This window comes from Pseudomonas azotoformans, from assembly GCF_001579805.1.
Lineage (GTDB): Bacteria > Pseudomonadota > Gammaproteobacteria > Pseudomonadales > Pseudomonadaceae > Aquipseudomonas > Aquipseudomonas azotoformans_A.
Map to the genome: position 1 here is coordinate 516,921 of NZ_CP014546.1, position 230,686 is coordinate 747,606.

208 protein-coding genes and 7 pseudogenes (2 of these 215 only partly in view) are annotated in these 230,686 nt (G+C 59.2%); 114 read left to right on the top strand and 101 right to left on the bottom strand.

Annotated features, from left to right (window positions below; genetic code table 11):
* From AYR47_RS02435 to AYR47_RS02480, 10 genes are all read left to right on the top strand, one after another.
* Nucleotides 1-698: the 3' portion of a DUF5983 family protein gene (locus tag AYR47_RS02435; RefSeq protein WP_061434143.1), read on the top strand. 67 nt of this gene lie to the left of the window's left edge; 698 of the gene's 765 nt are visible here — the last part of the coding sequence; the start codon falls outside the window, past its left edge; the stop codon is at nt 696-698.
* Between the two features lie 110 nt (nt 699-808).
* Nucleotides 809-1,351 carry a PFGI-1 class ICE element type IV pilus protein PilL2 gene (gene pilL2 / locus AYR47_RS02440; protein WP_061434145.1) on the top strand — a complete coding sequence of 181 codons (543 nt, stop codon included), beginning with the start codon at nt 809-811 and terminating at the stop codon, nt 1,349-1,351.
* Entirely contained in the window at nt 1,348-2,019 is a 672-nt protein-coding gene (locus tag AYR47_RS02445) for a hypothetical protein (protein ID WP_061434146.1), read from the top strand. The genes pilL2 and AYR47_RS02445 overlap by 4 nt, the downstream gene beginning before the upstream one ends.
* A 9-nt stretch (nt 2,020-2,028) precedes the next feature.
* On the top strand, nt 2,029-2,748 hold the full coding sequence (locus AYR47_RS02450; RefSeq protein ID WP_061434148.1) for a TIGR03759 family integrating conjugative element protein: 720 nt from the start codon (nt 2,029-2,031) through the stop codon (nt 2,746-2,748).
* Complete coding sequence (locus AYR47_RS02455) at nt 2,730-3,278, top strand: hypothetical protein (protein WP_061434150.1); 549 nt, start codon at nt 2,730-2,732, stop codon at nt 3,276-3,278. The genes AYR47_RS02450 and AYR47_RS02455 overlap by 19 nt, the downstream gene beginning before the upstream one ends.
* On the top strand, nt 3,275-3,790 hold the full coding sequence (locus tag AYR47_RS02460; RefSeq protein ID WP_061434152.1) for an integrating conjugative element protein: 516 nt from the start codon (nt 3,275-3,277) through the stop codon (nt 3,788-3,790). Before AYR47_RS02455 ends, AYR47_RS02460 begins: the two co-directional genes overlap by 4 nt.
* 9 nt (nt 3,791-3,799) lie before the next feature.
* Entirely contained in the window at nt 3,800-5,905 is a 2,106-nt protein-coding gene (traD, locus tag AYR47_RS02465; protein ID WP_061434154.1) for a type IV conjugative transfer system coupling protein TraD, read from the top strand.
* Between the two features lie 90 nt (nt 5,906-5,995).
* Nucleotides 5,996-6,727, top strand: coding sequence for a TIGR03747 family integrating conjugative element membrane protein (locus tag AYR47_RS02470; protein WP_061434156.1), 732 nt, complete (start codon nt 5,996-5,998; stop codon nt 6,725-6,727).
* A gap of 423 nt (nt 6,728-7,150) precedes the next feature.
* Entirely contained in the window at nt 7,151-7,420 is a 270-nt protein-coding gene (locus AYR47_RS02475; RefSeq protein ID WP_061434158.1) for a hypothetical protein, read from the top strand.
* Between the two features lie 126 nt (nt 7,421-7,546).
* A complete protein-coding gene (locus AYR47_RS02480) occupies nt 7,547-8,641 on the top strand; it encodes a DUF2971 domain-containing protein (protein ID WP_061434160.1) in 1,095 nt (364 codons plus the stop codon).
* 35 nt (nt 8,642-8,676) lie between these two features.
* Here AYR47_RS02480 and AYR47_RS32875 read toward each other — a convergent pair.
* Nucleotides 8,677-8,931 (bottom strand): annotated as a pseudogene (locus tag AYR47_RS32875) (IS630 family transposase); the annotation flags it as partial.
* A gap of 166 nt (nt 8,932-9,097) precedes the next feature.
* Nucleotides 9,098-10,852, bottom strand: coding sequence for a hypothetical protein (locus AYR47_RS02485; protein ID WP_082781562.1), 1,755 nt, complete (start codon nt 10,850-10,852; stop codon nt 9,098-9,100).
* A 136-nt stretch (nt 10,853-10,988) separates the two neighbouring features.
* Between AYR47_RS02485 and AYR47_RS31735 the strand changes: the two genes are divergently transcribed.
* The 10 genes and pseudogenes from AYR47_RS31735 to AYR47_RS02535 all read left to right on the top strand — a co-directional run bounded on the left by AYR47_RS31735 (nt 10,989) and on the right by AYR47_RS02535 (nt 21,123).
* On the top strand, nt 10,989-11,321 hold the full coding sequence (locus AYR47_RS31735; RefSeq protein ID WP_082781459.1) for an integrative conjugative element protein, RAQPRD family: 333 nt from the start codon (nt 10,989-10,991) through the stop codon (nt 11,319-11,321).
* Entirely contained in the window at nt 11,318-11,557 is a 240-nt protein-coding gene (locus tag AYR47_RS02495) for a TIGR03758 family integrating conjugative element protein (protein WP_061434166.1), read from the top strand. Before AYR47_RS31735 ends, AYR47_RS02495 begins: the two co-directional genes overlap by 4 nt.
* Before the next feature lie 17 nt (nt 11,558-11,574).
* Nucleotides 11,575-11,947 (top strand): annotated as a pseudogene (locus AYR47_RS02500) (TIGR03745 family integrating conjugative element membrane protein).
* Nucleotides 11,948-11,954: 7 nt separating this feature from the next.
* Nucleotides 11,955-12,368, top strand: coding sequence for a TIGR03750 family conjugal transfer protein (locus AYR47_RS02505; protein ID WP_061434169.1), 414 nt, complete (start codon nt 11,955-11,957; stop codon nt 12,366-12,368).
* On the top strand, nt 12,365-13,006 hold the full coding sequence (locus AYR47_RS02510; RefSeq protein WP_061434171.1) for a PFL_4703 family integrating conjugative element protein: 642 nt from the start codon (nt 12,365-12,367) through the stop codon (nt 13,004-13,006). The genes AYR47_RS02505 and AYR47_RS02510 overlap by 4 nt, the downstream gene beginning before the upstream one ends.
* Nucleotides 13,003-13,815 carry a TIGR03749 family integrating conjugative element protein gene (locus AYR47_RS02515; protein WP_061434173.1) on the top strand — a complete coding sequence of 271 codons (813 nt, stop codon included), beginning with the start codon at nt 13,003-13,005 and terminating at the stop codon, nt 13,813-13,815. The genes AYR47_RS02510 and AYR47_RS02515 overlap by 4 nt, the downstream gene beginning before the upstream one ends.
* Nucleotides 13,805-15,323, top strand: a pseudogene (locus tag AYR47_RS02520) (TIGR03752 family integrating conjugative element protein). The gene AYR47_RS02515 and the pseudogene AYR47_RS02520 overlap by 11 nt, the downstream one beginning before the upstream one ends.
* The gene (locus tag AYR47_RS02525; RefSeq protein WP_061434175.1) at nt 15,286-15,702 is read left to right on the top strand and encodes a TIGR03751 family conjugal transfer lipoprotein; all 417 of its coding nucleotides are present in this window, start codon (nt 15,286-15,288) and stop codon (nt 15,700-15,702) included. Before AYR47_RS02520 ends, AYR47_RS02525 begins: the two are co-directional and overlap by 38 nt.
* A complete protein-coding gene (locus AYR47_RS02530) occupies nt 15,702-18,452 on the top strand; it encodes a conjugative transfer ATPase (protein ID WP_061434177.1) in 2,751 nt (916 codons plus the stop codon). Before AYR47_RS02525 ends, AYR47_RS02530 begins: the two co-directional genes overlap by 1 nt.
* A 478-nt stretch (nt 18,453-18,930) precedes the next feature.
* Nucleotides 18,931-21,123, top strand: coding sequence for a hypothetical protein (locus AYR47_RS02535; RefSeq protein WP_156487771.1), 2,193 nt, complete (start codon nt 18,931-18,933; stop codon nt 21,121-21,123).
* A 253-nt stretch (nt 21,124-21,376) separates the two neighbouring features.
* On the opposite strand, the gene AYR47_RS31740 is transcribed toward AYR47_RS02535, so the two are convergent.
* Complete coding sequence (locus AYR47_RS31740; RefSeq protein WP_082781460.1) at nt 21,377-21,628, bottom strand: LasR-specific antiactivator QslA; 252 nt, start codon at nt 21,626-21,628, stop codon at nt 21,377-21,379.
* 169 nt (nt 21,629-21,797) lie between these two features.
* On the opposite strand from AYR47_RS31740, the gene AYR47_RS02540 reads away from it, so the two are divergent.
* The 5 genes from AYR47_RS02540 to AYR47_RS02560 all read left to right on the top strand — a co-directional run bounded on the left by AYR47_RS02540 (nt 21,798) and on the right by AYR47_RS02560 (nt 26,357).
* Nucleotides 21,798-22,052 carry a helix-turn-helix domain-containing protein gene (locus AYR47_RS02540; protein ID WP_061434181.1) on the top strand — a complete coding sequence of 85 codons (255 nt, stop codon included), beginning with the start codon at nt 21,798-21,800 and terminating at the stop codon, nt 22,050-22,052.
* 108 nt (nt 22,053-22,160) lie between these two features.
* A complete protein-coding gene (locus tag AYR47_RS02545; RefSeq protein WP_061434183.1) occupies nt 22,161-23,117 on the top strand; it encodes a TIGR03756 family integrating conjugative element protein in 957 nt (318 codons plus the stop codon).
* Entirely contained in the window at nt 23,114-24,496 is a 1,383-nt protein-coding gene (locus tag AYR47_RS02550; protein ID WP_061434185.1) for an integrating conjugative element protein, read from the top strand. The genes AYR47_RS02545 and AYR47_RS02550 overlap by 4 nt, the downstream gene beginning before the upstream one ends.
* 3 nt (nt 24,497-24,499) lie before the next feature.
* Nucleotides 24,500-24,808, top strand: a complete 309-nt coding sequence (locus AYR47_RS02555) for a hypothetical protein (RefSeq protein WP_061434187.1) — start codon at nt 24,500-24,502, stop codon at nt 24,806-24,808.
* A 10-nt stretch (nt 24,809-24,818) separates the two neighbouring features.
* Entirely contained in the window at nt 24,819-26,357 is a 1,539-nt protein-coding gene (locus AYR47_RS02560) for a conjugal transfer protein TraG N-terminal domain-containing protein (protein WP_061434188.1), read from the top strand.
* Here the strand turns inward: AYR47_RS02560 and AYR47_RS02565 are convergent.
* A complete protein-coding gene (locus AYR47_RS02565; RefSeq protein ID WP_061434190.1) occupies nt 26,350-26,757 on the bottom strand; it encodes a DUF3742 family protein in 408 nt (135 codons plus the stop codon). The genes AYR47_RS02560 and AYR47_RS02565 overlap by 8 nt on opposite strands.
* A 456-nt stretch (nt 26,758-27,213) precedes the next feature.
* Here AYR47_RS02565 and AYR47_RS02570 point away from each other — a divergent pair, with 456 nt between their 5' ends.
* Together AYR47_RS02570 and AYR47_RS02575 are read left to right on the top strand one after the other, a co-directional pair.
* On the top strand, nt 27,214-27,543 hold the full coding sequence (locus AYR47_RS02570; protein WP_061434192.1) for a hypothetical protein: 330 nt from the start codon (nt 27,214-27,216) through the stop codon (nt 27,541-27,543).
* Nucleotides 27,544-27,673: 130 nt separating this feature from the next.
* On the top strand, nt 27,674-28,636 hold the full coding sequence (locus AYR47_RS02575) for an ArdC family protein (protein WP_061434193.1): 963 nt from the start codon (nt 27,674-27,676) through the stop codon (nt 28,634-28,636).
* A 131-nt stretch (nt 28,637-28,767) separates the two neighbouring features.
* Here the strand turns inward: AYR47_RS02575 and AYR47_RS02580 are convergent, their stop codons facing one another.
* Complete coding sequence (locus AYR47_RS02580) at nt 28,768-28,965, bottom strand: DUF7740 domain-containing protein (RefSeq protein WP_061449399.1); 198 nt, start codon at nt 28,963-28,965, stop codon at nt 28,768-28,770.
* Between the two features lie 221 nt (nt 28,966-29,186).
* Between AYR47_RS02580 and mobH the strand changes: the two genes are divergently transcribed.
* A complete protein-coding gene (gene mobH / locus AYR47_RS02585) occupies nt 29,187-30,911 on the top strand; it encodes a MobH family relaxase (protein WP_061434195.1) in 1,725 nt (574 codons plus the stop codon).
* A gap of 158 nt (nt 30,912-31,069) precedes the next feature.
* Here mobH and AYR47_RS02590 read toward each other — a convergent pair whose 3' ends face one another.
* The 5 genes from AYR47_RS02590 to AYR47_RS02615 all read right to left on the bottom strand — a co-directional run bounded on the left by AYR47_RS02590 (nt 31,070) and on the right by AYR47_RS02615 (nt 41,382).
* Nucleotides 31,070-32,887 carry a DUF262 domain-containing protein gene (locus tag AYR47_RS02590; protein ID WP_082781461.1) on the bottom strand — a complete coding sequence of 606 codons (1,818 nt, stop codon included), beginning with the start codon at nt 32,885-32,887 and terminating at the stop codon, nt 31,070-31,072.
* A 217-nt stretch (nt 32,888-33,104) separates the two neighbouring features.
* Complete coding sequence (locus AYR47_RS02595; RefSeq protein WP_061434198.1) at nt 33,105-33,932, bottom strand: restriction endonuclease; 828 nt, start codon at nt 33,930-33,932, stop codon at nt 33,105-33,107.
* A 502-nt stretch (nt 33,933-34,434) separates the two neighbouring features.
* Nucleotides 34,435-36,999 (bottom strand): protein NO VEIN domain-containing protein, encoded by a 2,565-nt coding sequence (locus AYR47_RS02600; RefSeq protein WP_156487772.1) that lies wholly within the window; start codon nt 36,997-36,999, stop codon nt 34,435-34,437.
* Between the two features lie 88 nt (nt 37,000-37,087).
* Nucleotides 37,088-39,856 carry a sacsin N-terminal ATP-binding-like domain-containing protein gene (locus tag AYR47_RS02605; RefSeq protein WP_061434202.1) on the bottom strand — a complete coding sequence of 923 codons (2,769 nt, stop codon included), beginning with the start codon at nt 39,854-39,856 and terminating at the stop codon, nt 37,088-37,090.
* 908 nt (nt 39,857-40,764) lie between these two features.
* The gene (locus AYR47_RS02615; RefSeq protein ID WP_156487773.1) at nt 40,765-41,382 is read right to left on the bottom strand and encodes a hypothetical protein; all 618 of its coding nucleotides are present in this window, start codon (nt 41,380-41,382) and stop codon (nt 40,765-40,767) included.
* An 83-nt stretch (nt 41,383-41,465) separates the two neighbouring features.
* Here AYR47_RS02615 and AYR47_RS02620 point away from each other — a divergent pair, with 83 nt between their 5' ends.
* Together AYR47_RS02620 and AYR47_RS02625 are read left to right on the top strand one after the other, a co-directional pair.
* Nucleotides 41,466-43,289, top strand: a complete 1,824-nt coding sequence (locus AYR47_RS02620) for an ATP-binding protein (protein ID WP_082781462.1) — start codon at nt 41,466-41,468, stop codon at nt 43,287-43,289.
* Nucleotides 43,286-43,768: a hypothetical protein gene (locus AYR47_RS02625; protein WP_156487774.1), complete on the top strand. Its 483-nt coding sequence runs from the start codon at nt 43,286-43,288 to the stop codon at nt 43,766-43,768. The genes AYR47_RS02620 and AYR47_RS02625 overlap by 4 nt, the downstream gene beginning before the upstream one ends.
* Before the next feature lie 191 nt (nt 43,769-43,959).
* Here AYR47_RS02625 and dndE read toward each other — a convergent pair whose 3' ends face one another.
* From dndE to dndB, 4 genes are read right to left on the bottom strand one after another with little or no spacing between them, the layout of a single operon-like run.
* Nucleotides 43,960-44,331 (bottom strand): DNA sulfur modification protein DndE, encoded by a 372-nt coding sequence (gene dndE, locus AYR47_RS31745; protein ID WP_082781463.1) that lies wholly within the window; start codon nt 44,329-44,331, stop codon nt 43,960-43,962.
* Nucleotides 44,328-46,313 carry a DNA sulfur modification protein DndD gene (gene dndD / locus AYR47_RS02630; RefSeq protein WP_061434212.1) on the bottom strand — a complete coding sequence of 662 codons (1,986 nt, stop codon included), beginning with the start codon at nt 46,311-46,313 and terminating at the stop codon, nt 44,328-44,330. The genes dndE and dndD overlap by 4 nt, the downstream gene beginning before the upstream one ends.
* 2 nt (nt 46,314-46,315) lie before the next feature.
* Entirely contained in the window at nt 46,316-47,806 is a 1,491-nt protein-coding gene (dndC, locus tag AYR47_RS02635; RefSeq protein WP_061434214.1) for a DNA phosphorothioation system sulfurtransferase DndC, read from the bottom strand.
* 28 nt (nt 47,807-47,834) lie between these two features.
* On the bottom strand, nt 47,835-48,935 hold the full coding sequence (gene dndB / locus AYR47_RS02640) for a DNA sulfur modification protein DndB (RefSeq protein ID WP_061434216.1): 1,101 nt from the start codon (nt 48,933-48,935) through the stop codon (nt 47,835-47,837).
* A 1,039-nt stretch (nt 48,936-49,974) separates the two neighbouring features.
* Here dndB and AYR47_RS02645 point away from each other — a divergent pair.
* Entirely contained in the window at nt 49,975-50,226 is a 252-nt protein-coding gene (locus tag AYR47_RS02645) for a DUF6124 family protein (protein ID WP_061434217.1), read from the top strand.
* Between the two features lie 43 nt (nt 50,227-50,269).
* Here the strand turns inward: AYR47_RS02645 and AYR47_RS02650 are convergent, their stop codons facing one another.
* The 3 genes from AYR47_RS02650 to AYR47_RS02660 form a co-directional block, all read right to left on the bottom strand.
* Nucleotides 50,270-52,678, bottom strand: coding sequence for a TonB-dependent siderophore receptor (locus AYR47_RS02650; protein ID WP_061434219.1), 2,409 nt, complete (start codon nt 52,676-52,678; stop codon nt 50,270-50,272).
* Nucleotides 52,679-52,787: 109 nt separating this feature from the next.
* Entirely contained in the window at nt 52,788-53,756 is a 969-nt protein-coding gene (locus AYR47_RS02655) for a DUF4880 domain-containing protein (RefSeq protein WP_061434221.1), read from the bottom strand.
* Nucleotides 53,753-54,262 carry a sigma-70 family RNA polymerase sigma factor gene (locus AYR47_RS02660; protein WP_061434224.1) on the bottom strand — a complete coding sequence of 170 codons (510 nt, stop codon included), beginning with the start codon at nt 54,260-54,262 and terminating at the stop codon, nt 53,753-53,755. Before AYR47_RS02660 ends, AYR47_RS02655 begins: the two co-directional genes overlap by 4 nt.
* Nucleotides 54,263-54,428: 166 nt before the next feature.
* On the opposite strand from AYR47_RS02660, the gene AYR47_RS02665 reads away from it, so the two are divergent.
* Both AYR47_RS02665 and AYR47_RS02670 read left to right on the top strand, forming a co-directional pair.
* Nucleotides 54,429-55,454, top strand: coding sequence for a hypothetical protein (locus AYR47_RS02665; protein WP_061434226.1), 1,026 nt, complete (start codon nt 54,429-54,431; stop codon nt 55,452-55,454).
* Between the two features lie 124 nt (nt 55,455-55,578).
* Nucleotides 55,579-57,012: an ArnT family glycosyltransferase gene (locus AYR47_RS02670; RefSeq protein WP_061434228.1), complete on the top strand. Its 1,434-nt coding sequence runs from the start codon at nt 55,579-55,581 to the stop codon at nt 57,010-57,012.
* Nucleotides 57,013-57,027: 15 nt separating this feature from the next.
* On the opposite strand, the gene AYR47_RS02675 is transcribed toward AYR47_RS02670, so the two are convergent.
* Nucleotides 57,028-57,516: a TIGR00645 family protein gene (locus AYR47_RS02675; RefSeq protein ID WP_005791582.1), complete on the bottom strand. Its 489-nt coding sequence runs from the start codon at nt 57,514-57,516 to the stop codon at nt 57,028-57,030.
* A gap of 165 nt (nt 57,517-57,681) precedes the next feature.
* Here AYR47_RS02675 and AYR47_RS02680 point away from each other — a divergent pair, with 165 nt between their 5' ends.
* Nucleotides 57,682-59,505 carry a hypothetical protein gene (locus AYR47_RS02680; RefSeq protein ID WP_082781464.1) on the top strand — a complete coding sequence of 608 codons (1,824 nt, stop codon included), beginning with the start codon at nt 57,682-57,684 and terminating at the stop codon, nt 59,503-59,505.
* A 3-nt stretch (nt 59,506-59,508) separates the two neighbouring features.
* On the opposite strand, the gene AYR47_RS02685 is transcribed toward AYR47_RS02680, so the two are convergent.
* Together AYR47_RS02685 and AYR47_RS02690 are read right to left on the bottom strand one after the other, a co-directional pair.
* Nucleotides 59,509-59,817, bottom strand: coding sequence for a PA4575 family protein (locus tag AYR47_RS02685; protein WP_033901571.1), 309 nt, complete (start codon nt 59,815-59,817; stop codon nt 59,509-59,511).
* A 177-nt stretch (nt 59,818-59,994) separates the two neighbouring features.
* A complete protein-coding gene (locus tag AYR47_RS02690; protein ID WP_010206665.1) occupies nt 59,995-62,433 on the bottom strand; it encodes a Lon protease family protein in 2,439 nt (812 codons plus the stop codon).
* A 267-nt stretch (nt 62,434-62,700) separates the two neighbouring features.
* Between AYR47_RS02690 and AYR47_RS02695 the strand changes: the two genes are divergently transcribed.
* The 4 genes from AYR47_RS02695 (at nt 62,701) to AYR47_RS02710 (ending at nt 66,290) form a co-directional block, all read left to right on the top strand.
* Entirely contained in the window at nt 62,701-63,189 is a 489-nt protein-coding gene (locus tag AYR47_RS02695) for a DUF3015 domain-containing protein (RefSeq protein ID WP_016973832.1), read from the top strand.
* 93 nt (nt 63,190-63,282) lie between these two features.
* Entirely contained in the window at nt 63,283-65,136 is a 1,854-nt protein-coding gene (locus AYR47_RS02700; RefSeq protein ID WP_061434230.1) for an Lnb N-terminal periplasmic domain-containing protein, read from the top strand.
* Nucleotides 65,137-65,374: 238 nt separating this feature from the next.
* On the top strand, nt 65,375-65,731 hold the full coding sequence (locus AYR47_RS02705) for a hypothetical protein (protein WP_033901569.1): 357 nt from the start codon (nt 65,375-65,377) through the stop codon (nt 65,729-65,731).
* Between the two features lie 70 nt (nt 65,732-65,801).
* Nucleotides 65,802-66,290, top strand: a complete 489-nt coding sequence (locus AYR47_RS02710) for a GreA/GreB family elongation factor (RefSeq protein ID WP_038847624.1) — start codon at nt 65,802-65,804, stop codon at nt 66,288-66,290.
* Here the strand turns inward: AYR47_RS02710 and gdhA are convergent.
* Both gdhA and ettA read right to left on the bottom strand, forming a co-directional pair.
* Nucleotides 66,287-67,624: an NADP-specific glutamate dehydrogenase gene (gdhA, locus tag AYR47_RS02715; RefSeq protein ID WP_061434232.1), complete on the bottom strand. Its 1,338-nt coding sequence runs from the start codon at nt 67,622-67,624 to the stop codon at nt 66,287-66,289. The two genes, AYR47_RS02710 and gdhA, sit on opposite strands and share 4 nt — an antisense overlap.
* Nucleotides 67,625-67,870: 246 nt before the next feature.
* The gene (gene ettA, locus AYR47_RS02720) at nt 67,871-69,535 is read right to left on the bottom strand and encodes an energy-dependent translational throttle protein EttA (RefSeq protein WP_033901566.1); all 1,665 of its coding nucleotides are present in this window, start codon (nt 69,533-69,535) and stop codon (nt 67,871-67,873) included.
* A 159-nt stretch (nt 69,536-69,694) separates the two neighbouring features.
* Between ettA and AYR47_RS02725 the strand changes: the two genes are divergently transcribed.
* The 3 genes from AYR47_RS02725 (at nt 69,695) to glyA (ending at nt 75,776) form a co-directional block, all read left to right on the top strand.
* Nucleotides 69,695-70,306 (top strand): LysE family translocator, encoded by a 612-nt coding sequence (locus tag AYR47_RS02725; RefSeq protein WP_061434234.1) that lies wholly within the window; start codon nt 69,695-69,697, stop codon nt 70,304-70,306.
* A gap of 116 nt (nt 70,307-70,422) precedes the next feature.
* On the top strand, nt 70,423-74,274 hold the full coding sequence (locus tag AYR47_RS02730) for a sensor domain-containing protein (RefSeq protein ID WP_061434237.1): 3,852 nt from the start codon (nt 70,423-70,425) through the stop codon (nt 74,272-74,274).
* A 248-nt stretch (nt 74,275-74,522) separates the two neighbouring features.
* Nucleotides 74,523-75,776, top strand: coding sequence for a serine hydroxymethyltransferase (glyA, locus tag AYR47_RS02735; RefSeq protein ID WP_017737423.1), 1,254 nt, complete (start codon nt 74,523-74,525; stop codon nt 75,774-75,776).
* A gap of 45 nt (nt 75,777-75,821) precedes the next feature.
* Here glyA and yjiA read toward each other — a convergent pair whose 3' ends face one another.
* The 3 genes from yjiA to AYR47_RS02750 form a co-directional block, all read right to left on the bottom strand.
* Complete coding sequence (gene yjiA / locus AYR47_RS02740) at nt 75,822-76,781, bottom strand: GTPase (protein ID WP_033901563.1); 960 nt, start codon at nt 76,779-76,781, stop codon at nt 75,822-75,824.
* A 78-nt stretch (nt 76,782-76,859) separates the two neighbouring features.
* Nucleotides 76,860-77,057, bottom strand: a complete 198-nt coding sequence (locus AYR47_RS02745; protein WP_033901562.1) for a YbdD/YjiX family protein — start codon at nt 77,055-77,057, stop codon at nt 76,860-76,862.
* 15 nt (nt 77,058-77,072) lie between these two features.
* Complete coding sequence (locus AYR47_RS02750) at nt 77,073-79,139, bottom strand: carbon starvation CstA family protein (protein ID WP_061434240.1); 2,067 nt, start codon at nt 79,137-79,139, stop codon at nt 77,073-77,075.
* Between the two features lie 174 nt (nt 79,140-79,313).
* Between AYR47_RS02750 and AYR47_RS02755 the strand changes: the two genes are divergently transcribed.
* Nucleotides 79,314-79,679, top strand: a complete 366-nt coding sequence (locus tag AYR47_RS02755) for a PilZ domain-containing protein (protein ID WP_033901560.1) — start codon at nt 79,314-79,316, stop codon at nt 79,677-79,679.
* On the opposite strand, the gene radA is transcribed toward AYR47_RS02755, so the two are convergent.
* From radA to katB, 3 genes are read right to left on the bottom strand one after another with little or no spacing between them, the layout of a single operon-like run.
* The gene (gene radA / locus AYR47_RS02760) at nt 79,668-81,035 is read right to left on the bottom strand and encodes a DNA repair protein RadA (RefSeq protein WP_016976768.1); all 1,368 of its coding nucleotides are present in this window, start codon (nt 81,033-81,035) and stop codon (nt 79,668-79,670) included. The two genes, AYR47_RS02755 and radA, sit on opposite strands and share 12 nt — an antisense overlap.
* Nucleotides 81,036-81,070: 35 nt before the next feature.
* Nucleotides 81,071-81,610 carry an ankyrin repeat domain-containing protein gene (locus tag AYR47_RS02765; protein WP_061434241.1) on the bottom strand — a complete coding sequence of 180 codons (540 nt, stop codon included), beginning with the start codon at nt 81,608-81,610 and terminating at the stop codon, nt 81,071-81,073.
* Between the two features lie 58 nt (nt 81,611-81,668).
* Nucleotides 81,669-83,210: a catalase KatB gene (gene katB, locus AYR47_RS02770; protein WP_061434243.1), complete on the bottom strand. Its 1,542-nt coding sequence runs from the start codon at nt 83,208-83,210 to the stop codon at nt 81,669-81,671.
* 287 nt (nt 83,211-83,497) lie between these two features.
* Between katB and mscL the strand changes: the two genes are divergently transcribed.
* The gene (gene mscL / locus AYR47_RS02775; protein WP_010206685.1) at nt 83,498-83,917 is read left to right on the top strand and encodes a large-conductance mechanosensitive channel protein MscL; all 420 of its coding nucleotides are present in this window, start codon (nt 83,498-83,500) and stop codon (nt 83,915-83,917) included.
* 45 nt (nt 83,918-83,962) lie between these two features.
* Here the strand turns inward: mscL and AYR47_RS02780 are convergent, their stop codons facing one another.
* Entirely contained in the window at nt 83,963-84,739 is a 777-nt protein-coding gene (locus AYR47_RS02780) for a ferredoxin--NADP reductase (RefSeq protein WP_033901557.1), read from the bottom strand.
* Between the two features lie 382 nt (nt 84,740-85,121).
* On the opposite strand from AYR47_RS02780, the gene AYR47_RS02785 reads away from it, so the two are divergent.
* The gene (locus tag AYR47_RS02785) at nt 85,122-85,832 is read left to right on the top strand and encodes a helix-turn-helix transcriptional regulator (RefSeq protein ID WP_033897873.1); all 711 of its coding nucleotides are present in this window, start codon (nt 85,122-85,124) and stop codon (nt 85,830-85,832) included.
* Between the two features lie 159 nt (nt 85,833-85,991).
* The gene (locus tag AYR47_RS02790) at nt 85,992-87,116 is read left to right on the top strand and encodes a methyltransferase (RefSeq protein WP_061434245.1); all 1,125 of its coding nucleotides are present in this window, start codon (nt 85,992-85,994) and stop codon (nt 87,114-87,116) included.
* A 78-nt stretch (nt 87,117-87,194) separates the two neighbouring features.
* Here the strand turns inward: AYR47_RS02790 and AYR47_RS31750 are convergent, their stop codons facing one another.
* The 3 genes from AYR47_RS31750 to AYR47_RS02800 are packed head-to-tail and all read right to left on the bottom strand — an operon-like array spanning nt 87,195 to nt 89,826.
* Entirely contained in the window at nt 87,195-87,362 is a 168-nt protein-coding gene (locus AYR47_RS31750) for a DUF2474 domain-containing protein (protein WP_010206690.1), read from the bottom strand.
* Nucleotides 87,363-87,374: 12 nt separating this feature from the next.
* A complete protein-coding gene (cydB, locus tag AYR47_RS02795; protein WP_015885994.1) occupies nt 87,375-88,382 on the bottom strand; it encodes a cytochrome d ubiquinol oxidase subunit II in 1,008 nt (335 codons plus the stop codon).
* Nucleotide 88,383: 1 nt separating this feature from the next.
* Entirely contained in the window at nt 88,384-89,826 is a 1,443-nt protein-coding gene (locus tag AYR47_RS02800; RefSeq protein ID WP_033897875.1) for a cytochrome ubiquinol oxidase subunit I, read from the bottom strand.
* A gap of 318 nt (nt 89,827-90,144) precedes the next feature.
* Between AYR47_RS02800 and AYR47_RS02805 the strand changes: the two genes are divergently transcribed.
* Complete coding sequence (locus AYR47_RS02805) at nt 90,145-91,386, top strand: MFS transporter (RefSeq protein ID WP_061434247.1); 1,242 nt, start codon at nt 90,145-90,147, stop codon at nt 91,384-91,386.
* Here the strand turns inward: AYR47_RS02805 and AYR47_RS02810 are convergent.
* The 4 genes from AYR47_RS02810 to AYR47_RS02825 form a co-directional block, all read right to left on the bottom strand.
* Nucleotides 91,383-93,566 carry a xanthine dehydrogenase family protein molybdopterin-binding subunit gene (locus tag AYR47_RS02810; protein ID WP_061434249.1) on the bottom strand — a complete coding sequence of 728 codons (2,184 nt, stop codon included), beginning with the start codon at nt 93,564-93,566 and terminating at the stop codon, nt 91,383-91,385. The two genes, AYR47_RS02805 and AYR47_RS02810, sit on opposite strands and share 4 nt — an antisense overlap.
* Nucleotides 93,563-94,552 (bottom strand): FAD binding domain-containing protein, encoded by a 990-nt coding sequence (locus AYR47_RS02815; protein WP_061434251.1) that lies wholly within the window; start codon nt 94,550-94,552, stop codon nt 93,563-93,565. The genes AYR47_RS02810 and AYR47_RS02815 overlap by 4 nt, the downstream gene beginning before the upstream one ends.
* Entirely contained in the window at nt 94,549-95,055 is a 507-nt protein-coding gene (locus AYR47_RS02820; protein WP_061434253.1) for a (2Fe-2S)-binding protein, read from the bottom strand. Before AYR47_RS02820 ends, AYR47_RS02815 begins: the two co-directional genes overlap by 4 nt.
* A 95-nt stretch (nt 95,056-95,150) precedes the next feature.
* Nucleotides 95,151-95,597, bottom strand: coding sequence for a DUF4879 domain-containing protein (locus AYR47_RS02825; protein ID WP_061434254.1), 447 nt, complete (start codon nt 95,595-95,597; stop codon nt 95,151-95,153).
* Between the two features lie 173 nt (nt 95,598-95,770).
* On the opposite strand from AYR47_RS02825, the gene AYR47_RS02830 reads away from it, so the two are divergent.
* Together AYR47_RS02830 and trmA are read left to right on the top strand one after the other, a co-directional pair.
* The gene (locus AYR47_RS02830) at nt 95,771-97,066 is read left to right on the top strand and encodes an NCS2 family permease (RefSeq protein ID WP_033897883.1); all 1,296 of its coding nucleotides are present in this window, start codon (nt 95,771-95,773) and stop codon (nt 97,064-97,066) included.
* Nucleotides 97,063-98,142: a tRNA (uridine(54)-C5)-methyltransferase TrmA gene (gene trmA / locus AYR47_RS02835; protein ID WP_038847591.1), complete on the top strand. Its 1,080-nt coding sequence runs from the start codon at nt 97,063-97,065 to the stop codon at nt 98,140-98,142. The genes AYR47_RS02830 and trmA overlap by 4 nt, the downstream gene beginning before the upstream one ends.
* On the opposite strand, the gene AYR47_RS02840 is transcribed toward trmA, so the two are convergent.
* The 9 genes from AYR47_RS02840 to AYR47_RS02880 all read right to left on the bottom strand — a co-directional run bounded on the left by AYR47_RS02840 (nt 98,125) and on the right by AYR47_RS02880 (nt 108,777).
* Nucleotides 98,125-98,592: a DUF2442 domain-containing protein gene (locus AYR47_RS02840; RefSeq protein ID WP_061434255.1), complete on the bottom strand. Its 468-nt coding sequence runs from the start codon at nt 98,590-98,592 to the stop codon at nt 98,125-98,127. The two genes, trmA and AYR47_RS02840, sit on opposite strands and share 18 nt — an antisense overlap.
* Entirely contained in the window at nt 98,589-99,017 is a 429-nt protein-coding gene (locus tag AYR47_RS02845) for a DUF4160 domain-containing protein (protein WP_061434256.1), read from the bottom strand. The genes AYR47_RS02840 and AYR47_RS02845 overlap by 4 nt, the downstream gene beginning before the upstream one ends.
* Nucleotides 99,018-99,151: 134 nt before the next feature.
* Nucleotides 99,152-100,468 carry a TolC family outer membrane protein gene (locus AYR47_RS02850; protein WP_061434257.1) on the bottom strand — a complete coding sequence of 439 codons (1,317 nt, stop codon included), beginning with the start codon at nt 100,466-100,468 and terminating at the stop codon, nt 99,152-99,154.
* On the bottom strand, nt 100,465-101,790 hold the full coding sequence (locus AYR47_RS02855) for an HlyD family type I secretion periplasmic adaptor subunit (protein ID WP_061434259.1): 1,326 nt from the start codon (nt 101,788-101,790) through the stop codon (nt 100,465-100,467). The genes AYR47_RS02850 and AYR47_RS02855 overlap by 4 nt, the downstream gene beginning before the upstream one ends.
* A complete protein-coding gene (locus AYR47_RS02860) occupies nt 101,787-103,523 on the bottom strand; it encodes a type I secretion system permease/ATPase (RefSeq protein WP_061434261.1) in 1,737 nt (578 codons plus the stop codon). The genes AYR47_RS02855 and AYR47_RS02860 overlap by 4 nt, the downstream gene beginning before the upstream one ends.
* A gap of 161 nt (nt 103,524-103,684) precedes the next feature.
* Nucleotides 103,685-104,305: a heme acquisition protein HasA gene (locus tag AYR47_RS02865; protein ID WP_033897897.1), complete on the bottom strand. Its 621-nt coding sequence runs from the start codon at nt 104,303-104,305 to the stop codon at nt 103,685-103,687.
* An 81-nt stretch (nt 104,306-104,386) separates the two neighbouring features.
* The gene (locus AYR47_RS02870) at nt 104,387-107,044 is read right to left on the bottom strand and encodes a TonB-dependent receptor (RefSeq protein ID WP_061434263.1); all 2,658 of its coding nucleotides are present in this window, start codon (nt 107,042-107,044) and stop codon (nt 104,387-104,389) included.
* Nucleotides 107,045-107,193: 149 nt separating this feature from the next.
* Entirely contained in the window at nt 107,194-108,192 is a 999-nt protein-coding gene (locus AYR47_RS02875) for a FecR family protein (protein ID WP_061434265.1), read from the bottom strand.
* 63 nt (nt 108,193-108,255) lie between these two features.
* On the bottom strand, nt 108,256-108,777 hold the full coding sequence (locus AYR47_RS02880) for an RNA polymerase sigma factor (RefSeq protein WP_028618031.1): 522 nt from the start codon (nt 108,775-108,777) through the stop codon (nt 108,256-108,258).
* Nucleotides 108,778-108,984: 207 nt separating this feature from the next.
* Between AYR47_RS02880 and aroQ the strand changes: the two genes are divergently transcribed.
* A complete protein-coding gene (gene aroQ / locus AYR47_RS02885; RefSeq protein ID WP_061434266.1) occupies nt 108,985-109,434 on the top strand; it encodes a type II 3-dehydroquinate dehydratase in 450 nt (149 codons plus the stop codon).
* Entirely contained in the window at nt 109,431-110,291 is an 861-nt protein-coding gene (locus tag AYR47_RS02890; protein WP_061434267.1) for a shikimate dehydrogenase, read from the top strand. The genes aroQ and AYR47_RS02890 overlap by 4 nt, the downstream gene beginning before the upstream one ends.
* Here AYR47_RS02890 and AYR47_RS02895 read toward each other — a convergent pair.
* Entirely contained in the window at nt 110,276-110,917 is a 642-nt protein-coding gene (locus AYR47_RS02895; RefSeq protein WP_033897904.1) for a TetR/AcrR family transcriptional regulator, read from the bottom strand. The genes AYR47_RS02890 and AYR47_RS02895 overlap by 16 nt on opposite strands.
* Nucleotides 110,918-110,995: 78 nt before the next feature.
* Nucleotides 110,996-112,897, bottom strand: coding sequence for a 3-dehydroshikimate dehydratase QuiC (gene quiC, locus AYR47_RS02900; RefSeq protein ID WP_061434268.1), 1,902 nt, complete (start codon nt 112,895-112,897; stop codon nt 110,996-110,998).
* Nucleotides 112,898-113,107: 210 nt separating this feature from the next.
* Here quiC and AYR47_RS02905 point away from each other — a divergent pair.
* Nucleotides 113,108-114,441: pseudogene (locus AYR47_RS02905) on the top strand (MFS transporter).
* Between the two features lie 2 nt (nt 114,442-114,443).
* Here AYR47_RS02905 and AYR47_RS02910 read toward each other — a convergent pair.
* A complete protein-coding gene (locus tag AYR47_RS02910) occupies nt 114,444-115,322 on the bottom strand; it encodes a DMT family transporter (RefSeq protein ID WP_033897907.1) in 879 nt (292 codons plus the stop codon).
* A 178-nt stretch (nt 115,323-115,500) separates the two neighbouring features.
* On the opposite strand from AYR47_RS02910, the gene AYR47_RS02915 reads away from it, so the two are divergent.
* The 3 genes and pseudogenes from AYR47_RS02915 to AYR47_RS02925 all read left to right on the top strand — a co-directional run bounded on the left by AYR47_RS02915 (nt 115,501) and on the right by AYR47_RS02925 (nt 117,937).
* Nucleotides 115,501-115,917, top strand: a complete 417-nt coding sequence (locus AYR47_RS02915) for a lipoprotein (RefSeq protein WP_061434269.1) — start codon at nt 115,501-115,503, stop codon at nt 115,915-115,917.
* A gap of 155 nt (nt 115,918-116,072) precedes the next feature.
* Nucleotides 116,073-116,960, top strand: coding sequence for a KPN_02809 family neutral zinc metallopeptidase (ypfJ, locus tag AYR47_RS02920; RefSeq protein WP_038847567.1), 888 nt, complete (start codon nt 116,073-116,075; stop codon nt 116,958-116,960).
* A pseudogene (locus AYR47_RS02925) lies at nt 116,961-117,937 on the top strand (alpha/beta hydrolase).
* A gap of 79 nt (nt 117,938-118,016) precedes the next feature.
* Here AYR47_RS02925 and AYR47_RS02930 read toward each other — a convergent pair.
* The 3 genes from AYR47_RS02930 to AYR47_RS02940 are packed head-to-tail and all read right to left on the bottom strand — an operon-like array spanning nt 118,017 to nt 120,078.
* A complete protein-coding gene (locus AYR47_RS02930; RefSeq protein WP_038847561.1) occupies nt 118,017-118,604 on the bottom strand; it encodes an HAD family hydrolase in 588 nt (195 codons plus the stop codon).
* On the bottom strand, nt 118,601-119,470 hold the full coding sequence (gene tesB / locus AYR47_RS02935) for an acyl-CoA thioesterase II (RefSeq protein WP_016976734.1): 870 nt from the start codon (nt 119,468-119,470) through the stop codon (nt 118,601-118,603). The genes AYR47_RS02930 and tesB overlap by 4 nt, the downstream gene beginning before the upstream one ends.
* Nucleotides 119,471-119,508: 38 nt before the next feature.
* Complete coding sequence (locus tag AYR47_RS02940; RefSeq protein ID WP_061434271.1) at nt 119,509-120,078, bottom strand: GNAT family N-acetyltransferase; 570 nt, start codon at nt 120,076-120,078, stop codon at nt 119,509-119,511.
* A gap of 75 nt (nt 120,079-120,153) precedes the next feature.
* On the opposite strand from AYR47_RS02940, the gene AYR47_RS02945 reads away from it, so the two are divergent.
* The 3 genes from AYR47_RS02945 (at nt 120,154) to AYR47_RS02955 (ending at nt 125,933) form a co-directional block, all read left to right on the top strand.
* The gene (locus AYR47_RS02945; protein ID WP_061434273.1) at nt 120,154-121,074 is read left to right on the top strand and encodes a histone deacetylase family protein; all 921 of its coding nucleotides are present in this window, start codon (nt 120,154-120,156) and stop codon (nt 121,072-121,074) included.
* A gap of 229 nt (nt 121,075-121,303) precedes the next feature.
* The gene (locus AYR47_RS02950) at nt 121,304-124,627 is read left to right on the top strand and encodes a type III effector HrpK domain-containing protein (protein ID WP_061434275.1); all 3,324 of its coding nucleotides are present in this window, start codon (nt 121,304-121,306) and stop codon (nt 124,625-124,627) included.
* A gap of 73 nt (nt 124,628-124,700) precedes the next feature.
* Entirely contained in the window at nt 124,701-125,933 is a 1,233-nt protein-coding gene (locus AYR47_RS02955) for a TIGR03862 family flavoprotein (protein ID WP_061434277.1), read from the top strand.
* 63 nt (nt 125,934-125,996) lie between these two features.
* Here the strand turns inward: AYR47_RS02955 and AYR47_RS02960 are convergent, their stop codons facing one another.
* Both AYR47_RS02960 and yedA read right to left on the bottom strand, forming a co-directional pair.
* Nucleotides 125,997-127,331, bottom strand: coding sequence for a DEAD/DEAH box helicase (locus AYR47_RS02960; RefSeq protein WP_061434278.1), 1,335 nt, complete (start codon nt 127,329-127,331; stop codon nt 125,997-125,999).
* 48 nt (nt 127,332-127,379) lie between these two features.
* Nucleotides 127,380-128,276 (bottom strand): drug/metabolite exporter YedA, encoded by an 897-nt coding sequence (gene yedA / locus AYR47_RS02965; protein WP_033896507.1) that lies wholly within the window; start codon nt 128,274-128,276, stop codon nt 127,380-127,382.
* A 160-nt stretch (nt 128,277-128,436) separates the two neighbouring features.
* Here yedA and AYR47_RS02970 point away from each other — a divergent pair, with 160 nt between their 5' ends.
* Together AYR47_RS02970 and AYR47_RS02975 are read left to right on the top strand one after the other, a co-directional pair.
* Nucleotides 128,437-128,892 carry an Lrp/AsnC family transcriptional regulator gene (locus AYR47_RS02970; RefSeq protein ID WP_033896506.1) on the top strand — a complete coding sequence of 152 codons (456 nt, stop codon included), beginning with the start codon at nt 128,437-128,439 and terminating at the stop codon, nt 128,890-128,892.
* On the top strand, nt 128,882-129,586 hold the full coding sequence (locus AYR47_RS02975) for a cyclase family protein (RefSeq protein ID WP_061434280.1): 705 nt from the start codon (nt 128,882-128,884) through the stop codon (nt 129,584-129,586). The genes AYR47_RS02970 and AYR47_RS02975 overlap by 11 nt, the downstream gene beginning before the upstream one ends.
* Before the next feature lie 258 nt (nt 129,587-129,844).
* Here AYR47_RS02975 and AYR47_RS02980 read toward each other — a convergent pair whose 3' ends face one another.
* The 3 genes from AYR47_RS02980 to AYR47_RS02995 form a co-directional block, all read right to left on the bottom strand.
* Nucleotides 129,845-130,096 carry an acyl carrier protein gene (locus tag AYR47_RS02980; RefSeq protein WP_033896504.1) on the bottom strand — a complete coding sequence of 84 codons (252 nt, stop codon included), beginning with the start codon at nt 130,094-130,096 and terminating at the stop codon, nt 129,845-129,847.
* Between the two features lie 148 nt (nt 130,097-130,244).
* Nucleotides 130,245-131,407, bottom strand: a protein-coding gene (locus AYR47_RS02985; protein ID WP_156487775.1) for an IS3 family transposase whose coding sequence is annotated in 2 segments (ribosomal slippage) — nt 130,245-131,152 and nt 131,152-131,407 — 1,164 coding nt in all. Because the reading frame shifts where the segments join, the coding sequence is not laid out codon by codon here.
* Between the two features lie 51 nt (nt 131,408-131,458).
* Nucleotides 131,459-131,890: a hypothetical protein gene (locus AYR47_RS02995; protein ID WP_237142529.1), complete on the bottom strand. Its 432-nt coding sequence runs from the start codon at nt 131,888-131,890 to the stop codon at nt 131,459-131,461.
* A 480-nt stretch (nt 131,891-132,370) separates the two neighbouring features.
* Between AYR47_RS02995 and AYR47_RS03000 the strand changes: the two genes are divergently transcribed.
* Complete coding sequence (locus AYR47_RS03000) at nt 132,371-132,667, top strand: DUF6124 family protein (RefSeq protein WP_061434282.1); 297 nt, start codon at nt 132,371-132,373, stop codon at nt 132,665-132,667.
* Nucleotides 132,668-132,859: 192 nt separating this feature from the next.
* Here the strand turns inward: AYR47_RS03000 and AYR47_RS03005 are convergent, their stop codons facing one another.
* The 3 genes from AYR47_RS03005 to AYR47_RS03015 all read right to left on the bottom strand — a co-directional run bounded on the left by AYR47_RS03005 (nt 132,860) and on the right by AYR47_RS03015 (nt 134,828).
* A complete protein-coding gene (locus AYR47_RS03005; RefSeq protein ID WP_016978615.1) occupies nt 132,860-133,471 on the bottom strand; it encodes a 3'-5' exonuclease in 612 nt (203 codons plus the stop codon).
* Between the two features lie 25 nt (nt 133,472-133,496).
* Nucleotides 133,497-133,973: a LabA-like NYN domain-containing protein gene (locus AYR47_RS03010; RefSeq protein ID WP_033896500.1), complete on the bottom strand. Its 477-nt coding sequence runs from the start codon at nt 133,971-133,973 to the stop codon at nt 133,497-133,499.
* A gap of 117 nt (nt 133,974-134,090) precedes the next feature.
* Nucleotides 134,091-134,828: a DUF2076 domain-containing protein gene (locus tag AYR47_RS03015; RefSeq protein WP_061434284.1), complete on the bottom strand. Its 738-nt coding sequence runs from the start codon at nt 134,826-134,828 to the stop codon at nt 134,091-134,093.
* 176 nt (nt 134,829-135,004) lie between these two features.
* Between AYR47_RS03015 and AYR47_RS03020 the strand changes: the two genes are divergently transcribed.
* Both AYR47_RS03020 and AYR47_RS03025 read left to right on the top strand, forming a co-directional pair.
* The gene (locus tag AYR47_RS03020) at nt 135,005-135,664 is read left to right on the top strand and encodes a YciC family protein (RefSeq protein WP_061449402.1); all 660 of its coding nucleotides are present in this window, start codon (nt 135,005-135,007) and stop codon (nt 135,662-135,664) included.
* A gap of 40 nt (nt 135,665-135,704) precedes the next feature.
* A complete protein-coding gene (locus AYR47_RS03025) occupies nt 135,705-136,793 on the top strand; it encodes an endonuclease/exonuclease/phosphatase family protein (protein WP_061434286.1) in 1,089 nt (362 codons plus the stop codon).
* On the opposite strand, the gene hrpB is transcribed toward AYR47_RS03025, so the two are convergent.
* On the bottom strand, nt 136,794-139,301 hold the full coding sequence (gene hrpB / locus AYR47_RS03030) for an ATP-dependent helicase HrpB (protein ID WP_061434288.1): 2,508 nt from the start codon (nt 139,299-139,301) through the stop codon (nt 136,794-136,796).
* Nucleotides 139,302-139,411: 110 nt separating this feature from the next.
* Between hrpB and AYR47_RS03035 the strand changes: the two genes are divergently transcribed.
* The gene (locus AYR47_RS03035) at nt 139,412-139,831 is read left to right on the top strand and encodes a hypothetical protein (RefSeq protein ID WP_010206751.1); all 420 of its coding nucleotides are present in this window, start codon (nt 139,412-139,414) and stop codon (nt 139,829-139,831) included.
* 15 nt (nt 139,832-139,846) lie between these two features.
* Entirely contained in the window at nt 139,847-140,740 is an 894-nt protein-coding gene (locus tag AYR47_RS03040; RefSeq protein WP_033896460.1) for a cation diffusion facilitator family transporter, read from the top strand.
* Here AYR47_RS03040 and AYR47_RS03045 read toward each other — a convergent pair.
* Nucleotides 140,737-141,813 (bottom strand): DUF6515 family protein, encoded by a 1,077-nt coding sequence (locus AYR47_RS03045; protein ID WP_061434290.1) that lies wholly within the window; start codon nt 141,811-141,813, stop codon nt 140,737-140,739. The genes AYR47_RS03040 and AYR47_RS03045 overlap by 4 nt on opposite strands.
* Nucleotides 141,814-142,210: 397 nt before the next feature.
* Here AYR47_RS03045 and AYR47_RS03050 point away from each other — a divergent pair, with 397 nt between their 5' ends.
* Both AYR47_RS03050 and AYR47_RS03055 read left to right on the top strand, forming a co-directional pair.
* On the top strand, nt 142,211-142,690 hold the full coding sequence (locus AYR47_RS03050; RefSeq protein WP_003194418.1) for an Lrp/AsnC family transcriptional regulator: 480 nt from the start codon (nt 142,211-142,213) through the stop codon (nt 142,688-142,690).
* A gap of 90 nt (nt 142,691-142,780) precedes the next feature.
* Nucleotides 142,781-142,990, top strand: coding sequence for a DUF2788 domain-containing protein (locus AYR47_RS03055; RefSeq protein WP_025999909.1), 210 nt, complete (start codon nt 142,781-142,783; stop codon nt 142,988-142,990).
* Here the strand turns inward: AYR47_RS03055 and AYR47_RS03060 are convergent.
* The 4 genes from AYR47_RS03060 to AYR47_RS03075 form a co-directional block, all read right to left on the bottom strand.
* On the bottom strand, nt 142,985-143,620 hold the full coding sequence (locus tag AYR47_RS03060) for a pseudouridine synthase (protein ID WP_033896458.1): 636 nt from the start codon (nt 143,618-143,620) through the stop codon (nt 142,985-142,987). The two genes, AYR47_RS03055 and AYR47_RS03060, sit on opposite strands and share 6 nt — an antisense overlap.
* A 71-nt stretch (nt 143,621-143,691) precedes the next feature.
* Nucleotides 143,692-145,164: an AMP nucleosidase gene (gene amn, locus AYR47_RS03065; RefSeq protein ID WP_162240105.1), complete on the bottom strand. Its 1,473-nt coding sequence runs from the start codon at nt 145,162-145,164 to the stop codon at nt 143,692-143,694.
* Between the two features lie 66 nt (nt 145,165-145,230).
* A complete protein-coding gene (locus tag AYR47_RS03070; RefSeq protein ID WP_061434292.1) occupies nt 145,231-146,877 on the bottom strand; it encodes an acyl-CoA dehydrogenase family protein in 1,647 nt (548 codons plus the stop codon).
* Nucleotides 146,878-146,945: 68 nt separating this feature from the next.
* On the bottom strand, nt 146,946-149,336 hold the full coding sequence (locus AYR47_RS03075; protein WP_061434294.1) for a hybrid sensor histidine kinase/response regulator: 2,391 nt from the start codon (nt 149,334-149,336) through the stop codon (nt 146,946-146,948).
* Between the two features lie 276 nt (nt 149,337-149,612).
* Here AYR47_RS03075 and AYR47_RS03080 point away from each other — a divergent pair, with 276 nt between their 5' ends.
* From AYR47_RS03080 to AYR47_RS03095, 4 genes are all read left to right on the top strand, one after another.
* Nucleotides 149,613-150,410: a hydroxymethylpyrimidine/phosphomethylpyrimidine kinase gene (locus AYR47_RS03080; protein WP_061434296.1), complete on the top strand. Its 798-nt coding sequence runs from the start codon at nt 149,613-149,615 to the stop codon at nt 150,408-150,410.
* 18 nt (nt 150,411-150,428) lie between these two features.
* Nucleotides 150,429-151,052, top strand: a complete 624-nt coding sequence (gene thiE / locus AYR47_RS03085) for a thiamine phosphate synthase (RefSeq protein WP_033896453.1) — start codon at nt 150,429-150,431, stop codon at nt 151,050-151,052.
* Between the two features lie 17 nt (nt 151,053-151,069).
* Complete coding sequence (gene hemL, locus AYR47_RS03090) at nt 151,070-152,353, top strand: glutamate-1-semialdehyde 2,1-aminomutase (RefSeq protein ID WP_033896452.1); 1,284 nt, start codon at nt 151,070-151,072, stop codon at nt 152,351-152,353.
* A gap of 225 nt (nt 152,354-152,578) precedes the next feature.
* Complete coding sequence (locus AYR47_RS03095; protein WP_033896451.1) at nt 152,579-153,133, top strand: tetratricopeptide repeat protein; 555 nt, start codon at nt 152,579-152,581, stop codon at nt 153,131-153,133.
* Between the two features lie 8 nt (nt 153,134-153,141).
* Here the strand turns inward: AYR47_RS03095 and AYR47_RS03100 are convergent, their stop codons facing one another.
* Nucleotides 153,142-153,468, bottom strand: coding sequence for a DUF1820 family protein (locus tag AYR47_RS03100; protein WP_003194436.1), 327 nt, complete (start codon nt 153,466-153,468; stop codon nt 153,142-153,144).
* A 131-nt stretch (nt 153,469-153,599) separates the two neighbouring features.
* On the opposite strand from AYR47_RS03100, the gene miaB reads away from it, so the two are divergent.
* From miaB to lnt, 5 genes are all read left to right on the top strand, one after another.
* Nucleotides 153,600-154,928, top strand: a complete 1,329-nt coding sequence (gene miaB, locus AYR47_RS03105; RefSeq protein ID WP_033896450.1) for a tRNA (N6-isopentenyl adenosine(37)-C2)-methylthiotransferase MiaB — start codon at nt 153,600-153,602, stop codon at nt 154,926-154,928.
* A 113-nt stretch (nt 154,929-155,041) separates the two neighbouring features.
* Nucleotides 155,042-156,046, top strand: a complete 1,005-nt coding sequence (locus tag AYR47_RS03110; RefSeq protein ID WP_061434298.1) for a PhoH family protein — start codon at nt 155,042-155,044, stop codon at nt 156,044-156,046.
* Complete coding sequence (gene ybeY, locus AYR47_RS03115; RefSeq protein ID WP_010206771.1) at nt 156,039-156,497, top strand: rRNA maturation RNase YbeY; 459 nt, start codon at nt 156,039-156,041, stop codon at nt 156,495-156,497. The genes AYR47_RS03110 and ybeY overlap by 8 nt, the downstream gene beginning before the upstream one ends.
* 41 nt (nt 156,498-156,538) lie before the next feature.
* Nucleotides 156,539-157,378: an HlyC/CorC family transporter gene (locus tag AYR47_RS03120; RefSeq protein WP_010206772.1), complete on the top strand. Its 840-nt coding sequence runs from the start codon at nt 156,539-156,541 to the stop codon at nt 157,376-157,378.
* 8 nt (nt 157,379-157,386) lie between these two features.
* A complete protein-coding gene (gene lnt / locus AYR47_RS03125) occupies nt 157,387-158,910 on the top strand; it encodes an apolipoprotein N-acyltransferase (protein ID WP_033896448.1) in 1,524 nt (507 codons plus the stop codon).
* 14 nt (nt 158,911-158,924) lie between these two features.
* On the opposite strand, the gene AYR47_RS03130 is transcribed toward lnt, so the two are convergent.
* Both AYR47_RS03130 and AYR47_RS03135 read right to left on the bottom strand, forming a co-directional pair.
* Nucleotides 158,925-159,686, bottom strand: a complete 762-nt coding sequence (locus AYR47_RS03130) for a YdcF family protein (RefSeq protein WP_033896447.1) — start codon at nt 159,684-159,686, stop codon at nt 158,925-158,927.
* Nucleotides 159,687-159,800: 114 nt separating this feature from the next.
* Complete coding sequence (locus AYR47_RS03135; RefSeq protein ID WP_033896446.1) at nt 159,801-160,118, bottom strand: hypothetical protein; 318 nt, start codon at nt 160,116-160,118, stop codon at nt 159,801-159,803.
* A gap of 261 nt (nt 160,119-160,379) precedes the next feature.
* On the opposite strand from AYR47_RS03135, the gene leuS reads away from it, so the two are divergent.
* The 5 genes from leuS to AYR47_RS03160 all read left to right on the top strand — a co-directional run bounded on the left by leuS (nt 160,380) and on the right by AYR47_RS03160 (nt 166,393).
* On the top strand, nt 160,380-162,986 hold the full coding sequence (gene leuS, locus AYR47_RS03140; RefSeq protein ID WP_061434300.1) for a leucine--tRNA ligase: 2,607 nt from the start codon (nt 160,380-160,382) through the stop codon (nt 162,984-162,986).
* Between the two features lie 88 nt (nt 162,987-163,074).
* A complete protein-coding gene (locus AYR47_RS03145; protein ID WP_033896444.1) occupies nt 163,075-163,680 on the top strand; it encodes an LPS-assembly lipoprotein LptE in 606 nt (201 codons plus the stop codon).
* A 39-nt stretch (nt 163,681-163,719) separates the two neighbouring features.
* Complete coding sequence (gene holA, locus AYR47_RS03150) at nt 163,720-164,757, top strand: DNA polymerase III subunit delta (protein ID WP_033896443.1); 1,038 nt, start codon at nt 163,720-163,722, stop codon at nt 164,755-164,757.
* A gap of 84 nt (nt 164,758-164,841) precedes the next feature.
* Complete coding sequence (gene arfA / locus AYR47_RS03155) at nt 164,842-165,006, top strand: alternative ribosome rescue factor ArfA (protein WP_003176285.1); 165 nt, start codon at nt 164,842-164,844, stop codon at nt 165,004-165,006.
* 61 nt (nt 165,007-165,067) lie between these two features.
* Nucleotides 165,068-166,393: a lytic murein transglycosylase gene (locus AYR47_RS03160; protein ID WP_033896442.1), complete on the top strand. Its 1,326-nt coding sequence runs from the start codon at nt 165,068-165,070 to the stop codon at nt 166,391-166,393.
* Between the two features lie 43 nt (nt 166,394-166,436).
* Here AYR47_RS03160 and AYR47_RS03165 read toward each other — a convergent pair whose 3' ends face one another.
* The 13 genes from AYR47_RS03165 to AYR47_RS03225 form a co-directional block, all read right to left on the bottom strand.
* Complete coding sequence (locus AYR47_RS03165; RefSeq protein ID WP_033896441.1) at nt 166,437-167,354, bottom strand: S66 peptidase family protein; 918 nt, start codon at nt 167,352-167,354, stop codon at nt 166,437-166,439.
* A gap of 155 nt (nt 167,355-167,509) precedes the next feature.
* Nucleotides 167,510-168,511, bottom strand: a complete 1,002-nt coding sequence (gene lipA, locus AYR47_RS03170; RefSeq protein ID WP_017735632.1) for a lipoyl synthase — start codon at nt 168,509-168,511, stop codon at nt 167,510-167,512.
* Between the two features lie 26 nt (nt 168,512-168,537).
* Nucleotides 168,538-169,185 (bottom strand): lipoyl(octanoyl) transferase LipB, encoded by a 648-nt coding sequence (gene lipB, locus AYR47_RS03175; RefSeq protein ID WP_033896440.1) that lies wholly within the window; start codon nt 169,183-169,185, stop codon nt 168,538-168,540.
* Nucleotides 169,185-169,460: a DUF493 domain-containing protein gene (locus AYR47_RS03180; protein WP_010206784.1), complete on the bottom strand. Its 276-nt coding sequence runs from the start codon at nt 169,458-169,460 to the stop codon at nt 169,185-169,187. The genes lipB and AYR47_RS03180 overlap by 1 nt, the downstream gene beginning before the upstream one ends.
* 84 nt (nt 169,461-169,544) lie before the next feature.
* On the bottom strand, nt 169,545-170,702 hold the full coding sequence (locus tag AYR47_RS03185) for a D-alanyl-D-alanine carboxypeptidase family protein (protein WP_033896439.1): 1,158 nt from the start codon (nt 170,700-170,702) through the stop codon (nt 169,545-169,547).
* A gap of 180 nt (nt 170,703-170,882) precedes the next feature.
* Nucleotides 170,883-171,881 (bottom strand): septal ring lytic transglycosylase RlpA family protein, encoded by a 999-nt coding sequence (locus AYR47_RS03190; protein ID WP_033896438.1) that lies wholly within the window; start codon nt 171,879-171,881, stop codon nt 170,883-170,885.
* Nucleotides 171,881-172,891: a lytic murein transglycosylase B gene (mltB, locus tag AYR47_RS03195; RefSeq protein ID WP_010206788.1), complete on the bottom strand. Its 1,011-nt coding sequence runs from the start codon at nt 172,889-172,891 to the stop codon at nt 171,881-171,883. Before mltB ends, AYR47_RS03190 begins: the two co-directional genes overlap by 1 nt.
* A gap of 17 nt (nt 172,892-172,908) precedes the next feature.
* The gene (rodA, locus tag AYR47_RS03200; RefSeq protein WP_017735626.1) at nt 172,909-174,012 is read right to left on the bottom strand and encodes a rod shape-determining protein RodA; all 1,104 of its coding nucleotides are present in this window, start codon (nt 174,010-174,012) and stop codon (nt 172,909-172,911) included.
* Nucleotides 174,013-174,043: 31 nt separating this feature from the next.
* A complete protein-coding gene (mrdA, locus tag AYR47_RS03205) occupies nt 174,044-175,942 on the bottom strand; it encodes a penicillin-binding protein 2 (protein WP_033896437.1) in 1,899 nt (632 codons plus the stop codon).
* 15 nt (nt 175,943-175,957) lie between these two features.
* On the bottom strand, nt 175,958-176,425 hold the full coding sequence (gene rlmH, locus AYR47_RS03210) for a 23S rRNA (pseudouridine(1915)-N(3))-methyltransferase RlmH (protein WP_003176297.1): 468 nt from the start codon (nt 176,423-176,425) through the stop codon (nt 175,958-175,960).
* Between the two features lie 9 nt (nt 176,426-176,434).
* On the bottom strand, nt 176,435-176,929 hold the full coding sequence (rsfS, locus tag AYR47_RS03215; RefSeq protein ID WP_003237041.1) for a ribosome silencing factor: 495 nt from the start codon (nt 176,927-176,929) through the stop codon (nt 176,435-176,437).
* 69 nt (nt 176,930-176,998) lie between these two features.
* Nucleotides 176,999-177,643: a nicotinate-nucleotide adenylyltransferase gene (nadD, locus tag AYR47_RS03220; protein ID WP_033896435.1), complete on the bottom strand. Its 645-nt coding sequence runs from the start codon at nt 177,641-177,643 to the stop codon at nt 176,999-177,001.
* Entirely contained in the window at nt 177,643-178,908 is a 1,266-nt protein-coding gene (locus AYR47_RS03225) for a glutamate-5-semialdehyde dehydrogenase (RefSeq protein WP_033896434.1), read from the bottom strand. The genes nadD and AYR47_RS03225 overlap by 1 nt, the downstream gene beginning before the upstream one ends.
* 175 nt (nt 178,909-179,083) lie before the next feature.
* Here AYR47_RS03225 and AYR47_RS03230 point away from each other — a divergent pair, with 175 nt between their 5' ends.
* Both AYR47_RS03230 and AYR47_RS03235 read left to right on the top strand, forming a co-directional pair.
* Entirely contained in the window at nt 179,084-179,767 is a 684-nt protein-coding gene (locus AYR47_RS03230) for a DNA-3-methyladenine glycosylase (protein ID WP_033896433.1), read from the top strand.
* 16 nt (nt 179,768-179,783) lie between these two features.
* A complete protein-coding gene (locus AYR47_RS03235) occupies nt 179,784-181,100 on the top strand; it encodes a bifunctional DedA family/phosphatase PAP2 family protein (protein WP_061434302.1) in 1,317 nt (438 codons plus the stop codon).
* On the opposite strand, the gene AYR47_RS03240 is transcribed toward AYR47_RS03235, so the two are convergent.
* The 3 genes from AYR47_RS03240 to AYR47_RS03250 are packed head-to-tail and all read right to left on the bottom strand — an operon-like array spanning nt 181,094 to nt 182,775.
* Complete coding sequence (locus AYR47_RS03240) at nt 181,094-181,687, bottom strand: LON peptidase substrate-binding domain-containing protein (RefSeq protein ID WP_038847489.1); 594 nt, start codon at nt 181,685-181,687, stop codon at nt 181,094-181,096. The genes AYR47_RS03235 and AYR47_RS03240 overlap by 7 nt on opposite strands.
* A 21-nt stretch (nt 181,688-181,708) precedes the next feature.
* The gene (locus tag AYR47_RS03245) at nt 181,709-182,425 is read right to left on the bottom strand and encodes an LrgB family protein (protein WP_061434303.1); all 717 of its coding nucleotides are present in this window, start codon (nt 182,423-182,425) and stop codon (nt 181,709-181,711) included.
* Complete coding sequence (locus AYR47_RS03250; RefSeq protein WP_016978575.1) at nt 182,422-182,775, bottom strand: CidA/LrgA family protein; 354 nt, start codon at nt 182,773-182,775, stop codon at nt 182,422-182,424. Before AYR47_RS03250 ends, AYR47_RS03245 begins: the two co-directional genes overlap by 4 nt.
* A 177-nt stretch (nt 182,776-182,952) precedes the next feature.
* Between AYR47_RS03250 and AYR47_RS03255 the strand changes: the two genes are divergently transcribed.
* From AYR47_RS03255 to AYR47_RS03265, 3 genes are all read left to right on the top strand, one after another.
* On the top strand, nt 182,953-183,408 hold the full coding sequence (locus AYR47_RS03255; RefSeq protein WP_010206803.1) for a MaoC family dehydratase: 456 nt from the start codon (nt 182,953-182,955) through the stop codon (nt 183,406-183,408).
* Nucleotides 183,409-183,513: 105 nt separating this feature from the next.
* Complete coding sequence (locus AYR47_RS03260; protein WP_061434305.1) at nt 183,514-185,232, top strand: C13 family peptidase; 1,719 nt, start codon at nt 183,514-183,516, stop codon at nt 185,230-185,232.
* Nucleotides 185,233-185,261: 29 nt separating this feature from the next.
* Entirely contained in the window at nt 185,262-185,903 is a 642-nt protein-coding gene (locus tag AYR47_RS03265; protein WP_033896428.1) for an oxidoreductase, read from the top strand.
* Between the two features lie 52 nt (nt 185,904-185,955).
* On the opposite strand, the gene AYR47_RS03270 is transcribed toward AYR47_RS03265, so the two are convergent.
* The 4 genes from AYR47_RS03270 to AYR47_RS03285 are packed head-to-tail and all read right to left on the bottom strand — an operon-like array spanning nt 185,956 to nt 190,164.
* Nucleotides 185,956-186,240 (bottom strand): YceK/YidQ family lipoprotein, encoded by a 285-nt coding sequence (locus AYR47_RS03270; protein WP_028618085.1) that lies wholly within the window; start codon nt 186,238-186,240, stop codon nt 185,956-185,958.
* Nucleotides 186,233-186,862 (bottom strand): flavin prenyltransferase UbiX, encoded by a 630-nt coding sequence (ubiX, locus tag AYR47_RS03275; protein WP_028618086.1) that lies wholly within the window; start codon nt 186,860-186,862, stop codon nt 186,233-186,235. The genes AYR47_RS03270 and ubiX overlap by 8 nt, the downstream gene beginning before the upstream one ends.
* Nucleotides 186,859-188,208 (bottom strand): UDP-N-acetylmuramate:L-alanyl-gamma-D-glutamyl-meso-diaminopimelate ligase, encoded by a 1,350-nt coding sequence (gene mpl / locus AYR47_RS03280; protein ID WP_061434307.1) that lies wholly within the window; start codon nt 188,206-188,208, stop codon nt 186,859-186,861. The genes ubiX and mpl overlap by 4 nt, the downstream gene beginning before the upstream one ends.
* Nucleotides 188,209-188,265: 57 nt before the next feature.
* Nucleotides 188,266-190,164, bottom strand: coding sequence for a sigma-54-dependent Fis family transcriptional regulator (locus tag AYR47_RS03285; protein WP_061434309.1), 1,899 nt, complete (start codon nt 190,162-190,164; stop codon nt 188,266-188,268).
* 273 nt (nt 190,165-190,437) lie between these two features.
* On the opposite strand from AYR47_RS03285, the gene exaC reads away from it, so the two are divergent.
* From exaC to AYR47_RS03340, 10 genes are all read left to right on the top strand, one after another.
* Nucleotides 190,438-191,958: an acetaldehyde dehydrogenase ExaC gene (exaC, locus tag AYR47_RS03290; RefSeq protein ID WP_033896425.1), complete on the top strand. Its 1,521-nt coding sequence runs from the start codon at nt 190,438-190,440 to the stop codon at nt 191,956-191,958.
* Nucleotides 191,959-192,166: 208 nt separating this feature from the next.
* Nucleotides 192,167-193,600: an ethanolamine permease gene (gene eat / locus AYR47_RS03295; protein ID WP_016978565.1), complete on the top strand. Its 1,434-nt coding sequence runs from the start codon at nt 192,167-192,169 to the stop codon at nt 193,598-193,600.
* Between the two features lie 52 nt (nt 193,601-193,652).
* The gene (locus AYR47_RS03300) at nt 193,653-195,047 is read left to right on the top strand and encodes an ethanolamine ammonia-lyase subunit EutB (protein WP_061434311.1); all 1,395 of its coding nucleotides are present in this window, start codon (nt 193,653-193,655) and stop codon (nt 195,045-195,047) included.
* A complete protein-coding gene (eutC, locus tag AYR47_RS03305; RefSeq protein ID WP_033896422.1) occupies nt 195,044-195,877 on the top strand; it encodes an ethanolamine ammonia-lyase subunit EutC in 834 nt (277 codons plus the stop codon). Before AYR47_RS03300 ends, eutC begins: the two co-directional genes overlap by 4 nt.
* Nucleotides 195,878-195,969: 92 nt before the next feature.
* On the top strand, nt 195,970-196,428 hold the full coding sequence (locus AYR47_RS03310; RefSeq protein WP_016978562.1) for a GNAT family N-acetyltransferase: 459 nt from the start codon (nt 195,970-195,972) through the stop codon (nt 196,426-196,428).
* Nucleotides 196,429-196,676: 248 nt separating this feature from the next.
* The gene (locus tag AYR47_RS03315) at nt 196,677-197,333 is read left to right on the top strand and encodes a DedA family protein (protein WP_033898377.1); all 657 of its coding nucleotides are present in this window, start codon (nt 196,677-196,679) and stop codon (nt 197,331-197,333) included.
* A 6-nt stretch (nt 197,334-197,339) separates the two neighbouring features.
* Nucleotides 197,340-198,155 carry a zinc-dependent peptidase gene (locus AYR47_RS03320; protein ID WP_033898376.1) on the top strand — a complete coding sequence of 272 codons (816 nt, stop codon included), beginning with the start codon at nt 197,340-197,342 and terminating at the stop codon, nt 198,153-198,155.
* Between the two features lie 109 nt (nt 198,156-198,264).
* Nucleotides 198,265-198,792 (top strand): inorganic diphosphatase, encoded by a 528-nt coding sequence (gene ppa, locus AYR47_RS03325; protein ID WP_003219382.1) that lies wholly within the window; start codon nt 198,265-198,267, stop codon nt 198,790-198,792.
* A gap of 214 nt (nt 198,793-199,006) precedes the next feature.
* The gene (locus AYR47_RS03330) at nt 199,007-199,783 is read left to right on the top strand and encodes a LexA family transcriptional regulator (RefSeq protein WP_033898375.1); all 777 of its coding nucleotides are present in this window, start codon (nt 199,007-199,009) and stop codon (nt 199,781-199,783) included.
* A 521-nt stretch (nt 199,784-200,304) separates the two neighbouring features.
* Complete coding sequence (locus AYR47_RS03340; protein WP_061434313.1) at nt 200,305-201,375, top strand: Abi family protein; 1,071 nt, start codon at nt 200,305-200,307, stop codon at nt 201,373-201,375.
* Between the two features lie 177 nt (nt 201,376-201,552).
* On the opposite strand, the gene AYR47_RS32880 is transcribed toward AYR47_RS03340, so the two are convergent.
* Nucleotides 201,553-201,783, bottom strand: coding sequence for a hypothetical protein (locus AYR47_RS32880; RefSeq protein WP_033897935.1), 231 nt, complete (start codon nt 201,781-201,783; stop codon nt 201,553-201,555).
* Nucleotides 201,784-202,285: 502 nt separating this feature from the next.
* Between AYR47_RS32880 and AYR47_RS03350 the strand changes: the two genes are divergently transcribed.
* The 7 genes from AYR47_RS03350 to ycaC all read left to right on the top strand — a co-directional run bounded on the left by AYR47_RS03350 (nt 202,286) and on the right by ycaC (nt 210,094).
* Nucleotides 202,286-203,620, top strand: a complete 1,335-nt coding sequence (locus AYR47_RS03350; RefSeq protein WP_237142530.1) for an amino acid permease — start codon at nt 202,286-202,288, stop codon at nt 203,618-203,620.
* A complete protein-coding gene (locus AYR47_RS03355) occupies nt 203,613-204,875 on the top strand; it encodes an aspartate aminotransferase family protein (protein WP_237142531.1) in 1,263 nt (420 codons plus the stop codon). Before AYR47_RS03350 ends, AYR47_RS03355 begins: the two co-directional genes overlap by 8 nt.
* 74 nt (nt 204,876-204,949) lie before the next feature.
* A complete protein-coding gene (locus AYR47_RS03360; RefSeq protein WP_061434314.1) occupies nt 204,950-205,678 on the top strand; it encodes a TetR/AcrR family transcriptional regulator C-terminal domain-containing protein in 729 nt (242 codons plus the stop codon).
* Between the two features lie 118 nt (nt 205,679-205,796).
* Nucleotides 205,797-207,794, top strand: a complete 1,998-nt coding sequence (locus AYR47_RS03365) for an acetoacetate--CoA ligase (protein ID WP_061434316.1) — start codon at nt 205,797-205,799, stop codon at nt 207,792-207,794.
* On the top strand, nt 207,791-208,969 hold the full coding sequence (locus AYR47_RS03370; RefSeq protein ID WP_033897942.1) for a thiolase domain-containing protein: 1,179 nt from the start codon (nt 207,791-207,793) through the stop codon (nt 208,967-208,969). Before AYR47_RS03365 ends, AYR47_RS03370 begins: the two co-directional genes overlap by 4 nt.
* 1 nt (nt 208,970) lies before the next feature.
* The gene (locus tag AYR47_RS03375; RefSeq protein ID WP_033897943.1) at nt 208,971-209,351 is read left to right on the top strand and encodes a Zn-ribbon domain-containing OB-fold protein; all 381 of its coding nucleotides are present in this window, start codon (nt 208,971-208,973) and stop codon (nt 209,349-209,351) included.
* A 110-nt stretch (nt 209,352-209,461) separates the two neighbouring features.
* A complete protein-coding gene (gene ycaC, locus AYR47_RS03380; protein WP_016978556.1) occupies nt 209,462-210,094 on the top strand; it encodes an isochorismate family cysteine hydrolase YcaC in 633 nt (210 codons plus the stop codon).
* 96 nt (nt 210,095-210,190) lie between these two features.
* Here the strand turns inward: ycaC and AYR47_RS03385 are convergent.
* Nucleotides 210,191-211,353 (bottom strand): IS3 family transposase gene (locus AYR47_RS03385; protein WP_156487775.1). Its coding sequence is split into 2 segments (ribosomal slippage): nt 210,191-211,098 and nt 211,098-211,353, totalling 1,164 coding nucleotides; the frame shifts between segments, so codons are not numbered across the junction.
* Nucleotides 211,354-211,481: 128 nt separating this feature from the next.
* On the opposite strand from AYR47_RS03385, the gene AYR47_RS03395 reads away from it, so the two are divergent.
* Nucleotides 211,482-212,048, top strand: a complete 567-nt coding sequence (locus AYR47_RS03395; protein ID WP_033897944.1) for a hypothetical protein — start codon at nt 211,482-211,484, stop codon at nt 212,046-212,048.
* Nucleotides 212,049-212,077: 29 nt separating this feature from the next.
* Nucleotides 212,078-212,512, top strand: coding sequence for a hypothetical protein (locus AYR47_RS03400; protein WP_061434319.1), 435 nt, complete (start codon nt 212,078-212,080; stop codon nt 212,510-212,512).
* Between the two features lie 15 nt (nt 212,513-212,527).
* Here AYR47_RS03400 and AYR47_RS03405 read toward each other — a convergent pair whose 3' ends face one another.
* Nucleotides 212,528-213,559 (bottom strand): PDDEXK nuclease domain-containing protein, encoded by a 1,032-nt coding sequence (locus tag AYR47_RS03405; RefSeq protein ID WP_033897946.1) that lies wholly within the window; start codon nt 213,557-213,559, stop codon nt 212,528-212,530.
* Nucleotides 213,560-213,746: 187 nt separating this feature from the next.
* Here AYR47_RS03405 and AYR47_RS03410 point away from each other — a divergent pair, with 187 nt between their 5' ends.
* From AYR47_RS03410 to AYR47_RS03450, 10 genes and pseudogenes are all read left to right on the top strand, one after another.
* Complete coding sequence (locus AYR47_RS03410; protein ID WP_033897947.1) at nt 213,747-214,391, top strand: NAD(P)H-dependent oxidoreductase; 645 nt, start codon at nt 213,747-213,749, stop codon at nt 214,389-214,391.
* Nucleotides 214,330-214,698: a MerR family transcriptional regulator gene (locus AYR47_RS03415; protein ID WP_033897948.1), complete on the top strand. Its 369-nt coding sequence runs from the start codon at nt 214,330-214,332 to the stop codon at nt 214,696-214,698. Before AYR47_RS03410 ends, AYR47_RS03415 begins: the two co-directional genes overlap by 62 nt.
* A 70-nt stretch (nt 214,699-214,768) precedes the next feature.
* Nucleotides 214,769-215,278 (top strand): RNA polymerase sigma factor, encoded by a 510-nt coding sequence (locus AYR47_RS03420; protein ID WP_051421997.1) that lies wholly within the window; start codon nt 214,769-214,771, stop codon nt 215,276-215,278.
* A complete protein-coding gene (locus AYR47_RS03425; RefSeq protein ID WP_033897949.1) occupies nt 215,275-216,207 on the top strand; it encodes a FecR family protein in 933 nt (310 codons plus the stop codon). The genes AYR47_RS03420 and AYR47_RS03425 overlap by 4 nt, the downstream gene beginning before the upstream one ends.
* A 157-nt stretch (nt 216,208-216,364) precedes the next feature.
* Nucleotides 216,365-217,024: pseudogene (locus AYR47_RS32885) on the top strand (TonB-dependent receptor plug domain-containing protein); the annotation flags it as partial.
* Between the two features lie 343 nt (nt 217,025-217,367).
* Entirely contained in the window at nt 217,368-218,741 is a 1,374-nt protein-coding gene (locus tag AYR47_RS32890) for a TonB-dependent siderophore receptor (RefSeq protein WP_237142532.1), read from the top strand.
* A gap of 183 nt (nt 218,742-218,924) precedes the next feature.
* Nucleotides 218,925-219,167 (top strand): exodeoxyribonuclease VII small subunit, encoded by a 243-nt coding sequence (locus AYR47_RS03435; protein WP_003176346.1) that lies wholly within the window; start codon nt 218,925-218,927, stop codon nt 219,165-219,167.
* Nucleotides 219,164-220,051, top strand: coding sequence for a (2E,6E)-farnesyl diphosphate synthase (gene ispA, locus AYR47_RS03440; protein ID WP_016978549.1), 888 nt, complete (start codon nt 219,164-219,166; stop codon nt 220,049-220,051). Before AYR47_RS03435 ends, ispA begins: the two co-directional genes overlap by 4 nt.
* A gap of 110 nt (nt 220,052-220,161) precedes the next feature.
* Nucleotides 220,162-222,060: a 1-deoxy-D-xylulose-5-phosphate synthase gene (dxs, locus tag AYR47_RS03445; RefSeq protein WP_061434321.1), complete on the top strand. Its 1,899-nt coding sequence runs from the start codon at nt 220,162-220,164 to the stop codon at nt 222,058-222,060.
* A 45-nt stretch (nt 222,061-222,105) separates the two neighbouring features.
* Nucleotides 222,106-224,002: pseudogene (locus tag AYR47_RS03450) on the top strand (TonB-dependent receptor domain-containing protein).
* On the opposite strand, the gene AYR47_RS03455 reads toward AYR47_RS03450, so the two are convergent.
* From AYR47_RS03455 to ribD, 10 genes are all read right to left on the bottom strand, one after another.
* Entirely contained in the window at nt 223,999-224,784 is a 786-nt protein-coding gene (locus tag AYR47_RS03455; RefSeq protein WP_033897955.1) for a cobalamin-binding protein, read from the bottom strand. The pseudogene AYR47_RS03450 and the gene AYR47_RS03455 overlap by 4 nt on opposite strands.
* Complete coding sequence (locus AYR47_RS03460; protein ID WP_033897956.1) at nt 224,781-225,200, bottom strand: nuclear FMR1 interacting 1 family protein; 420 nt, start codon at nt 225,198-225,200, stop codon at nt 224,781-224,783. The genes AYR47_RS03455 and AYR47_RS03460 overlap by 4 nt, the downstream gene beginning before the upstream one ends.
* Nucleotides 225,197-225,814, bottom strand: coding sequence for a GTP cyclohydrolase II (ribA, locus tag AYR47_RS03465; RefSeq protein WP_016978544.1), 618 nt, complete (start codon nt 225,812-225,814; stop codon nt 225,197-225,199). Before ribA ends, AYR47_RS03460 begins: the two co-directional genes overlap by 4 nt.
* A gap of 129 nt (nt 225,815-225,943) precedes the next feature.
* Nucleotides 225,944-226,663, bottom strand: a complete 720-nt coding sequence (locus tag AYR47_RS03470; protein ID WP_061434323.1) for a substrate-binding periplasmic protein — start codon at nt 226,661-226,663, stop codon at nt 225,944-225,946.
* A 66-nt stretch (nt 226,664-226,729) separates the two neighbouring features.
* Nucleotides 226,730-227,695 carry a thiamine-phosphate kinase gene (gene thiL, locus AYR47_RS03475; protein ID WP_061434325.1) on the bottom strand — a complete coding sequence of 322 codons (966 nt, stop codon included), beginning with the start codon at nt 227,693-227,695 and terminating at the stop codon, nt 226,730-226,732.
* Between the two features lie 18 nt (nt 227,696-227,713).
* Nucleotides 227,714-228,214, bottom strand: coding sequence for a transcription antitermination factor NusB (gene nusB, locus AYR47_RS03480; RefSeq protein ID WP_010206836.1), 501 nt, complete (start codon nt 228,212-228,214; stop codon nt 227,714-227,716).
* Nucleotides 228,211-228,687 (bottom strand): 6,7-dimethyl-8-ribityllumazine synthase, encoded by a 477-nt coding sequence (gene ribH / locus AYR47_RS03485; protein ID WP_003176356.1) that lies wholly within the window; start codon nt 228,685-228,687, stop codon nt 228,211-228,213. Before ribH ends, nusB begins: the two co-directional genes overlap by 4 nt.
* A gap of 90 nt (nt 228,688-228,777) precedes the next feature.
* Nucleotides 228,778-229,869, bottom strand: coding sequence for a bifunctional 3,4-dihydroxy-2-butanone-4-phosphate synthase/GTP cyclohydrolase II (gene ribBA, locus AYR47_RS03490; RefSeq protein WP_033897960.1), 1,092 nt, complete (start codon nt 229,867-229,869; stop codon nt 228,778-228,780).
* Nucleotides 229,870-229,884: 15 nt separating this feature from the next.
* Complete coding sequence (locus AYR47_RS03495; RefSeq protein WP_061434327.1) at nt 229,885-230,547, bottom strand: riboflavin synthase; 663 nt, start codon at nt 230,545-230,547, stop codon at nt 229,885-229,887.
* A gap of 48 nt (nt 230,548-230,595) precedes the next feature.
* A protein-coding gene (ribD, locus tag AYR47_RS03500; protein ID WP_033897962.1) for a bifunctional diaminohydroxyphosphoribosylaminopyrimidine deaminase/5-amino-6-(5-phosphoribosylamino)uracil reductase RibD crosses the window boundary here: on the bottom strand, nt 230,596-230,686 show its 3' end. It continues 1,046 nt past the right edge of the window; only the last 91 of its 1,137 coding nucleotides appear in the window; its start codon lies beyond the right edge, outside the window; its stop codon occupies nt 230,596-230,598.

A 230,686-nucleotide genomic window follows, 5' to 3' on the forward strand; every position in this document is an offset into this window, starting at 1 on the left:
TTGCTCGCGGTTACGACAACCTTCATATCGAACGGCTGCTACTGATCACCTACGAAAACGACTGCCCTCCCTGCTTTCGACCCGTGCACGACTCACAAGCCCATCTGCCCGACATTGAGCTGCAACTATTCGCCTGTCTGTTCAATGACGATTTCGCCTTGATCAGCGAAGGCCAATCCATTCCGGATGATTTGGATGAACGCTGCCAGTCCACCGGGCTGGTGCGCCAAATGATTTACGCCGTGATTGGCGAGGTGCTCAACGAGCGGCATCACGTCGGCGACCTGTACTCCCAGAAAGAAGCCCAAGCCATGGTCCATCGCTTGAGCTTCGAAACGGGACACTACAGTCGAGCCTGGGAGATCAGTACCGCACACCTTCCTGAAGGAGCGATGTTCTATCTGGAAGGGTGGGCCAGTGACTCCGTTCCGAGGCAAACCGGCCTTTTGTTTGAGCTGTTCGCGTTGCCGGATTGCTGCGGCATCGGTTGCAAGCTGATCGGCACGCCATGGACGGACGAGAACTTGCTGAACATTGAGGGCAAACGTTATTCAAGCTTGAGACAAGAGCAACTCGATGCAGGCACACCGGAAGTCCTAGTCAACGTACTGTATCTGGCGGCATTGGCGGATGTGCGATTGTTGATCTTCGACCCCGACGCTGCCGTCTTGAATGGACTCGCCATTTTTGATGAATAACGACATGAAGTGTTGTGCTTTAAAGCGACCTACCCTGAGTCAACTTTCTCACTGAATCACTCCTTCACCTCATGTCAGGTTCTGCACTGAATCTGACATGAGGTATTTCCATGGAGCGTTTTTTCACGCCTGTCTGCCTGCTGGGTTTGTTGAGCGCCTGCACCGCGCAAATCCCCAACCCTTTGCCAACCAATCCAGAGATCGGCATTGGTTCCAATCGGGCCCAGCACTCGAGGGGCACAGCCGAAGAAAGCCATCCGGTAGAACTCCGCTATGGCCGCTATACGCTGGTCAGCACCGAGCCCACCACGGAACAACACGATCTTCTTGCCCAAATCATCGACGTGAGTATCCCGTCCAACCTGAATCCATCGGTACAGGAGGCGATGCACTACGTGCTGCAGCGTTCGGGTTATGCGCTTTGCCCTGATACTGCGTCGGTGAAGGTGCTGTTTACCCGCCCCCTGCCAGCGGCCCATTACCGGCTTGGTCCAATCCCTTTGCGCCGCGCGCTACAAGTGCTGGCTGGCCCCGCCTGGCAACTCACGACCGATGAAGTCAGCCGTTCGGTCTGCTTCGAACAGCAGAAAACGGATGCCGGTGTCGCGCCGATCACACCCGTCTTGCCCCATCAATTGGAGGCGCGGCCATGAAAGCCTCAACGTTTCAAACCCTCATTGTCGGCTTACTTTGCCTCGCGGTCGCCGGGCTGAGCGGTGGTTTGTATAACCAGTATCAGCGCGTGGCAGAACTACAGAGCACGAACACGCAATACCGACAAACCCTGGACACCCTGCAACGTGATTCAAACGCCCTCAAGGACGCCCAGGAGAAGCAGCAGTACGCGCTGAAAGACCTGAAGCAGATGGTCGATACTGGTGAGCAACAGGCCAATACCCTCGATCCGATGCTGGATCAGTGGGCGCAAGAGATACAGGAACTGCGCGACGGTGTGGCGGCCAGTGCCACCGTGGCAGACCTGACAGTGCTACGCGCACGTCTTGAACAGGTCGAGCAGCAGTTCCTGGACCTCAAGACCCAGCCATCACCCCCACCGCCGACGCCTTCAGCGCCCAAACCGAAACAGACCGCTCGCCCAAAATCCGTCCCGCTCTCGCCACCGTTCTCGGTATTGGGTGTCGAGTCCCGCAGTGGTGAGCGCTTTTTAGCGGTCGCACCTCCCGGCAGTCGCGCTCTCATGGATGTTCGGCTGCTGCATAGCGGCGAGCAGGTCGGAACTTGGCAACTGAAAGTGCTGGAGCCGAACTCAGCCATCTTCACGGTGGCCGCTCAACCAGATCAGACCGTGCACCTCCCTTGAGAGGCGATCATGAACAGAGCGCTACTGCCCACCGTTGTCTGTCTGGTTTCGTTACTGATCACGAGTGCTGCGAAGGGTAACCCCATCACGGCACAGTCACAGACCCAGGACACCCAGCCCGCTCCGCTGGGACGATCTCACTCTGAACAGGCGGCGAGCTGGGGCCTGACCGAGCAGGAGTGGACGCGCTTCGAACAGATCCAAGCCGGCCCACGCGGTTTCTGGAGCCCGAACCTCGATCCGTTGACCGCACTTGGAGTCGAGGCCCAGACCGACCAAGAGCGCCAGCGCTATGCCCAATTGCAGGTAGCGCTGGAAGCCAAACGCGCCGAACGCGAGTTGGCCTACCAAAACGCTTACACGGCGGCCTGGGCCGAGCTGTTTCCCGGGCTGCTGCCGATCCAGGGCATGGCATCTTCGCCCCCTACCAGCTCAGCGGTCGCGCCGCGCCCAGCCCTGTTTGTGGAGGACCACTGCCCAGCGTGCACCGCCGAAGCGCAGCGTCTGCAAAGCAGTGACACGGCGTTCGATCTCTACCTGGTGGGCAGCCAAGGCGAGGATGAACGCGTCCGTCGTTGGGCTCGGCAAACAAACATCGCTCCGGCCAAGGTGCAACGCCGGCAAATCACCTTGAACCATGACCGTGGTCGCTGGTTCAGCCTGGGTGCCCCAGGACCATTGCCCGCCACATTCCAACAGGTGAATGGACAATGGCAACGCCTCGACTGAGTGGTATTGCGCTCCTGCTGACGATGCTCGCCGTCCAGGCTGACGAACTTCCGCCTCCGGCCTACCAACTGGCGGCGCATGACGCCGATATCCCTTCTACGGTGCTGTTCGCGATTGCTCTGCAGGAGAGTGGTACCCGCGTCCGTGGTCGACTGCTGCCCTGGCCTTGGACGCTGAATATTGCCGGTAGCCCTTACCGCTTCGCCACTCGCCAGGCCGCCTGTCACGCCTTGCTTCAGGCGCTCACCCGGCATGACGCCAAGCGGGTCGATGTCGGTCTTGGGCAAACCAACCTGGGTTACCACGGGCAACGTTTTTCCAGCCCCTGCGAAGCCCTCGATCCCTACCGCAATCTCGCCGTGACCGCCGCGCTGCTGCAGGAGCATCACGTCGCCACCGGTGATTGGGTCTTGGCTGCCGGGCGCTATCACCGTCCGGCAGGAGGCGCGCCGGCCGCGCGTTACCGCGCCGGCTTTTCCCGGCAACTCGAACGGTTGCTGGTTTCCTTCGAACAAGGCACACCACCATGAAGCGAATATCCCTTACCTGCTATCTCATCCTGCTCTTGGCACCTTTCGCCCAGCCGGAACTGACCGTAGCCGGGGATCAGCCTAGCGACTTCACTCGGCCCCATTTTCAAGTTTCCAGGCCGCTAATAAACAACAAGACCCAGTCTGATCGAGCCATGCATGCGGACCTGTCCACGTTTGCCGATGAAACCTGGATACTGCCCGTCCGTAGCACCCACTTGAGCCCCGGCCAGATCACGCACCGCGCCTTGAACATGCCGGGCTTGCGGCCATTTTTCCTGGTCGGTGACGATCCTCACTCGCTGGTTTGGTTGCGTCAACGCGCGACTGAACTGCAGGAAATGGGCGCGGCCGGTCTAGCGGTTGAAGTAACCAATACCGAAGCTTTGGCCCGAATTCGAGCAGCCGCTCCGGGCATCACCATCCTGCCGGTCAATGGCAACGACATCGCCACCCGCCTGCAGATCGAGCACTACCCCGTCTTGATCACCGCCACCTCACTGGAACAGTGAGTCCAGGTCATGGACGAGCATGCGATGGAGTCCAAGCTCCGGCCAGCGGTGGAGCTGTACACCGTAGCGATCTGCATCGCCGCCGCGGTGTTGTGCGTGTACTCGCCCTGGGCTGTGGCCCTGTCACCCGAGATCGGTCTGGTTGCAGCGCTGGCCTATGCCCTGTTCGGCCTGATCCGGCTGCGACAAGCCTGGGAGGTGCTGCGCTATCGGCGCAATATCCGTCGGCTGCCCCGCTACGAGCTGACCAGTCGGCAGATTCCGGTCAGCCGCAAGCGTCTGTTCATGGGTCGCGGCTTTCGCTGGACCCGTCTACACACCCAGCGCTTGGTCGAGGCCCAGGATCCGGCGGTCGCCCACTATGTCGACCAACCGACCAGCTACCGTCTGGCCCGTGGACTCGAACGGCGCCTGGAGCATGCACCGTTTCCACTCTCGATACTGGTCCGTGTCACCGCCTGGGACAGTGCGTTCAATCCGTTGCGCCCTTTGCCCCCGGTAGGTGGCTCGCCACTATTGCATGGGGTCGAGCCCGATGAAACGGAAGTCAGTCTGCCGCTGGGCGAACGGGTCGGACACACCCTGGTGCTGGGCACTACCCGTGTCGGCAAGACGCGACTCGCCGAGGTGTACATCACCCAGGACATTCACCGCGTCGAACATGAAGTGGTGATCGTCTTCGATCCGAAGGGTGATGCCGACCTGCTCAAACGCATGTACGTCGAAGCCAAGCGAGCCGGGCGGGAGAAGGAGTTCTATGTCTTCCATCTGGGCTGGCCGGAGATCTCCGCCCGCTACAACGCCGTAGGGCGTTTCGGGCGTATCTCGGAAGTGGCGTCGCGCATCGCCGGGCAGCTCAGCGGTGAAGGCAACTCCGCGGCCTTCCGTGAGTTCGCCTGGCGTTTCGTCAACATCATCGCCCGGGCTTTGATCGAGTTGGGCCGGCGTCCGGACTACCTGCAGATCCAGCGACATGTAGTCAATATCGACGCGCTGTTCATCGAATACGCCCAGCAGTTTTTCGCCAAGACCGATCCGAAAGCCTGGGAAGTGATCGTCCAACTGGAAAGCAAACTCACTGAGAAGAACATTCCGCGGCATATGGTGGGACGCGAAAAACGGGTGGTGGCCATCGAGCAGTACCTGGCGCTGAAACGGGTATTCGATCCGGTGCTGGATGGACTGCGCTCGGCAGTGCGTTACGACCGAACCTACTTCGACAAAATCGTCGCCTCGCTGCTGCCATTGCTGGAGAAACTCACCACCGGCAAGACCGCCCAGTTACTGGCCCCTAACTACACCGATCTGGATGACCCGCGGCCGATCTTCGACTGGATGCAGATCATCCGAAAACGCGGCATCGTCTATGTCGGCCTGGATGCACTGACCGACGCCGAGGTGGCCGCCGCCGTGGGCAACTCCATGTTCGCCGACTTGGTCTCGGTCGCGGGGCACATCTACAAACATGGCATTGACCATGGCCTGCCCGCATCGGGCAGCAGCAGTGACAAGCTGCCGATCAACCTGCACGCCGATGAGTTCAACGAGTTGATGGGTGATGAATTCATCCCGCTGATCAACAAGGGGGGCGGCGCCGGTATCCAGGTAACCGCCTACACCCAGACCCTCAGCGATATCGAAGCGCGCATTGGCAATCGCGCCAAGGCCGGCCAGGTCATCGGCAACTTCAATACCCTGCAGATGCTCCGTGTGCGCGAAACCGCCACTGCGGAGCTGCTCACCCAGCAGTTGCCCAAGGTCAACGTGCTGACCAGGACCCTGGTGTCGGGTGCCACCGACACCTCCGATCCTGAGGCCAATACGGACTTCACCTCGTCCTCACAGGACCGCGTCAGCAGCACCAGTGTGCCGCTGATCGAGCCTGCGCACATCGTCAGTTTGCCCAAGGGGCAAATGTTCTCCTTCCAGACCGGTGGTCAGCTCTGGAAAGTCCGCATGCCCTTACCAAAGCCCTCGAAGGACGACGCCATGCCCAAGGATCTGCAGGAACTCACCCAGCGAATGCGAGCGACCTACAACAAGCAGGCGGGCCAATGGTGGACTGCCAGTGGGGGCGGCCCAACCACAAACTTCGATTGGGATCAGGTGGGGTAGTCCGCACCCGCGGTAGGTTTCGATTCGACAGAAAAAGATCCAGAATGCGTCGTGTCGACGCCAACATTGCAACGCGCAATGGAGTGAACGATGGCGACCTCCATACAGAATACGCCGCCACAGCCGATCCAACACCCAGGACTGATTGTCTCAACGATCACCCTGGTGTTACGTATCATTGGCTTGCTGATTGCCTCGCTGATGTTCTCGATCCTGATGGAGTTTGCAGGCTTGCTACTATTCTGGGGCGATCAAGGTTGGCGACACAGCCAGGCCATGCTAACCAGTGAGTTAGGTTGGCTCAGCGAACACTTCAAATCCTCATTACTCATCCAACATCCCGGGCAAACGATTGTCCAGGCGCTGGATTTTCTCAATCAGTGGTCGTTGGTCAACACTGGTTTTGCTGGTTTTGCCCAGCAAGCGCGTGTGTCGAGCAATGACAACAGTTTCTGGGGCTGGATCAACTCGCTCTACGTGAGCATCGAGGATTTTGTGTTGGCAGCGGTGTATGTCAGCTTCACCTTCGTCGTGCGCCTGACCATTCTGGTTTTGTCGACACCCTTGTTTCTGATGGCCGTGCTAACGGGTTTGGTCGATGGTTTGATGCGCCGCGATCTACGGAAATTTGGAGCAGGACGAGAGAGCAGCTTTGTCTATCATCGCGCTAAACGAGCAGTGATACCCCTGTTGATTGTACCCTGGGTCATCTACCTGTCCCTGCCTTTTTCAGTCAATCCAATGGCCATTTTTTTGCCCTGTTCAGCAATGGCGTTGATAACAACGGCTATCACAGCAACGACGTTCAAAAAATACATCTAATGTTCTGTGTCAGATAAATCGCTCTCTTTAGCTCAATCCATGCTCAGCTCACCATTAACAGGAACAAAGAGACTAAATAAATCCGCTGAGTTACTCCCACCAACCTTAGCTAAAAACCAATGATCCTCGCACTATTGTAGGTGCTCGCCTATCTGACCAAGTGACTGCAACAATACTATTAATTTTTATCAACCAATTTGGAAGCTTATTTTGTAGATAACCAGGGTGCCCACGCACCTATTACCTAGACCAAAGTAATTAGCTTGGATTTTTTAGCATTCTAGAATCATCATCTTGACCACGAGCATGAATTAATGCCATAGTTTTCTGAAAGTGCGATACAGTTATTGGCACAGAATCGCCTACTAAATTGAAGGCTTTTTTGAGTATTAGTAATAATTTGGGTGAGGTCATGGAGGTACCGTGAGGAATCAGAGCCGAAGAATTGAAATCTATCTTAAAGACGGATTCTTTGTTGATGTCATCAAGGCGCGAGATATTGGGACTGTTTTAAGGGCTCTTGAAGGACGTACGAAGCCTTCAGAGGTCAAGTTCGAAATAGGAGGCGAGCTCTTGGAGGGGGAGTACTTAGAAGTTACTTCCTTTGCAATCGTGCCTCTGGATGAAAGGCGTCAACAATTCTTCAATGAGGGTCAAATTCTTTTGCTTCACAAAGGAATTAATCTTTTTTGATTTTTTGTTAGTGCTTTTCATCCTCCATAAATCCTTGCAAAGATCTCTAAAGCTAAAGCGCACGTGCCGTTCGGCTTTTTATATAAATAAACACAAAGCATTCAATATTAACCGCCCGGAGTAATTATGCCTATTTTCAAATACTACAGACCTAATGCTTACTTTGAAAAAGCCGTTCGCTATAACGAGATCTACTTTGCTGCCAATCATGAACTGAACGATCCCAATGATCTCAAGGCATCATATTATTTTGAGGACGACATAGAACTTTGGAAATATCTTCTCTCGTCTGAACCAATTAGTCCCGCATGGAATATTCTTCTTCATCTGTCATGCAACGATGAAGAACTGATACTAAGACTGAATGAAATTTTTAAAGACGTGAAGATTGACTCTTTGACTGGATCGGTACGCGAAGCGGTCAAAATTAAGGAGGTTGAGTTACTCGAATTGTTTGAGCGTTCAATTATCGAGCACTCAGCACCTCCTGACTCCGGCGTAGCAGAAAGCGCATCAAAAAAAGACCGCGCCAGATTGTGTATTCTTATATTGACCGAACTTATAGCTCGGGCAATCAATCATCAATTCTATAGTGTTTCGTTCTCAAAAAACGCCCTCGATTCGATGATGTGGGCTCATTACGCTGATGGATTCAAAGGTTGCGTGGTGATATATGGCGGCCTAGACGGGCCTGAAATCAAACTTCGACACCATCTTATGTCCGATACATATGAGGCTTACCCGCTGCGCGAAGTTAAATATATTGACTCGGACAAGCTAATACCTATTCTAGAGTGCGCAACTAAAGGCAAAGCCAAGGTGGAGGAAGCCTTTCTTCAGAAGAACTCATTCTGGAAGTATGAAGGCGAACTGAGAATGTTTACTACCCAAGAGGGAGAAACTCATTATATGGCCGCGAGCGATATTAAGCTTAAAAGTCCTAGACAAAGAATCATGCATCACGGCACGAACTTCATCACAGGGATTATTTTCGGGCCACGAATCGAAGAATCTTATCAGCGCTACATTGAAGCGACTATCGCGGGCAATAGGGAATACGCTGACGAGAAACTCGGGTTCTTCTCATTCAACACCGTATTAGAACCACATGGTAAGGTGAAGGTAAGCGCTGCGACCAAGATCATTGATCGAAATCTTGGCAGGAGAGTTTACCAAGGAGAAGAAATGCAGAAGTTGTTGGCTGATCTCCGTATAACTTAACGCGAGTGTGGTGTTTCAGAAGCGCCACTGAAAAATCACTTGCCCAGCGCTCGTACTGCATGAACGACTGAGGCGAGGATGTCATCGACCCTCTTATGCCACCTGAATAGCTTTTCTGCTTGTAAGTTTTCAGGTAATGCTCAATCGATATTTCTAGATTCTTGAAGCCAATGTGCACTTGTCGCTTGATACATTTCTCGCTCAACGTTGAGAAAAAAACGCTCGACCAAACTCAACCAAGAGACAGAGGTCGGTGTGAAGTCAATGTTGTAGCGTGGAGGTGGCCCCAGAATGCAGCGATTTACATTTCCCGTTTCGTGAAACCCAGTGCAATGCGCGCAAGCATTTAGTGCGCGCAGGCCCCTAATTCAATATAACCACCGCCCCTTCATTTATAACAGACTACTTCACCGAAACTTACGTCCGAAAAACCATAGAGATGAGCGTTACGCAGCATCACCCTCTTTCCAAGATTCGACCCAGTGGGCCATTAATTGCCGAAAATCCGTTGATAACACCATCCAAGACAAAGTCGAGCGCCCGTCCGTATCCTTGATGCATACTCGCAGTATCAAAACCTTGAGCCTGCATTTTATTGAGACTCTCTCCCACCGAATCATGGGCATCCGCAATGCGGAGGTCGTTAGCAACGAAGAGCATAGCAATCCCCGTATTTCTAGCATTCCAGCCTTCTGGATCCTCATCGCACTTGAATGCATCCGATGCCTCTCCCTGCGCGTCCAAGCGCTCTACGATATTCAGCAAGACCTCCAAGAGTTTCAAGCTTGCAAGATTGGCGATCTTTGCTTTGGGAACCCCGGCAACCTGAAGGACTTGCCTAAGAAAACCATTGGGTAGCTTCTGCCAAATCTCATGAATGGATTTACACCTCGCCAAGAAAGCCTGCTGGGTCATGTTTAACGGTGAGACTTGAGCTAGTTTTGCAAGTTGCGGATAGTGCAGCCAGCCATTGTTCTCTACCTCTTCGCGCGAGAAGCCGACTAACTCGACAGGCGACTTCTGAATGCCCAGGATAGCCCCCAACCGGGATAGGCTTTCCCCCAGAGACAGCAACTGGACTAGGAGTCGGTCCGTCTTGGAAACGATGTGTTCTTCGGTGTGGTCGAACTGAGCCACCCTGACAGGATCTAGCGAATAGGTGTGTGCGTGCAATATTTCACGATCTGGCTTGCCTTTATACAACTCCCTCACTGACACCCTGATCATGTTCCGGCCGACTCTACGGCAGTCCGTGAAATGCCATTGGCCTAAATATGACGGACTGCAATACCAGTGACCATATAGATTGACCGGAGTGCTGTCATAAAAGCTGCTCTGCTCATAGCGCTCGAGAAAACAGTCGTCGAGATAAACGCTTGTACCATCTACCATCCCATTGGCGATTTGACGCGTGACAGCTACGGGTACGCCCGGCCAATTTAGCCCTTCTGCAGTCTGCCCTGGGCAGAGCACGCATGAAACCGATTCGACCGTTGCCCAAACTTGCAACAGCAAATCGCCACCGTCTTCCCGAAGATCAACATCGAACCAATCCTCTGGCTCGCCAAAGGTAATAGACTTTTCCCCATGCATCATGGCGCGTAATTGTGGAGAGTCTTGTAGCAGAGACTGATAATAGAACTGTCGAACACCACGTGCTCCTCGTAGCCACAGGTACTTTCGCAGGTATTCGTTAGACATGAACCAACGGATATTTCGGGATGCCTTGTAATGATACTGACCCGAGACCTCGCCCTCAGCAACGGCAAACTCCGGCAGCCCCAAATCGTCGTAAATCATTTTCTGCTGTTCATTACCAATGCAACGCGGGGTGAGACCCAGCGCCATCCAAACCTTCTCAGCGAGGCTGTATGTGTAGAAGGAACTATTACTCCAGGAGGCGACAATGTAGTCATATCCACACACATCAGGATTGAAATCCCGCTGGCTGCCTTTTTCACGCACGTCTGGAACACCGTAAGCTACAACCCCTTGGTCGCTATGGAGAAGAGGTTGCGCTCCCTCTCCAGTGTCAGGAACGACCGCCATCAACATGTGTACCGTCTCGCTGTTCGGCCCGTAATCGGTTTCCGTGAAACTGCTCACTTCTACCTTCAGCATCGGATCCGTGCCAACAGGCTCTAGAAGATCGCGCAACCGCTGCGGCAGTAATTCGGCTGGAATTGGAAACGTTCCTACGTAATCAAACATCATCCCTTCTCCTTGATTATCGCAAACAGCCTATCAGCCCACTCCATGAAAAAGCGACTGATCACGCCTCAGGTTTCTTACGGAACAATTCGATCTTTGATTTGATTCTGCTACCAGCTCCATATGGGACAGCATCATGCCGACTACCGTCTTTCGCTCCTTACTACTCTCGCTGGCTATCGTTCACGGCACCAGCGATGCCACCTCGGCTCATGAGCAGGATCAACTTAGCCTTTTCCAGCGGCAACTCGATACCATCGAACGCCTTGCAACGCAAGCTGAGGCAGCCAGCAGACCTGAGCCCAACGAGCGTTATCGCTTCGACTATCCCCGTCTGATTCAGGACCTCCAACGCATTCGTCAAGGCGTTCAGGGCTATCTATCCCCCTCTCGCGCTCAGCCCCGAGATCCCAGTGAATTAGTCGGCGATTACCGCCTCGACGCGCCGCCCACGGAGCCGTCGCCATGAGCATGACGGACGCGCAGACCGCTGCCTTCCAAAACGCCTCCGGCTTTTCGGCACAGAGCAGTTCGACGTTGTGGCTTTCCCTTGTTCTCGTTCTCGCTTTGCTTTGGTGCACCTGGGTGATGTGGACAGCTTACCGGGGATGGGCCACCGGCAGTGTGCGCTTCGGCGCGTTTGGCGGCAGCACCGCGCGCGTGCTGCTCGCCTTGCTAGTTCTGATGTTCTTCACCCTGTCCTAACACCGGAGATCACCATCATGCTCAAGTGCCTTGCCCCCCTGAAAAACAACCTGCGTGATCGTGCCAGCCAGCGCTTGATCGGCCCTGCTGTTGGTACTTGGTCCAAGCCTGGCTTTTGCCGAACTCCCGACCATGGAAGCCCCTTCGCGCGGTGAAGGATCTGGATTGATCGAGACGATCAAAAACTACGCCTACGACGGCGGCATCCTGCTCGGTCTGCTGATCGCCCTGCTCGCTTTTCTCGGTGTGGCTTGGCATTCCCTGACCGTCTATGCCGACGTGCAAAACCAGCGTAAGACCTGGAAGGATCTCGGCGCGGTGGTCGGTATCGGTGCCCTGTTGGTGGTGATCATCATCTGGTTCCTGACCAAGGCCGCCGCGATTTTGTGAGGTTGGCATGAACGATACTATCGAACGTCTTGCCGACGGCACCTTGGTCTTTCTGCCGGAGCGACTCAATCGCGATCCTGCCGTATTACGCGGTTTGACCAATGATGAGATGTGGGTGGCGCTCGGTGCCGGCGCACTCGTCGGCCTGGTGCTGGGTGTTCCTCTGGCGATCGCCACCGCCTCCATTGCCGTGGCGCCAACCAGCATGATCGCTGGCATGGCACTGGTGTTATTGGCCGGCGGCACGCTACTGCGTCGGGCCAAACGGGCCCGGCCCGAAACCTGGTTGTACCGCAAACTCGAATGGGTACTCGCCAGCCGTTGGCGCCTAGGTCGCGGCAGTTTGATCCTGCACTCCGGCGCCTGGACGGTTCGCCGTTCGCGTCGACTGCGCCCTGCTCTGTCCCGGTGGCAGCCATGAGCCGATTTCGGAACAAGGTGGATGCCCAACAGGCCCATATCTTCAGCCTGCGTCTGGCGGTAATGATCCTGGCCCTGGTTTGTGCCGGACTCTGGTATGGCTGGCGCTCAGCACCGACCGATCTGACCGTGCATGTCCCCCCGGATCTGCGCTCGGGCAGCACGCGCAAGTGGTGGGATATACCCTCAGAGAATGTCTATGCCTTTGCCCTGTACATCTTCGGTCAGCTCAACCGCTGGCCCTCGGATGGCGAGCAGGATTATCGCCGCGCCATCTATGGTTTGCAGTCCTACCTGACACCCTCCTGCAAGGCGTTCCTTGATGGCGACTACGAGTACCGTAAGGCCGCCGGCGAACTGCGCCAGCGGGTGCGTGGCGTCTACGAAATTCTGGGTCGAGGCTACAGCGAAGATCCGGAACTCCGGGTCAAGCAACTCGACCGCGACAGCTGGCTGGTCAAGCTCGACCTCAACGCCGATGAGTATTACGCCGCCGAACCGGTGAAACGGGTGGTGGTGCGTTATCCATTGCGCGTGGTGCGTTTTGATCTGGACCCCGAACGCAATAAGTGGGGGCTGGCACTCGATTGTTATCAGGGCACGCCGCAAAAAATCTCCCTGCCTGGAGGTGCGCCATGAAGCGGATGTCTACCCTGGGACTCACCGTTGCACTGATGTTATGGGGAGCTGTAGCGCAGGCCATCGAGCTGATGCACTGGGAACGCCTCCCCCTCGCGGTCCCGCTGGTGATCAATCAGGAACGAGTGGTCTTTATCGATGAGGCTGTTCGCGTCGGTGTGCCCTCAACCCTGACCGGCAAGCTGCGTGTGCAATCAACCGGCGGCACGCTGTACCTGCGCGCGTCGGAAGCCATTGCACCGACCCGACTGCAGCTGCAATCAGTCACGACGGGCGAGATCATCCTGCTGGATATCGCGGCCACGCCCGGCGATCAACCGCTGGAGCCCGTGCGTATTCTCAAGAATGCTCAGGTGCAAGCTACCGAGGCTGAATCCAACACCGTCCCGGTTCCAGAACGTACACCGATCCCGGTCGCGTTGACGCGCTACGCCGCGCAAAGCCTGTACGCGCCGCTGCGCACCATGGAGTCCCTGCCCGGTGTACGCCGCGTCCCGCTCAAGGTGCGCACCGAACTGCCGACCCTGCTGCCCACCGAAAACGTGTCCAGCACGCCCATCGCCGCCTGGCGACTCGGTGATTACTGGGTGACGGCGGTGAAGTTGCGCAATCGTGGTCCAGAGACTCTGCAACTCGATCCACGTCGGCTTCAGGCTAAGCTGTTCGCCGCGGCCTTCCAGCATGCTTTCCTCGGGCCTGTCGGCGGCGCTGAAGACACCACGATTGCCTACCTCGTCACCCGCGGTGCCGGCCTCGAACACGCCGTGCTGCTTCCGCCCGTAGCGCGAGGTGCTGGCGATGAAGGCTAACGCATTGCTCAAATGGCTGGTACCGGCTGCGCTGCTGGCCGTTGTGTTGATCATCCTAAAAAGCTGGGTCGCGGGTGGCAGCACGCCCTCTCCAGAGAACCCAGTTGATCAGGGCAATATTCAGTTATCCGCCGAGCAAGCTAAGTCGCTCGGCATTGCTGGCGATACGCCTCGCGACACGGTCGCCACCCTGGTCGGCCAGGTGAAGGCCATGCGCAGTGACATGCTCGGTTTGAAGAAACACAATGACTCATTACAGACGGAAAACAACCGCCTTCGCGAGCGGGAAAACAGTGTCGATTCGCGTATCCAGACGGCGCTTGGCAGCGTAACCCAGCAGGTCGACGAAGGCCGCCGCCAAGCCAACGAGGCCCGGTTCAAAGCTGAACAAGACAGTCGTCAGGCTCGCGGTCTGCTGACGCAATTGCAGGACCAGTTGTCGGGGCTGACCGGCAAAGGCAAGGATATGCCAATCGGATTGGGGCTTGAACCAAGCGACAGTGCCCAGTTCGAAGGGCGGCACTCTGCCAATGATGCGCTGCAGTGGATTGAGCCCTCGGATGCTCCGCCCACCGACGCCCGAGGCAAAACCAAGACCTCCTCCGCACTGAATCTGCCTACCGCTTTCAACTCACTGGAAGGCTTGAAAGATAACGCGATTGATCGCAGCCAGAAACAGCTACGTGCAGTCACCAAGGGTGAGCGTGACCTGACGCGATCCGTTGATCGTACCGAAGGCGTGAAGCCGGTCTACACGATCCCCGAAAACGCCACGCTGATGGGCTCGGTCGCCATGACCGCGCTGATCGGCCGAGTCCCGGTGGACGGCACCGTGAATGATCCCTATCCCTTCAAGGTGCTGATCGGCCCCGAGAACCTGACTGCCAACGGCATCGACCTGCCAGACGTCGCGGGTGCCGTGATGAGCGGCACGGCGTCCGGTGACTGGACCCTGTCTTGCGTACGCGGACAGGTCGAGTCAATCACCTTTGTGTTTACCGATGGCACCATCCGCACGGTGCCTCAGCCGAAGGCGGTCGCCAGCCGCACTGCCTCCACCACCCAGAGCTCAAGCAGCGACAAGATCCGTGGTGGACTCGGTTACCTGTCCGATCCGTATGGCATTCCTTGCATTGCCGGCGAGCGCCGCTCGAACGCTCAGCAATACCTCGGCAGCCAGAGCCTGATCACTGCCGCCGGCGCCGGTGTCGCCGCCCTGCTCGGGGATGAGCGGAACAACAGCAGCGTGATCAGTTCAGGCGGCAGTACCCTCGGGGTCACCAGTAGCAGTGGCAACAGCGCGCTGAATTCAATCCTCAGTGGTGGGGTCAGCGACATCCGCGAGTGGGTCAACAAACTCTATGGCGAGGCCTTTGCTGCCGTGTACGTGCCACCGGCCCGCCCAAGTCGCACTACACCTCGACCATGAGATCACCATCGACTACGAGCCCAAGGGCCGGAGTGTTCGCCATGAAAAAGACCATGCTTCTCTGCCTGACCTGGATTAGCTTGCTCTGCTGGGTCCTGACGGGGTGTTCCACCGACAAGGACACGCTTTTGCCCCATGGCGAGCAAACCATGCTGGACATCTGGAACGGTGCCGGTTCGCAAGGCACTCAGCAGCAACTGCTGGATGCTCGGCAGCAGTTACGGCGTCCGCTGGTCCAGGCAGATTTCTCCGCCTCACTCCAAGAACCGTATACGCGCACAGCGACGAACGAGATCCGTAACCTGTTCCCGCGCCTGCCCAATCCCGATCTGGTGCTGTACGTGTATCCGCACCTAAGCGGTACCGAGCAGGCACCGGTCCCGGGCTACTCCACCGTTTTTCCGTTTTACCAACGCGTGCAGTACGCATTGCCGGGTGAACGTCAGGAAGACTTGTAGTGCGTACCGGCGATTCGGGGAACCGAACTCCTGCGTGGAAAGCTTGGCGCAATCCATTGCGCCCTCGCGCGGCCTTGGCTGATGAAGCCGCAATGTACGCGCACAACCCCAGTTTCACCGATCACCTGCCTTGGGTCGAATACCTCGACACCGAACAGTGTTTTCTGCTCGATGACAATCGCTCGGTGGGTGCACTGTTCGAGTTGCTGCCCATCGGCACTGAAGGGCGCGAACCCGATTGGTTGATGGCGGCCCGCGACGCCCTCGAAGATGCCCTGCAGGATAGCTTTGACGAGCTGGATCAAGCGCCTTGGGTAGCGCAGTTTTTCTGCCAGGACGACAACGACTTCACCCCCTACCTGACCCGGTTCACCGACTATATCCAAGATAGGGCACGAGGCACGGTCTTCACCGAGGCATATTTGGAGCTCAGCCGCCATCATCTGAAGGCCATCGCCAAACCCGGTGGCCTGTTCGAAGATAAGGTGGTCACGCGCCTACCCTGGCGTGGCAACAACCGCCGGGTACGCATGGTGGTCTATCGCTGGCTTGAGTCTAACGCTGAGGAGATGGGACTCACCCCGGTGCAATCCCTGCAACAGGCTTGCGAACGTATCCGTGCTTCGTTGCAGGCGTGCGGGGTGCACTCAACGCGAGTCGATGGCCGAGGTCTGTATGCCTGGTTATTGCCCTGGTTCAATCCGGCACCCAGGCTCACTGATGAAGCGCCCGAGGAGTTCTATCGCCGCGTGGCCTATCCGGAGTCGGGCGAAGACGAGTCGCTGGAGCTGCCCTTCGATCATGACTTCGCCGAGCGGCTGTTCTTCAATGAGCCGTGTTCGGATGTCCAACGCGGACTCTGGTACTTCGACGGCCAACCCCATCGCGTCATGGTGGTGGACAAGCTGCGCCGGGCACCGTCGATTGGTCAACTCACCGGAGAAACCCGTAAGGGCGACGCAGTCAATGCCCTGTTCGACCAGTTACCTGAAGGCACGGTGATGAGTCTGACCTTGGTGGTAAAACCGCAGGATGTGCTCGAAGACCAGTTAAACCGATTGGATCGCAAAGCCATCGGTGAAAACCTGGCCTCGACCCAGACCCGTCAGGATGTCGAAGAGGCTCGCGCGATCATCGGCCGCCAGCACAAGCTGTACCGAGGCACACTGGCGTTTTACGTACGCGGTCACGATGAACAGCAATTGCACCAGAGCTCGGTCAGACTTGCCAACGCGCTGTTGGGCGCAGGGCTGCAACCGGTGCGCGAAGGCGATGAAGTCGCCGCCTGCAACAGTTACCTGCGTTGGTTGCCGATGGCTTACAACCCGGCCCGCGACACACGAAACTGGTACACCCGCCTGATGTTTGCCCAGCACCTGGCGAATCTGGTTCCGGTCTGGGGCCGCAGCACCGGCACCGGCCACCCGGGCATCACCCTGTTCAACCGTGGTGGCTCGCTGTTAAGTTTTGATCCTTTGTCCCGTCTAGACCGGGCCATGAACGGCCATCTGCTGTTGTTCGGCCCCACCGGCGCCGGCAAGTCGGCCACCCTGGTCACCCTGCTGATGCAGGTCATGGCCGTGTACCGCCCTCGCTTATTTATCGTCGAAGCCGGCAATTCGTTTGGTTTGCAGGGTGACTACTTCGCGACACAGGGCCTGTCGGTCAACAAGGTCCAATTGAAACCTGGCGCCTCGGTCAGTCTCGCTCCGTTCGCCGAAGCCTGGCGCCTGGTCGAGCAGCCGGATCAGGTGGCGAGTCTGTCGATCGATGAGCTGGACGATGAGTCGGTAGCCAGTCGCGAGGACCAGCGCGATGTTCTCGGCGAACTGGAAATCACTGCCCGTCTGATGATCACCGGCGGCGAGGCCAAAGAAGAAGCGCGCCTGAGTCGAGCCGATCGCAGCTTGATCCGCGAGTGCATTCTCGATGCGGCGCAGACCTGCGTCGCCGCGAGCCGTCAGGTGCTGAGCCGCGACGTGCGCGACGCCTTGCTGCGCGTTGCCTCCGACCCGCACTTGCCGGAGAAACGTCGTGAGCGTGCCCAGGAAATGGGCGAGTCCATCGACCTGTTTTGCCAAGGTTTCGAGGGTGCACTGTTCGATCGCGAGGGTACGCCTTGGCCCGAGAGCGATGTGACCATTGTCGACCTGGCCACTTACGCGCGCGAAGGCTACGAGGCACAGATGTCCATCAGCTACATCAGCTTGATGAACACCGTGAACAACCTCGCCGAGCGCGATCAGTATTTGGGGCGGCCGATCATCATGGTCACCGATGAGGGCCATATCATCACCAAAAACCCGCTGCTGGCGCCCTTTGTGGTCAAGGGCACAAAGATGTGGCGCAAACTTGGCGCCTGGTTCTGGCTCGCCACGCAAAACCTCGCCGACTTTCCCACTGCCGCGCAGACCATGCTCAACATGATCGAATGGTGGATTTGTTTGAACATGCCGCCGGCGGAAATCGAAGAAATTGCTCGCTTCAAGAAGCTTTCGCCGGCACAGAAAGACCTGTTGCTCTCCGCCAGCAAGGAACCGGGTAAATACACCGAAGGAGTCGTGCTGTCGAAGAAGCTCGAAACGCTGTTTCGGGCCGTACCGCCTAGTCTTTATCTCGCCTTGGCCATGACGGAGCCCGAGGAAAAAGCCGAGCGCTGGATCTTAATGCAGAAATACAAATGCTCAGAACTGGAAGCAGTTTATCGCGTTGCCAAAAACATGGACACGAAGCGAGAGCTCAATATGTAACTTTCACCCTATACAGTTTTAACGCCCAGCTATTATAACAACAGAGAACCAGAGCCACCTTATAAATAAATTCCATCTACCAATCATCTAGCTAATCACACTTAAAAACTGAAACCACCTAATAATCAAGCGAAACAAAAAATCAACTTAGATAAGAAATACGCATCATCCTGCCTTATATTCCCACACCAGCAACACAACCGACAAAATTGACACAAGCAAAACAACAAGCAAAAGAAAAACTTTAAGCCACATACATTAAGCCAATACTTTCAAATAAATTATATACCAACACAAACTAGCACCCAACTACCACTTCTGGCTTCGAACTCTCGATTAATTCAAGGCAATTCAGAGATCATTCTGACGATGTTATGGTCTGGATCTACGTTCCCACATGAAGGTTGTTGGACTTGCGCTCTGGAGGCTTTTGACATTAACTCAGTAGAGATACAGAGAAAAGGAAAAATTGCTCACCATGGGCCATCATACTTGCATAAGCCTCAGTCAAATTGTGACCGCGATCAAAGGCCGCGACGATTGGCTGCAGATCCTCCAAGGCTATCGCAATACAGACCGCATGCCTAAGGCTAATGGGAAAGCGCATCAAGAGCTAGCCAAGACAATCCAGACTGAGTCCGCTCGCGGTCGTTCTGGAGCAGCCATTGCTGCGGCACGAGTCGGCACCTTCCTCGATTCTAAAGCATTTCTACGCAATGCCAGACATATTGGTAGTTTCCGTGCTTCAAGGCTCTACTTCCAATCAAATCCACTATCTAAAGTTGTACATTCGCTTTTAACAGACGCCGAAGCCTTAAAAATATCAATATCTGATCGCGAATACTTACAGTCGGTGAAAAACCTTCTAACATTAAGTATTGAAGCCAGCAACCTTCGAACCTCTCTTCTTAGCAAGCTCCGACTTCATCGAAACACCATCCTAAAATCTTGTTTAGTTTACGTTGATCGAAAATTTAGACCTTCAGTCTACGACCAGCAAACGGAAGAAGAAGCTCTGACCGAACACTTTAGCCATCCAAAGCAAATTTCCAGGGAAGAATATGCTGAAGCACTTTCTTTAGTAACAGCCATGCTTCATGCGGTTGTAGGCCTAAGCCAAAGCATGACAATTTCTATAGACGAGACACTGATCCGAAACGGATACTGCGAACACGTGTTACGTAACGCAAACAAACTCATAAAACTTCGCGAGGCGGAGCTACTTCTAGACTGCTTTCCCTATCGCGCAATCACTACTACAGACGGGGTACTTGTTGAAGCATTTGAGGACACGTTCGAACCTTCGGTCAGTCTCGGCTACATACAAATGGAGCAGCAGTTACGCATACGGCACCAAGATGCAGAAGAGGCAACTGAAAAAGTCTTTGGTCTAAGTGATCTCGCGAGAGACTTTTACCGCAAAGTAGGCTCACAGTTCATTTCACGCAAACGAAAACCGATCGACCGATATGTACTGGAAGTTCCATTGGCCCCGCCTTTTCTAAACCTGATCAAAAATCCCAACTGGTACCGAGAGGAGTACATGTATTTGCTCGGAATGGCCAATGACGCTTTTAATACCATCGAATGGGTTGAAAATGCGACGGTAGTCGAGGACATCACCGTCCGCGACCTTATGGTGGTCCAACGACTGTTCTCCCTCTTGGCAAAAGTTTTTTTCCACGCACTCGATCGCTTAGACGACAATGGAAATGCATTAGATATGCGGTCTCGAATACCTGTATACAAAGAGTTAAAACTCCTTGAGACTTTAGCAATCATCTTCAATGATAAAACGAAGGCGAAGCGAGTTCTAAAGCTTTTGAGCTATGACCCTAATCAAAATAAATATTTCGACTTACAATATACACCCCTGCTCAAACTTGGTTCTTATTACTTGTTTCCTATGGGTGTATTTTCTTCGTCAGACTTGGTACGTGGAGTCATGTACAATGCAAACACCAGACTTCTTCCCGTAGATGGTTCCGATCCGATGCAAGATGCTTTGGAGACAGCACTACGGCGGCGGGGCTTTCTAGTTGCCACAAACATCAAACGAAAATCGAACGGGACAGAACTTGAGATAGACATTCTTGCCATGGCTAATGGGCACCTCTTCGTCTTCGAATGCAAGAATGCATTTCACCCCTGCAACATGCACGAACTAAGGGGAAGTTACGACCATATCGTTAAGGCAGGGAAGCAGCTTTCTCGATCAGCTAGTTGGTTTTCCGACCCAATCGAACAGAGACAAATTTTTAGACAACTAGGTTGGCCAACCCACACAACTGACTCAATAGGCACCTGCATTGCAACCGCCAACCGCCTCTTCAACGGTCACCTTGTTGATGGCCATCCGGTTCGACAAGCACACGAAATCCTCAACTTTCTGAATGAAGGTAAACTCCGTACGACAGAGAGAGATTACCGTCTCTGGCTTTCGTCCACTTTCTGCCCCACTGATTTACACGATTATTTGGGTAATGCTGGCTACGTGGCTGACATTTTCGCTTGCATGGAACCAACCATTTATAGCCATAACTTTGGTGAAAAAATTAACCTGCAGCTTCGTTTGTTTGGACTCAATCAGCTCAAGCTACAAACGCTGCTACAAAATCAATACTCTCCCTTTGAATCCATTGAAGAAACAACACCTATGGAAAATGATTAAAGAGGGCTTTTCGCAAGAAATATTAGACCCATACTCTCTTACGCGTCATTGGGCGGCCAACTTCACCTGATCATCCGATTGCAACCTAGAGATTGCATCTCAAGGGGTATCATCACTTGACGTGCGGACGTACAGCAATGCTGTAGCCTCGTCGTCCGATGTTGCGTCAATCTGAATACGCAGAACCTGGTCACACTAAATAGTCGTAATTCAGCACCATTCTCATGGATGCTGCGAGGCACGAAATGGTGACTTAAGGCCTACAGAGCCGCTGCTGAATTCTCAACAAGAATCCGGCCTCAAACGCATCTTGGCAGTCACCGGCAGGGAAGGTTTTGCGGGTTTGCGCCAGTTCCCACCACAGTGGAATCTCACCGGGCGTATCAAGCCAAGCCTGAGCGCATTGCACGCCACGTTCGATCATCGGGGCAAATTCGCTGCCCCAAGGCGTCAGAAGACTTGGGCAACCATCCGCCGCCGGAATTGAAATGTAGTTTTCGTCCATACACACCCTAAATGTCTGATTGATTGTTAGGCGTGGAATCCAGCCATGAAAAGCTTAACGACACCAAATGAACGCTCGATAACAGGCCTGAACACAAAATGGCCTAGATCAATGCCAATGTAGACTATATCCCGTGGATTGAGAGTCCCTCAAGGCGCAATTTGCGCGCATGACTCAAGACTACGAACAGCTTCGTCTGCAGCTGGCGGAAAACATCCGCTTGATGAGACGCGTGAAAAACCTGACCCAAGAGCAACTGGCGCTCATGGCCGAGGTGGATCGCACCTACGTCAGTCAGATCGAACGATGCACGGGCAATCCGTCGCTGTTGGTCCTGTGCAAACTCGCCAATATTCTCGAAATCACCACGGATCAGCTACTTGCAGAACCCGAGACCCTGCGCAGCGCCCTTCACGTCAAATAATAGTCTCACGCCTCACAAAGTCGACACACCCACCTTCATTTTTTCCACTGACAGTCTTTAGTCCGTAACCGAACCTGACCCGGCCTTTTACCTTATTGAGCCTGGATCATGCCTGTTGCCTGCTCGTTAATCACGCCCCCAAAGCTACGGCCCTTGGCGCTGAGCATCCTGCTGGCGTGCGGCCCAAGCATGGCGCTGGATACCGGCAGCATCACCTCCTCCGTGCTTTCGCCAAACTGTCTCGACTACAGGGTCGTCGGCATTTGTTTCTGGCTCCTCTGCACGCCCTTCGGCTGCACAGTCAAAACCTCGACCAAGGTTCGTCATTTCATTCCTGAGCTGGTGGTCTCGAGCTACGCCACCACCGGCAATAACCCCTGGACCGAGATGGCTGCCCTCTCCGCTCCCATCAGCGGTGCGGAAGGTGGCGGCAACCTGATCACCCCGAACACCCACCGCGACAACCTGCCCCGCTTCAAGAACGTCGACGGTATCGGCCACCCCGGTGGCTGGGCCGCCACGCAACTGGCTTCGCATTCCGGCTACGCCTGCACCAGTGCCGCTACCGCACTCATGCCCTACTATCTGAGCATCTTGGACTCGCTGGCCTGGCGCCAGGGCATCCCGGAAAGTGTCTACCCCGAATCGCTCATGCCGGGGATCCGTGAAATTGGTCGTCAGGCCTCAGGAAACATGTGGGGCAGCGTCTATCCCCGGCAGGGCTTTCTGGTCCAGCCCGACGATTTCAAGGCGGCCGCCGTCATGGCGCAACGGGCCGGCGATGTGATGACCCGCAACTGGCAGCCGCATGTGTACTTACCCCTCACGCCCGCCAAACGCGACGGCTACTGGCCGCCTGGCCCGATCATTGAGAACGACGCTTCGACTCACAAATGGCAATTGCTCTCCCCCCAGGTTCAGCCTACGTGCGCCGTCTTCCCCAGCGATCCGGTACAGAGCGCGGATGGAGGATACGCCTGGTCGCTGTGGCGTCCCTATAGCTGCTGCAAGCGTGAGGGACAGACCTTCCTGTTCAGCATCGACTTCGAAGGCGGTGCTTCATGAGCCGGCTTCGCGCGCGACCTTGGTTGGGCACGATGAGTCTGGTGTTCTACGGACTGCTCGCCGTGGCCGCTCATGCCCATGCCGCCGAGGGCGATTACCGCCTGGGCACTCAAGGCGAAGTACTCGACGACCGAGTGATGTACACCATTGGTGGCGGCTCGGCAGTCGGCTCTCCGAGTTCGCTCTACCGACCCAGTGGTCTCGGTGTCGGCGGGTCATGGCGAGCGAACATGATGTGCGGAAACATGAGCCTCACCAACACCCTGCAAAACCAACTGAACGGCGTCACCGAAGGTTTCCAGCAGATCATGGGCAGCATCGTGCAGAACGCGACCCAGGCGGTGATGTCGCTGCCGGCGTTGATCATCCAGCGCGCCAACCCCGGCCTCTATGAATTGTTGAGCAACGGGGTGATGCAGGGGCGTATCGACTTCGATCGTTCCAAACTGACCTGCCAAGCCATGGCCGAGAAGATGGCGGACAAGGTCGGGCAAGCCGGCTGGGGCGCGCTGGCCAAAAATCAGGAGATGCAGGGCAATCTGGCGCAAGCCGGCGGTGATGCGGTGGCTGCGGTGAAAAACACCGAGACCCATAACGGCAACAATGGGGTGTCCTGGGTCGGCGGTTCGAAGGCTGGTGGTGATGGGCAGACGCCCATTCGGGTGACCGCCGACGTAGTGCGCGCGGGCTACAACCTGCTGCATAATCGGTCGGTGGATGACGGTGCGTCGATCAGTAGCAACGACTGCCTGGGTGGGGCTATCTGCCAGACTTGGGCCTCGCCGCAAGAGGAGTCCGAATGGGCCGTTCGCGTGTTGGGCGAGAGCGAAGTCTCGACCTGCGACAGCTGCGAAACCCTGCGTGCAACCGCGGGCAGCGGATTGACGCCGCTGATCCAGGAGGCCTACAGCGAACGTCTCAAGGCCCTGCAAGGGCTGTTGTCCGGTTCACTGTCGCCTACCCCTGACAATCTGGCCAAAGCCTCAAGCCCAATGCTGCCGGTGACCCGTGGCGTGATCGAAGCCCTACGCGACGATCCTGACCAGGATCTGCTCGCGCGACGCCTGGCCAGCGAGACGGCCCTGTCCAGTGTACTCGACAAGGCACTGCTGCTACTGCGCACGCTGCTGGCAGGCAGTCACGAACCGAACATCGCCTCCGCCGAGCCGGCCCAAACCGCCTTGACGAAAAACATCGACGCTCTGGAGCGCGAAATACGCCTGCTGCAGACCGAACTGCAGGTCCGGCAGATGCTGGCCACCAACACCGCCAGCCTGGTGCTCGACCGCCATGCCGGTGGCGCTGATGCTTCGCGGACCGTTGAGCAAGGCGACCCGGAGCCCGGCCGACTCAATGATGCTGACGCCAAACGCAAGTAAGCCATGAAACGCTCACCGCTATTCACTCTGCTTTCAGGTCTGGGGATTGCCGCGGTGATGGTCCTGACCGCCGCACTGGTCGCCTGGATCGGCCGTACTGCGCTGGGTAGTTTCGAGGCATGGCAACAGGCAATCGAATCCGTACGACCTTATCTGCGGTGGTGGCGTGCCCTGCTCTACGGCGCCCTCTTTGCGCTCTGGTGGGATCTGCTTCGGCGCTACCGACATCGACCACAGGATCGGCTGCGCGTGTGGCGCATCGGGGCATTAGGGCTCGTGCTTTTTACCTGCGTCGAACTCACCCGACTGTGAGGTCACCGTCATGCTCATGAGCACCAACAGCTACCTGGAGTTTTACCTCTCCCTGCTGGCCTGGATCATCAACAACGGCCTCTGGAGCGTCCTGTCCGACACTGGATTGTTCGCCGCCCCCTTTGGCGCAATCATTTTGCAAGAATGGTTGTCGGCCCGTCAGCAAGGCGCGGATGAAGGTAACAAGGGACTGCTCTCAGTGCCTCGAATCGAGAACCGGCTCTGGCTGGCCTACATCGTCGTCTTGTTCGGCTGCGCACCGGTCTTTCCGTTGAGCCTCTCATCAATGACGTTCGATGATGTGGCGAGCCAGCGCTGCGGCGTGAGTGTGGCCCAACCGACGGAAACCGCCTGGGGGACGACCTTCAATACTATCGGCGAACGCTCCGCCAACGTGCCGATCTGGTGGTTTCTGGTGCATGCCTTGAGCAAAGGTGTGACCGCGGCGGCCACCGCCTCCATTCCTTGCGCACCGGATATCCGGAAAATGCGCATGGAGATCGACAGTTCGCGCATCGATAGCCAGGTACTGCTGCAGGAAGTCGCCGACTTCACCCGCGACTGCTATGGCTATTCCCGTTCTCGGCTGTTCACCAACCGCCCGCAGTTGGACAAGGCACAAAGTCACGACGCAGCGTGGATTGGTTCAAGCTATTTTCTCGACACGCCCGGCTACTACGACACGGATCGTTCACGCACACCGCGAGTCAGCTGGCCGTATGACGAAAGCCGTGATGTCTCCTTGCCGCAGCTAGAGAACGGCGCGGGCTACCCCACCTGCAAGCAGTGGTGGAGTGATAGCGGTGTTGGGTTGCGCGACCGCTTGATCCAGCAGGTCGATCCCTCGCTGCTGACACAACTGAAAGGTTGGTTGACTAGCCGTTCGAACAACGAGATCGAGGATGCCACCCTGCGTGAGTTGGTCAGCCCGCGCCAGCAATCGATGTCCATGTCGCCCGGACAGGTGTACCAGGACTATGGCTCCAGTGCTCGAGGCGGCTCGATCAATCAGGGGCTCAATAACCTGGCCACCAATACCGGGTTGGCCCTCGGCTCCTTCAGCAACTTCCCGGCGATGAATGCGGTACGCGCTGCCCTGCCCATGGTGCAGGCCTTCCTGATCATGGGCGTCATCGTCAGCCTGCCGCTGATTCTGTTGGTCAGTACCTACCAGTTGAAGACCGTTATGACGGTGACGTTCGCACTGTTCACGTTGCACATGCTGAGTTTCTGGTGGGAGTTAGCCCGCTGGGTCGACTCCAGCATGCTCGACACTTTGTACAACCAAGTTTCGGCTTCCAATCAAGTGCTGTTATCGCTGCCCACATCCGGGTTTATGGATGGGACTGTCACCGCGCAGGTGATCGAGTATGTGATGGGGGCGATGTTCTTGGTGCTGCCTGGACTGTTTTTGGTCGCCATGAGCTGGGCTGGCTACTCAATCGGCAACAGCCTTGAGGGGATGCTAGGTGGTGCAAGCAAAGCCGCGCATGGTGCAGCGGGCAAAGGAACGGATCAGTTGATGGGTGCTACGAAGAAGCTTACCTGACGTTATCAGATGATTTGAAATGACCTATGTAATGGCCATTGTCATCGTAGTTGCCAAGATAGGAGTTAGCCCCAAGGTAGTCAGGACCTGGATTGCCCTCTTCAAAATCCGTGTCGATGACAGCCTTGGACTGCAGAAGGGCAATCACAGCGATCACCACCACAACAGAAGCGACCAGCCAGAAACAGATAAAGAGCAGCCCTCCGATCATTGCCAGTTTGGCAATCAGAAAGCTCCCGCGAACAAGTAATTTACCCGCGGGCAATCCTGCCGTCACCGCACGCTCAGCCACACGGGACTCAAACGCTTTCAAATTGCGATACCCGCGCTTTATCGACATGCCACAGGTATATGCCCAGCGGTGGGCACGTGAATTCTGAACAGGGTTTTGAGTCGGCATGGTCTCGCCCTCTACTGAGCGTTTTCATGGTTGAGACAGGAGTAACAGCCTACTACTGAAAACGGTCCGTGCCTGACCGCTTATCAGTTTGCCCAGCCGAAAAATCTTCACTGGAAGACAGAAGACAAGCCCCGTGAAACAGCGTCTCTACAGTCGTTGACCCATACAAATCGTCCGGCTAAATACAAGGTACGGATCGCTGTTATCGACAGCACCCCGCCCAGGTAGCCAGAACCTTAAAGGCTACGTCACTTCGATGATGGCTCTCCCCAAGTGCGATTAGCGTTCGGTAGCTCGCACGGTGACCGTTTCTACGGTGATGAACGCCTACTGCTCTCTTGAGCGCCTTTCGAGCTCTGCTCGTCAGGAAAATCTTCTTGATTTTCTTCAACCCACTGCGGGGAAATCTTTTCCGGCACGGGACAGGTTTCTTCGCGCTTTCAACGGAGACATACCATGCCCGACTCACTTACACCGGAAACACTGAACAGCCTTCGGTTGCCCATCGTGTTCACCCCTGGCGCGTGGCAACGCGCAGTCCTGCTCAAGCAATCCGATCACGCTGAGAAGCTGCAGGTCGATCGGTTGAGCCACGTATTGCGCGCAGCCTTCGAAGCCCACCTGGCCTATCCACACAAGCCTTACGTGCTGTTCGAGGTAATCCACATTGAACCAACCGATTACTTAGACCACGGCCCGTTGCTGCAATTGAGCCTGAGCCTGCTCCAAGAACCAGATCAGCCTAGCGCCTTGCTGATAGCGCTTGCAGGAGAACACCAGCGCTAAGCGCAATTGACAGTGCCCACCTCCACATTCGGACGCCATGCAAGACCTGCATCGATCCAGCACATCACCCAACCGGGGAACCCTCCCCGACGGGCGCGGCGTTCCTCCGCTTTCTCTCGAGGAAATTGCCATGCGCGATATCTACCAAGACGTGACAGACAAGATCGTTAAAGCTTTGGACCAAGGCGTTACCCCCTGGATCAAACCCTGGTCCTCAAGTGGCTCAGTTGACGTCAGTCATCATCAACCCTTCCCCATCAATGCCATCACGCGTCGTCCCTACTCGGGCATCAATTTACCGTTGCTCTGGGCCGAGGCCAGGTTGCAGGGGTTCACTCAAGATCGGTGGCTGACCTTCAATCAAGCCAAAAAAGCCGGCTGGCACATCCGTAAGGGTGAGCACAGCGCCCTGGCAGTCCTCTACAAGCCGATGGAACGCGAGGAACAGACCGAGTCAGGCCAACCCGTACTCGATGAAAACGGTCAACCCAAGGTCGCTCACTTTGGCATTGTTAGGACACATTTTCTGTTCAACATCGAGCAAACGGAGGGGCTCGAAATGCTCGATGACACCCTGCTCGAGACGGAACAGAGTGATCCCTTCCAGCCCAACAGCGCCGCGGAAAATCTGCTGTTAAGTTCAGGTGCACGCATCGTTCATCGGCCTGCCAACGAAGCCTTTTACCACCCGATCAGAGATATCATCCAACTGCCGACAAAGGCACAATTTCACGATGAAAGCGGGTACTACGCCACGGCACTGCATGAGCTGACGCACTGGACCGGGCATCACGCTCGGTTGCAGCGCGAAGGCGTGACGTCAGCCTGTCCGTTCGGCTCACCAGGCTACGCGTTTGAGGAGTTGATCGCCGAAATGGGTGCTGCTTTTTTATGTGCTTATGCCGGCATTCAGGGAGAGCTGCGGCACGAGGGCTATATCGACTCCTGGCTCAGTCTACTCAAGACAGATAAACGCGCGATCTTTCGGGCCAGTGGCCAGGCCCGTAGCGCCTCGGAATATGTCCTCAATCTGAAGCAGCAACTGAAGCGAGCGGTCTTGGATGACTCACTCTGCTTGAACGATGGAGTTTGATCGTTACCTCACCGCTGTAATCGCATCACAGGGCCCAACGCGAGTTGGGCCTTTTTTTCTGAGCCCAGAAAAACTTCAGGCCGCGGACCACTCACGCAAAGTACAAGAGAGAGACGCACAACCGCAGCCTGTCATTCCGAATCCAGGTTCTGCGCCAGAAAATCCACCAGTTCGAGCGGACTACGGCTATCGATTACCTTGTAGATCAGATCACGCTTACTGCGTGGCAACTTCTTGACCAGGCTCTTCGCCGAGGCTCTGACGGCTTCGTCTGTCCCATGGATACGTGCCGCAAGCAGCAGAACCAGCGTGGCGTCTGTCAGATTCATGGCAAGCCCCGAGAAAATTCGCACCGCAGTGTACCGACTCATGTCTTTTCCATACCAGCCCTCCAACAAAACGATGTCTAGCCGTATCAATATTCCGATTGCCGCACAAAAGGACACGCACCAAAAGGATGGGTAAGGGTTGGAAGGGAATGGGGAGTCAAGGGTAAGAGCCCTATCCGAAAAGGCTAAAAGGCCACTGACCCAGCCACTTGGAGGTCACGATGCTCGGCCTGTTTCGCCACAAAAGGCAGAAGCCCCCTCCGCCACCGACCGTCAACGTCGCCGAAGGTTACCTGTCCATCGAGTCAGCCCATACCCTCTTAGCAGTGGAGCACCGCCGCCAGCTGCTCGATCGCATCTGGCAGTACACCGCCCTCTCCCACGCACAGTTCATCCAGCTCTATTTAAATCCGATCCATCGCTACGCCGAACAGGTCCAGCAACTCCCGGCCAGCGAGACGCACCACCATGCGTATCTCGGTGGCATGCTCGACCATGGCCTGGAGCTGGTCGCTTGCAGTTTGAAACTGCGTCAGTCGTATCTACTTCCCACGGGCGCCGCGCCCGAAGACCAAGCCGCCCAGACCGACGCTTGGTCTGCGGGCATCGCCTATGGGGCCCTGCTGCATGACATCGGCAAGATCGCCGTGGACCTGCAGGTCGAACGCCAAGATGGCGGTGTTTGGCATCCTTGGCAGGGCCCCCTGGATCAGCCCTACCGTTTTCGTTACATCAAGGGTCGTGACTACCACCTGCACGGCGCCGCCGCAGGCCTGCTCTACACCCAAATTCTCGACCGCCCAATCCTCGATTGGCTCAGTGAATTTCCGCCACTATGGGCCAGTCTGCTGTATGTCCTGGCGGGCCAGTACGAACGTGCCGGCGTGCTCGGTGAGTTGGTGATGCAGGCCGACCGTGTTTCCACCGCACAGAACATCGGTGGTAACCCGAGCAAGGCGCTGCAAGCGCCGATTCATTCGCTGCAACATCACTTGATCAGCGGACTGCGTCATCTGGTTCAACACGAGCTAAAACTCAACCAGCCAGGTGCCGCGGGTTGGCTGACCCAGGACGCCCTCTGGCTCGTGAGCAAGACGGTCACGGACAAGCTGCGAGCCTATCTGCTGTCGCAAGCGATTGAGGGCATTCCCTCCTCCAACATTGCGGTGTTCGACGAACTCCAATCGCATGGATTGGTTGAGTCCACACCGGAAGGCAAAGCCATCTGGACTGCGCTAGTAGCACAGGGAGACTGGCAGCAGACCTTTACCTTTCTGCGCCTTCAACCGGCGTTGATCTGGGGGAACGAAGACCGACCCGCGGCTTTCAGCGGAACAGTGAGCGTAGCAGTCGATGACCACCCAACTGACGCTCCGGTATCACCACCAGCGCCCAAGGCAGGCGGAGCAGGATCGCATCAAAGCCAATCGCAGCGAGATCCCATGGCGATGGAAGATGCTGACTACCTCGGAACGCTGCTGGATATGTTCGAAATGGGAGAACCCGAGCCGAGTGAAACGCCGTCAGAAAATGTTCTCGAAGTCTCAAGCCCACTGTCGGATGACCCAGGCCAGGTCTTCCTGAATTGGGTCAAGGAAGGCATCCAGAATCACAAGCTGATCATCAATGACAGCAAGGCCAAAATCCACACGGTATGTGGCGGCGTATTTCTGGTGACGCCTGGTCTCTTCCAACGTTATGTCCAGGAGTTTCCCGGTGTCTCACAGGGTGCCAGTCAAAAGATTGAAGAATGGCGCTGGGTACAGAGGCAGTTCGAGAAACTGAAGATCCACAGAAAGCGAGACAACAGCTTGAATATCTGGACCTGCCAAGTTCAAGGTCCTCGGAGAAAAGCCAAACTCAAAGGTTACCTACTCGAAGATTGCAAGATTTTCTTCGAATTACTGCCCCCAGAAAACCCTCACCTCATACTTGAGGGAAATTGATATCACAAAAATTTTTCGGCGTATTCTGCATAAAATATCACAGGGACGTGCATATCTCCTGAGAATAGCCGCCTTCACACAGTATGTTTTTTATAGTTAATAAAACTCACAAAGCGAGATAGAAACCCCACCATAAAAATCTTGATGGGGCTATATATCTATGCAATAAATATTGCCGACGCCATACTCAGCAGACGGTCTTTATACGCATCTAGCTGAGTGATACCCCAATCATCATACTGGGCAACAAAACGATTTAGATGGAGAGAGGAACGCCCATACATCGCTTTCTTTTCTGCGTACGGGTCGTTCCCTGAATCAGAATTAGGCGCCGGATCTAATAACGTAAGGTTTCCAATACCATTTTTAAACCCCTCCAAATCTTCACACCTATTATCAGCTTGCGCATTCCGGGGATATATATGTTCAATTGAAGTCGCCATAAAATCGTATATCCTATTACCCTCTATGCAGCGTGGCGTTCCTGTAGCCCCCTGCTCAAACCACTCATAATAGCTTTCAATTGTTGCAAGTAAATATTTAATCGGTTTATTACCACTAGACCTTGCCTGATAAGTCAATGAGGACAAACCATCACGAAAATTATTAATGGGCGCACGCTCATTTAAGAGAGCATTAAGATTAGTTCTAAGCGAATCCAAATTATAAGCTAACCCCTCTGTTCTAATCGCGCGCGACTCCGCATAATAGAGACTCTTAAGCGGAGTTACGTGCTCACCACAAATCACCTTAAATCTAAAAAAACCCCGCTCAAGCATCAATACTATATCCCGAAACTCCGTATGCCCCAAGTTGCTTCCCGCTAAAAGCAGAGGAACGCAAAGAGTATGTCCAAGATCAACTACAAGAGTCTTAAGCCTGGCCCTTTCCCACGGTGTAACTGGTCGCTGCTCCGAAAACAACCACTCACCTTCTATAATTTTCCTACATAATAGAACATCATTATAAATACTTCTCATTGCTTTAAGTATTTCAATGGCGTGATCAGCGGTGACTCGACCGTAGTCCACTTCAGGAAAAAAATGTGCAAAGAAATCGTCGGCCAAAGCTGAGTTTCTAGCTCTAGAAAATGCGTGTGATTCATAAATCCAATGTAGGTAATTAAAGGTGACACTTGGCTCATCCGAAAGGATATCGTCCCACATACTCTCCACTTCATCTTGCTCAGCATCAAAATCTTCGAGAAGTTCGAGAACCCTAGCCCTTAGCAAGTCACCATCAGTTAAGGAAACACCTCGGTCATTAATAACCTGAAAGAGCCTATACGCATCTCCTCGACTTTCAGTCACCATATGCAAAACTGAAAAATCCGAGAGTAGAACATTTTGCAGTCTCTCTAAGATATCTAACTTACCCTCAACCAGCTCAGACGTCGCAACTAAGTCAGTCACATAACGTCGTAGCCGCGCAAAGGCCCCGACCAGCTTATTGTGCGAATTCCTTGACGGCCTTAACCCTCCGTTCGCTAGCATTGATCTAAAAAAAGGCTCGTCATTTTTAGATAATGTTAGGACGTTAACGCGTCTAATCTCCCTATTTACCTCCTGCGAGTACTCAATAAAACATCTTTTTAATCGCGACCGTCTCAAATCAATTCGTTCACGATACTCATCACCTGCGACATTTAAAGAGTTATATAAATTCTGGTAGTGCTCACAAAGCGCCGCGGCCAATAAAGTTAGCGTAGTAACTCTCTGCTGTCCATCAACCAACTCAAACTTTGACTCATTCGCCACACCTTGCATTTGCCGTCGAACACTCAGCACACCACCGAAAAAATGCTCTCGCGATCTACCATCTATTTCTCGAATATCAAAACAAGCAGTTAAATCATCAAGAAAGTCAGTAATTGCCTCATCACCCCACGCATACCCGCGCTGATACTTCGGAACAACAAATACTGAGCGACCATCAAATATTGCACCAAACTCTGCATGCGTTGGATTGATCTGCACCTTTTCAACTCCCTTCCTTAGTTTATGAAAAAAAACACTAAAATTCTTGCAATATACTTCCTAGCTTAGCGGACTACTCGACACCATCTAGAACAACTTACGATTTAGCAAGGACCGCCACAACAATCTAAAGATCAAAAAGAAAACTGAGTGCCACCCGATTTATCGGTTGAGCCAAAGTGGCTATCCAGTTTACAGCCCGACGAAAGTATTAGAGCTAAATTTGATTTTCGTTCCCCAGCGCCAGATCAAGCGCATAAGAAGGAATTGACAGCGTTTCCACCTGCACACCAAATCCCTTTTCTATCATCAGATCAACAATGGAACATCCATCGACCAGAATGATGGGAACAGCACCTCTCTTAATGGATGCAGCAACAGCTCCTTCAGAAAATGATGCCGTGGTGAAAAAAATACCCTGCTCGAAATCGCCCTGCGCAGCGCCTCGAAATTTATCTATTTCCGGCCTTTGAATATTTCCTCTCGTCCAACGCTTGCACTGAAATGCAACATTCAGATTTGCAAGACCGACCTTGAGCTTACCATACCCGTCAATCCCGCCATCACCGGAGACCTTCGTCACTTTAGTATCGTGAAATCCGTACACATCTAATAGTCGCTTAGCAAAAAGCTCAAAACCAGCTGGCGACATGCGCTTGAGGTCTCCTAAAATCTTTCTTTTCAGCTCTGATACGTATTTTGAATGTAAGCTTTGTAGCTCAAGAAGGCTCAAAGCGTGAGGCTGTTTTACCGACACCTGCCTCTCAATGGACGTTGTGATACGATGCTTAGGTGGTTGCTGGATAATTTTATTTAATGGCTCGTAGCGGCTTTCTCCCACAAGTCTAAAGTGCTTAGTTGGAGCAGCGCTTGGGAAGTCTAGCCCCTCGCAGTGGCGGCGAATTTGACTTCTAACTACCTGTCCTGGATTGTCAGCATGGAACTCGTAGAGTCTAGCTTCAATGATCGCACGGTAGGCTTCATCGGCGCTCATTGGAGAATTATGAGAGCTCATAACTTGTTTTATCGCTTCAGTAATGGTCATACACGAGACTCAAGCATACGCACACTGTAGTGCGAGGATATTTATTTGCTAAGGGGCGCCAAATAGTGCTCCTGACCATGCTCACGATTCGAAGCTACTATTTTGCCACCAGCATGTCCAGAGCATCCCGACGCCAACTCGGTTGACAATGCCTGCTCGCGAGGCGTACTCAAGCACCAAGCATCACTCGCCATCACTCGCTATCACTCAGAAACTATTCAATTAACCCCATGCACCTGCGCGCGACTCATGCAAGCACCTTGAAATTCTCTGTCGCGGAAATATCCAGTGGCCGGTGATCTTTCATTCGATCATAAGGCCCTCGAAGCGCTTGGTACGCTCCCATGCACCGACATATGAAATGGCGTTTGGTAAAAACAACCTGAACCAAAAAGGGGCAAGCGCCAAGCAGGAATGTACCGGTCGAATCGTCGAAGAGTTGGTGGCGTTCAAAGAGTTTGAGTACCAACGATCTACGCCAGCGCTAACCGCGACCATTGCTTCATTCGGGAATAACAACTGGATCAAACTCATAAATTACACTCCCTCTTCCAACCGCTCGAAACGCGCCTACTCCCTTGATCGAGAAGGGATTGGCAAGGAGTGTAGGAACCATTCGCGCAGGATCGCTTACATTGGCAATGTATAGAATCCGGTAACGATGCTCCCTGTCAGCACGGTAGCGTTGCGCGGCAAAGATTTCGGTAGGCCCCAGCTCAAACCTCAGCGGGTTTCCAGTACTAGCTTTAACCTCGTAGTAGTACGTGCGGCTCCTAGTAGCGACAATGAAGTCGTACCCCAAACTGTCCGAACCGCCGCTAGTGTTTAGTACCGCATCGCGATAGCGGGATACCCATATACTTTCATCTACTGACTCGAGTTTGTGCCGGCGGCGTAGCCATTCCCGGGCCCAAAGTTCTCCCATTAAACCAACCGCGAGTTTCTGCTCATCAGACATGCGCGTCTCGGGTATCTTGGGCAGACCCATGTTTCCACCGCCACCTCCCGTTGTTCCGCCCGACCTATAAAAATCCATCGTTTGCAGCGTCGCCTCTTTCGATGAAACGCGATTCAGCGCTGGAGCTTGGGCCACAGCCGCAACGACTGCGGCAGCGATGTCGATATACCCATCCGAGATCGCTGACATGGTCACGCCATCAAACTCAACCTGCACACGCCGATGCTGCTGTTCGAGCCGAATATTCTTCGCCCGTTCTTCGTTGCTGGCTATGCTATCCACGGACAGCCCCCAATAAGCTAAATCCGTACTAGCGACTTTTCCCATAGGCCAGATACCGCCCAGGGATAACCAGTGCACGATCTGATCGTCGTCGAGTAAGCGAAAGTCCAGCCAACCACTGTCTCGCGCGTGCGCTATGCAGCTGTCGCGCGCTTTGTCTGGACTGCTCCAAACATCTCGCACCAGAGGTGTCGAAACTAATCCGAAAGCACGAACCCACGCTGATAAAATCGGCGCGTACTTGATCAAAAAACTGCGTAAATTTTCTCCGTTGGAGCTCCTACATTCATTTAGTGTAAGGCTCAATGGCATATCCGGAGCATCAACAGGTAACTCTCCATCAATCCAACTAGCTATTTGTGCATTCATTACCTCTGCGGGTAGCTCGTCATACGTTGTGAACCACGTCGGCTGTGGCGCAATGGCAAGTATCCCTTCCCTCGCTGCAACATATGCTCCCAGCGTCTCTTTCCTGTCGAATGTTCTGGCGGCGCGCTCTCGCAGACGCTCAACGGCGCTAGACTGTTGCAAGCGCAAATGACGCGTCCAGACGTCACGATGCCTATGCTCGTTACTGACGAGTTTGTAACGGTTTCCAAGGCTAGAAATGGCTGTATTGAGTTGGCAGATCGGAAGCAAGAATTCCGCCTTCAGATCAGACAAATCGGCTAGATGAATCATTCGCGCCTCAAGGCTCGCTAGTGGCATCCCAAGTTCGAGGGCCAACGCTTCAAATACTGTGCGCAAGTCCTCATCCTGGGGCTCACTCTGTGTCGAAAGTTCCTGCAAACGCGCCGTAGTTAGCGCCGATCCTTTGCAAGCAGAAAGCGGGATCGCAAGATCGAGCATTCCGATCAGGTCACCACTTGCCAGGAGGCGCGTTTGACGGATTAAATCCGGTTCTACACCTAGAACAGTCGCCAAAATTGAGTCATTGGGTGCTTCTTGGCCCTCATCCCGCAACGCCACTGCGAGACGCAACAAAGCTGCATCAAGGCCGTGCGCCAAATCGCGCGCCCCCAGAGCAAGCGCCAACTGCGCCGACGCTCCCGCAATATGCTCTAATGTCAAAGTCCCCTGCTCAACTTGGATTATCAGTACGGGTCCAGCGGCTCGATTGAGAACAAGTGAACCACGCAGTGACAAAGGCATGGCTACCCATCCGTTACCATGTGCGATTTGAATCCTCTGCCCGCTAACCACCTCCAACGACAGCGCCGTGCGTCGAATCCGCCCAAGCGTTCTTTGTGTTGACTGCATGAACACACTGCTCTTGTGTTCGGCAACACAGACAAGAAATTCTACGAACCATGGCCCAATGATTTCGCTCAGAAGGCGACTTGGGGTACTGTCATCAAACTTGGTGCCATCGACGTAGACTTCGGCGGGCTCGTCAGAAATACGCCGAAATCTTCCCGGCACACTGGCGTTCACCCAACCCCATGCAGCCGCGGTGTCCCCAGGCACGAAATCGAAAATAGGCTCTTCTACCTCCTCCAGCAGCTGCTTTTTTACACCATCATGCTCATCATCGAAGTAAGGCACGATGTGTTCTTCGTTCGTCCTGGTGAAGACTCGAATTTCGTTGCCTGCTAACACCGGTACAGAAGTGCCCGCCTCAGGCGTACCTTTCTTGCGCGCGTTGATCCATAGATGTCTAAACCACTCCTGGAATCGTCGTACGTCCCGAATATCTGAGATCCCCCCGGACACTGATTCGATAAGTACGAGCAATGCTCGCCCAGCGTGCAGCTCATTATTGAACACCCCTAATTTCGCCTGACGTTGAAGCCATTCGAGCGATAGGGAGTCAATCTCCGCCGCCACTTGATGCGCCACGAACTCTACGAAGCGTGGAGGTCGTTCCTCCTCGCTGTTGAAGTACCATGCAGCTGACGGCTTAACAAACCGTAACTTACCTCCCGGCCCGAATCACCGGTAACCACTCAGCACCAGTCAGAAAAGCGTAAAGCGGCGTCGATATGCGATGTGTCTCTACTACGCCGGTGTCCGCCCGTACGGCACGGAAGCTAAGGTGTTCTTCACCAAACGCTTGCATAGCAATTGCAATCTGAACGGCATAGTCCCTCCGGACTTCGGCTGGGAAAAACTCACATTCACTCTGACCAGGAATACGCCAAGGCCGCAGTTCTGCCCGGTATTGGCGCGAGAAATACATTCGGGAGCAGTCCTGCGTTATTTGCGCCAGCCAGTGGGAGCGCAACGCTTCGGTAAATCTGGACAACTCGCGCGTAACGATTACTGGTAAACCAGCGGGATAGCCAATGGGTCCTGAGGTGATGGTCTCACCGCCAATGGGTCGCAGGCAATCAACCACTCCGCTGGCTTTGAGAAACCGAACCCAATCGGATTGAGCCCCATAACGAATTGGCCATGCAACGAATTCAAGTAGCAGACGCGCCATGGAAACCTTCATGTCGTCAGAATCATCGGCAGTGATCTGCAACAACGCTTGCAACTTGCTGCCATTCGGCACATCCCACCCAGCGCCGAACATTGCTGTTTTGGCGTCAACCCAGCCGTTAGCTGTAGGCACAAAGAAATCAGCCGAGCGCGTTTCCTTGTCTGAAAGTGACCGGCCACTGCTCCATAACCGAAAGGCCCATTCGAGCGCCTGTTCACGTGCTCGGTCGGGACCGGATGAGCGAGTCACTCCAGCAAGTGTACGAAGTACGTCGCGGGTGTCGTACTCCCGGACCAGCTTGCCGGCGATGAGGAATGAGCGACCAGACCGATAGCCGCCATCATCCTTCAACCAGGGTATATCCCGGCTCAACAATGCGAACCCTTTACGCAACGTTGCGGGGAGTTGCTCTAAGGGCAAGGATCGCTTACTAGCGTCATCGTCGACATCAGCATCGACCGCCAGCACCGGCGCGAAATAGACATCCGCTGCCCTCCGACTACGGCCGGAACTATTGCTCACAGGCAGTTCACTGCTAATTAAGTCGCCACTTACGCTGAGCAGAAACTTCTTACCGTAAAGTTTCGGAGCATGCCCCGCCATTACTGTAGACACTTCATCATAGAAGTCGGCCCACCACTCCGGAGTAGCGGTCTGCTCATGCATTTTAACCGCAATGGTCTCGACCCAGTGTGCGACAACAGTGGCGGGCGGTTTGAAGTCTACATGTCTAAGTCGTACATAAAACTGATCCAGTGCTGCTCTCTGAGCCACCGTAAGTGAATCGACTAAAACCCGCCCGCCACCGATCTCGCAAACAGACTTGGTGGATAGGCATGCGTTGCGCGGAGCTACCCAAGAATAGGTATCCTTGGGCGATGCCCAAGAAATCGTGTCGTCTTGCCCACGTACAGGGAGAAACTCTCGATTGAGAATGCCTTGACCGTCGTCGCCCATGCCGTCCTTCAACACAGTTTGATACGCTTCGTCCCAGCACAAAAGACTTACGACCGCACTTGGCGCCTGGGACCATCCACTCCTGACCAAAAAGTCTATTAGTTGGCAACTCAACCAGGCGGACGACCGCATAAAGAGATCGTTTAGACCAATCGACAGATCGACAGATCGACGATCCATTTTCGTGTAAAAGTTGGCGTTGATATACCCGGCGAACGGTGCTTTGCCTTCCGATCCGAGCGGCAGAAAGCAATACAGTCTTCCTGACTCCAAGGGCGTACCTAGCGGGACGGCTATACTGATCCGAGCGGTACCATCCCAGTCCCTCCAACTCTCTGGTATCTCGCTTTTCTCAAGACTAGCTTGCAACGCCTGACCGAACAGCGTGTCATCGATGTCCCAATGAGCCGCGACAAACTCCCTTTTGCCGAGGCGCAGCTGAGCCACAGTAATTGGGGAGTTCCCCTTATGAGCCTTAGGATCTAGTGTCCAAGTCGCCTCCACTGACCGCTCCAACACAAAAGGCTCGTCCATTCCAGAATCGAGAGAAATACGTCCGACCCGATCCAGAAACAGGTTAAGCGGTGTAGTAAGGCTCATCAGCACTTCAAGCTGTGTTCGCACGGTTTGGAGTGCCTCTGGTGATTTCAGAGGTAAGCGGACAACGGTGGCAAAGCCAGCTTCGGCAAATCGCGTGACGTTGACACCAGGTTCAGTGGGAACAGGTACATGCCAGCAAGGCAGGTTACTTGCCATCTCTTGAGCGACTTCGTCCGATTGGACATCCACGTGAGCACGCAGGTCATCGATTGTTGCGAAGCGGAAGCAAAATCCATCGAAGGTGCTGCTTCCACCTTCGCCTTGAACTGAATAGATTTCAGGCCAACTACAAATCTGCAAAACACTTCGAAACCCGAGTCCTTTATTGCCAATTCCCACATTGACCGGTTTGCTACTCAGAGCAATGTTGGTGATCGCCTTTAAGTTTTTACTGGCGAAGCCTGCGCCGCGATTCGCAACGTAAAGGCATCCTTGGCCTTCCGTGGCGTCCAGCACTATGGCGATCTCACCATCTGTGCGTGATGGCGCGTGCGCGTCATGGGCGTTCTGGATAAGCTCAACTAAAAAACGGTTACCGTAGTCGTCCGAGACAAACTGTGACATGTTCCGAACGCTCTGATACAGGCTAGGATCGCTGCGTGCATTCAGGTAGTTCGAGATACGTTGATGCATTAGCTTAGCGATTGACTTCGCAGGAGAGAATTCCTGATCGTCAGCGGGCACTTCAAGTCCTAAAGCCATACAGCACGTTCCTCCTTGTCTTTTGCACCGCACAACGGTCTATTGAACCGTACCCACTTTCCATTCTCAGCCCATCGAGTATCGCATACGCTGCACCTGAACAATGGCCGCTCACGATATTTGAAGACGCGCGCTCGTATTTCTTCCCAAGCCTTGCAGACGCCGGAGTTCCTATTTGGAGCATCTTTGGTTGAACAGTGCGGACAATGAGCCGTCCACAGAAAATCTCAGCACTCCGGTTAGCCGTAGTATTCTTGTCAATATTGCGCGAACGCTGTGGATATCTGGATCAGTTTCAAGTCAGTAGATTTAAACTCGATCTTGCACTTCAACGCGTGAACCAACTGCAAGGCTTTCATGCCTACAAACGAACAACAACCGAACGGCAGGATAAACCAAGACCTTGAATCAATGGCGCATTGGCCCTGCACCAACAAATAGGACTGGTGCGGCGACACCACTAACATTTGGGCTCAGAGAAAATGGCATCACCAATGCTGCTACTCAGGACCTAAGCGCCACATGATCGGAAAAGCCGAACGCCGAACTGTTTATCAAGACTCTGAGTATTGATTATTAGCCACACAAGAAAATTGAGAGACTGCTATTTCATTCGAGCACGATAGACGGCGCATTGTTATTAGCTCCGACGCATACTCTTCAAATTTTAATCCAGATGTTAGCTAAAATTTAAAAAACTCATCTAACCTGGATGTACCGAATTGCTAGTTACTCAGACAGCGCTTAAATACTGAATACGAATGTAAGAAACACTCTAGAGGAAGATAACGTACGTGCTCACGCCCCAGCAAGCCACACCCATCATATATCTCTCTAATATTTTAGCTTACCATTGTACGCAGCGCATTCAAACTAGATGACTCCAGACAAACTGGCGCCCTGTAGAATTAGCGAGAATACTTACTAGAAAGGTTCACCTTGCTAGACGCTAGCTCTGTCAACGCCTGGACCCTTAACCCCTTAATATTTTTAACATCAACGTCGTAATTCAAAACAACCTCATTCTTGAGACGTGCAGCCTCGCCTGTATTTTGCTCTTTTTCTGCAAAATATAGTCGTTTCCGAATTTCGATTGCAGCTTGATGGTAGTTATCCAATGCCTTGGCTGCATTGTCCTCACCTTGTGCCTCAAGCAAAAAAATTCCTCGCTTAATAGATCTATGCTCTAAAAGAACCGTGTCAGACGCATTATTCACCTGTACAGAAATATCAGAGACTATAGAAACAAGCTGCAAATCGTCCCGAAATTTTTTGTAGCTTAACGAATGATAGAGGCCAAACGCATCAGAGAAACTAAAAAAACACTCCATCACGTCATACAAAGCCTCAACCTCTCGCTCAATGAGCTTTTCATTGAGAACTTGTGACGCATGCCTTTTAAAAAATATATAGCTCAACCCCGCGGCAATTGCCGGCACCACGACGGAGCAAATAAGAGTTACATAATCAAACCAGTCATGATCGGTCGCCATCTCGGTTATTTGTTTCATTTCTTCAAAAGTCATACCCCCTCCCAAAAAAAATATTAAAACCATTAAATACCTAAACAGAATTGTACTATGACCGATCATCCCAGAGCTAGCCGCTCATGAAAACCACAAAAATATTGCACCCCCTAACAAAATATAGTAGGAATACAGCAATTTTTCTACCCGTGGAGGGAACCATTTTGAAATCACCTGACCACATCTCAGTGGGATTTGATGCTGTCCGTCTCTGCGAAGCTATAGCCAAAATCGGCTATGAACCTTATACCGCGATCATGGATCTAGTGGACAACTCAGTGACTGCAGGGGCGAAGGAGATCAAAGTAACTCTCGGCTTGCATGAAGGGAAAACATTAAAATCAAAAAACGGTGTCGCATATTACCAAATTGTAGACAACGGCAAAGGGATGAATGAAGACGAAATAGTTAATGCATTTAAGATCGGCTCTGACAGGAACTATTCTGAAAACAGTCTATCAAAATATGGCATGGGCCTGAAATCGGCCGGACTATCATTAGGTACAAGCATTTCGATATTCAGCAAAAAAAATAAATCCCTATCATACAAATACACCTTTGACCTCGAAGTCATCAAAAAAATTAACGAAATCTCTGTCGTACGCACTCAATTGACTGATGAAGAAGTCGAGCAAGCAAATATTCTTTTAAGTGGGAAGTCCGGCACTGTAGTGACCATCTCCGGATGCGAAAACATAAACCAGTCATCGCCGAACTTAACAATAACGAAATTACGGGAGCGCCTAGGCGTTGTCTACAGTAACTTTTTAAGTCGTCCAAAGCCACCTCTATCTATTCTATTCAGAGTAGTCAAGAACAACGAAGATACTGACTTTGAAGAAGCGACTCCAAAAGATCTTCTTTTTTTGGAAGAAGCCAAAAAGAATACTGACTGGAACCCAAAAACTTATGATTTCGCCACTCCATATCTGGTACTCGATGAACTCTGGGACGCTTTCAAAGACAAGAATGATGAGCCATTATCAAAAATTAGAATTCAAGCAGTTGCTTTTCCACAAGCAGTCTTAGCGGATACGAAGTCTCCTTTAAGTCCCGAAAGCAAAGAAAAAATTCGGGCTTATCGAATATCTAGAGAAAACAGCGGATTCTTCATCTACCGTAACGGTAGGCTCATCCGCTGGGGTGATAGCCTTGGTAGGCCCAACGGTAAACCTCTTATCGGAAAAGATGATATCAACCTTAGGTTTAGGTTTGAGATCCTCACTGAACACGACGACATATTGCACGTAGACGTCTCAAAACAGCGCCTGGAAATTGACGACGAAATTTTAGGTAGTTTGGAAATCGTGGTATCGCAAGCGATCCGAACTGCGAAACAGATTCGACAGGCCTGCCAGGAAAAACTAAAGGTTCGCCACACAGAAGGCGAGTCCTTCAACCAAACAGTCATCGACGTCACTGAGGATGATCCGCAAGAGCTCTCTAAAGGATCTCCAAGCAGAACGACTCTGGAACGTCAAAACAAATTAAATCAAGAGGCACAGAAGAAGCTTCAAGAGATCAAGTCAAAAAAAGGAAGTAACGATACCAATGATAGCGAGCCTGTCGCCACGGACAGCAGTCTATTCAAAAAAATCAGGTATGAGGAAAATTTCCCTCCGCGGCAGCTTTGGAAAACTTTTTTCGACTCACTACATGGCGCTTTTATCATTGTAAATAAGTCACACCCATTCTTCGAAGAGTTCATCAGCCGTTTTGAAAACGGCACACCTGAGCGCCTTACAATTGAAGCTTTGATGTTTTCCGCAGGAGTCGCCGAAAACAATGTTTTCAACTACGAGCATGATATCGATACCACCAAACTAGAAAATGCCTTCAGAAGATTCCACAGGAATATTGATAGCTTTTTAGCTGATTGGGCTTACGAAAATCAAGGTGACGAGTGATAGTACATTGTGGAACGGTGTGGGGGCGAAGGGGCGGATCGTACCTCTATGCAATTTTCACGACAGATCACGCTTACATTGGTGAAACTGGAAACATGCCAACTGCGAGATGGGGGTCACACCTAGGAAAAACTGACAGTTCATTTATGGAAAAGCTGAAGAAGGAGCTTGACTACCATGAACTCCCCATGTACGAGGACGACATTATTTACATAGGCTTACACTGCAAAGTTATTGATGACGAAATTGAAAGCAAAAGAAAGTTTGCTCGACTTGCAATTGAAGATGAAATACATAAACAATTTATGTTAAATACAAACTCTTTTGGCTCATTCAAAAAACTACTTTCACGTCCAACAAAGCGATCAGCCAGAGTCACATTAAATTTTGATGTTGAATCATTCGCCAAGTACGCAACAAAGGTCATCATTGAAGAATACAACAAATATGATGTCAACCTTGTTAGTTCAACAAAATAAATTGCAGCCCAACTGGACAAGGAACAGCTGTCATTGAACGCATAGACATACCTTCTCTGATCAACAGCGCACCAAAGCTGGGATGACAAGGACCACTAAATAGCTAGCCCCAGTCCCGGATCGCGAAAGCGCAATCCGGGTCGACTAAGCCGAGAACCTATTATAAAAGAGACTTGCATTACTATCGCGACTTATTCGACTAACTTCTTAACTGATTCAGCGAGATATTCATCATCTTTTCCTGCGAGATAAGAGAGACCTCGATGCAAGTGACTAATGCAAACTTTCTTGAGGCTCTCAGAGTTAGCAATACAACCATCCTGCTGCAGACGATACAGTAAAAGATTAAGATAGAGGTTTTCATGCCCACCCGTAAAAACTCTCCAGTCTATTTCAACCCCACCATTAAAACTGAATTCCTCGTCTGGAGGAACTGATGCTTCAGCGAGTGATAAACAAAGCGCATGCCGACAAATAGAGTTGTAGTGTTCCATGCCTGTCTTACGCTTCAGAGTTGATAGTTGTATCTTGGCAGCAGCAGTCAGACGAATACGATCAATCATTGAATATCACCCAAATTTAGCTGATGAGCTTTTACAGTAGCTACGCTGCGGCGCTCTTCATCATCGAAACACAGTTCATATTCGCGACTCATGTGCTCCTCTAGTGCTGTATGCACACTCCCCTCAACTTCTTCATCCGTAGAAAGCACTAAAACCTGATGAGAAATTTTAGCAAAGAAATTATGAATCAAAGCTTCACGATGACTTCGGTCCAGGCGTGCCAACGGAGTATCTACCACTACCGGGAAGCGTCCTTTACGCTCTCTGATCAATGCACTTAACACAGCGATCGCAAGAATTTGTCGCTCACCTGCTGACAAACGCTCCATCGGCAATGTATAACCATTTACATCCTCAATGGATACTGCATAAGTTTGTGGCTCGACTAATACTCGAGCGATTAAATTGCGCTTACGTAGTAACTTTTTGAATTCGGTAGTTATCATTTCCGACAGCCATTTAGCCTTTGAAGCTAGTAAACGGTCCCGGAAGAGATTTAGTGCTACCTTAGCGCGGTCAGCCGCTTGCAGAGTGATAAGCTGAAAAGCGCCATCCTTAAGCTCGGCACGAGCACGCGCCATCGCGGCGTTATAACGAACCTCGAAATGAGCTTGTTTACCACGCAATTCGTCAAGTTCGCGACTCTGCGCCTGCACTTTCAGCTCCGCATTCGAAACTGCTAAAGAGTGTTTCTGCATGGACTCGAAGACAGCACCGAGCTGCTCGTACGCTGGTATCTGATCCACTGCTTGCAGTGCTTTCTCCATAGCCTGTTTTGTTACTGCGAGGGCTTCCTGCACATCCTTAAAACGCTGCTTGGCTATCTGTAAGCTCGTCTCTAGTTCAGTAGGATCGCCCTGATGCAAGAAAACTGGCGAATGATGCTCGGTCGATCGTAGCCCCTGGATATCTGCCGCGAGTAATTGTGCTACCACTGGCTGCGCTCTAGGAGCTGCATGAGTTAACAACTCCAGAATTCGCTGGTCGCGGCTGGCAAACTCTTTAATTAGCATATGAGCGTGCCGAGCATGTTGATCTTTCTGCCACTGCAGTTTGTAGTCGATCCAGAGAGGCCCCAACCATGCAAGCGGCAGTAACGGATCCTCTAGGACCTCAACAAAAGCAGCACGCGCTTGCAGGTGCTGTTGCTGACAAAATTCGACACGAGCGCGCAGCTCTGCAGCCTGCTGGTACGCTTGCAAGCCACTTCGCTGCGCCTCAACAGAGAAGCGCTCCAACTTACGCTGTACGTCGTCTAGTTCGGTTCTAGCTTGCCCCTGATTCTGCAACAATATTTCGATACGACGCTCTAGTTCTCTGAGCTGCAGTTCGTATTCATCTGCCTGCTGCTGATCGCCACTGGCCGCGCGGGTTGAATTCTTTTTGCCGCTGCGACGCTCCAGCGCCTTGAGATCTCCGGCTAAAGCATCGATACCCCCAACCCCCAAAAAAACCTCGGTCGCACGGCGTAACAACTCTGGAAGCCGCTCAGGATTTGCCAAGGCCTCGATTTTTTCACCATCGAACAGGAACAGGTGTACAAGCTCCACCGGCAAGATGCCGTTGATGAAGTCATCCCAATTTTCAGCTAGTAAACGATCTTCAAAATCACCAGCAAATACACGGAATTGCTCTCTGCACCCTTTCGCCCTAGCGGACCATTCACGGCGAATCGTAAGTATCTGGGTATAATCCGCCACTTCTATGCCAAGCTGCATCTCGATTAGCGCAGGACCTGTAGCATCATTACGCTGCAGTCCACTAATGAGCTGCTCATATTCAGATCGGCGAGCTATGTTTATGGCCTTATAACCATATAAGCCAACCTGCAGTGCAGTAAGCAGCGTGGTTTTGCCACTACCATTTAGAGCCTTGATTAAAATGACGGGGCGTTTAGCCTGCACGCTAAGATCGAAAGTTTGCCGCTCGCGAAATGGACCAAGGTTCTCAATGGAAATCTGGTTAATAGTTAACTTGGCCATGTTTATTTTTCTTCCGCCTCTACTGCTACTAGAGGAATTAGCTCTAGCTCGTCGGGAGCGCTAGGTTCTTCCTGAGCGTCATCTCGATTACTCTTTGCAAAATCCAAAGCTTCGAACTCGGTACGGAACGCGTTAGCTTTAAGGACATCGTCCAACCGATCCAAATGCCGAGAGCGCTTTTGGGTCTGCATAGATTGGAACTGCGCTGCCAACAAATTACGCGTTAGCTGATAAAGATTGTCGCCCGCCTCTGGGTCGAGCTCATTAGTGACTTCACGTAGCAAGGCCAAATCTTCAGCCTCCAGGGGTACCGGCTCCATCGAGCGACCAGGATATTCCTCCTGAAAAACGAGCTCGTATATCCCGGGAACTAAGTCTTCGATTTCCCCCTTTTCCTCAACCCAGATACGCCGTATAGCATCTAGCTCATCGATAGATATCAATTCAATCTGAACATGCCCAGGGACCTTGGCATCGCGCACTGCGCGCTGGGTACGCAATAATTCCTCAAGCAATTTAGCGCGATAGCTCTGTAGATACGGGCCGTGGATGAGCTCAGCAGTTTCCCCATTACCCATCAACTTCACACGACCATTCATCCGTTTGAAGTCACGAACGCCCCAGTCCTGCACACTTAGGTAATTGTTTCGAAAGTCCAGAATCGGCTGCATCCATGACTTTTGGTCATCATTTTGAATCATGGCTTGCATTGATTTATCTTGCGAAACCATGGTGCAGACGTAGCAGCCAAAGCGGCTATCGCCACAGCTTGGAGTAGATTTGTCGACCACAACAGGGCACTCAGCATCAGGAGTGGCGCCTTTGTAAATGCTAAACAAATTCTGGTTATCGACACCCCAAGGGTTGTCATGAGTGAGGACATACATCCAGACGTCATCACTGGTCCACGTTTCGATAGGCAGATAAACCCAAACACGCGAAAGCTTAGGGTCTCGGTTACGACTCAAACGATCACGCGTGCTCCCACTATAATTGTCCATCACTTTGTCACGCGCTTGGCTCTCTCCACGACGCTGACCGAGCACCAGAATGGCCTCGTTGTTGGCTTCGGAAAGCTCTTGGATAAACTTAGTAGAGGCACTGATCTTCAAGCGATCTGTGCACCACCGGAAGCGGTTACGCGGAGCAGGATAGCCTTTGCCTATGAGATTGACCCAAAAGCGGTGCTCAAGGCTAGGGGTAAGTCTGTGAGGGCGAATGGGGAGCTGCTGCCGCTCCGCTGCCTCCTTCATATGTTGGAGTGATGATGCGACCCAAGCGGCAATAACTGGGTTCTCTACCAGTGTGTCAGTACTGATGACGTGTATATCCTTGGTGCGCTGCTCGACGGGCATCGCCGCAACTGCTTTCCAAATAAGCTGCAGGGAAGCCGTTGAGTCCTTACCGCCGCTGTATCCAACGATCCATGGTATAGAGTCGGAGCGGTAGAGCGTCTGAATTTCTTCGATGATAGTTTCGGGAGGCGTGCTCATAGTTTTTTCCGGTGTGTAACGTGCAGCTTTACTGGCGGGCACTAGTAAACGCGCTTTCGATGACCTGCTCTTCAGGAGTCAGAGGAAGCCCGAGCGAGAGTTTGATTTGATTGCATGTCAGGGTGATGTTCTGACTATTCTTTGCCATCCGACCGCCAATCATTGCACGACCTTCCCATGTGGCTATGTTAGTACGCGACCAGTCAATTTCACGTAGTTTTCTCAGCAAGAACTGGAGGTCGGGTTGCCCTGCATTAGTTTTGTAAATGAACTTGCCTACACGCCCCAATGCATGCAGCACGATGGAATGCGAATGAATGAAGTCCTGTCGAACCTCTCCGGCCGTCATACGACCTTCACGCACGTATATCCACTCGGGAATCTGGTCCCCAATGACCTCCCAGAAATCTTGGCACTTCTTTGATGCCACAGAGAAATCTTCAAGCTCCCGCTCGCTTAGCATTTCCAAAATTGCAAAATGAAGAGCACTGAGGGTAAATAGCTTTCGCGAACGCTTAGACAGCGAAGATCGCTCCGCTTCAATCAAGTTTCTGAAGACTCGCGACGTAAGCCCCAGGTGCTTCGCCACGCTAGCTGCCGCATTGCGGTGATCGTAAAGCACGCTTAGCGAAGGCGAGGGCTTAACCGCATGACGATTAAGATCGGCGAACATTTGCTGGCAACGCTCCAGCCCGCGGTCATGGAAAAAAACCACGGCAATTGTCTCATCACCAAGCTCAGGTCGCTCCCCAATAGCTAACTCAATTGCCGCGCGTCGATGTTGCCCATCATTGACGATAAACTTAGCGTCCATATCGACAGTCAACGTGCCCATTCGAAAATGGTTAGTATCGTCATTCCCCACAGGCGCGAAGCTGACCTTGCCGTCTATAGACGCGGTGATGGCCGAGAATGTGTAGCTATCTGAATTGGAGGTGATGTACCTGGCGAGCTCAGGAATGCGCGAACGATTGATTGACCTCTGCGCCCTCAATTCAGGCATCAGCTCCTCATTATCAAAAACGAATAGCTTCGCCAGCAACCGCAGCGGGCACATGGAGACGTAGTATTCCCGTCCCGCTTGGACACCACGGATGGCAGGAAACGTGTAGGAAAAAGGACTAGTCATAGGCTAAAAGCTTATCATGTTTGTCTACCGACAGACAAACATGACGCCTAAATAGACATACAACCTCGTTCGACCGAGCAACTACGAATTCAGAGGCCTACAGAAGCCCGTTTGAGTTCTGCCGACCTGCAGCACGTAAGCCTTGCGCAGGCGCAGCGGAACGTCGACTTCTTTATTGCCTTCCTGGTTCCGAAAACAGCCCTCGACGAATAGCTCCATTTGGCCGATTCAGTTGAAAACAGTCGGCCTCAGCTTTTCAGGGCGGCACGTACGCCCTGAGATTGAAATCCTGAATCTTCGCAGAGATTCTAGGGATGAGAGTCACGCAGAATCGAGCTAAAAGGGCCGCTCACCGATCGATCCGACAATTTTCGAAGTCGACTTTTTCAACAGAAATGACTGTGCTCTGCTCTTCAGAGCTAACCGCTTTGGGTCGAACTGCAACGTAAGGCAGAACAGCATCGGTCGACAGGCCAAAAAGACTTACTTCACCAGGTTTTTTTCGTGGCATATGCACGTGTAATTCTAAAAAAACTGAGCATTACATTTTTCATGCTGAACGGTATTCCATTTGGTATTCCAGCTAGAAAATTAAATTTATATTATTAAAATATTTCAATTACATAGAACACCAATTCAAATTACCCCGGCCCACCAATACGAAGCATCGACAGAACCCGCCGAGTGCGGGTTTTGTTGTTTCTGGGGCCTGGAAAGCGCTGTGGCATGGGCTTTCGATTTTTCCTACGCGATGCAGAGCCATTGATGAACTAGCGCAACCTCCGCCACAACGCTAACTTCCTCCCGTCACTGCTCATCAGCGACCGGCTTTGACAGGCCGAAAAGTGTAACCTTTCACACCCCTTGATAAGACGGCATGCTTAACGCGTTCCGCCTCGTTCATGGCGGCTGTGCGTGGGGCATCTTCGGGTGCGCCGGGTTCCTACACTTCCGGTCTGTCAACCCGCGTACAGCTGCCACCCATTCCTGTTTGACAGCAGGGGGGCGGTAGCTCCTTAAACAGTGTGGGAGCTTCATCATGAAAAAGATCACCCCCAATCCCCCCTCCGCAAACCTCTTTACAATCTCTCCGGACATCACCTGCGAAACCCTGCTGATCCAAGCCAGCGAAACCCTCGCCTCACTCAACGCCATGACCACCGACCTGGCCTTCGAACTCGAAGGTGCCAGCCGTCATAAGCTGCTGGCCAGCCAGCAATTGATCGTGCTGAGCGAACTGTTGGTAGAGCGAGTACTGGTCCTCACCCAAGACACACCAGCATTCCAATAACAAAAAAAGGCCGAGGAAACTCGGCCTTTTGCTGTCATCTACCTCAGAAATCCCAACGCGTCGTGACCATCACATTGCGTGGGTCGCCGTAATACGCCGAGTCATAGAAGCCGATGTTGGTGAAGTACTTTTTGTCGAACACGTTGTTGACGTTAAGCGTGGCCGACAGGTTCTGGGTCAGTTGATAGCGCGCCATCACGTCCACTAGCCAGTATGGGTCCTGGGTGAATTTTTCTGAGCGGCCGCCACCGGGGTAGCCCCAGTTGCGCACGGTTTGCCAGCCCGCGCTCTGCCAGCGTGTGCCACCACCGAGGGTGAGTTTGTCCAGGCGGCCTTGGAGTTTGTAGCTGGTGTATAGGGTGACCTGATCCTCTGGCTCCCAGGTCGCCACCTTTTTGCCGTCGGCATCGCGGGCGATCTTGTGGGTGTAACCGGCTTGCAACTGCCAGCCTGGCGCGAGTTCGCCGGAGATCTCTGCTTCGTAGCCTTTGGTTTTGCTCTCGGTGCCCATGTACGCGTAATCGACGGCGGGCTGCGAGTTCCAGGCGGTATCGGCGATTGGGCGATTGGTCTCGTGCACTTCAAAGTAGGCGAGGCTGGCGTTCAGGCGGCCATCGAAAAATTCGCCCTTGAGGCCTATCTCGTAGTTTTTGCCCTCGTCGGGTTGAAGCATGGTGTTGGTTCGATCGCGGTACTGGGTCTGCGGCTTGAAGATTTCGGTGTAGCTGGCGTAGGCGGTGAAGTTTTCGTTGAGGTCGTACGTCAGGCCGGCGTACGGCACTACCTTGCCGCTTTCTTCGGTGTCGCTGGTGCCGGTGACTTGATAGTTGGCAACCCGCGCGCCCAGCAACAGGTGCAGCGCGTCGGTCAGGCTGAAGCGCCCGGTGACATAGGTGCCGGTCTGGCGGGTGATTTCATCACTGAAGCGGGATGCCTTGCCCCACGCAGGCTCGATAGCCTCGCCGTGCCAGTTGTAGAAATCATAGGAGTTGTCGAAGTAGACGGGGTTACGGTAGTCCTTGCCCTTCCACCGTGAGCTGGAAACGGACTGCCCGATCACCAGTTCATGCTCACGCCCGAACAGCTCGAACGGCCCCGACGCGTACACATCCAGGCTGTCGCTGGTGGTGTCGCCGGTGTATTTGGCCGCATAGATCGAACTCGCCGTCGCAGAATCCTGGGAGATGTAGCCCAGCGGCGCGTCATAGCCGTTGACCTGATGGTTGTACTGGCCTTTGGTGACCCAGCCGTTGTCGAAGCTGTGTTCCAGGGTGGCGAAGACAGTGTGGCTGTATTGTTGCCATGAGCCCCATTTCGGCCCGTTGTTGAACGAGCGCGGCAAGTCGAGTTTGTTGCCGGTGGCGTCGAAGATGGTACGGGTGCCAGTCCAGCTGGAACCTTTGGGGTCGCTGTCCTGGTAGTCGGCGCCCAGGGTCAACAGGGTGTCCGGGGTCAGGTCGACTTCGAGAATGCCGTAGAGCACGCTGGTCTTGCGCGAGTAGTGATCGAGGAACGATTTTTTGTCCTGATAGGCGGCCACTGCTCGACCGCGCACGTTACCGGTGTCGGTCAGGGGGCCGCTGACGTCGACCTGCGAACGGTAGTTATCCCAGGAGCCCGCGCCCAGTTCGATGCTGCTTTTGAACTCGGAGGTCGGCTTCTTGCGGATCAGGTTGATGGTGCCGCCAGGGCCGCCGGCACCGGTCAGCAGGCCGGTAGCGCCCTTCAGCACTTCGACGCGGTCGTAGATCGCCATGTCCGTCATGGTCTGGCCCGCTGAGTATTGGGCATCACGCAGGGTCGGTATGCCGTCGTACTGGAAGTTCTCGATGGAGAAACCGCGCGAGTAATAGTTGGTGCGTTCGGTGTCGTAGGTCGACACGGTGATGCCCGGCGTGTGGCGCATCACGTCGTCGATGGATTTGAGGCCGAAGTCATCCATGACCTGACGGGTGACCACCGAGATCGATTGCGGGGTTTCCCGTGGCGTCAGCACCAGACGCGTGGCCGTGGCGATGGTGCCAGGGGTGTACGAGCCCGTACCTTCGGTGACAGTGCCCAGTTGGTTGGCGCTGACTTGGGTGGTTTGCAATTCCACCTTGCCGTCCTGGGAGACCGGTTTGGCCACCACGCGATAGCCGCCCGGCTCACGTTCTGCCTGTAAATTCGCTGGGGCCAGCAGGCGCTCAAGGCCCTCATCCACAGAGAAACTGCCCTTCAAACCCTTGCTCTGAATACCGGCAGCCAGCGCGGAATCGATACCGATCATCACACCCGCTTGCTGCCCAAACGCCCCCAACACACGGTCAAGACTGCCGGGCGAAATGTCATACGCTTGAGGCTGGGATTGTTCCTGGGCGGGCGCCGCCGTGGCGGCCATGACACTGTGACTGGCGGTTGCCACCGATAAGCCGAGGATAACGGTGCGCAAAGCGCTGACGCGGCTGAGCATAAAGACTGTCCTGTCGTGAAAGGGTTGGGTGGACGCTTTTTTCTGCGTCTTACCCGTCTTGATGCTCGAGACGTAAAAAACTGCCGCGCGATGTAAAAATAATTTCAGGTCAGGCCGGCACGACCGTGGCCAGGTAGCCAAACACCCGCTGCACGCGCACGGGCAACACTTTGGCCAGCAGGTCCAGGCTGGCCTCGGGCTGGTCCAGCGAGAACGAACCCGATACCTGCAAACCCGCCACGGCGGGATCGCAGCGCAGCACGCCGCGACGGTAGCGATCGAGTTGCTCAAGCACCTCGCGCAGTGGCATGCGCTCGGCGATCAACAGGCCTTGGGTCCAGGCGTCGGCGCTGGATGGCACGGCGGCGAGCGGCCCGCCCTGCAGACGGTCGAAACTCAATTGGTGGCCCATGCCGAGCAGGAGGCTGGCGCCGTGCGAAGGTTCGACTAAGGCGCTGCCCGACAGCATCTGCACCTGCGTACCCTGTTGGCGGGGCAGGTCGTGGCTGATGATCATCCGCGACAGCGCCGCCGGGCGTATCCATCCATTAGCCGTCTGGACCGCAGTGCCAGCGCTTGCCCCAGTGCTTAACAACAACCTGCCGAGGTTAAGTGCCAGGTGGGCACCACGGATATCCACAGCGGTGCGGGTATCCAATTGCAACTCGCCGTTATCGGCCAGGCGCAGGTGCCGTCGCTCCCCAGTAGCGGTGTGGTAATCGCTGAACAGCTCCGGCAACAGCACCCGCTCGCGTACGCTCAGACCCAGCGCGGTGACTATGCTTAAGCCAGCAAACCCCTTGAGGACCGTGCGCCGCGACGGAACACTGCGTGCCCGTAGCAACTGTCGGGCATTGGACGCAGGCAGCGCCTGGGTGTTGAGGCGCATATCGCGGCTGAGCCCGGCCAAACGCTGCCAGGCCAGTTCATGTTGCGGGTTCTCGTTGCGCCATTGCTGGCAGGCATGCTGCTCAGCAGCGCCGCAGGTGCCCGATTGCAGGGCGACCATCCAGTTCAAGGCCTGGTCCAGCACGCATTCGTCCAAGGGTTGATCGTTGGCAGACTTGAAGCGGTTCATGCCGCGTACACCGCCAGGTAGCAATGGCGATAGGCTTTGAGCATGGCTTTTTGCACCACATTCACGCTGAGGTTCATGCGTTCGGCGATCTGTGGATAAGTCAGGCCATCCAACTGGGACAGCAGGAAAATCTCGCGCACCTTGCTGCCCAGCCCGTCCAGCACCTGGCCTACTGCATCCAGCGCTTCGAGTACCAGCAAGCGGGTTTCCGGTGAAGGCATGTGCTCGGGTTCCAGGATCGTCAGTGATTGCTCATAGGCGCGCTCCAGCGCCTGACGACGGAAATACTGCCCACACAAACGGCTGGCAACCGTCGTCAGATAAGCACGCGGCTCACGGAAAACCGGCACGGTGCCGCTGCTCAAAATCCGCACGAAGGTATCCTGCGCCAGGTCCAGAGCCTGCTCCTGCCCGCCCAACTTGCGCCGCAGCAACTGCACTACCCAGCTGTGATGCTGGGCATAGAGCTCGCCCACGACCTGATGGGCAGAAGAAGATGAGGCCATCGGTGTGATATCCAGGGGGACGGCTGCGAAAAGTTACACATGATAATACTTCTCATTAGAGACAGGTTAGGAGTTTCTTACTGAGCGTGGCACCTGCCCTCTTGGACTCCCCCGTACTTCCCATTACCCTGCTCTCCTCTATCAGACATCCGGAAGTCCGATACCCGTGTTCAAGCCACTCGCCGTTCTCACCCTCGCCTGCGCTCCTCTGCTTGCCACCGCCGCCGACCTGGCCGGTGTCTGGACGGGCACCTTGGGCAAATCCGCGATTACCGTCTGTTTCAATGGAGCCCACGGCGCCAATGGCAGTTACTACTACCAACGCATTCTCACGCCCATTCAACTGACCCAAGCCAACGCCAGCGAGCCCTGGGTGGAAGAAGGGCAAACCGGTTTCTGGCAGTTGGACGACCCGCAAGGCGATACGTTGACCGGCACCTGGAGCAAAGCCATTGGCGGCAAAAGCCTGGCGCTGATGCTCAAACGCGCGGACACGGACAGTTGTGCCAGCGACACCTATAACAACCCGCTTGAGGCCACGCCGCCTGCGGTGAAGGTCGAGAAGAAGACCTTCGCCGAACACGCCTATCAGGTGAAGACCCAAGGCGGGCAGGTGATCCTGAAACTCGAAGGCGACGGGGAAGCCATCGATAAGATCAACCGGGATCTCGCGCGCATGGCCATCAATCCGGATGGCCAGACCGATTTTTATAGAGAGCGGCGTAACTCACTGGATCAAAGCGGCAGCACCAGCACCAGCGAGATCACGGTGGAACCGTTCTACTGGTCATCGCACTGGATCACCGTGCGTTTCTATCGCTGGTCAGCGGGTTACGGGCGCGGGGGGATCAGTTGGGGCCTGCACAGTTGGAACCTGCAAACCGGTGAAAAGGTCGACCCCTGGACCTGGCTGAGCGGCCATGAGCAATGGGACAGCCCCTATTCCGGCCAGGTCAAACTGCCCGCCACCTTCAGCGCCTGGCTGGCCAAACAAACCACCGTCGACGAAGGGTGCCCGGCCGTGACCAGCTACTCCACCTTCGACTTGAGCTTCAACACCCAGGGCCTGCAACTCTCCACACCCGCCCAAGGCGATGGCTGTGACAACGAACTGAGTTTCACGTGGGAACAATTGGAACCGGTGCTGACGGCCCAAGGCAAAGCTGCTGTGCCCAGCTTGAAAGCACCCTGAGGAAGCATTCAGCCTTACAAAAATCCAACACTCGTTCACGAAATATTCAGAAACGCCCACGGATACTAGCCCATTGCAATGACCGTTCCCCCGGACGGTCCTCCTGCCCTGGTAGCCACACTCCATGACACGTCCTGCTCCCCTGCTGCTCCTGCTTGCTGGTCTGTTGTTCTTCTTTGCCCTGGGCAACCATGAGCTGCAAGGCTCCACCGAAGCCCGCGTCGCCGGGATCGCTATGGCCATGCACCTGGACAATAACTGGGTAGTGCCTCAGTTGTTTCGTGAGCCGTTTCTGGAAAAACCACCTCTGAGCCTGTGGATCGACGCCGGGGCGATTCGCCTGTTCGGCGGCACCACCTGGGCCGTGCGCCTGGCTTCGGCGTTTGCAGGTCTGTTCAGCGTGATGCTGCTTTACACGATGCTGCGCCGGTTCGGACGACCGCAGACGCTGGCGTTCAGCGCGGCCTTGATCCTGGCGACCATGGCCAGTTACTGGAGCAACGCGCGCGGCGTCGGTGAGGACTCGCTGCTCACCCTCGGCGTGACCACTGCGCTGCTGGCGTTCTACCAGGCCGTTCGGCCCGATCGCCAAGGCTCCAGCACCGGCGCATGGGCACTGTTTACTGCCGGGATGGTGATCGCCACCCTCAGCAAAGGCGTACTGGGCCTGGCCATGCCGGGCATTGTGATTTTTGTGTACCTGGCCAGCACCAGCCTGATGGACAAACGCCTGCAGATTGGTGACTGGCTCAAGCCCGCGCTGTTTACCTTGCTGGCGCTGATACCGCTGGTGATCTGGCTGGGGTTCCTGTTCCAGCGCGGTGGTATGCAGGCGGTGGCCGAAGTGTTGCTGACCAACAGTGTCGGCCGTTTCAGCGGCTCGTTTGTCGAGGCTGGGCATTACGAGCCGTTCTACTACTACATCGCCAAGCTGCCCGAGGCGTTCCTGCCGTGGAATATCCTGGTGTACCTGGGCCTGTGGCATTTCCGCAAAAGCCTGGTGCGCAATCGCTACCACCTGTTCTTCAGCGTCTGGCTGGTGGCGCAGTTCACCCTGCTGACCCTGGCGTCGAGCAAACGCACCGTTTACCTGATGGCACTCACCCCCGCCGCCAGCGTCCTGGCCGCAGAATATGCACGGGTGTTGCTGGACTGGCTGAAAACCCACAAACCCGCGCTGCATAAACATCACAGAACCGTGGTGGGCGGCGTTTTCACCCTGGCCGTGGGTTGCTACTTGATCGCCGCCTTATGGTTCGCGCCCAAAGCCGATGTGCGCCAGTCGTTCGTACCGGTGATCAGCCAGGTCCAGGCATTCAGAGACGAAGGTAAGGAAGTGGTGTTGTTCCAGCCCAACGAGCGCATCGCCGGGGCCAGCGTGTTCTATCTGCAGGCCTATTTGCCGATCCTGCAAACCGAAGCCGAGTTGCACCGCTATCTCGGTGCCAAGCCCGGCAACATTGCGTTGCTGGACCATACCAACGACCTGGCCACCCCGGTGAAGGTGATCAGGCAGATGTCGATCAATCGCCAGCCTTACTACTTCGTCGAGCAGTAAGGCTGGCGCGGGGCATCAGTGCTTGGTGAGCTTGTCCAGGTAACCCATGGCAAACGCCGACACCACGAAGGTCATGTGGATGATCACGTACCACATCAGGTGCTGCGGATCGACGTTCTTGGCGTCCATGAAGATACGCAGCAAGTGGATGGACGAAATCGCCACGATGGAGGCCGCCACTTTCATCTTCAACGACGAAGAGTCCATGGTGCCCAGCCAGTTGAGTTTTTCTTTGTTCTCATCGATATCCAACTGCGAGACGAAGTTCTCGTAGCCGGAGATCATCACCATCACCAACAAGCCGCCGACCAGTGCCATGTCGATCAACGACAACAGCAACAGGATCACTTCAGCTTCCAGCATCGTGAAGATATTGGGAATGACGTGAATGATTTCCTGGAAGAACTTCAGCGCCAGGATCAACAAGCCCAAGGACAGCCCGAGATAAATAGGCGCCAGCAGCCAGCGTGAGGCGTACATAGTATTTTCGATGAAGCGTTCCATGGGATCTCACACAGCTTGTTTAAAATGGCGGCGAGTATACCAGCCGCCACAAGACACCTGTAATCGCCGGAAAACTGACCTGTGCGGCATCTGTAAGAGAATTTTTCTGCTAGTGTCGAGCCCAATAACAACTCGGCTCGATGACGTCGGACAGGAAAAACTCAGATGATGGATGTGCGATCCCCTTTGGCCAGTATCGGCCTGTGCGCGGCATTGCTGCTGACTGGCGGCTGCTCCCCCAGCGACGAGCAGAAGCAGACCACCCTCGAAGAGAAAACCGCCAAGTTCGAACAATCCCTCGACAGCATCCAGGACCCCAAGCTGCGGGACGCCGTCGCTGACCTGGGCGGTTCGCTGCTGTTGCTGGAGCGGGCGCGGGTCAAACTCGCCACCAAGCCCATCGAGGCCGAATACGGCGAGGACACCCTGGCCCTGCTCAAGCACTACCCCACACCCCAGGCGCTGGTGGACACCTACATCAATGGCCTGTTCGTGCTGCGCAAGACTTCCCACTCCGACTATCTGACCGACCTACAGCCGGTTTTCCCCTTCAACTTCAACGTCCCCGACCAGTTCCCGTTCCCTCACGGACTGGAATGGCAGTCGGTGACCCTGAGCAACAACAAGGTCATCCCTTTCCAGCCGGAATGGTCGGAAACCGATCCGGGCATCCAACTGAGCCCCAGCAGCTCGAACCTGACCAACCCCGATGACCTGACGGTGACCTACCCGTTCATCGAGGGCATCGAGACGGAAAACAAGAGTCAGCCTCAGCCTGTCAGCCTCAAGGGCACGGTTGAAGTGGTCGCGCCGGGCAAGGTGCTGACCTTTGACCTGTCGAAAAAGGACGTGGGCCACAAGCGCACCGAAGGCAACATCACCCTCAACCTGGTCTTGCTGGAAAAAAACTACGCCGAGATCGAGCTGACCAACAGCCAGCCACTGGCGCCGGAAGTGGGCGACGAATCGCCGAATCCGTTGCTGGTGCAGGCGCGGGACACCACCGGGCAATTTCTCACGCGCTCGGGTTCGATCAACGAAAGCAGCGCCCAGGTCGCGTTCTACGAGAAACAACTGGCCGAGATGCAAAAGCAGAAGGCCTGGTCGGAAGCATTCGAAAAACAGCTGACCGACGAGCAGAAAGCCTTCGAACGCAAGCAGAGCAGCCATTACGCCAAGGTGTACTTCAATGGCGTGATCGATAACCTGCAAGTCAACGTGCTGGATTTCTCCACTGCCACACGTACCCGCAAAGACCTCGACCTACCGGTGCTGCGCTTCGACAAGAACAGCCTGCAGAAAACCGTACAGGCCCTGCCGATGCCGGTCACCGTGTATGACGACAGCGCCGCCAGTTGGCTCAAAGACGCAAGCATGAGCGAAGACCAGCTGAAAAACAGCGTGACCATCAGCCAGTCGGTCGAAGACGCCAGCGCGGCGCACATCGTGTTCGACCATCCGTTCACCTTCAATGACGACCTGGTGGGCAGCGAGCGCAACAGCAGTGAATCACCGGTGACCTTCTTCACCGCCGACGAAAAAGGCGAGCGGGGCGAGCCGATTGAACTGCCAACCGAGGCCTTCGAACTGAACCCGGCGCGTGGCACCCTGACCTATGACCTGAACCTGTTCCCGGAAAACCCGGCCTTTGTGGTGGGCTCGATTCCGCTGTTCCTGGCGACCATCGATAAGAACGAGATTGACGCGAGCAAGCTGCCCAAAGGGCTCGATCTCAAAGACAACGCGCTGATCGTCGACCAGAAGGCCTTCCCCGCCGACAGCTGGCGCTTCTACGCCAAGGACGCCAGCGGCAATTACCTCAAGGAAATCCTCGGCGTCAGCCACCGTGCCGAGGAATACGGCACGGCGATGTTTGACGTGCATTACTTCTACGGCCAGCCGACCACCCTGGAAAGCTACCAGCGCACCGACCTGAGCACCGTGCAATACGGCTTCGAGGTCAAGCTGGACAAGCCCGAGAGCAAATAGCGGTCAGTGCTGGGTGTTACCGTTCAGCGCTCGCAGATGGGCCTGCATGTGCAGGCACCAGATCTGCGGGTCAGCCGCCGTCTCATAGCCGTGCTGCGTCAGGCTGTCGACGATGGACTCCAGCATATTTTCCGCCACGAAGGGCCCTGGAAACGGGCCTTGGGACTTGATGGTGGAAGGCTGTTCACCGGTCATTCCAGCGGCAAACAACAACGTCCACATCCCGTTATCCCCCGCGAGAGGGCGAATGGAACATTCGATACGGGTGACCAGGCCGAAGCACTGGCGGGTGAGGCAAAGGTTGCGCGGCATGGCGGCGACCCTCGGTAGATCGGTGTTCAACCTGCGCCTGGGCGAGGCTGTTTCTATCCCGCGACTCCTGTGGATATCCCTTGAGCACAGAATAGAAGAAAACCACGACAAACCAAGGTTGTAGAGACCAACGGGCGTTGGCCCCCAACCCAAGTCAATTTAATGACGATTTAGCCATCAGGTCGGCTTGGCTTCGGCCAGCGCCTGCTGTGCCAACTCCTTCTCCGCTTCCTTGAGGTCTTCCTCACTGATCATCTCGGCAATCGCGCGCAACCGCTCGACCACGCGCGCGTTCACCGTGCCTTCCGGGAACTGCCCCTCGGCATCCGGCTCACCGGCATCCTCACCCACCAGCAGGCTCAGCGCCTCGTCGGCCTGGCGCACCGCATAGATATGAAACTGCCCGGCGCGCACGGCCTGTAGCACCTTCTCATCGAGCATCAATGTGGCAACGTTGGCCTGGGGAATGATCGCACCCTGCTCGCCGGTCAAACCGCGCGCTTCACACAGGCGGAAGAAACCTTCGATCTTCTCGTTGACCCCGCCCACCGCCTGCACTTCACCAAACTGGTTGATGGAGCCGGTGATGGCAAAGCACTGCTTGAGCGGCGTTTTCGACAACGCCGAGATCAAGGTGCACGCCTCGCCCAGGGACGCACTGTCGCCGTCCACATAGCCGTAGGACTGCTCCAACGCGATACTCGCCGAGATCGCCAGCGGGAATTCCTGGGCATAGCGGCTGCCCAAATAACCCGTGAGAATCATCACACCCTTGGAGTGGATCGGCTGGCCGAGGTTGACCTCACGCTCGATGTCGACAATACCGCTGCCGCCCGGATACACCGTGGCGGAAATCCGCGCCGGTACGCCGAAGGCCGAGTCACCGACTTCCAGCACCGTCAGCCCGTTGCACTTGCCCACCGCCGCACCGGCTGTGTCGATGAGGATGACCCCGGCGAGCATGTCGTCGAGAATCCGCGCCGACACGCGCCCGGTGCGCGTGGCCTTGGCCTTGAGGGCGCGCTCGATATGGCCGGCATCGGTCATCTCGTCGCCCGCCAGGTGGCGAATGAAATCCGCCTCGCTGACCAGCTGGAACAAATCACCAATGCGCGCCGACAAACGCCCTTGGTGCTCTGCCAGCCTCGCGCTGTAAGTGGCTAACCGCGCCACCGCATCCGACGTCAGCGGCGCCATGCCTTCTTCCGAGGTGCGGGTTTTGAGCAACTGGGCAAACTGCTCCAGGCTTTCGTCGACCATCGGGATGTCTTCGTCGAAGTCCACCAATACGCGGAACATCTCCTGGAAATCCGGATCGGCGTCCTGCAACGCGTAGTACAGCTGACGCGAACCGATGATGATCACCTTGACCTGCAACGGAATCATCTGCGGGTTGAGGGTCACGGTGGCCAGTCGGCCCAGTTCGCCCAGCGGTGATTCCATCTTCAGTTTGCGCGACTGCAAGGAACGCTTGAGCGCGTCCCACACAAACGGCTCGCTGAGCATTTTTTCGGCTTCCAGGATCAGGAAGCCGCCGTTGGCACGGTGCAGCGCGCCCGGACGCAACTGGCGATAAGTGGTGTAGAGCGCACCCTGGTCGGTGCTGTATTCGATGCGGCCGAACAGGTTGTCGTAGGTCGGGTGCGGTTCAAACACCACCGGGGCGCCGCCGTTGACCGGATGCCCCACCACCAGGCTTGGGCAATATTGTTCTTCCAGCAGCTTGCGCGCCTGGGCGTCGGTCTTGGCGTCGTCCACCAATTGCTCGACCACGGTCTTGAGCAGGTACACCTGCATGGCTTGCAGGTAACCGCAGACGGCGGCGTTTTCTGCGTACTTTTCCGACAGCGGTGCAAGCAACGGCTGCAGCGCCAGGGTAATGGTTTCTTCGTTGAACTGACGCAGTTGGTTGTTTGACTCACGCTTCCACTGCGGCAGGCTGGCCAGTTCTTCGTTGAGGCGCTCTTCCAGCTCGGAAATGTCGGTGTGGAAACGCTCGCGATCGGCTTCCGGCAACTGCGAGAACTCGGCCTCGTCCAGCGCCTTGCCGTCGAGCATCGGCGTGAAGGCGATGTTGGTGCTGTCACGGTAGAGCGCCACGTCCTTTTCCAGGGCTAGGCGTTCGATCACGTCCAAGGCCTTGTCGTAGCGCTGGTTGAAGGCGCGGTCGATGGCGCTTTTGCGCTGTTGATACGTCGGGTGTTCGAAGACCGCCGGAAAGGTGGCGACGAGGTTGTCGACCAACCCGTTGATGTCGTTGATGAACGCCGCCGCAGCACCGCCTGGTAATTCCAGGGCACGGGGTTCGCGAGGCTCATCGAAATTATTCACATAGACCCAATCCGCCGGGGTCTGCAGGCGCTTGCCTTCGGCTTTCAGGTAGCGTTTGACGAACGAAAAGCGGCCGGTACCCGGCTCGCCCATGACAAACACGTTGTAACCGGGGCGTGGCATGGCCACACCGAACTGCAAGGCTTCAACCGCACGTTCCTGGCCAAGCACACCGCGAAAGGGCTCCAAATCATTGGTGGTCGAGAAGCTGAACTGTTCAGCGGAGAAAGGGCGAGTCAGCGCTTCGGGCGCTAGACGCAAGCTGGCAGCAACAGGATCAGGCATCGGGCTTCCTTACATCAGGCGGGGCAGATGACGGCATTCTGGCTCCCGGTCACGCGCTCTGGCAAGGCGCGCTTTCGGGAAAGCATAGACGTGGGAGATGACCTGCAGAAATATCGCGACATCGCTGATTGTTTTATAAAAATGCACGGAACCCTTGGAACGTGCCTAAACTCCAAACTGCGCGGGTTGGACTAATAACTGGCCCCTAGGGCGCTGCGACGCGCCTGAACCCTTGTCCATTGGTTTGCACACAAAGAGAACAAAGCTATGAAACGGATCCTTCTCGGTACTCTCTTCACCGTCGTCTCCCTCAATGCAATGGCAGAAGCACCAGGTGGCCCGAACTGCGGTTGGGGCAACATGTTGTTCGAAGGCCAGCGCGGCACGCCAGCTCACTTCCTGGCTTCCACCACCAACGGTACTTCGGGTAACGCCACCTTCGGCATGACCTCGGGCACCAACGGTTGCAGCACCAACAGCGCCCTGACCTACGGCGGCAAGTCCTGGATTGCCATGAATGGCATGATGAACGAGCTGTCCGAAGACATGGCCAAGGGTAACGGCGAAGCGCTGACCACCTACGCCGTGGTACTGGGTGTGGCACCGGAAGATCGCGAGCACTTCGCGGCCGTGACCCACGAGCACTTCCAGCAGATCTTCAGCAAGGCTGACGTGACCGCTGACGACGTGCACAACAACACCCTTGCCGTACTGAAAAGCGATGCCCGTCTGGCGAAATACGCAACCCAGGCTTAAGCTCGACCCGCCCGCGCCTACCCAGGCGCGGGCACTATTTTTTGGACCCGCCTCCCCTTTGGGTCTCTTTTATATCCGACTTAAGTTGCCCCTATGCTCAAACGCTTTGCCTGGATGGCACTCTTCGCCTGCGCCCCGCTGTACGCGGCCCCGCACCTTGATGATCAACGTTTGCAGCAATTGGCCAATGATCCGTTCTGGCTTTCGCTTGGCCATTACGAAGCCGGCAAGATCAGTGGCTGGCGCAGTTATGTCAGCGACAAAAAATTCTTCCTCGCAGCCGATGGCGCCCACCACCCGGACGCCGAACTCAAGGCCACCGTTGATGCGCTCTACGCACCGGCCAGCCTGGGTGAAAAACACGCCCAATGCGTTTATCCCGCACGGACCCGCTGGCTCAAGGATCAGTTGCACCTCACTGACCTGCCTGCCGTGGACTGCACAGAATTCAAGCAATGGTTCAAGGACGTCGCCCCCCATAGCGCGGTGATGATCTTCCCGGCGGCCTACCTCAACAGCCCGTCGTCGATGTTCGGCCACACGCTGCTACGCATCGACCAGGCCGACGTGCAAAGTAACAACACTGCCCTGCTCAGCTACGCGATCAACTTCGGCGCCTACATCGAAGGCTCCGACAACAGCATTCTTTACGCCTGGAAAGGCCTGATGGGCGGTTATCCCGGCCTGTTCGCCCTAGTGCCTTATCAGGAAAAGCTGTCGGAGTACCGCAGCCTTGAGAACCGCGACCTGTGGGAATACCGCCTGAACCTCACGCAAGTCGAGACCGAACGCATGGTCGAGCACGTGTGGGAGCTCAAGCAGATCCAGTTCGACTACTTCTTCTTTGACGAAAACTGCTCCTATCGCCTGCTGGAACTGCTGCAAGTGGCGCGTCCCGGCCTGCGTTTGACCGAACAATTTCCGCTCACCGCCATCCCGACCGACACCGTAAAGGCCGTGAAAGACGCAGGTCTGGTAGAGAAGATCGACTACCGTCCTTCCCGTGAACGCGAGTTGCTGGAGCGCGCCAAGCCGCTCGACAGCGACGAGCAGCAATGGGTATTGAAGGTCAGCGACGACCAGAAGCAATTGCAGGACCCCGCCTTCAAGGCCATCGCTAAAGATCGCCAGGCACTGATCATCGACGCCGCCTACCGCCTTGGCCGCTACCGCGCCAACGGCCTGGAGCGCGACACCGCCCGCTCCCAGCGCAGCTTCGAACTGCTGCGCGCGATCAACCAGAACCCGGCGCCCGACCTCAAGATCACCCCGCCCGGCCTGCCGGAAAACGGCCATGAATCACGCACTTGGCAAGCCGGTATCGGCACCCGTGGCGACAAGGCCTTCGGTGAATACGGCCTGCGCATGGCCTACCACGACCTCAACGACAACGCCGAAGGTTTCCCCCTGGGCGCACAGATCGAAATCCTGCAGATGAAACTGCGCCAGTACGAAGGCAACCACTGGCAACTGCAGCAACTGGACCTGGCCACCATCCGCTCCCTGACCCCACGCAACGCCTTGTTGCAACCATGGTCATGGCAAGTCACCGGCGGCCTGGAACGCGTACCGGGCAAACACGACGACGAAACCCTGGTCGCCCACGTCAACGGCGGCGCCGGCGGCACTTGGCAACTGAGCGACGACATGCTCGGCTTCGCCCTCGGCACCGTGCGCGTGGAGCACAACAATGACTTCAACGAAGCAATCTCCCCCGCGGCCGGGTTCAACACCGGCGTACTGTGGAAAAACCCGCTGGGTAACCTGAGCCTGGAAGCCAAGGGTGATTTCTTCACCAATGGCGAAGTGCGCCGTAGCATCAGCCTGAATCAGCAGTGGGAATTATCGCGCAACCTGGGACTGCGCCTGAGCGCACAGCGTGAGTACAGCCACTTGTCGACGCCTGTGAATGAAGTGATGCTTGAGGTGAAGTGGTATCACTACTGACTAAAGCCTGGCCGAGATCAAAATGTGGGAGGGGGCTTGCCCCCGATAGCGGAGTGTCAGAATCAGATGTACTAACTGACACACTGCCATCGGGGGCAAGCCCCCTCCCACACTTGGCGCGCGTCTATTCAGACACTCACCGCAGCCCAACACCTTTCTCACCTCCCTTTCACACCTCCCCGACAATTCTCTATCTAGACTTCTCCCCATCAGCCGTGAAACGGCCAGGGAGTACGCCATGTGGCGGTATGCGGTAATGCTGTGTGCAGTAGCGTGGTTGGCCGGTTGCCAATCGACCCATGAAGATTTGCTGGCCAAAGGTTATCCACCGGCGTTTGCCGATGGTTTTGATGACGGTTGCAGCAGCGGTCGCCAGGCTGCTGGGGTGATCAGCGGGGAGTTTCGCAAGAATGTGCCGCGTTATCTGAAGGACCGTGAATACGCCGAAGGCTGGGAGGACGGTTTCCGTCAGTGCAAGGCCATGCGCGAGAACGAAGAGTTGCGTGACTACAAGGACAACCACTGGGATGACCGCGAGCGCGCCTGGCAACAGGAGAAAAACCGCGACGCCGCCAGGGCCTATCGTTCGCAATAGGTCGTTTCCAGACATCCAGCGAAACTAAAGCGCGGCGACCATGGCCCAAACTCCAGAGAGGGAGAACGTCATGAGCCGAGCTTTTGTAAACGAGGACAACGCTGCCGCCCAGGCTGATCAGCCAGTGGAACGTCAGGTGAGCGAGCAGCCCAATCGCCTGACTGCGCAAGGTTTGGCGCAATTGCAGGCCAAGGTTGCGCAGTTGCAGCACGAATACAGTCTCGAATCTGCCAAGGGCGATAAACAGCGTCAGGCGGACCTTGAGCGGGATCTGCGCTACTTCAACCAGCGGGTGCAAAGCGCCCAGGTGGTCGCGCCGGCCACCTCCACCAACAAGGTGCAGATCGGCAGTTGGGTGACCTTCGCCAATGAGCAGGACGAACAACAACGCATCCAGTTAGTCGGTGAAGACCAGGCTGATGCGGGCGCAGGCTTGATCAACTGGGGTTCGCCCCTGGGCCGCGCCTTGCTGGGTGCCCAGGTCGGCGACGAGGTGCTGTGGCAACGCCCTGTCGGCGATCAGTTGATCGAAGTGCTGCGGATCGAACCCGAGGCTTAGACGATGCCTTGGGCCAGCATCGCGTCGGCGACTTTGACGAAGCCGGCGATGTTCGCGCCTTTCACGTAGTTGATCCGGCCGTTTTCTTCGCCGTAGTGCACGCAGGCATGGTGGATCGACTGCATGATGTTATGCAGCTTGCTGTCTACCTCACCGGCGGTCCACAGCAGGCGCATGGCGTTCTGCGACATTTCCAGGCCACTCACGGCCACGCCGCCGGCATTGGACGCCTTGCCCGGTGCGAACAGAATGCCCGCCTCGATAAAGATATCCACAGCCGCAAGCGTGGTCGGCATGTTGGCGCCTTCGGCCACGCAGACACAGCCGTTGCGCAGCAAGGTGCGGGCGGCGTCGGCATCCAGTTCGTTCTGGGTGGCGCAGGGCAACGCGATGTCGCAAGCCAGTTCCCATGGAGTCTGGCCTTTGCGGAACTCCAGGCCGAAACGCTCGGCCAGTTCGCTGATGCGGCCGCGCTGGACGTTTTTCAGTTCCAGCAGGGCCGACCATTGCTCTTCGGTTAAACCGCTTTCGGCGTAAAGGGTGCCTTCGGAGTCGGACAGGGAAATCACCTTGCCGCCCAGGTCCATGACCTTGCGCGCCGCGTATTGCGCCACGTTGCCCGAACCCGACACCGCCACGCGCTTGCCTTCAACCTTCTGGCCGTTGCGCTTGAGCATTTCCTCGGCGAAGTACACGCAGCCGAAACCGGTGGCTTCAGGGCGGATCAGGCTGCCGCCGTAGGTCATGCCCTTGCCGGTCAGCACGGAGGTGAACTGGTTGCTCAGGCGCTTGTACTGGCCAAACATAAAGCCGATTTCACGGGCGCCGACGCCGATATCGCCGGCCGGCACGTCCACGTCCGCGCCGATGTGGCGATACAGCTCGCTCATAAAGGCCTGGCAGAAGCGCATGACTTCAGCGTCGCTCTTGCCCTTGGGGTCGAAGTCCGAGCCGCCTTTGCCGCCGCCCATGGGCAGCGAGGTCAGGGAGTTCTTGAAGGTCTGCTCGAAGGCGAGGAACTTCAACACGCCCAGGTTCACCGATGGATGGAAGCGCAGGCCGCCTTTGTAAGGGCCGATGGCGCTGTTCATCTGGATGCGGAAACCGCGATTGACCTGGACCTTGCCATGATCATCCACCCACGACACCCGGAAGGTAATCGCGCGTTCCGGCTCGCAGATGCGCTCCAGGATGCCCGAGGTCAGGTAGTGGGGGTTGGCTTCAAGAAACGGCCACAGGCTGCGTAGGACTTCTTCCACAGCCTGGTGGAATTCCGGCTGGTCGGGGTCGCGTTTCTTGAGGCGGGCAAGGAAGGATTCGACGGATTCGATCATGAAAAGTCTCGGCAAATTTTTAGTTGTTAACGGAGATTGAGCCGGACTTTATCAATTCATTCCGCACTGCGACAGGGCAAAATGTCGCCTTTGTGAATTTAAATGGTGCGTTTTATATAACTGTATCCAGTTTAAGGGGTGTTTATGCACCCTTTCAGGGAGCAAACCCGAACCGCGCGCACCATCAAATTCCAGGCAAAAAAAGCGGAGCCCGAAGGCTCCGCTCTTTCAAACCATCGACCCGAATCAGGCCAGTTTTTTGTGACGCACACGGTGCGGCTGGGCAGCAGCGTCGCCCAAGCGCTTTTTACGGTCCGCTTCGTACTCGGTGTAGTTACCTTCGAAGAACACCGCTTGCGAATCGTCTTCGTAAGCCAGGATGTGGGTCGCGACGCGGTCAAGGAACCACCGATCGTGAGAGATCACAATGGCGGCGCCCGGGAAGTCCAGCAGGGCTTCTTCCAGGGAACGCAGGGTTTCAACGTCGAGGTCGTTGGACGGTTCGTCGAGCAGCAGGACGTTGCCGCCCTCTTTCAAGGTCAGGGCCAGGTGCAAGCGACCGCGCTCACCACCGGACAGGTCCTTGACGAACTTCTGCTGGTCGCCGCCCTTGAAGTTGAAACGACCGACGTAGGTACGCGACGGGATTTCATAGTTGCCGATGCGGATCTGGTCGGAACCGTCGGAAATCTGCTGGAACACGGTTTTGCTGCCGTCCAGGTCTTCACGGCTCTGATCAACGCAAGCAAGTTGCACGGTTTCGCCGACTTCGATGGTGCCCGAATCCGGGGTTTCCTTGCCCATCAGCATGCGGAACAGCGTGGATTTACCCGCACCGTTACCACCGATAACGCCGACGATCGCGCCTTTTGGCATGGAGAACGACAGGTTGTCGATCAGCACGCGGTCGCCATAGCCTTTGGAAACGTTCTTGAACTCGATGACCTTGTCACCCAGGCGCGGGCCGGCCGGGATGTAGATCTCGTTGGTTTCCGAACGCTTCTGGAATTCCTGGGATTGCATTTCTTCAAAGCGTTGCAGACGTGCCTTGGATTTGGACTGGCGGGCCTTGGCGCCTTTGCGCACCCACTCCAGTTCTTCCTTCATGGCTTTTTCATGGGCCGATTGCTGCTTGGATTCGGCGGCCAGACGGTCGGACTTGGCTTCCAGCCAACCGGAGTAGTTGCCCTCGTAAGGGATACCGGCGCCACGGTCGAGCTCGAGGATCCAGCCGGCCACGTTGTCCAGGAAGTACCGGTCGTGCGTGATCGCGACCACGGTGCCTGGGAAATCGTGTAGGAAGTGTTCCAGCCAGGCGACGGAATCGGCGTCCAAGTGGTTGGTAGGTTCGTCGAGCAGCAGCATGTCGGGGGCCGACAGCAGCAGGCGGCACAGGGCCACACGACGTTTTTCACCACCGGACAGGTGTTCGACCTTGGCGTCCCACGCCGGCAGGCGCAGTGCATCGGCGGCGACTTCCAGCTGGCGCTCCAGGTTGTGACCATCGCTGGCTTGCAGGATGGCTTCGAGCTTGGCCTGTTCGGCGGCCAGTTTGTCGAAGTCGGCATCTTCTTCAGCGTACGCCGCGTAGACCTCGTCCAGGCGCGCCTGGGCGTTCTTGATCACGCTGACGGCTTCTTCCACCACTTCACGCACGGTCTTGGTCGGGTCCAGGATCGGCTCTTGCGGCAGGTAGCCGATGTTCAGGTCAGGCATCGGGCGGGCTTCGCCTTCGAATTCGGTGTCGACGCCGGCCATGATTTTCAACAAGGTGGATTTACCCGAACCGTTGAGGCCGAGCACGCCGATCTTGGCGCCTGGGAAGAAGGACAGCGAAATGTTTTTCAGGATTTCCCGCTTCGGAGGGACAACTTTGCCCAGCCGATGCATGGTGAAGACGTATTGAGCCAAAATGTGGACCTCATAAAAGTAAGAACAGGCCTACGTAGCGTCATGGCGCTGTACATAGTGTTGCGAATCCTCAAGGTTAACCTAAGTGACCGAGCGTATCGAAGCCTATCTGTTAGATTAGCCGGCCAAAACCCTCAGGGGTTCCAGGAGACACCCTTCATGCTTGGCGTCCTATCCGCACTCGGGCTACTGCTATTAATGCCGGGGCCCACCAACACGCTGCTGCTGCGCTCGGGGTTACTCGTAGGATTCCGGCGCGCCTGGCCGCTGAGCCTGCTGGAATGCCTGGCCTACCTGACGCAGATCTCCTTTTGGGGCTACCTGCTCGGCCATATCGGCAACAACGCGCCCTGGGGCCTGAAGCTCATGCAGTTCGCCTCGGTCTGCTATTTGATCAGGACTTGCTACCTGCTGTGGTGCCATCCCGACGAAACACTCCACACCGAGCCGGAGGCACGGGTCTCCACGCTGAATTTCTTTTTGCTCACGCTGATCAACCCCAAAGGATTACTGATCGTGTCGTTTATCGTCCCGATGCAGACGTTCGCAGACTTAAACCTGTACGTGCATTTCGTCGCGCAGTTCACCGCCGTGGTGATACCGGTGGGCTGTACCTGGGTGCTGCTGGGGGCCCGCATCAAACGCGGCGGATATGCGTGGTTGACGCCGCACACCATCAACCGCACGGCTTCTGTGGTTATCAGCCTGTTCACGCTGGCGATCCTGACGCGGCTGGCGGACAGCCTGATCCATACCAGCGGCGCTCTTTAGTGCCCGCCAGGCGGGGCTGGCACTTTGCCACAAGTCAAGGCATGCTAGCCGCCCTCCGGGCGTCCGGCTTATAGTGCACGTCGCGCGCCAGTCCAGCCAAACCGCAGGATCACAGCTTGTCCAAAGTCACGCCGCCAACTCCCCTGCGCGCCGCTCATATAGCGCCGGGAGCGCCCCTGCACGGCACCCTCAAAGGCGCATTGGCGACGCTCGTCCTCATGCTGCTCGCGTTATTGTTCTGGCAGTTGCTCGACCAGCTCCAGCAAAACCAGAAGAACCAGCAGCAATACACCATCGACTACAGCGCCGATCTGGCTGAACAGATCAGCCTGAACATGGCCCTCAGCGCAAAAATCGCCCTGAACTTGCTGCCGATGGTCGAGCCACCGCGTGACAGCGAACAGCAACAGGCCCTGATGCGCACCTTGCAACGCTCGCTGCCGGAGCTGCGCAGCATCGCCCTGCTCGCCCCCAGCGGCGCGATGGTCAGTGACAGCGCCACCGACAGCCAGGACGCCGCCTGGCTGGCAGAACTGGTGCAACACAGCCACGCCCAATCCTATTACCTGAGCAACAGCAACGACGGCACGATCATTTATCTGTTGCTGCACCAGCCCAGCGGCGGCTCGCGGATGTATTGGGCGCTGCGCCTGGCCCCCAACTACCTGAGCAATCTCACCCGCCAAGACGGCCAGGGCCAGCGCCCGCTGTGGGTCATCGAGAATCGCGTCAACCACCGGGTTGTCAGCCGAGACAGCGGCATGCCGGCGCAGTGGGCGTCTGCGTTGACCCCGGACGAGCTGAATAAAAGCGTACTGGTCACCCCTCTAAGCAAAAGCGACTGGCAACTGCGCGGGCTGTTCGACCGCACGGCGGTGCTGGAACAACTGCTGCCGGCCTTCATCGGCAAATGCCTGCTGGGCCTGGCGTTTTCATTGATCCCGGTGATTGTGTTGCTGAACATGCGCCGCCGCCAGCGCCAGGTGCATGAAGGCCGGCGGCGCTACCAGGACATTTTCGAAGGCACCGGCGTGGCCTTGTGCGTGCTCGACCTGTCGGGCCTGAATGCCTTCGTCGACAAGACCCGGCTGGAGACCCGCGAGCAACTGCACGCCTGGCTGCAGGACAACCCTAACGAGCGCCAGCAACTGCTCAAGGAACTGCGCATCACCGAGGTCAACCAGGTGGCGGTGCGCCTGCTGAACGTGGGTTCCTGTGAAGAGGCCTGGGAGCGCCTGATCGATGATTGCCCGCGCAATGCCACGTCCATCGGCTACCAGATTCTTGAGGCGGTACTGACCCAGCAGAACCAGTTGGAACTGGAAATCCAGCTCAAGGACGTGGCCAGCAACGAGCAGTACCTGTGGCTGGTGATGCGTCTGCCGGAGCAGCAGGACGATTTCAAGGCAGTGATCCTCAGCATCAGCGATATCACCAGCCGCAAGTTGATCGAGCTGTCACTGGTGGAGCGCGAGAGCTTCTGGTCCGACGTGGTACGCACCGTGCCCGACCACCTGTATGTGCAGGATGTGATCAGCCAGCGCATGATTTTCAGCAACCATCACCTGGGCCACACCCTCGGCTACAACAAGGCCGAACTGCAGCAAATGGGCGAGTACTTCTGGGAAATCCTGCTGCACCCCGAAGACGCCGAGCATTACCACGACCTGCGCCAGCAGCAGCGCCAGATCGGCTACACCACCCAATTGCAATGCCAGCTGCGTTTCCGTCACCGCAATAACCAATGGCGGCGCTTTGATATCCGCGAGCAGGCCCTGGCCCGCGACAAGACGGCGCAGATCACCCGCATCATCGGGGTGGCCAAGGACATCACCGACCAGATCGAGGCCAGCGAATCCCTGCGTGACAGCGAACAGCGCTACCGCATGCTGGCCGAAAGCATCAGCGACGTGATCTGCTCCACCGACAGCCAGTTGGCGCTCAACTACATCAGCCCTTCGGTCAACGCCGTGCTCGGTTATGACGTGGACTGGGTGTTCAAGAACGGCTGGCAGTCGATCATCGCCAACCCGCAGCAACTGACCGGCATTTACAGCTTGGTGGAACAGGTCAGCCGCTCGCTGGGCGATCCTGAGGCGCTGAACCGGCTGCGTGATGAGATCCAGACCCAACTGTTCCTGTTCGACTGCTTGCGCGCAGATGGTCGCAAAGTGCCGATCGAGCTGCGACTGGTGCTGGTGTGGGATGAACACGGCGCCTTCGAGGGCATCCTCGGCGTAGGCCGCGACATCAGCCAGCAACGCCGCGCCGAGAAAGACCTGCGCATGGCGGCCACGGTATTCGAACACTCGACCTCGGCGATCCTGATTACTGACCCCGCGGGCTATATCGTGCAGGCCAACGAGGCGTTCAGCCGGGTCAGCGGCTATGCGGTGAGCGATGTACTCGACCAGTTGCCGAACATGCTCACCGTCGACGAACAGCAGGAAGCCCATCTGCGCTACGTGCTCAAGCAACTGCACCAGCACAGCACCTGGGAAGGCGAAGTGTGGCTCAAGCGCCGCAACGGCGAGCATTACCCGGCGTGGGTGGGCATTACCGCCGTGTTCGACGATGAAGGCGACCTGGCCAGCTATGTGTGTTTCTTCAGTGACATCAGCGAGCGCAAGGCCAGCGAGCAGCGCATCCACCGCCTGGCCTACTACGACGCCCTGACCCACCTGCCCAACCGCACGCTGTTCCAGGATCGCCTGCACACCGCGTTGCAGTCGGCCGAACGGCAGAAATCGTGGGTGGTGCTGATGTTCCTCGACCTCGACCGCTTCAAACCGATCAACGACTCCCTGGGCCACGCCGCTGGCGACCGCATGCTCAAGGAAATGGCCACTCGCCTGCTGGGTTGCGTGGCCGAAGACGACACCGTGGCGCGCATGGGCGGCGACGAGTTCACCCTGCTCCTGCAACCGCGGATCAGCCGCGAAATGGCGCTGAACCGTGCCATTCATGTGGCCGAGCAGATCCTCGCCAGCCTGGTGAAGCCCTTTGTACTGGAGGGCCGCGAGTTTTTTGTCACCGCCAGTATCGGTATCGCCCTGAGCCCCCAGGACGGCAACGAGCTGAGCCAGTTGATGAAAAACGCCGACACCGCGATGTATCACGCCAAGGAACGCGGCAAGAACAACTTCCAGTTCTACCAGGCCGACATGAACGCCAGCGCCCTGGAGCGCCTGGAGCTGGAAAGCGATTTGCGCCACGCCCTGGACCAGAACGAATTCGTGCTCTATTACCAACCGCAGTTCAGCGGCGACGGTAAACGCCTGACCGGTGCCGAAGCCCTGCTGCGCTGGCGCCACCCGCGTCGTGGCCTGGTGCCGCCGGGGGACTTCATACCGGTGCTGGAAGAGTTGGGCCTGGTGGTGGACGTGGGCGACTGGGTGATCAGCGAAGCCTGCCGACAGCTCAAGACCTGGCACCAGAACAAGGTGCGCGTGCCGAAAGTCTCGGTGAACATCTCGGCGCGGCAGTTCTCCGACGGCCAGTTGGGCACCCGCATCGCCACCATCCTCAAGGACACGGGCCTGCCGCCGGCGTGCCTGGAGCTGGAGCTGACCGAAAGTATCCTGATGCGTGAAGTCAACGAGGCGATGCAGATCCTCGACAGCCTGAAAAACCTGGGCTTGAGCATTGCGGTTGACGACTTTGGCACGGGCTATTCGTCGCTCAACTACCTCAAGCAATTCCCCATCGACGTGTTGAAGATCGACCGCACTTTCGTAGATGGCCTGCCATCAGGCGAGCAAGACGCACAGATCGCCCGCGCCATTATCGCCATGGCCCACAGCCTGAACCTGGCGGTGATCGCCGAGGGTGTGGAAACCCATGAGCAGCTGGACTTCCTGCGTGAGCATGGCTGCGATGAAGTGCAGGGCTACCTGTTTGGGCGGCCGATGCCGGCGAATCGGTTCGAGGCGCAGTTCAGCAATGATGCGCTGTTCATGTTCGATTGATCCTCTAGTGGGCTGACTTCCCTGTGGCGAGGGAGCTTGCTCCCGCTGGGGCGCGAAGCGGCCCCTCTTTTTTGGGACTGCTGCGCAGTCCAGCGGGAGCAAGCTCCCTCGCCACAACAGCTACAACAAGCACCGCTTATCCCCAGATGAGCCCCGCTTATCCGCGACATGATGTCCTTTCATATGCCATCTAAAACCCATTGGGTTAGAATGCCCTCCTTTTCTGCCCCCGATCCTTGAGGACCGCCATGTTCAGCCGTGATTTGACTATTGCCAAGTACGACGCCGATCTCTTCGCCGCCATGGAGCAAGAAGCCGTGCGCCAGGAAGAGCACATTGAGCTGATCGCTTCGGAAAACTACACCAGCCCAGCGGTGATGGAGGCTCAAGGTTCGGTCTTGACCAACAAGTACGCCGAAGGTTACCCAGGCAAGCGCTACTACGGTGGTTGCGAGTACGTCGACGTGGTTGAACAGCTGGCTATCGACCGCGCCAAAGAACTGTTCGGCGCCGACTACGCCAACGTCCAGCCGCACGCCGGTTCCCAAGCCAACAGCGCCGTGTACCTGGCCCTGCTGCAAGGCGGCGATACTATCCTGGGCATGAGCCTGGCCCACGGCGGTCACCTGACCCACGGCGCCAGCGTTTCCTCCTCCGGCAAGCTGTACAACGCCGTTCAATACGGTATCGATGCCAACGGCCTGATCGACTACGACGAAGTCGAGCGCCTGGCGGTCGAGCACAAGCCAAAAATGATCGTGGCCGGTTTCTCTGCCTACTCGCAGATCCTGGACTTCCCACGTTTCCGCGCAATCGCTGACAAAGTCGGCGCGTACCTGTTCGTCGACATGGCCCACGTGGCCGGTCTGGTCGCCGCTGGCGTCTACCCGAACCCGGTGCCTTACGCTGACGTCGTGACCACCACGACCCACAAGACCCTGCGCGGTCCACGTGGCGGCCTGATCCTGGCTCGCGCCAACGCCGACATCGAGAAGAAGCTGAACTCCGCTGTCTTCCCAGGCGCCCAAGGCGGCCCGCTGGAGCACGTGATCGCCGCCAAAGCGATCTGCTTCAAGGAAGCCCTGCAGCCTGAGTTCAAGACCTACCAGCAACAAGTGGTCAAGAACGCCCAGACCATGGCCAGCGTGTTCATCGAGCGTGGCTTCGACGTAGTCTCCGGCGGTACTGAAAACCACCTGTTCCTGCTGTCGCTGATCAAGCAGGACATTTCCGGTAAAGATGCTGACGCAGCCCTGGGCAAAGCCTTCATCACCGTGAACAAGAACTCCGTGCCGAACGACCCACGTTCGCCGTTCGTCACCTCCGGCCTGCGCTTCGGTACTCCGGCTGTGACCACGCGTGGCTTCAAGGAAGCAGAGTGCAAGGAACTGGCTGGCTGGATCTGCGACATCCTGGCTGACCTGAACAACGAAGCCGTGATCGACGCGGTGCGTGAGAAGGTCAAGGCCATCTGCAAGAAGCTGCCGGTGTACGGCGCTTGATTGCAGTTGCTTGAATAAGAAGCCCGGCTCTAGAGCCGGGCTTTTTTATGCCTGATAGACGCGCTGGAAACCTTCGCGAATCTTGTCTTCCGGCAGTTCATCGGCAATAAACACAATCACACTCTCCCGCGCCTCGCCCTCTTCCCACTCCGTGTCCCAATCAAAGCCGTAGAGCTTGAGCACGCCCTGGAACACCATGCGCCGGTCTTCACCGGCAATGTTCAGCACGCCCTTGTAGCGCAGCAGTTGCTTGCCGTGGTCTTCGAGCAGTTCGTTCATGAACTCACTCAGACGGTCGATATCCAGCGGCTGGTCGGTGCGCAACACCAGGCTGGAGATACGGTCGATGGACGGCGCAGCACGCACCGGGCGCAGGCTCATGCCAGCGTTGAGGTTGAAGCCACGCACATCGAGCAGTTCAGCCAGGTCGATGTTGCCATGGTCCACCACCCGAATCGGCGCGCGGCGGTTGATGCGGGTGAGGCGCTCGCTGAGCGCGTCAAAGGTAGCGTCATCCACCAGGTCGCGTTTGCTCACCAGCAGGCGGTCGGCAAAGCCGATCTGGGCCTGGGCGATGGTCTGGGTCAGGTGGTGCTCGGCGTGGGCGGCGTCCACCAGGGTGATGATGCCGTCGAGGATATAGCGCTCGCGCAGTTCCTCGTCGATGAAAAAGGTTTGGGCCACTGGGGCCGGGTCGGCCAGGCCGGTGCACTCGATCACCAGGCGGTCGAAGGCGATTTCTCCGCTGTCCAGGCGCTCCAGCAGCAGGTACAGGGCTTTGGTCAGGTCGGTGTGGATGGTGCAGCACACGCAGCCGTTGGACAGGGTCATGACTTGCACCGGCTCGGCGCCCAATAGCTGGGTGTCGATACCGGCGTCGCTGAATTCGTTTTCGATCACGGCGATCTTCAGGCCGTGCTCGGCCTTGAGCAGGTGGCGCAACAAGGTGGTCTTGCCAGCGCCGAGGAAGCCGCTGAGGACGGTGACCGGAATGGGAGAGGACAAAAGCAGTTCTCCTTCAATAAACAGAAATAAAAATGGGAGCCCATTGGTATGGGCTCCCACAGGGGCCTGCCTAGCAGGTCAACAGCACTTGGGCCCACCCTTGCCGCCGTAACGGGCTTCCTGGCGTTCCCGGAAGAACGCCTTGTAGTCCATCATCGGCTTGTCCGGGTGTTTGGTTTGCATATGCTCGACGTACGTATCGTAGTCGGGCATGCCGACCATCAGGCGCGCGGCCTGACCGAGGTATTTACCGAGGCGATTGATGTCATTGAACATGGTTGCAATCCTCGATCACGCGTCCGGAACAGCCTGGAACGGGGCTTCTTTATCCGTACGTTCTTTGTTGCCCCAGGCGGCGACGCCGACCTTGAGCGCATAGAACAGGATGCTGAACACCACGAACAGGAACAGCGCCGTCAGCGTTGCGTTGGTGTAGGCGTTCCAGATCACGTGCTGCATCTGGTCGATGTTCTTCGCCGGGGCGAGGATCTGGCCGTTGGCCAATGCATCGCTGTATTTCTTCGCCAGCGACAGGAAGCCGATCGCCGGGTTGGCGTCGAACAGCTTGATGAACCCCGCAGTGGTGGTGCAGATCAGCAGCCAGACAGCCGGCAGCATGGTCACCCAGATGTAGCGCTGGCGTTTCATTTTGATCAGCACAACGGTGGCCAGCATCAACGCGATACCTGCCAGCATCTGGTTGGAGATACCGAACAGCGGCCACAAGGTGTTGATGCCGCCCAGTGGGTCGATCACGCCTTGGTACAGCAGGTAACCCCACATCGCCACGCAACCCGCGGTCGCGATCAGGTTGGCGGTCCAGGACTCGGTGCGTTTCAGCGCCGGCACGAAGGAACCCAGCAGGTCTTGCAGCATGAAGCGACCGGCACGGGTGCCCGCATCCACCGCGGTCAGGATGAACAGCGCTTCGAACAGGATCGCAAAGTGGTACCAGAACGCCATGGTGTTTTCACCCGGCAGCACACTGTGCAGAATCTGCGCGATACCCACCGCCAGGGTCGGTGCACCGCCGGCACGCGCCAGGATGGTGGTTTCACCGATGTCATGGGCGACGGCTGACAGCGCCTCAGGCGTAATCGCAAAGCCCCAGCTGCTGACAGTTTGCGCCACAGTTACCACATCACTGCCGACCACGGCAGCCGGGCTGTTCATGGCGAAGTACACACCAGGCTCGATCACCGAAGCGGCAACCATGGCCATGATGGCCACGAACGACTCCATCAACATGCCGCCGTAACCGATGTAGCGGGCGTTGGTTTCGTTATCCAGCAACTTGGGCGTGGTGCCCGAGGAGATCAGCGCGTGGAAACCCGAGACCGCGCCACAGGCGATGGTGATGAACAGGAACGGGAACAGGCCGCCCTTCCACACCGGGCCGGTGCCGTCGATGAACTGGGTGAGGGCCGGCATTTTCAGCTCTGGCATGGTGACCAGGATGCCGATCGCCAGGGCGATGATGGTGCCGATTTTGAGGAAAGTGGAGAGGTAGTCACGCGGTGCCAGGATAAGCCATACCGGCAGTACTGCGGCGACGAAACCGTAGCCGATCAGCATCCAGGTAATTTGAATGCCGGTGAAGGTGAAGGCCTTGGCCCAGACAGGATCAGCGGCAATCTGCCCGCCCAGCCAGATCGAACCGAGCAGCAACAGCACGCCGATGATCGAGATTTCGCCGATGCGGCCCGGGCGGATGTAGCGCATGTAAATGCCCATGAACATCGCGATCGGGATGGTCGCCATCACCGTGAAGATGCCCCATGGGCTCTCGGCCAGGGCCTTGACCACGATCAGCGCCAGCACCGCGAGGATGATGATCATGATCAGGAAGCAGCCGAACAGCGCGATGGTCCCCGGAATGCGGCCCATCTCTTCGCGAACCATGTCCCCCAGGGAACGGCCGTTACGACGAGTGGACAGGAACAGGACCATGAAGTCCTGCACCGCACCGGCCAGCACCACGCCGGCAATCAGCCAGAGCGTGCCGGGCAGGTAGCCCATTTGCGCCGCCAGCACCGGGCCGACCAGTGGACCCGCACCGGCAATCGCCGCAAAGTGGTGACCGAACAGGATGTGTTTGTTGGTCGGCACATAGTCCAGACCGTCATTGTTGAGCACTGCGGGGGTGGCCCGCCGTGGATCGAGTTGCATCACGTTGTTAGCGATGAACAGACTGTAGTAACGGTACGCAACCAGGTAGATGGCCACAGCAGCGACCACAATCCACAAGGCGTTGATCGCCTCGCCGCGGCGCAAAGCCACTACGCCCAGGGCGCACGCTCCTACGATTGCCAGCACCAGCCAGGGTAGGTGGCGTAGCAGGCTATTATTATTTTTCATTTTTATATTCCAGCCAGGGTGGACAGAAAGGACAGCCATCCCGAGTTTAGCGCTGTTGGCCTCAAAGGCCACCCCCCTACGTTGGTCTAGAGCCTTGCGCAGGCAAAAAAAGCAGAAATAAATGCCCGATGATGGCTCGGGGCTACAATCCTTCTATCTCCAGAGGGTTTCACCATGACCGAGCAACCGTCTGAACGCCGCCGTTTCCGTCGCATCGCCTTTGATGCCAAGACGACCATTGCCCAGGACAGCTGGAATTGGCCGGTGCAACTGCTGGATCTATCGCTGCGGGGCTTGCTGGTGGAGCGCCCTGACGACTGGCGGGGTAATGGCAAGCGGCTATTTGACGTGGACATCCGGCTGGACCCACGGGCGCATATAAAGATGCAGGTGAAGCTGGCCCATGACGATCACGGGCAGCTTGGGTTTGTGTGCCAGCACATCGACCTAGACTCGATCAGCCATTTGCGGCGGCTGATCGAGTTGAACCTGGGTGATCAGCAAGAGTTGGAGCGCGAGCTGGGCGCCCTACTCGAATAGTGCATCCAATGCTTGTTCCAACCGCGTCACGCCAATGATCTTTATCCCCGGCGGCGACTCCTTCGGCGCATTGCCTTTGGGCACGATCGCGCGTTTGAAGCCGTGCTTGGCAGCTTCCTTCAAGCGTTCCTGGCCGCTGGGTACCGGACGCACCTCGCCCGACAGGCCCACCTCACCGAACACCAGCAAGTCATGGGGCAGCGGCCGGTTACGCAGGCTGGACATGACTGCCGCCATCAACGCCAGGTCGGATGCGGTCTCCAGCACCTTGACCCCGCCGACCACGTTGAGGAACACGTCCTGGTCATGGGTCGGGATGCCGCCGTGACGGTGCAATACGGCGAGCAACATCGCCAGGCGGTTCTGATCCAGGCCCAACGTCACGCGGCGCGGGTTGGCCAGATGGCTGTCATCCACCAACGCCTGCACTTCCACCAGCATCGGGCGAGTGCCTTCCCACGTTGCCATCACCACGCTGCCGGGGACTTCTTCCTGGGCGCGAGTGAGAAAAATCGCTGAAGGGTTGGAGACTTCTTTAAGCCCCCGGTCCGTCATGGCGAACACGCCCAGTTCGTTGACTGCGCCGAAACGGTTCTTCACCGCCCGCAGCAAACGCAGACGGCCATCGGACTCACCTTCAAAATACAGCACGGTGTCGACCATGTGCTCCAACACCCGTGGCCCGGCCAGTGCGCCCTCTTTGGTCACGTGGCCCACCAGGAAGATCGCCGTGCCGCTCTGCTTGGCATAACGCACCAGCAGCGCCGCACTTTCACGCACCTGGGACACGCCGCCCGGCGCCGACTGCAATTGCTCGGTGAAAATCGTCTGGATCGAGTCGATCACCATGACCTTGGGCTTTTCGATACGCGCCGTGGCGATGATGCTTTCGATGCAGGTCTCGGTCATCACCCGCAGTTGATCCTGGGGCAGCCCCAGGCGACGGGCGCGCATGGCCACTTGTTGCTGGGATTCCTCGCCGGTGACATACAGCGCCGGCATGCGGCTGGCGATACTGCACAGGGTTTGCAGCAGGATCGTCGATTTGCCGATGCCCGGATCGCCGCCAATCAGCACTACCGAGCCGTCCACCAGACCGCCGCCCAGCACACGGTCCAATTCACCGGAGGCCGTGGAGAAACGCGGGATTTCTTCGACGCTGACTTCGGCCAACGTCTTGATCTGCGCCTGTTGCCCGGTCCAGCCGGCACGGCCGGTGGGGGCCGCAGCGCCGCCGCTTTCGATCATGGTTTCAGTCAGGGTGTTCCACGCACCGCACTCGGTGCACTGGCCGGCCCACTTGGGAAAGGTCGCGCCGCACTCCGTGCAGCCGTACATGCGCTTGGCCTTTGCCATTTGAGAACCTCCAACCGAAAAACCGCGATGATAGCTCAGCGCGACGCCGGGGTCCGGATTTCACCGCTGGCCAATCGTGAAGCGCTGTTGCCGATCGGGTCTTCAGCGTTGAGGTCAGCGCCCTTGGCCTTCAACTCATCCAGCAACTCGACGCGCTTGAACAGCCCGGCGTACATGGCCGCCGTCTGCCCGGCGCCGTTGCGTTGATCGGGGTTGCAGTCGGTCGCCAGCAGGCGCTGGGCAATTTTCAACTCACCCTTGAAGATCGCGCCCATCAGCGCCGTGTTGCCACGTTTGTCCTGCACACAGGCGTCGGCGCCCGCGCTGAGCAAGCGCTCAACGAACGGGCCCTGGCCGTGATAGGCGGCGAGGATCAACGCGGTGTAGCCCTTGTCGTCCTGGGTGTTGAGGCTGTAGCCGGAGTCGATAAAGGTGTCGAGCATGTCGAGGTCGCCTCGGCGGGCGGCATCGAAATAGTAGTCCTGCAACTGGGCCTTGAGCGCGACCGGGTCGGGAGACTCGGCATGGGCGACAAAGGCCAGCATGGCCATCAGCAATCCGATAGAAACTCGCATGGGTGTTCTCCTGCCAAAGGTCGACGCCTCATCAAGGGCGCCGACCAGAACCAACGGATCAGTCAGTCAGTTTGTCCGCCAGCGCCTTCACGCGCGCCAGGTCACCCTTGGCAACCTTGGCCACGCCAGTGCCATATTCCGGGTCGGCCTTGTACAGGAACGACAGGATGATGTGTTTGCTCTCGTCATCGGTGGTCGCCAGCGAGCCACCAAAGTTCTCGATCAAGTCCTGGCGCTCTTTCTTCGTGAAGGAGCGGTACAGATCTCCGGCCTGCTTGAAGTTCTGCTCGCGCTGGATCTTCGCCTGCTGGGTGCTGCCCGACAGGGCCGACTGGCTGTAGCGCGCGGCTTGCGGCTCATCCCGTGGCAGCAGACGGCTTGGCTGATAGTTCACGCCGGTGGTGGTCTTGCCGAAGTTCATCGCGCCGTCCTGGTTACCGTTGTTGACGGTCACCCGTGGGGCGTTGATTGGCAATTGCAGGGCGTTGGCGCCCAGGCGGTACATCTGGGTATCGGCATAGGAGAACACGCGGCCTTGCAGCAGGCGATCCTCAGACGGCTCGATGCCCGGCACCAGGTTGGCCGGTGCCATGGCGACTTGCTCGGTTTCCTGGAACACGTTGGCGGGGTTGCGGTTCAGCACCATTTGCCCGACTTTGCGCTCAGGCACATTCGGCCAGATCTTGGTCGCATCCAATGGATCGAAGTCGAACTTGGCCAGGTCCTCAGGCTTGAGCACCTGCACGTACAGGTCCCACTTGGGGAAATCGCCCTTGTTGATGTGGGTGACCAGGTCGTTGGTCATGTGGCTGTAATCACGGCCCTGCACTTCGGTGACCTGCTTGGGGTCGAGGTTCTTGATGCCTTGCAGGCTCTTCCAGTGGAACTTGACGTAGTGCACTTCGCCCTTGGCGTTGATCAGCTTGTAGGCGTGCACGCCGTTGCCGTCCATTTCCCGATAGCTGGCCGGGGTGCCGGAGTCGGAGTACAGCTCGGTCAGCGTGCGGGTGGACTCAGGCACATGGGAGAAGAAGTCGAAGCGACGGGAATCGTCATCCAGGTTGGTGCGCGGGTCTGGTTTGAAGGCGTGGACCATGTCCGGGAACTTGATGGCGTCGCGGATAAAGAACGTCGGGAAGTTGTTACCCACCAGGTCCCAGTTGCCGTCAGCGGTGTAGAACTTGGTGGCGAAACCACGTGGGTCGCGCAAGGTTTCCGGGGAGTGATTGCCGTGGACCACGGCGGAGAAGCGCACGAACACGGGGGTGGCTTCGCCGGCCGCGAACACCTTGGCCTTGGTCAGGTCGCTGAGGTTGTCGGTGACGGTGAACGTACCGTGGGCGCCGGTGCCACGGGCGTGTACCACGCGCTCGGGGATGCGCTCGCGGTCGAAGCGCTGCAGCTTCTGGATCAACTGCACGTCTTGCAGCAACACAGGGCCATTGGCGCCGGCGGTCTGCGAGTTCTGGTTGTCACCCACCGCAGCACCGTTATCGCGGGTCAGGTTGGCAGCGTGTACGGACAGGGAAAGCAGGCTGGCGGTCGTCAGTACCAGCGCGTATCGCGCTGAAACAGGCCCGCGGCTCATTGGATTCTTCATCGAGGTTTCCTCTGGTTTTTTTAATGCACATTCAGTTGTGCTTGCCAGAGGCTAGTGACCCAAGAGTCAGAAGATAAATAGAAAAGCCACAACAACCCGATTAATAAAATAATCTGTTAAGTCACTGATATCAGGCGTATTTCGCGCGCGATTGATGGCACTTTGCAAACTATTTGCGTTTTAATGTGTCGATAAAAACTAACAGTGTTAACGGTTGTGTCGGGCAAGCCCGCTACGACTGACTTACACTGAGTCCCACCCTTCTCATCTGTAACAAGGAATAACCTATGGGCGTGATCAGTGAGTTCAAGGCCTTCGCGGTCAAAGGTAATGTGGTCGACATGGCCGTCGGTATCATCATCGGCGCCGCCTTCGGCAAAATTGTTTCCTCGTTTGTAGGCGACGTGGTGATGCCGCCAATCGGTCTGTTGATCGGTGGCGTGGACTTCGGTGACCTGGCGATAACGCTCAAGGCGGCACAGGGCGATGTGCCTGCGGTGGTGCTGGCTTACGGCAAGTTCATCCAGAGCGTCATCGACTTTGTGATCGTCGCGTTTGCAATCTTCATGGGTGTGAAGGCGATCAACCGCCTGAAGCGTGAAGAGGCCGTGGCGCCAAGCCTGCCGCCAACGCCGACCAAGGAAGAAGTGTTGCTGGGTGAGATCCGTGATCTGCTCAAGGCACAGAACGACAAGCCGCGCCTGTAAAGACCGGCTTGAGAAAAAAGGCGCCTGCTAGAGGCGCCTTTTTTATTACCAGTAGTTTTCCACCGCGACTTGGCCGGGGCGACGGCTCAAGCTCAGGTTCATGTCACGCTGCTTGAGCAACTGGCGCGTGTCATCGACCATCTGCGGGTTGCCGCAGATCAGCACGCGGGAATGTTCCGGGGTCAACTCGACGCCGGCTGCGCGCTCAAGCTCGCCATTTTCGATCAGCGTGGTGATGCGCCCATTCAACGCGCCGGGATGTTGCTCACGGGTGACGATGGGAACGTAGGTGAGTTTGTGTGCGTACTCGGCCAAGTATTCACGTTCACCCAGCTCCTTGATCAGCGTTTGATACGCGAGCTCCTTGGCTTCCCGTGCGCTGTACACGAGGATGATGCGTTCGAATTTCTCCCAGACCTCGAAGTCCTGCAGGATCGACAAAAACGGCGCCACCCCGGTGCCAGTCCCCAGCATCCACAAATCGCGGCCATCGACGAAGCGATTCAAGGTAAGGAACCCCGTGGCCTGGCGTTCCACCATCAAGGTATCGCCTACCCGCAGGCGGCTCAACTCGCTGGTGAATTCGCCGCCGGGGACGACGATCGAGAAGAAGTCCAGATGCTCATCAAACGGTGAGGACACCAGCGAATAGGCACGCCATACGGTACAGCCATCCGCCTTGGTCACCCCCAAACGCACAAACTGCCCCGCCGTGAAACGAAAGCCCGGATCGCGGGTGGTGCGCAGGGTAAACAGGCTGGGGGTCAGCGATTGCACGTCGAGCAAGGTCTGGCGGGTAAATTTCTCAGCACTGGCCGTCATGGGGGGCTCCGTTCTACAGGTGCCCTAGTGTCCCTCAAAGTCGCGTGCGGAAACACCTGCGATTGGTAGTGGCATCGCCCAATATTCGCAGTAGTGGCTATATAGTCGCAACGCCAACTCATTCGCTATTAGCCTCCACCTGAATGTGTGAAGACGCTGTTAGTCGATCGTTACAAGGTCTACAACTCACTAATAAACCGCTACTTTTCCAACTAACCCGTTAAAGAGCTAACGAGCACTTTTGCAAAAAACTATTAAAGATCAGTTCGCAAGAGCAAAATTTTCCTCTCGCAGCGTAGCCGTTGTCCTACACTGATTTTCGTGCAGTTTTGGGGGTTCAGGACGTACCCCAAGTCAAGGAGACCCCCATGGAGAGTGACCTATGCTCAAATGGCAAACCACGCGCCTTCCCAAGCTGGAAGGTGAAAACGAGGTCACCAGTGTGTTTGAAATGGTGATCAACAAAACGTATGAACTGGGTTTCAAACATTGTTCTTTCAAGATGAGTTCCCAGCTAACCAAAAACCAAATAAAGCCAATTGAATTCACCAGCCATTCAAACGAGTGGAAAAAAATCTACGACGAAGCAAAATTCCTGGAAGTTGATCCCATTGTTAAACACTGCAAAGCAAGTTTATTGCCGATTATCTGGGAGGAGAAATTATTCAAAGAGATACCAAGCCTTTGGTCTTTAGCCCAAACCTTGGGGGTGCACAGGGCGGTAACCCTCACCGTGCATGATTTCCGGGGCGTGTTCAGCATGTTGACCCTCAGCCGCGACAAGGGCGAAGTGAGTCCGGAGGAACTGTACGAAAAGGCGGGCATGCTGCTGTGGCTCTGTCATGCGATGCACGCGGTACTGGCGCAAAAGTATGCCGAGGGCCAAAGCGTCAACCCCACCAGCAAATTGACCCCACGGGAAATAGAAGTGCTCATGTGGTCGGGCATGGGCAAGACAGCGGCGGACATCGCGGCCATCCTGTGCCTGTCCGAACGGACAGTAGGTTTTCATGTGTGCAGTTGCCTCAAGAAGATGGGCGTCAACAACAAGATCGCCGCCGTGCTTCGTGCCGCGCAAGAAGGGATTATTTAACCGCCCAAGAAACACTGCATGTATTCCCTTTGAAAAAAACGTAACATTTGCGACCCATTCTGAGTGTTGAGCAGCCCCCCAGGTGCCGCGCGCAGTACACTCAGACGGTTCGGCCCATGACTGCCGACCACCCATCGTTGACCCAGAGCCTCCCCCGCCATGCCCCTGCTCGAAAGCCCCTTCGCCCAGCTAGATCTGATCCGCCAGCCAGAGCAACATAACGATCCGCTGCAAGCCTTCGATGCCGCCGACGAATACCTGCTCAATCATCTGGCAGAACAGAAACCGACGAATGCAACCCGCGTGCTGGTGCTCAATGACAGCTTCGGCGCCCTGGCCGCGAGCCTTGAAGGGCTGGTGCAGGTCACGTCCAGCGGTGACTCGTTCCTGGCTGCCCAGGGCCTGGAGAAGAACCTGGTACGTAACGGCAAGGCGTTTGATGCAGTGGCATTCATCCCCGCCAGCCAGGTTCCGGCAGGGCCTTTCGACTGTGTGCTGATCCGCGTACCGAAAACCCTGGCGCTGCTGGAAGAACAACTGATCCGCTTGCAAGGCCAACTCGCGCCAGGAGCCCAAGTCATCGCCGGGGCGATGATCAAGCATCTGCCACGGGCGGCAGGCGAGTTGCTGGAGCGCTATATCGGACCGATGCAGGCGTCACTCGCCGTGAAAAAAGCGCGGCTGCTGATCGCCACTGTTGAAGACCGCCCCGCAGCCATTTCGCCCTACCCCACCCGCTACACGCTGGACACGCCGGCGATCGAACTGCTGAACCACGCCAACGTGTTCTGCCGCGAAAGCCTGGACATCGGCACCCGTGCGTTCCTGCCCCACCTGCCGAAAAACCTGGGCAACGCCCGTATCGCGGACCTGGGCTGTGGCAATGGTGTCTTGGCGATTGCCAGTGCCCTGCAAAACCCCGAAGCACATTACACCCTGGTGGACGAATCCTATATGGCCGTGCAATCGGCGGCCGAAAACTGGCAAGCTACCCTCGGTGATCGCGACGTCATCGTACGTGCCGCCGATGGCCTGGCTGGCCAGGAGCCCGGTTCGCTGGACGTGGTGCTGTGCAACCCGCCCTTCCACCAGCAACAGGTGGTCGGTGACTTCCTCGCCTGGCGCATGTTCCAGCAGGCACGTGAAGCGCTGGTGGTCGGCGGTGCCCTCTATATCGTCGGCAATCGCCACCTGGGGTATCACACCAAGCTGGCGCGGTTGTTCCGGGGTGTCGAGCAAGTCGCCACCACGCCAAAATTCGTGATCCTCAAAGCCCGTAAATAAAGCCCGCAAATAAAAAACCCTGCTTCTCTCGCGAAAAGCAGGGTTGAAAAACCGGGCCGCAAGGCCCGGATCGGGATGTCAGTGCGTGGTCAGGCCTGCCGCATTCATGAACATGCGCATCAGGCTGGCCACGACGAACAGGGCCAGCACACTGCCGGTCCAGATCATCGCCAGCCACCCCAGGCGCCGCCACAACGGCTGTTTCTCGGCCTGTTCGATCTCGTGCAACGAAGGTTTGCCGGACATGAAACGACCCTCCTAGTGATAACCGTCTTCGTGGGTAACCTTGCCGCGGAACACGTAGTAGCTCCAGAAGGTGTAGCCCAGGATGAACGGGATGATGAACAGGGTGCCGACCAGCATGAAGCCCTGGCTTTGCGGCGGCGCGGCGGCGTCCCAGATCGACACGGACGGCGGGATGATGTTCGGCCACAGGCTGATGCCCAAACCACTGTAGCCCAGGAAAATCAGCACCAGCGTCAGCAGGAACGGCGTGTAGTGCGCATTCCGTGCCACCGCGCGGATCAGCCCGTACATGGTCACCAATACCAGGATCGGCACCGGCAGGAACCAGAACAGGTTCGGCAGGGTGAACCACCGCGAGGCGATTTCCGGGTGGGTCAACGGCGTCCAGATGCTCACGATGCCGATCACCGCCAGCACCACAAAGGCCAATGGCCGCGCCAGGTTGTGCATCTTTTCCTGCAACGGGCCTTCGGTCTTCATGATCAGCCAGGTGCAGCCCAGCAAGGCATAGGCCACGATCAGCGCCACGCCGCAGAACATCGTGAACGGCGTGGCCCAGTCCAGTGAACCACCGGCAAACTGGCGATTCACCACGGGGATGCCGTCGATAAACGCCCCCAGTGCCACGCCCTGGAAGAACGTCGCTGCCAGCGAGCCGCCGATAAACGCCTTGTCCCATAGGTGACGCTTATGGTCCTTGGCCTTGAAGCGGAACTCGAACGCCACGCCACGGAAGATCAGCCCGATCAGCATCAGGATCAGCGGCAGGTACAGCGCCGACAACACCACCGAATAGGCCAGCGGGAATGCGCCAAACAACGCCGCGCCGCCCAGTACCAGCCAGGTTTCGTTGCCGTCCCAGACCGGGGCCACGGTGTTCATCATCACGTCGCGGTCGGTCTTGCCGGGGATAAACGGAAACAGGATGCCGATACCCAGGTCGAAGCCGTCCATGACCACGTACATCATGATGCCGAAGATGATGATCACGGCCCAGATCAGCGGAAGATCAATGCCCATCTCAATGCCCCTTGTGCTGGATGTGGGTGTGGTCGTCATCGTTGCCATCATCATCGGCAGCCGACAACGGACGGGCCGGTGTGCGTTTCTGGCCAGGGCCACCGTGGGTTGGCTCGGTGCCTTCGTGGGTCACAGGGCCTTTGCGCACCAGGCGCATCATGTAGCCCAGGCCTGCACCGAACAGCGCGAAGTACACCACCACGAACAACACCAGGGTGATGGTCATCTGAGCAAGGCTATGCCCGGAGGACGCATCCGCGGTGCGCATCAAGCCGTAGACCACCCACGGCTGACGGCCGATCTCGGTGGTGAACCAGCCGGCAAGAATCGCGATCAAGCCGGACGGGCCCATCCACAATGCCAGGTAGAGGAACGGTTTGGACGTGTACATCTTGTCGCCCCGGCGCAGCCAGAGGCTGAACAGGCCGGTGAAGATCATCAGGAAGCCGAGGCCGACCATGACCCGGAACGACCAGAACACGATGGTGGAGTTGGGGCGGTCCTCAGGCGGGAACTCCTTGAGCGCCGGCACCTGTTTGTCCAGGGAGTGGGTGAGGATCAGGCTGCCCAGGTACGGGATCTCGACGGCGTACTTGGTCCTTTCCTCTTTCATGTCCGGCCAGCCGAACAAGATCAACGGCGTCGGTTCGTTGCCGATGTTTTCCCAGTGGCCCTCAATCGCGGCGATTTTCGCCGGTTGGTGCTTCAACGTATTCAGCCCGTGGAAGTCACCGATCACGGCCTGGATAGGCGCGACGATCAGCGCCATCCACATCGCCATCGAGAGCATTTTGCGGATCGCCGGGTTGTCCTTGCCTCGCAGCAAGTGCCAGGCCGCCGAGGAGCCGACGAAGAACGCAGTCGCTACGAACGCCGCCGTGGCCATGTGCGCCAGGCGATAAGGGAACGAGGGGTTGAAGACCACGGCGAACCAATCGGTCGGGATCACGCGGCCATCAATGATTTCAAAGCCCTGGGGCGTCTGCATCCAGCTGTTGGACGAGAGGATCCAGAACGTGGAAATCAAGGTGCCCACAGCCACCATCACGGTGGAGAAGAAGTGCAGGTTGCGCCCCACCTTGTTCCAGCCGAACAGCATCACGCCCAGGAAACCGGCCTCGAGGAAGAAGGCCGTGAGCACTTCGTACGTCAGAAGCGGCCCGGTGACGGCGCCGGCAAAGTCCGAGAAGCGGCTCCAGTTGGTGCCGAACTGGTAGGCCATGACTAACCCGGAGACCACGCCCATGCCGAAGTTGACGGCAAAGATCTTCGACCAGAAATGGTAGAGGTCACGGTAGGTGTCGTTGTGCGTCTTGAGCCACAAACCTTCCAGCACCGCGAGGTAACTGGCCAGGCCGATGGTGATCGCCGGGAACAGGATGTGGAAAGAGATGGTGAATGCAAATTGAATTCGGGCGAGATCTAGCGCCTCCAAACCGAACATAAGTCTTCCTCTGTCAGGTAATACCGGCTGCTGGCGGGAGCCTGCACCCACTGCCCCCACGGATATGGAGTCTGGCGAATTTCAATTCGTTTCTTTTTTTAACCCACCGCGTAGGGAATCTGGCCTTGCGGCCGCCAGGCCGATGCCCGGGCGGACATTGATCTGGATCAAGCATTGCTGAAAGAGTAGTCCCATTTTCGATGTAGGACGGCGTGGTCTTTTGCCGCGTGACAGACTGCCTCAGATCAGTTCTTGCAACTATCTGTTACAACTTGATGATAATCTCGGCGTTCCCTCCGGCCCTGACCTGACCCCCCGATGCCTAGTGAACCCGCGTTGTTGTTGCGTCACCACCGCCCTTTCATCGCGTTCTGGCTGGCGCGCATCTTCACCGCCAGCGGTTTCCAGATGCTCACGGTGGCCATCGGTTGGAACCTCTACCAACTGACCGGCAATGTGCTGGACCTGGGCCTGGTCGGCCTGGTGGAATTCGTGCCACGCGTATTGTTCATGCTGCACACCGGGCATGTGGCCGACCGCTATGAACGGCGCAAGGTCGCAGCCATCTGCCAGACCGTGCAGGCGTTGATCGCACTGTCCCTGGCCATCGGCGGGCTGACCGGCAATGTGACCCGCGAGATGATCTTCATCCTCGCCTTCCTGCTCGGTGCCGCGCGTTCGTTTGAAATGCCCACCACCCAGGCGATGCTGCCCAGCATCGTCCCCAGCATTTTATTCCCGCGAGCCGTGGCCTCGTCGCAGTCGGCCCAGCAACTGGCAACCATCGTCGCCCCGGCCCTCGGCGGATTGCTCTACGCGTTTGGCAGCGTGTGGGTCTATGGCCCCACGGTGGTGCTGTACCTTATCGCCTGCGTGCTGACCCTGAATTTGCCCGCCCGCCAGACGCCGCTCAACAAAGGCAAGGCGACCCTGGACTCCCTGCTCGCCGGTATCCGTTTCATCCGCAGCCGCCCGGACATCCTCGGCGCCATCTCCCTTGACCTGTTCGCCGTGCTGCTGGGCGGCGCCACCGCGTTGCTGCCGGTGTTTGCCAAAGACATCCTGTTGACCGGCGCCTGGGGCCTGGGCCTGCTGCGTTCGGCCCCGGCGGTGGGCGCGTTGTTGATGTCGCTGTGGCTGGCACGGTTTTCGGTGGACCGCCATGTGGGCCGTGTGATGTTCACCGCCGTCGGCGTGTTCGGCGTGGCGACCATCGCCTTCGGCCTGTCGACTTCGTTCTGGTTTTCCTTAGGCGTGCTGGTGGTGCTGGGCGCGGCGGACATGATCAGCATGGTCATCCGCGCCTCCTTTGTGCAGTTGGAGACGCCGGATGAAATGCGCGGGCGGGTCAGTGCGGTCAATGGCTTGTTTATCGGCGCGTCCAACCAGTTGGGCGAGTTCGAATCCGGGATTACCGCCCACTGGTTCGGCACCGTGCCCGCCGTGGTCATGGGCGGGATCGGAACGCTGGTGGTGACCGGGGTCTGGATCAAGCTGTTCCCGACCCTGGCCAACCGTGACCGCATGCATGTGCCCGTGGAAGAACCCGCGAAGGTCTAGAGCACCTTGTCGAGGGTGATGGGAAATTCCCGCACCCGCTTGCCGGTGGCGTGATAAATCGCATTGGCCACCGCCGCTGCGACCCCGACGATACCAATCTCACCGACGCCCTTGGACCCCAAGGCATTGACGATCTCGTCGGGTTCTTCGACAAACACCACATCAATGTCGCCAATATCGGCGTTAACCGGAATGTGGTACTCCGCCAGGCTATGGTTCATATAGCGCCCCAACTGATGGTCGATCTGGGTTTCTTCATGCAATGCCATGCCGATGCCCCACACCACCCCGCCGAGGATCTGGCTGCGGGCCATCTTCGGGTTGACCACTCGCCCGGCGGCAATCGCGCTGACTACCCGACGAACCTTGATGGTGCCCAGGTCTTCATCCACCTGCACTTCGACGAAGACAGCTGAGTGGGTGGCCGTGCTGTAGCCCTCGCGTTTTTTATCGGGCTCACTGTCGACCTGCATCTCCAGCGCATCTTCGCCGCTGTCCTTGACCAACTGTGCCAGCGACACACTCACGTCGCCGGTATGCAGTTGGCCCTCTTCGAAGCGCACGGTTTCGGCGTCCTTGAACACCGGGTAAGTCTGCCGTGCGATGTTCAGCAGTTTGGCATTCAAGGCCTCGCAGGCTTGCTGCACGGCAGTGCCGACGGAGGACACGGTGAATGAACCGCCCTGCAACGGCGCGGTGGGCAATGATGAATCACCCAGCAGAAATGCCACGTCTTCGACCGCCACACCACTGGCCTGGGCCGCAATCTGGGTCATCACCGTGTAGGTACCGGTGCCGATATCGGTGGTGGCGCTGCTGACGGTCAGCTTGCCCAGCGCATCGATGCGCGCCTTGGCGCTGGCCTTCATCTGCATGGCTTCCCACACGCCGCCGGCCATGCCCCAACCGATCAACTGGCGGCCGTCGCGCATGCTGCGCGGTTCCGGGTTGCGCTGGCGCCAGCCAAATCGCTCGGCGCCTTCACGGTAACACTCGCGCAGGGCTTTGCTCGACCAGGGCTTGTCGTCGTTCTGGTTGCGTTCGGCGTAGTTGATCAGCCGCAGTTGCACCGGGTCGATGCCTAGCGCGCAGGCCAGTTCATCCATGGCGCACTCCAGGCCGATCACGCCGAGGGCTGCGCCGGGCGCACGCATGTCCAACGGCGTGAACACGTCCAGGGGCACCAGTTTGTAGGTCAGCTGTACGTTGTCGCAGTGGTAGAGCATGCCGCTCCATTCCACGACGTGTTCGCTGAAGTCTTCGAAGCGCGAGGTCTGGCCAATGGCTGTGTGCCCCAATGCCAGCAAGCGCCCGTTGGCGGCGGCGCCGAGTTGCAGGCGCTGTAATGTGCGCGGGCGATAGCCAAACGTGAACATCTGCTGGCGCGTCAGCGTGACCCGCACCGAACGCTTGAGCGCCAACGAGGCCATCACGGCCAGCGGCAATTGGTACTGCGGGCGCAGGCCGGAACCAAACGCGCCACCAACAAACGCGGCGAAGATGCGCACCTGGCTTTTATCCAGGCCGAAGACTTTTTGCACATAGGCCTGGCAGTTCTGCGGGCCCTGGGTCTTGTCATGGATATGCAGGGTGCCGTCCGGCTGATACAGCACCGTGCTGGCGTGGGGCTCCATCGGGTTGTGATGTTCGATGGGCGTGCTGTAGTGCACATCCAGGCTGACGGCGGCAGCGGTCCATTCGGCCTGGAAGTTGCCACGCGGTTCGGGCGGGGTTTGCGGCGAGGCGTGGGCCTGATCCTGCAGGGCCACCAAGTCGGTTTCGAAGGCTTCGGTTTCGTATTCGATGTCCACCAGTGAACCGGCATGCCGCGCCAGTTCAAGGTTGTCGGCGATCACCAGGGCCAGCGGCTGGCCGCTGTACAGCACGCGATCGTTGTAGAGCGGACGAAACGGCGAGCCGTCGGCGGCGTCGGCGTCCTGGAAAGCGTCATCATAGCTGGCGATTTTGGGGCGGTTGAGGTGATGGATCACCGCCACCACGCCCGGCAGCGCCAGTGCCTTGGAAGCATCGATGTGCAACACACGGCCTTTGGCGACGGTACTGGAGACCACGCTGCCGTGCAGCAGGCCTTCCTCGGAAAACTCACCGGCATAACGCGCTTTACCTGTGACCTTGAGCAGACCGTCGACCCGGTCCAAGGGTTTGCCGATAGCGGTCATGGGCGCTCTCCTGCGACAGCCGCATCACTCAGGGCACGAATAATCCCCCGGCGTGCCAGCTTGATCTTGAAGCCGTTGTGTTCCAGGGGTTCTGCGTCTTGCAGCAGCGCGTCGGCGGCGTGGCTGAAGGTTTCGCGGCTGACGAGCTGGCCGATCAACGCGGCTTCCACGGCACGATCACGCCAGGGTTTATGGGCCACGCCGCCAAGGGCCAGGCGCGCGTCGACGATGCGGTCGCCGTCCAGCTCCAACGCTGCAGCAACGGACACCAGGGCGAACGCATAGGAAGCGCGGTCGCGGATTTTCAGGTAGTTGCTGTGGTTTGCCAGGTTGTCGGCGGGCAGTTCGATGGCGGTGATCAGCTCATCGTCAGCCAATTGGTTATCACGCTGCGGCGCATCGCCGGGCAGGCGATGGAAGTCGGCAAACTCGATAACACGAGCACCTGCACGACCTTCCACATGCACTCGCGCGTCCAACGCCGCCAACGCCACGCACATGTCGGAAGGATGGGTCGCGACGCACTGTTCACTGGCGCCGAGAATGGCATGAATGCGATTCAACCCCGTGCGTGCCGGGCAGCCGCTGCCGGGCTCGCGCTTATTGCACGGCACCGTGGCGTCATAAAAGTAGTAACAACGGGTGCGCTGCAACAGATTGCCGCCGGTACTGGCCATATTGCGCAGCTGCGGCGAGGCACCCGCGAGGATGGCCTGGGACAGCAGCGGGTAACGCTGTTCGATCAGCGGGTGCCAGGCCAGGTCGGCGTTGCTCACCAGGGCGCCGATCAGCAGTCCGCCCTCGGCGGTTGCCTGAACCTCATTTAACGGCAGCCCTGTGATGTCGATGAGATGCTCGGGGCGGCTGATGTTTTCTTTCATCAGGTCCAGCAGGTTGGTACCACCCGCGATGAACCGCGAGGCGGCGCTGCTCAGGTGTACCGCTTCCTGCACATCGGCCGGCTTGCTGTAGTGGAAGGGATTCATCGCTCACCTCCCACGACGTCTGCAATGGCATCGCGGATATTGCTGTAGGCGCCGCAGCGACACAGGTTGCCGCTCATCAGCTCCTGGATCTGGGCAGGGTCGTAGGCGCGGCCTTCATTGGTCAAGCCGACCGCCGAGCAGATCTGGCCGGGGGTGCAGTAACCGCATTGGAAGGCGTCGTGTGTGATGAAGGCTTGCTGCATCGGGTGCAGTTGGTCGCCGTCGGCCAGGCCTTCGATGGTGGTCAGCTCGGCGCCGTCGCACATCACCGCCAGGGTCAGGCAGGCATTGATGCGCTTGCCGTCGCGCAGCACCGTGCAGGCACCGCATTGGCCGTGGTCGCAGCCTTTTTTGCTGCCAACCAAGTCGAGCTGTTCGCGCAACAGGTCAAGCAGCGTGGTCCAGGGCAACACATCCAGCTGGCGGTCCTGGCCGTTGAGGCGCAGGCGTATCGAGTGGCTGACGAACGGCTGGGCCGCCGCGCCATTGGGGGTCGCGCTCATAAACACCTCACGGGTTGGTGTACATCCGCGGCGTTAGGAAAGTCGCCGTCTCAGGGGTACGACTTCCCGGGGTATTGAGCGTTCAAGCTGATTGATCAGCGGATATTGAGCTGCGTGGTCAGGGTATTTTGCGGCGGGTTGATCGAGGAATTGCTGTACTGGAACCAGCCTTGGGCCTCGACATTCAGGTCAAACACATAGATGTAGCCCATCAGTGTGCCCGCGCCGTTGCACACTTCGCTGATGTTGCCGACCTGACAAACCGCCGTGCGTTGCCCATTCAATTCGGCGCCATCGAAGCGGCCCATGGGGTTGTTACCCAGGCCCACCTCCATCACGGAAACCTTGGTAGGCCCACGGTGCGTACACATCTGTGTGCTCTGCGCGCGCTCGGGGATGCTTTCCTTACACGCTGCCGACTCGACCTGGAACACACGCACTTCGCTCAACGGCGGTGCAGTCGCGCCCCAGGCCGGTGCTGCGCCGAGCAACAGGCCGATACAGGGGATCAGGGCTAGACTCCACGGGCTGGGGTTTTTCATGCGGCAAGTGACCTTCGTTTAAACGTCGGCGCAGTATGCCTCAAGGCCTCGGCTGCTGGTATGATGCGCCGCTTTTTCCGATCCTCTCTGAAACCACAGGCGCTTGGCGCAGTTTGTGCTTTGACTTAGAGGTCAACAAATCACGACGCCACAGAGCGTCACAGGGAGCCGGCATGCTGGAAAAGCTGTTTCAACTCAAGGCACACAACACCAACGTGCGCACCGAAATTCTCGCGGGCATCACGACATTCCTGGCCATGGCCTACATTCTGTTCGTGAACCCGAGCATCCTCGGCGAGACCGGCATGGACAAGGGCGCGGTGTTCGTCGCGACCTGCCTGGCCGCTGCCATCGGTTCGACCGTGATGGGCCTGATCGCCAACTACCCGATCGCCCTCGCGCCGGGCATGGGCCTCAACGCCTTCTTTACCTACACCGTGGTCCTGCACATGGGCCATACCTGGCAGGTGGCGCTGGGTGCGGTGTTTATTTCGGCGGTGCTGTTCTTCCTGCTGTCGATCTTCCGTATTCGTGAATGGATCATCAACGCCATCCCACTGCCGCTGCGCTCGGCGATTGCCGCCGGTATCGGCCTGTTCCTGGCGTTGATCGCCCTGCACAACGCCGGCATCGTAGTCGGCAACCCCAACACTCTCGTGGGCCTGGGTGACCTGAAAAAACCCGCGCCGATCCTGGCTACGTTCGGCTTTATCCTGATCGTCGCCCTGGAAGCCTTGGCGGTACGCGGTGCCGTGCTGATCGGCATCCTGGCGGTGACCATCGTTTCGATCCTGCTGGGCGTCACCGCGTTCGGCGGCGTTGTCTCGATGCCGCCTTCCCTGGCACCGACCTTCCTGCAACTGGATATCAAAGGCGCGTTGGATATCGGCCTGGTCAGCGTGATCTTCGCCTTCCTGTTCGTTGACCTGTTCGACAACTCCGGCACCCTGATCGGCGTGGCCAAGCGTGCCGGCCTGATGGGCAAGGACGGTCACATGCCGAAAATGGGCCGTGCGCTGATCGCCGACAGTACCGCCGCCATGGCCGGCTCGCTGCTGGGTACGTCGACCACCACCAGCTACATTGAATCGGCTGCAGGCGTGAGCGCCGGTGGCCGCACCGGCTTGACCGCCATCGTGGTCGCGATCCTGTTCCTGTTGGCCCTGTTCTTCTCGCCGCTGGCCGCCAGCGTACCGGCCTTCGCCACTGCGCCGGCACTGCTGTTCGTGGCGGTGTTGATGACCCAGGGCCTGGCCGAAATCGACTGGGACGACATCACCGTTGCAGCGCCGGTGGTGATCACCGCCCTGGCGATGCCTTTCACCTATTCCATCGCCAACGGCATCGCCTTCGGTTTCATCGCCTGGACCGCCATCAAGCTGCTTTCGGGCCGCTACCGTGAGCTGAACCCGGCGCTGGTGATTCTGTCGATTCTATTTGTGATCAAGCTGGGCTGGTTCAACGCATGACTTTTGACGCCGCAAGCTACACCGCTCAACTGCAAGACAAGGTCACGCGCTTGCGTGACCTGCTGGCCCCGTTCGACGCGCCAGCGCCGCAGGTCTTCGACTCGCCGCTGCAGCACTTCCGTCTGCGCGCGGAGTTCCGCCTGTGGCGCGAGGGCGGTGAGCGCCACTACGCGATGTTTTCCCAGGACGACAAGCGCACGCCGATCCTGATCGAAGAATTCCCCATCGCCAGCCTGCGTATCAACCAGTTGATGCCGCAACTCAAGGCCGCCTGGCAAGCCAGCGCCGCCCTGAGCCACAAGCTGTTCCAAGTGGAGTTCCTCACTACCCTGGCCGGCGACGCGATGATCACCCTGTGCTATCACCGCCCGCTGGACGAGCATTGGCACACCGCCGCTAACCAACTGGCAGCTGACTTGAATGTCAGCATCATCGGCCGCTCCAAGGGCAAGCGCGATGTGATCGGCCATGACTACGTGGTGGAAAAACTCGACGTCGGCGGCCGCACCTTCAGCTACCGCCAACCCGAAGGCGCCTTCACCCAGCCCAACGGCACGGTGAACCAGAAGATGCTCAACTGGGCTTATGAAGCCCTGGGTGATCGCCCGGATGATCTGCTGGAGCTGTATTGCGGCAACGGCAACTTCACCCTGCCCCTGGCCACCCGCGTGCGCAAAGTACTGGCTACCGAAATCAGCAAGACCTCGGTGAATGCGGCGCTGAGCAACCTCGATGAAAACGCGGTGGATAACGTCACCCTGGTGCGCCTGTCAGCCGAAGAACTCACCGAAGCGCTGAACGAAGTGCGTCCGTTCCGTCGCCTGCACGGCATCGACCTGAAAAGCTATGAATTCGGCAGCGTCTTCGTCGACCCGCCGCGCGCCGGCATGGACCCGGACACCTGCGAGTTGACCCGGCGCTTCGACAACATCCTGTACATCTCCTGCAACCCGGAGACGTTGGCGGCGAACATTGCGCAACTGCATGACACGCACAAGATCACCCAGTGTGCGATGTTTGACCAGTTCCCGTGGACGCACCATATGGAGTCCGGGGTGTTATTGACCCGGCGGTAACTCAACGTCTTCCGGTTCCTTCTTGCGCGGCCGCCCGCCCTTCTTGCCATTGGCACGGGCGGCGGCGGCTTTGGCGGCGCTGCTTTTGCGGCCGTTGCGCGAGGCCACCAGGCTGGTGGCCAGGTCCATCAGCGGTTTGCTGGTGGCGATCAGGCCCGTGACTGAAACGTCCAGGTCCTGGGCCTCACAGCACAGCGCCTTGCCGCCAAAGCCAACTTCCAGTTGCGCAAAGTCCTCCAGGGAAAACCCCTCGAACTCGGGCAGACCAGCCACTGGCAGTACAACACGACTGCCGTCGCTAAAGCCGATGGAAATGCAGTTGTCTTCATAACGCACAGAGCTGGCACGGGCATAAAGGTGCCGTGTCTTGCGCCCTCGGGCTATCGCCTTTTCGACGTCGGCCTCAGTGAGCGGTTTATAGGGTACAGCTTTGGCTTTTACGATTTTCATAAATCAATCCCCACGCAGTCTGGTGCTCTTACCAGATTCAGAATTGTCCGTTGCGCCACGACATCGTGCCGGGCGCTTGCGATGACATGGACTCCACGTCGAATCACCAACCCTGGCACCAATTCACCGGCGTCCCAATCCCAGGAATGATTCTCCAGGCAGACCGTTTGCAGGTATTCCCACCAGATCCTGCGTGCCCGCGCCAAGTAGTGCCGCTGCATGATCGCCCCACGTATTTCTTTCAAAACCGCCATGGGTGGCTGCCGCCGCTCAGGCTCTACGTCCCACAACTCCACTTCCCCATGCAGAAAGCTGAAACGAAAACGCGCATCCCATTCGTTCCCCCGCACATGCACATGGGGCGGGCAATGCTCATCCCTGATAAACACCGAAATCACATAGCCTTTGTAAGTGCCTACTCTCATCGTAACCCATCCGTTAGGTTATTTTCCGCCAAGTAACAATTTTCCCTTGTCACCCGACAACCGGCTCCATTTCCCAGAGCTGTTTCACAGATTAGTAAGCACAAAAAACCCGGCGAATGCCGGGTTGTAACCGCTCATGCCGAGGGCTGGAAATACCCTGCCAAGGCCCGCAAGTCCTGCTCGCTCAGCAACCCCGCGTAATACTTCAGCTGAATCCTCGCCAGCAGATACGCATGTCGCGCATTCGCCAAATCACGGCGGGCGGTGAAGAGTTGTTGTTCGGCGTCGAGCACGTCGAGGTTGACCCGCTCACCACCGGCCACACTCTTTTTCGTCGCGGCAACCAAGGCAGTGGCGGAGCTGACGGCCATCTCATAGGCACGCACTTTCGCCGCGCCACTGGTGTTGAGGTTGAACTGTTTGCGCAACTCCACCAGGGTGGCCGAGGTTTGCGCGTCCAACTCGTATTGGGCCTGGGACAACTGGTTTGCCGCCTGGCGGGTCGACGCCGACACACCACCACCGGCAAACAGCGGCAAACTGACCTGGATGCCGACGGTATTGGTGTCGTACTTCTGGTTGTAGCTGCTTTCCGAGTCGGAGTTGGTCTGACGGCTGGTGGCGTACAAGCTGACCTTGGGCAGATGGCCTGCACGTTTGCGTTCCACTTCATAGGAGGCCACGTCCAGGGCATGGTGCTGGGATTTGAGTTCCGGGTTGTTGGCCATGGCCAGTTCGCGCCAGGTCTCGAAACGGTTGGGCTCCAGGGGCGGAATCTCGAATTGGCGCGTCAGCGGCGCCAGTTCTTCGATCTGCAACGGTTGGCCGACGATGGCTTCCAGCTCGCGCAAGGCGCTGTCCTGGGCGTCTTGCGATTCGATTTCTTCGGCCTGGGCCAGGCTCAGGCGCGCCTGGGTTTCCAGCACATCGGTGCGTGTGCCTTCACCGCCTTTTAGAAGACGATCATTGAGTTGCAAGCGCTCGGCATACGCACGCTTCTGTGCACGGCTCAGCTCGATGCGTTCCTGGGCCAACAACGCCTGGCTGTAGGCATTGAGTACCCGCACCGCCAGTTCCTGGCTCTTGCCGCGAAAGCGTTCATCAGCCATCAAGGCCTGAGCGGTGCCCTGGCGAAAACGCGCATAGGCTTCGTAATCCAGCAGCGGCTGCTGCAAGGTCAGGGTCGACGCATAGCTGCGGTAATCACGGTCGCTTTTGACATCACCCGCCGTTACTTCGGACTCGTTGCGCGAGTTGTTATAGCTCCACGACAAATTCGGCAACAACGCCGCACGGCCGATCGCGCGGTTTTCTTCACCTCCTTCACGCTCCTGGATGGCAGCCTGAAACGTCGGATCATTGCGCAGGGCCAAGTCGTAGGCATCCAGCAAACCCAGAGCGTGGGCCGCCGAGGTACAACCGAAACACAGGGTAAACAACAGCGCCTTCATTCTTCCACCAAGGCCATATGGGTGCGATCCATCAGGGGTTTGAACAGATAGTTGAGCATCGAGCGCTCGCCGGTCTTGACGAAGGTTTCCACCGGCATGCCTGGGCGGATCTGCACACCGTCCAATTGCTGCATACCGGCCGCACTGACCTGGGCGCGCAGCGTGTAATAGGGCTCATCGGTGCGTTCATCGACCTGACGGTCCGCCGAGACCAGCGTCACCTCACCGGCCACCCGTGGCGTAGTGGATTGGTTGAAGGCCGAAAACATCAGTTCCACCGGCAGGCCGGGATGCACCTTGTCGACCATTTGCACCGGCACCCGCGCCTCCACCAGCAAGGGCTCGCCCTGGGGCACGATGTCCATCAGCGCCTGGCCGGGCTTGATCACGCCGCCTTCGGTGTACACGTCCAACCCCACCACCACGCCGCTTGCGGGCGCACGCACCAGGCTGTTCGCCAATTCGAACTCGGCCGAAGCCAGGCGATTGCGCAGGTCATCGCTGCGGGTGCGGGTCTCGGCCAACTGGCCGCGCAGGTCCTTCTGGAAGTCTTCGCCGAGCTGGCGGATGCGCAGGCGCAGCTCCATCACCTGGCGTTGCAGTTGGCCGATGCGACCGTAGTCCTCGGCGATGGCGCCGTCGATCTGTGAGTACAGTCGTTCGCTGTCGAGCAGGCGGTTGCGCGGGATATAACCCTCACGCGCCAACTCGCGCAGGCCCTGCAACTGCTCATTCAGCGCCGCGCGCTGCTGGACTTTGCTCGCCTGCGAATCCCGCGTACCGCGCAGTTGCGCCTCGGCCCCGGCGATGGTTTCACGCAAGCCTTGTTGCTCGGTGGCCAAGGCCTGGGCGCGGCTATTGAACAACTGCCGTTGCAGGCTCAAGGTGCCCGCCGCCTGCGGATCGTTAAGCAATTCAGCGTTGAAGGTGATCGCCGCCAACCCTTCACTTTCGGCACTCAAGCGCGCCTCGCTGGCCAGCGACGCCAAGTACTGGCTGCGCAGGGACTGCATCTGCCCCCGCAACGGGGTTTCCTTCAAGCGCAACAACACTTGACCGGCGCTTACCACGTCGCCATCGCGTACGTCGATACGTTCGACAATGCCCCCGGCCGGGTGCTGCACGGTCTTGCGATGGCCCGAGACCATGACCTTGCCCGGCACTGCCACGCCCTTGTCCAACGGTGCCAGCGCGGCCCATCCGAGGAAGCCGGCAAAACCGCCGAGTACCAACAGCCAACCCAGGCGCGAGTACTTTTTGTCATCCAGCGCCAGCACGTTGCTTGGTGCGTCGCTGACCAACACAGGTTTGCTCGGGTTCATGCCTGTTTTCCTTCACCGAGGCGGTAGCTCATGCTCATGGTCGATACCGGTTTGGGCGCTGCCGGTTTCTGCCGTGCCTCCAACACACGCGCCGTCGGCCCGAAGGCCTGCAGCTGACCTTCCTTGAGGATCAGCAACTGGTCGGTCAGGGTCAGCACGTTGGGTTTGTGGGTGATCAGGATCACGGTGCGGCGCTGTTGCTTGAGCTGGGCGATCGCCTGGAGCAAAGCCTGCTCGCCCACTTCATCCAGGTTGGCGTTGGGCTCATCCAGCACGATCAGCGCAGGCAGGCCGTATAGCGCACGGGCCAGTGCAACGCGTTGCTTCTGGCCACCGGAAAGCCCAGCACCGCCTTCTCCCAATTGCGTGTCGTAGCCTTGGGGCAGTTGCAGGATCAGATCATGCACGCCGGCCATCTGCGCAGCCGCGAGGACTTTATCCGCGTCGACCTCAGCAAACCGCGCGATGTTTTGCGCGATGCTGCCAGCGAACAGCTGGATGTCTTGCGGCAGGTAACCGATGTGCGGGCCCAACTGCTGTTTGTCCCACAAGGCCAAGTCGGCGCCATCCAGCCGCACCTTGCCGGCCAGGGGCGCCCAGGCGCCCACCAGTATCCGAGCGAGGGTGGATTTGCCGCAGCCCGACGGCCCGATCACGCCCAGGACTTCCCCAGCTGCCAGATTGAAACCCAGATTGGCCAACGCGGGTCGACGGCTGCCGGGGGCACAGGCGCTGATCTGTTCGACGCTTAGTTGGCCTTTGGGCACCGGCAGCGTCATGCGCTGCGGGCGTGCGGGATTGGCTTCCAGCATCTGCGACAACCGATCAAACGCCAGGCGCGCCGAACCCCACTGTTTCCACACGCCGATCAATTGGTCGATGGGGCTCAGCACGCGGCCCATCAGGATCGAGCCGGCAATCATCATGCCCGGCGTGATATCACCTTGCACCGCCAGCAAGGCGCCCAGGCCCAGCACCAGGGATTGCAGCGCCAGGCGCACGCCCTTGGACCAGGCGGTAACGGTCGCGGTCTTTTCACTGGCCAGGTTCTGCTGCGCCAAAAACGCCTGGTGCTGGCCGAACCAACGCGCACGCAAGGTGGCGAGCATGCCCATGGCTTCGATGGTGTCGGCATTGCGCAGGTTGGCCGTGGCCTGCTGGCTGGCGCTGATGGACAGTTGGCTGGCCAGGGCCATCGGCGCCTGGCTGACGTGATGGTTGACCCACGCCAGCACGATCAATAGCAGCGCGCCGACTAGCGCCAACAGACCGAGCCAGGGATGGAACAGGAAAATCACCAGCAGGTACACCGGAAACCAAGGCGCATCAAAGAACGCGAACAACGCCTGGCCGGTGGCGAACTGACGCAGCGTGGTCAGGTCATGCAACGCCTGGCCCGCCGCCTGGGTGCCGCCCTTGAGCTGCGCTTCAAACGCGGCGTCGTACACGCGCTGGTTCAAGCGCATGTCCATCTGCGTACCGAGGCGGATCACCACCTGACTGCGCACCCATTCCAACGCGCCCATCAGGCCGAACAGGCCGAGGATCATCAGCGTCAGCATCAACAGGGTCATCTGATTGCCCGAGGCCAACACCCGGTCGTACACCTGCAGCATGTACAGCGCCGGGGCGAGCATCAGCAGGTTGATCACCGCCGAGAACAGGCCGATGTTGAAGAAGCCACTTTTATAGGCCGTGAGGGCGGCCAGGGTTTCGTTGCCGACGTGGCGCATCTGGGGATTCTCATGGGGTTGAGCGGGCAGCGCCGCCGCGTTGACAGGCAAAGCGACGCTGCGCAGAATTCGGCACCGCCGTCGCTGAAGAGTTAGAAGGCTTGGCGACAGCGGTGTGTAAAACGGCGAATGGGAGAGCGATCTTCCATTCGCTTTTTTGCTTAAGCGGCCAGGGCGAAGTCCTGAGGCACGTCTTGCACGCCCACCAGGGCCACGTCGGACGCAGCGACCGAAGCCGAGTCCACATGGGCCACACCGGCAGCCGCCAGTTGGTCGAACGTCGAGTTGATCGACAGGCTTGGGTCGATGTCCTTGAGCAGGGAGTCGATCGCCGAAGCCAGTGCCGAGCTGTCGCCGCTCATCAGGCCGTACACGATTTTGTGCACCTGGCCATCACGGCCTTCGGACTGCAGGCTCGACAGGCCCAGGTTGGCGAAGCTGACTTCCTGCTCGGCGAGGCTGTAGCTGCCGCCGGCCCCGCCGCCGGTCAGGATAGTGCCCAGGTTCAGGGAGTCGATCGAACCCCACAAGGTGTGCGACGGCGGGTTGAACAAGGTGTAATGCAGGTCGCCGTTAGCCACCACAGCCGCGTTGCTTTCAGTGCTCGACACACCGTATTGGGTGCCATCGAACGGGCCAGGATTGAAACCACCGGTGTTCGAACCCTCCTTGACCGACCCTTCACGGTGGTTCAGGTCACCAAAGTAAGCCGACCAGTCGCTCAGGTACTCGGCAACGGTGTTAGTGGCGTAGGTCGTGCTGTATGAAATAGAAATGCTCATGCAAAACTCCAAGTCATGGGGTGGTATCTCCACAGCAAGCCACTGCCTGCTGTGGTTTTGCCCGTCACTGGGCAAAATCGGTCAGAACTGATATTCAACGGTGCCCTGCAACGTGCGCCCACGCCCCAGGGTGAAGGCCAACACGTCGCCCAGCGGCACCAGGTAGGCGCGGTCGGTGACGTTTTCCATGGCCAGGCGCAGGGTCAACTGGTCGGTGGCGCGGTAGCTGCTGTAGAGGTCATAGACGGTGTAGGGCTTCCAGTCGGCCGGGTACACGCCGGTTTGCGAAGTGGTCACGCCAACGCCGCCTTTGACGTAGTAACCACCGCTGTAACGGGCGCGAACGCCCACATCCAACTTGCGCTCAAGGAAGCGCGCGCCCAGCGTCGCGGTGCCGCGATCCATCGGCATGTGCTCTGAGGAGCCCAGGATCGCGCTGCAACTCTGCCCCGCATTGGCCACGTCATCCGGCACCATCGCAGTGACTGGCGCCCGGCTGCCGGGCCCTTTCTGGATCTTGGTCACACCGCCCAGCCACGCGGTCTTGCTGCAGAACTTATTGCTACCGAGCATGCGCGTGTAATTGAACTGGCCGTAGGCGAACCCGGCGTCGTAATCCAGCTGGTATTCCAGGCCGCGAAAACGCGTGGTCTCCAGGTTGTTCACGTACGCCGCATTGCCGATATTGGCGATGCCATAACCCGGCGGCTGCACGCCCAGGGCCATATAGGAAAAGTCATCCACGCGGGTGTTGAAGTAGGACACTTTCATGCCTACGCGGTCTTCGGAGAACAGCAGGTCCTCCTTCAACACATTGAAGCCAACCTCCCAGGACGTGGACGTCTCAGGCTTCAAGTAGGGGTTGGGGAAAATCGACTCCGAGCCCCCGCCATGGGGCCGGCCACTCACCAACGTTTCGGTGACTGCCGGCGGGCGCCAGCCCTTGCCGTACGTGGCGAAGAGTTGAAGCCAATCCACGCCCGGCTTGATCGACAGGCCAAAGGTCGGCGAGAAATGCCCCTCTTCCCGATCCACGTCATAGGTCATGGGCAAGCCCACTTGCCGAGTGGTGCCGATGATGAACGTACGGGTGTTCAAACCGGTTTCGCCGCGCAGCCGATAGCGGTCGTAGCGCAACCCGGCGTTAAGGTTCAGCCAGTTGTCGTAGTCGTAGTCCAGGCGAGTGAACAGGCTGCCCATCGCCCGGTCGCCCCTGGGCGTGATGCTTTCCGCCGCCGAGGCTGTCACGGCCGAGTCGGCGGCCACCATCTGGTTGGAGTCCGGGCGGACCTTGTCGTAGAAAAACTCCAGGCCATAGTTGGCCTTGATCACGGACAGCTCGCTCAAGGCAAAGGTCGAAATGTTCTGTGCCTGGAAACCATAGGTGTTGGTCTGGTAGGTGACCTCGTAGCCCTTGCTGCTGCCACGGGTCAGCGTGGACTGATCGTTGCGGGTATCGACGTAATAAAGCTTGGCCTTGAAATCGATCAGCGGGTTGTCCGGCGTGTAGCTGTAGTCCAGCGCGAAGTTCTGCGCCGTGACGTCACTGCTGCCGAGTTTCTCCCAAAGCTGGGCTTTTTCGGCGGTCATCATGTTGACGTCGTCGTAGCCGACTTCGGTGGTCAGGTAGCTCAGTTGAAGGCGCTGATCCACCGGCAGGTTGAGGCCTAGCTTGAGCAGTCGCGAACGCATCACCGAACCGGTGTATTCCACAGTGGAGTTCTTGATCCGGTCTTCACTGGCCGGCAGGAAGGAACTGCCGGTACGCAACTCGCCAATGCTGCCCTTGGTGCCGGGCTTATAGTCACCGAGGTGACGCTCACTGGCCGCCACCAACATGTCCCACACGTCGGTGCCCACGGCAAACGCCGAGCTGCCGATGAAGTGCGTGCCGTTGCTGCGCCCGCCCAAGCCCGTGGTCAAGCGGATGCGCCCGCCGATTTCCTTGCCGTCCTTGAGCAGGTCGGCCGCTTCCACGGTACGAAAGTTGGCCACCCCGCCGATCACTCCTGCCCCACCCATCGTGGAAGTGGCGCCCTTTTCGATCACCACTTCAGACAGCAACTCCGGGTCGACATACAGCGTGCCATTGCGTTGCTGGTGGCCACTTTGTTGATAGTTCTGACGCATGCCGTCCACGGACATGTTGACCCGGCCGTAGTCCTGGATGCCGCGAATATTCACCGACAAACCGGGGTCTTGCTGGCTGACCGCCGAGTAGACGCCCGGCGCCTCCTCCAACATTTCAGCGGCATGCCGGGGCGGGTTGCGATCCAGTTGCTCGCGCCCGACCACACTCACTGAGCGGGGCGACGAGTACACCCAATCGTTGGGGTGCAGGCCGGTGATTGTGGTGGTGCCCAGCGCCAAGGCGGCGCCGCTCTGCTCAACGCGGGTCAGGGTGACCTGACGCTCGCCGTTGAAGCGGTACTCCACCGGGGCGTTGCCCAGCAACCGCGCCAAGCCTTCCTGCACGCTGTACTGCCCTTTCACCGCCGTACTCTGCAAGCCTTCCAGGCGCTGGCTGTCGAACAGCACTTGCAGGCCGGCCTGGTCGGCAAATGCCAGCACGGCACTGCCCAGGGATTGCGCAGGGATATCAATCATCAACACGGCGGGCTGTGCAGCCTTCACCTGGGGTTGCGCGGCGTACACCGGGGCCGCAACGGCGAACAGGCCCAAGTGGATGGCCAGGGCTAACCGGCTAACGGTGATACGCCCCTTGTTGAGTGCTGACATTTCTGTTGTTCCCTGCGCTGAGCGTTTTTTGTTTATGCGAATGCTTCTCACCTAGCAAGACGTGCGACGCGCAGGAAGTCAGTAAGATTTTTTGAAAATTTTTCAGAAGGGGGGATTTCAGGCGGTGGGAGCAGGCCCCCACCGGGTCATCAATAGATCAGGCTGAGGCCAGCCAGGTCCAGGCGTTGCACCTGGAGTTCCTGGGTGAGCGTGGCAAGGGCAGTGTCGAGCATGTCGAGGCGGAACACGCCGCTGACTTCACGCTCACCGAGGGCCGAGTCGGTCAACACCACGCGCCCGGGACGGTAGCGGTTGAGTTGTTCGATGACATTGGCCAACGGCTGGCGATCAAAGATCAACACACCGCGCCGCCAACTGGTGGCGCGCGCAACATCGAGTTGATCCAAGGGCACGATGCCTTGCTGAGGGCTGTAGCGTACGGCCAGGCCTTCCTTGACCACCCTGTCGGACGGGCCCTTTTTTGGCGTCGCGTTCAGGGACACCTCGACACTGTGTTCCAGCACGCCAACCCACGCCTGACTGTCGTCTTCACGCACCACCACAAACCGCGTGCCCAGCGCGCGGGTTTGCCCCCCGGCGCTTTGCACCACAAACGGCCGGGTTTCCTCACCGACCATCGGCGCCACGTCAAAAATCGCCGAGCCCTGGAGCAGGCTGATGCGCCGTTGCACACCGTCGTAGTCCAGGCGGATCGCACTGGCGGAATCCAGCTCGACCTTGCTGCCGTCGGCCAGGTGCACGGTGCGCACCTCGCCTTTCGCGGTGACGTAATCGGCTTGCATGCGCAGCAACACCTCCGGCCCGCGCACCCAGCCAATTCCCGCCACCACCACGACCAATGCGACGGCGGCCGCGCGTTGCCATGGCCTTCGCCGTTGGGTGCGGCGCACCGGCATCGTTGCCGCTGACGGGCGCTGGCGGTGCACGGGCTCGTCCTTGTACACATCGCCCAACGCCGCCCAGGTCTGTTCGGCAAAACGCAAGGCCGCTTCATGGCGGCTGTCGCAAGCGATCCAATGCTGCAGCTCGGCCTGCTCCTGTTCGGTCAGGGCACCGGCGTGCAGGCGCACCGCCCACTCGGCGGCCGCCTCGGTAATGCTGTGCTGTTGCGGACCCTGGCTATTCACGTGTGAATCTCGAATTTTTCGTTATGTAACGCTGTGACGTCTGAGGAGGCGCATTTCGGTAACTCATTCGTCGGATGGTGCCACTTCGCCGTCCTGCAAGCGCTGCATTACGTAGGCCAACGCCTTGGCCAGGTGTTTTTGTACGGAGCTGTCGGAGATATCCAGGTGCCGGGCGACCTGGGCGTGGGTCATGCCTTCGATACGGTTGAGACGGAAAATCTGCTGGGTGCGCTCCGGCAACTCCGCCAGTGCCTGCTTCAATGCCTGTCGCTGTTGCTGCGCCATTGCCTGAGCCTCCAACCCGGCCACTTCATCTTCAATCTCGGCCAGCGCCTCATGGGGCACGGAGTCTGTCTTGCGCCGCGCTTCCTGGCGAATATGGTCGATCAGCAGATTGCTCGCCGTTCGATAGAGATAGCCCTGGGAGTTGTCGATGCGCTCGCCGGCGGGCTTTTCGGCCAGGCGCAGGAAACTCTCCTGCACCAGATCTGCGGCCAACTGCGGGTCCCGTACCTTGCGCGCCAGATACCCGCGAAGGGTATCGGCATGCTTGAGAAACAGGCCTTTGAGATCCACGTCCGACAAACCGACTCCCTGGAATGTAAAGGAAATAGGCGGGCATATTAAGCGTTGTCGAGAATGATTTTCAATTGATATCTAATCTGATCCGCTTGTGCGAATCGCCGGATTAACAGTTCGATAATCGAACACATCCGCCGCCATCAATTGACCAAATTAACTAACCAGTACATTTTATCTGCACAACTAACAAGAACTGTGGAGATACTCCCAATGCCGCCTATCGTGCTGGTGCTCAACGGCCCCAATCTCAACCTGCTCGGCACCCGCGAGCCCGCCACCTACGGCCATGAAACCCTGGCCGATATCGCCGCCCTGTGTGGCCGCAGCGCCGAACAACTCGGGCTGAAAATCGAATTTCGCCAGACCAACCACGAAGGCGAATTGCTCGACTGGATCCACGGCGCCCGCACGCGTTGCGCCGGTATCGTGATCAACCCGGCGGCCTGGACCCACACCTCGGTGGCGATTCGAGACGCGCTGGTGGCCAGTGAAGTGCCGGTGATCGAAGTGCACCTCTCCAACGTGCATGCCCGTGAAGCGTTCCGGCATCACTCGTTTGTGTCGCCGATTGCCAAGGCCGTCCTCGCGGGCTTCGGCAGCCACGGTTACCACCTGGCCCTGGAACATTTCAGCCAGTTGCTCAAAGGGTCGGCCCGATGAAACCGCGCATCCTCGCCGGCCTGATTGGCGCTGGCATCCAGGCTTCCCGCACGCCCGCCCTGCACGAACAGGAAGGCGACGCCCAGGGCCTGCGCTACCTGTATCGCCTGATCGACCTTGAGCCGCTGCACCTGGACACCAACGCCCTGCCCGACTTGCTCGACGCCGCCGAGTTGATGCACTTCACCGGGCTGAACATCACCTACCCGTGCAAGCAGGCGATCCTACCGCTGCTCGATGAACTGTCCGACGAGGCCCGCGGCATTGGCGCGGTCAACACCGTGGTGTTCAAGAACGGCAAGCGCATCGGCCACAACACCGATTGCCTGGGGTTCGCCGAAGGCTTTCGACGCAACCTGAAGGATGTAGCACGCCAACGCGTGGTGCAGATGGGTGCCGGCGGTGCGGGCGCGGCGGTGGCCCATGCGCTGCTGGCGGAAGGTGTGCAGCAGTTGTGTATTTTCGATGTGGACAGCAGCCGCGCCCGCGACCTTGTGGATAACCTCGCCCAGCGTTTCGGCGCCGGTCGGGCCCAAGTGGGCAGCCAACTGGAAAATGCCCTGGCCGAGGCCGATGGCTTGGTCAACACCACGCCGATGGGCATGGCCAAGCTGCCAGGCACACCGGTTCCGGCCACCTGGCTACGCGCTGAATTGTGGGTGGCGGAGATCGTGTATTTCCCGCTGGAAACCGAACTGCTGCGCGACGCCCGCGCCTTGGGTTGCCGTACCTTGGATGGCGGCAACATGGCGGTGTTTCAGGCGGTGAAGGCGTTTGAGCTGTTCAGTGGGGAAGTGCCGGATGCGCAGCGCATGCTGGCGCATTTCCATAGCATGACGGATCAAGCCTGCAAGTAACGCATCACCGAATCACAAATCATGTCCCGATGCCGTTGTTTAACCGCCTCATCCGACAGGTCGATCTGAAAAATCTCACTGAAGGTATGGCGGTTGGACACCCGGTAAAAGCTGAACGAGTTGATCAGCAGGTGCACGTCCAACGGCTCCAGCCCTTCCCGGAACAAGCCCAACTCGGCCCCCCGGCGCAGGGTTTCGCCCAGCCCTTCAAGGATCTTGCTGTTCATCGCCTTGATGGTGTCGGTGCGCTTCACGTACTCGGCATTGTGGATATTTTCGATGCTGACGATGCGCACGAAGTCCACGTTCTGGTCATGGTGATCAAAGGTGAATTCCACCAGCCGCCGGATCGCCTCGCGCGGCTCCAGCGCCGTGAGATTCATACGGGTTTCGGTGTTGCGGATGTCGCCGTAGAGCTTCTCCAGCACCTCGACGTACAACTGCTCCTTGCTGCCGAAGTAGTAATAGATCATGCGCTTGGACGTGTGGATACGCTCGGCGATCGCGTCCACGCGAGCGCCGGAAAGGCCCTGCTGAACAAACTCGACGATGGCTTCCTGGAGTATGTTTTCGCGGGTCTTTTCCGGATTGTTCTTACGACTCTTGCGAGGTGCCTCGGTGGTCATGGTGCGCTCACGGCCAGTGTTATGCAGGCCGTGATTATGGGCCGCGATGCGGCCTGAAAGAAAGCACCTGACCCACCGTTATAAACGCGCCTGACGCACCGCACCGCTGCGCGATTTGGCCATCGCCGCCAGGCGCACCGCCACATTGGCCGCGCCGTAGCCGGCATAACCGTTCTTGCGCTGGATGATCTCGAAGAAAAACCGCCCTTCGAACGGCTCGGTGTACACATGAAACAACTCACCGCCCTGGGCGTCGCGGTCGTACAGCACGTTGTAGTACGCCAACTCGCTGAGGAACTCGTCATCGAAATCGAACCGCGCCGCCAGGTCGTCGTAGTAGTTGAGCGGGATATCCAGCAGCGGCACACCCGCCTCTTTGGCGCGGCGCACCTCGGCGAAAATGTCCGCGCAGTCGAAGGCAATGTGGTGCACGCCCGAGCCGCGATAGCTCGACAGCGCGTGGGAAATCGCGGTATTGCGGTTCTCGGAGATGTTCAGCGGCAGGCGGATCGAACTGCAACGGCTGCGCAGGGCACGGCTTTTTACCAGACCGTAAGGGTCCGGCAGCACCACTTCGTCGTCGGCTTCGAAATCCAGCAGGCTCTTGTAGAACAGCACCCAACTGTCGAGGCTGTCGGCCGGCAAGGCCATGGCCATATGGTCGATACGCAGCAAGCCGCCGCTGGACGACGCGGCAGGTTGCAGGTTGAAGTCGGTGTCGTAGAGGCCGCCTTCACTCTGGTCCACCAGGTAAATCAGGCTGCCATCCGGCGCACGCACTGCCGCCAACTCCAGCTCGTTGGGCCCGACCAACCCGCGATAGGGCTGGCCTTTGTAGGCCACCGCGCGTTCCAGGGCCTTGGCGCTGTCCTTGACCCGGATCGCCGTGGCGCACAACGACGGTCCATGAGCTTCGAAGAAGTTGTGGGCAAAGGAATAGGGTTCGCAATTGAGGATCAGGTTGATATCACCCTGGCGCAAGAGGCTCACGCTCTTGGAGCGGTGCTGCCCGGCCTTGACGAACCCCAGGCGTTCCAGCCAGTGAGTCAGCTTGGCGCCGAGGCTTTCATCCACGGCGAACTCCAGGAACTCGATGCCGTCGTACTCGCTGGCGGCCGGGGTATCGAACAGAATTTCAACAGGCTGCGCCGGCGCTTCTTGCTTCAGGCGCTCGCGGGTTTTCTCTTCCAGGTACAGCAAGGAGCGCAAGCCATCCGCCGCGTTCGCGCGAGTTGGCGCGGCGCGGAAGCCGTCATTGAAAATCTCCAGGGACAGCGGCCCGGTGTAGCCACTCTTGATGATCGGTGCAAGGAACCCTGCCAGGTCGAATTCGCCTTGGCCGGGGAAGCAGCGGAAATGCCGGCTCCACTCCAGCACGTCCATGGCCAGGATCGGCGCGTCGGCCATTTGCACGAAGAAGATTTTGTCGCCGGGGATCTCGGCAATCCCACTCGGGTCGCCTTTGAGCGACAGGGTGTGGAAGCTGTCGAGCAATACGCCGAGGCTGGGATGATCGACCTGGCGCACCAGGTTCCACACCTGCTGCCAGGTGTTCACGTGCTTGCCCCAGGCCAGCGCTTCATAGCCGATACGCAGGCCACGGCGGCCGGCGTGTTCGGCGAGCAGGCTCAGGTCATCCAGCAAAATGCGCTCATCACCCACGCAATCGGCCGAGGCGTTGCTGCACACCAGCACCAGGTCGGTGCCCAACTCCTGCATCAAATCGAATTTGCGCTCGGCACGTTCCAGGTTACGCGCCAGGCGGTCACGGCGGCAACCTTCAAAGTCACGAAACGGCTGGAACAAGGTGATGGCAATGCCGAGGTCGGCGCACATCTGCCTAACTTCGCGGGGGCTGCCGTCGTAATACAACAAGTCGTTCTCAAAGATCTCGACCCCATCGAACCCGGCGGCGGCAATGGCTTCGAGCTTTTCCGGCAGGGTGCCGCTCAAGGAAACAGTGGCAATGGAACGTTGCATGGGCGACTCCCGGCAATTGTTGTTTGTGGCAAATTATTCGCCCCTAGCCTACCCGCAGCAATTAAAATGTACGAACCAGTTAGTTTTTGGTGCGATTATCGAACACTATGCCCCTTTGGCGAATTGACGATTTTTTAGCCACTGCGCACCATCGATGACGTAACAGACCCAGAACACACCATAAAAATTTCAAAAAACGGGTACGACCTCATGCCTCTGCAAAACTCCGCCCTGGCCGCGCGCCACGGCACCCCGCACGCCGGCATCGGCGACAAGATCCGCGGCGCCCTCGCCGTGGGCAAAACGCGCTGGGGCATGTTGGCCCTGGTGTTTTTCGCCACCACCCTCAACTACATCGACCGCGCCGCGCTGGGCGTCATGCAACCGATCCTCGCCAAAGAGATGAGCTGGACGGCGATGGACTACGCCAACATCAACTTCTGGTTCCAGGTCGGCTACGCCATCGGTTTTGTGCTGCAAGGTCGCTTGATCGACCGGGTCGGCGTGAAACGCGTGTTCTTCTGCGCCGTGCTGTTGTGGAGCCTGGCCACCGGCGCCCATGGCCTTGCGACCTCGGCGGTCGGTTTTATGGTGTGCCGCTTTATCCTTGGGCTGACCGAAGCCGCCAACTACCCGGCCTGCGTCAAGACCACGCGGTTGTGGTTCCCAGCCGGTGAACGTGCAGTGGCCACCGGTATCTTCAACGCCGGCACCAACGTCGGCGCGATGATGACGCCGATGCTGCTGCCATTGATCCTGCACGTGTGGGGCTGGCAGGCGGCGTTCCTGTGCATGGCCTCGCTTGGCGCGATCTGGCTGGTGTTCTGGGGCTTGAAGTACTACAACCCCGAAGATCATCCGACCGTTAAACAATCCGAATTGGACTACGTGCAGCAGCAAGTCGAACCGGAACAACCGGGCGTACCGTTCAGCCGCATCCTGCGCATGCGCGGCACCTGGGCCTTCGCCATCGCCTATGCGCTCACCGCGCCGGTGTTCTGGTTCTACCTGTATTGGCTGCCGCCGTTCCTGAACCAGCAATACAACCTGGGCATCAACGTGACTCAGATGGGCATTCCGCTGATCATCATCTACCTGACGGCGGATTTCGGCAGCGTGGGTGGGGGATTCTGTCGTCGTTCCTGATCGGTCGTGGCATGAACTCGATCAAGGCGCGGTTGCTGTCGATGCTGCTGTTCGCCTGCTGCATCGTCGGCGTGATCATGGCGGCCGGCTCCAGCCAGTTGTGGGTCGCGGTGTTTGCCATCTCCTTGGCGATCGGCGCGCACCAGGCCTGGACCGCGAACATCTGGAGCCTGGTGATGGACTACACGCCCAAGCACATGATGAGCACGGTGTTCGGTTTCGGCGGCATGTGCGCGGCCATCGGCGGCATGTTCATGACCCAGATCGTCGGCCACATCCTGACCGTGACCAACAACAACTACACCGTGTTGTTCACCCTGATCCCGGCGATGTACTTCATTGCGCTGACCTGGATGTACTTCATGGCGCCACGCAAGATTCCTACCGTAGACGTCTAACTCTACCTACGCCGCTGCTGCCAGGCAGCGGCCAGCCCGCTCATGCAGATCACCCCGATGCCGACCACTGTGGTCACATCGGGGGTATGGCTGAACACCAGCCAGCCCAACAACCCCGCAAACACGATCTGGCAATAGCCGAACGGCGCCAGCAAGGCCGGCGCCGCAAAGCGGAACGCCTGGGTCAGCATCAAGTGCGCGGTCATCCCGCAAGTGCCCAGGGCCAGCATCAATGCGCCATGCCACAGCGTCGGGACCTGCCAAAAGAACGGCACCATCGCACTCATCACCAAGGTATTGCACAGGCCGGCAAAGAAGTTGCTGGTGGTGGGCGTGTCGTATTGGCTGAGGATGCGCGTGAGCAGTTGGTAGAAGCAGAAGAACAGTGCCGAACACAGCGGCAGCAACACCGCCGGGGTGAACAATTCGCCGCCGGGGTGGATGATGATCAGCACGCCGACAAACCCGCAGATCACCGCCAGCCATTGGCCACGGGTCACGTGCTCACCCAGCAGCGGCACCGAGAGCGCCGTCACCAGGATCGGCGCCAGGAAGTTCACCGCCGTGGCTTCCGCCAGCGGGATGTAATGCAGCGCCGCGGTAAAAAACAGGCTGGTGCCCAACAGGCACAACGCCCGCACCACCTGCATCCCCGGTCGCTTGCTGCGCAATACCCGCAGGCCCGATTGGGGCAGGAAAATCCCGGCCATCAACAAGGTGTGCACCAGGTAACGCGCCCACACCACCATCACGATCGGGTAGAACCCCGCGAGGTATTTGGACAAGGCGTCGTGACTGGAAAACAGAAACGTCGCCAAAACAATCAGCAAAATGCCCTTGAAGGGATGGTTGACGCCGGATAAAGGGGTACTGACGGTCATCGGATTCTCGTGTGTGGCGCGCGGTCGAGCTCAACCCGGTAATCTAGCAGCCGGGTCGGAGCCTGCTCCAAGAGCATAACCAAACACCGTGCGAACAGCGCACTAAATCACGGGTTTCGAGTCCAACCCTGCAAGTTGACCGCCCAGTTGCACATTTTTTAACCAAGGCCTTGCTGCTATGAAAAAAATCCTCTTTGCTCTTTCTGCCCTTGCCCTGCTCACCGCCTGCAACCAGGAAAACAAGGAAGCGCCTAAACCCGCGCCGGCTTCCGTACAAGCCACCCTAGTGCCAGAAACCCCGCCCACCGACAAATGGGTCGGCAAATGGATCGGCGTCGAAGGCCTCTACCTCACCCTCGCCAAGGACGACAGCATCGGCCGTGGTCACTACCTGCTGACCATGAAATACAGCCTGGATGATGACGCCGTCGGTACCTTCAAAGGCGAGGCGAACGAAGACGGCATCGCCTTTACCCGCCCCGACGGCCCACAGCAGCTGAGCGCCGGCAACGGTGAAGCCACCGGTTTGAAATGGCTGGCAGATAAAAAGGATTGCCTGGTGGTGGATACCGGCGAAGGTTACTGCCGCGACTGACCCGGTTTTGCTGACACAAGTTTCATCTGGCGCCCCTGCCGGCAAGAGTCGAGAGCGGCGATACTACGCAGCTCTCGTACCTGTCGGACAGCCGGGCTGGCGCCATTCCTACGCACCAACAACACTGTTCCACAGTTCATCGAGAGGATTGCCCCATGCTATGGAAAAAAGGCCGACGCAGCGACAACGTGGTGGATGCCCGCGATGACAGTGGTGGCGGCGGTGGTGGCATGCGCTTTGGTGGCGGCAAAGGCCTGAGCCTGACGGCCATTGTGCTGATCGTCGGCATCGGTTGGCTGACCGGCCAGGACCCGTTGCAGATCCTCGGCCAGTTGACCGGCCAGATGGAACAGGCGCCGTCAGTGAGCACGCAATCGCGCCAGGCGCCGCCGGCCAATGATGAGCAAGCGGATTTTGTCCGCGCGGTGCTGGGCGATACCGAAGACACCTGGGCCCAGGTATTCCAGGAAAACGGCTTGGCGTACAAGAACCCGAAACTGATCTTGTTCCGTGGCCGGGTGAATTCCGCCTGCGGGGGGGCCACCTCGGCCAGCGGCCCGTTTTATTGCCCGGCGGACCAGCAGGTGTACCTGGACCTGGACTTCTTCCGGGAAATGTCACAGCGCTTCCAGGCTGCTGGCGACTTTGCCCAGGCGTACGTGATTGCCCACGAGGTCGGGCACCACGTGCAGACGCTGCTGGGTATCTCGTCGAAGATCCAGGCGGCGCGCCAGCAAGGTCGGCAGATGCAGGGTGACGGCGGTCTGCTGGTGCGCCAGGAACTGCAAGCCGACTGCTTTGCCGGGGTGTGGGCCAACCGTGCGCAAAAGCGTCTGAACTGGCTGGAGCCGGGCGATATTGAAGAAGCACTGAATGCGGCCAACGCCATTGGCGATGACCGTTTGCAGCAACAGGGTCAAGGGCGCGTCGTGCCGGACTCGTTTACCCACGGCACCTCGGCACAGCGGGTTCGCTGGTTCAAGACCGGCTTTGCCCAGGGCCAGATCACTCAATGCGATACTTTTACCGCCAAGAGCCTTTAGATGAATAAACGATTGGGATTGCTGCTGGGTTTGCTGGTCACCGGTTCCGCCTTGGCCGCCGGGCATAACGTCAACGAGGCCAATCTCGATCGCTTCCCCCTGAAGGCCGGGGATCTGAGCCTGGGGTTGAGCCAGGATTGGCGCCAGCCACTGCCCAACGTCACCCGTGCGTTGATCATCGTGCATGGGCGCCTGCGCGATGCGCAAACCTATCTGGAAAGCGGCGAGAAAGCGGCCGAGAATGCCGGGCAAGCGGCCAACACCTTGGTGATCGCGCCAAGGTTTCTTATTGAGTCGGATGCGCGGCACGAGCATCTGGACAATCAGCTACTGCGTTGGACCGACAACGGCTGGATGGCCGGTGAGCCGTCCACCGGCCCAGGCCAAATCAGCTCCTACGGCGCCCTCGACCAGATCATCAAGCACCTGGGCAACCGCAAACTGTTCCCTGCGTTGAAAGAAATCGTGGTGGCCGGGCATTCCGGGGGTGGCCAGGTGGTACAGCGGTTTGCCCTCACCAGCCACGACCATCCGAAACTGCAAACCGAAGGCATCCGCCTGCGTTACGTGGTGGCCAACCCGTCCTCCTACGCCTACTTCACCCCGCAGCGTCCGGTGAAATTCGACATTGCCAGTTGCCCTGGTTTCAACGACTGGAAATACGGCCTGCAAAACCTGCCGGCCTACGCCCAAGGCCAGAGCGCCGAACAGCTTGAACAGGCGTATGTGTCACGCGACATCACCTACCTGCTGGGCCAACAGGACATCGACCCAAACCATCACGCGCTGGACAAAGGCTGTGAGGCCGAAACCCAGGGCGCGTATCGCCTGATTCGTGGGCACAACTATTTTGACTACCTCAAGCAACGTCATCCGCAGTTGAGCCATCAACTTGTGGAAGTGCCGGGGTGGGGCATAACGGGGATGGGATGTTTACGTCGCCGGAAGGCCAGAAGGTACTGTTTCCAAATAACTGACGGAACCGGATAAAACTGTGGGAGCGGCGGTGCGACGATTCGACTTGCTCGCTCCCACATTGGGTCTTCAGAGACCGATCTAAATCATCCGGCGCAACACCGAGCAATCCTCGGCATGCCAATCCACCAACTCCGGCCACGGATTCTCCGGCAAATTCACCAACACCGTCCGCGCCCCCGCCGCCCGACCGCAGTCCAGGTCAAACCGATAATCCCCCACCATCACCATCTCGCTCGGCGCCACGTCCCAAGCGGCCGCCAGTTTCAGCAAGCCATCCGGATCAGGCTTGGGTTGCGCATCGTCACGCCCCAGCACGTCCTCGATGGCAAAGCAGTCTGCCAGACCGATCGCCTCCAGGGTGACGTGCGCCAGCTCGCGCGCATTGCGGGTCAGGATGCCCAGGCGATAACCACGCCCGGCCAACTCGCGCACCAGCGCCACCGCACCTTCAGCCGCGACCGAACCCAGCGCCAACTCGCGCTCATGTTCCAGCAACCAGGCATGCTTGGTCGCCGCGACATCCGCCGGCAACGCCGCCAGGTGCGTGAGGATGTCGTCCTCGGGCGGAATCTCCAGGGCCACGCGAATGGCCGCGAAGTCATGCACGGCCACCGTGAGGGTGCCGTCCATGTCGAACACCCAATGTTTGATGTCCGACAGGCTCATGCCCAATCCTTGCGATGGCGGATCAGGCCTTCCTGGGTCACCGAGGCCACCAGTTGCCCGGCGCGGTTGTACACGCTTCCACGGGAGAAACCCCGGGAATTACCGGCCCATGGGCTGTCCATGGCGTAGAGCAACCAGTCATCGGCACGCAGGTCGGCGTGGAACCACAGCGCATGGTCGAGGCTGGCGACTTGCATGTCTTTCTGCCAGACCGTCTTGCCATGGGGCAGCAAGGAGGTGGTCAGCAGGCCGAAGTCCGAGGCGTAGGCCAGCAGGTATTTATGCAGCGCCGGCGAGTCGGCCAGGGCGCCGTCGGCACGGAACCACACGTACTTGACCGGGTCGGACGGCTGCGGGTTGAACGGGTCTTTTTCGGTGACCGGACGCACTTCGATCGGCTTTGGGCACAGCAGCTTGTCACGCATGTGCTCGGGGATCAGGTGCGCGCGCTGCTGGGTCAGCTCCAGCTCCGACGGCAGGTTTTCCGGGCCCACTACCACAGGCATGGTGGTCTGGTGGTCGAAGCCTTGTTCGTCGTACTGGAACGAGGTGGTGCAGGTGAAGATCGGGTGGCCCTTCTGGATCGCGGTCACACGGCGCGTGCTGAAACTGCCGCCATCGCGCACACGGTCCACCGAATACACCACCGGCAACTTCGCATCGCCGGGGCGCAGGAAGTAACCGTGCAGGGAATGCACGTGCCGCGCTTCTTCTACGGTCTGGCTGGCAGCCGACAACGACTGGCCGAGCACCTGGCCACCGAACAGTTGGCGAAAACCCAGGTCCTGGCTGCGGCCGCGAAAGAGGTTTTCCTCGATCGGCTCCAGGGTCAGCAGGTCCACCAGATCTTCCAATACTTGGCTCATAGAGCAACTCCTACAATCTATGGGGCATTCCGGGCTGCTTATCCGTGCAGCGTGTCCAACCATTGGGCGCGGGTGATGCGGTACAAAACATGAGGGCGCAGCGGGTCATCGGCTGCGACCTTGGGGTGTTCAAAATCTGCCTGGGGATCGTAATGCATACCGATGGCCTGCATGACTTTTTGTGAGGGCAGATTGGCTTCCGTGGTGAAGGCGACAATCTCGTCCAGGTTCAAACGATCAAACCCACAGCGCAATGCGGTCCAGGCAGCCTCGCTGGCATAGCCCAGCCCCCAGTGTTCACGGGCCAGGCGCCAGCCGATTTCCACCGCCGGGGTAAAATCAGCCTCGAAACTGACATTCAGCAACCCGGTGAGGCCGATGAATTCACCGGTGTCCTTGCGCTGCAAGGCCCACAGGCCAAAGCCATATTCAGCAAAGTGCCCACGAATGCGGCCGATCAGCGCGGCGCTTTCCAGGTGACTCAGCTTGGCCGGGAAATAGCGCATCACCTGTGGGTCGGCGCACATGCGCGCAAACTCCGCCAGGTCGCTGTCGCGCCATTGGCGCAGCACCAGGCGTGCGCTTTCCAATTCCAGTATCGGCTCCATGGGTCCCCTCCCTTGCCATGTGCGTGAGTGTACAACGCGGGTAAGATGCGTCGCAGGTTCCCGTCAGAAAATCCCATGCCTTTGCCATTGATCTACCACGATGACTACAGCCCCGAGTTCCCGGCGGACCACCGGTTCCCCATGGACAAATTCCGCCTGTTGCGCGACCACCTGGTAGACAGTGGCCTGACCGAGGACCGCCAACTGCTGCGCCCACAACTGTGCCCACCGGAGATTCTGGCCCTGGCCCATGACGCTGGGTATATCGAGCGCTACATGGGCGGCGAATTATCCCGTGAAGACCAGCGGCGCCTAGGCCTGCCCTGGAACGAAGCCCTGGCCCGCCGTACCGTGCGAGCGGTGGGCGGTTCGATTCTCGCGGCGGAACAAGCCCTGGAACACGGCCTGGCCTGCCACCTGGCCGGCGGCACCCACCACGCCCACTACGATTACCCGGCGGGTTTCTGCATCTTCAATGACTTGGCGGTGATCAGCCATTACCTGCTCGCCAGCGGCCGGGTCAGCCGTGTGCTGATCTTCGATTGCGACGTGCACCAGGGCGACGGCACCGCGCGCATCCTCCACGACACACCGGACGCCATCACCGTATCGCTGCACTGCGAAAAGAACTTCCCCGCGCGCAAGGCCCAGAGCGACTGGGACATCCCGTTGCCCATGGGCATGGGCGATGCCGACTACCTCAAGGTGGTGGACGATGCGCTCAACTACTTACTGCCGCTCTACCAACCCGACCTGGTGCTGTACGACGCTGGCGTCGATGTGCACAAGGACGACGCCCTCGGCTACCTCAAGCTGACAGACCAGGGCGTCGCCGCCCGCGATGAAAGCGTGATGCGCCACTGCCTGGGCCGCGACATCCCGGTGATGGGTGTGATCGGCGGCGGCTACAGCAAGGACCGCCCGGCCCTCGCCCGCCGCCACGGCATCCTGCATCACAGCGCGCAACGGGTGTGGACGTCATCAGGTTGTCATTGAAGTGTGAGCGTTACCCACAATCCCTGTGGAACCACCTGTGGATAACTTGAGCGTAAGGACCTGAAAGCCAGTAGTCGTATAGCCTGCAACAAACTGTACGTTTTTTGACCAGAGACTTTTCCACAGCCGTGAAACGTTGTGGAACTTGGCGCCGGCGGCCGTTTTGCAACAAAACTGCCGCACGCCGCCGTCAACCTGAAGGCCTCTCCCGCTTTCAGAGTACCCAGCGATGGCAACTTACAAGATCGGCAGTAGCGCGACGCCCGGCAATGACGACGCCCTGAAGAAAGTCGCCGCCACCTTCGACGTGGCGATGTCCCGCGCCCTCTCCGGCTTCAAGGAAGCCGCCCACCCCGGCAACTTCAAGGTGCTGGCGGTAACCGATAACACCAAGGACAAAAAGATCGCCGACGTCAAAGCCACCGGCGACCAGGAAGCGATCAAGCGCCTCAACGACCCGAACCTGGCCGACATCAGCAACACTGGTGTGCCGCTGGCCAACATCGCCAGCATCACCAAGATTTCCGACAACGTCCTGGAGCTGAAAACCCGCGACGGCAAGGACATCATCATTATCAAGCAGATGACCCCGTACCTGTTCGACGGCATGGCTGGCAAAGTCGACGCCGTGGACGCGCTGAACAAGAGCAAGGCCGACGGCTACCGCATCGCCCAGGCCGGCGACACCGCGCCGGGCTTGGACACCTACAAGGGCATCGGCCCGGCCGATGAGGTGGGGCCGGGCATGATCCGTTACGAAACCCTGTCGGGTGACAAGGTCGTCGTCAGTAAGGAAACCAACAGCGACCTGTACGAAAAGGTTAAGTCTGACGGCGAAACCTGGGGCCTGATCAACGACAGCAAGAATGACGGGTATCGCCTGGCCGGTGCCAATGAGGCCGGCAGCGTGAGCCTGGTGGGCACGCCGGAAGAACTCGGCCACGGGCTGATCCGCTACGAGACCGCTTCCGGCGACAAGATCATCGTGTCCCAGGCCATCAGCCCCGACCTGTACGCCTCGGTGGTCAAGGAGTCCAACGGCATCTTTGGCGTCGACGGCGCCGTGGACACCAACTGGATCGACAACTCCAAGTACGCCAGCGCCAAGGACTGGGACAAGATCGTCGGCAACACCAGCGGCACACCGACCCAGGAAGAACGCGACCTCGACCGCCCGCGCGCTGCCTCGAAAATGCTCAGCGACAACTGGGACAAATGGGGCCTGCACGACCGCCCAATCGACTTCTCCAACCCGCCCGCCGACCTGCCACCCGAAGCCCAGGCTTGCCTCAAGTACCTGGCCGGCAGCCCGAGCCTGATGAACGCCCTCGACAGCGGCGGCCTGGGCAAAAGTGATGGGGTGATTACCCACGCGGACGTGGATAAGTTCATCAGCCAATCGAACAAGGATCTGTCGGCCGCTTCGAAGTCCTACAGCACCTTCCTCAGCAAGAACCCCGACGCCACCGGTTTGGCCAAGGAAAACGCCAAGTCCGCCGCCATCGTCATGGCCAATATTTCCCTGGTGAGCAGCGCCGGCCCGGAAATGCAGGGGCCCAACCAGCGCGCCAACAATGGCAGCCTGAACACCGCCAACCTCAAGGCGATCAAGGATGACTCGGGCCTGAGCCCCGAGCTGACCGGCGCCGCAGGCTATTGGTCCACCCCCGGCATGCTGCGCACCCTCGACATGGCCGGCGACCTGCCCGCCACCGCCAAGGCCGACGGCATCACTCAACAGAAAAACCTCGGTGCCTGGCTGGAAAACCAGGCGCCCAAGGACGACCACGGCGTGTTGATGATGCTCAGCAACGCCGCGGTGCGCAGCTCGGTGGCCGATGTCGACACCTCCAAGCTGACCAAGGACGTGCTCGAACACCCGGAGAACTACGACGGCAAGACCAAAGCCGCCGTAATGATGGAAATCAGCGACGCCCGCGCGCGCATGGCCGCCAGTGACAAAGTGGGCGACGGCGACCTGTATGCGGGGATTACCGCGGACACCGAATACCACCTCAACCCGACCAAGTCCAAGGTCACCGACCAGCTCGACGCCGCCATCGGCCAGCTGTCCAGCGACCCGGACGTGAAGACCTTCTTGGCGCAGAACCAGGCGTCCGGCATGCGCGATATCGTCAACAGCGACCCGGCGATCAAGCATGAGCTGCAGGCCTACCAGGACGGCCAGATCAACAGCGGCAACGTGCTCAACACCGCCCTGAACACCAAAGGGGCCGATGGCAAACCGCTGTCGCTCATGGACGCCCTGAGCCTGGCTGGCACCGACGCCACCCTCACCGACCTGGCCTTAGGCGGCGATGGGCATGTGGACCTCAGTGTCATCGCGGAAAAATCGGGAAAATCCGGGGACATCGAGCAGTTCTTCAAGGACCACATCCTGAACGGCAAAGACCTGCAAGACGCCCTCGCCCAGCCGAACGCCGACCCGATGACCGCCATCGGCCAGTACGCCGCCCATGCCGAGTTGCTCAAGGAATTCCTTGGTGACAAGGTCTCGGCCCAGGACTCGTCGACGGTGCAGCAATACGTCAACCAGGCGGTGTCCGACTCCCTGGTCAACGGCGCCAACGACGACGTGCTCAAAGGCGCATTCGGCGATGCCAATGGCAACTTCGACGAGGCCAAGACCACGGCCATCATCGAGAAAGCCATGGCCGACGACCCAGAGATGTTCAAGGACGCCACGGGGGCGCAGATCAAGCCGCAGGACGTGATCTCGTTGATCCGCTCGATGTGGGACGTGAACCGCCAGGGCCAGAAGATCAGCGACGTACTGCCCAAGGCCGTGGACGGGCTGAAGCTCAACGTCAGCGATTCGTACAAACAGGGCCTGCTGCACATCGGCAGCGCCTTGCTGGCCGGCGGCGTGCTGGCGGCGCGCTCGGCCACGGGCGGCAACAGCCCTGCAGACAACGCCGGGCGCGTGGCGGCAGGCATGCAGTTTGCCGGCCTGATCACCGAAGGCGGCACCAAATACGCCAAAGAAGCCGGCTACGGCATGACCTGGAAACCCACGCCGATCGACCCGAACAAACCCCAAGGCATCGGTGACTTCCCCACCGGCAAAATGGTGCAGAACACAGACGGCCTCAACCGCCTGGGCAACCTGGGCAAGATCGTCGGCGGCACCGGCAGCTTTATCGGCGGTGTGTTCGGCCTGATCAGCGGGGTCAACAGCGCATTTGCCGGGGATAAACTCAACGCCGGTTTCTCCCTCACCAGCGGCGCCCTGGGCACCGGCGCGGCCGTGGCCTCGATCATCGAAGGCGGCGCGGGCCTGTTCGGCATTGCCGACGCGGCGGCCATCGCCGGCACCTTCGCCGGGGTATTGGGTTGGGCGGCAGCCGGTGTGGGCATCGTGACCAGCTTTGTGTTCCCGATCATCGAGGTGGTGAAACGGGAAAAACAACAGGACGCGTTCTTTGGCAACCTGGTGCCGACCCTGGATAAATATGGCCTCACCGGCGGCCCGATCACCGACGCCGACCGCAAGGATGAATACCCGCCGTACGCCAACACTGGTTTTGCCTGAGTACTTTTTGCCTAACGGCACGGGGCGCGCATTGCTTACAATGGGCGCCCTTTGTTTTTGACCAGGCCTGCCGATGTCCGCTACTGCTCCTTCCCACGTTGCCATCATCGGCGGCGGCCCTGCCGGGCTGATGGCCGCCGAAGTCCTGAGCCAGGCGGGCGTGCGGGTGGACCTGTACGACGGCATGCCCTCGGTGGGGCGCAAGTTTCTGCTGGCCGGCGTGGGCGGCATGAACATCACCCACTCCGAAGCGTATCCGGCGTTTCTGTCGCGCTACGCCGAACGCGCGCCGCACATGGCGCCGTTGCTGCGTAGTTTTGGGGCCGAGGCGTTGTGTGAATGGATTCATGGCTTAGGCATCGAGACGTTTGTCGGCACCTCCGGCCGGGTGTTTCCCACCGACATGAAAGCCGCGCCCCTGTTGCGCGCCTGGCTCAAGCGCCTGCGCGACCAAGGCGTGGTTATCCACACCCGTCATCGCTGGCTGGGCTGGACTGCCGAGGGCGACTTACTTATCCACAGCCCCGACGGCGAAAAGACTGTCCACAGCGACGCCGTGCTGCTGGCCCTTGGCGGCGGCAGCTGGTCACGGTTGGGGTCTGACGGCGCCTGGCTCAAGTTGCTGGAGGACAAAGGCGTGCCTTACGCCCCGCTGCAACCGAGCAACTGCGGTTTCGAGGTGTCGGCCTGGAGCGAATTGATGGTCAGCAAATTCGCCGGCGCGCCGCTGAAAAACGTCGCGATGGGTTTGGGTGACGACAAGCCTCGTCTGGGTGAATGCGTAATCACCGCCAGCGGGATCGAAGGCAGCCTGATCTACGCGCTGTCGGCGCCGATCCGCGAAGCGATCAACCGCGACGGCTCGGCCACCGTGCACATCGACCTGTTGCCGAGCAAGCCGCTGGACAAGGTTCAGGCCGCCTTGGCGAAACCCCGTGGCTCACGCTCGATGAGCAAGCATCTGCACAGTCAGTTGGGGTTGGATGGCGTCAAAGCCGCACTGCTGCGCGAGTTGGCGCCGGCCGACCACTTCAATGATCCGGCGCAGTTGGCGGTGGATATCAAGGCGTTGCCGCTGACGCTGGTGAAGACCCGGCCGATGGATGAAGCGATCAGCACAGCGGGCGGCGTGCCGTTTGAGGCGTTGGATGAGCGCTTGATGCTCAAGCAATTGCCGGGGGTGTTTTGTGCGGGGGAGATGCTGGATTGGGAAGCACCGACGGGCGGGTATTTGCTGACGGGGTGCTTTGCCAGCGGCAGAGCAGCTGGGCGGGGGATGTTGGAGTGGCTTAAAAGCAGAGGTTAAGCTGCAAGCTGCAAGTAAGAGCAACATTCACTTGCAGCTTGTAGCTTACCGCTCAGGGCTGTTTCACTTCTTCTTACGCGGCCCGGTATTGAACACCGGCACCTTGCGCACCGGTTTGATCGACGGCTCCGACGGCGCCACTTCCCCGCTGTCCACCCACTTACCAAGGTTGCGCTTACCGCCACCGCCCGAGGCTTTAGGCTTTTTCGGTTTCTTTGGCTTCTTCACCACCTGCCCGCTGGCATCGGTGTCCGGCACGCGGTGTTCCGGTTCGAAGTCCTGCTCCATGTGGCGGGCCAAGGTCTGACGCGTCAGCATCTCGATGGCTGACAGCATGTTCACTTCATCGGCACACACCAGGGAAATCGCCTCACCGGTGTTGCCCGCACGCCCGGTACGGCCGATACGGTGGATGTAGTCCTCGGCCACAATCGGCAGGTCGAAGTTGACCACCAGCGGCAAGTCTTCGATATCCAGGCCACGGGCCGCCACGTCGGTGGCCACCAGGATCTGCACGTCACTCGACTTGAAACGGTCCAGCGCACGTTGACGGGTCGCCTGGGGCTTGTCGCCATGGATACCGTCGGCGTTGATGCCCAGGCCCTGCAACTTATCCACCAGCGCATCCACGCCATTGCGGGTCTTGGCGAACACCAGCACCTGCTTCCAGCGGCCTTTGCGCATCAAGTGCACAAACAGCTCCGGCTTGCGCTTCTTGTCCACCGGCACAATCCACTGTTTGACCGTGTTGGCAGCGACGTTGCGCGGGCTGACTTCGATGCTCAGCGGGTCGTTGAGCATCTGCCCGGCCAGCGTGCGGATCTCATCGGAGAAGGTCGCGGAGAACAGCAGGGTCTGGCGCTTTTTCGGCAGCATGCGGTAGATGTTCGCCAGCTCTTCGGAGAAACCCAGGTCGAGCATGCGGTCGGCTTCGTCCAGCACCAGGGTTTGCAGCTGGTTGAGTTTCAGCGCGTTCTGGCGGAACAGGTCGATCAGGCGGCCCGGCGTGGCGACCAGGATGTCGACGCCTTTGCGCAACTTCATCATCTGCGGGTTGATGCTCACGCCGCCGTACACCGCGTAAGTGGTCAGCGGCAGGTTTTGCGCGTACTCGGCAACGCTGGCGTGCACCTGCTCGGCCAGCTCGCGGGTCGGGCACAGGATCAGCGCGCGTGCCGAGTTGGCGGCGACTTTCGGCCCTTCCATCGTCAGCAGTTGCAACAACGGCACGGCGAAACCGGCGGTCTTGCCGGTGCCGGTCTGGGCCGCAGCCATCAGGTCGCGACCGGCCAGCACCGCCGGAATGGCTTGCGCCTGCACCGGCGTCGGGGTCTGGTAGCCAAGCGTCTCAAGGGCGCGCAGCAAGGGTTCGATCAGGCCAAGGGTGGCGAAAGTCATGTGTTTACCGTAGGAAAAATTCAGCGCAAGGTCGCAATGCGCCGCAGTTTACCTTATTTCCGCCTTCGGCTTGCGCCACTGGGGCAGGCTGATCAGCAGGACGGCGCTGATAATCACCAGCATGGCCAGGGCTTCTTCCAGACCAATGGTCTCCCCCACGAACACAATCCCCAGCAACACCGCCACCGCCGGGTTCACATAGGCATAGCTGGTCGCCGCCGCCGGGCGCACATGCTTGAGCAGGTACATATAGGCGTTGAAGGCGATGATCGAACCGAACACCGTCAGGTAGGCCAGGGCCAGCCAGCCTTCCAGCGGTGGCACGGCTTGCAGGCGCTCACCGGACAACGCGCTGATGATCAATAGCGCGACGCCCGCCACCAGCATTTCCGCAGCACTCGCCATGGCGCCTTGGGGCAGTGGCAATTGTCGGCTCCACACCGAACCGAACGCCCAGGAGGCCGCCGCCACCAACAGCAGCACAGCGCCCATCGGGCTCGACTGCAACGTGCTGCCCATATTGAGCATGGCGATGCCGATGATCCCCAGGATCACCCCCGCCCACTCCAAGCGAGTGTTGCGCGCGCCCCAGAAATACCCACACAACAAGGTGAACAACGGCACCGTCGCCACGGCCAACGCCGCCACGCCGGACGACACGCCCATGTGTTCCGCCACGCTGACGCCGCCGTTGCCCACGGTGAGCAGCAAAAGACCGATCATCCCGGCCGCCTTCCACTGCGGCCACGTCGGTGCCGGCACCCCGCGCCAGCGCAGGAAGCCATACATCAACGCCCCCGCTGTGCAAAACCGAATCCCCGCCAGCAGCAACGGCGGCCAGTACTCCACGCCGATGCGAATCACCAGATAGGTGGAACCCCAGATCACATACAGCGCAAAAAAGGCGGCGATCAACGGTAAGGGAAAGCGACGTGGGCCAGGCATTGGGCGGCTCTATGGCAGGAGATGGGAGGCTTATTCTAAAAAGGCAGGTCGTTAAACATAAGTTACAAAACCTGTTTAAAACGCCAATACACTTTTCAAAGCATGGTTGTGAAGGCTATAAACCGTGCTTTCGAAAGTCACGCGCAACCGGAGCCTTATCATGGACAAATACGACCGCATGCTCCTCAGCGCCCTGCTCGAAGACGGCCGCGCGTCCTACGCGCAACTGGCCCGCACAGTAAACCTCTCCGCCCCCGCCGTGGCAGAGCGCGTGGCCAAGCTGGAGGCCAGCGGCGTGATCACCGGGTATCAGGCCAAGGTGGACTTGTCCAAAGTGGGCTTGCCGATTCAGTGCGTGATTGAGCTGCGGTTGACCAATCACGGCAGCCAGAAGGTGTATGACGCGTTGGCGGAAATCCCTGAATTGACGGAGTGCCATCGGGTGACCGGCGATCCGTGCGTGATCATGCAGGCGGCGGTGGGGTCGATGCCGGAGTTGGAGAGCTTGATCAACCGCGTGGCGAAGTTCGGGTTCAGCAAGACTTCGATTATTTTGTCGAGCGCGATAGAGCGGCGGGTGCCGTTGGGGCAGTTGGAGGGCAAGAATGGTGGTTAAGCACAACAGGGTTGTCAGCCTCAGTCATTCCATCAGCCCGCGAATTCCACTGTGGCCGGGCGATCCCCCGGTGGAATTTGAAGACGTCGCCTCGCTGGCAAAGGACGGCTACTTCCTGCGTCGCTTCAGCATGGGTGAACACAGCGCCACCCATATGAATGCGCCGAACAGCTTTTATGCCGATGGGATGGGCATTGATGGTTATAAACCGGAAGACCTGGTGCGGCCTGCGGTGGTGATTGATGTGCGGGCCCGCTGCAATCCGGACTACGAAATCAGTGTGCGGGACATTGAAGACTGGGAGCGCCAGCACGGGCTTATCGAGCCGGGCTGCATGGTGCTGATGTACACCGGCTGGCAGCGTCGCTGGAACGATCCGGCGGCGTTCTTCGGGCAGGATGCGCAAGGTTTGCACTTCCCTGGAATTGGCGAGGCGGCGATTCGGTTTTTGCTTGAACAGCGTCAGATTGCGGGGGTGGGCATTGATACTCACGGGGTTGATCGGGGACAGAGCAGCACGTTCGCGACAAACCATGCGGTGTTGGTGGGGAATGGAATTGTGCTGGAGTGCCTGACCCAACTGGATCAGTTGCCAGCCAAAGGCACGACGCTGGTCATCGGTGTATTGGCGCTTGAGGGCGGATCGGGATCGCCAGCGTCAGTGATGGCGATTATCAAGCAGAAAGAGAACTAGCCCCCAATCAAATCCGTCTCCCCTCCTTCGCTCGTACGACACCGTTGAGTCCGAAGAGAACAACAGCGTAATGAAGGAAACTGCGCCGGTTCGCAAAAAATCACAGGAGAGGATAAAGGTACAAACCAATCCGCCGTAAACCACAGGAGATTCCGAGTTCTATAAGAGAGGTTTCTCCTACGATCACTATCGCTGATAAGCCGTTTGGAGGACAAGGACGCGCACCAAAGGAGACTACAAGCGATAGTCATAGATTTCTCACTGCCGGGCAATTAAGTCGACAATCTGCTTGATCGTGGTGATGTGATCCCAGTCAGCCTGAGTGGCTTGCAGATTGAACTGCCATTTGATCTGCATGACGAAGCAGGTCAGGTCGTCATCAATGATCTTGAAGTCGCGGATGAAATCCGTTTGTTCCGTCACCTGGCTTCGGTCGATGAAGCCAATGATGTCGACGAACAGTTGAATCACCTTTTCGCTGATCTCGGCCCTGTTCAGATTACCGTCCATTTCTTGCCTCATAGGCACACTTACCAATACTGATTAAATCAAAAACGGCCAGTCCTGCAGCAACGAAGGGAATGCCTCGCCCAATAATGCCAAATATCCGGACTGTGCCAAACGTTGCCTTAGCCATCCTAGCCATTGTGTGTAGTGGTCAACTAATCCCGGACACGACGTTAAGTTTTTCTTCGGCCCGAGCTGGCGCCAGCCCACCGTTGAATTGATGGGGTCGAATCCAGTTGTACCGATCCATCAAGAATTGGCTGATATCGCGCTGGGCTTCTTGAGCCGTTCTGTAACCCGTGGTCGGTACCCATTCCGTTTTCAAACTGCGGAACACGCGCTCCATTGGCGCATTGTCCCAGCAATTTCCCCGGCGACTCATGCTCTGGCGCATTCGATAGCGCCACAGCCGCTGGCGAAATAAACGACTCGCATATTGCGACCCTTGATCCGAGTGAAACAGCAGGCCCTGAGGCCTTCCTCGTTGTTCGTAAGCCATATCCAGCGCCTTGATAACCAGATCGGCGTCCGGCTTTTCCGACAACGCCCAGCCCACTACCCGGCGCGCGCAAAGATCCAGCACGACCGCCAGATAGTGCCATTTCCCCTGGGCCCAAATGTAGGTGATGTCGCCGCACCACACCTGGTTGGGTGCCGGAACATTGAACTCGCGGTTCAAGGTATTCGGGATATCGAGTCGTTCTACCGTCGCTCTTTTGTAGGCATGTGATCCGGGTTGTTTGCTGACTAGATCAAGCTCGCGCATCAAGCTGCGCACTTTGAATCGACCGAGCTGCTCACCGTCGTCACGCATCAGCGACAGGATGCTGCGGCTGCCCGCAGCACTACGACTTTGCGTGAATAACTCGCTCACCCGACTGCGCAACCGAAGCCGTTCGACATCAGGCGTGCGGCGCCTAAGGCGCTGGGCGTAGTAGCACGAACGGGTGACTTCAAACACCTTGCACAGCCAGTCAACCGGCTCATGGACGCTCAACTGATTGATCAGCGCGTACGCTCGTGATCTTCCGACATCAAGAGCGCGGTAGCCTTTTTTAATATCGATTTTTCCCGTTCCAGGCGGGCGATCCGGGCTTCTAACTCCTGGATTTTCTGCTGTTCCGGGGTCAGCGCTTTGCTCTGCGGGGTAACGCCTTTGCTCTCTTGTTGAACCTGGTCGACCCAACGGCGTAGTGCCGACTCGCCGACGCCGAGTGAACGGCTGGCTTCGATGTAGCTGTAGTTTTGCTTGAGCACGAGGTCGGCAGCCTCGCGTTTGAATTCAGCAGAAAAGGAACGGCGTTGTTTGGTCATTTGACACCTCGATCTGGCGAGCATTCTCGCCTAAATGGGTGTCCGGTTTCATTAGACCACTACAGTGGGCTGCCTGATCAGCGTGCGAGGGAAAAAGCGCATGCCAATGAGGCTAGCCAGGTTTGTCGTTTTGCTTGAACCCACGTGAACCCAAGTACCAACGGCTATTTTGCTGATTGGTATGCCTGCCGACGCGGTGACAAATGTTGCTGCCGTCAACCCATAGTGCTCCTGAGTGCATTTCCAGAGGTCCTCGGCCGTGGTATTTGGCCCCATAGAATCGGCATGAATGGGTTTAAGCAGGTGATAACTGCCGCCACTGCTAATACCTGGGGAGTTCGGTAGTGCAATGACCGCAGGACAGCTTGTCATCGTGTTACCCAAGTGAAACGCCAGGCTAGAGGTTGAGCCTAGATCAATACGATTTAACCCGAGCTCGAGCTGACTTCTCATGATTGCTGTATGAAGATCGCTTTCCTGCATGCCTGTAATCCCTGTACGTAAATGGCAAGCGGGATGGTAGGTCGCAAAAAGAGGTGGTAGGCGGATGAAGCGGAAAAACAGAAGGGTCCTAGGCAGCGATAGGATTCGACCTACTGACCATTCAGAAGCCTGCCTTAAAAAGCCAAGTTTTCAATGGCCAGCAAGACCCATCTCTTTCATTTGAAGGACGTTTCCGAGAGAATCCCACGGCCTTGTTTCCGTCGGATCAGGTAGCTAGTCTCGCTCAGTCATCGAATGTTCGGTGATCGGACGTGCAAGTCCGACGACGGTAATACGCAAAAGCCTTAGCTCCCAACGCCTGCTTTTACTCGGGGCGTTAGTTCGTTATGGCAGCTGTACGCGGGAGATCTTCGGATCTACCGGACACCGTCACGGTCTTGCACACCCGCGTACTGCTGCCACCCTAATTCGTGTGCGAGCGAATGGTTGCAGCTTCTTACCTGACGGAGAAGCTACATCATGATCAAAGTAACCCCCGATCCACCCCGTTTCCTCAGCGAAGACGCCCTGCTCAACCGCCGCGCCATCGACTACTACCTCAAAGCGTCCGCCCCGGATGCGCCCCATTTCATTTTGAACGACAACCTGAGCTTCGAAGACGCGCTCGCCCATGCGGCTGACTTGCTGCATTGTGCGGTGGAGACGGTGCAGGATTCGGCTGAGGTGCTGAGCGCGCAGCAGCGGGCGGTGATGCATCTGGTGGGGATGGCGAAGGGGGTGGTGGATCGGGCGTTGGAGTGTGTGCAGCCGCGATAGCCTTGGCAACCGCGGTTTAGTGGTGAGCGGGCTTGTTGTGGCGAGCGGGCTTGCCCCGCGCTGGGCTGCGAAGCGGCCCCAAAACCAGGCGCAGAGAGCTACCTGAAAAAACGCGGCGCCCTTATTGGGGCTGCTTCGCAGCCCAGCGCGGGGCAAGCCCGCTCACCACAAAGGCCCTCTGTTTACGGGGTTCTAGAACCCGCGATGCTTCTTCAGATGCTCATTGATCTTCGCCGCCGGCACTTTCTGCAAGGTGCACAGCAGGTCGTGGGACAGTTCACGCAAGCCATGCGTACCACGCAGCTCTTGGGCCAAATGGGCCGTGAGGTTGGCCGCCATCTCCGCATCCGCCATCGCCCGGTGAGCCTTGCCGGTGTGGGGCAGTTGGGCGTAGGCGTTCAACGTGCCGAGCTTGTGGTTGGGCGCCGATGGCATCAGGCGGCGGGCCAGCAGCAGCGAACAGGCGAACTTCTGCAAACGGGTGCGGCGAATCAACCCCAGCTCGTAATCCCAGAACTTCTGGTCGAACGCGGCGTTGTGCGCCAGCAACGGTGTGACGCCGACGAACTCATTGACCTCATTCATCACCCGCTCCGCCGGCGGCGCGCTGCGTAGCATTGCGTTGCTGATGCCGGTGAGTTGTTCGATGAACGCGGGCACATGCACGCCGGTTTTCATCAGGCTCTGGTAGCGGTCCACGATCTGGCCACGCTCAAGGATGACCACCGCGATTTCCGTGGCCCGGCAGTGGCTGCTCGGGGTGATGCCGGTGGTTTCAAAGTCGATGACCGCTATACGTTCCAAACCTGTTCCAACTCCGTCTTGGCATTTATTTGAGCAACAACGCGCCTTCGATCGGCACATAACGACTGGCGGCGCGTATCAATGAATTGGCCGTCAGCCCTGGAACGCCATAAGCCACAGCTTCGACGCCATGCTTGTGGATAACCCGGTCGAGCAGCATGTCGAAATCACCGTCGCCGGAAGCCAGCACGATTTCGTCGACGTGGTCGGCGGCGTCCATGATGTCGATGGTGATGCCCACGTCCCAGTCGCCCTTGGCCGAGCCGTCGCTGCGCTGGATGTAGGGCTTGAGTTTTACCGTAAAGCCCAGGTTGCGCAGGATCTGCTGGAATTGCTGCTGCTTGCTGTCGCCACGGTCGATGGCATACGCGTACGCCTCGACGATCTGCCCGCGCGAGCTGATGTCAGCCCACAGCGCGGCGTAGTTGAAGTGGCAACCATAGGCCTGGCGGACGGTGTAATAGAGGTTTTGCACATCGGCGAACACTGCAATTTTCTTCACCGCACTTCCTCATGACAGCCAGGCGCCAGGGCCCGGAAAGGGTGTCAGTATGCCAGCCGCGAGAAGGTTTCCGGGAAAAATCAGACCGGGGCGACGAGTCGCCCCGGCCTGGGTGGGTCAGACGAAGGAATCGTCGTCGCCGAAGGAAGAAGAGTCGTCGGAATAATCGCTGTCGGCAAAGCTGTCCGAGTTGTTGCTGCCCCAGCTGTCATTGCCAGCGTACTTCTGGTCGTCGTTGCCCCAGTTGCCGTTGTCACTGGCAGGCGCTGGCTCTTCGCGGATGATTTCTTCCACGACTTGCGGCTGTTGCGAGTTGTGGTTGAACAGGCTGCTGATGCCTTCGGCCAGCAGCACACCACCGGCCACGCCGGCAGCAGTTTTCATCGCGCCGCCGAGAAAGCCGCTGCCCACCGGAGCGGCCGGAGCAGGTTGTTGATAACTCTGCTGCGGTGCAGGCTGGCTGAACCCAGGCCGCGCCGGTTCGCGCCAGCCGCCACCGGAAGACGGCGGTGCACTTTGAGCCGGCTGCTGATCACGGGAACCGCCACCGCCAAAGATGCTCGACAGGAAACCACCGCTGCTCGCCGGAGCAGGCTGCGCGGATTTAGCCCGCTGCAGCTCTTCCTGCAATTGCTGGATCTGCTGCGCCTGCTGCTTGTTCTGCGCGTCGAGGCTCTTGAGCGCATGTTCCTGCACCAAAATCGACTGGGTCATGTAATACCCGGCCGCCGGTTGGCGCGTCATGTGCTCCTTGATCCGCGCTTCGGCCTGGGCGTCGCGGGGGGCTGAGTCCGTTTCGGCTTGTTGCAACCGTGAAAACAGTCCATCGATCAGGATTTGCTCTTCGCTGTTCATGGCGACCTCGTTAGATTGCCGGTAGAAATCGTGGTCTCGCCTTTAATCAGGCGCCGTCCTAGTTATGGGGGTGTTACGAGTTGTTTCAATGGTCTTTACTCAAGGTTTACGTTTGCTTACCTCCGGTGATGATCGGTTAAAGTGTTGCCCTTGCTTTCAGGCCTGCGATGAACTTGATGAATCCGTTAGACGTGCTGCGCGACTCCTTCCGTTTCACCCAACGCAACCTGGGCGCCATCGTCCAGCTGTGTCTGCCGTTGGTGATTTTCGAAGCCCTGTTGCAACAGGTGCTCAACCACGTCGTCGGCCCGGATGCGTTCCCCGGCTATAGCGTGGTGGTGGGGTTGCTGGTGTACCCGCTGTATACCGGCGCGCTGATCCTGTTTCTGGATGCTCGCACCCGTGGCGAATCGCCGAGCACTAAAGATGTATGGGCCATGGCCCTCACGCTATGGCCGCGCTTCGCCCTGCTGACGGCCATGAGCACGCTGCTGATTCTGCTGGGGCTGTCGCTGTATTTCCTGCCGGGGCTGTGGCTGATGGTGGTACTGGCGTTTGCCGAGTACTTGCTGGTGCTGCGCGGCATGCCAGCGTTGGAGGCAATGAAGGAAAGTTTCCGCCTGAGCCGTGGGCATTTCTGGCTGATCCTGGTGTGCCTGCTGTGCGTGATGACGCCGCTGTGGTTGCTCAAAGGCGCCAGCGTCGCGGCCTATCCAACGCCCGCGCCGCTGCTGGGGCTGTTTCTGGACAGCGCCCACAGCTTCCTGCAGTTGTTTACCAGCGTGGTGCTGTTCCGTTTATTCATGCTGATCGGTGGCGATGCCGACGCGCGGTGATATGCTCCGTGCCACCTCTGAAACGCTATAAGCCGAGCCGATGACCCGTTTATTGCGCATCACCTTGCTGGGCCTGCTGATCACCGCAGGCCTGCTCACCGCCCTGATCTACAGCCTGACCTGGCGCCCCGAGGCGAAGGAAACCCTGCCGGTGAGCTGCGTCGCACCCCGCGCGCCCACGCTGCTGCCGGGGCAGGCGCTCAAGGTCATGACCTGGAACGTGCAATACCTGGCCGGCAAGAACTACGTGTTCTGGTACGAAACCGCCGACGGCAGCGGCCCCGACGACCGCCCCACCGTGGAAGACATGGCCGCCAGCCTCGACGAAGTGGCGCGGGTGATTCGCGATGAACAACCCGACATCCTCCTGCTGCAGGAACTCGACGAAAACGCCAAGCCTTCCCACTATCAGGACCAGCTGGCCCTTTTGCAGGAGCGCCTGGTCGACCTCTACCCGTGCAGCGCCCAGGCCTTCGACTGGAAAGCCGACTTCGTGCCAGACCTGCACATCTTCGGCAGTGTCGGCCGCAAACTGGCGACCCTCAGCCGCTACCAGATCGAACACGCCGAACGCCTGCAATTGCCGACGCCCGAGGCCAATATCCTCAGCCGCCAATTCCAGCCCAAACCCGCCTTGTTGTTGACCTACCTGCCCTTGAGCGACGGTGGCCAACTGGCGGTGCTCAACACCCGCCTGGACGGCGATGCTCCTGGCCGCAGTGCGGTGCTGGAACAGGTCAAGGCCACCGTAAAACTATTGGATAAATTCGAAGGCCGTGGCACGCCCTGGTTGATCGGCGGGGACTTCAACCTGCTGCCCCTCGGCCAGTTCCTGCGCCTGGACGCCACCAAGCGCGGGCAGTATTCGCCGGACAGCGAGCTGCATCTGCTGTGGGACAAATACCCGATGATCCCGAGCAACAGCCAATCCAGCGGGATTGATCGTGAGCAATGGCTGACGCACTTCCCCAACGACCCGAGCGTGGACGGGCCGGATCGCACGCTGGATTATCTGTTCTACAGCCCAAGGATCAAGCGGGTGGAAGCCAAGGTGCGGCAGGAGGATACGTTGCGTATTTCCAACCATTTGCCGGTGATTGCGCGGTTCCTGCTACCGGCCGCGCAATAGTCACTTGCGCGGTTTGATCCGCGCCGTCGCCTCGGCCACCAATGGATCATCTGGCCAATAGTGCTTGGGGTACCGCCCCTTCAAATCCTTCTTCACCTCGGCATAAGTACTGCGCCAGAAGTTCGCCAGATCCTGCGTCACCTGCACCGGCCGCCGCGCCGGGGATAGCAAATGCAGCTTCACCACTTGGCGGCCGCCAGCAATGCGCGGGGTGTCGGCCAGCCCGAACAGTTCCTGCAAACGCACCGCCAGGATCGGCGGCTGTTCGCTGTAGTCCAAACGCACCGACGAACCCGACGGCACTTTCACATGTTGCGGCGCCAGTTCGTCCAAACGTTGGGGCAGCGGCCAGGGCAGCAGGTTGTGCAGGAAGCTTGAGATATCCAGGTTGGCGAAATGGCTCAAGCGCGAGACTTTGCCCAGGTAGGGCATCAGCCAGTGTTCGAGGCTGGCGAGCAACGCCTTGTCACTGATATCCGGCCATTCGCTGGTTTTACCGGCGTCGAGTTGGCGCAGCAACATGACGCGGGCCTGCCATTGGCGCAGTTCCGGCGTCCACGGCAGCAGTTCCAGGCCTTTGCGGCGGACCAGGTTGACCAGCGCCTGGCTGCGGGCGGACTCGTCGAGGCCGGTGAGCGGTTCGCGGCTGAGCACCAGTTCACCGACTTTGCGTTGGCGTTCGGCGCGCAGGACGCCTTCGCGTTCGTCCCAATCGAGTTGGTCGACGTTACGCACTTGCTCGGCCAGCACCGTGTCGAACAGCGCCGGATCAAAATCCGCCGCCAGGTAGATGCGCTCTTCACGCTGGCCCTGGCGGCTGCCCAGGTCAGCGATGACCAGCCAGGCTTGTTTCATCAGGCTGTCGGCTTCGGCGAACAGCGCCGCGCGGCCGTTGGCCAGGCGATATTCAGCACCGCCGGGGCGACGCTGCTGGGCGACGCGGTCCGGGTAGGCCAGCGCCAGCAAGGCACCGAGCCAGCGCGGGTGGTCGGGGTCGGCAACGGCTTGAGTGGCCTGGCCTCTTAAGTAACCACGATATTGTCGCGCCAGTTGCTTGGCCCGCTGCACGCCGCCTTGGGTGCCGCGTGCGCGTTCTTCGCCGGACAACAGCGCCAACCGACTGTGCAAATCCGCACCGCCACCGCGCAAGATATCGCGCTCTCCCAGCAAGGCGGCCACGTCGCAGGCCGTCGCGGCCAACCCAAGATCCTGCCCGCGCAGCAGCAGGTGGGCGACACGCGGGTGGGCCGGCAGCTCGGCCATTTTCTGCCCATGGGCGGTGAGTTTTTCTTCATTCAAGGCGCCGAGGCGCACCAGCAAATCCTGGGCCTGGCCGTACGCGGCGGTCGGAGGCACATCCAGCCACACCAGTTGATTGGGCGTGACGCCCCAGCGCGCCAGTTGCAAGGCCAGGCCGGCCAGGTCGGCGGCGAGGATTTCCGCACTGCCATAAGCAGCCAGGCCTTCGTGCTGGTCTTCGGACCACAGACGATAACATACGCCCGGCTCCAGACGCCCCGCCCGACCGGCGCGCTGGGTGGCGCTGGCGCGGGAGATACGTTGGGTGTCGAGGCGGGTCATGCCGCTGCCGGGGTCGAAACGCGGCACCCGCGCCAACCCGGCGTCGATCACCACGCGCACGCCGTTGATGGTCAGGCTGGTCTCGGCAATGTTGGTCGCCAGCACCACTTTGCGTTTGCCGGCCGGGGCCGGGTCGATGGCGGCGCGTTGGGCGTTGAGGTCCAGTTCGCCATGCAGCGGGCACAGCAGCACATCGGTGCGTTCGCCGAGGGCGTCGGCCAGTTGCTGGTTGACCCGACGAATCTCCGCCTGCCCCGGCAGGAACACCAGCACGCTGCCGGTTTCGTCATGCAGGGCTTCGAGAATGGTCTGCACCACACGCGGTTCGATGAATTCACCGGGTTGATAGGGGCGCCCCCAGCGCATCTGCACCGGGAACATGCGGCCTTCGCTGCGCAGGATTGGCGCGTCATCGAGCAGACTGGCCAGGCGCTCGCCTTCAAGGGTGGCGGACATCAGCAGGATTTTCAGCGGTTGATCGTCGCGAAAGAGTTCGCGGCCGTTGAGGCTCAGGGCCAGCGCCAGGTCGGCGTCGAGACTGCGTTCGTGGAACTCGTCGAAGATCAGCAAACCCACGCCATCCAGCGCCGGGTCATCCTGCAGGCGGCGCGTGAGGATGCCTTCGGTGACCACTTCGATGCGTGTATTGGGGCCGACTTTGCTGTCCAGACGGATACGATAGCCGACAGTTTCACCGACCTTTTCGCCCAACTCACTGGCCAGGCGTTCGGCCGCCGCACGGGCTGCGAGACGGCGGGGTTCGAGCATCAGGATGGTCTGCCCGGCCAACCAGGGCTCGTTCAACAACGCCAAGGGCACGCGGGTGGTTTTACCGGCGCCGGGGGGCGCTTCGAGCACGGCTTCATGGCGATTCGCCAAGGCGTCACGCAGTGCATGTAAAACTTCATCAATCGGCAACGAATTCATACTGGCTCCAAAGCAGAGCGGCGAGTATAACGGCGAACTGCCGAGTGCCGACGATGGTCTCAAGGCCATTGCTATATAGTCCCGTATCAACCGTGTTCAGGAGAGTCTCCATGCGTATCGCTTCCCGTGTCATTGGCGGTGTCCTCGCCGTCACCCTGCTGAGCCAATTGACGGCCTGCGGTTCGATCTTCTATCCGGACCGCCGTGGCCAGATCGACGGCAAGATCGACCCGACCATTGCCGTGCTCGACGCCGTGGGCCTGCTTTTCTATGTGATCCCTGGCCTGATCGCGTTCGGCGTGGACTTCGCCACCGGCGCTATCTACTTCGAACCGGGCAAGACCGCCCAGGTCGATCCGCAGAAACTCCACGAAGCCATTGGCGCCGACGGCAAGGTCGACAACGCCAAGCTGCAAAGCATCATCCAGAAGGAAACCGGCCGCAGCCTGCCGCTGGACGACCCGCGCATGATCCAGTTCAAGGGCAGCGTGCAACAGCTCGCCAGCCTGGGCCTGCAACCCGCCGCTTAAGGATTCGAGCCGCCTATGACCAGCAGTCCCGAACACGCCAGGCTCCTGCGCCTGGCCACTCGCGCCTCGGTGGGCGTGGCTTGTGCGCTGATTATCACCAAGGCCATCGCCTGGTGGCTCAGCGGCTCGGTGAGCATGCTCGCCGGGTTGACCGACTCGCTGCTGGACGGCGTGACCTCGCTGCTGAACCTGCTGGCAGTGCATTACGCCCTGCGCCCGGCCGATGACGACCACCGTTATGGGCACGGCAAGGCGGAGTCGCTGTCGGGCATGGCCCAGGCGCTGTTTATCGGTGGCAGTGCGGTGTTGATCGCGTTCCAGGCCTATCAGCGTCTGCAACATCCGGAACCGGTGGGCGCGCCGTGGTTGAGCATTGGCGTGATCGTGTTTTCCTTGGTGCTGACCGTGGCGTTGCTGATGCTGCAACACCGGGTGATCCGCGAAACCGGCTCCAATGCCGTGCGCGCGGACTCATTGCACTACCGCTCCGACCTGATGCTCAACGGCAGCATCCTGGTGGCGCTGGTGCTGGCAGGGTTTGGCTACCATCAGGTCGACGCTTGGTTCGGCCTGGGCATTGCCGCCTACATCTTGTGGAGCGCCATCCAGATCGCCCGTGAAAGCTTTGCGGTATTGATGGATGAAGAACTACCACCGGACGTCAGCCAGCACATGCTGGAACTGGCCCGTGGCGTACCGGGCGTCTTGGGCGCGCATGATTTGCGCACGCGGATTTCTGGCAGCCACTGGTTTGTGCAGCTGCACCTGGAATTGCCGGGGGAATTGACGCTGTCAGTGGCCCACGGCATCAGCGACCAGGCCGCCGATGCGATTCACAAGGCTTACCCGCGTGCCGAAGTGCTGGTGCACGCCGACCCGCGGGAAGTGGTCACCGGCAATAAAACCTAGTACTGCACCTGATAACCGCGACTGCTCAGGCAGTTGCCCTGGGCCTGGCGGTAGGTTTGCACCACCGCCGGATCGGGGGCGTAGGTGACTTGCTGCGGGTCGAAGCCACTTTGCTGCACGGCCCAGCGATAACAGTCATACCCGTCCTGCTGCACCTGGGCCGGTGACTGGCCGTTGGCGGGGTACGCCACCACGTCATAGCCATTGCCTTGCGGCGCGGGCTGCGGTGCCGGAACGGCGGCCGGCGGTTGCACCACCACGTACTGCTGGGAGCTGCTTTCGTAGGTGTAGTAGGAACCCGCCGCGAGGAAGAACAGCGCGCTGCCGATCCACACTTCACGCGCGTAGTCCGGCAAGTAATGCACACGGATGCCATAGGGCGGCGTCACCACCACATAGCGCGGGCCTTGCGGGCGATACCAATAGCCGCCGGAGTAGAAGTAATCCTGCCCACGGTAAGGCACGCGGTAATTGCGGTCGGGGAAGCGGTCGATCACGTAGCCTGGGCGATGTTGCGGGCCAGGGCCCCAGCCGTTGCCATGGCCGTCGGGGCGACCGGGCCAGCGGTTGTCGCCGGGATGACCATTGCCATTGTTGTACCCACCGCCATTGTTACCGGGACGTGAGCCTGGGCCGCCGGCTTCCCAGTGCTGGTTGCCGTCATTGCGTCGAGGGATGTCGCGGTAATAGCCCTGGCGTGGTTCCTGGGTCTGGCGCACGGTGTCCGGACGGCTTTGGATCGGCAAGTTATTTGAAGGCTGGGGTTGTGGCTGCTGCACTGGCCGCCCCTGCTCATTGCCTTGCGGACGCCCTTGCCATTGGCCACCACCGTTCTGGCCTGCGCGATCAAAATGCTGATTCTGCGGGCGTGGCTGGTTGTTTTCCGGCCGTGGCTGAGTGTTCTGCGGACGCGGCTGTTCATTACCGCCCCCTGGCCGTCCGCCCTCCGGCCCTCTTTCATGCTGACCACCGCCCTCACCGCGCGGCCCGTTGTCCCGTTCGTCGGCCACTGCCTGGGCGCCAACGGTGACCATCAGCAAACCTACACCTGCCAAACGCCAGATGCGCTTCATGCTATTCCTCACTGCGGATTAGGGCCTGTCCATGAGACTGGAAAAGCCAGGCCCGGTTCTCGGACAGGTTATCAGCAGGCAAAAGAAAAGGGGTGACCCGTCGGCCACCCCTTGAGAACTTCGTCCTGGCTCAACGCTTTTGACGTTGGCTCACCTCACGCCGTCTTGTGGACAGTGTGCAGCCTGGAGGCCGGCTCAACCCTGCTGGGGTGGCGGCCGCAGCGGGCCTGATTGGGCGGGCTGCTTTGGACTGTTGTCCAGGCGGTGATTCTGTTGATAAAGATACCCGCCAGCGCCCGGCAAATGATTGCGAAGATTGCGTCAATAAACAGTGCTTGCGCAATTTTTAACCCTTCATGGATAATTCACCGCAATAGTTACGACAAAGGCCAACCCAATGAGCAAGCTTGACCGATACGACCTGAGTATTTTGGCGGAATTGCAACGTGATGCGCGGATCTCCAACCAGGAGCTGGCCGAACGCATCGGCTTGTCGCCGTCGCCGTGCTCGCGCCGGGTCAAGCAGTTGGAGGACGACGGTTACATCGCCCGCCAGGTCGCCTTGCTCGACCGCAAGATGCTCGGCCTGAGCCTGACCGCCTATGTATTGATCGGCATGGACCGCCACACGCCCGAACGTTTCGAGAATTTCGAAGCGGCGATCCGCACCCTGCCCCAGGTGCTGGAATGCAGTTTGGTCACCGGGATGGATGCGGACTATCAGCTGAAAGTAGTGGTGCCGGACATGGACCACTACCAGAAACTGCTGCTGGGACACCTGACCCGCATTGAAGGCGTGACCAGCGTACGCTCCAGCTTTGTGCTGAACCAAGTGCTCAACAGCACAGAATTGCCGTTGACGCACCTGCGTACTTGAGGTGCGACTGACCGACGCAGGTCAACTCCCGCCCTGTGACGCTGCCTTATACTCGCCGCTTACTCCGTCGGAAAAGACCCCGTGAATAACATCGACCCCGCCCTCTTTGAAGAATGGATGATGACCGGCCTGGTCACCATCCTGATCATTTTCATGGGCTTTATCGTCTGGGACCTGGCGAAGAAGTCCAAGGCCGGGCGTTTTGGCTCGTTTATCCTGTTCTTCGTGTTGGGCCTGGGCGTGGCCGCGTTCATCATCAAGAGCGTGGTGATCGGCCTGATCGAGTCCGGCGCCTTATAAGCGCGCCGGTACTTCCTTCCACTGGCCTTGATCCAGGCCGTCGATCGTCCACTCGCCAATGCGCACCCGCACCAGGCGCAAGGTAGGCAACCCCACGGCAGCGGTCATGCGCCGTACCTGGCGGTTACGCCCCTCGCGAATCACCAATTCAAGCCAGTAAGTCGGTATGTTTTTGCGAAAGCGCACCGGCGGGTTGCGTGGCCATAACTCGGGCTCATCCAACTGCCGCGCTTCGGCCGGTAAGGTTTTGCCATCATTCAACTCGACGCCATCGCGCAGGCGTTGCAGTTGCTCTTCGGTCGGTTCGCCTTCCACCTGCACCCAATAGGTTTTCGCCAGCTTGTGCTTGGGGTCGGCAATCCGTGCCTGCAACTGGCCATCGTTGGTCAGCAGCAACAAGCCTTCGCTGTCGCGGTCCAGGCGGCCCGCCGGGTAAATGCCGGGAATGTCGATGAAATCTTTGAGCGTCGCGCGTCCGCCTTCGTCGCTGAACTGGGTCAGCACGTCAAAGGGTTTATTGAACAGGATCAGTTTCGGCTCGGCCGGTGGCGCCTTGGCGACACGCCGCGCTGCGGAATACGGAGGTTTCACGCCAGGGCGGCGCGAATCGGGACGGGTGGGACGGGACATGGCTTCGGTACATCTAACGGTCAGGACCGACAATGCTAGTGGCCTGACCGTTAAATGACCATCCCAACCGCTTAGCGGAACGGCGGCTCGTCGAAGCTGCGCAGTTTGCGCGAGTGCAGCGAATTGAGTTCGGTGCGCAACAAATCCACCGCTTCGATGCCGATCTTCAAGTGCTGGCTCACTGCGCGCTCATAGAACGCGTTGGCCGAACCCGGCAGCTTGATCTCGCTGTGCAGCGGTTTGTCCGACACGCATAGCAAAGTACCGTACGGCACCCGCAAGCGATAACCCTGGGCGGCGATGGTGCCGCTTTCCATGTCCACGGCCACGGCGCGGGACAGGTTGATCAGCGGCCGTTCCTGGGCCCAACGCAGTTCCCAGTTGCGGTCGTCGTAGGTCAGCACGGTGCCGGTGCGCAGGCGTTTTTTCAGTTCTTCGCCTTTTTCGCCGGTAACGTTGGCTGCTGCTTGCTGCAACGCCATCTGCACTTCGGCCAGGGCCGGGATCGGGATGTTCGGCGGCACCACTCGGTCGAGAATCCCGTCGCGGCGCATGTAGGCGTGAGCCAGTACATAGTCGCCGATGGTCTGGGATTGGCGCAGGCCGCCGCAGTGACCGATCATCAGCCAGCAATGCGGACGCAGCACGGCCAGGTGGTCGGTGATGTTCTTCGCATTGGACGGACCGACGCCAATGTTGACCAACGTCACGCCGTGGCCGTCAGTGGCTTGCAAGTGATAAGCCGGCATCTGGTAGCGATGCCACACCACCCCGGCAGCAATGGCGGAGGCCTCGCCGTGGTCCATGCTCTTGTCGATCACCACGTTGCCCGGCAGCACCATGCGGATAAAACGCGGGTCGCTGCGCAATTGCTCCAGACCATGCAGGATGAACTGGTCGACATAACGGTGGTAGTTGGTCAGCAGGATCCACGGCTGCACATGGCGCCAATCGCTGCCGGTGTAGTGCACCAGGCGGCGCAGGGAAAAGTCCACGCGCGCCGCATCGAACAGCGCCAGGGGCAGTGGGTCAGTGTTTTCCCAGTCGTACAGGCCATCGGCAATGCCATCGGTGGCGGCAGACAGATCGGTACTCGGGAACACACGGGCCAGGGTCGCTGCGGTCACGCCGGAGCCGGCCAGTTCATCGCCCTGCTCCACCACGTACGGGTACGGGATGTTCTGTTGGCTGACGCCGACTTCCACCGTCACGGTGAAGTCGTGCATCAGCGGCACCAGTTGCTCCAGCAGGTATTTACGGAACGCCGCAGGATGGGTGACGGTGACGCTGTAGGTTCCCGGCAACTGAACCTTGGCATATGCGCGAGTGGTCTGTGGGACTTCGCCGTGGCAGTGGTAGGTCAGGCGCAGTTCCGGGTAGCGAAACAGCGCACGTTGCTCGGCGTCGGGTTCGACGCGGTCCTTGAGGTATTGCTTGAGGGCTTGATTGAGCGCGCCCGTGGCGCGCTCATGCAGGGCCGCCAGCCGATCCACGGCTTCTTCGGCGGTTTGAACGACAACAAAAGCTTCGGTCACGGTAAGCATCCTGTGTTCTGACGTGCAGGCCTTTATCTTGCCTGTATCCCCGTCAGACGCAAACTTTGAATGCAATCAACAAGGTGTGGACCTGGCGACAATCGCCGCTACATCCACACCTCGCGGCAACGTGCCATACACCCGACCGGACGATTCGCCCAAGCGACTGGCGATAAACCCATCGCTGACTGCCGCATTGCCGGCTTCCAGCAACAGCTTGGCCTGCAACGCCACGGCGATGTCTTCCGTAAGCTGGCGCGCACGGTATTGGATGTCCTGGGTGTCCATGAACGCCGACTTCAGCTGTTCGATATGCCGCGCCAGTAGCTTGTCGCCATGCCCATCCCCCAGTTCGACAAATAGCGCTTCCAGCACGCCCGGCTCTTTCGACAAGGCGCGCAGCACGTCCAGGCATTGCACGTTGCCGGAACCTTCCCACGTCGAATTCACCGGAGCCTCACGGTAAAGGCGCGGTAGGATGCTGTCCTCGACATACCCGGCACCGCCCATGCACTCGGCGGCTTCATTGATCATGGCCGGGGCGCGTTTGCAGATCCAATACTTGCCCACGGCTGTCACCAGCCTGGCGAACTTGGCTTCCTGCTCATCGCCCAAATGATCCAATGCGCGGCCCATGCGCATGCTCAGGGCCAGCGCGGATTCGCTTTCCAGCGCCAGGTCCGCCAGCACGTTTTGCATCAAGGGTTGCTCACTGAGTACCCGGCCCCCCACCGAACGGTGGGCACAATGATGGCTGGCCTGGGTCAGCGCCTGGCGCATCAATGCACTGGAGCCGACCATGCAATCGAAGCGGGTCATGGCAACCATCTCGATGATGGTCGGCACGCCACGCCCTTCTTCACCGATCATCCAAGCCAGGGCGCCACGGAACTCCACTTCGCTGGAGGCATTGGAGCAGTTGCCGAGTTTGTTTTTCAGGCGCTGGATATAGAACTCGTTGCGCGTGTCATCCGGGCGGTGCCGGGGCAGCAGGAAGCAGGTCAGCCCCTTGTCGGTTTGCGCCAGGGTCAGGAAGGCATCGCACATCGGTGCCGAGCAGAACCACTTGTGGCCCACCAGTTCATACGCCTGGCCCGGACCGCCGACGCCCACCGGGTAGGCGCGAGTGGTGTTGGCGCGCACGTCGGTGCCGCCCTGCTTCTCGGTCATGGCCATGCCGATGGTGGCGCCCGCCTTGTGGGCGATGCCGACATTGCGCGGGTCGTAGTGGGTATTGAGGATTTTCGGCAGCCAGGTCTTGGCCAGGTCCGGTTGCAAGCGCAGGGCCGGGACACAGGCGAAGGTCATGGTCAGCGGGCAACCGGTGCCGGCTTCAGCCTGGCTGTGCAGGTAGGTCATGGCGGCGCGGGCCACATGGGCGCCGGACTGCGGATGCGCCCAAGGCAGCGACGGCAAGCCATGTTCGACGGCGGTGCGCATCAGTTCGTGGTAAGCCGGGTGAAACTCCACCAGGTCGATGCGATGACCATAACGGTCATGGCTGCTGAACACCGGTTTGTTCTGGTTCGCCAGGAACCCCGCTTCCATCAGCGGCCCACCCGCCAGCGCACCGTAGGCATCGATACGCGCCTCTGCCCAACCCGCGCCAAAGCGGCGCGACCAGTCTTGCAGGGGTAAATCGATACGGTACAGGTTGGTGCCGTCCAGTGACGGCGGCTGGTTGGTGACGTCGTGGGTTTCGGCAAACTGATGCAGGTTCATGACGGGCCTCCTGGAAAAAGGCCACGTTCAGTTGAGGCCTGAATTTCAGTTAAGCACCGTCATACGGCTTAAAAAAGTGGCATACCCGCCGAATGTCCGGCGCTTTCGCCCTCTACCGGACACAACAACCGACGCGCCAACACCGCCTGCAAAGCCTCGAAACGCACAGGCTTGGCCAGGCGCTCAGAGAGGCCGATACCATGACAGTGCTCGCGCTCTGAAACATTCAGCGACGCACTCAAAGCAATCACCGGCAGCTCACCGCAGCCAGGCAGAGCACGGATCTGACAGCACAACGAGAAACCACCTTCAGGAATATCCAACAATACCGCGTCGAAATCTCCTGCTTGCAAGGCGGCCAAAGCGTTCGGGCCGGTGTCCACGGTTTTCACCCGGTATCCGAGCTTGAGCAACATGCCGCGCACCACCAGTTGGCCGACGCTGTTGTCGTCCACCAGCAGCACCGAGCACTCCTGAGGTGCGCGCTGCTTATCCGGCGCAGGCTTGGATTCAGGTGCTAGCGGGCTGACCTCCACTTCCAGCTGGAAACGACTGCCTTTGCGCGGCTCGGAATGATGGGTCAGACGCCCGCCCAGCAGCTCGATCAGTTGCCGGCAGATCGCCAGGCCGATACCCAGGCCGCCGTACTCGCGGGTCATGGAACCATCCAGTTGGAAGAACCGCTGATACAGGGTCGCCTCGTCAAGGAAGGCAAAGCCGATACCGGTATCGGTCACGATAAAGCTCAAGCGCAAGCCACCGTCACTCTGGGGCACGCCGACCACGCGCAGGCGCACCGAGCCTTCATGGGTGAACTTGAAGGCGTTGTCCAGCAGGCAATCCAGGCACTGCAGCAGTTTGTCGACGTCGCCCAGTACGCGGTCCGGCAACTCGTCCGCCACATCAATGGAGAACGCCAGGCCTTTGCTCTGGGCGCTGGCGGTGAACTGCTGGCGCAAAGTGTCGAGCGTGCCGCGCAGGCTGAATACCTGGGACTGCGCGCTCAAGCGGCCGGCCTGCAATTCGGTGAGGGTGAGGATGCCGTTGACCATGCGCATCATGTCCCGCGCCGAACCGGCGGCGGTTTGATGGTATTGCGCCAGGTCCGCGTCCAGAGGCACGGTCTGCATCAGTTCGAGGGAGCCGATCACGCCGTTCATGGGCGTGCGCAGTTCATGGGTCAGGGTGGCGAGGAACTCATCCTTGAGACGGTTGCTGCGCGCCAATTGCTGGTTGAGCACTTCAAGCTTCTGACTGGCATCGAACAGGATCTGCGCCTGTTGCTCGCGCATGGAATTGATGCGGTCGGCCAGGGCCAGGGACAGCAGCGCCACTTCAATCGCCGAGCCGATCTGGCTGGCGTACATGGTCAGGAATACGTTAGGCAGATAACCCAGCACCATCAGCGTATTCACCACCCCACCCAGCAGGAACGCCGACCAGGCGATGATGAAATAGCGCGCCACGCGCTGGCCGCAGTACCAGGCCTTGATGGCGGCGACAAAAATAGTCACGGTAAACACCAGCGCCAAACCGGTGGCCAGGCGCAGCGCCAGGGCGTAGCTGGTCATCAACGACAGCAGCATCACCACACCGCCGCAGGCCACCAGTGCCAGCAACAGGCGGTTGATCCAATGACTGTGCTGGGCCGTGTGCAAAAAGCTGCGCGCAAACAGGCTGCCGAACAACGCCGCCGAGCCGATCAGGAATGGCGTCGCGGCATTCGCCCACCAGGGATTGTTCGGCCAGAAATACTCCACCGCCGCACCGTTGACCGACAGCTGGTACATGCCGAACGAGGCGATATAGAAGATGTAATAGAGGTAGCTGGTGTCGCGCACGCTGAGGTAGATGAACAGGTTGTAGACCAACATCCCCAGCAACACGCCATAGATCAGGCCCAGTACATACAGGCGCAGCGGCTGTTGCTCCAGGTAAGCGGTGCTGGACCAGAGCGTCAGAGGCGCCTGGATCGAGCCTTCGCTTTGCAGGCGCAGGTACAGGGTTTTTGCCTCGCCCGGCGTGAAGTCGACCTTGAACAGGTAGTTGTTCTGGCGGATCTCACGGGCGGAAAACGGCAGCGCATCCCCGGTGCGCCCGGCCAGGCGGTAGGTGCCGGTGTTGTCGGGCAGGTAGAGGTCAAGATGGTCGAGCGGTGGGTACGCCAGCTCCAGCAACCAGGTGCGCTGCGCTTCGGGATTCGTGGGCAGGTACTGCAGGTTGACCTTGAGCCAGAACACCGAGCGCGAGTAGCCGGCATTCAGGGTGTCTTTATCGTGGGGTTTGAACTGCGCAGTGGCGGACGGCGCACTGACATCCGCGATGGTGAGGGCATCGGTCGGGTCTTCGAGCACTTGCATGGCTCGGCCCAACGGCAGGCTTCGCGTGTCCTGGTTGAACTCGATGGCGTTGGCGAGCAGCGGCAGCCCGCACAACAATAAAATCAGCAAATAGCGCATAGAGCCCCAGCGTGGCCTGTCCGGTTATGTCAAAAAGCCCCCCATTCCTTTTGAGAAGACGTACACCGGCAATACAGTTAGTCGTTTGGATCCACTCTAGCATAGCTGCTAAAGGCCACTAGGCACCATTGAAATAATTTTTTGAAAGGCTCTAGAACGCGGCTTTCAGCGATTTTTATCGACCGTAAAACCGCCAAAAAAGCGTCACGGCGATGGCAAAATTCAACCATCGCCAGACGGCCCCGCCAAAAGCGTTTGGTGGTAAGCTCGCGCACCATGAATATCTACAGCTCTCGTCCCGTTGTCCTCTGTCTCTCCGGCCATGACCCCAGTGGTGGCGCCGGCTTGCAGGCAGATATCGAAGCCCTGCTCGCCCAGGGTTGCCATGCCGCTGCGGCCGTCACCGCCTTGACCGTGCAAAACACCGTCAATGTCAGCGATTTCCGCGTGCTCGACCGCGAGTGGGTACTGGCCCAGGCCAATGCCGTGCTCGGCGATTCCGAAGTGGCGGCGGTCAAGCTGGGCATGCTCGGCTCCACCGCGATGGTCGACACCGTCGTCGAACTGTTGCAAGCGCATCCGCACCTGCCAGTGGTGTGCGACCCGGTGCTGCGCGCCGGCGGCGGTGGCAGCCTGGGCAAGGACGAAGTCGGTTATGCAATGCGCGAGCGGCTTTTCCCGCTGTCGTTGATCGCCACGCCCAACCTGCCGGAAGCGCGCATCCTCGCGGAGCTGCCTGAAGGCACGGCGGACGAATGCGCCGAGAAACTGTTGCCGTACATCAAGCACCTGCTGATCACCGGCGGCCATGGCGACGAGCACGAAGTGCACAACCGCCTCTACAGCCGCGACGGCACGCGCCAGAGCTTTACCTGCCAGCGCCTGCCCGGCAGCTATCACGGCTCGGGCTGTACGTTGGCCAGTGCGTTGTCCGGTCGGATTGCCCAGGGCGAAGGCTTGGTGAGCGCCGTACAATCGGCCCTCAACTACACTTGGCGCACCCTGCGTGACGCCGAACAACTCGGCCAGGGCCAGTTCGTACCGCGCCGGTTGCCGCTGGATTTCTGCTCTTAAGATCAAGGGGCCTGCCCGATGAAATTACGTGGCCTTTACGCCATTACCGACAGCCAACTGTTGGCCGGTAAATTCCTCGCCTACGTCGAAGCCGCGTTGGACGGTGGCGTGACCCTGCTGCAATACCGCGACAAAAGCAGCGACGAAGCCCGGCGCCTGCGTGAAGCAGAAAAACTGCGGGAGCTGTGCTCGCGCTACAAGACCCAGCTGATCATCAACGACGACGCCGAACTGGCTGCGCGCCTCGGCGTCGGTGTGCACCTGGGCCAGACCGACGGCCCGCTGACCCCGGCCCGCGCCCTGCTTGGCTCCAAAGCCATCATCGGTTCCACCTGCCACAGCCAGATCGAACTGGCCGAGCAGGCCGCCAAGGAAGGCGCCAGTTATGTCGCCTTCGGCCGCTTCTTCAATTCCAACACCAAGCCCGGCGCACCGGCCGCCACCACAGAGATGCTGGCCCAGGCCCGTACACGTTTGCAGCTGCCGATCTGCGTGATTGGCGGCATCACCCTGGAGAACGCCCAGCCCTTGGTGGCCCACGGCGCCGACCTGCTGGCGGTGGTGCATGGCCTGTTTGGCGCCGACAGCACCCAGGAAGTCACGCGCCGCGCCCGTGCGTTCAACGCCCTTTTTCAGATTTGATTCAAGAGAGCCCGATCATGTCCCGTTCCGAAACGCTGTTTGCCAATGCCCAGAAACACATCCCCGGCGGTGTGAACTCCCCCGTGCGTGCGTTCAAGAGCGTGGGCGGCACGCCGCTGTTCTTCAAGCACGCCGAAGGCGCCTACGTCACTGACGAAGATGACAAGCGCTATGTGGATTACGTCGGCTCCTGGGGCCCGATGATCCTCGGCCACAGCCATCCGGACGTGCTGGACGCAGTGCGCAAGCAACTGGAACACGGCCTGTCCTACGGCGCGCCGACCGCCATGGAAACCGAAATGGCCGATCTGGTCTGCTCGATCGTGCCGTCGATGGAAATGGTGCGCATGGTCAGCTCCGGCACCGAAGCCACCATGAGCGCGATCCGCCTGGCCCGTGGTTTCACCGGCCGCGACAGCATCATCAAGTTCGAAGGCTGCTACCACGGCCACTCCGACAGCTTGCTGGTGAAAGCCGGTTCCGGCCTGCTGACCCAAGGCGTGCCAAGCTCCGCCGGTGTGCCGGCGGCGTTCGCCAAACACACTCTGACCCTGCCGTTCAACGACATCGCCGCTGTCGAGCAAATGCTCAATGAAGTAGGCCAGGACGTGGCGTGCATCATCGTCGAGCCGGTGGCCGGCAACATGAATTGCGTGCCCCCGGCGCCAGGCTTCCTCGAAGGCCTGCGCGAGCAGTGCGACAAGCACGGCGTGGTGTTGATTTTCGACGAAGTGATGACCGGTTTCCGCGTTGCCCTGGGTGGGGCCCAGGCTCACTACGGCGTCACGCCGGACCTGAGCACCTTCGGCAAGATCATCGGAGGTGGCATGCCGGTGGGCTGCTTCGGCGGCAAGCGCGACATCATGCAGCACATCGCGCCACTGGGTCCGGTGTACCAGGCGGGCACCTTGTCGGGTAACCCGTTGGCCATGGCCGCCGGCCTGACCACCCTGCGCCTGATCAGCCGCCCGGGCTTCCACGCCGAGCTGACCGACTACACCACGCGCCTGCTCGACGGCCTGCAACAGCGTGCCGATGCCGCCGGTATCCCGTTTGTCACCACCCAGGCGGGCGGGATGTTCGGCCTGTATTTCAGCGGCGCCGACGATATCGTCACTTTTGATGACGTGATGGGCAGTGACGCCGATCTGTTCAAGCGCTTCTTCCACCTGATGTTGGAAGGCGGTGTGTACCTGGCGCCAAGCGCTTTCGAAGCCGGCTTCACCTCGATCGCCCACGGCGAAGCCGAGCTGAAACTGACCCTCGATGCCGCCGAACGCGCGTTTGCCGCATTGAAATAATGGGTCGTACAAATCAGGCACCGCGCAAACGGTGTCTGATTTGCTACTTTGCTTACAGAGATTTCCGCGTTTTTTAGAGAAATCACCTGCAATCCGGCAGATAACTTGCCCAAGCAGCAGAAAAACGAGTAAAGACTTTGTAAGCAGAGGCCTGCTTATTTCATAATGCGCGCTTATTGGATCCCCCGAGGGTCCGCGCGCCCCGTCAGAGGTAAGTCGATTCCCATGAAACGCACCGGCCGCACCCTGGTTCTGGGCTGCCTGTTGCTCCTTCAGCCGCTGCTGGCACACGCACAAGCAGGCGGCAACTCGTTGTTAATCCCAGCGATGGGTCGTTGCACCCTCAATACCCAGCCAGACAGCCAGGCCGAAGCCCTGAGCGCGTGCCAGAAACAGGCCGACGGCGGGGATGCGCAGGCGCAATACGAGTTGGGCGAGTACTTCCACGACAGCAAAAACCCCGCCCGCGACCTCAACAAGGCCTTGAGTTACTTCGAGAAAGCCTCGCTGCAGGGCCACGCCGAAGCTCAATTCAAGCTGGGCACCATGTTCTTCAAAGGCGAAGGCGTGCCGGCCAACAATGTCCAGGCGTATATCGTGCTGAAAATGGCCGCGGTCAACGGCGCCGAAGACGCGCTGGACACCGCCGACGAAGTCGCCGAGCACATGCAGCGCGATGAGTTGGAAGTGGCGACCCAGGTGCTGGGGCAGATCTTCCGCAATTACCTTCAGGAACTGCAGAGTGCCGACGGGCGTTCGCCCTTCTCACCCCTGCCCTGACAGCGCCTTTACTTCTCTGGCATCGGCATCGGGAATGGCATCACATTGCTGGTGCCACGCGCTTCGCTGATCTTCGGCGTGCCCAAACGCTCGACCTCATCGATGCGCACAATCGAATGCATCGGCACAAAGCTGCGCACCACGCCTTCGAATTGCGCCTTGAGCTTCTCTTCGCCCGGATCGACGACCAACTGGGTGCGCTCGCCAAAGACGAACTCTTCCACCTCCAGGAAACCCCACAGATCGCTCTGATAGATCTGCTTGGCGTACATTTCGAACACCTGGCCCTGGTTGAGGAAAATCACCTTGTAGATTGGAGCTTCACGTTTGGTCATGGTGGGTGAATAACACATCGGGGATATAAAAGAGGGCGCGAACTATAGCATGGCACCCGATGCACAACGCTAGGAACCAATGGGCATGCCCCCTATAATGCGCGGTTCTTTACCACCAGTTGACGATTCCCATGGCCAAGAAGCTTTACATCGAAACCCACGGTTGCCAGATGAACGAGTACGACAGCTCGCGCATGGTCGATCTGCTGGGTGAACACCAGGCCCTGGAAGTCACCGCCCGCGCCGAAGATGCCGACGTGATCCTGCTCAATACCTGCTCGATCCGCGAGCGGGCCCAGGACCGTGTGTACTCCCAGCTGGGCCGCTGGCGCGAATTGAAACTGGCCAACCCGGACATGGTGATCGCCGTCGGCGGTTGCGTGGCCAGCCAGGAAGGTGCCGCCATTCGCGACCGCGCGCCCTATGTCGACGTGGTGTTCGGCCCGCAGACCCTGCACCGTCTGCCGGAAATGATCGACGCCGCGCGCTTGACCAAGCTGCCCCAGGTCGACGTGTCATTCCCTGAAATAGAAAAATTCGACCATTTGCCCGAGCCACGCATCGACGGTCCGAGCGCCTACGTGTCGGTGATGGAAGGTTGCAGCAAGTACTGCACCTTCTGCGTGGTGCCCTACACCCGTGGCGAAGAAGTCAGCCGGCCATTTGACGACGTGCTGTCGGAAATCATCCACCTGGCTGAAAACGGCGTGCGCGAAGTGACGCTGCTGGGCCAGAACGTCAATGGCTATCGCGGCCAGACCCATGATGGCCGCCTCGCTGACCTGGCGGAGTTGATCCGCGTGGTCGCCGCCGTGGACGGTATCGAGCGCATCCGCTACACCACCTCGCACCCACTGGAATTCTCCGACAGCCTGATCCAGGCCCACGCCGAAGTGCCGGAACTGGTCAAGCACCTGCACCTGCCGGTGCAATCGGGCTCGGACCGCATCCTCGCGGCGATGAAGCGCAACCACACGGCCCTGGAATACAAATCCAAACTGCGCAAATTGCGCGCGGCGGTGCCGGGTATCTGCATCAGCTCGGACTTTATCGTCGGTTTCCCCGGTGAAACCGAGAAAGACTTCCAGCAGACCATGAAGCTCATCGAAGACGTCGGCTTCGACTTCTCCTACTCATTCGTCTACAGCCAGCGCCCCGGCACGCCGGCGGCCGACTTGGCGGATGAAACCCCGGAAGCGCTGAAAAAAGAGCGCCTCAACGCGCTGCAACACCGCTTGAATCAGCAGGGTTTCGAGATCAGCCGACAAATGGTCGGTTCCACCCAGCGCATCCTGGTCACCGACTACTCGAAAAAAGACCCGGGCGAACTGCAAGGCCGTACCGAGAACAACCGAATCGTAAACTTCCGTTGCGATAATCCGACCCTGATCGGCCAGTTTGCCGATGTGCACATCGACGCGGCACAGCCCCATTCGCTGCGCGGGTCGTTGATCCCGTAATCACTCTTTGAATTATCGCCAGCCAACATGTGCCGTTTAAGTGCTTTCGCACACAGCCGGCTGGCGTTATTCTCTATTTCACCTCAACAGCCAAAGGGCGGCTAAAAGCGACCTTGAACGCACCCATAGCAGAACCCCATCGTTTTATTCTCGAGCCCTTTGAGGCTCTCCGTTTCGCCAACCTGTGCGGACAGTTCGACGAGCACCTGCGCCTGATCGAACAACGCCTGGGCATCGAGATCCGCAACCGCGGCAATCAGTTCGAGCTCATTGGTGAAGCCCAACACACCCAATCTGCAGAAAACCTGCTGCGCCGTCTCTACCGCGAAACCAAGGGTAGCGAGCTGTCGCCAGAAATCGTGCACCTGTATTTGCAGGAATCGGCTGTGGAAGACTTGGCCAACAACCCAGTCGCTGAAGCCAGCGTGGCCCTGCGTACCAAGAAAGGCATGATTCGCCCAAAGGGCTTGAATCAGCAGAAGTACGTCAAGGCAATCCTCGGTAACGACATCAATTTCGGCATCGGCCCCGCCGGTACCGGCAAGACCTACCTGGCCGTGGCCTGCGCGGTCGACGCGTTGGAACGCGAGCAAGTACGCCGCATCCTGCTGGTGCGCCCGGCAGTCGAAGCGGGCGAAAAGCTCGGCTTCCTGCCTGGCGACCTGGCCCAGAAGATCGACCCGTACCTGCGCCCGCTCTACGACGCGCTGTACGAGATGCTCGGCTTTGAATACGTGGCCAAGCTGATCGAGCGCCAGGTGATCGAGATCGCCCCGCTGGCCTACATGCGCGGCCGCACCTTGAGCAACAGTTTCATCATCCTCGACGAAAGCCAGAACACGACGGTCGAGCAAATGAAGATGTTCCTGACCCGCATCGGGTTCGGCTCCACGGCCATTATCACCGGCGACATTACCCAGGTTGACCTGCCCAAAGGCACCAAGTCGGGCTTGAGCCACGTGATTGAAGTGCTCAAGGACGTGCCGGGCATCAGTTTCACGCATTTCTCGCCCAAGGACGTGGTGCGTCACCCGCTGGTGCAGCGCATTGTCGAAGCCTACGAGCGCTTTGAACACCGCGATGACGGGCTGTCCAAGGACGTTCGCCGCGATGCTTGAGCTTGACCTGCAGCTGGCCACCGACGCGCCCGCCCCCAGCGAAGCGCAGTTCCGCCAATGGTGCGCCCTGGCCCTGCGCCAGCGCACCGCCGACTCGGAGCTGACCATTCGTCTGGTGGACGAGCCCGAGGGCCGCGAACTGAATCACACCTGGCGCCAGAAGGACTACGCGACCAACGTGCTGTCCTTTCCCGCCGACGTACCGGATGAGCTGCTGGATATCCCGCTGCTGGGCGATCTGGTCATCTGTGTCGCCGTGGTGGAGCGCGAGGCGAAGGAACAAGGCAAGGAACTTGAGGCCCATTGGGCCCATCTAGTCATCCACGGCTGCTTGCATCTCTTGGGTTACGACCATATAGACGATGACGAAGCCGAGGAAATGGAAACACTGGAACAAACGTTGCTAGCAGAATTGGGTCATCCGGACCCGTATGCCGACGACGAAGTTTAAAAACACTCAACTGTAACAATAAAGGATTCAGAGTAATCGCTATGAGCGAAGACCGATCGAGCAACGGGCAGAAGTCATGGCTGGGTAAACTGACCCAGGCTTTTGCCCACGAGCCGAAAAACCGCCAGGAGCTGCTTGAGCTGCTGCGCGAGGCCCATCAGAACAAGTTGCTGGACAGCGAAGCGCTGGCCATCGTCGAAGGCGCCATCCAGGTGGCTGACCTGCAAGTACGCGACATCATGGTCCCGCGCTCGCAGATGATCAGCATCAAGGCGACCCAGACCCCACGGGAATTCCTCCCGGCCGTGATCGACTCGGCGCACTCGCGCTACCCGGTGATCGGTGAAAGCCATGACGACGTCATGGGCGTCCTGCTGGCAAAGGACCTGCTGCCGTTGATCCTCAAGGAGAACGGCGACAGCTTCAACATCAAGGACCTGCTGCGTCCGGCCACCTTCGTGCCCGAGTCCAAGCGCCTGAACGTGTTGCTGCGTGAATTCCGCGCCAACCACAATCACATGGCCATCGTGATCGACGAATACGGCGGCGTGGCCGGCCTGGTGACGATTGAAGACGTGCTGGAACAGATCGTCGGCGACATCGAAGACGAACACGACGTCGAAGAAGACAGCTACATCAAGCCACTACCCAGCGGTGACTTCCTGATCAAGGCGCTGACGCCGATCGAGAACTTCAATGAGTTCTTCGACAGCGAATTCTCCGATGACGAGTTCGATACCGTGGGCGGCCTGGTGATGAGTGCGTTCGGGCATCTGCCAAAACGTAACGAGACCACCGAGATCGGCGCGTATCGCTTTCGCATCCTGAATGCCGACAGCCGCCGGATTCACTTGATTCGCCTGACACCTATTGCCCGCTAAGGAATGACATGCAGCGCCTAACCCGCCCCGGCTGGCCCGGTAATTTGCTGGCCGTGGTGGCCGGCGCCATCACCACCCTGGCGCTGGCGCCGTTCGACCTGTGGCCGTTTGCGCTGGTCGCGGTCGGCCTGTTCTATGTCGGGCTGCGGGACCTGAGCCCGCGCCAGGCATTGGGTCGCGGCTGGTGTTTCGGCTTCGGCCTGTTCGGCGCCGGCACCAGTTGGATCTACTACAGCATCCACCACTTCGGCGGTGCTTCGGTGCTGCTGGCGGGTTTCCTGATGCTGCTGTTTACCGCCGCCATCGCCTGGTTCTTCGCCCTGCCCGCCTGGCTGTGGGCGCGCTGGTTACGGCGCAATGAGGCGCCGTTGGCGGATGCACTGACGTTTGCCGCGTTGTGGGTGGGCCAGGAAGCGTTTCGCGGTTGGTTCCTCACTGGTTTCCCGTGGCTGTACTCCGGCTACAGCCAGCTTGACGGCCCGCTGACTGGCTTGGCCCCCGTGGGCGGCATGTGGCTGATCTCCTTTGCCCTGGCACTCACGGCGGCGCTGCTGTGCAACCTGCCGCGCCTGCTGGCCGGCAAGCGCAACGCCTTTATCGGCGCAGGCCTGGTGCTGCTGGTCGCGCCCTGGGCCATCGGCCTGGCGCTCAAGCATCACGCCTGGACCAGCCCGTCCGGTGCGCCACTGACCGTGGCCGCCCTCCAGGGCAACGTCGAACAAAGCATGAAGTGGGATCCGGAGCAGCTCAACGCACAGCTCGCGTTGTATCGCGACATGAGCTTCAGCTCCAAGCCCGTCGACCTGCTGGTATGGCCGGAAACCGCCGTGCCCGTGCTCAAGGAGTCTGTCGAAGGCTACCTGGGCATGATGGGCAAGTTCGCTGCGGACCGGCACACTGCGCTGATCACCGGCGTACCGATCCGCCAGGAAGTGCATCACCAGAAGCGCTACTTCAACGGCATCACCGTGGTCGGCGAAGGCGACGGCACCTACCTCAAGCAGAAGCTGGTGCCGTTTGGCGAGTACGTGCCGCTGCAGGACATGCTGCGCGGCCTGATTGCGTTCTTTGATCTGCCAATGTCGGACTTCGCTCGCGGCCCTGCCGACCAGGCAATGCTGCAGGCCAAGGGCTATCAGATCGCGCCGTTCATCTGCTACGAAGTGGTCTACCCGGAGTTCGCTGCCGGCCTGTCAGCCCAGAGCGATCTGCTGCTGACCATCAGCAACGACACCTGGTTCGGCCGCTCCATCGGCCCGTTGCAGCACCTGCAAATGGCGCAGATGCGTGCACTGGAAGCCGGGCGCTGGATGATCCGCGCCACCAACAATGGGGTGACCGGCTTGATCAACCCGTTCGGGCAGATCACCGCGCAGATCCCGCAGTTCGAGCGCGGCATCCTCTACGGTGAAGTGGTGCCGATGCACAACCTCACGCCGTACCTGCAATGGCGTTCGTGGCCGTTGATCATTCTGTGCCTGGGGTTGTTTGGCTGGGCGCTGCTGGCGGGCAGGATGTCGAAGACCCTGTAGGTTTCGCGACGGGGTTATCGGTAGAACAGCCGGTAACCCAACTGCCCCACGGCTTCATTGATCAACTGCCCACTCTGCCAGATCGATTTGAATTCCGGCATCCAGCCGCCCAATGGCCGGGCGTTGTCCACACCGAGGAAACCGACCGGTCCTGGCACCACGGTGAAGCCTGCCTTCTCAAAGCTCCACACCGAACGCGGCATGTGCCAGGCCTGGGTCACCACCACCACGCGTTTAATGCCCTCCGGCAATAGAATCTCGGCACTCATCTGCGCATTTTCCCAAGTGGTACGGCTGCGCTCTTCCTTCCAGCGCACCGCTACGCCGAAGTCATCCTGCATCGACACCGCCATCAACTCCGCTTCGCTGGGCGGCGTGCCGTAATGCAGGCCGCCGGTAGTCAGCACCGGCAGCCCGGAAGCCTTGGCCAGTCGTGCGGCATAGCGCTGGCGTTCCAGGCCGATCCCGGTGGGCTGGTCGGTGCCCCAGGCCGGGTCACCGCGCTCGCGTCCGGAACCCAGTACCACAATGGCGTCAGCGCGCTGGGCCAAGGTCGACCAGTCTTCCCGGGCCAATGGCGGTTCGGTTTCCAGGGCCCGAGCGCCCCACTCCACCATGACTGGCAAGCTGATCAGCCACATGCCCCCAAAACCCAGGGTAAAGCAGCACGCCGCCAAACGCGGGCGACTACGGCGAAACCACCAGGCAAGCGCCAGCAACAACAATAGAATGCCGGGCGGCAGAAGCAGTTGTTTGATGAAATAACGAATAGGCATCGGGCATCTCCATAGATGCCCGAAGCCTAAGGTGTAACGGGGTTTAGCGACAATCTTTACGGTGACATGCTTACAGTGAAACGGCGTGGTGAAGCCGTTCAGGGGGGCAATGAATTACTTGTAGCGGGCGGACCGGAGCTTTTCCGGGCCACGACCGGCCGACAAGTCCTTGAGCCACACCACCTTGGCTGAATGCGTAGGCTCCTTGATTGGCGGGGTTGCCACCCAAGGAGTCGCACTGCGCCCATTCCTTTCCAGATACGCCTTGATCAGTTCCAGCTCCGCGCGACTCAGACCGCGCAGTTCCAACTCCACAGGCCGTTCATCACGCAATCGGCCCGCTGTCCTCGCTGCATCCAATGCACGACCCAAGCGGTCGATCAGTCCTTCGTAGACATCCGGTTTCGATACGATTCTTTGCGATTCAACCATCCCCTCACCTCATTGAAGAAAGACTTGCTCCCCAATAAACAGCGTAGTCCTCGTGGCCGGGCACGCCTGGCGCCGCGACAGACGGCCCTGCCTGCGCAATCAGGGTTTCCCTCGATAGAGTGGGGTCATGTATGCTACGACGCTTCCTGTAACTCCACTTCCCGCAGGGTTTGGGCACGGACGCGCCGCTTTTTGGTGTCGATCAACCTGAACGTTGCACCGAAGAGGATTAGGCCACCCCTATTCAGTTCAAAAGTAGCCATGCACGAACAATATCAGCCCCGTGAAATAGAAAATGCCGCCCAAACCTTCTGGGACGAGCAAAAGTCCTTTGAAGTCAGTGAACAGCCAGGCAAGGAGACTTACTACTGCCTATCGATGTTCCCTTACCCCAGCGGCAAGCTACACATGGGGCACGTGCGTAACTACACCATCGGCGACGTGATTTCCCGCTACCAGCGCATGCAAGGCAAGAACGTCCTGCAACCCATGGGTTGGGACGCCTTCGGCATGCCGGCGGAAAACGCCGCGATGAAAAACAACGTGGCTCCCGCCAAGTGGACCTACGAAAACATCGCCTACATGAAGTCCCAGCTGCGCAGCCTGGGCCTGGCGGTGGACTGGTCCCGCGAAGTGACCACTTGCAAGCCGGACTACTACCGCTGGGAACAATGGCTGTTCACGCGCCTGTTCGAAAAAGGCGTGATCTACAAGAAGAGCGGCACCGTGAACTGGGACCCGCTGGACCAGACCGTACTGGCCAACGAGCAAGTGATCGACGGTCGCGGCTGGCGTTCCGGCGCGCTGATCGAAAAGCGCGAAATCCCGATGTACTACTTCAAGATCACCGCCTACGCGGATGAACTCTTGTCGAGCCTCGACGACCTGCCGGGCTGGCCTGAACAGGTCAAGACCATGCAACGCAACTGGATCGGCAAATCCAAGGGCATGGAAGTGCAGTTCCCTTACAACGTCGACTCGATCGGCGAAGCGGGCGCGCTCAAAGTCTTCACTACCCGTCCGGACACTTTAATGGGAGCGACTTACGTCGCCGTGGCCGCCGAGCACCCGCTGGCTACCCAGGCCGCCCAGAACAACCCAGAGCTGCAGGCGTTCATCGCTGAATGCAAAGGCGGCAGCGTGGCCGAAGCCGACGTCGCCACCCAAGAGAAAAAAGGTCTGCCAACTGGCCTGTTTGTCGAGCACCCTCTGACCGGCGAGAAGCTGCCGGTATGGGTCGCCAACTACGTGCTGATGCACTACGGCGATGGTGCCGTAATGGCTGTGCCAGCTCACGACGAGCGCGATTTCGAGTTCGCCACCAAATACAGCCTGCCGATCAAATCCGTGGTGCGCACCAGCTCGGGCGATACCAACCCGGCCCCGTGGCAAGACGCCTACGGCGAGCACGGTGAATTGATCAATTCCGGCGAGTTCGACGGCCTGGACTTCCAGGGCGCTTTCGATGCGATCGAAGTTGCACTGATCAAGAAGAACCTGGGCGCCTCGCGCACTCAGTTCCGCCTGCGCGACTGGGGCATCAGCCGCCAGCGCTACTGGGGCTGCCCGATCCCGATCATCCACTGCGAAAGCTGTGGCGACGTGCCAGTACCGGAAGACCAACTGCCGGTGGTCCTGCCGGAAGATGTGGTGCCGGACGGCGCCGGTTCGCCATTGGCGCGCATGCCTGAGTTCTACGAGTGCAGCTGCCCGAAATGCGGCCAGCCTGCCAAGCGTGAAACCGACACCATGGACACCTTCGTCGAGTCCTCCTGGTACTACGCCCGCTACGCCTCGCCGCACTACGAGGGCGGCCTGGTGGAAAAATCCGCAGCCGACCACTGGTTGCCGGTGGATCAATACATCGGCGGTATCGAACACGCCATTCTTCACCTGCTGTACGCGCGTTTCTTCCACAAGCTGATGCGTGACGAAGGCCTGGTGAGCTCCGATGAGCCGTTCAAGAACCTGCTGACCCAGGGCATGGTGGTCGCCGAGACTTACTATCGCCGCGAAGCCAACGGTGCCTACACCTGGTTCAACCCGGCTGACGTGGAGCTTGAGCGCGACAGCAAAGCCAAGGTCATCAGCGCCAAGCTGATCGCCGACGGCCTGCCGGTGGAAATCGGTGGCACCGAGAAGATGGCCAAGTCGAAGAACAACGGCGTTGACCCACAGTCGATGATCGACCAGTTCGGCGCCGACACTTGCCGCCTGTTCATGATGTTCGCCTCGCCGCCTGACATGAGCGCCGAATGGTCCGACTCCGGCGTCGAAGGTTCGCACCGTTTCCTCAAGCGCGTCTGGCGCCTGTCGCATGCCCATATCAGCCAGGGCCTGCCGGGCAAGCTGGACGTGGCCGCCTTGAGCGACGAGCAGAAACTGATTCGCCGCAGCACCCACCTGGCCATCAAGCAAGCCAGCCAGGACGTGGGCCAGAACCACAAGTTCAACACCGCCATCGCCCAGGTGATGACGCTGATGAACGTGCTGGAAAAGGCGCCACAAGCCACCGAACAGGATCGCGCATTGGTACAGGAAGGCCTGGAAACGGTCACCCTGCTGCTGGCGCCGATCACGCCGCACATCAGCCACGACCTGTGGAACCGTTTGGGCCACAGCGATGCCGTCATCGACGCACGCTGGCCGGTGCAGGATGACAGCGCCCTGGTACAGGACACGCTGCAACTGGTGATCCAGGTCAACGGTAAACTGCGTGGCCAGATCGACATGCCGGCCACCGCCAGCCGCGAAGATGTCGAGGCGGCTGCCCGCGCCAACGAAAACGTGCTGCGCTTTACCGAAGGCCTGACGATCCGCAAAGTGATCGTGGTGCCTGGCAAACTGGTCAATATCGTCGCTAGCTAATCGGATCGGGCGCAGGGTTCGCACCCTGCGCCGAACAAAGCCTTCAGGGCCTCGATAAGGCCCACATGGTTTCAAGGGGAGCAACACAATGATCAAACGCAATTTGCTGGTGATGGGCCTTGCCGTACTGCTGAGCGCTTGCGGCTTCCAGCTGCGCGGCACCGGCACCAACGAACTGGCGATCAAGGAACTGGACGTCAGTGCCCGCGACGCCTACAGCGAAACCGTGACCCAGCTGCGCCAGGTCCTGGAAAACAGCGGCGTTCACGTCTACACCGGCGCGACCTATAAGCTGTTCCTGGCCAATGAAAAAGAAAACCAGCGCAACCTGAGCTACGCCAGTGCTGGCCGCGCGTCCGATATCGAATTGAGCACGGTACTCAGCTTCGAAATCCAGGGCCGTGACCACCTGCCATTGATGGGTGACAACATCCAGGTACAGAAAATCGTCAGCCACGACGGCAACAACCTGGTGGGTTCGGACTCCGAAATCATCCAGGTACGCAAGGAAATGCGTCGCGAACTGGTACAGCGCATGGTACTGCGTCTGTCGATGATCACTCCGGAGCAACTGGAGACCTTGCAGCAACAGGCTGACAACAAGGCCAAGGCTGACGCCGACGCGCTGAAAGCCGCCAAGGAGTACGAAGACAACACGCCGAAGCAATCGCCTGTTGAAGTCCCTGTCGAGTAAGCCAGACGGGGCGCCCCAAGCGCCCCGTTCGCCCTGCCTATGAAACTCGCTCCCGCCCAACTCGCCAAACACCTGCAAGGTGGCCTTGCGCCTGTCTATATCGTCAGCGGCGATGACCCGTTGCTGTGCCAGGAAGCCGCCGACGCCATCCGCACCGCTGCACGCCAGCAAGGCTTTGACGAACGCCAGGTGTTCAGCGCCGACGCCAGTTTCGACTGGGGCACGCTGCTGCAAGCCGGCGCGAGCATGTCGCTGTTTGCCGAAAAGCGCCTGCTGGAACTGCGCCTGCCTTCGGGCAAGCCTGGGGACAAAGGCGCCGCCGCCCTGATGGAATACTGCTCACGCCCCGCCGAAGACACGGTGTTGTTGATCAGCCTGCCCAAGCTTGACGGCAGTGCGCAGAAAACCAAGTGGGGCAAGGCCCTGGTGGAAGGGGCGCAAACCCAGTTCATCCAGATCTGGCCAGTGGACAGCAACCAGTTGCCGCAGTGGATTCGCCAGCGCCTGTCCCAATCGGGGCTGTCGGCAACCCAGGACGCGGTGGAGCTGATCGCCGCCCGGGTCGAAGGCAACTTGCTGGCCGCAGCCCAGGAGATCGAAAAGCTCAAGCTGATGGCCGAAGACGGGCAGATTACCGTCGAGACCGTCCAAGGTGCCGTGGCCGATAGCGCGCGCTTTGATGTGTTCGGGCTGGTGGACGCGATCCTCAATGGCGAACCCGCCCACGCCCTGCGCATGCTCGAAGGCCTGCGCGGCGAAGGCGTGGAACCACCGGTCATTCTCTGGGCCCTGGCCCGGGAGTTGCGAGTCCTGGCTAATATTGCGCTGCAATACAGCCAGGGCACGCCGTTGGACAAATGCTTCAGCCAGGCCCGACCACCGGTGTGGGACAAGCGCAAACCGCTGATGAGCAAAGCCCTGCAACGGCACTCGGCGCAACGCTGGGCGCAGCTCTTGCTGGAAGCGCAGCGCATTGACGCGCAGATCAAGGGCCAGGCGGCCGGTTCGCCGTGGATGAGCCTGAGCCGTTTGTCGCTGTTGATGGCCGGCCAGCGCCTGACACTGCCGGCAGAATAGTCCTACCTCTCGAAGGGCTTTACAGCGGCGCAACATCGGCAGATGATTTGCACCGCTTCATCCCACCTACCGAGAGTAACGACCATGAGTAAAAAGCCATCCAAGCATGGCCCCAACAAGGCCAAATCCATCATCGCCCAGCCACTGTTCCGCAGCCGTCAAGAACGCGCCGGCAAGGGCAAAGGCAGCTACCGCCGCGAAGCCTTCCAGTCTAATAGCTGGGAGGCTTCTTACTTTCTGGCTGCCTGAAGGCAAGCCCCCCTCTGGCATGATAAGGTCTGCACCTGATTTGTAATCCCTGGACCTGTGCATGCCCTCTAGTCTTTCCCGTCGTTGGCACCTTCGCCAATTGATCGCTGCCTCCAGCCTCATTCTGCTCGTCGCCTGCGCGGAAAAACCCACCGCCGCCGACGCTCAACCCCTGCCCAAGCTCCAGACCGCCCCTGTGGTAGCGCCCGCTGTCGTGGCCCCGCTGGCTGTGGACAATCTGGATATCCAACCGACCCAGACCTTCGCCGAATGGCAGGCGGGTTTCCGTGTGCAAGCCCTGCAGGCCGGCATCACTGCCGCCGTGTTCGACAACGCGTTCGCCAACGTCACCCCGGACATGGCGGTCATCCGCGCGGACCGCAGCCAGCCGGAGTTTTCCCGCCCAGTGTGGGAATACCTCGACGGGGCCCTCTCGCCCCTGCGCGTGCGTAATGGCCAGGCGCTGTTGATCAAGTACGCCGACATCCTGCAGAGCATCGAACAACGTTATGGCGTCGACCGCCAGGCATTGGTGTCGGTATGGGGCATGGAGAGCAACTTCGGCCAGTTCCAGGGCAATAACTCGGTGATCCGCTCACTCGCGACCCTGGCTTACGAAGGGCGTCGCCCGGCATTCGCCCAGGCGCAATTGCTGGCCGCGTTGCAGATCATCCAGCACGGCGACATCCAGGCCGACCAGATGAAAGGCTCCTGGGCGGGCGCCATGGGCCAGACCCAGTTTATCCCGACCACCTACAACACCCACGCCGTGGACTTCGATGGCGACGGTCGCCGCGATATCTGGAACAGCCCGGCCGACGCCCTCGCCTCCACCGCGCACTACCTGCAAAGCTCCGGCTGGCAGAAAGGCCAGCCGTGGGGTTTCGAGGTGAAACAACTGCCGGCGAACTTTGATTACGCCCTGGCCGATGGCGGTGTACGCAAGACGGTTGCCGAGTGGATGAAACTCGGTATCCAGTTGCCCTTTGGTGCAAGCATGCCGCCAAATGTCGACCAACTGTCCGCCGCCCTGCTATTGCCGGCCGGTTACCGTGGCCCGGCGTTCCTGGTGCTGGATAACTTCCGCGCGATCCTCAAATACAACAACTCATCGTCCTACGCACTGGCGGTCGGCTTGTTGTCGGAACGCTTCGGTGGTGGTGGCGTGATTCGTGGCGATTGGCCGAAGGATGAGCTGCCATTGAGCCGCTCGCAGCGCATCGACTTGCAGACGGCCTTGAGCGCCAATGGCTACGACGCGGGTAACCCGGACGGGATTATCGGCGCCAATACGCGCAAGGCGATTCGTGCGGCGCAGCAAGCGCTGGGCTGGCCGGCGGATGGGTATCCGACGGTGAAGTTGCTGGAGTCGCTGCAGAACCGCTGACGCAAAACTTTTGTTGGAGCCGGAAAGCCGGCTCCAACAAAGTTCAGCGGATGACCACATCCTGCTCCAACACCAACCGCTGCTCCCCCGCATCCAACCGCACCAACGCGCCCATCGGCAGCGTCAGGTTCGGATCGCAATGCCCACTGCGCCAGCCGGACAACACCGGAATGCGCAACGGTTCGAAGGTCTGCTTGAGCAGCCGCTCCAGCGCAACGCCCTCCACGCCCGCCACATCCCCCACCAGTACGCCGGCAACCTGCGCCAGCTTGCCGGCCAAACGCAGGTGCGTCAGCAGGCGGTCGATGCGGTAGATCGGCTCGTTGACGTCTTCGATCAGCAGAATGATGCCTTCAGCGTCGATCTCAAAAGGAGTGCCCATGACCGCCGCGATCATCGACAGGTTGCCACCCAACAGGCGCCCACAGGCGATGCCAGGCTCAATGGTGGTCAGCGGATAGGCTGCCGGGTGCGCGAGCACGCTCCCGGTACCTAGTTGACCGCGTAGCATGCTGAACAATGAAGACTCGGTAGGTTGTTGCTTGTCACCCAACAGGTCAGCGTTGAGCATCGGACCGTGGAAGGTCACAAAACCGGCATAGCGGCTGATGGCCAGGTGCAACGCGGTGATGTCGCTGTAGCCTACGAAGGGCTTGGGGTTGGCACGCAGCAGGTCGAAGTCCAGGCTATCGAGCAGGCGTGGCGTGCCGTAACCGCCGCGCAGGCAGAAAATGGCGTCGATGTCAGGGTTGGCAAAGGCGTTGTGCAGGTCGTTGAGACGGGTTTTATCGCTACCGGCAAGGTAGCCGTCGCGCTCATAGACGCCGGGGAAGATTCGCAGGTCGTAGCCGCGAGCGCGCATCCATTGACCGGCTTTTTCCACGTCCAGGGTGGCGGGGCCGGCGGGGGCGATCAGGGCGATGGTGCCTTCGGATCGCAAGGCAGGTACGGCGATGCTCATCCACAACTCTCCTTGGCTGACGCGGAACTAAATGTGGGAGCGGGCTTGCTCGCGAATACGGAGTGTCAGTCAACTAATCAGGTGACTGAAACACCGCCTTCGCGAGCAAGCCCGCTCCCACACAAGCCCGCATGCACGTTCAATTTCGGTACGGTTTACGAAACCAGGCTCGCCTTGACCAGCTTGGCCTGCTCGTCCGCATGGTACGAAGAGCGTACCAACGGGCCCGACGCCACGTTCTTGAAGCCCATCTTGTAACCTTCCTCGGCGAACCAGGCGAAGGTGTCCGGGTGCACGAAACGCTGCACCGGCAAGTGGCTGCGGGACGGTTGCAGGTATTGGCCCAGGGTCAGCATATCGATGTCGTGTTCGCGCATGCGCTTCATGACTTCGATCACTTCCTCGTCGGTCTCCCCCAGGCCCAGCATCAGGCCGGATTTGGTCGGGATGTGCGGCATCATCTGCTTGAATTTCTGCAGCAGGGTCAGCGACCACTGGTAGTCCGAACCCGGACGTGCGGCCTTGTACAGGCGCGGCACGGTTTCCAGGTTGTGGTTGAACACATCCGGCGGCTCGGCGGCGGTGATTTCCAGCGCCACGTCCATGCGGCCACGGTAGTCCGGCACCAGGGTTTCGAGCATCACGTTCGGCGACAGCTTGCGGATCTCGCGGATGCAGTCGGCAAAGTGCTGGGCGCCGCCGTCACGCAAGTCGTCGCGGTCTACCGAGGTGATCACCACGTACTTGAGGCGCAGGTCGGCGATGGCGATGGCCAGGCTTTCCGGCTCGTTGACGTCAAGCGGCTTCGGACGGCCGTGGCCGACGTCGCAGAACGGGCAACGACGGGTGCAAATGTCACCCATGATCATGAAGGTCGCAGTGCCGCCGGAGAAGCACTCGCCCAGGTTCGGGCAGGACGCTTCTTCGCACACGCTGTGCAGCTTGTGTTTGCGCAGCAGCGCCTTGATACGGTCGACTTCCGGCGAAACCGGGATGCGCACGCGGATCCAGTCGGGTTTCTTCGGCAGTTCGGTGGTCGGAATGATCTTCACCGGGATGCGTGCAACCTTCTCGGCGCCGCGCAGCTTGACGCCGGCTTCCACCTTGGCACGCGGGGCCGGGGCCGGACGGTCGGTAACGTCCACCGTCGGGATCATGGTTTGCACTGCATCAGTAGTCATAATCAGTCGATTCCGCCCGTAAGGGTCGTCTGCTCAGCATAGTCGAGGTGTTTGACGAGCTGCGCACGCAGCCGGGCACTCACCTCGGCAAATTTAATCGGTGAAGCATGGTCACTCAGTTGCGTCATCGCCAACCCGGCATAGCCACACGGGTTGATCCGCCGGAACGGGGCCAGGTCCATGTCCACATTCAGGGCCAGGCCATGAAAGGAACAACCATGGCGAATCCGCAGCCCCAGGGAAGCGATTTTCGCGCCGTCGACGTACACACCCGGTGCATCGGGCTTGGCCGCGGCGGTCACGCCGTAACTGGCCAACAGCTCGATCAGGCAAGCCTCCATGCGGCTGACGAGGTCACGCACGCCAAACCCCAGCTTGCGCACGTCCAGCAACAGGTATGCGACAAGTTGTCCGGGGCCATGGTAAGTCACTTGGCCACCTCGGTCGACCTGCACCACCGGAATATCCCCCGGCAGCAACAGATGCTCGGCTTTGCCGGCCTGGCCCTGGGTGAAGACCGGCGGGTGTTCCACCAGCCAGATTTCATCGGGGGCCGACGTGCCGCGTTCATTGGTGAACCGCTGCATGGCGTGCCAGACGGGCTCATAGTCCATCCGGCCGAGCTCGCGAAAGCCCAGGATTTGAGACATCACAACACCATGTGCACGAAGCCGGTGGCCCGCAGTTCGCTGTTGATGTTGTAGAGCTGGTCTTGATCAATCGCAACGATGTGCAACTGGATCGTGGTGTATTTGCCGGTCGAGCTGGATCGCTCGTCCACGCGCTGGTCGTTGATCGTTGCGTGCTTGCGCACGATCTCGAGGATCAGGTCTTTACGGCCGACACCGGTATCGCTGATCACCTTGATGGGATAGTCCACCACCGGGAATTCGATCTTTGGCGCCTTTACTTCTTTATCGGTCATGGCGTAACGGCCTCGTAAGCGTAAGCCGTGGCGACGGGCAAAGCCCCGCGTCGGATCAACACGGGGCTTTGCAGGTGCACACTATCAGTTGAACAAGCTGTAGAAGAATAGACGGATGCTATCCCAGACGCGGCGGAAGATACCACCTTCGTCGACGGCGTCCAGCGCGATCAGGTCGGCGCTGTGCACCACCTTGTCGTCCAGCTTCACTTCGACCTTGCCGATCACATCACCCTTGGCGATTGGAGCAACCAATTGCGGGTTCATGGTCATGCTGGCCGCGAGCTTTTTCAGCTGGCCTTTAGGCATGGTCAGGGTCAGGTCTTCGGCCAGGCCGGCCTTGACCTGGGAGGTCGCGCCTTTCCACACCGGCGCGGTCGCCAGTTCAGCACCCTTCTGGTAGAAGGTCTGGGTTTCGAAGAAGCGGAAACCGTAGGTCAGCAGTTTTTGCGTCTCGGCCGCACGGGCCTGCTCGCTGTTGGTGCCGAAGACCACGGCGATCAGGCGTTGGCCGTCACGCACAGCAGACGACACCATGCAGTAGCCGGCTTCGTCGGTGTGGCCGGTTTTCAGACCGTCGACGGTCTTGTCGCGCCACAGCAGCAGGTTGCGGTTAGGCTGCTTGATGTTGTTCCAGAAGAATTCCTTCTGGGAGTAGATCGCGTAGTGCACCGGGTCAACGCGGATGATCGCGCGTGCCAGGATCGCCATGTCGTGAGCCGACGAGTAGTGCTCTGGGTTCGGCAGACCGGTCGGGTTCATGAAGTGGCTGTTGGTCATGCCCAGGTCGGCCACGGTTTTGTTCATCATGTCGGCGAACGCGTCTTCGCTGCCGGCGATGTGCTCGGACAGGGCGACACTGGCGTCGTTACCCGACTGGATGATGATGCCGTGCAGCAGGTCGCTCACAGTGACTTGCGAGCCGACCTTGATGAACATCCGCGAACCGCCGGTACGCCAGGCGTTTTCGCTGACGGTGACCGGGTCGTTTTCGCCGATCTGGCCGCGACGGATTTCCAGGGTCGCGATGTAGGCGGTCATCAGTTTGGTCAGGCTGGCCGGCGGCAGGCGCTGGTCACCGTTGCTCTCGACCAGCACGTTGCCACTGGCGGCATCCATGAGGACCCAGGACTTGGCGGCCAGTTGCGGGGAAGCCGGCACCATTTCAACGGCCCAGGCGGCCGGGGTGATGATCAGCGAAAGAAGCAGGCACGTGCGTTTGGCTAAGGTGGTGATGTTCATCCGTCTCTCGAAATTGCTTATGGAAACTTGCCCTCGCGGGCAAAACTTATTCAGACAGCCCGTTGCCAGACTGTCGCGTGTTCGGTTGCCCGCTCACCCCTTGCCCCTGGGTTTTTATTGTTCAACGAGCCAACAACCAGGGTTCGAGCCCGCGCACGAGCCTGAACCATCAATTCTCTATTATTCGGCAGTGACCACGCTGGGTTGCCCCAGGTTGGCCATGCGTACGCTGTTCTGTACTTGTGCCACTTCGCTCGGCGAGCCGATCGGGCCCATGCGCACACGGTGCAATGTCTGCTGGTTACGCACGATGGAGCTGATGAACACCGGCGCGTTGACCATGCCACTGAGCTTGGACCTTAACAGTTCTGCCGCATCCGGGTTGGCGAAAGCGCCGACCTGCAGGTATTGCCCGCCGGCCATCGAAGCGCCAGGCGCGGCATGGGGCACGACCACCGTGTCAGGCGCGTGCTGTGCCGGTGGCGGCGTCCACTGCTCGATCTTGCCGGTAGAGGCGGTCACTTGCGGCTGTTGGGTTTGCGGCTCGTTGAGCATCAACGGCGCGGGTTTGCCACGCTGGGCCCAGTACTGCGCCGGGTCGATACCTTCGACCTTCACACGTGCGGTGCCGGTTTCGGCGTAACCGAGTTTCTTCGCGGCAGCGTAGGACAAGTCGATGATGCGGTCCGAGTAGAACGGGCCACGGTCGTTCACACGCAGGATCACTGTGCGGTTGTTGTCCAGGTTGGTCACACGGACATAGCTGGGCAGCGGCAAGGTCTTGTGCGCGGCGCTCATGCCGTACAGGTCATACACTTCGCCGTTGGCGGTGTTCTGGCCGTGGAATTTGGTGCCATACCAGGACGCCGTGCCCGACTGCACGTAGGTCTTGGATTCCTGCAGCGGGAAGTAGCTCTTGCCCAGCACGGTATAGGGGTTGGCCTTGTATGGACCGGTGTGCAGGGTCGGCGTGGCATCCGGGATCTTCGACACGTCGACGTCCCACCACGGCGCGCCGTCTTTGTGTGCGCGGTTGATGTCCAGGCCCGGCTGGGAACGGACGACCGCCCCCCCCGACTTCTGCGCCGGGCCACGGCTGGTGGAGCAACTGACGACCAGCAGGGACAACGCGGCGAACGCCACCAGCTTGAGCGGTTGATTGAACGGCGATGCCCGCATTACTTGTTGCCCCGTGCTTGGACCAGCATGTCTGACAGCTGATGCACGGCCATGGCGTACATCACACTGCGGTTATAACGCGTGATTGCGTAGAAATTCTTCAGGCCCATCCAGTATTCCGGGCCGTTTTCGCCTTCAAGGCGGAACGCCGTGACTGGCATATCGTCCGGCAGCGCATTCTGACTCGACCAGCCCAGCGCCCGCAACTCCCCGACCGTCTTGGCCGGCTCAATGCCCTGGGTCAGGCCTTCATCGGCGCGGTCACCGGTGACATCGGCGCGGATTACCACCGGTTCGCCGGCTACCCAGCCGTGGCGCTTGAAATAGCTGGCCACGCTGCCAATAGCATCGTCGGGGTTGCTCCAGATATTGATATGCCCGTCGCCGTCAAAGTCCACTGCATAAGCGCGGAAGCTGCTCGGCATGAACTGCGGCAAGCCCATCGCTCCGGCGTAGGAGCCTTTGAGTGTCAGCGGGTCGACCTGCTCTTCGCGGGCCAGCAGCAGGAATTCGCGCAGCTCCTTGCGGAAGAAGTCAGCACGTGGCGGGTAATCGAAGCCCAGGGTCGACAAGGCGTCGATCACCCGATAACTGCCGGTATTGCGCCCGTAAAAGGTTTCGATGCCAATGATCGAGACGATCACCTGGGCCGGTACGCCGTATTCCTGTTCGGCACGGGCCAGTACCGCTTCGTGCTGGCGCCAGAAGTCCACACCCCGTGCCACGCGGGCGTCGGTGAGGAACATCGGGCGGTATTCCTTCCACTGCTTCACCCGTTCGGCAGGGCGGGAGATGGCGTCGAGGATCGCCTGCTTTTTCTGGGCTTCGCGAAACACACCCATCAGCTGTTCACCGGCGAAACCATAGTCGCGGGTCATTTCACCGACAAACTCGGCGACCTGGGGTGAACCATCGTAGTCACCGGCCTGCGCCTCTTGCGTTGCGCCCAGCAGGCCAATCAGGCCCATCCAGGACGCGTGCCGAGTCGCCCAGCCGCGCATTACTTGCATTGACATCTTCACCTTATTCAAACCTGCGCGATCCATTTGCGATGCGTATGGATCGACATCAAAACCCCAAACGCTGACAGCAATGTCACCAGCGAAGTTCCGCCGTAGCTAATGAACGGCAACGGCACCCCCACCACCGGCAACAGGCCACTGACCATACCGATGTTGACGAAAACGTAAACAAAAAAAGTCATGGTCAAGGCACCGGCCAGCAATTTGCCGAACAGTGTCTGCGCTTGCGCAGTGATCACCAGGCCGCGACCAATCAACAACAAATAGATCAGCAACAGCGCGCAAATGCCCACCAGACCGAACTCTTCGCCCATTACTGCAATGATGAAGTCGGTGTGACTCTCGGGCAAAAAGTCCAGATGCGACTGGGTGCCCAGTAACCAACCCTTACCAAATACTCCGCCGGAACCGATGGCGGCCTTCGACTGGATGATGTTCCAGCCGGTCCCCAGCGGGTCGCTTTCCGGGTCAAGGAAGGTAAGGATCCGTTGCTTCTGGTAGTCGTGCATAAAGAAGAACCACATGGCGACCGCCACGGGCACGGCGGCGGCCAGTACGCTGAGGATCCAGCGCCAGCGCAGACCGCCCATGAACAGCACGAACGCACCGCCCGCCAGGATCAGCAGCGAGGTGCCGAGGTCCGGCTGGCGCACGATCAGGATGAAGGGAATGCCGATCAGAATCAGGCTGACGCCCACGTGTTTGAGTTGCGGCGGCAAGGTGCGCTTGGACAAATACCAGGCGATGGTCGCCGGCATCAGGATCTTCATGAATTCCGACGGCTGGAAGCGAATCACCCCCGGAATGTTGATCCAGCGGGTCGCGCCCATGGCGTTGTGGCCCATCACGTCCACCACCACCAGCAGCAATACGCCTGCCACATAGCCCAAGGGCACCCACCGCGCCATGAAGCGTGGCTCAAGCTGAGCGATCACCACCATCGACAACAAGCCCAGGCCGAACGACGAGGCCTGCTTGATCAGCAGGTCCCAGTTTTTGCCGCTGGCCGAATACAGGACGAACAGGCTGCCGGCCGCCAGGGTCAGCAGCAGGATCAGCAACGGGCCATCAATGTGCATGCGTTGCAGCAACGTCGCACGGCGACGCATCACATCTTCGCTGGAGAGGATGCGGTCAAAATTACTCTTCACGGGCCGTAACCTCAGTGCTTGAAGGGGGGCCGCCATATTCAGGCTTGAGCCTGCCGTCGTCGGCCAACAGCCAAGCGTCCATCACTTGGCGCACCACCGGCGCCGCGACGCCGGAGCCGGACTCGCCGTTCTCGACCATCACCGCGACCACGATTTTCGGGTCATCCGCCGGCGCGAAGCCAACAAACAAGGCGTGGTCTCGGTGGCGTTCCTGGACCTTGGTGCGGTCGTATTTCTCGCCCTGCTTGATCGCCACGACCTGGGCGGTACCGCTCTTGCCGGCAATACGGTACTGCGCGCCAACGGCTGCCTTGCGCGCGGTACCACGGGCGCCGTGCATCACCTGTTGCATACCGTGATTGACCTTGGTCCAGTCCGACGCGTCGCGCAGCACAATGTCGGGGATCGGGTTGTCGTCCACCGGTTTTTCACCTTCGATGGTCTTGGCCAGGTGCGGACGGTTCCAGATGCCTTTGTTGGCCACCAGCGCCGTGGCCTGGGCCAGTTGCAGCGGTGTGGCCTGCATATAGCCTTGGCCGATGCCGAGAATCAGGGTTTCACCCGGGAACCACGCCTGGCGACGGGTCGCGCGCTTCCATTCCCGCGACGGCATCAGGCCGGGGGATTCCTCGAACATGTCCAGGGAGACTTTCTGGCCGAGGCCGAACTTGCCCATATAGGTGGACAAGCGGTCGATCCCCAGCTTGTGCGCCAGGTCATAAAAATAGGTGTCGTTGGAGCGCATGATCGCGGTGTCCAGGTCGACATAGCCGTCACCGGTGCGGTTCCAGTTACGGTATTTGTGATCGTAGTTGGGCAGCATGTAATAGCCCGGATCGAACACCCGGCTGGAGGCTGTGACCACACCCGCGTCCAACCCCGCAATCGCCACCGCCGGTTTGATCGTCGACCCCGGCGGATACAGGCCGCGCAGTACGCGGTTGAACAGCGGGCGGTCGATGGAATCGCGCAACTCGGCGTAGGCCTTGAAGCTGATGCCGGTCACAAACAGGTTGGGGTCAAAGCTTGGCTGGCTGACCATCGCCAGCACTTCGCCAGTCTTCGGGTCCAGCGCCACCACCGCGCCACGACGCCCCCCCAGGGCCATCTCGGCGGCTTCCTGCAACTTGATGTCCAGGCTCAGGACGATGTCCTTGCCCGGCACCGGGTCGGTACGCTTGAGCACCCGGAGCACGCGGCCACGGGCGTTGGTCTCGACTTCTTCGTAACCGACCTGGCCGTGCAACTCCGGCTCGTAGAAACGCTCGATGCCGGTCTTGCCGATATGGTGGGTACCGCTGTAATTGACCGGATCGAGGGTTTTCAGCTCTTTCTCGTTGATCCGCCCCATGTAGCCGACGGAGTGAGCAAAGTGCGGCCCTTGCGGGTAATGGCGCACCAACTGCGCCACCACTTCCACACCCGGCAAACGGAACTGGTTCACCGCGATCCGTGCGATCTGCTCTTCGGTCAGCTCAAAGAGGATCGGCACCGGCTCGAACGGCCGGCGCCCCTGCTTCATGCGTTTCTCGAAGATCACTCGGTCTTCCGGCGTCAGTTGCAGCACCTCGACGATCACATCGAGGATCTGCTGCCAGTCGCCGGAGCGCTCGCGGGTCATGCTCAGGCTGAAACTGGGCCGGTTATCCGCCACCACCACGCCATTGCGGTCGAAAATCAGCCCACGAGTTGGCGGAATCGGCTGCACATGCACCCGGTTGTTTTCCGACAAGGTGGAGTGATAGTCGTACTGGATCACCTGCAGGAAATACAGGCGCGCGATCAGCACACCCAACAACGCCACCACCATGATTGCGCCAAACACCACGCGAGCGCGTACAAGACGTGCGTCTTTCTCGTGGTCCTTGATGCGGATCGGCTGGGTCATCGGGAGGGGCGCAGACTATTTGTGGTAAGGGTGCCCGGACAGAACTGTCCAGGCGCGATACAGCTGTTCACCGATCAGAATCCGTACCAACGGGTGCGGCAACGTCAGCGCCGACAGCGACCAACGCTGATCCGCCCGCGCACAGACTTCCGGCGCCAACCCTTCGGGGCCGCCGACCATGAAGTTGACCGTACGCGAATCCAGGCGCCAGCGATCCAGCTCCACCGCCAACTGCTCGGTGCTCCAGGGTTTTCCGTGCACTTCCAGGGTGACGATGCGCTCGTTGGGGCCGACCTTGGCCAGCATGGCTTCGCCTTCCTGACGGATAAAGCGCGCCACATCGGCATTCTTGCCCCGGGTGTTAAGCGGTATTTCCACCAGTTCAAGCGACAGCTCAGCGGGCAGACGCTTGGCATACTCGTGCCAGCCTTCTTCCACCCACTTGGGCATGCGTGAACCGACAGCGATCAGACGCAGGCGCACAGCCGTTCCTTATTCCTGGTCTTTGTTCAGCTTGTCGAAGTGCGCGTGGCCCACTTCCGGGCTGTGGTGCTTGCCATCGGCGGCACGGCTCTGCTCGGCGCCTTTCCACAGACGCTCCAGGTCGTAGAACTGACGGGCGTTGGAGGTCATCATGTGAACGATCACGTCGTCCATGTCCAGCAGCACCCAGTCGCTGTCGCCCTTGCCTTCTTCACCCAGTGGCTTGACGCCTTGGGCTTTGACGGCTTCGCGGACCTTGTCCAGCATCGCGCCGATCTGGCGGTTCGAAGTACCGGTGGCGATGATCATGTAGTCGGTGATGCTCTGCTTGTCGCGCACGTCCAGCACCTGGATGTCCTGGGCTTTAACGTCTTCCAGGGCAGCCACGGCGACTTTTACCAGCTCTTCGCCAGCCAGTTCTGGGCCAACGTGGGCTTCTACCGGCAGCGGGGCGCTTTTGAAGGTGCCTTTGCGCTTAACTTTGCTTACGTCTTTGTTCGTCATATAAAACTCGTTTTGCTCGTATGTTCGGGCGCTCGCTGCACGACATTTCGTGCATTCAAGCGCGCCTTTTCAGTTCGACGCACGGTAAAGCCCGTGCGCATCGATGTAGGCCAGGACCGCGTCAGGCACCAGGAAACGTACCGACTTACCGCTGGCCAGCAGTTGACGGATCTGGGTGGCGGACACCGCAAGCGGGGTCTGCCAGACGAATGCAATATTCCCGTTCGGCCCGGTCAGGGCCAAGGGGTCACTTACCGACCGCGCGGCCAGCAGGTTGCGCAAGGCATCCGGCGGTTCGCTGTCGGCATCCGGGCGTTGCAAAACCAGGATGTGGCAATGCTGGAGGAGTTCCTCCCAGCGATGCCAAGAGGGCAGGCCGCAAAATGCGTCCCAGCCCAAAAGCAGAAACAACTGGTCATCTGCGGCCATTTCAGCGCGCATCACTTCCAGGGTATCGACAGTGTAGGACGGTTTGTCACGCTTGAGCTCGTGGTCGTCCACCACCAGCGGCGTTATGCCCTCCACCGCCAGGCGCACCATTTCCAGGCGCTGCTGCGGCGACACTTGCGGCGTATCGCGATGGGGCGGCCGAGCGTTGGGCATCACGCGCAACTCGTCCAGCGCCAGGGCATCCGCGACTTCCAGGGCGCTGCGCAAATGGCCGATGTGCACGGGGTCGAAAGTACCGCCGAGCAACCCGATGCGTTTACCCATCAAGTGCGCACATGACCATCGCCGAACACCACGTACTTCTCGCTGGTCAGGCCTTCCAGGCCAACCGGGCCACGGGCGTGGAGCTTGTCGGTGGAAATACCGATCTCCGCCCCCAGGCCATACTCGAAGCCGTCGGCAAACCGCGTCGAGGCGTTGACCATCACCGAAGCGGAATCCACTTCATTGAGGAAGCGCCGGGCATCGCTGAAATGCTCGGAGACAATGGCGTCGGTGTGCTTGGAGCCGTAGGTGTTGATGTGTTCGATGGCTTCGTCCAGGTCGTCGACCAGCTTGATCGACAGGATCGGCGCCGTGTATTCGGTGTACCAATCCAGCTCGGTCGCCTCGATCACGTCCGCGCCCAATAGCGCACGGGTACGCTCGCAACCACGTAGCTCAACCCCTTTGTCCCGGTAGATGGCAGCCAGCGGCGGCAGCACGCGCTCGGCAATGCCTGCGTGCACCAGCAGGGTTTCCATGGTGTTGCACGGGGCGTAACGGTGGGTCTTGGCGTTGTCGGCGATGCGGATCGCCTTGTCGATGTCGGCGGCGATGTCGATATAGACATGGCACACGCCGTCCAGGTGCTTGATCACTGGCACCTTGGCATCACGGCTGACGCGCTCGATCAGGCTCTTGCCACCGCGCGGCACGATCACGTCGACGAATTCCGGCATGGTGATCAACGCGCCAACAGCGGCGCGGTCGGTAGTTTCCACCACTTGCACCACTTCGGCGGGCAACTCGGCCACGGCCAGGCCCTGCTGGATGCACGCGGCGATGGCGCGGTTGGAATTGATCGCCTCGGAACCGCCACGCAGGATGGTGGCATTGCCGGACTTGAGGCACAGGCTCGCGGCGTCGATGGTCACGTTCGGGCGCGACTCATAAATGATACCGATCACGCCCAGGGGCACGCGCATCTTGCCGACCTGGATGCCGGACGGCAGATAACGCATATCGCGGATTTCACCGATGGGGTCAGGCAGCTTGGCTACCTGACGCAGGCCTTCGATCATGTCGTCGATACGTGCCGGGGTCAGCGCCAGGCGGTCCAGCAGGGCCGGTTCCAGGCCATTGGCGCGGCCGTTGGCCAGGTCTTGCTCGTTGGCGGCAGTGAGCTCGGAGCGCGAAGCATCCAGAGCGTCGGCGGCGGCCAGCAGGGCGCGGTTCTTCTGCGCGGTGCTCGCACGGGCGATCAACCGCGAGGCCTGACGGGCAGCGCGACCCAGGCGGGTCATGTAGTCAAGAACGGACTCAGTCATGGTCAGGGAGTCTTGGCAGGGAGGAAAGCGGCAGATTATAGCTGTGACGCCGCTCGACTGACAGCGGTGAGGGGCGGATGGTCGAAATGAACTGTAAAAACCTGGGGTTCAGCGGTAATTAAGGTGGGAGTTGTTATGATTCCGTCACATTTAGCCGTATTTACCCCTGACTGCCATGCCCAGCTCATCGCCCCAACTCCCCGCCAGCGCCCTGCCCGACAGCTTCTTCGACCGTGACGCGCAAATTCTTGCGCAGGCATTGCTCGGAAAAATCATCCGTCATCGCGTGGGAAAAATCTGGCTTTCGGCGCGAATTATTGAAACCGAAGCCTATTACGTGGCCGAAAAAGGCAGCCATGCGTCGTTGGGCTACACAGAAAAGCGTAAGGCTTTGTTTCTGGATGGTGGCCATATCTACATGTATTACGCCCGTGGCGGCGACTCGCTGAACTTCAGCGCCCATGGGCCGGGCAATGCCGTGTTGATCAAATCGGCCTATCCGTGGGTCGATGAATTATCCGGCCCGGCGAGCCTGGCGCAAATGCTGTTGAACAACCCGAATGCCGACGGCAGCCCACGCGCCTCGCAGAAACTCTGCGCCGGCCAGACCCTGCTGTGCAAAGCCCTGGGGTTGAAGGTGCCGATGTGGGACGCCAAGCGTTTCGATCAGGAACGGCTCTACGTTGAAGACGTGGGCCAAACCCCGACCCAGATCATCCAGACCACCCGCCTGGGCATTCCCAGCGGGCGTGATGAACACCTGATGTACCGCTTCGTCGATGCGGGCTACGCGCCTTATTGCACGCGGAACCCCTTGCGCCGGGGCCAGGTCGAAGGCCGCGATTATTTTTTGATTTGAGCAGGGAGTGAATTGTATGGGCCAATGGCTCGATAGCATTACCGGCTGGTTGACGCTGAACCCCGAATGGCTGGCGGTCGCGGTGTTTATCGTCGCCTGCGTGGAGTGCCTGGCCATCGCCGGGTTGATCGTGCCGGGCACGGTGTTGTTGTTTGCCATTGCCGCCCTCGCCGGCAGCGGTGCGCTGTCACTCAGCGAAACGTTGTTGCTGGGCTTCCTCGGCGGTTTGCTGGGTGATGCGGTTTCCTACTTCCTGGGCCGACATTTCCATCAGAACATCCGGCGTTTACCCGGCTTGCGCCACCACCCAGAATGGATGAACAGCGCCGAAACCTACTTCCACAAGTACGGCATCGCCAGCCTGCTGGTCGGCCGTTTCATCGGCCCGCTGCGCCCCATGCTGCCGATGGTAGCCGGGATGTGCGATATGCCCTTCCCGCGCTTTGCGATTGTCAGCATCGTCGCGGCCGCGGGCTGGTCCGTGGCGTATCTGCTGCCAGGCTGGGCGACCGGCGCCGCTTTCCGCCTGCCATTGCCCGAAGGTTTCTGGTCGGAAGCCGGCATCGTTGCCGCCTGTATCGCGGTGGTGGTGGGCCTGAGTTTGAACAGCAGCCTGCGCGGCCATCGTCGCGCCACCTTGTGGATCGGTTGCGCCAGCCTGATCGTGTTGATCGCCTTGTTTATCGGCTACCCCCACCTCAATGACTTCGACCAGGGCCTGAGCGCCCTGGTGCAGGAACACCGCAGCCCGTGGCTGGACGAAGTCATGGTGCGCATCACCCAGTTGGGCGAATTCAAGAAGATGTTCTTCGCCAGCGCCGTGTTCACTGGCCTGCTACTGCTGGCGCGACAATGGCGCCATGCCGTGTTTGTCGGCGCGACGCTGGCCGGGGCTGCGGTGATCAACACCGGGACTAAGTTGTTTTTCGCACGCGGCCGCCCGGAAATCCTGACAGACCCACTGACCAGTTTCAGCATGCCCAGCGGCCATGCGTCCGGTGCGTTCGCGTTTTTCCTGGCGCTGGCGATCCTGGCCGGTCGCGGACAACCCGTGCGATTGCGCCTGACCTGGATGCTGCTGGGCTGCATTCCTGCGGCATTCATTGCGCTGTCGCGGGTCTACCTTGGGGCCCACTGGCCTACCGATATCCTGGCGGGCACGCTGTTGGCGATGACGGTGTGTGCGTTCAGCCTGGGCATCACCCAGTATCGAAGCCCGCTGCCGGCCATGTCGCAAAAAACCTGGTGGCTGTTGCTGCCGGCGCTGGTCGCGGTGTTGAGCTTCATTGCACTCACCGGCACGCCCCACGCCCTGCTGCGCTATGCCTACTGAGTGAACAGTTCGCCCTGCAACTCGTCGAGCAGCATCTGGATCGCGTCCAGGCGCTGTTGCGGGTCGTCGAGTTGCAGCAGGTCGATCTTGTCGGCCTCGGTAAAGGGCAGCAGATACGCCAACTGATTGCCCAAGGCTTGCTGGCCGTCGGCGTGGGCGTCCATGTCCAGCGAGGCCACCATCGGGTGCTCGGCCAACGCCTGGAGCAGCGCCAGCAGGTCGGCGTCTTCCTCTTCCAAGGGTTGGTCCGGCAGCTCTTCAAGCCACTGCACTTCAGCCACCAGCAACTGGTCCTTCTGCACACCGGCATCGCGTACACGGAACCGGCGTCCGCCCTCGACGCGAATCCCCAGCAGGCCATTGTCCTGTTGCTTGAAGTCGCGGATCAGCGCTTCACAGCCGATCAATGCGTAGCCATCCGGCGCCGTGCCCACCTCCTGGCCGTCAAGAATGCACACCACGCCGAAGCTTTCGCCCTTTTTCATGCAACGGGCGACCATGTCCAGGTAGCGCGCCTCGAACAGTTGCAGGTCGAGGGTGCAGCCAGGGAACAGCACAGTATTGAGCGGGAACAGCGCCAGACTCATAAAGGTTTCCTTAAACCTGGTTTAAACGATCACCGACACGGCCAGCGGCAGGAACACTGCCGTGGCCACGCCCATCAGACTCATCGCCAGCGCGGCAAAGGCGCCGCATTCTTCGCTTTCCTGCAGGGCCACCGACGTGCCGACGGCGTGGGCCGTCATGCCCAGCGCCATGCCGCGCGCCTCGGGGCTGTGCACACCCAGGCGCGACAAATAGGCCGGGCCGATCATCGCGCCGACCACCCCGGTGATCAGCACAAACACCGCCGCCAATGCCGCCACGCCGCCGATCTGCTCGGCCACCAGCATGGCAATTGGCGAGGTCACCGATTTGGGCGCCATGGTCATCAACATCATGTGTTCGGCACCGAACCACCAACCCAGCAGCACACACAGGCCGGTGGCGAGGACCCCACCTATCACCAGCGTAGTAAAAATCGGCCAGAACAATTGGCGAATGCGCCGCAGGTTCAGGTAAAGCGGCACCGCCAGGGCCACTGTTGCCGGGCCGAGCAGGATGCCCATGATCTCGGTGCTCTTGCGGTACTCGGCGTAGCTCAGGCCACAACTGATCAGCACGCCGATCACCAGCAGCATGGACACCAGCACCGGCTGCAGGAAGATCCAGCGGGTTTTCTCGAACCCTGCCAGTACCAGTTGATAGGCGCCAAGGGTGATGCCGATGCCGAATAGCGGGTGATGAATGACTGCCGTCCACGCGCCCTGCCAGTCGACGATCATTGATCCTTCTCCTTGCGCTTGACCATCTGCTGCATCAACACGCCCACGAAGCCCATGGCAATCACCAGCGACAGCACCAGCGCGCCGACAATGGCCCAGAAATCCGCGGCAATGTCCTTGGCATACACCATCACCCCTACCGCCGGCGGCACCAGCAGCAACGGCAAGTACCGTAATAGGCTGCTGGCCGCCAGGCTCAAGGGCTCGCCGACCTCGCCCTTCCAGATCAGGAACCCCAGCATCAGCAGCAGGCCGATGATCGGCCCCGGCAGCACCGGCAACAGCAAATGATTGATCGCCGTGCCGATCAGTTGAAACAGCACCAGCCAGGTCAGGCCACGTAACAGCATCCGTTCTTCCCCCTCAAGACTCGCCCGCATTATAAGCACGCCCGCCCTATACACCGGCATTCGCCAAAAGCATGGTGGGTTGACCGAGCCGATTGGCCATGATGATCTACATTGGTTCTCTGTAACCCATAAAAAACCAGACGTTGTACACAGCGTGATGAACCAAGGAGAGACGCAATGCCCTATGTACCCGTAGCGCAGCTCAAAGATTATGTCGGCAAGGAACTGGGACGTTCCGAATGGCTCACCATCGACCAGGCGCGTATCAACCTGTTCGCCGAGGCCACGGGCGATCATCAGTTCATCCACGTCGACCCGGTCAAGGCCGCGCAAACCCCGTTCGGCAGCACTATCGCCCACGGCTTCCTGTCGCTGTCGCTGATGCCCAAGCTGATGGAAGATCTGCTGATCGTGCCCGAAGGCCTGAAAATGGCGGTCAACTATGGCCTGGACAGCGTGCGATTCATCCAGCCGGTCAAGGTCAATTCAAAAGTGCGCCTGAACGTGACACTCAATGACGTCACCGAGAAAAAACCCGGCCAATGGCTGCTCAAGGCCACCGCCACCCTGGAGATCGAAGGCCAGGAAAAACCGGCTTACATTGCCGAGTCGTTGTCACTCTACTTCGTGTAAGCCCGTGCCTGTGGTGGGGATATAAACCTCACCACAGTGTATGTAAATTTATGTATGAAACTCGCAGCTGCGGCATACTCGGCGCTCAATTATCCGGATCCCGCTATGCGCCCACTCGCCCCCCTCGCCCTTGCCCTGTTGCTCACCGCTTGCGGAGACGGCGAATCGCTGTTGCCGCCCGATGCGCGCCTGCCCGACGGCGGCCGTTACCGGGGCGACGTGGTCGATGGCTTGCTGCAAGGCCAGGGCCGCGTGGACTACCCCAACGGCAGCTGGTACGCCGGCCAGTTCGATAAAGGCCAGTGGCACGGCCAGGGCGAGTGGCATGGCAGCAACGGCGAAGTCTATAAAGGCCAGTTCCAACAGGGCCTGTTCGACGGCCAAGGCAGCTTGACCACGGCGGGCAGCCACTATGTCGGCGGCTTCAAAAATGGTCGACGCAATGGCGAAGGCACCCTCAAAGAGGGGCAGATGACCTATCGCGGCGAGTTCAAGGACGACCAGTATTCCGGCCTCGGCCGCCTGGAGCTGGCCGACGGCAGCCAATACCAGGGCCAGTTCGCCCACGGCAAGCCGAACGGCGAAGGCCAGCGCAACGACGACAGCGGCAACCAGTTCAGCGGTCATTTCGTTGATGGCCAGCTGGAAGGCAATGGCACGTTCAACAGCGCCGATGGCGACATCTATGTCGGCCAGTTCAAACAAAACCAACTGAACGGCAAGGGCCGCTACGAGAACGCCGACGGCGACGTGTGGATCGGCCAGTTCAAAGAAGGCGCGCTCAGTGGCAAGGGCGAATTGATCGGCGTGGATGGCAGCCACTATGTCGGCCAGTTCAGCGATTGGCGTTTCACCGGTGAAGGTCGCCTGAACCTCACCGACGGCAGCTTCTATATCGGCGGTTTCGACAGCGACAGCTATCAAGGCAAAGGCACTCTCGTGCTCACCGACGGCAGCGTACAGGCCGGCACTTGGGTCAACGGCATGCGCGTGCGTGACGCCGACGGCAAACTGCTGCCCGACCCGTTGGAAATCGGCGTGTTGGCCCAGGGTCGCCTGCTCGACGCCGCCCTCGCCGCCGTGCCCGCCTCCACCCCTGCCGTGGAGCTGTACACCCTGGCCGTGGCCGGCGATGGCAAGCAGAGCGTGTTCCTGCGCGAAGCCGATTACGTCAGCAACATGCTCGCCACCCGTTTCGGTGCACGCGGGCAGATTCGCCTGGTCAACCACCGCGACCACATTGCCGACCGCCCGCTGGCCACTCGCGAAAGCCTGCGCCGCGCCGTACAGACCCTGGCCGACCGCACCGGGCCGGAAGACCTGGTGTTTATCTACATGACCAGCCACGGCACCCACGAACACGAACTGGTGCTCGACCAACCGCGCATGGAACTGGCCGACCTGCCCGCCGATGAACTCGCCGCCGTGCTCGCACCACTGAAGAACCGCGACAAGATCGTGGTGATCTCGGCCTGCTACTCCGGTGGTTTCATCCCGGCCCTGAAGGACGAGCGCACCCTGATCATGACCGCGTCCCGTGCCGATCGCGTGTCCTTCGGCTGCTCCGAAGAAGCCGACTTCACCTACTTCGGCGACGCCCTCTTCGCCCAAGCCTTCAACCAGACCGACGACTTGCAGCAAGCCTTCAAGCTGGCACAGCTGCATGTGGCCGAACGCGAGCAGGCGGACAGCTTCGAAGCCTCAGAACCGCAGATCTGGGCCCCCAAGGGTGTGATCGCCCATTGGCAATTATTACGCAAACAGCAGGCACGAAAGGCGCTCGAAAGCGTCTCAATGAATAGCAAGGAAGCCAAAGGCAACTAAGCTGAACTGTGTAACAAGGGGGAGACACCATGTACCTGACGCCTCAGCATATCTTGCTCGCCGGAGCCACCGGCCTTACCGGCGAACACCTGCTCGATCGCCTGCTCAACGAACCCACCGTGACTCGCGTGCTCGCGCCCAGCCGCAAGCCACTGGCCGAACACCCGCACCTGGAAAACCCGGTGGGCGACCCGGCGGTGTTCCTGCCGCAGCTGAGTGGCCAGGTGGACCTGGCCTTCTGCTGCCTGGGCACCACCATCAAACAGGCGGGCTCCGAAGCGGCGTTTCGCGCCGTCGATCTGGACATGGTCGTGGCCTTCGCCAAACGCGCGCGGGAAATGGGCGCACGCCACCTGATCGTGATCAGTGCAATTGGCGCCGACCCGAAATCCTCGATCTTCTACAACCGGGTCAAAGGGGAAATGGAAGAAGCACTCAAAGCCCAAGGCTGGCCACAACTGACCATCGTGCGGCCGTCGTTGCTATTGGGGGAACGGTTGGAACCGCGTTTGGCGGAGCAACTGGCCGGGCCGTTGTCGCGACTGATTCCGGGCAAATACCACGGCATTGAAGTGTGCGAACTGGCCCGGGCCATGTGGCGACTGGCGCTGGAAGAGCAGGACGGGGTGCGGGTGGTGGAGTCGGATGAGTTGCGCAAGTTAGGTAAGTAATTCTGCGGTGACCTGGCTGGCCTGCGTTGAGGCCAGCACAGGCAATACACCTCTATAGGCCGCCTGTAGCATTGAAGCCAACCCCCAACACCGTCAACACCGACAGCGGCAACAGCAAGGTATCAAGCAACGCACTCGCCGGCAGATCCACACCGGGATAAGCCGGCGCCTCTGCACCAAACCTGTCCTTGGCGCAGCAACCGCCATTCATTGCATATAAATCCAACCGCGTACCGGCATACACCACCGGCGCGCCAGGTTGCGCCGCGTCCAACGTGCGCGCCGTGGCGCAGCCCGTCAGTTGCAGCGCCAGCACGATCAGCAGTGCCTTATTCATCGCTGCTCAAATGGTGCTCGCCCCAACGCGGCAGCATGTCCTGGGGAATGTTCAGCAGGTTGAGAATGCGCGCCACCACAAAATCCACCAGGTCATCGATGGTCTGCGGCTGGTGATAGAAACCCGGCGAGGCCGGCAGAATCGTCACACCCATGTTCGACAGTTTGAGCATGTGTTCCAGGTGAATGCTCGAATACGGCGCTTCACGGGGCACCAGGATCAACTGGCGGCGCTCCTTCAGGGTCACGTCCGCTGCGCGCTCGATCAGGTTGTTGCAGGCTCCCGTGGCAATGGCCGACAGGGTGCCAGTGGAACACGGCACCACCACCATCGCCGCCGGCGCACCGGAGCCGGACGCCACGGGCGACATCCAGTCCTCTTTGCCGTAGACCTTGATCTGCCCCGCCGCAGCCCCGGTGTATTCGGTGAGGAAGGCCTGCATCGTCTGCACCTTGGGCGGCAGCGCCACGTCGGTCTCGGTGGCCATCACCAGTTGCGCCGCCTTGGAGATCAGGAAGTGCACCTCACGGTCTTCGCGCACCAGACAATCCAGCAGGCGCAAACCATAAGGCGCACCGGAGGCGCCGGTCATCGCCAGCGTGACGCGTTCCGGGCCACTCATTTCAGCGCCTCGGCCAGTTTGCCGTGCAGGCCACCAAAGCCGCCGTTGCTCATGACCACCACGTGAGTACCGGGTTCGGCCTGTTGCTTGACGTGTTCGATGATGCCGTCAATGGAGTCGCACACGGTTGATGGCACGGTGCACCGCGCTGCGATTCCCGGCAGGTCCCAGCCGAGGTTGGCCGGTGCGTACCAGACCACCTGGTCGGCATCGTTGACGCTTTCCGGCAGACCATCGCGGTGGGAACCTAGCTTCATGGAGTTGGAGCGCGGCTCGACAATCGCAATGATCGGCGCATCGCCGACACGCTTGCGCAGGCCGTCCAACGTAGTCGCAATGGCCGTCGGGTGGTGGGCAAAATCGTCGTAGATGGTAATCCCATTCACGTCGGCAACTTTTTCCATGCGGCGCTTCACGCTTTTGAAAGCGCTCAACGCGGCAATGCCCATGGACGGCACCACGCCCACATGCCGCGCAGCCGCCAGGGTGACCAAGGCGTTGGCGACGTTGTGCTGGCCGGTCATGTCCCACTCGACGACGCCTTGGGCCTCACCTTCGAACAGCACTTCAAATCTGGAACCGTCTTCGCTGAGCAGCTTGACCTGCCACTGCCCACCCGCGCCGGTGGTTTGCACCGGGGTCCAGCAGCCCATCTCGATCACACGCTGCAAGGCGGGTTCGGTGGTCGGGTGGATCACCAGGCCTTCGCTTGGGATAGTACGCACTAGGTGGTGGAACTGACGTTCGATAGCCGGCAAATCGGGGAAGATGTCAGCGTGATCGAATTCCAGGTTGTTCAGGATCGCTGTGCGCGGGCGGTAGTGAACGAACTTGGAGCGTTTGTCGAAGAAGGCACTGTCGTATTCATCCGCCTCGATCACGAAGAACGGCGTGTCGCCGAGGCGCGCCGACACCGAGAAATTCTGCGGCACGCCGCCGATCAGGAAGCCCGGGCTCATGCCCGCATGTTCCAACACCCAGGCCAGCATGCTGCTGGTGGTGGTTTTGCCGTGAGTGCCGGCGACCGCGAGTACCCAACGGCCTTGCAATACATGGTCAGCCAACCATTGCGGGCCGGACACATAAGGCAAACCTTTATTGAGTACGTATTCGACCGCCGGATTGCCACGGGACATGGCATTGCCGATCACCACCAGGTCCGGGACCGGGTCGAATTGCGACGGGTCGTAGCCTTGGGTCAGCTCGATGCCCTGGGCCTCGAGTTGCGTGCTCATGGGCGGATAGACGTTGGCGTCGGAGCCTGTCACGTGATGGCCCAGCTCTTTGGCCAGAACCGCCATCGAGCCCATGAACGTGCCGCAAATACCGAGAATATGAATGTGCATAGTCGACCTCGTAAAACATCGAGGCAGGTTAGCGCAGGGGGGCGAAAATCGCACCCTTTAGCTGAGGGTGTGACGTGCGATGCCGTGCCGGCGCAGCTTCCTATACAGCGTGTTGCGGCTGACGCCCAGTTGCTCTGCCGTGTGCGTCATGTGCCAGCGCTGCTGCTGCAACGCGGCGAGCAAGGCCAGGCGCTCGGCGTCTTCCAGCGGTGATTCCAACGGTTTGGCCTGCGCAACCGGCACGGGTCGGGCCTGACGAATCTGCGCGGGCAAATCCTCCAGGCCGACACGTCCTCCATCACACAGCGCCACCAGGGTGCGCAGTACCGTGCGCAACTGGCGGACGTTACCCGGCCAGGCAAACGCCAACAACGCGCCACGCGCCGATGGGTCGAGAGCCACCGACTCGCCATTGGCCTCCTGGGCCAGCAGGAAATCCAATAACTGGGACTTATCGCTACGCTCGCGCAACGGCGGCAAGCCGACTTCCAGGCCATTGAGCCGGTAGTACAAATCTTCGCGGAAGCTGCCGTCCTGCACGCGCTCCAGTAGATTGCGGTGGGTCGCGCTGATAATTCGTACATTCACCGCCTGGGGCTCGCCGCCGAGCGGCACCACCAGCCGATCCTCCAGCACCCTTAATAGTCGGGTTTGCAGCGCCAGGGGCATGTCGCCGATTTCATCGAGGAACAGGGTGCCGCCGTCGGCTTGCTGCAACTTGCCTTGCATGCCTTCTTTGCGCGCACCGGTAAAGCTGCCGCCGCGATAGCCGAACAGTTCGCTTTCGATCAGGCTTTCCGGGATGGCGGCGCAGTTGAGCGCGACGAATGCCTTGTCGGCACGTTGGCTGGCCAGGTGCACCGCCTTGGCGAAGGCCTCTTTGCCGGAACCGGTTTCGCCATTGATCAACAGCGGCACATCACGCTCGAACACCCGCAGCGCCTTGCGAAAGTCCTGTTGCAGCGTCGGATCGCCCAGGCAGATGCCTGGCAACGGAGCAGGCTCAGGCTTAATGAAAGGTGCTGGTGCGCTGCGCGCTTGCCCACGTAATGCGGCAAACAGTTGTCGACCATCGCGGGTGCGCAGCGGCCAACTGGCCGTGGCATTGGCGCTGGCGCGGCCGAGTAATTGATCCAGGGAACAGTCGAAAAACGCTTCCACAGGCTGTCCCAGCAAACCGCCCCGTAGCTGCCCAAGCAGGTTCAGGGCACTTTGGTTCACTGCACAGATTCGCCCTTCACCATCGAACGCCAATAGCCCTTCGCTGAACAGCCCCACCGACTCGGCTTGCAAGTGAAAACGCAGCAGCCAGTGGTTCTCGAAATGACGCAGGAAGTAGCAACTCTCGATCATCTTCGCCGACAGGTTCACCAGCGCCATCGTGTGAAACTGGCTCTGGCGCGACACCGCTTCCCGCGCGGAGGACACATCCAGCACCGCCAGCAGATCCCCATGGGGATCGAACACCGGGCTCGCCGAGCAGGTCAGCCCGGTATGCCGGCCACGAAAGTGTTCGTCACGATGAATGGTCAGGGATTGGCGTTCCACCAGGCAGGTGCCGATGCCGTTGGTGCCCTCGCAGGCCTCACTCCAATCCGCGCCCAGCCACAACCCGGCGCGCTCGAAGATCTTGCGCTCGGACGGCGCGGTGACACAGTTGAGGATCACGCCGCGTGCATCCGTGAGCAACACCGCATGGCCGGCGCCCGAGAGCTGCTGATGCAGGCTGTTCATCTCGTTGCCGGCGATGTGCAGCACTTGTTGCAGGCGCTCGCGGCGTTCCAGCAAGCGACCATGTTCAAGCACAGTCGGAGCAATGGTTTGCGCAGGGTCGAGGTGGTAGTCCTCCAGACAACGCAGCCAGGAGCGGGCGATGGACGGATCGCTGGACGGGTCGCGGCCATGCGCCACGGTAAGGACTTGCTGGGCATGGCGGCTGAAATGATCGTTGTGCATTTCTTATTATTCTCCCTGCGTGAGAACCACCAGCATCCCCCAGCCCTCCAGGCAATGCAATCCCGGAGCGACTCACCGGTCACAGGCTGTACCGTTTGTGGCACAAACTGTCACACGGGGTGTATCGAGCCTGCCACAGCAACGCCTTGCTACAAAGCCTAACCCCTTGATTTGCCTAGCCAGCAAGGCGGTGGCCCAACCTTTGCTCTACGCTTTATCAAGCGCTTGCTGCGCTGCGCTCCCAATAAACATAAAAGCCAGGAGATACCCACCATGCGTTACGCACACCCCGGTACTGAAGGCGCCATCGTTTCGTTCAAAGCCAAGTACGGCAACTACATCGGTGGCGAGTTCGTTGCGCCGGTCGATGGCAACTATTTCACCAACACCTCGCCGGTCAACGGCAAGGCAATTGCCGAATTCCCGCGCTCCACCGCCAAAGACATCGACAAGGCCCTGGACGCCGCCCATGCCGCCGCCGACGCCTGGGGCAAGACCTCGGCCCAGGACCGTTCGCTGGTCCTGCTGAAAATCGCCGACCGCATCGAACAGAACCTCGAACTGCTGGCCATCACCGAAACCTGGGACAACGGCAAGGCCGTGCGTGAAACCCTCAACGCCGACATCCCACTGGCCGCCGACCACTTCCGCTACTTCGCTGGCTGCATCCGCGCCCAGGAAGGCACCAGCGCCGAAATCAACGAACACACGGCGTCGTACCACTTCCATGAACCACTGGGCGTGGTCGGCCAGATCATCCCGTGGAACTTCCCGATCCTGATGGCGGCGTGGAAACTCGCCCCGGCCCTGGCCGCCGGTAACTGCGTAGTGCTCAAGCCCGCCGAGCAAACTCCGCTGGGCATCACCGTGTTGCTGGAGGTGATCGGTGACCTGTTGCCACCTGGCGTGTTGAACGTGGTTCAAGGCTTCGGTAAAGAAGCCGGCGAAGCCCTGGCCACCAGCAAGCGCATCGCCAAGATCGCCTTCACTGGCTCGACGCCCGTGGGCTCGCACATCATGCATGCGGCGGCCGAGAACATCATTCCGTCGACCGTGGAATTGGGCGGCAAGTCGCCGAACATCTTCTTCGCCGACATCATGAAAGCCGAGCCGTCCTTTATTGAGAAAGCCGCCGAAGGGTTGGTGCTGGCGTTCTTCAACCAAGGCGAAGTGTGCACCTGCCCTTCCCGTGCGCTGGTGGAAGAGTCGATCTACGACGACTTCATGAAAGTCGTGATGAAGAAAATCGAGTCGATCAAACGCGGCGACCCGCTGGACACCGACACCATGGTCGGCGCCCAGGCGTCCGAGCAGCAGTTCGACAAGATCCTGTCCTACCTGGAAATCGCCAAGGGCGAAGGCGCGCAACTGCTCACCGGCGGCAAGGTCGAGAAGCTCGAAGGCGACATGGCCGGCGGCTATTACATCCAGCCGACCCTGCTCAAGGGCACCAATGAAATGCGCGTGTTCCAGGAAGAAATCTTCGGCCCGGTGGTGAGCATCACCACCTTCAAGGACGAAGCCGAAGCCCTGGCAATTGCCAACGACACTGAGTTCGGCCTGGGTGCCGGGGTGTGGACCCGCGATATCAACCGCGCCTACCGCATGGGCCGCGCAATCAAGGCGGGCCGCGTGTGGACCAACTGCTACCACCTGTACCCGGCGCATGCCGCGTTTGGTGGTTACAAAAAGTCAGGTGTAGGGCGTGAAACGCACAAGATGATGTTGGATCACTACCAGCAGACTAAAAACTTGCTGGTAAGTTACGACATTAATCCATTGGGCTTCTTCTAACTGACACCCCGCTCTCACATTTGAAATGCAATTAAAATGTGGGAGCGGGCTTGCTCGCGAAAGCGGTGGGTCAGTTAATAAATCAGTGACTGTTACACCGCTTTCGCGAGCAAGCCCGCTCCCACATTTAGATCTTCATAAGTACTTGCGAAGTGCATTCGGCACAAAGAGGCCGAGTTAAAACAATAACAACGGAAGGTACTTTCCCATGTCTAGCGAACCTACAAGTTCATCTGTCGACTTCGAAAAAGTCGACTCCCAATACTTCCAACAACGCGAATTGAAAAAAGGTGCCGCCGGCTGGGTACTGCTGGTCGGCCTTGGCGTTGCCTATGTGATCTCCGGCGACTACGCCGGTTGGAACTTCGGCCTGGCCCAGGGTGGCTGGGGCGGGATGTTCCTTGCCACCTTGTTGATGGCCACCATGTACCTGTGCATGTGTTTTTCCCTGGCCGAACTGTCTTCCATGATTCCCACCGCTGGCGGCGGCTACGGTTTTGCGCGCAGCGCCTTTGGCCCTTGGGGCGGGTTCCTTACGGGCACCGCGATCCTGATCGAATACGCCATCGCCCCCGCCGCCATCGCGGTGTTTATCGGCGCGTATTGCGAGTCGCTGTTCGGTATCGGCGGCTGGATGATTTACCTGGCGTTCTACATCATCTTTATCGGCATCCACATTTTTGGCGTGGGCGAAGCCCTGAAGTTGATGTTTGTGATCACCGCCGTGGCCGCGATCGCACTGGGTGTGTTTCTGGTGGCGATGGTGCCGCACTTCAATGTCGCCAACCTGCTGGATATTCCGGTGACTGAAGCCAAGGGCGCCAGCACCTTCCTGCCGTTCGGCTACGTGGGTGTGTGGGCCGCAATTCCTTATGCCATCTGGTTCTTCCTGGCCGTAGAAGGCGTACCCCTGGCCGCCGAAGAAACCAAGAACCCGAAACGCGACCTGCCGCGTGGCCTGATCGGCGCCATTGTGGTGCTGACCAGTTTTGCCCTGTTGATCCTGGTGATCGCACCGGGCGGCGCCGGCACTTACGCATTGATCAAATCCGGCAACCCGCTGGTTGAAGCATTGGCGCTGTCCTACGGCGGTTCCACCTGGATGGGCAGCTTCGTAAACCTGGTGGGGCTTGCTGGCCTGATCGCGAGCTTTTTCTCGATCATATACGCCTATTCGCGGCAGATCTTCGCACTGTCCCGTGCTGGCTACCTGCCGCGCAAACTGTCCCAGACCAACAAGAGCAAAGCGCCAGTGTTGGCCTTGGTGATCCCCGGCATCATCGGCTTCGGCTTGTCGCTGACCGGCCAGGGTGACCTGCTGATTCTGGTGGCAGTGTTTGGCGCAACCATTTCCTACGTGCTGATGATGGCCGCGCACATCACCCTGCGCATCCGTCGCCCCAAAATGGACCGTCCATACCGCACACCGGGCGGTATCTTCACTTCCGGCGTTGCGCTGGTGCTGGCCTGCGTGGCCGTGGTGGCGGGCTTTCTGGTGGATCCGCGGGTGGTGATTGGCGCCGCGATCATCTATGGAGTATTAATTGCTTACTTTGCTTTCTACAGCCGGCATCACTTGGTAGCAGGCACGCCCGAAGAGGAATTCGCGGCGATCCAGGCCGCAGAGGCCGCCCTGCACTAACTGCCGTAAACCTCGACGCGGGCAGTTGCCCGCGTCGCCAAGGAGACACTGTATGGCAAGCTTTTCCCACGCGGTGGGTGCACAAACCTATCGCTTCGACAGCCTCAAGGACGTGATGGCCAAGGCCAGCCCCGCGCGTTCCGGGGACTTCCTCGCCGGCGTCGCCGCACAGAACGACGGTGAGCGCGTGGCGGCGCAGATGGCGTTGGCGAATATCCCGTTGAAACACTTCCTGCAAGAAGTGCTGATCCCTTACGAAAACGACGAAGTCACCCGCCTGATCATCGACACCCACGATAAACAGGCGTTTGCCACCGTCAGCCACCTGACCGTCGGCGGTCTGCGTGACTGGCTGCTCAGCGACGCGGCCGACGAACATTCCCTACGCGCCTTGGCCCCAGGTCTGACGCCGGAGATGGCCGCCGCCGTGTCAAAGATCATGCGCGTGCAGGACCTGGTACTGGTGGCGCAGAAGATCCGCGTGGTCACGCAATTTCGCGGCACTATGGGCCTGCGCGGGCGTTTATCCACACGCCTGCAACCCAACCATCCTACAGACGAACCGGCGGGCATCGCCGCGAGCATTCTGGATGGCCTGCTGTACGGCAATGGCGACGCCATGATCGGCATCAACCCGGCCACCGACAGCATCGCCTCGATCTGCGCCATGCTGGAGATGCTCGACGCGATCATCCAGCGCTACGAGATTCCGACCCAGGCCTGCGTGCTGACTCACGTCACCACCTCCATCGAGGCCATCAACCGTGGCGTGCCGCTGGACCTGGTGTTCCAGTCGATCGCCGGCACCGAGGCGGCCAACGCCAGTTTCGGCATCAGCCTGAGCGTGCTGCAGGAAGGTTATGAAGCAGGGTTGAGCCTCAATCGCGGCACCTTGGGCCAGAATTTGATGTATTTCGAGACAGGCCAAGGCAGCGCCTTGTCGGCCAACGCGCACTTTGGCGTCGACCAGCAAACCTGCGAGACCCGCGCCTACGCGGTAGCCCGACATTTCAAACCGTTTCTGGTGAATACCGTCGTAGGATTTATCGGGCCGGAGTACCTGTACAACGGCAAGCAGATCATCCGCGCCGGCCTCGAAGACCACTTCTGCGGCAAGCTGCTGGGCGTGCCGATGGGTTGCGACATCTGCTACACCAACCACGCCGAAGCCGACCAGGACGACATGGACACCCTGCTGACCCTGCTGGGCGTGGCCGGGATCAACTTCATCATGGGCATCCCCGGTTCCGACGACATCATGCTCAATTACCAGACCACTTCATTCCACGACGCGCTCTACGCCCGGCAAACATTGGGTTTAAAACCGGCGCCGGAATTCGAACAGTGGCTGGCAAAAATGGGCATCTTCACGCAAGCCGACGGCAAGGTGCACTTCGGCAACAGCCTGCCACCGGCCTTTCGCCAAGCCTTGGCGCAACTGGGATGAAGGAGCCGCCTGTGCAACTCGACCTGCCTGACAACCCCTGGCTGGAACTGCGCCGCCTGACCCCGGCGCGCATTGCCCTGGGCCGAACCGGCACCAGCATTCCCACCAACGCGCAGTTGGACTTTCAATTTGCCCACGCCCAGGCGCGGGACGCGGTGCATTTGCCCTTCGACCATGCGGGTCTCAGCAGCCAGTTGGCCGAACGCGGGCGTGACACGCTGTTGCTGCACAGCGCGGCTGCCGACCGCCACAGCTACCTGCAACGCCCGGATTTGGGGCGGCGCTTGAGCGATGACTCCGCCCAAGCGCTGCGCGATCACGCATCGGCCAATCCCGGCGGCGTCGACTTGGCCGTGGTGGTGGCCGATGGTTTATCCGCGCTGGCCGTGCATAAACACACCTTGCCGTTTCTGACACGCATGGAAGAACAAACCCACGCCGAAGGCTGGTCGTTGTCGCCGGTCATTCTGGTGGAACAAGGCCGGGTGGCGGTGGCGGATGAAATCGGGCAATTGCTCGGCGCCAAGATGGTGGTGATCCTGATCGGCGAACGGCCGGGGCTCAGTTCGCCGGACAGCCTGGGACTGTATTTCACCTACAACCCCAAGGTCGGCCTCACCGACGCCTATCGCAATTGCATCTCCAATGTGCGTCTGGAAGGCCTGAGCTATGGCATGGCGGCCCATCGTTTGCTGTACTTGATGCGAGAGGCGTGTCGTCGGCAGCTGTCGGGGGTCAATCTCAAGGACGAGGCGCAGGTCCAGACCATCGAGTCGGATGATCCGGACCTGATGAAAGGCAATTTCCTGCTCAGTTCACCGGATGACTGATCGCTGCATGATTGCGCTTTTTCGCGCCATTAGGCAGCATCGAGTCACGGCCGCTTGTGTGGTCATACCCCATTTGGAAGTTGAGGCCTGGCATGCGGATTACTCAAGCGACCCTGGAACATCTGGACCTGTTGACCCCGTTGTTCGTCAAATACCGCGAGTTCTACGGGGCGTTGCCCTTCCCGGATTCATCGCGGGACTTCCTGGAAAAGCGCCTGCGCCGCAAGGAATCGGTGATTTACCTGGCCCTGGCGGATGATGACGACAAAAAACTGTTGGGCTTTTGCCAGCTGTACCCGAGCTTTTCGTCGTTGTCGCTCAAGCGGGTGTGGATCCTCAATGACATCTACGTGGCTGAAGACGCACGCCGGCAACTGGTGGCGGACAACCTGATGCGCACGGCCAAGAAGATGGCCAAGGAGACCCATGCGGTGCGGCTGCGGGTGTCGACCAGCAGCGACAATGAAGTGGCACAGAAGACCTACGAGTCGATTGGGTTTCGCGAAGACACGGAGTTCAAGAACTACGTGTTGCCGATCAGCGAAGATTAATGCTCGTCGGGCGGGCCTCTATTGTGGCGAGCGGGCTTGCCACAACAAGCCCGCTCGCCACAGAAAGCTCGTTCCCCTATCCTGCTAGCCACGACATCCCCCGCTACAAAACCAACACGCTTTTCACCTCTCAATCCGTATAATGCGGACCTTTCAGGGTTGTAAGAAAAGCGGCATACACTTGTAGCCTTATTACCCGAGCTTCCGCACAGGCCTGCTGAGCCGGGCCATCCACACAGGTGCCATCCATGGATTTCAACCCGCTTGACCTTATCCTGCATCTCGACGTCTACCTCGACCTGCTGGTAACCAACTACGGTCCGTGGATCTACGCCATTCTGTTTCTGGTCATCTTTTGCGAAACCGGCCTGGTGGTCATGCCGTTCCTGCCGGGTGACTCGTTGCTGTTCATTGCCGGCGCCGTGGCCGCAGGCGGCGGCATGGACCCGGTGCTGCTCGGCGGCCTGTTGATGCTGGCGGCGATCCTGGGCGACAGCACCAACTACGTCATCGGGCGAACGGTCGGCGAACGCTTGTTCAACAACCCGAACTCGAAGATCTTCCGCCGCGACTACCTGCAAAAAACCCACGATTTCTACGACAAGCACGGCGGCAAAACCGTGACCCTGGCGCGTTTCCTGCCGATCCTGCGCACCTTCGCACCATTCGTAGCCGGTATCGCCAAGATGCCTTACCCACGCTTCTTCGGCTTCAGCGTATTCGGCACCATCCTATGGGTTGGCGGCCTGGTGACCCTGGGTTACTTCTTCGGCAACGTGCCCTTTATCAAGAAAAACCTGTCGCTGCTGGTGGTGTTCATCATCCTGCTGTCCCTGGTGCCGATGATCATTGGTGTGTTCCGCAGCCGCTTTGGCCGCGCATCCTCCGAAGCCAAGCCGCAGTAACCGGATATGTGGTCCCTCAGCGCCTGGCGTCGCCGGCGCTTGCTGGCCAAGCACCCGATTGCCGATGACACCTGGCAGCGGGTGCGCCATCACCTGACCTTCCTCGACGGCATCAGCGCCGAGCAGGACCAGTGGCTGCGCGAAGCCTGCGTGATGTTCCTCGCCGAAAAGCACCTGACCGCCCTGCCCGGCGTCGAGCTGCACCAGGAACAACGCCTGCTGCTCGCCGCGCAGGCGCAATTGCCGCTGATGAACCTGGGCGACCTCGACTGGTACCAGGGCTTCCATGAAATCGTGCTGTACCCCGACGACTTCGTCAGCCCTCAGCGCCATCGCGACAGCAGCGGCATCGAGCACGAATGGGACGGCGAACACAGCGGAGAAGCCTGGCAACAGGGCCCGGTGATCCTCGCCTGGCCCGGCGTGCTGGCCAGTGGCAACTGGGAAGGCTACAACCTGGTCATCCACGAACTGGCGCACAAACTCGACATGCTCAACGGCGACGCCAACGGCCTGCCGCCGCTGCACAACGACATGCGCGTGCAGGAATGGGCCAGCGTGATGCAGACCGCCTACGACGACCTCAATCGCCAACTCGACGCCAACCCGGACGCCGAGACCGAGATCGACCCCTACGCCGCCGAAAACCCGGCTGAATTCTTTGCCGTCACCAGCGAATATTTTTTCAGCGCCCCGGATTTGCTGGTCAGCCATTATCCACAGGTGTACGCCCAACTCAGCCGCTTTTATCGCCAGGATCCCTTGGCCCGCCTCACCCAACTGCAAGCCAGCGACCCGCGTTATCAGCCACAAGGCGAATGACCGTACGACGTCTGGCGCATGGCATCGGCGTCAGAATGTGCCTATAATCGCCGCCACTTTTAGGCCAATCCGGCCATGTTTAATGGCCAATTAACGGGGGCAACGCCCAATGAGCTACAGCAAGATTCCGGCTGGCAAAGACCTGCCGAACGACATCTACGTCGCCATCGAGATTCCGGCCAACCACGCGCCGATCAAATACGAAATCGACAAAGACAGCGACTGCCTGTTCGTTGACCGTTTCATGGCCACCCCGATGTTCTACCCGGCCAACTACGGTTTCATCCCTAACACCCTGGCCGACGACGGTGACCCCCTCGACGTGCTGGTCGTAACCCCTTACCCGGTTACCCCTGGCTCGGTGATCCGCGCACGTCCGGTCGGCATCCTGAACATGACCGACGACGGCGGCGGCGATGCCAAAGTCATCGCAGTGCCACACGACAAGCTGTCCCAGCTGTACGTGGACGTGAAGGAATACACCGACCTGCCGCCCCTGTTGCTGGAGCAGATCAAACACTTCTTCGAGAACTACAAAGACCTCGAAAAAGGCAAATGGGTGAAGATCGACGGTTGGGGCAACGCAGACGCCGCCCGTGCCGAGATCCTGAAGTCGGTCGCTGCCTACAAAGGCTGATACCCGCTCCTCATTGCCTCGGCAATTGAAAAAGCCCCGATCATTCGGGGCTTTTTTTGTGGGAAAAATTAAACGGCAAGTTCAATTACTTATAGAAAATGTTTAATTTCGACATTGATCCGAAGTATCAGGCTACAACTAAGCAAAGACCTACATGACCAACTCAACGCATGGTTTATTTGATCTGTTGTCCCGGTCAGTAAGCTTTGTGTTTATGAATACATCAGGTGATCGTTTAAAAGCGCTACTGCGGGAAGTCCATCTTTCCGCCTCCGACTTCGCCAAGAACCGCGGCGTCACGCCTCAACACGTGAACAACTGGTTCAAGCGCGGTGTACCCATGGGCCGACTCAACGAGATCGCAGAACTGCTGTGCATCTCCAGCCGTTGGCTGCGCACCGGCGAAGGCCCCAAACACCCACCGGCCAACTTCCTGCTGGAAGGCCCGACCACCCGTAAAGGACTGCCCACCATCCGCGAAGGAAGCGGCAAATACCTCACAGGCCCCGCCTGTCTCCCAGAAAAAATCGACGTGGAGATCGACCTCCACCCCTCATTCACCTCCACCGAACGCATCCGCGTCACCCTACATACCCTCCAAGCCCTCAACGTCAACCCCGAGCGCGCCCTGGGCGCCTACATGGTCGACAACAGCATGATCGACATCATCCAACAAGGCGCCACCCTCGCCATCGACCGAGGCCGCACCCAAATCATCGACGGCGAAATCTACGCCGTCGAACACGACGGCATGCTGCGCATCAAATACCTCTACAACCGACCCGGCGGCGGATTGCGCATGCGTAGCCACAATGCCGGTGAACATCCCGACGAGTACCTTACGTACGAGCAACGGTTCGAGCAGAACTTCCAGATTGTGGGCTGGGTGTTCTGGTGGTCCACCCTGAATAACCGCCGCCCGCCCGTACCGCTGGATGAGCATTTGTTGGGTTGGGAAGGCTCTAAATCGGATCCAGAGGTGGGCAACTGAGGTGAATGTGGGTATCATGCGCCGCACATTTGGCAGGGGGTGGCGAAGGCTATCCACCCTGCTCGGCGATGCGGAGGAGTTCCCGCAGATGCCCCTACTATTCAGCCCGACGCAATGTGGGCTGAGCGATTTGAAGGCTGGTGAGGTTTGTCAAAAACAAGCTGAAGCAGTCAGCGAGAAGCCGGCCACAAGCCGGCTTTTTAATGCCTTAAATATTTACATCCACCGACAAAGCAATGCCTGTGACAGGTTGGCAGTTCAACGGGTGTACTCATACAGCAAGGACGGCTAGGGTAACGTCCTTCGTTTTGCGGTCAGAGGAACGGACCTGCCCCAATCAAACACATTCGCTTTCGAGTATCGAGGGGGTCGAGATACCATGGCCAAAATGGTTTCCCAGAAAAGCGAAACCCCGGGAGAGTTTGACTGTCCCGGGGCTCTAGATCTAGTGCGGAGGGCGCTTGATCCAAGGGATCAGAGGGGCCACATCAGCTGCTAGTTAATGAGGAATATACACGCCCATGGCGGAGAGTCAACAGTCGTTCTCGTACGGAGCGCCTATCGCGAGGGATCTGGAGGCACTGATTTCGAGCAAACGGTACTCCACTTATCTCAAAAAAGCAGGTCACAAAGATGACTTTGCTTTCGAGCTCTATCTTTACAACGCCAGATTGGCCAAGGCATTCCTCTTTCCACTGCATGTGACTGAAGTTGTGGTGCGCAATGCAATCGACGAGATTCTGTGCACGCAGTACACGAACCAATGGCACCTGGATGCGGCTTTCCGGTCGATGATCACACCGGAAAGCTTAGCAACCTTGAAAAAGGCAATCGACCGGGCGTCGAAGGGTAGCGCTCCTGCGCAAAAGGATGATGTGGTGTCTCGGCTTACGTTTGACTTCTGGTCCAACCTATTCCGAGCATCCTATGACCGACCACTGTGGCAGACCAACATCAAGACATTGATGCCGCTCAACCCCTCAATCACTAGAGCTTCGCTTCAGACTCTGATGATGAGTATCAACAATTTCCGAAATCGCATAGCTCACCATGAACCGATTTTCGCGCTAGACGTCTCGTTGATGCACAAAGAAATCCTGCAAGTCGTGGGGTATCGATCAGCAACAGCCGAAAACTGGATCAAGTGTCACTCAACTGTGCATAAAGTTATGCGATCCAGACCGTCGTCAGGGCTAGGCGCTGGGCCAACGTTAGCGTCCCTCTGCGATAGTGACTTTTCGACCTTACCGATCACTACAAAATTGTCAGACCTAAAAGCTAAGCAACCGCAGACCAAGTTCATTGTTTGCTTGGATGACAAGTCTGGGGAGACGGTCGGCATACTCAAAGCTGCTGAGCTAGGTGAGTTTATGTTCTCTTGCGCAGACGAAAGCGGGCTGATCGATCTAACCGAGCACAGTTTGGGTGACGTATGCGCCCATACCGATGCTGCGCGCGCCTATGCAAAAGTCGACGGTGCCGAGGGCGCTATCGCCCTCACCCATATTTTTCGGGGCTTTGTCTGCTATGCCCTCGTGCTGGAAGCTGGGAAGCTCAAAGGCGTGATTTCAAAACCCCACCGGAAGTATTGAGGCAGCAGGTTCATTCTCACGCATCAACGTTTTTTCAAGGACGGGTAAGCGCAATCATCAAGTGCGGTACGGATGGTGATATGTCGCCAGTAACCACATAAAGAAACGACGTGTCGCCAAAAATGACAAATAGCGACATTTGGCCAGCCTCACCGCTGACCAAATGTAAATATCACATCACTTCGTCTGCCTACACTCCACCGCCCGATCCGCCACCATCTTCGCCATCTCCACCAAATGCATCACCGCCCTCAGCGGCGCACCCTGGGGTTCCCCGAGCACCTGCGACGTCGCCACCGCACATTGCAGCAACTCAGCCACACGCAGCCAAGCATCCTCAAAGCTGAGTTCTTCATTAACGGTAAATGGATTAGGCGCAAGCGCAGAGCGAGAGTTCGAAAAGGGCATTTTTTTCTTGGCACAACTCCAATTAAAAGTGTGTACCAATCGAATCCGGGCGACTAAACCCGATCACTGAATAAGCAGTGACGATCCGGAGCCTAGTCACCCATCCCCGCTGGCGCAATGCGCTGGGGATTCTCTCGGAAACGTCCTGCAAATGAAAAGGATGTGCCCTGCTGGCCCTTGAAAATCAGGTCATTCCCGCCTTTGGGTTCCCCCCACACACCTGTGTTCCCAGGTGACACTCACCTCGCTCTCCTACACAAAATGAACACCAAGAAAACTTTCTTACACGCATATCTAAACAAGTCGTTTAAACCCCAATTCTTCGCGGCCTCTCCTCGATGGCCCAAAACCTGCTTATTGCACGCCGTACAATAAAACCGGCCCAAGCCGGACCACCACCCACATCCACTGCGCAACGCAGTACGGGGGAATGCTGATGTCCACAACACCGCTTCACTCTTCCAACCATGGCTTGGCGCGATCGCTTAAAGAGCGCCATGTGATGTTGATCGCAATCGGCGGAATTATCGGGGCCGGTTTGTTTTTGGGGTCGGGCAAGGCGATTGCCACGGCGGGGCCGGCGTTGTTGCTGGCGTATGCGTTGTGTGGGGGGATGGTTTATCTGATTGCGCGGGCGCTGGGGGAGTTGTCGTTGTATCGGCCCAGCAGTGGGTCGTTTGCGACCTATGCGGAAGAGTTTTTGGGGCCGCGAGTGGCGTTTATCACGGGGTGGTCGTATTGGATGATCTGGATTCTGGTGGGGGTGCTGGAGGTGACCGGGATCGGGGTGTTGATGAAGTATTGGTTTCCGGAGTTGCCGCAGTGGATTCCGGCCTTGGTCACTGTAGGCGTGTTGATGGTGATCAATCTGTTTGCGGTGAAGACCTTCGGCGAGGTGGAGTTCTGGCTGGCGTTGATCAAGGTGTTGACGATTGTCGGGCTGATTGGGGCGGGGTTGGTGATTCTGCTGTTTGGGCTGGAGACGTCGGCGCAGACGACACCCTCGGTAGCCAATCTCTGGCAGCACGGTGGGTTTTTTCCGAATGGCTGGAGTGGGTTTTGGTTTGCGGTGCCTGTCGCCGCTTTTACCTTTGCCGGGATTGAGGTGGTCGGTCTGGTCGCGGCGGAAACGGCGGAGCCGCAGCGCACGTTGCCACGGGCGATCAATAGCATTTTGTGGCGCATGGCGATTTTTTACCTGGGGTCGACGGCGGTGATCATGGCGCTGTATCCGTGGAATCAGATCGACACGTCGCAAAGCCCGTTTGTGATGGTGTTCGACAGTATCGGGCTGGGGATGGCGGCTGGGCTGATCAATTTTGTGGTGATCAGCGCGTTGGCGTCTTCCTGTAATACCGGGCTGTTTGCCACCAGCCGAATGTTATTTGCACTGTCACATATTCAGCAGGCGCCGCGTCAGTTGCGGGTGTTGAGCCCGCGCCAGGTACCGGCTCGGTGCTTGATGGTGTCCACTGCGATTTTGCTGGTGGGGGTGCTGCTTAACTACCTGATTCCGGAGCGCATTTTCAGCCTGTTGATCACCGGCATTCTGGGCCTGTTGATTTGGGTATGGGTGGTGATTATCACCGCGCATATGGCTTATCGCCGCAAGGTGCAGCGCAATGGCTTGGAGCAGGTGCATTACCGTTTGCCCTGGCCCAAGGTCAGCAGTGTCTTGGTGCTGGGTTACCTGGGTGTGCTGACGGTGTTGGTGATCCGCGACCCGGAAACGCGGGCGGCGTTTTATGTTGCGGCGGCGTGGTTCGGGTTGTTGATGCTGGTGTATCCGAAACGTGCGGCGCTGAAGAAGGGGGTGGGTGATGCCTGGAATGCTTGAGCTGGAACATTGCATTCAACGGTACATCCAGGCCAATCCCAACAGTGCACGTCAACTGGATTGGGCGGCGCGGGTGATGCCAGGGGGTAACACCCGCTCGGTGCTGTTTTACGAGCCGTTTCCGTTGGTGATGACGGGCGGCAATGGGTGCTTTCTCGACGATCTGGACGGGCACCGTTATGTCGACTTTTTGGCCGAATACACGGCGGCGTTGTATGGGCACTCTCATCCGGTGATCATCCATGCGCTGTCAGAAGCGATGGCGAACGGGTTGAACCTGAGCGCACACACAGAACTGGAAGCGCGACTGGCGACGCTGATTGTGGAACGCTTCAGTTGCATTGAGCAGGTGCGCTTTACCAACTCTGGCACCGAGGCGAATCTGCTCGCACTGGCGGCGGCAAAAGCCTACACGGGGCGCAACGGCGTCATCGCGTTCAACGGCGGTTACCATGGTGGCGTGTTGAGTTTTGCCGGGACGAGCACAGCGATGAATGTGCCGCATCGGGTGTACCTGGCTGACTATAACGACCTGGAGAGCGTCGAGCGTTTGCTGCGTGAGCATGTCGACATCTCGGCCATCCTGGTAGAGCCGATGCTCGGTGCAGGCGGGTGTATTTGCGCAGAGCCGGGTTTTCTCGAAGGCCTAAGGGAAAGGAGCCAAGCCCACGGTTCACTGCTGATCTTCGACGAAGTGATGACCTCGCGCCTTGGCCCCGGTGGCCTGCAGGAAAAACTCGGCATCACGCCCGACCTGATCACCCTGGGCAAATACATCGGCGGCGGCATGCCGTGCGGTGTCCTCGGTGGGCGGCGGGACATCATGGGGCAGTTCGACCCGCGTCACGGGAGCCTCTCCCATGCGGGCACGTTCAACAACAATGTGCTGACCATGGCGGCGGGTATCGCCGGATTGGAGCAGGTGTATACCCGCGAAGCCGCATCGGACCTGAATGCTCGAGGCAACAAGCTACGCGAACAGCTCAATCAAGCACTGGCCCCCATGGCGATGCAATTTACCGGACAAGGTTCGGTGATGAATCTGCATCCCACGGGCTTACTCATCCGTCGGCCCTCGGACATTCCAACGGAACGAAACGACCTACGCGACCTGTTCTTCTTTCACCTGCTCGAATCTGGCATCTATAGCGCGCGACGCGGGTTGTTTGCACTGAGCTTGCCACTGACTGAGCGCGAACTAAGCAGGCTGATATCGGCCACACAGGCATTTGTCGAGCGCTACGGAGGAAGCTAACCCCGCCCCGGCAGAGCGACAGCGAATCGGTGAACCGCTATCCTTTCGCCGTCGCTCAACCGGAACCCACAACAATGACCAGCAAAACCGCAAACCCTCGGGGCAGGCGCAAGAAGACCGCTGGCGAAGACGCGAAAAGCCCATTGAACAGGGACACCATCATCGCCGCCGCGCTGGCGCTGATCGATCGCGATGGCCTGGACAAATGCAGCCTGCGCAACCTGGCCAACAGCCTTGGGGTGTACCCGACGGCGATCTATTGGTACGTCTCGTCGCGGGAGTTGTTGTTGAGCGAAGTGCTGGCCAACGTCCTGCAAGATGTCGCCCCGCCCCCTCAGGAACGTTGGCAGGACTACCTGCGTGCGGCGATGGTCAACTGCCATGACGCCGTGCACCAGCACCCGAATATCGCGCCGTTGCTGGGGTCGCAATTGGTCTCCAACTCCAGCACTGACTTCAAGTTGGTCGAAGGCGTGTTGGCGGCTCTGCAACAGGCGGGTTTCAGCGGCCCTTCCCTGGTCGGTGCCTACAATACGTTCATTGCCGCGCTTGCCGGTTTCACCACGTTGGAGTACGCGCCATTGCCGGAAAACACCGAGGCATGGCAGCACCAGGTGCAGGAAAACCTGCGTGCCGTCGACGCCGAAAAACACCCCACTCTCGCGCAGAATATGGACCAGTTGAGCAATCGCGGTTTCAGCCTGCGCTGGCAAAACGGGGTGGATGCGGCGCTCGATGAGAGCTTCACGTTTTACGTCGATACCCTCCTCTGCGGCCTGGAAACCCAAGCCTTGCGCTGCTGAAAATTCGTACAACAAAACCAGAAACGCCACTAATTGTACGATGTACAGCTTATCGCTACAGTCCGCCACGCAAGAGCACCCATGACTCGAATAACAAAAACGTCAGAGGTCTTTTATCGTGGCAACTGCATTCGACAACGTGGTCCAGGGCCAACTGCTCTGGCTGCCCTTCCCTGAACATCTTCAACACGCCCGACTCACGCATTATCTGGATTGGCTGAGGCGCGAGCGCGGGCTCAGGTTTGCCGACTATCAAGACCTGTGGCAGTGGTCGGTCGATAAACCGGAAGCCTTCTGGCAGTCGATCTGGGATCACTATCAGGTGCAGGCCAGCAGCCCCCATCAGGCAGTGCTGGGTGATCGAGCAATGCCCGGTGCGCAGTGGTTTCCCGGCGCACGCTTGAACTTTGCCGAGCATATTCTGCGCAATGAGCAGGACGGCGACGCGCTGCTCTACTTGAATGAAACCACCGGCCTGCAAGGCCTGCCCTGGAGTGAGTTCGTCGACCAGGTGCGCAGGCTGGCGACCTATCTACGTGAGTCGGGCGTCGTGCCGGGTGACCGGGTTGTGGCTTACCTGCCGAACATCCCCGAGGCGATGATCGCGCTGTGTGCCTGTGCTTGCATCGGAGCTGTCTGGGCCAGTTGCTCACCGGATTTCGGCGCGGAGGGCGTGTTGGATCGGGTGCGGCAATTGTCGCCCAAGGTGCTGTTGGCGGTGGATGGGTATCGCTATGGCGGCAGGGTGTTTGACCGACGAGAACAGGTACGACACATCGCCCGCGAGCTGAAGAGTATCGAGCATGTCATTGTGCTGCCAGCGCTGTTTCCCGATGACACGCTGATGTTCGCAAACGCCATCGACTGGCCTACGTTGCAACAACGTCCTACGGTTTCCGCAGCCGACTTCCATTGCGAGCAACTACCTTTCGATCATCCGCTTTGGGTGCTGTTTTCTTCCGGCACGACCGGCTTGCCCAAAGCCATCGTGCAGAGCCATGGCGGCATTCTGCTGGAGCAGTTTAAGGCCCTGCATCTGCACCTGGATTTTCGCCCCGGTGATGCCGCATTCATTTTCACCACCACAGGCTGGATGATGTGGAACACCTTGTTCAGCGCGTTGCTCTGCGGGGTGCGGCCGGTGCTGTACGACGGCCATCCCACTTGGCCGAATATCGATACGCTGTGGCACATTCTGCAAGACAGTCGCGCCAGTTTTTTTGGCACCAGCCCAACCTATATCGACTTGATGAAGCGTCACGACGTGGTGCCTCGAGAGCGCTTTGACCTGGGCGCGCTACGCACTGTCATGCCCGTAGGCTCGCCGGTTTCGCCACAGTGCAACGCCTGGTTTTATCGTAACCTCAAGGCCGATGTGTGGGTGACCACGGGCAGCGGTGGCACGGATATTTGCACGGGACTGGTGAGTGGCGTGCCCACGCTGGCGGTGTATGCCGGGGAGATCCAGGCGCGAGCCTTGGGGGTGGATGCCCATGCGTTTGATGAACAGGGCCGGGCGGTGATTGATCAAGTGGGCGAGTTGGTGGTGACGTCACCGATGCCGTCGATGCCGGTGTATTTCTGGAATGATCCAGAGGATGAGCGTTACCGCGACAGCTATTTCCAACCCTGGCCTGGCGTGTGGCGTCATGGGGATTTTTTCCTGCTCAATGCGCGCGGAGGCTGCCAGGTGCTCGGGCGTTCGGATGCGACGCTGAATCGCTTTGGGGTGCGGATCGGCACTGCTGAGATCTACCGGGCGCTGGAGCCGATAGAGGAAATCGACGATGCACTGATCGTGAATCTGGATCTGCCCGAGGGTGGTTTCTTCATGCCGCTGTTTATCCAACTGCGCTCTGGTGCCGTGCTGGACGAAGCATTGCGCCAACGCGTGTGTGAATGTTTGCGGCAGGCTTGTACGCCCCGGCATGTGCCGGACCAGATCATCGCAGTGCCGCTGATTCCGCTGACGCTTACCGGTAAAAAAATGGAAGTGCCGGTGCGCCGAATCCTGATGGGCCACGATCCGCAAAGCGTCGCCAACCCCAGCGCCATGCGCGACCCACAGGCGCTGGCGTTTTTTATCGAATACGCCAACCGCAGGTGCCAATCATGAAGGGCAAAGCCTTTGTTGTCGGCGCTTATGAACATCCCACACGTCATGCGGTGGATCGCTCTCTCGCGCAACTGCATGCGGATGTGGCCCGAGGCGCCTTGGCGGATGCGGGGCTTAGCCTCAGTGATGTGGACGGTTACTTCTGCGCGGGTGACGTACCCGGTTGGGACGCACCCGGTGTAGGACCTTTCTCCATGGTCGAATACCTAGGCATACAACCCCGGCACCTGGAGACTACAGAAAGCTGGGGCTCTTCCTACCTTCATCACGTCGCCCAGGCCACCCGCGCCATTGCCGACGGGCTTTGCACCGTGGCCCTGATCACCCAGGCCGGCCGCCCACGCGCCGAGCGCCAGCGACCGGATACCAGTCACCTCGATCAACCGCAAACCACCTGCGAAGCGCCCTTTGAAATGCCCTACGGCGCCGCCGTTACCAACCTCTACGCGATGTGCGCCATGCGCCATCAGTACGAACACGGCACCACCGCCGAGCAACTGGCCTGGATCAAAGTCGCGGCGTCGCACCACGCCCAACACAATCCTCAGGCGATGTTGCGCAAGGTCGTGACGGTGGAGGATGTGTTGAACTCGCCGCTGATCGCAGCGCCCTTGCGACGGCTGGATTGCTGCGTGATCAGCGATGGCGGTGGCGCGCTGGTGGTGGTGCATCCGTCCATCGCGCGCGCCCTCAAGCGGCCGTTGATTACACCGATTGGCGCCGGTTATTCGATCAGCCATTTGAACGGCGGCTATTTCGACCTGCTGTCTTCCGGTGCGGTGAAGTCGGGTGCCGATGCGTTCGCCGAAGCACGGCTCAAACCCGGGGATATCCGCTACGCCTCGCTGTACGACAGCTTCACCATCACTGTCCTGATCCAGCTGGAAAACCTCGGTTTCTGCGCACCTGGTCAGGGCGGCGCCTTTGTTGCCGACGGCAAATTGATCAGCGGCGTGGGTCCGTTGGCAATCAACACCGACGGCGGTGGGCTGTGCAACAACCATCCTGGCAATCGCGGCGGAATGGCCCGGCTGATAGAAGCGGTGCGGCAACTCCGTGGAGAAGCTCACCCGGCGGTGCAACGGCCCGACTGCGCGCTGGCCCTGGCCCACGGCACCGGGGGTTTGCTGGGCTCACGGCACGGCAGCGCGACGCTTATTCTGGAGCGCCTTTGATATGCACCTGACCTCACCGCACATCACCCCCGAAAGCGCACCGTTCTGGGAGGCCGCCAACCGCGAACAGCTACTGCTGCGCCGCTGCCTCGACACCGGCAAGCCGTATTTCTACCCCCGCGACCACAGCCCGTTTACTGGCAGCGCCCACACCGATTGGATCTTCGCCAGCGGCAACGCCACCTTGTACAGCTTCAGCTACAGCGGGCGGAACCATGAGACGTATTGCATCGCCTACGTAACGCTCGATGAAGGGCCAACAATATTATCGGTTGTCCAGTGCGACGAGCCACGACAGTTGCGCATCGGCCAACGGCTCAAAGTGGCCTTTGCACCGACGCCGAACGGGCAAAAAACACCTGTGTTCACATTGTCTCCTTAGGGTTGACGGTAAGACACACCGCAGACGATTTATCACCCCATGCTCACCCATTAATCTGTGCCCATGTTGAACGCAACGCCCCACCAACCTAAACAAAAAAGGATTCAACCATGAGCACTGCAACCTACAACCGCCTCAACAAAGACGACGCCATTGTTCTGCTGGTCGACCACCAGACCGGCCTGATTTCCCTGGTGCAGGACTTCTCGCCCAACGAATTCAAGAACAACGTGCTGGCCCTGGCCGACCTGGCCAAGTTCTTCAACCTACCGACCATCCTCACCACCAGCTTCGAGCAAGGCCCGAACGGCCCGCTGGTGCCAGAATTGAAAGAGATGTTCCCGGACGCGCCGTACATCGCCCGCCCAGGCCAGATCAACGCATGGGACAACGAAGACTTCGTCAAGGCGATCAAGGCCACCGGCCGTAAGCAGATCATCATTGCCGGCGTGGTCACGGATGTGTGCGTAGCGTTCCCGACCTTGTCGGCGCTGGCGGAAGGGTTTGAGGTGTTTGTGGTGACCGATGCATCGGGCACGTTCAATACCACGGTGCAGCAGGCGGCGTGGAGCCGGATGACGCAAGCCGGGGCACAACTGATGAACTGGTTCTCGGTGGCGTGTGAGTTGCACCGTGACTGGCGCAACGATATCGAAGGCCTGGGAAACCTTTTGTCCCAGCGCATTCCTAACTATCGCAACTTGATGAATGGTTACTCGGCGTTGACGGCGCGTAAGGACTAACTCAACTGCTGCACACACTAAGCCTGCCTTAAAACGCAGGCTTTTTTGGTTAACTAGCAATGCGCCATTAGCACACTCGCCCTAATTGTGTAGTGGTCAACTAATCCCGGACACGACGTTAAGTTTTTCTTCGGCCCGAGCTGGCGCCAGCCCACCGTTGAATTGATGGGGTCGAATCCAGTTGTACCGATCCATCAAGAATTGGCTGATATCGCGCTGGGCTTCTTGAGCCGTTCTGTAACCCGTGGTCGGTACCCATTCCGTTTTCAAACTGCGGAACACGCGCTCCATTGGCGCATTGTCCCAGCAATTTCCCCGGCGACTCATGCTCTGGCGCATTCGATAGCGCCACAGCCGCTGGCGAAATAAACGACTCGCATATTGCGACCCTTGATCCGAGTGAAACAGCAGGCCCTGAGGCCTTCCTCGTTGTTCGTAAGCCATATCCAGCGCCTTGATAACCAGATCGGCGTCCGGCTTTTCCGACAACGCCCAGCCCACTACCCGGCGCGCGCAAAGATCCAGCACGACCGCCAGATAGTGCCATTTCCCCTGGGCCCAAATGTAGGTGATGTCGCCGCACCACACCTGGTTGGGTGCCGGAACATTGAACTCGCGGTTCAAGGTATTCGGGATATCGAGTCGTTCTACCGTCGCTCTTTTGTAGGCATGTGATCCGGGTTGTTTGCTGACTAGATCAAGCTCGCGCATCAAGCTGCGCACTTTGAATCGACCGAGCTGCTCACCGTCGTCACGCATCAGCGACAGGATGCTGCGGCTGCCCGCAGCACTACGACTTTGCGTGAATAACTCGCTCACCCGACTGCGCAACCGAAGCCGTTCGACATCAGGCGTGCGGCGCCTAAGGCGCTGGGCGTAGTAGCACGAACGGGTGACTTCAAACACCTTGCACAGCCAGTCAACCGGCTCATGGACGCTCAACTGATTGATCAGCGCGTACGCTCGTGATCTTCCGACATCAAGAGCGCGGTAGCCTTTTTTAATATCGATTTTTCCCGTTCCAGGCGGGCGATCCGGGCTTCTAACTCCTGGATTTTCTGCTGTTCCGGGGTCAGCGCTTTGCTCTGCGGGGTAACGCCTTTGCTCTCTTGTTGAACCTGGTCGACCCAACGGCGTAGTGCCGACTCGCCGACGCCGAGTGAACGGCTGGCTTCGATGTAGCTGTAGTTTTGCTTGAGCACGAGGTCGGCAGCCTCGCGTTTGAATTCAGCAGAAAAGGAACGGCGTTGTTTGGTCATTTGACACCTCGATCTGGCGAGCATTCTCGCCTAAATGGGTGTCCGGTTTCATTAGACCACTACAATGTGACCGCGCCGCCTCACCACTAAAGTCCTTCGCTTATTTCGAGCCTCAAGGAAGGACGCTATTGAATACCTTAACCAAAGTCGGGCGCTGCCTGGCACTGCTGCCCGTCTTGCTGATCAGCACAACGTCGGTATTGGCCGATGAAGAAACACCGATCGGCGACTGGTCGATCATCTACGGCAGCGGCCGAGCCCATAAAAATGTGATGTATGTGGCCGACCGTACCTCCGTGGTGCCCTCGAACCACAACAAGGGCGCGAAGCTGGTGGCCGTCACGGTGGTGTATGAAGAACCGGGCAAGCCGATGATCGATGTGTACAACATTGAGGTGCAGTGCTCCACGCGCAAGGTGCGCTTTCTCAACGGCCAGTCGGTCGCGCCGTTTTCCTACACCCTCACGCACTTGAAGGTCTCCAACACGTGGCAGACGCCGAAGGAGTTCTGGCTCGACCGCACGCTCGCGTATGTCTGCGAACCGGGCAAGAGCAAGGACACCATCGCCATGGGCAAGATGACCCACCTGCAGATGATCCAGACCACCAAAGCGATGTTCCAGCAATTGGGGCCGACTCAGGAGAAGAGCCAGATGATCGATGACCTCGACGACATGCTGGGCAACAAGCGCTGAGCAACACTCACCTACAAGAAGGACTCACGATGCCTACATGGACAAGGCTGACGCTGGCTGGGCTTTTGTTGCCCGCCGTGCTGTTTATCAACGGGTGCCACCTGATTGCTCAATCACGCTGGGAGGGTCGTGACGTGCAAGAGGCGCTGGATTTATTCGGTAAGCCCGATTCGATGAAGAAGCAGAATGCGCCCAATGGCGACACGCAGGTGGTGATGACTTGGCACAAGTCCTCTTCATGGACGACCACTGAAGCCGCCGGAACTTCAATGAATCACACCGGAAACGGGATGGTGTATACGGAGTATTACCAGCAGGTAGGGCACAGTTCGGATTGCAAGCTGGAAGCCACGGTGGATAAGACGAAGAAGATCGTGCTGTTCAGGATTGAGGATGGCCGGATCCTGCATGGCAAGTGCCTGAATGTGCCATTTGTGCCTGGGTATATTCCGCCGGGGTTTTGAGGCTGTCAGTCGGTTTTAACCCGCCAGCTCCCGCTCGATCTGCTCGATGCTTGGCAGGCTGGTTCGCAGCTCTGCGGGCAACGACTCCACCAGTTGATATTCCGCCACGCCAATCGGTCGGTTGTTATCGCGCAACGCATATTCGGCGACGACTTCGTTCTTGCTCTTGCACAACAGCAGGCCGATGGTGGGCCCATCTTGTGGATGTTTAAGCTGGGCATCGACGGCAGCCAGATAAAAGCTCAGCTTCCCCAGATGCTCGGGTTTGAACTTGCCGGCTTTCAGTTCGATGACCACGTAGCAGCGTAGCTTCACGTGATAGAACAGCAGGTCGACAAAGAACTCATCGCCTCCGACATCCAGCAGTACTTGCTGGCCGACAAAGGCAAAACCGGCGCCCAGCTCCAACAAAAAGTCGGTGACGTGCTTGATCAAGGCGTTTTCTATGTCGCGCTCCTGCGCGTCCAGGGCCAGGCTGAGGAAGTCAAAACGGTAAGGGTCTTTCAGCGACTCACGCGCCAGGTCGGATTGCGGCTTGGGCAGGTGGGTCTCGAAGTTGCTGACGGCCTTGCCACTGCGCTCCAGCAGGCGGTTTTCGATTTGCATCACCAGCGAGTTACGCGACCAGTTGTTTTCAATTGCCTGGGTGATGTACCAGCGACGAGTTTCGGGGCCGGGGAGTTTGTCGAGCAACACCACATTATGGCCCCAAGGCAATTGTGCAGCAGCCTGTTGCACAAATTCAGAACTGGGCCACGCCTCGGCAAAAGCCCGCATGTACTTGAGATTACGCGGTGAAAAACCCTTCATTCGTGGAAAGGCCGCACGCAAATCCTGGGCAAGTCGATCTATGACTTTGCTGCCCCAGCCCTGCTCCGCCTGGCGGGTCAAAATGTCGTGGCCAATCTGCCAATAGAGCAGCACCAATTCCCGATTCACCGCCAGTGTTGCGCGCTGCTGCGCCGCATGAATACGGCCTTTCAGGTCGGTCAGCCAGTCACTGTAGCCCGCCGGTGGTGTGGTCAAGCCGATACAGGGTTCGCTCATGCCATATCACTCTGAAGTTTTGAGGCAGGCTAGTCAGGCGCATTGACTGTCACAAGGGGCGAAGCGCGTTCCAGGAAGGACCTTTCAATCACTACAGAAACGTCCTGCTGGCCATTGCGGACTACTGACTTGACTCTCCCCTATACAGCAGCCTTTAACCTGAAACGCCCTGTTCAGGACCTCCCCCATGACCCCGCGTACCCTGGTGATCCTAGGCCACCCCTCCCGTTCCAGCTTTTGTTCAGCCCTGGCCGAAACCTACATCCAGGCCGCAAAAACCGCCGGCCATGAAGTACGTGTCGTACGCTTGGGCGACTTGGCATTCGACCCCGTGCTTCATCATGGTTACACCCAGATTCAGCCGCTGGAGCCCGACCTGCTCAACGCGCAATCCGACATTCTCTGGGCTACTCACCTGACCTTTGTTTTCCCTATCTGGTGGGGTGGCATCCCGGCGTTAATGAAGGGCTTTATCGACCGAATCTTCCTACCCGGTTTTGCCTTCAAATACCGCGCGGGCAAGGCATTCCCTGACAAACTGCTTCACGGCCGAACGGCACATTTACTGGTGACCCTGGACACGCCGCCATGGTATTACCGCTGGTTCTATCGCATGCCGGGCATTCACCAGATGCGCAAGACCACCCTGGCGTTTTGTGGCATCAAGCCAATCAAGACGCTGCTGTTCGGCCCGGTGCTGGGCTCTACACCGGAGCAGCGGGAAAAGTGGCTGAAGCAAGCCGGCGCACTCTTGGGAAAAGGGAGTTTTCATGTACATCGGCAAAGCCGCGCAGTTGTCGGGCACGACCATCAAGGCGATTCGTCACTATGAAGCCATCGGACTGTTGCCTGCGCCGCAGCGTTTAGGGCAGTACCGGGTGTATTCAGCCCAAAGCGTTGAACTGTTGACGTTTATCAAGTGCGCGCAGCAACTGGGTTTCAAGCTAAAGGAATTGCAGGCGATTCTGCAGGATCATCAAGGCGATGCATTGCCGTGGGACCGCGCAGACCAGGCCATTGCCAACAAGAAACATCAACTGGCCATGCAAATAGCCGAACTGCAGAAGATGCACGCCGGTTTGCAGGCATTTGAGGCGCAGTTGAAAACGGCGCATGGGCAGTGTGCCTTGAACACCTGACGTTCTTGCGACAATTTCTCATTAGCACTAACATCGCCTTCCCCTACTCCCCAGAGCGGCGTCCTCCGCCATGTCCGAAGACCCTGGCAATCGCAACCTCGGCCCGCTCTACCGCCGGCACCGTAGTGAGCTGCTGGCTTACCTCGCTCGCCGGGTCAACTGTCGCGAAACCGCCAACGATCTGCTGCAGGACGCGTTCATCCGCTTGATGAACAGCGAAGTGACCAAGATTGGTAATGTGCGCGCCTTTTTGTACCGTATTGCCAACAACCTGAGCATCGACCATGCGCGGCGAAACCGTGTGCGTGGCATCAATGACGAGCAGGATTTGCAGGATCTGGCGAGTGATGCCGATCCGCAAAGCAGTGCAATTGCCGGAAATACTCTGGAACATTTGCAGCGCTTGATCGATGGGCTACCCTCGCCCACACGGGAAGTGTTTCTGCTGGCCCGGGTCGAGCAGTTGAGTTACAAGGAGATCGCCATTCGCCTGGGCCTGGATGCCCGTGCGGTCGAGCGGCATTTGAACAAGGCCATGGCGCATTGCGCCGCTGTCCTGCACGCCAACGAGTCGCGATGAACAATCAGCCAAGCCCCTCGCCGTCCGAACGTGATCAGCAAGCGCTGGATTGGTGGACGCGCCTGCGTGGCGACCACGTCACGGCCCAGCAGCGCAACACGTTCGAGCTCTGGCGTGCGGACCCGTTGAATGCCAACGCCTATCAGAATGTGGAAACGCTCTGGAAACTACTGGAGCAGCCTGCACACGCGGTTCGGCGTCACGAGCGGCGTAAGCCGGTGCCGCGACGGGCGATCTATGCGGCGGCAGCCTGCCTGGTACTCGCGTTCGCCACAGTGATGTTGATGACACCGCCAATGAGTACCTGGGGCAGCGATTACGCCACGGCCACCGGGCAGCAACAAGACATTACACTGGCTGACGGCTCACAACTGCATCTGGACAGCGACAGCGCAGTCGACATCACGCTGACCAGCGATGAACGACGCGTGAACCTGTTGCGCGGTCGGGTGTTTCTGGACGTGAGTCACGACGGTCGCCCCTTTGTGGTTCGGGCTGGAAACACGCGGGTGAAGGTGTTGGGCACCGCGTTCTCCGTCAGTCACGGATCGGCCGAGGACGAGGTCACGCTGCTGCGCGGCCGCGTTGAAGTGATGGCTGGCGGCAGGCATCAGCCGCTGCAACCAGGCGAACAACTCAAGGTCATCAGTGGCCAGATCCAAGCGCCTCTTGCTGTCGACGCCGACCGCCTGCTGGCTTGGCGCGACGGCCAACTGCGGGTGCGCAATGCGCCGCTGCGCGAGGTGCTGGACGAGTTGATGCGTTACCAGGGCGGCCGCGTGATCTGGCTCGACGACCAGGCCGCGCAACGCCCTATCAGTGCCAGCTTCAATCTCAAGCAAATCGACAGTGCTCTCGACGCGTTGATCACCACGCATAAACTGCGCGCCACCTCCCTGACTCGCCGCATCCTGATCGTCCGCGGCTGAGGCCTTCGAAAAATTATTTACGCTGCCCACGGTAATTTGGATTTCTGCTGCGTCTCACCCCGCACTTAGGAAGCATTATCATTTGTAGCTCGGGGGAGAATCTATGCAGTATTCACAGGTCACAGGGTTCAACTACTTACCGCTGGCGGTCGCCTTGATGGCTGCCGGCTTGCCTTTGTCCTACGCCCAAGCCGCCACGCCTGCGGCGAGCGAAGCCACGAGCCAGCGCGTGAATTTCAATATCGCCGCGCAATCGCTTACTGATGCATTGGACCAATTCGCCCGGCAAAGTGGCTATCAGGTGATCTACGACGCGGCGCAAGCCACCGGTCTGCGCTCCACGACACTGAACGGCGAACATACGCCGCAGCAAGCCCTGGCCATTCTCACCAACGGCACTCACGCCCGTTACAGCCAGCCCAATGCCAGCAGTTTTGTCATTGATATCCCGGCCAGCGCCGGCGATACCTTGCAATTGTCGCCTGTGAGTATTTCTGGCAAGGCGCCTGGTTCGACCACCGAAGGCACCGGCTCCTACACCACGCAATCCTCCAGTAGCTCCAACCGCCTGAACATCGCACTCAAGGAAACACCCCAGTCCGTCACGGTGATTACCCAGCAGCGTATCGCTGACCAAAAGCTGTCGAACCTGACCGACGCGATGGAGGCTACGTCCGGCATCACCGTGGTCCGCGAAGGCCAGGGTGCGGATTCCGACGCTTACTACTCGCGCGGTTTCGCCATCACCAACTTTGAGGTCGATGGCGTGCCCACCTCATCGAGGATGGACAACTACACCCAGAACACCGCCATGTACGACCGGGTTGAAGTGGTGCGCGGCGCCACTGGCCTGATCAGCGGCATGGGCCAACCGTCCGCCACCATCAACCTGATCCGCAAGCGCCCCACCGCCACGCCTCAGGCCAGTATCAGCGGCGAAGCCGGCACTTGGGACCGTTACGGCACATCGGTGGACGTGTCCGGCCCGCTCAACGACGCCGGCAACATCCGTGGCCGCATGGTGCTGGACTACAAGAACCAACACTCCTGGGTAGACCGCTATAAACAGGACACCAACCTGGTGTATGGCATCAGCGAATTCGACCTCAACGAAAGCACCCTGCTGACCCTGGGTTTCAGCTACCAGACTGTGCACACCAATGCGCCGCCTCGCAGCGGTTTCCCACTGTTCGACAGTGCCGGCGGGCGTACGGATTTCAAGCGGTCCTACAACACCGCCGCCAATTGGTCCTACTACGATCACGACCAGACCAGCTATTTCGCCTCTCTGGAACATCAGTTCGATAACGGTTGGAGTGCCAAGCTCGACTTCACCCGCACCGAGAACAAATACGACTCGGCCATCGATTTTCTCTCCGGCAACCCAGACCCAGTCACTGGGCCTGGGCGGCGTGGTGATCCCCAACAAATTCCAGGGCAACCCCAAGCAGAATGCAATCGACGCCTATGTCACTGGCCCGTTCGAATTTCTGGGGCGCGAACACGAACTGATTGCGGGCATGCAGTTGTCGCAGATCCGCAATACCAACGCGCCGGACTACGGCGGATGGATGCGCGCCTGGACCGGCTACAACGGCAACATCGGACCTATCTACGACTGGGACGGCGGCGCGCCCAAACCCAATTTCGAGAAGAAAGGCGAAGGGGATTTCAAAGAAAACCAGTACTCGGCCTACCTGACCTCGCGCTGGCATCTGAATGACGCCACCAGCCTGATCCTGGGCGGACGCCTGATCAATTGGAAACAGACTGATGACGTAACCTACACCGCCGCCGGCTACGACGACATCCATCTTGATCGTGAAGAAAACGGTGTGTTCATCCCTTATGGTGGCCTCGTCTACGACCTGAGCGACAGCTGGTCGGTGTACGCCAGCTACACCAAGATCTTCAGCCCGCAAAGCGACCAGACCGTCACGGGTTCCTACCTGGCGCCGCTGGAAGGCACCGGCTATGAACTGGGGGTCAAGGGCAGCTTCAACGACGACATGCTCAACGCCAGCCTGGCGTTGTTCAAACTCGAGCAGGACAACCTGTCGCAACCCGACGGCAACAACCTCACACCCACGAGTTTTCAGGCCTACAAAGCCGTGCAAGGCACCACCACCCAGGGCGTGGAACTGGAACTCAACGGCGAACTGGCCCAAGGCTGGAACGTTGCCGGCGGCTATACCTATAGCGTCAGCACCGACGCGGATGACAAGCGCATCGCCACGCAAATCCCCCGTCATAGCGTGAAGATGTTCACCACATACCGCCTGTCCGGCCCACTGGACAAACTGACCGTCGGCGGCGGCTTCAACTGGCAGAGCAAAACCGGCTTTGACCTGCGTTACTACACACAGGACAGCTACGCCGTGGCCAACCTGATGGCCCGCTATGAGATCACGCCAAACCTGTCGGCCTCGGTGAACCTCAACAACGTGTTTGACAAGGAGTATTTCACTACCACCAGCGCCGGGGTTTATGGGGCGCCGCGTAATGTGATGACGGGGTTCAAGTACGACTTCTAATAATGAACTGAAAGAGGTGTGAGCCGAATAGAGTCGCTAATCGGCTTATTTGGTGAGCCGAATAGCCCATTTATTCGGCTCACCGTCTTGCACGCACATCCCCACTCATTTGCCCGCTTATTTGCCCAGAATCCCCATGTCTGCTAGTGTCGCGCCGGTTTACCGTCTACCGGAATAGCCGCCATGGCCCGCAAAAAAGTTGCACTCGATTTCGAACAATCCCTCGCTGACCTGCAAACCCTGGTTGAGCGTCTGGAGAACGGCGAGTTGTCGCTGGAAGACTCGTTGACAGCGTTTGAGCAAGGCATCGGCCTGACCCGCGACTGCCAGAGCGCGCTCGCGCAGGCAGAGCAGAAGGTACAAGTGCTGCTGGAACGCGACGGGGAGTTGGCCGAAGAACCTTTCGATGCGGAACAGCCCGAATGATCGATGCGTATCAGGCCAGTAGCCAAGCCCGGGTCAATGCGGCCTTGGAACCCTTGTTTGTTGCGCCAAGCCCCGAACTCAAGCGTCTTTACGAAGCCATGCGCTACAGCGTGATGAACGGCGGCAAGCGCGTGCGCCCGTTGCTGGCGTATGCGGCGTGCGAGGCCTTGGGCGCAGACGCCGAGCAGGCGAATGGCGCGGCCTGTGCGGTGGAGTTGATCCACGCCTATTCCCTGGTGCATGACGACTTGCCGGCGATGGACGACGACGATCTGCGTCGCGGCCAGCCGACTACCCACAAAGCCTTTGATGAAGCCTGCGCGATCCTCGCCGGTGACGGCCTGCAAAGCCTGGCGTTCAGCGCACTGCTGGACCCGACGCTGAGCAGCGTGAATGCCGAGATCCGCTTGCGCATGGTCACGGCGCTGGCCGTGGCGGCAGGCCCGGCCGGTATGGTCGGCGGCCAGGCCATCGACTTGGGTTCGGTCGGCCAGAAGCTCGATCAACAAGCATTGGAATATATGCACCGCCACAAGACCGGCGCCTTGATTGAAGCCGCCGTGCACTTGGGCGCGCTGGCCAGTGGGCGTGCCGAAGCCGCTCAACTGGCGGCGTTGAAGACCTACGCGCTGGCCATCGGCCTGGCGTTCCAGGTGCAGGACGACATTCTCGACGTAGAAAGCGACACGGCCACCCTGGGCAAACGCCAAGGCGCCGATATCGCACGGGATAAACCGACGTACCCTGCGTTGCTCGGGCTGGAAGCGGCCAAGGCCTATGCCCTGGAACTGCGTGACCAGGCCCTGGACGCCCTGCGACCTTTCGACGCGGCAGCCGAGCCACTGCGTGACTTGGCGCGGTATATCGTCGAACGCCGGCACTGATAACGGCGGCCATTGCGGCCGCATATCGGCCAAGTTCGGCGCTCTGCGTGGGCAGTTCGCGATGCTTGAGGTAAACTGCCGCCTCTTCTATACCTATAACGATTCGCCTGATGCCCACGACGTTTCAAGAGATTCCCCGCAAGCGCCCGTCCACGCCCCTGCTTGACCGTGCTGTCACGCCGGCCGGCCTGCGTCGACTGGGTGAAGCCGAGCTGGAAACCCTGGCCGATGAGTTGCGCCTGGAATTGCTCTACACGGTCGGCCAGACCGGTGGGCATTTTGGTGCCGGGCTGGGCGTCATCGAGCTGACCATCGCCCTGCATTACGTGTTCGACACCCCGGATGACCGGCTGGTGTGGGACGTGGGCCATCAGGCGTATCCGCACAAGATCCTCACCGGTCGCCGCGAGCAGATGGGCACCCTGCGCCAGAAGGACGGCATTGCCGCCTTCCCGCGCCGCGCCGAGAGCGAGTACGACACCTTTGGCGTCGGCCACTCCAGCACCTCCATCAGCGCCGCGCTGGGCATGGCGATTGCCGCCCGCCTGCAAGGCAGCGATCGCAAGGCGATTGCGGTGATTGGTGATGGCGCGCTGACCGCCGGCATGGCCTTCGAAGCGCTCAACCATGCGCCGGAAGTGGACGCCAACATGTTGGTGATCCTCAACGACAACGACATGTCGATCTCGCGCAATGTCGGTGGCCTGTCCAATTACCTGGCCAAGATCCTCTCCAGCCGCACCTACGCCAGCATGCGCGAAGGCAGCAAGAAGGTGCTCTCGCGTCTGCCTGGAGCGTGGGAAATTGCCCGCCGTACCGAAGAATATGCCAAGGGCATGCTGGTACCCGGCACCCTCTTCGAAGAGCTGGGCTGGAACTACATCGGCCCGATCGACGGCCACGACCTGCCCACCCTGATCGCCACGCTGCGCAACATGCGTGACCTCAAGGGCCCGCAGTTCCTGCATATCGTCACCAAGAAAGGCAAAGGCTTCGCCCCGGCGGAAGTCGACCCGATCGGCTACCACGCCATCACCAAGCTGGAACCGCTGGACGCGCCTGCCGCCGCGCCGAAAAAGGCCAGCGGGCCGAAGTATTCCGGCGTGTTCGGCGAATGGCTGTGCGACATGGCCGCCGCCGACCCGCGCCTGGTGGGCATTACCCCGGCGATGAAGGAAGGCTCGGACCTGGTCGCGTTCAGCGAGCGTTTCCCGCTGCGCTACTTTGACGTGGCAATTGCCGAACAGCACGCGGTGACCTTCGCGGCCGGCATGGCCTGTGAAGGCGCCAAGCCGGTGGTGGCGATCTACTCCACCTTCCTGCAGCGCGGTTATGACCAATTGGTGCATGACGTCGCGGTACAGAACCTTGACGTGCTGTTCGCCATCGACCGCGCCGGCCTGGTGGGCGAAGACGGCCCGACTCACGCTGGCAGCTTCGACTTGTCCTACCTGCGCTGCATCCCCGGCATGCTGGTGATGACGCCGAGCGACGAGAACGAACTGCGCAAGATGCTCAGCACCGGCCACCTGTACAACGGCCCGGCCGCCGTGCGCTACCCGCGCGGTAATGGCCCGAATGCAGTGATCGAGAAGGACCTTGAGACTATCGAGATCGGCAAGGGCATCGTGCGTCGCCAAGGCAGCAAGACTGCGTTCCTGGTGTTCGGCGTGCAGCTGGCCGAAGCGCTGAAGGTGGCCGAGAAGATCGACGCCACCGTGGTCGACATGCGCTTCGTCAAACCCCTGGATGAAGCGTTGGTGCGTGAGATTGCCGGCAGCCATGAGCTGCTGGTGACCGTCGAAGAAAACGCCATCATGGGCGGTGCCGGCGCGGCCGTCAGCGAGTTCCTGGCGCGGGAGAACATCCTCAAGTCGGTGCTGCACCTGGGCCTGCCTGATGTGTACGTCGAACACGCCAAGCCGGCGCAGATGCTGGCCGAATGCGGGCTGGATGAAGCCGGTATCGAGGCATCGGTTCGCGAGCGCATGGCCTTGCTCGGCCTGTAACCCACGAAAGGTGGGAGCCTGCTCCCACCTTTGCTATGGATAGCCATGAAAAGCCTGCGCTTCGCCCTGCCCCTGCTGCTTTTGCCCGCTACTGATTTGCTCGCCGAGACGTTCGAGCGCGACGACGCTCTGAAACTCCCCAACGTAGTCATCAGCGCCAACCGTCAGGTCCAGGCCCGCAACGACAGCAGCGCCGCCAACACCGTCTTCACCCGCGACGATATCGACCGCCTGCAACCTACCAGCGTGACGGACCTGCTCAGCCGCGTCCCGGGTGTGCAGGTCGCGCCGACTGGCGGGCGTGGCAGCCTGCCGGGGATTTATATCCGTGGCACCAAGTCCGCACAAAGCCTGGTGTTGGTGGACGGCCAGCGCATCGCCAACACCACCTCTGGCGACAGCGGCCTGCAGTACCTGAACGTCGACCAGATTGAACGGGTGGAAGTGCTGCGCGGCTCCCGCTCGGTGATCTATGGCAGCGATGCGATTGGCGGGGTGATCCAGGTATTTACCCGGCGTAATGCCGAGCAGGGCCTACAGCCGCGCCTGAAAGTGGGCTTTGGCAGCCACCAAACGTGGGAGCGCAGCGTCGGCCCTGTCCGGTGCCGATGAACGCACACGTTTCAACCTCGGCGCGAGCCTGGATGAGACCGCCGGCATCAACTCGACACACACTTCGTTCCCCAGCGATGGCGACCATGACGCCTACCGCAACCAGTCCGTCAGCCTGAACCTCAGCCACGCCTTCAGCGATGAGTTGGAAGCGGGTTTCAATCTGTTGGATAACCGTGGCAAGTCGGAGTACGACAACAGCTTCGGCCGCTACGACGTCGCCACCGGGCAAACCGGTGGGCAAAAGCCCTACACCGACTACACCCTGAGCAGCGCCAGCGGTTACCTGGATGCCAAGCTCAACGAGCGCTGGCAGTCGCGCCTGGAACTGGGCCACAGCGAGAACCGCGATACCAAGCGCGACACCCTCAGTGACGATTTCAGCGTGTTCAACACCTACCGCGACTCGGTCAACTGGCAGAACGATCTGACACTCAATGACCAGAACAGCCTGATACTCGGCGGCGACTGGTATGAAGACCGCCTCCATGGCTTTACCACCTTTACCGAGAACAGTCGCTGGAACCGCGCCGCCTTTGTGCAGCATCGCTTCCACGGCGAAGGGTTCTCCACCGAGCTGGGCCTGCGGCGTGACCAGAACCAACAGTTCGGCGGGCAGAACAGCTGGAGCGGCACCCTGACCTTGCCCGTCAACCCGGACAATGAACTGCTGCTGAGCTACAGCGAGGGCTTCCGCGCCCCGACCTTCAATGACCTGTATTACCCGGACGAATACGGCTTCAAGAACAGCAACCCGGACCTGAAGCCCGAAACCTCGAAAAGCTACGAGATGCAATGGCGCAGCCAACTCAGCGACACCAGCCGCCTGGAAGCTTCGCTGTATCGCACCGATATCCAGGATGCGATCGTGTTCGGCAGCGACGGCCCGCAAAACGTCAGTTCGGCGCGCATCAACGGTTTCGAGGCCGCACTCAAGCAGGAGCTGTTCGGCTGGGAAAGCAGTCTGGGACTGGCGATGATTGATCCACGAGACCGCGATTCCGGGCGTACGTTGGCACGTCGCGCCAGGCGCACGTTGAGCCTGGACCTGGATCGCCAGTTCGACCAATTCGGCGTCGGCGCCAGCTGGCAGGCGGTCAGCAGCAGCTACGACGACCCGAAGAACCAGCAGCCGTTGGGAGGCTATGGGTTGCTCGGGTTGCGCGCCAGTTGGGCGGTGAACCGTGAAATCGTGCTGAACATGAAGGTCGATAACCTCCTGGACAAAGCCTACAGCCGCGCGCTGTATCAGTATCAAGGCCAGCAATATGGCTACCGGGAAGCTGGCCGGGCGCTGATGGTGGGTATGACGTGGACGCCGGACCTCTAACGGGGCGCGATCACCTCACACAACCGCGCCACCGCCTCCAACATCTGCCCGCTCGGACGCTCCAGGCCTTTATCCGGCACCACGCGCACCCGTTCCGCCATCGCCGGCCAGACCTTCCAGGCCTCCTTCTGCGCTTGATCCCCGACCAGAATCAATTCGGGATCACGCTGCAACACCGATTCAATGCTCACCTGCGGCGCGGGCAACTTGAGGTCATCGAACACATTACGCGCGCCGCACACACTCAACGCATCGCTGATGATCTGCCCGCCGCCCACGGTATACAGCGGCTGGTTCCACACTTGGTAAAACACGCGCAATGGCTCGGCACGCTGATAGCGCTGACGCAACTCGGCCAGGCGTTGGCGTAATTGCGCGGCCAATTGCCGGCCGGCTTCAGCACGACCCAATTGCTCGGCGATGGCCTGGACCTGGGTGGTGAGTTGTTCAAGGCTATGGGGTTCAGCGACGTAGACCGGGATGTTCAGGCGCTGCAACTGCTCACGCTGGGCTGGGCCGACGCTGCCGGGCCACAGCAGGATCAAGTCGGGCTTGAGGCTGAGCAGGCGTTCCATATCCAATTGGCCGTAATGCCCCACGGACGCCACGTGCGCCAGGGCAGCAGGGCGCTCGCCACCATCGAGCACACCCACCAGCACGTCGGCGGCGCCCAGTTCAGCAACGATTTCAGACAGGGACGGCGCCAGGCTGACCACCCGCTCGGCCGACAATGCCTGGGCACTCAACGCCAGCAGCAGGACCGCCAGCCAAGCACGCTTCATCCCAGTTGACGGGGGATGCGGTAGAGGTAGAACAGCACCAGCGTCGACAGTGCCAGCAGGAACAGCGGCACCGCCTCCAGGCCGACGAACACCGCCAGCGCGCCGATCCAGGCCGGAACCGCCGCCACCAGCAACGCCGTACGCCGACGGGCCGCCAAGGTAATCCAGGCAGCCGGTTCTTCCGGGGTATCGAGGGCTTTGGAGGTGGCGATCAACGCGTGTTTATAGCCGTTGAAGTAACGCAGGCTGAGAAACATCGAGGCCACGCCGGCAATGAAGAACGGCATGGCCAGCACTGGCAGCAAGGATTCGGCTTGGCCGAACACCAGGTTGATCACAAACAGGGGCAGCAGCGCCAGGGCCAGGTACTGCCACCAGTTGAAGGACAGTCGCCGTTTCACCTGGCCACGGGTCACGCGCGGTCGACCTCGCCCTGGTGCTCGTTGCCCATCATGTGGTCGAGCTTGCTTGCCTTGGTGGCCAGGTAGAGTTTGTTGTGCGGGTTGTGCCCGGTGTGCAGCGGCACGCGCTCGGCCACGGTGATGCCCATCTCGGTCAAGGCTTTGACCTTGCGTGGGTTGTTGGTCATCAAGCGCAGGGATTTGACGCCCAAGTGCTCCAGCATCGGCAGGCAGATCGCGTAGTCACGCTGGTCGGCGGCGAAACCCAGGCGCTCGTTGGCCTCGACGGTATCGGCGCCGCCGTCTTGCAGCTCGTAGGCGCGGATCTTGTTCATCAGGCCAATGCCACGGCCTTCCTGACGCAGGTACAGCAACACGCCACGGCCTTCACGGGCGATGGCCCGCATGGCGGCTTCCAGTTGCGAACCGCAGTCGCAACGCTGACTGAACAGCGCATCGCCGGTCAGGCATTCGGAATGCACACGACCCAGCACTGGCGCGCCATCCGCGATATCGCCCAGGCTCAGCACAACGTGCTCGCGCCCGGTGGCTTCTTCGAGGAAGCCGTTCATGGTGAACGTGGCAAAAGGGGTAGGCAGCTTGGAAGCGGCGACGAAAACGACGGGCACCGTGTGCTCCTGATTTCAGTTTTTACGATGGCGGCCATTGTAACAGCAGGTTCCTACAGACGCTTAAGCTGAATTATCGCTGATAAAGATCAATAGGTTCGATTGGCCTTCGCCTTGGTTCTATGCAGGTCAGAACGGATACGGCTGTTTCCAGTGCTCGAAAATCGCCTTTAACTCGCCGCTTTTCACCAGCGCCGCCATGCGCTGGTCGAACACGGCCATCAAGGCGCGACCTCGCTCGTTATCGGCAAACCCGATATAGAGCGGCAGTTCGGCGATGTGGGTCAGTGTGAACTTGGACGGGTCATCCGCCTGATTCAGCACGTACTTGGCCTCGGTCAGCGCATCGATGTAGAAGTCGGCCCGCGCGTGTTGCAGCATCGGCAAAATACCGTCGCGGCGCTCGATCTGGTTGAAGCGGTGCACATTGGGCAAGTACTCCTCGTACTTGTAGCCGCGCACCCAGGCCAGGCGGTAATTGCCCAGCGTGGCCACTGTCGGCGCCGGCGTGCTGGCCAGGCCGAGGGCGTAGATATGATCGGAATCGAAGTTCCAGTGGGAGTACAACACACCCGTGGCTTCATCGCGATAGGAACCGACCCAGCCATCCACCTCGCCGCGCTGGGCCAGGCCGACCGATCGTGTGTAGGGTACGGAGCGGGTCTGCAGCGTGATTCCGGCGGGTTCGAACACCTGGCGCAGCACGTCCCAGGCCAGGCCGCTGCCGTCTTTGTTGGTGTAGTCGTTCCACTCTTCACTGGCCAGCATGACCTTGCCGGGCACGTCCTGCGCCTGGACTAACGACGTAAAGGCACACAGCACTATCAGCAGCCAGCGGCGCACATCCATGGTGGCGACCTCCTACAGGGCCTTGCATCCGTGATTACGCTATAGAGGGTAGCGCAGCTCGCCGATTCAGGGCGCCCCGCGAAAATGTTGATAGCCACGAATGGCCGGCGTGATGTCCTGCCCGTTGGCGTCGAGCAGCGTCACGCCCTGCCCCGCCTCAACCCGGCCGATCACATGGACCGGCCAGCCGTCGGCCAGCAATGGCGCCAGCTCGGCGGGTGGCAGGGTGAACGCCAGCACATAATCGTCGCCCCCGCTCAGGGCCGCCACGCGCGCGGCGTCATCGCCGACAAACGCCAACAGTGCCTGAGACAGAGGCAACCGCTGACGCTCGATCAACAGGCTGACAGCCGAAGCCGTGGCGATATGCCCGCAATCGGCCAGAAGGCCGTCGGAAATATCCATGGCAGACGTGGCCTTGCCGCGCAGCGCCAGCCCCAGCGCCAACTGCGGTTGCGGCGACCAGTAATGGGCTAATAGCGGATCAGCGATGGCTGCGTCGGCACTGCGCTGACCCAATACCAACGGCAGCGCGCCGGCCGCATTGCCCAGTTCGCCACCGACACACAGCAAGTCACCCGGCTGCGCCCCGCTGCGGGTCAAGGCTTGCCCTGCAGGTACGCGACCAAATACGGTGAGGGTCAGGGTTAACGGCCCACGGGTGGTATCGCCGCCCACCAGGCCCACGCCACAACTCTGCGCCATCAGGTTCAAACCCTGGGCATAGCGTTGCAACCAATCGGCGTCGACCGTCGGTGTGGTGAGGGCAAGGGTAAAGGCGAGGGGGTTGGCGCCCATGGCGGCCAAATCGCTTACCGCCACGGCCAGCGAGCGCTGACCCAGCAGGAACGGATCGCAGGGGTCGGCAAAATGCACCCCGGCCACCAAAGTATCGGTGGAGATCGCCAGCTGCTCCCCGGCAGGAAGCGCCAGCAAGGCGCAGTCGTCGCCGATCCCAAGGGCAATGCCTTCGCCGCCTTGCGCACAGGGCGCGGCGGCGAAGTAATTGCGGATCAGCTCAAACTCGCCCATTCAGGACTCAAGCGCCAATTAGCGCTTGTACGCCTTCACTTCGGCTTCACGCAGGCGCGGCGCCAGCTTGTCGAGCACGCCGTTGACGAACTTGTGGCCGTCGGTCGAACCGTAGACTTTCGCCAGTTCGATACCTTCGTTGATGACCACCCGGTACGGCACGTCGACGCGATACAGCAGTTCCCAGGCAGACAGGCGCATCACGCACAGTTCAACCGGGTCCAACTCTTCGATGGTCAGGTCCAGGCAAGGTGCCAGGGCCGTGTCGATCTCGGTCAGGTGCGCATGTACACCGTGCAGGATGTCGTGAAAGTACGGCAGGTCGGCGAAGGTGAAATCGTTGTCGACGCGAAACTGTGCTTCGATCTCGTTCAACGACGCGCCTGCCAGGTGACGCTGGTACAGCGCCTGGGTCGCCAATTGACGAGCAGCGCGACGCTTCTCGTTCTTGGACGGCTTGCCAGCATCGGCTGGACGTGGCTCGCGCGGGTTGAAGTTGTCGCTCTCGTCGGAAATCACTTGGCCTCCAACTGCGACAGCAGGCTGACCATTTCCAGGGCGGACAGGGCAGCTTCAGCGCCTTTGTTACCGGCCTTGGTGCCGGAACGCTCGATGGCTTGCTCGATGGAATCCACGGTCAGCACGCCGAAAGCGACTGGCACGCCGAACTCCATGGACACCTGGGCCAGGCCCTTGGTGCATTCGCCAGCCACGTATTCGAAGTGCGGAGTACCGCCACGAATGACCGCGCCCAGGGCGATGATCGCCGCGTATTCACCCTGTTGAGCAACTTTTTGCGCAACCAGTGGAATTTCGAAGGCGCCAGGCGCGCGGATGATCGTGATGTCGCTCTCGCTCACACCGTGGCGAACCAGGGCGTCAACGGCACCGCTTACCAGGCTTTCAACCACGAAGCTGTTGAAGCGGCCAACCACCAGGGCATAGCGGCCTTTGGGGGCGATGAAGGTACCTTCGATGGTCTTCAGGGTCATTCGACAAATCTCTTAAAGAGCCGGGACGCGTGTATGACGCGCCCCTTAGTGATATTTGAACCGCGAACAAGGGGCGAAAATCGCCGGCCTTTATTCGGAGGGCACATATTCTACTACTTCCAGGTCGAAACCGGATATCGCATTAAATTTCATTGGCGCACTCATCAAGCGCATTTTACGCACGCCCAGGTCACGCAGGATCTGCGAACCGGCACCGACGATGCTGTAGGTGGTCGGTTTTTTCACCGGCGCGTGGTCAGCTGTTTCGCGGATATGCGCCAGCAACACATCGCCATCCAGCGGGTGACCGAGCAACAGCACCACACCACTGCCAGCCTCGGAAACCGCAGCCATGGCGGCGCGCAGGCTCCAGCGGCCCGGCTGCTTGACCATCAGCAGGTCACGCAGCGGGTCCATGTTGTGCACACGCACCAGGGTGGGTTCTTCGGCGCAAATGGTGCCCAGGGTCAGGGCCATGTGCACGTCGCCTTCCACTGAATCACGGTAGGTCACCAAATTGAATTGGCCCAGTTCGCTGTCCAGTGGCTGCTCGGCAATCCGCTGAACGGTACGTTCGTGGATCATGCGGTAGTGAATCAGGTCGGCAATCGTGCCGATCTTGAGGTTGTGTTCGGCGGCAAAGGCTTCGAGTTCGGTGCGACGGGCCATGGTGCCGTCGTCGTTCATCACTTCGCAGATCACCCCGCTCGGCTCGAAACCGGCCATGCGCGCCAGGTCGCAGGCGGCTTCGGTGTGGCCGGCGCGGGCCAGGGTGCCGCCCGGTTGGGCCATCAACGGGAAGATGTGACCGGGGCTGACGATGTCTTCGGCCTTGGCGTCTTTCGCGGCGGCGGCCTGCACGGTACGTGCGCGGTCGGCAGCGGAGATGCCGGTGGTGACGCCGGTGGTGGCTTCAATCGAGACGGTGAACTTGGTGCCAAAACCCGAACCATTGCGCGGCGCCATCAACGGCAGCTTGAGTAGTTCGCAGCGTTCACGGCTCATGGGCATGCAGATCAGCCCGCGGGCATGCTTGGCCATGAAGTTGATGTGCTCAGGCAAGCAGGCCTCGGCGGCCATGATGATGTCGCCTTCGTTTTCGCGGTCTTCGTCATCCATCAGGATGACCATCTTGCCTTGGCGGATGTCTTCAACCAGTTCTTCGATGCTATTGAGCGCCACGCGGCACCCCCTTGGTCAGGATTTCAGGTAGCCGTTAGCGGCCAGAAAACTTTCAGTGATGTTCCCGGATGCAGGCTCTGCGGCCTTATCGCCCAACAACAGGCGCTCCAGGTAACGGGCAAGCAAGTCCACTTCCAGGTTCACCCGGCGACCTGGCTGGTAAGACGCCATGATGGTTTCGCTGAGGGTGTGGGGAATGATGGTCAGTTCAAATTCGGCGCCGTTCACGGCGTTCACGGTCAGGCTGGTGCCGTCGACGGTGATCGAGCCTTTGTGGGCGATGTACTTGGCCAGTTCCTTCGGCGCACGGATGCGGAATTCGACTGCACGGGCGTTCTCGCTACGCGCGACCACTTCACCGACGCCGTCCACATGGCCGCTGACCAGGTGGCCGCCCAGGCGGGTGGTCGGGGTCAGGGCTTTTTCCAGGTTGACCGGGCTGCCGGCCTTGAGGTCGTTCATCGCGGTGCAGTCCAGGGTTTCCCGGCTGACATCGGCGGCAAAACCGTTGCCTGGCAACTCGATGACGGTCAGGCACACACCGTTGATGGCAATGCTGTCGCCCAGTTTGACGTCGCCCAGGTCGAGCTTGCCGGTTTCAACCGACAAGCGAACATCGCCGCCTTTTGGGGTCATTGCACGAATGCTGCCGATGGATTCGATGATGCCGGTGAACATGGCCTTCTCCTGGAAAACGGTACGGGACACTTGAGCGTCCGGTCAGAATTATACGCTCGCTGCTGGCACAGGGATGGCAGTGACTCGCCAGTCGTCGCCTACAGCGCGCATTTCAGTGATCTTGAGTTGGGGGGCATCG

Coding starts and splice junctions, on each gene's coding strand:
- AYR47_RS02540 (WP_061434181.1), top strand. CDS start 21,798: ATGACTCAAGACTACGAACAGCTTCGTCTGCAGCTGGCGGAAAACATC.
- AYR47_RS02525 (WP_061434175.1), top strand. CDS start 15,286: ATGAAAAAGACCATGCTTCTCTGCCTGACCTGGATTAGCTTGCTCTGC.
- AYR47_RS03255 (WP_010206803.1), top strand. CDS start 182,953: ATGCCCTATGTACCCGTAGCGCAGCTCAAAGATTATGTCGGCAAGGAA.
- AYR47_RS03285 (WP_061434309.1), bottom strand. CDS start 190,164: ATGCACAACGATCATTTCAGCCGCCATGCCCAGCAAGTCCTTACCGTG.
- AYR47_RS03300 (WP_061434311.1), top strand. CDS start 193,653: ATGGCAAGCTTTTCCCACGCGGTGGGTGCACAAACCTATCGCTTCGAC.
- mpl (WP_061434307.1), bottom strand. CDS start 188,208: ATGCACATTCATATTCTCGGTATTTGCGGCACGTTCATGGGCTCGATG.
- ybeY (WP_010206771.1), top strand. CDS start 156,039: ATGCTTGAGCTTGACCTGCAGCTGGCCACCGACGCGCCCGCCCCCAGC.
- AYR47_RS02855 (WP_061434259.1), bottom strand. CDS start 101,790: ATGAACCCGAGCAAACCTGTGTTGGTCAGCGACGCACCAAGCAACGTG.
- AYR47_RS02890 (WP_061434267.1), top strand. CDS start 109,431: ATGAAACCGCGCATCCTCGCCGGCCTGATTGGCGCTGGCATCCAGGCT.
- AYR47_RS02555 (WP_061434187.1), top strand. CDS start 24,500: ATGAAACGCTCACCGCTATTCACTCTGCTTTCAGGTCTGGGGATTGCC.
- dndB (WP_061434216.1), bottom strand. CDS start 48,935: ATGACTAGTCCTTTTTCCTACACGTTTCCTGCCATCCGTGGTGTCCAA.
- AYR47_RS02780 (WP_033901557.1), bottom strand. CDS start 84,739: ATGACGGCCAGTGCTGAGAAATTTACCCGCCAGACCTTGCTCGACGTG.
- AYR47_RS02660 (WP_061434224.1), bottom strand. CDS start 54,262: ATGGCCTCATCTTCTTCTGCCCATCAGGTCGTGGGCGAGCTCTATGCC.
- AYR47_RS02675 (WP_005791582.1), bottom strand. CDS start 57,516: ATGGAACGCTTCATCGAAAATACTATGTACGCCTCACGCTGGCTGCTG.
- miaB (WP_033896450.1), top strand. CDS start 153,600: ATGGCCAAGAAGCTTTACATCGAAACCCACGGTTGCCAGATGAACGAG.
- AYR47_RS02550 (WP_061434185.1), top strand. CDS start 23,114: ATGAGCCGGCTTCGCGCGCGACCTTGGTTGGGCACGATGAGTCTGGTG.
- dndD (WP_061434212.1), bottom strand. CDS start 46,313: ATGGCCAAGTTAACTATTAACCAGATTTCCATTGAGAACCTTGGTCCA.
- AYR47_RS03145 (WP_033896444.1), top strand. CDS start 163,075: ATGATCAAACGCAATTTGCTGGTGATGGGCCTTGCCGTACTGCTGAGC.
- AYR47_RS02595 (WP_061434198.1), bottom strand. CDS start 33,932: ATGACCATTACTGAAGCGATAAAACAAGTTATGAGCTCTCATAATTCT.
- ycaC (WP_016978556.1), top strand. CDS start 209,462: ATGAGCACTGCAACCTACAACCGCCTCAACAAAGACGACGCCATTGTT.
- AYR47_RS02755 (WP_033901560.1), top strand. CDS start 79,314: ATGACCGAGCAACCGTCTGAACGCCGCCGTTTCCGTCGCATCGCCTTT.
- mscL (WP_010206685.1), top strand. CDS start 83,498: ATGGGCGTGATCAGTGAGTTCAAGGCCTTCGCGGTCAAAGGTAATGTG.
- AYR47_RS02765 (WP_061434241.1), bottom strand. CDS start 81,610: ATGCGAGTTTCTATCGGATTGCTGATGGCCATGCTGGCCTTTGTCGCC.
- rodA (WP_017735626.1), bottom strand. CDS start 174,012: ATGCGTCGCCGTGCGACGTTGCTGCAACGCATGCACATTGATGGCCCG.
- AYR47_RS03420 (WP_051421997.1), top strand. CDS start 214,769: ATGTCCGAAGACCCTGGCAATCGCAACCTCGGCCCGCTCTACCGCCGG.
- AYR47_RS02565 (WP_061434190.1), bottom strand. CDS start 26,757: ATGCCGACTCAAAACCCTGTTCAGAATTCACGTGCCCACCGCTGGGCA.
- AYR47_RS03330 (WP_033898375.1), top strand. CDS start 199,007: ATGAATACATCAGGTGATCGTTTAAAAGCGCTACTGCGGGAAGTCCAT.
- dxs (WP_061434321.1), top strand. CDS start 220,162: ATGCCCACGACGTTTCAAGAGATTCCCCGCAAGCGCCCGTCCACGCCC.
- traD (WP_061434154.1), top strand. CDS start 3,800: ATGGACGAGCATGCGATGGAGTCCAAGCTCCGGCCAGCGGTGGAGCTG.
- AYR47_RS03435 (WP_003176346.1), top strand. CDS start 218,925: ATGGCCCGCAAAAAAGTTGCACTCGATTTCGAACAATCCCTCGCTGAC.
- AYR47_RS02790 (WP_061434245.1), top strand. CDS start 85,992: ATGCCCCTGCTCGAAAGCCCCTTCGCCCAGCTAGATCTGATCCGCCAG.
- pilL2 (WP_061434145.1), top strand. CDS start 809: ATGGAGCGTTTTTTCACGCCTGTCTGCCTGCTGGGTTTGTTGAGCGCC.
- AYR47_RS02845 (WP_061434256.1), bottom strand. CDS start 99,017: ATGAGAGTAGGCACTTACAAAGGCTATGTGATTTCGGTGTTTATCAGG.
- katB (WP_061434243.1), bottom strand. CDS start 83,210: ATGAAGAATCCAATGAGCCGCGGGCCTGTTTCAGCGCGATACGCGCTG.
- AYR47_RS02460 (WP_061434152.1), top strand. CDS start 3,275: ATGAAGCGAATATCCCTTACCTGCTATCTCATCCTGCTCTTGGCACCT.
- AYR47_RS02785 (WP_033897873.1), top strand. CDS start 85,122: ATGCTCAAATGGCAAACCACGCGCCTTCCCAAGCTGGAAGGTGAAAAC.
- AYR47_RS02620 (WP_082781462.1), top strand. CDS start 41,466: ATGAAAACCACAAAAATATTGCACCCCCTAACAAAATATAGTAGGAAT.
- AYR47_RS02895 (WP_033897904.1), bottom strand. CDS start 110,917: ATGACCACCGAGGCACCTCGCAAGAGTCGTAAGAACAATCCGGAAAAG.
- AYR47_RS02575 (WP_061434193.1), top strand. CDS start 27,674: ATGCGCGATATCTACCAAGACGTGACAGACAAGATCGTTAAAGCTTTG.
- AYR47_RS32880 (WP_033897935.1), bottom strand. CDS start 201,783: ATGCCCTTTTCGAACTCTCGCTCTGCGCTTGCGCCTAATCCATTTACC.
- dndC (WP_061434214.1), bottom strand. CDS start 47,806: ATGAGCACGCCTCCCGAAACTATCATCGAAGAAATTCAGACGCTCTAC.
- AYR47_RS03315 (WP_033898377.1), top strand. CDS start 196,677: ATGGATTTCAACCCGCTTGACCTTATCCTGCATCTCGACGTCTACCTC.
- AYR47_RS02685 (WP_033901571.1), bottom strand. CDS start 59,817: ATGCCGCGCAACCTTTGCCTCACCCGCCAGTGCTTCGGCCTGGTCACC.
- AYR47_RS02950 (WP_061434275.1), top strand. CDS start 121,304: ATGGCAACTTACAAGATCGGCAGTAGCGCGACGCCCGGCAATGACGAC.
- AYR47_RS03190 (WP_033896438.1), bottom strand. CDS start 171,881: ATGCGGGCATCGCCGTTCAATCAACCGCTCAAGCTGGTGGCGTTCGCC.
- AYR47_RS03455 (WP_033897955.1), bottom strand. CDS start 224,784: ATGAAGCGTGCTTGGCTGGCGGTCCTGCTGCTGGCGTTGAGTGCCCAG.
- AYR47_RS02870 (WP_061434263.1), bottom strand. CDS start 107,044: ATGTCAGCACTCAACAAGGGGCGTATCACCGTTAGCCGGTTAGCCCTG.
- AYR47_RS02505 (WP_061434169.1), top strand. CDS start 11,955: ATGAACGATACTATCGAACGTCTTGCCGACGGCACCTTGGTCTTTCTG.
- AYR47_RS02850 (WP_061434257.1), bottom strand. CDS start 100,468: ATGAAGGCGCTGTTGTTTACCCTGTGTTTCGGTTGTACCTCGGCGGCC.
- AYR47_RS03270 (WP_028618085.1), bottom strand. CDS start 186,240: ATGAATAAGGCACTGCTGATCGTGCTGGCGCTGCAACTGACGGGCTGC.
- AYR47_RS03050 (WP_003194418.1), top strand. CDS start 142,211: ATGAGCAAGCTTGACCGATACGACCTGAGTATTTTGGCGGAATTGCAA.
- dndE (WP_082781463.1), bottom strand. CDS start 44,331: ATGATTGATCGTATTCGTCTGACTGCTGCTGCCAAGATACAACTATCA.
- AYR47_RS02915 (WP_061434269.1), top strand. CDS start 115,501: ATGAAAAAAATCCTCTTTGCTCTTTCTGCCCTTGCCCTGCTCACCGCC.
- trmA (WP_038847591.1), top strand. CDS start 97,063: ATGACTTTTGACGCCGCAAGCTACACCGCTCAACTGCAAGACAAGGTC.
- lnt (WP_033896448.1), top strand. CDS start 157,387: ATGCAGCGCCTAACCCGCCCCGGCTGGCCCGGTAATTTGCTGGCCGTG.
- AYR47_RS03130 (WP_033896447.1), bottom strand. CDS start 159,686: ATGCCTATTCGTTATTTCATCAAACAACTGCTTCTGCCGCCCGGCATT.
- AYR47_RS03185 (WP_033896439.1), bottom strand. CDS start 170,702: ATGAACATCACCACCTTAGCCAAACGCACGTGCCTGCTTCTTTCGCTG.
- AYR47_RS03350 (WP_237142530.1), top strand. CDS start 202,286: ATGTTGATCGCAATCGGCGGAATTATCGGGGCCGGTTTGTTTTTGGGG.
- AYR47_RS02450 (WP_061434148.1), top strand. CDS start 2,029: ATGAACAGAGCGCTACTGCCCACCGTTGTCTGTCTGGTTTCGTTACTG.
- AYR47_RS02710 (WP_038847624.1), top strand. CDS start 65,802: ATGAGCCGAGCTTTTGTAAACGAGGACAACGCTGCCGCCCAGGCTGAT.
- AYR47_RS03410 (WP_033897947.1), top strand. CDS start 213,747: ATGACCCCGCGTACCCTGGTGATCCTAGGCCACCCCTCCCGTTCCAGC.
- AYR47_RS02930 (WP_038847561.1), bottom strand. CDS start 118,604: ATGAGCCTGTCGGACATCAAACATTGGGTGTTCGACATGGACGGCACC.
- AYR47_RS31740 (WP_082781460.1), bottom strand. CDS start 21,628: ATGGACGAAAACTACATTTCAATTCCGGCGGCGGATGGTTGCCCAAGT.
- AYR47_RS02940 (WP_061434271.1), bottom strand. CDS start 120,078: ATGGAGCCGATACTGGAATTGGAAAGCGCACGCCTGGTGCTGCGCCAA.
- AYR47_RS03070 (WP_061434292.1), bottom strand. CDS start 146,877: ATGAACCTGCATCAGTTTGCCGAAACCCACGACGTCACCAACCAGCCG.
- ribH (WP_003176356.1), bottom strand. CDS start 228,687: ATGACCCTGAAGACCATCGAAGGTACCTTCATCGCCCCCAAAGGCCGC.
- AYR47_RS02580 (WP_061449399.1), bottom strand. CDS start 28,965: ATGAATCTGACAGACGCCACGCTGGTTCTGCTGCTTGCGGCACGTATC.
- AYR47_RS02695 (WP_016973832.1), top strand. CDS start 62,701: ATGAAACGGATCCTTCTCGGTACTCTCTTCACCGTCGTCTCCCTCAAT.
- AYR47_RS02970 (WP_033896506.1), top strand. CDS start 128,437: ATGGACAAATACGACCGCATGCTCCTCAGCGCCCTGCTCGAAGACGGC.
- AYR47_RS02705 (WP_033901569.1), top strand. CDS start 65,375: ATGTGGCGGTATGCGGTAATGCTGTGTGCAGTAGCGTGGTTGGCCGGT.
- AYR47_RS31735 (WP_082781459.1), top strand. CDS start 10,989: ATGCCGACTACCGTCTTTCGCTCCTTACTACTCTCGCTGGCTATCGTT.
- AYR47_RS02945 (WP_061434273.1), top strand. CDS start 120,154: ATGCCTTTGCCATTGATCTACCACGATGACTACAGCCCCGAGTTCCCG.
- yedA (WP_033896507.1), bottom strand. CDS start 128,276: ATGCCTGGCCCACGTCGCTTTCCCTTACCGTTGATCGCCGCCTTTTTT.
- AYR47_RS02510 (WP_061434171.1), top strand. CDS start 12,365: ATGAGCCGATTTCGGAACAAGGTGGATGCCCAACAGGCCCATATCTTC.
- AYR47_RS32890 (WP_237142532.1), top strand. CDS start 217,368: ATGCGCCGCCTCGCAGCGGTTTCCCACTGTTCGACAGTGCCGGCGGGC.
- AYR47_RS03310 (WP_016978562.1), top strand. CDS start 195,970: ATGCGGATTACTCAAGCGACCCTGGAACATCTGGACCTGTTGACCCCG.
- AYR47_RS03260 (WP_061434305.1), top strand. CDS start 183,514: ATGCGCCCACTCGCCCCCCTCGCCCTTGCCCTGTTGCTCACCGCTTGC.
- AYR47_RS03265 (WP_033896428.1), top strand. CDS start 185,262: ATGTACCTGACGCCTCAGCATATCTTGCTCGCCGGAGCCACCGGCCTT.
- AYR47_RS03020 (WP_061449402.1), top strand. CDS start 135,005: ATGAATCCGTTAGACGTGCTGCGCGACTCCTTCCGTTTCACCCAACGC.
- AYR47_RS02815 (WP_061434251.1), bottom strand. CDS start 94,552: ATGAATCCCTTCCACTACAGCAAGCCGGCCGATGTGCAGGAAGCGGTA.
- AYR47_RS02645 (WP_061434217.1), top strand. CDS start 49,975: ATGAAAAAGATCACCCCCAATCCCCCCTCCGCAAACCTCTTTACAATC.
- AYR47_RS02485 (WP_082781562.1), bottom strand. CDS start 10,852: ATGTTTGATTACGTAGGAACGTTTCCAATTCCAGCCGAATTACTGCCG.
- AYR47_RS03135 (WP_033896446.1), bottom strand. CDS start 160,118: ATGGTTGAATCGCAAAGAATCGTATCGAAACCGGATGTCTACGAAGGA.
- AYR47_RS03355 (WP_237142531.1), top strand. CDS start 203,613: ATGCTTGAGCTGGAACATTGCATTCAACGGTACATCCAGGCCAATCCC.
- AYR47_RS02570 (WP_061434192.1), top strand. CDS start 27,214: ATGCCCGACTCACTTACACCGGAAACACTGAACAGCCTTCGGTTGCCC.
- AYR47_RS02455 (WP_061434150.1), top strand. CDS start 2,730: ATGGCAACGCCTCGACTGAGTGGTATTGCGCTCCTGCTGACGATGCTC.
- AYR47_RS03400 (WP_061434319.1), top strand. CDS start 212,078: ATGCCTACATGGACAAGGCTGACGCTGGCTGGGCTTTTGTTGCCCGCC.
- AYR47_RS02975 (WP_061434280.1), top strand. CDS start 128,882: ATGGTGGTTAAGCACAACAGGGTTGTCAGCCTCAGTCATTCCATCAGC.
- AYR47_RS02995 (WP_237142529.1), bottom strand. CDS start 131,890: ATGCAGGAAAGCGATCTTCATACAGCAATCATGAGAAGTCAGCTCGAG.
- AYR47_RS03470 (WP_061434323.1), bottom strand. CDS start 226,663: ATGGATGTGCGCCGCTGGCTGCTGATAGTGCTGTGTGCCTTTACGTCG.
- AYR47_RS03040 (WP_033896460.1), top strand. CDS start 139,847: ATGACCAGCAGTCCCGAACACGCCAGGCTCCTGCGCCTGGCCACTCGC.
- eutC (WP_033896422.1), top strand. CDS start 195,044: ATGAAGGAGCCGCCTGTGCAACTCGACCTGCCTGACAACCCCTGGCTG.
- AYR47_RS03425 (WP_033897949.1), top strand. CDS start 215,275: ATGAACAATCAGCCAAGCCCCTCGCCGTCCGAACGTGATCAGCAAGCG.
- ypfJ (WP_038847567.1), top strand. CDS start 116,073: ATGCTATGGAAAAAAGGCCGACGCAGCGACAACGTGGTGGATGCCCGC.
- cydB (WP_015885994.1), bottom strand. CDS start 88,382: ATGGGCATTGATCTTCCGCTGATCTGGGCCGTGATCATCATCTTCGGC.
- AYR47_RS02700 (WP_061434230.1), top strand. CDS start 63,283: ATGCTCAAACGCTTTGCCTGGATGGCACTCTTCGCCTGCGCCCCGCTG.
- AYR47_RS02445 (WP_061434146.1), top strand. CDS start 1,348: ATGAAAGCCTCAACGTTTCAAACCCTCATTGTCGGCTTACTTTGCCTC.
- rsfS (WP_003237041.1), bottom strand. CDS start 176,929: ATGACGAACAAAGACGTAAGCAAAGTTAAGCGCAAAGGCACCTTCAAA.
- AYR47_RS02910 (WP_033897907.1), bottom strand. CDS start 115,322: ATGACCGTCAGTACCCCTTTATCCGGCGTCAACCATCCCTTCAAGGGC.
- AYR47_RS02980 (WP_033896504.1), bottom strand. CDS start 130,096: ATGGACGGTAATCTGAACAGGGCCGAGATCAGCGAAAAGGTGATTCAA.
- glyA (WP_017737423.1), top strand. CDS start 74,523: ATGTTCAGCCGTGATTTGACTATTGCCAAGTACGACGCCGATCTCTTC.
- radA (WP_016976768.1), bottom strand. CDS start 81,035: ATGGCAAAGGCCAAGCGCATGTACGGCTGCACGGAGTGCGGCGCGACC.
- AYR47_RS31750 (WP_010206690.1), bottom strand. CDS start 87,362: ATGTCCGGCAAACCTTCGTTGCACGAGATCGAACAGGCCGAGAAACAG.
- AYR47_RS02615 (WP_156487773.1), bottom strand. CDS start 41,382: ATGACTTTTGAAGAAATGAAACAAATAACCGAGATGGCGACCGATCAT.
- eat (WP_016978565.1), top strand. CDS start 192,167: ATGTCTAGCGAACCTACAAGTTCATCTGTCGACTTCGAAAAAGTCGAC.
- aroQ (WP_061434266.1), top strand. CDS start 108,985: ATGCCGCCTATCGTGCTGGTGCTCAACGGCCCCAATCTCAACCTGCTC.
- ubiX (WP_028618086.1), bottom strand. CDS start 186,862: ATGAGTGGCCCGGAACGCGTCACGCTGGCGATGACCGGCGCCTCCGGT.
- AYR47_RS02605 (WP_061434202.1), bottom strand. CDS start 39,856: ATGGCTTTAGGACTTGAAGTGCCCGCTGACGATCAGGAATTCTCTCCT.
- AYR47_RS02825 (WP_061434254.1), bottom strand. CDS start 95,597: ATGAAAAACCCCAGCCCGTGGAGTCTAGCCCTGATCCCCTGTATCGGC.
- AYR47_RS03225 (WP_033896434.1), bottom strand. CDS start 178,908: ATGACTGAGTCCGTTCTTGACTACATGACCCGCCTGGGTCGCGCTGCC.
- AYR47_RS02515 (WP_061434173.1), top strand. CDS start 13,003: ATGAAGCGGATGTCTACCCTGGGACTCACCGTTGCACTGATGTTATGG.
- thiE (WP_033896453.1), top strand. CDS start 150,429: ATGAAATTACGTGGCCTTTACGCCATTACCGACAGCCAACTGTTGGCC.
- mrdA (WP_033896437.1), bottom strand. CDS start 175,942: ATGACCCAGCCGATCCGCATCAAGGACCACGAGAAAGACGCACGTCTT.
- AYR47_RS03340 (WP_061434313.1), top strand. CDS start 200,305: ATGGCGGAGAGTCAACAGTCGTTCTCGTACGGAGCGCCTATCGCGAGG.
- AYR47_RS02750 (WP_061434240.1), bottom strand. CDS start 79,139: ATGAAAAATAATAATAGCCTGCTACGCCACCTACCCTGGCTGGTGCTG.
- AYR47_RS03025 (WP_061434286.1), top strand. CDS start 135,705: ATGACCCGTTTATTGCGCATCACCTTGCTGGGCCTGCTGATCACCGCA.
- AYR47_RS03375 (WP_033897943.1), top strand. CDS start 208,971: ATGCACCTGACCTCACCGCACATCACCCCCGAAAGCGCACCGTTCTGG.
- AYR47_RS02805 (WP_061434247.1), top strand. CDS start 90,145: ATGCCTAGTGAACCCGCGTTGTTGTTGCGTCACCACCGCCCTTTCATC.
- AYR47_RS02745 (WP_033901562.1), bottom strand. CDS start 77,057: ATGTTCAATGACATCAATCGCCTCGGTAAATACCTCGGTCAGGCCGCG.
- AYR47_RS03035 (WP_010206751.1), top strand. CDS start 139,412: ATGCGTATCGCTTCCCGTGTCATTGGCGGTGTCCTCGCCGTCACCCTG.
- mltB (WP_010206788.1), bottom strand. CDS start 172,891: ATGCAAGTAATGCGCGGCTGGGCGACTCGGCACGCGTCCTGGATGGGC.
- AYR47_RS03180 (WP_010206784.1), bottom strand. CDS start 169,460: ATGACCGATAAAGAAGTAAAGGCGCCAAAGATCGAATTCCCGGTGGTG.
- ppa (WP_003219382.1), top strand. CDS start 198,265: ATGAGCTACAGCAAGATTCCGGCTGGCAAAGACCTGCCGAACGACATC.
- leuS (WP_061434300.1), top strand. CDS start 160,380: ATGCACGAACAATATCAGCCCCGTGAAATAGAAAATGCCGCCCAAACC.
- AYR47_RS03405 (WP_033897946.1), bottom strand. CDS start 213,559: ATGAGCGAACCCTGTATCGGCTTGACCACACCACCGGCGGGCTACAGT.
- AYR47_RS02860 (WP_061434261.1), bottom strand. CDS start 103,523: ATGCGCCACGTCGGCAACGAAACCCTGGCCGCCCTCACGGCCTATAAA.
- AYR47_RS03320 (WP_033898376.1), top strand. CDS start 197,340: ATGTGGTCCCTCAGCGCCTGGCGTCGCCGGCGCTTGCTGGCCAAGCAC.
- AYR47_RS02495 (WP_061434166.1), top strand. CDS start 11,318: ATGAGCATGACGGACGCGCAGACCGCTGCCTTCCAAAACGCCTCCGGC.
- AYR47_RS02830 (WP_033897883.1), top strand. CDS start 95,771: ATGCTGGAAAAGCTGTTTCAACTCAAGGCACACAACACCAACGTGCGC.
- AYR47_RS03240 (WP_038847489.1), bottom strand. CDS start 181,687: ATGAGTCTGGCGCTGTTCCCGCTCAATACTGTGCTGTTCCCTGGCTGC.
- lipB (WP_033896440.1), bottom strand. CDS start 169,185: ATGTCTCAAATCCTGGGCTTTCGCGAGCTCGGCCGGATGGACTATGAG.
- AYR47_RS02655 (WP_061434221.1), bottom strand. CDS start 53,756: ATGAACCGCTTCAAGTCTGCCAACGATCAACCCTTGGACGAATGCGTG.
- AYR47_RS03250 (WP_016978575.1), bottom strand. CDS start 182,775: ATGCTGTTACGTGGCCTGACCTGGCTGGTGCTGTTTCAACTGATCGGC.
- AYR47_RS02545 (WP_061434183.1), top strand. CDS start 22,161: ATGCCTGTTGCCTGCTCGTTAATCACGCCCCCAAAGCTACGGCCCTTG.
- hemL (WP_033896452.1), top strand. CDS start 151,070: ATGTCCCGTTCCGAAACGCTGTTTGCCAATGCCCAGAAACACATCCCC.
- hrpB (WP_061434288.1), bottom strand. CDS start 139,301: ATGAATTCGTTGCCGATTGATGAAGTTTTACATGCACTGCGTGACGCC.
- AYR47_RS02810 (WP_061434249.1), bottom strand. CDS start 93,566: ATGACCGCTATCGGCAAACCCTTGGACCGGGTCGACGGTCTGCTCAAG.
- AYR47_RS03095 (WP_033896451.1), top strand. CDS start 152,579: ATGAAACGCACCGGCCGCACCCTGGTTCTGGGCTGCCTGTTGCTCCTT.
- AYR47_RS03360 (WP_061434314.1), top strand. CDS start 204,950: ATGACCAGCAAAACCGCAAACCCTCGGGGCAGGCGCAAGAAGACCGCT.
- AYR47_RS03060 (WP_033896458.1), bottom strand. CDS start 143,620: ATGTCCCGTCCCACCCGTCCCGATTCGCGCCGCCCTGGCGTGAAACCT.
- lipA (WP_017735632.1), bottom strand. CDS start 168,511: ATGATCCCGACGGTGGACGTTACCGACCGTCCGGCCCCGGCCCCGCGT.
- AYR47_RS02820 (WP_061434253.1), bottom strand. CDS start 95,055: ATGAGCGCGACCCCCAATGGCGCGGCGGCCCAGCCGTTCGTCAGCCAC.
- AYR47_RS02670 (WP_061434228.1), top strand. CDS start 55,579: ATGACACGTCCTGCTCCCCTGCTGCTCCTGCTTGCTGGTCTGTTGTTC.
- arfA (WP_003176285.1), top strand. CDS start 164,842: ATGAGTAAAAAGCCATCCAAGCATGGCCCCAACAAGGCCAAATCCATC.
- exaC (WP_033896425.1), top strand. CDS start 190,438: ATGCGTTACGCACACCCCGGTACTGAAGGCGCCATCGTTTCGTTCAAA.
- AYR47_RS03015 (WP_061434284.1), bottom strand. CDS start 134,828: ATGAACAGCGAAGAGCAAATCCTGATCGATGGACTGTTTTCACGGTTG.
- holA (WP_033896443.1), top strand. CDS start 163,720: ATGAAACTCGCTCCCGCCCAACTCGCCAAACACCTGCAAGGTGGCCTT.
- AYR47_RS02535 (WP_156487771.1), top strand. CDS start 18,931: ATGGGCCATCATACTTGCATAAGCCTCAGTCAAATTGTGACCGCGATC.
- thiL (WP_061434325.1), bottom strand. CDS start 227,695: ATGGGCGAGTTTGAGCTGATCCGCAATTACTTCGCCGCCGCGCCCTGT.
- AYR47_RS03075 (WP_061434294.1), bottom strand. CDS start 149,336: ATGCGCTATTTGCTGATTTTATTGTTGTGCGGGCTGCCGCTGCTCGCC.
- nadD (WP_033896435.1), bottom strand. CDS start 177,643: ATGGGTAAACGCATCGGGTTGCTCGGCGGTACTTTCGACCCCGTGCAC.
- AYR47_RS02840 (WP_061434255.1), bottom strand. CDS start 98,592: ATGAAAATCGTAAAAGCCAAAGCTGTACCCTATAAACCGCTCACTGAG.
- AYR47_RS02865 (WP_033897897.1), bottom strand. CDS start 104,305: ATGAGCATTTCTATTTCATACAGCACGACCTACGCCACTAACACCGTT.
- AYR47_RS03370 (WP_033897942.1), top strand. CDS start 207,791: ATGAAGGGCAAAGCCTTTGTTGTCGGCGCTTATGAACATCCCACACGT.
- amn (WP_162240105.1), bottom strand. CDS start 145,164: ATGCTTACCGTGACCGAAGCTTTTGTTGTCGTTCAAACCGCCGAAGAA.
- AYR47_RS02680 (WP_082781464.1), top strand. CDS start 57,682: ATGATGGATGTGCGATCCCCTTTGGCCAGTATCGGCCTGTGCGCGGCA.
- AYR47_RS03245 (WP_061434303.1), bottom strand. CDS start 182,425: ATGATCGTCGACTGGCAGGGCGCGTGGACGGCAGTCATTCATCACCCG.
- AYR47_RS03120 (WP_010206772.1), top strand. CDS start 156,539: ATGAGCGAAGACCGATCGAGCAACGGGCAGAAGTCATGGCTGGGTAAA.
- AYR47_RS03230 (WP_033896433.1), top strand. CDS start 179,084: ATGCCCAGCTCATCGCCCCAACTCCCCGCCAGCGCCCTGCCCGACAGC.
- AYR47_RS02800 (WP_033897875.1), bottom strand. CDS start 89,826: ATGTTCGGTTTGGAGGCGCTAGATCTCGCCCGAATTCAATTTGCATTC.
- AYR47_RS02955 (WP_061434277.1), top strand. CDS start 124,701: ATGTCCGCTACTGCTCCTTCCCACGTTGCCATCATCGGCGGCGGCCCT.
- AYR47_RS02470 (WP_061434156.1), top strand. CDS start 5,996: ATGGCGACCTCCATACAGAATACGCCGCCACAGCCGATCCAACACCCA.
- AYR47_RS03100 (WP_003194436.1), bottom strand. CDS start 153,468: ATGACCAAACGTGAAGCTCCAATCTACAAGGTGATTTTCCTCAACCAG.
- AYR47_RS03000 (WP_061434282.1), top strand. CDS start 132,371: ATGATCAAAGTAACCCCCGATCCACCCCGTTTCCTCAGCGAAGACGCC.
- AYR47_RS03080 (WP_061434296.1), top strand. CDS start 149,613: ATGAATATCTACAGCTCTCGTCCCGTTGTCCTCTGTCTCTCCGGCCAT.
- quiC (WP_061434268.1), bottom strand. CDS start 112,897: ATGCAACGTTCCATTGCCACTGTTTCCTTGAGCGGCACCCTGCCGGAA.
- AYR47_RS03165 (WP_033896441.1), bottom strand. CDS start 167,354: ATGAGCATCGCCGTACCTGCCTTGCGATCCGAAGGCACCATCGCCCTG.
- gdhA (WP_061434232.1), bottom strand. CDS start 67,624: ATGATCGAATCCGTCGAATCCTTCCTTGCCCGCCTCAAGAAACGCGAC.
- AYR47_RS03235 (WP_061434302.1), top strand. CDS start 179,784: ATGGGCCAATGGCTCGATAGCATTACCGGCTGGTTGACGCTGAACCCC.
- tesB (WP_016976734.1), bottom strand. CDS start 119,470: ATGAGCCAAGTATTGGAAGATCTGGTGGACCTGCTGACCCTGGAGCCG.
- AYR47_RS02650 (WP_061434219.1), bottom strand. CDS start 52,678: ATGCTCAGCCGCGTCAGCGCTTTGCGCACCGTTATCCTCGGCTTATCG.
- AYR47_RS02480 (WP_061434160.1), top strand. CDS start 7,547: ATGCCTATTTTCAAATACTACAGACCTAATGCTTACTTTGAAAAAGCC.
- AYR47_RS03160 (WP_033896442.1), top strand. CDS start 165,068: ATGCCCTCTAGTCTTTCCCGTCGTTGGCACCTTCGCCAATTGATCGCT.
- AYR47_RS03045 (WP_061434290.1), bottom strand. CDS start 141,813: ATGAAGCGCATCTGGCGTTTGGCAGGTGTAGGTTTGCTGATGGTCACC.
- ispA (WP_016978549.1), top strand. CDS start 219,164: ATGATCGATGCGTATCAGGCCAGTAGCCAAGCCCGGGTCAATGCGGCC.
- mobH (WP_061434195.1), top strand. CDS start 29,187: ATGCTCGGCCTGTTTCGCCACAAAAGGCAGAAGCCCCCTCCGCCACCG.
- AYR47_RS02960 (WP_061434278.1), bottom strand. CDS start 127,331: ATGACTTTCGCCACCCTTGGCCTGATCGAACCCTTGCTGCGCGCCCTT.
- AYR47_RS02725 (WP_061434234.1), top strand. CDS start 69,695: ATGCTTGGCGTCCTATCCGCACTCGGGCTACTGCTATTAATGCCGGGG.
- AYR47_RS02560 (WP_061434188.1), top strand. CDS start 24,819: ATGCTCATGAGCACCAACAGCTACCTGGAGTTTTACCTCTCCCTGCTG.
- AYR47_RS03415 (WP_033897948.1), top strand. CDS start 214,330: ATGTACATCGGCAAAGCCGCGCAGTTGTCGGGCACGACCATCAAGGCG.
- AYR47_RS02690 (WP_010206665.1), bottom strand. CDS start 62,433: ATGCCTGATCCTGTTGCTGCCAGCTTGCGTCTAGCGCCCGAAGCGCTG.
- AYR47_RS03495 (WP_061434327.1), bottom strand. CDS start 230,547: ATGTTCACCGGCATCATCGAATCCATCGGCAGCATTCGTGCAATGACC.